Below are 226,880 nucleotides of genomic sequence, written 5' to 3' on the forward strand. Positions count from 1 at the left end.
TGAAGGTCCTGGGCCAGGTCCTTTAGGTAGGCATCGATCGACTGGCGCACCTGGTGGTTCTGGTCCGACTGAACAGCGCGGACAAATTTGGAGAGCTCCACGTACACCCTGTCGCCCACCAGGCCGTCCACGAACGTGGGCACCCAAAGGGGCGAGCGATCCGATACCAGCCGGTTGACCGTGGCGTGGTTGGCATCCACCCAGTCGGCGGCGCGGTCGACCAACAGGTCAACCAGGGTGTGGTGATGGCCGTCGGCAAAGATCCGTTCAGCCATTCGGCCCACGGGCGGCCCCCACGGCGGGGTGAGCAGGTGCTTACGGACCATTCCCTCGATGACTGCCTGTACGTCGTCGTCCTTCAGGACTGTGAAGGCGCCACGGATGATCGCGCCGCCTTCCTTGGCCACGCGTTCGGCTCCTCCCGGCGCCGACAACCAGGTGCCGGCCTTGCGGGCAATGTCGATGCTGGCCAACTTGTCCTGCACTACCTCTTGGGAGAGGAAGTTGCTCTCCACGAAGTCACTGAGTGATTCGCCGATCTGGTCCTTGCGCCGCGGAATGATGGCCGTGTGGGGAATTTTCAGGCCCATGGGGTACTTGAAGAGCGCGGTCACCGCGAACCAGTCGGCCAACGCGCCCACCATGCCGCCTTCGGCTGCCGCCCGGACGTATTCCAGCCACGGATACTGCTTCTGGAATGCGAAGGCCACCGTGAAGATCACCGCCATGGCGATCAGCAGCGCCAGCGCCAACCGTTTCATGCGGAGCAGCGCGACGGCCTTTTCCATGTCACCTGCTGAAAGGTCGACGGCGGCGCCCCGCCGTGCGCGAGCGGAACCGGCGCGAGCGGAGCCTGCGCTTGCGGAACCTGCGGAACCCGGCTGATGGGGCAGCGGGTTGGGGTTGGTGACGTCTTCAGTTGGGATTTGTTCAGAGTTCACCTGCATGAGCCCAGCGTAGCCCCCGCAGATGCACGGAGGTGGGCTACCGTGTCTGCATGACTAGCGACGACTTCGCCCCAGGCCGGCCCAAGGTCTACGCCCATCGCGGCGCGAGTGCAGCCTACGCCGAGCACACCAGGGCAGCCTATCTGCAGGCAATCGCCGACGGCGCCGACGGTGTGGAGTGCGATGTCCACCTGACGCGGGACCAGCACGTGGTGTTGCTGCACGATGCCAACCTGGACCGGACGTCCACCGGCACGGGTCCGGTTGCGGAGCACACCTTGGAGGAGCTCCGCTCCCTGGACTTCTCGTCGTGGAAGGGCGCACGCATTCCCGAGGCTTACGGGGGAGTGGCAGACCAGTTCCTGACCTTGCCGGAATTGCTGGACATCCTGCGCGGAGCCGGTCGTGAGATCGGTTTGGCGATTGAGCTCAAGCATCCCAGTCCATACCGCCTCAAGCTGGAGGACAGGGTGTTGGCCTTGCTGGAAGAGGAAGGCTGGACGCCGGAGGAATCCCGGCTGGAGAACATCCGGATCTCCTTCATGAGCTTCGATACCGATTCCGTCCAGCGTTTGCTGCAGAGCGTGCCAAAAGAGCACGTGTGCCAACTGGTGGACGACTTCACAGTGAAGGAGCTTCGGCAGGAACTCGGGCTGGGCTTCCTGACTGGCGGTGCGGTAGCCAACGTCATGCGTGCCACGCAGCTGGAAGCGGAACGTGTCCTGGACGCAGGCGAAGCATCTATTGCCGGACCGGGTATTGACTACATCAGGGAGCATGCGCGCAACGTGCAGCGCTGGTTGGACGCCGGGCGAATATTCCGAGTGTGGACTGTGGATTCGGAAAAGGACGTGGCACTGTGCCAGGGACTTGGAATCCACGAGATCACCACCAACAAGCCGGCACAGGTCCTGAAGCAGTTGATGGTAACCAGCTGACTTTGGCGGCCACCCCGCTTGTGATTGAGTGGTCTCATGTCATTTCGCTGGTCAGCACAAGCAACCCGAACCACGTCCGCAGTAGCCTTGAGCGCACTGCTCCTGGCCAGCGCCGCAAAGCACTTCCGCACGCCTAAGTTCTACTACCCGGTGGTGCCGGACTACCTATGCCGCAACGACGAGCCGGCCGGCCGCCCGAATGGACCGCTGGCAGTCATGTCCCGGGAGGAATGGGTTGCCTCGTCCGGACTGATCGAGGCGGCTGCCGCCGTCGGGCTTCTGATCCCAGCCACGCGAAAGGTTGCCGCGGACGCCACCACGGCGATGTTCGCTGCATTCCTTGCTGGGCATATAGATGCACTTCGCCGAGCCTATGGTCCCAACGGCACGGCAGCCGAGCGCCGCATCCATACTGTCCGCCTGCCCCTGCAGATTCCGCTGATCCTGTGGTCATGGAGCTTGCGGAAATGAGCGGCAGTGCTGCTCCCGTGAAGCTGAGGGAATCGCCGGCTTTCAAGGTCGCTGTGTCCCTGAGTATCGCCACGGGCCTCTATGGAGTGTCCTTTGGAGCCCTCTCCGTAGCGTCGGGTTTCGATTTCTGGCAGACCATGGTGTTGAGCCTTTTACTGTTCAGCGGCGGATCGCAGTTCGCCTTCATTGGTGTTGTGGCAGGCGGAGGCTCCGGGGTGGCGGCCATGACGGCCAGCGCCCTGTTGGGGTTGCGCAACGGCATCTACGGCATGCAGATCAACGCGATACTCCGTCCTGGCGGATGGAAACGTTATGCTTCGGCGCACATCACCATCGACGAATCGACGGCGACGGCGTCGGGCCAGTCCGATCCCGACGAGCAGCGCCGGGGGTTCTGGACTGCCGGAATCGGTATATTCATACTCTGGAATATCTTCACGGCCATCGGCGCCTTGGCAGGGGACGCAATGGGCGACCCCAAACAGTGGGGTTTGGACGGGGCCGCGGTCGCTGCTTTCCTGGCCCTCCTGTGGCCGCGGTTGAAAGGCCGTGAGCCCTGGGCCATCGCTGCTGCCTGCGCACTGGCGACCATCCTGGCCGTGCCCTTCGTTCCCTCGGGTGTTCCCATCCTGGTGGCGGCCGTAGTGGCAGGTGTCATCGGCTGGTTCAGCCACGCACGACTGGACGAGGGACTGGAGCCGGACGTGGATCCCTATGCGGAGAAACACCGGCACGGGAAGCCTGCGAACGGGGACACGCAGTGAACCTGTGGCTATGGATCCTGATCGCCTGTGCGCTGGCCTACCTCACCAAGCTGGTGGGCTACTTCGTCCCGGCCAAGCTGCTGGAGAGCCCCCGCATCATGCACGTGGCCGGCACCATGACCATTGGCCTGCTGGCCTCCTTGACGGTGGTCAACGCCGTTGCCTCCGGACAGGGACTGGTCCTTGATGCCCGCATCGGCGCCCTGGCAGCCGCCGCCGTCGCGCTGTGGCTTCGCGCACCGTTCCTGGTGGTGGTGATTTCGGGCGCCGCGGCCGCGGCACTCCTCAGGCTGCTCGGCTGGGGCTAGCGGTACTGCTGGCCATTGGGCTGCTGGACCGGCGGCTGTGGATAACCCTGCTGGAACGGCGGCTGCGCATAGCCCTGCTGGAACGGCGGGGCATAGCCCTGCGGGTAGGCCACGAATTGCCGCCCGGCCGCCGGACCCAGGTAGGGAGCGGAGCCGTAGGAGAGCATCGGCACGAAGACCACAGGCAACAGGACCAATCCAACGGTGTAGCCGGCGTCCTTGCCGAATGACTTGGAGAGGTCGTGGAGGGCCACGATGCTGAAGTAGATTCCTGCGAACGGGATCAAGGTCAGCAAGAACCAGTACCAGGGGCGCCCGGCGATCTCCATGAGCTTGATGCTGTTGTAGATCGGGACGAAAGCTGCCCACGCAGGGCGGCCTGCCTTGGTGAACATTCCCATGTAGAGCACACCAACGATCGCAAAGACCACTGCGAAGTAAATGACCATAAGCAGCATGACCAGGCCGGCTGCCGCGGCGGATTCTGAACCGTTGGATGAGTATGAGCTCAGGGGAATATTCATACGCCCGAGCCTAGTGCCACGCGGGCTGTCCCGCGATGGGCAGGACTCACCATCAAGCCGGTATGTTGCCGTTGACAGCCCGGCTAGGGAGCCTCGGTCAGGGTCACGCCTGGGATGCCGGACTGTTCCGGAAGCGGCCGGGACGGGCGCTCGGTCCGGATGGCGTCTTCGATCAAGGCCACCGGGCGCTTCCACGCCGCAGAGCCCGGTTCCATGGTGTCCACGGCGCCAATCAGCATGGCCACCAACCGGACCATGTCCTCGATGGTGATGTCGCGCCGCAGGGAACCCTGGCCTTGGCCCCGCTCAAGGAGTGTGGCCATGGAGCCGATGATGCCGCGGGTAATGCCTATCAGGAGTCCGCGCCGGCCTGCGACAGCGTCAAGGAGGTTCGCGTCTTCGCTGGCTACCTGCATCACGGCATCGATGACGTTGATGAGGCCCTCAGCGGCGTCCATGCCGTCCAGCGCCGCCGCGGCGACGGGGTCTACGTGCTGGCGCAGCTGGCGTGATAACGCGGCGAGGACCAGTTGCTCTTTGTCCGAGAAGTTGCGGAACAGTGTTGCGGGGCCAACTCCGGCGGTGGCGGCAATGGTCTGCAGTGGTACTTCGGGCCCGTGTTCCCGGAAGCATTGCCGGGCGGCGGTGATAATTTTGTCGACATTGCGTGCGGCGTCTGCCCTGAGGGGCTTGCGTTCAGAGGGCTGTTCCATGCTTGTCAGGGTAGCAACGGAGCGCCCCTGGCCCGTTGTTACGCGGGAGTAGCCCGTTATATGACAAACCAGTACGTGAAACACTGGATTTTATGTTGCTTGCTTTCTCAGTCGCCCCTTCGGGCCAGCCCGCATCCGCCGCCAACGGCGGACCCAACCCCGACGCTTCCGTGCACGACGCTGTCGCTGCCGCCGTCAAGATCGTCCGCGAATCCGGACTGCCCAACCAGACGGACTCCATGTTCACCACCATCGAAGGCGAATGGGACGAGGTCTTCGACGTCGTCAAGCGCGCCACCGAAGCTGTGGGCCGCTACGGCAGCCGCGTCTCCCTGGTGATCAAGGCCGACATCCGGCCCGGTTACAGCGGCGAACTGACCGGCAAGGTGGAGCGACTCGAAGAGGCGATCTCCGCCACGGACTAGATCCTTCCCCAGCGCGGCCACCGGTGCCAGACTGGGGCCCATGATTGAACATGTGGCCGAACCCGGTTGGGTCGACGTCGAGCGTTACCTGACTGACGTCGTCGTGCGACCTGATCCTGCCCACCAGCGGGCCCTGGCGTCCGCCGTCGAAGCCGGCATGCCGGCGATTGAAGTAGCCCCCAACGCCGGCAAGTTGCTCCGGATGCTGGTTCAGATGTCGGGGGCCAGGCGGGTCCTTGAGATCGGAACCTTGGCAGGTTTCAGCAGTATGTGGATGGCACAGGGACTGCCCGACGACGGGCGGCTGGTGACGTGCGAATTCCTCCAAAAGCACGCGGACGTGGCGCGCGCCAACCTTGATGCTGCCGGGGTGGGGCACAAAGTGGACATCCGGGTGGGTGCTGCCCTGGATACCCTTCCCACCCTGGCGGGGGAGGAATCGTTCGATTTTGTTTTCATCGATGCGGACAAGGAAAACGACTCCCATTACCTCGATTGGGCTATCCGGCTGGGGCGCCCGGGCACGGTCATCGTGGTGGACAACGTCATCTGGGACGGTGCCATCCTTGAGCCGGAAAGGGACGAGGTCAACGCGCCTGGCATCGTCAGGATGCTGGAGATGATGGGCCAGGATCCGCGCCTGGACGCCACTGCCATCCAGACGGTGGGCAGTAAGGGCTGGGACGGTTTCGCGATAGCGCGGGTGCGCTAGTGGATTTCACGCTTCGCCCCGCTCTGGTGGACGACGCCGAAGCGATGGCCCTCATGCATGTCCAGTCGTGGCGCGAAAGCTACGGGCACCTGTTGCCCCCGGTGTTTTTCGAGAAACAGGAAGCGGCGCTGCCCGACCGCATCCAGCGCTACCGGGACTACATCGCTGCGGGTCACTCCAGGATGCTGGCCCACGATCCCGACGGTCTCCTGGTAGGCATCGGCGCCGCAGGGCCGGGCAGGGATGAGGACAGTCCCAGCGGGCGGGAGCTTTTTATGCTCTACACCTTGGAACGCGTTCATGGCCGGGGGGTTGGCCAGGCATTAGTGGATGCCTTGATTGGCGATGGCCCGGCGTACCTCTGGGTCCTGGACCACAACCCGCGCGCCCAGGCCTTCTATCGGCGAAACGGCTTTGTTCCGGACGGCAAACGGCAACTGTGCGATCCCTCCTGGTATTCGCTGCCGGAACATCGCATGGTTCGTCCGGGGCTCTACTAAGTTCCCACCGCGCGAGCTGTTCCCACGGCAGACTCCTGTGGATATGGTGATCACGGGCGGTATCGATGAAGACCGCCCGGTCCGATTCCCGGGAGGAAGCATGTCTATTCCAGAGCAGGATCCAAGCCAGCAGGAAGGCCCCGCTGACGGTGGCGCGGACGGCGTCCCCGGCACGCACGACGGCGGTGCTGACGGTGGTGCCGACGGCGGCGCGGACGGTGGTGCGGAAGGCCCCGCTGACGGTGGTGCGGACGGCGTCCCCGGCACGCACGACGGCGGTGCTGACGGTGGTGCCGACGGCGGCGCGGACGGTGGTGCGGAAGGCCCCGCTGACGGTGGTGCCGACGGCGGCGCCGGACAACAGGGCAGCTAGGTTTGAGCTCTACCAGCACTGATTTCCAGGACCCCGGCGCCGTGAAAGGCGGCGGGGTCCTGGAAACACGCCTGATCGACATCGGCCAGGAGGAATTTGCCAGTGACGTCTGGGGGCGAACCGCCCTGCTGACCCGTGGTGTCAGCGACTTCTCCGATGTGTTCTCAGCCGGCGCAGTGGACGAACTGGTTTCACGCCGCGGGTTGCGGACGCCTTTCCTGCGCGTCGCCAAGGGCGGCTCCACGCTTCCCGAGTCCTCCTACACTTCTCCGGCAGGGGTCGGCGCCACCATCTCCGACCAGCTTGATGACACCGCGCTGTGGCGTAAGTTCGCTGATGGTGCCACCCTCGTGCTGCAGGCGCTGCACCGCACGTGGGAGCCTGTGTCGGGTTTCAGCTCGCAGTTGAGCAGTGAACTTGGACATCCTGTGCAGGCCAACGCCTACATCACCCCGCCGCAGAACCGTGGCTTCGATGATCATTACGACGTCCACGACGTCTTCGTGCTGCAGATCGAGGGAACCAAGCGCTGGATCATCCATAAGCCGGTCCACGTGGACCCGCTGCGAAGCCAGCCTTGGACTGATCGCCGCTCCGCGGTCGAAGAGGCCGCTCAAGGCGCACCGTACATCGACACGGTCCTCGAGCCGGGCGATGTCCTGTACCTGCCACGAGGCTGGCTGCACGCCGCCCAGGCACAGGGGAAAGTCTCCATCCATCTGACCTTGGGAATCCACACCTGGACCCGCCATGCGTTGGCCGAACATCTGGCACAGGCCGCACTTGCCGCGCTCTGTGACGATCCAGGGATGCGCCGGTCCTTGCCATTGGGCGTCGACGGACCTGAAGAGGAGATGGCTGCAGTCCGTGAACGTCTCGCGGCCGCTGTCCTTGAAGCCGATACGACGTCCCTTTTCCACCGTGCCCGAAGGGGGCAAGGGCGCCCGGCTCCCCTTGGTCCGGTGGCCCAACTCGCGGCCATTGACGGCCTCAGGCCAGAGTCGCTGGTTCGTCTTCGGGGGGCCCTGGAAGCACGGTTTGATGGCTCACGCCTCACCACCCGCGTCGGTTGGCTCGACTTCCCCGAGGAAGATCTGCCGTCCGTGCGGCGCCTGCTGGAGGGCGGGGAATACCCCGCGGCGGACATCGGCCTGGCACTCGCCGAGAGGTTGTTGCGCGCAGGAGTTCTTGTCCCCGTCGCACAATGACGTCCCCGGCAGCCGCAACGGGACGCTTCTTCTGCGCGGAAACTGCCCAGGCGCGCGGGGACTCGATGGCAGGCACGGCGTCACCCGGCCTCGTCTGGGTCCTCGTGGAGTACCGGGGCGCGTGGCCGCCCGACGGCTTTGACGCCCTGGATCTCGAGGCGGGGACCAAGGCGCTCGTCGTCTCTGCAGCGCGGACGGCGAATGCGCGGATTCTCCTGGTGCGGCGGCCCGGCCCTCGCCGCCGCCCGGGTCCGGGCAGATGGGCCGTTCTTCGCCATGAAAGCTCCGGCGCCTATCGACAGCACTGGGGAACGTGGGAGCGGGATGAGGACCTCGCGGGGATAGCCTCAGCCCTGGCATCTCCCGGAGAGCACGGTTTCCCGCCGGTCATCATGGTTTGCGCCCACGGTCAGCACGACCCCTGCTGCGCAGTATGGGGCCGCCCCGTGGGACGTGCACTCAGCGAGCGCTGGCCAGAGTTGGTGTGGGAGTGCTCCCATGTTGGCGGTGACAGGTTTGCGGCCAACGTGGTCATCGCCCCGGACGGTGTATATTACGGAGGACTCGACGCCGGGTCGGCCGTGGCCACCGTTGAGGAGCACTTAGCCGCCCGTATCCACGCAGAGCATCTGCGCGGCTATACGGATCTCTTGCCGCCCCAGCAAGCCGCGGTGGTGGCAGTGCTGGGGCAGTTCGGTCCTGCCGGCCGGCAGGATTTTGTGGTCACTGAGACCTTGCGGGAGGGCGAGCACTGGCGCATCCGGGTTACTGGCCGGCCGCCCCATCCGGCGAAAATCGAGGTGGAATTGCGGGCCAGCCGCGCACCGCAGAGGCAGCTGACCTGCCGGGCGCCGGCGGGGGGCTCGGTCATCGTCTATGAAACCCTTTCCATCCGCATAAACTGACCGTGCGGACCGCAGCCATCAAATGCCAGGCCTAGCGCGGTTCCGAATCGTCGGGCGGATCCATGTCCAGCGGCGAGTCGAGGAGGCCCGGCGGTTTGGGCACGCGGGCCAGCAGCAGGCAGACCACCGTCAACCACGCGACGGCCACGGTCAACACCTCCGCCCATACCGATGCTCCGAGTTCCATGTAGAGATCATATGGCCCCGGAGGCCATAAAGGTAAGTAGCCTTACCTTCGATGTGACCGTTCGGAGTAATGTGGCGCTCCACTAGGCTTGGAGCATGACTCAAGCAGGGCTGAAGTAGTGACGAAACGCGGTAAACCAAACAGGTCCCAGAGGTCGACGACGGGAGTCGTCGAGGTGCCTTCCGGCACCCGACCTGATGGTCCGGTCGCGGGCGTTTATTACATCGATACCGGCGACTGCGAGCTCATCCCGGACCAGGACAACTCCAATGGGTGGCTGCTGAAGATCAACGGTGTGATGAGCTCGCATATTGACCTCGCGGATCCTCTGTTCCTGGATTTTGAGTACATGCGCTGGATCGCTGCCTTGGTGGAATCGCGTTGGCCGCCGGAGCAGAAACCGAAGCTGCGGGCCCTGCACCTCGGTGGGGGAGCCTGCTCCATGGCTCGTTATTTCCACGCCGCCTACCCGGAAGCCCGGCAGGTGGTGGTGGAACTGGACGGCAAGCTGGCCGACTATGTGCGCGGCTGGTTCGACCTTCCCAAGGCGCCCTTGTTGAGGCTCCGGGTTGGCGAAGCCCGGGCGGTTACTGAATCACTCACCCCGGACACCCGGGACCTCATCATCCGGGACGTCTTCGCCGGTGCCTTCACGCCCCGGGCGTTGACCACCCGCGAATTCACGGCGCATGCCGATGCGGTCCTGGCCCCCGACGGCCTGTACGTGGTCAACTCCGGGGACGCTCCTGACCTCAAGAATGCCCGGGCTGATGCTGCGACCATCGCGGATACGTTCGAGCACACCATGATCATCGCGGACCCGGCCATGCTCAAAGGGCGCCGATACGGCAACATGATCATGGCCGGCAGCCACGCACCCTTCGGTGATGACCCCACGCTGGCCCGCAAACTCCTGGGCGGAGGCGTCCCGGCGCACATCTGGGATGATGCGAAAGTGCGGTCCTTCGCGGCGGGAACCCCTGTGCGGCATGACCCTGCAGAGGTGCCTGCGAACGAACCCTCAGTTGCGGCTGAGTGAGCTGTTCCACGCCTCCCACAATGTGGCGTAACGGCCCCCGCCGGCCAGCAGTTCCTGATGCGGGCCAGATTCGATAATCCGTCCCTGCTCCATCACAACAACGGTGTCCGCCGACGCTGCTTGTGATAAACGGTGTGCGATCACCACGGACGTCCTGCCCGCCAACGCCGCTTCGGCAGCCTGGTCCAGCATGGTGGCCGAGCCGGTTCCCGCCTCAGCAGTTGCTTCATCGAGGACCGCGATGGGCGGATCCTTGAGCATGAGCCGGGCTAGCGCCAGTTGCTGTGCCTGCTCCGGGGTGAGCTGGTGGCCGCCGGCGCCTACGGATGTTTCCAGTCCGTCGTCGAGCGTTTTCATCCACGTAGCCCCCACGGCGGCGAGGACGCGGGAGAGATCCGCGGGGGAAGCATCCGGTTTGGCAAGCCTGAGGTCTCCGGCCAGCGTTCCAGAGAAGACGTGAACTTCCTGGCTGACCATCGCGATCCTCGAGTGCAGGTCCGCGGGGGCTGCGGCAGCTGAGTTGAGCCCACCCACCCAGGCGGTCCCGCTGTCCGGGTGTTCCAGGCCCATGATGACCTTGGCCAGGGTGGTTTTTCCGGCTCCTGAGGTGCCAACGACAGCAACCCGCTCGCCTGGTCGTACTGTGAGCGAGACGCCGCGGAGTGCGGGCCGCTGGCCCGGGTAGGCGAAGGTGACGTTGTCCAGGACGATGCTGGAATCAGTGCCGCGGGAAAGGGCGGTTGGGGAAGTCTTGGCCGTGGACATGGTCAGCCCGAACATGCGCCCCAGGCCGGCAGCCGCTTTCTGGAGTTCATCAAACTGCCCCAGGACCAGCCCGATCGGATCGAACAGCCGGTAGAAGTAGAGTGCCGCCGCGGTCGCCGCGCCGATAGTCACGATGCCCTCGGCGTGAAGCCAGAAGCCCACCACCAGCACCGCGGACAGGCCTGCCAGTTCCGCAAGGTTGAGGCGGTTGTAGAACCGGGTCAGGTAGCTGACTCCCTTGAGCGCGTGGCCGATGTTCTCCTGGGAAGCAGCTGCCACCAGCTCCGCATGGCGCGACCCGAGGCCCAACGCCAGGACCGACGGCGAGCCATGGACGGTCTCGATGATCTGCTCGGTCCGATTGGCCTCGGTGATGCGGACGGTCCGGTAGATGGGTGCGGTTCGTTTGAGGAACCACCGCAGCGTGAGGACCTGCAGGGGTGCGGCGATGAGGACCGCCACTGCAAAGCGCCAGTCGATGACCCCCAGGCCAAGCAACGTGACGGCGATAGTGAAGGCTGCGCTGGTGAAGGCGGGCAGCACTCCGGAAATGGCCTCGCTGACAGCCTCGACATCGCCGGACACGCGGGCCACCACATCGCCGATGCCCGCCTTTTCGAGCTGTGCCAAGGGCTTCCGGACAGCCGCCGCAAAGACCTCCTCACGGAGTCCGGCGAGGGCTTCCTCGCAGATCCGGGCCAGCAGGTTCTGGCCGAGGATGCCCAGCAGGGCGCCGCATCCGCCCGCAACCAGCAAGCCGATGGCCAGCCACAGCAGGTTCATGACGTCTCCGCCGCCGGCCGCGATGTTGACCATGATGCCCAGGATCGCCGGCGCTGCCAGTCCACAGCCGGCCGCCGCCAGCAGAACGAACACGGTCAGGGCGAGCCGGCCGGGACGCTGTGCCAACAGGCGCCACATGGCCCGCCGGGTCTCGCGGGGTGTGGCGATGGGCAGGATGTCGGTGCTCATGAACCCACCACCTCGCGGTAGCCGGCCGACGTAGCGAGGAGTTCCCGGTGGGTCCCGGTTTCCGATGCGCCATCGGCACCTCCCACCACCACCCGGTGACAGACGGCCAACAGCGTGGGGCTGGTGGTGACCAGTACCAGCGCCTTGTCCGGGAAGTTGCGGAGTCCCTCCGCGATCACAGCTTCGGTAGCGGTGTCGACGGCGGTGGTGGGGTCGTGCAGGACCAGCACCGGCTGGTGCTGGTGCAGCGAGCGGCCAAGAACCAACCGCTGCCGCTGCCCACCGGACAGGCTCTGGCCATGCCCGGTAAGAACGGTTTCGGTGCCTTCCGGCAGTTGGGAAATGAAGTCCTCGACGGCGGCAGCCGCCAGGGCCCGTTCTTGCAGCGGGGCATCGGCTGCTGCCACATTGTCGCGGACAGTGCCGCGGAAAAGGACGCCTTCATGACTGTCGGCGAAGACTTTGGACCGGACATCCAAGGGGTCCAGGTCGGCGGCGTCGTGGCCGTCGATGGAGACTGCGCCGCGGGGAGCGGGGGTGCGGAAACCAAGCGTGTCCACCAATCGCCTGGCTTGTGAGCCGTCCGGCAGCACCACACCCACGATCTCCCCAGCGGACGCCGTGAAGGGCGGGAAGGCGCTGTTGTCCGGGCTGTCGCGTAGCTCGAGGAGCGGTGCCGGTTCCCGCGCAGGGGTGGGCCGTGCTGCTGACCCGGCTGCCGCCGTCGTGCGTTCTGCAGCGGCAAGGCGGTCCCCGTCACCAGGTGCGGGCACTGCATCCGGTTCCTCGAGCAGTACCGCGATGCGTGCCGCTGAGGCCCGTTTCCGGGCGAGTTCCACACTGAGGAAGCCCAGTGCGGCCATGGGTCCCTGGACATACTGGGCCACGCCGACAACCGCCACCAGCTGACCTACCGAGATGCTGCCTTGGACGGCGAACCACGCTGCAAAGAAGGCGATCCCGGCCAGGAACGCAGCGGAAAGGGCGGTGCTGGCGCCGTTATAGGCGGACCTGGCGCGGACAGCCCGCAGCCCGGCCAGCAGCGATGTCCGGCTGGCATCCTGGTATCGGGTGACGGCTGCTTCCTCTGCGCCGAGACCCTTGAGGGGGCGTGATCCGGTCACGAAGTCCGTGGCCAGCGCGCCGGCGCGGGCCGCTGAGGACTGTTCCACATCACTGCGGTCCTCCAACGGCTTGGTGAGGCGCTGCATCACCACCAGCATGACGGGCGTAGCCACCAGGACTGCGATACCCAAGGGGACCGAAATGAGCAGCAGTGTTACTGCGGAGGTCGCGACACCGGCCGCGGCAGCGAGGCCCCCACCGATGAGCCAGGACAGGCCGGCAACCCTGTCGGCGTCCGAGGAAGCGATCGCCACGATTTCGCCGGGTGCACGCCGGGCTGCCATGCCGCGTGGGTGAAGGGTGCGTTCCACAGCCAACTGCCGGAGGTCATGCGAACCGTAGAGGAAGGAGCGGTTGGTGGCCAGGGTGCCGATGCGCCAGGAAAGGGCGAGCACCACGAAGACGACGGCCAGGGCGCCAAGCCACCAGAGGAGGGCCCCGGCGTCGTGCGGTGCAATTGCCTTGTCAACGGCGGCGCCGATGGTGGCCGGAACCAGGGCCTCGCTGACTTGATGCAGAATAAAGCCGGCGCAACCCACCAGCAGCAACTTCCAGCGGCCATTGGCCAGCAGGGTGAACTTGAAAAGACGGGAAGCCGTCCACGGTGCTGGCGTGTTACGCCCGGGTGGGCAGGGCGGAATGGCGGAACTGGAGGGCATGATTACCATAGTAAGGCTCTCCTAATTTTAAGAAGGACAGCAATCCGGACAGATCGTGCCACAGGCGACGGCAGGGGTGGAGGCGCAGCAGGTCAATGGCGTCTGGGTTGCCATGGTCCTGGCCCAGCAAACCCGGCTGGTGACCCGCTGGGGTCCTGATGCCACCTCGGCGGGCTATTCAGCCCCCAGCAACTCTTCCCGCCGCCGTTCAGTCTCCTCGCGCAAAGCCTGCACGACGGCGGCAACCGCGGGGCGTCGCATGGAGTCCGGGCGGAGGACCATCCAGTAGGGGAGCAGCTCGGCGAAGTCCGCCGGCAGGAGACGCACCAAATCCGTGTGCCGGTCGGCCATGAAACACGGCAGGAAACCAACGCCTGCTCCGGCCCGGGTGGCCTCCACATGGACGAACACGTTGGTGGAACTGAGGCCGTCCCGCATGGTCGGAACCAACCTGCGCGGAGCATCCAGATCATCGACTTGGAGCATGGAATCCACAAAGTAGACCAGTTGGTGCTGCGTGAGCTCCTCAATACTTGAAGGGGTGCCGTTGTCCTCCAAGTAGGCGCGCGACGCGTACATCCCCAGCCGGTATTCGCCCAGCCTGATGGCTTCGGCCCGGTGCACTTGCGGCGTCCCCACCACCACTTCGATATCCAGGCCGGAGCGCTGCTGCAACGCCCTTCGCGTCACCGTCACGATCTCCACGCTCAGCCCAGGGTGCTCCCGCCGCAAGCGCGAGACCGCAGGGGCTGCGATATAGGCGCTGAAGCCATCGGTCGCGGTCATGCGTACGACGCCGGTAATGGGGTCGGGTGCGTGGTCGCTGGGTCCCAGCGCGCCCACCGCAGCTTCAATCCGTTCTGCGACCAGCACGGCTTCCGCGCCCAGCTCCGTTACTTCCCAACCGCCCGCGGCACGCGCCAGAATCCTGCCTCCCAGCGCTTTCTCCAACGCCGCTATCCTGCGCGAAACGGTGGTGTGGTTGAGCCCCAAGGCTTGGGCCGCCGTCGTAAATTTTCCTGAACGTGAGACGGTCAGGAAAATGAGGAGGTCATCCGGGTTCGGCTTCATATCTGCAATTTTGCACACACAGGGTGCTGCTTTGGTCATTGAGACACAACAAATCTGCGGCAATACTCAGTGGAGCATTTCGTGTTGTGGATCACATCACGTTCAAAAGGGTCAAAGAGGACACTGAGGAGATGGATATGAGCGTAGAGCAGCGCTCCGCATCAAAAGCAGGGAAGGGCGCCGGCGAAGGCTCCGGACTCAAGAAGATCGTCGCGGCCTCAATGGTGGGCACGGTGGTGGAGTGGTACGAGTTTTTCCTGTACGCCACGGCCGCCACGCTGGTCTTCGGCAAGTACTTCTTCCCGAGCACCGGCAATGAACTGGACGGCATCATCCAGGCGTTCATCACCTACGCCGTCGGATTCGTTGCCCGCCCTCTCGGTGGCATCGTGTTCGGCCAGATCGGCGACAAGCTCGGCCGCAAGCCCACGCTGCAGTTGACCATCGTGATCGTGGGCGTCTCCACGTTCCTGATGGGCTGCCTCCCGGGCTTCGTGGAAATCGGCTACTGGGCACCGGCCATGCTGGTGGCACTCCGCTTCATCCAGGGCTTCGCGCTCGGCGGCGAATGGGGCGGTGCTGTTCTCCTGGTGGCTGAGCACAGCCCCAACAAATCGCGTGGTTTCTGGTCATCGTGGCCACAGGCGGCAGTCCCGGTAGGTAACCTCCTGGCTACGGCCGTCCTGTTCACCATGTCCACGGTCCTCAGCAGCGAAGCCTTCCTCGGCTGGGGCTGGCGCGTAGCGTTCTGGCTCTCCGCCGTGATCGTGTTCGTTGGCTACTACATCCGCACCCACGTCACCGAAGCCCCCATTTTCCTCGAAGCCAAGGCGCAGGTGGAGGAGTCCAAAGCCATCAGCTACGGTGTTGGCGAAGTCATCCGCAAGTACCCCAAGGGCATCCTTCAGGCCATGGGCCTCCGCTTCGCAGAGAACATCATGTACTACCTGGTGGTGAGCTTCGCGATCGTCTACCTCAAGAGCGTCCACAAGTACGACACTTCCTCGCTCCTGCTGGCACTCCTGATCGCCCACGTCATCCACTTCCTGGTCATCCCGCAGGTGGGACGCCTGGTGGACTCGTGGGGGCGCAAGCCCGTGTATCTGGTGGGCGCGATCGCCGGCGCGACCTGGCCGTTCTTCGCCTTCCCCATGTTCGATACCAAAAACGCCGTGATCATTGTCCTCGCCGTGACCATCGGCCTTTGCCTGCACGCCTTCATGTACGCGGGGCAGCCTGCCATCATGTCCGAGCTTTTCCCCACCCGCATGCGCTACTCGGGTGTATCCCTGGGCTCGCAGGTCACCTCGATTTTTGCCGGCTCACTCGCGCCGCTGCTGGCAACCCAGTGGCTCAAGGACACCGGATCCTGGGTTCCCACAGCCATCTACCTCGTGGTCGCCTGCGCCGTAACGGTCGTCGCCGTTGTTTCACTGAAGGAGACCAAGGGCATCGCGCTCCAGGAAGTGGACGAGGCCGACGCCATCCGCCACGGACTCACTACCGCCTCGAAAGGCTGATTCGATGGACAACTCCTTGAACGGACGCAAAGCCCTGGTGACCGGTGGCGCGAGCGGAATCGGGGCAGCTTGCGCGCGGGCGCTCGCCGCCCGCGGTGCGAAAGTAGTAGTGGCCGACGTCGATGCCTCCGGAGCTGCGGCGCTCGCCGACGAGCTGGGCGGCACAGCCTGGACTGTGGATCTCTTGGACGTCGACGCGCTGGCCGCTTTGAGCCTGGACTGCGACATCCTGGTCAACAACGCCGGAATCCAGAAAGTTGCGCCGATCGAGGAGTTCGAACCCGCGGAATTCCGGCGGATCCTGGCCCTGATGCTGGAGGCTCCGTTCCTCCTCATCAGGGCCGCACTCCCGCACATGTACGCCAACGGGTTCGGACGGATCATCAACATTTCGTCGGTCCATGGGCTCCGGGCCTCGGCCTACAAGAGTGCATACGTCTCCGCCAAGCACGGTCTGGAGGGACTCAGCAAGGTCACGGCTTTGGAGGGTGGCGAGCGCGGTGTCACGTCCAACTGCATCAACCCCGGGTATGTCCGAACGCCGCTGGTGGAGAAACAGATCGCCGATCAGGCCCGTCTCCACGGCATCCCCGAGGCCGAAGTCCTGGCAAAGGTGATGCTGACGGAGTCCGCGGTGAAGCGCCTGGTGGAGGTGGAAGAAGTTGCGTCGCTGGCCGCGTGGATGGCCTCCGACGACGCCGGCATGGTCACCGGGGCGAGCTACACCATGGACGGCGGCTGGTCGGCCCGGTAGGCCGCGTCCGCTGGTCAGCCGGGTTAACTTTGGCCGCCGATGATTTCCTCGGCATTGTCGTATGCCCAGGTCACCAGGGGGATAAGCAGTGCCGTGAGCTCGCGGCCGCGTTCAGTCAGGCTGTAATCCACGCGCGGCGGGATGACGGGTTGTGCATCGCGGCGTACAAGTCCGTCCCGTTCGAGCGTTTTCAGGGTTTGGGCCAGCATTTTTTCGCTGATGCCTTCAGCGCGTCGGCGCAGTTCGCTCCATCGCTGATCTCCCTCGGACAGCGAAAGCAGGACCAGCACTCCCCATTTGCTGGTGATGTGGTCCAGCACCGTTCGGCTGGGGCAGCCGGCAGGGAAGACACCGTCCGCGACGCCGGCCGGGAGGGGAGTCAAGAGGGTACTTACTTTCATGTCAGTACCTTACCTTAAAGTGCGTACTCTCTTTCGGGAAGTTATCTGCGGGAGGGGTGGTTGTGATCGATGACCGACCCATTAACTTCCTTGAAAGGAACCAGTCATGAGCATCGTCATTACCGGAGCAACAGGCCAGCTGGGCCGCCACGTCATAGAGGCCCTCCTTGAGCGCAATGTCCCCGCTGACAGCATTGTTGCCACAGGGCGCTCCATCGAAAAGCTGTCCGGCTTTGTTGCCCGCGGCGTTCGCGCGGCTGCAATGGACTACGACGACCCCGCTTCGGTGGCCCAAGCGCTTAAGGGAGCCACCAAGGTCCTTCTTATTTCGGGAAGCGCCGTCGGCCAGCGGGTAGAGCAGCACCGCACGGTCATCGAGGCAGCAAAGGCCGAGGGCGTGGAACTTCTGGCCTACACCAGCATTGCCAACGCAGACACCACCCGCATGAAGCTGGCCGCAGAGCACCAGGCCACGGAATCCATCCTGAAGGAATCAGGCGTCCCCTTCGCCCTCCTTCGCAACAGCTGGTACATCGAGAACTACACCGACCAGTTGCCGGGAACGCTTGCCCAGGGAGCGCTTGCCGGCAGCGCCGGAAACGGCAAGGTCAGCGGTGCTTCCCGCGCAGACTATGCGCAGGCCGCAGCCGCTGTCCTGGTCGCGGAGCACCAAGCCGGGAAGATCTACGAATTGGGCGGGGACGAGGCCTTTACCTTGGACGAGTTGGCCGCCGAAATCAGCGCTGCATCAGGCAAATCAATCGAATACCGGGACCTCCCGGCAGACCAGTACGCCGATCTCCTGACGGGCGCAGGGGTACCCGAAGGCTTCGCGCAGATCCTGGCGGATACCGATCTGGGCATTGGCCGTGGCGATCTTTTGGTGACCACCGGTGATCTCCGGAAACTGATCGGGCGCCCGGCAACTGCCTTGTCCGAGGCCGTGCGCTCCGCAGCTGCTGCCATCTGAGCTTGACCCCCTCGCGGGGCGACAGTTAATGCCAATGTTCCGCGTGAACATTGGCATTAGCTGTCGTTTCGGCGCAGTGAATCAGGCGGTTTCGTCCACCAGTTCTGCCCGGCGCAGGCCGCCACCGCGGACCCAGAGTTTGTAGGCCACGAACAGCAGGACCAACCAGGTACCGCCGACATACAGGGCTACCCGGGTGTCCTCGAAAACGCCGAGGATGATGATGACCATCGCCATGAAGGCCATGGTCAGGATGGACGCAGCAGGCCACAGCGGAGAACCGAATTCCGACGCCGGCAGCCCCTTGCGCTTGATTTCCCGCTTCATGGCCACGTGTGACGCCAGGATCATCACCCAGACCCACACAGTGGCAAAGGTGGCGATCGATGCGATGAGCACAAAGACGTCCTCGGGAATCACGGCGTTCAGCACCACGCCAACCAGCAGGATGCAGCCCATCATCACCACTGTCATCCACGGAACGCCGTGCCGCGAGATCTTACTGAAGCTCTTCGGTGCGTGACCCTGTTGAGCGAGGCCGAACAGGATGCGGCCGGCTCCGAAGATGTCGCTGTTGATAGCGGAGAGCGCGGCGGTAATGACTACGGCGTTGAGGATGTGCGGTGCGGCCGGGATGCCCAGGCCGTCGAAGATCTGCACGAACGGGCTGCCGCTGCTGCCGATCTCGTTCCACGGGAAGATACTCATCAGCACACCCAACGTCAGCACGTAGAAGAGCAGCACGCGGACCGGCACGGTATTAACGGCCTGCGGGATGACTTTCTTGGGGTTGGTGGCTTCGCCCGCGGTAATGCCGATGGTTTCGATCCCGCCAAAGGCAAACATCACCACGGCGAACGCGGCCAGGAGCCCCTCGAAGCCGTTCGGGAAGAAACCACCGTGGTTCACAAGGTTCCCCAGTCCCGGTGCCACGCCGCCGCCGTCGCCCGTTTGGAAGCCGAACACCACAATCGCTGCACCGCCCACGATCATGGCGATGATCGCCACCACCTTGATGAGCGAGAACCAGAACTCAAGTTCGCCGAACACCTTCACGCTGAGCAGGTTCATGGCGCCAAGGAACAGAATGATCGCGAGCACCCAGATCCATCTGTCCACCTGGGGGAACCAGAACCCCATATAGATACTGAAGGCAGTGACGTCGGCGATGGCCACAATCGCCATCTCGAACACGTACGTCCACCCGGTCACGAATCCCGCGAACGGTCCCAGATACTTCGACGCGTACTGGCCGAAGGACCCGGACACGGGGTGTCGGACGGCCATTTCGCCGAGGGCGCGCATCACCATGAACACGGCCGCGCCGCCAATGATGTAGGCCAGCAGGACGGCCGGACCGGCTTTCTGAATCGCAGAAGCAGAGCCGTAGAAGAGGCCCGTGCCGATTGCGGATCCGAGGGCCATGAAGCGGATATGGCGGACGTTCAGGCCTCGGCTGAGCGCCGTACCCGCGGCCTGGAGGACAGAGTTCTCCGCGGCCAGCTTGGTTTGTTGCATAGTAAAACCTTCTCGTCTTTGGGAGGGGATCGCTATCCAGCAGATCACTTTTGGGCCTCTTGTGATCGGACTCACGGGGGTTTGGTGTCTTTGATCGCAGACACTGCTTTGGCGGACAGGGCCGCTGTAACGGACGGGGCTGCTTTAACTGACGGGGCGGTTTTAACTGACGGGGCGGTTTTGGGAGGGTGGTCAAAGTCATAGTCTCCGTTCGGATATGATGACCGCGGACAGCTCATCAATACGGTCAGGCATCCCTCGCTTTCAGCCTCGCCCCCTTGAATTCAGCGCTGCCACCGCATCCTTATGGGGGACTCTTGATTTCTGTACTTCGTCACACTCGACGCCGTTGGGCCGCTGCCGTTGTTGCCGCTGTGACTGGCGCGTCTTTGCTCTTTGCATCCCCAGCGCAGGCGTACGACATTCCCGATTTTGAGGTTCCCAGCGCATCGCAGGCTCCTTTGCCGTATGTCCAGCGGGCCACTGACACGGCGGGCGTCCTTGAGCTGTGGAGGACGGGTGGCCCGGCCGCCCGGGCAGCAGCGGCGTCGGCCCTGGTGGGCGGCGCAGGTGCGGTCCAGGCATTCGTCGACGGCGGACAGGACGCCCCGCTGGCAGCGGACCGCAAGCAGTTGGTCACCGAGCTGACGGAGCGGGGGAGCGGGCATGTTCGCTCCGTCGCTCAGAAGATCCTTGCTACCGGTGATCCGGGCAAGATCGATGCCTTCCTCGTAGAAGGCTGGGCCGGAACATGGCGGGGTGAACTCCGGACCGTGGCCACCTACTTCCTTCACTACGGCAACGTCCACGTTCAACGGGAGGCGTCCAAAAGCCTCGACGAAGGCGAAAAAGCCGTGGAGCAGTTCGTCCTGACCGGGTGGAGGGACAAGGCAAAGATGGCAGACCGCCAATCGGCATATGGCCTCATTGCTTCCGGGAATCCTGCCGTTTCTGTTGCTGCCAAGGCAGCGCTGGAAACCGACGACTCTGAGATCGTGGCTGATTTCCTGCGCTATGGGCAGTTCGTTGCAGGCGACCATCACGCTGAGGCGGCCGCCGTGACTGCGCTGCTCCAGCAGGTCAAGGACGACATCAAGGCCAACCCCGTCGGGGCCGCAGCAGTAGCTGACCGAGCGAAGACCGCCGTCGAACAGGCCAGGAGCGCCGCTGCGGCTGCACGGAAAGCAGACACGACACGTCTGAGTGTTGATCGTGATCTCCTCAGTGCCCAGGCTGTTCCGCGAAATGTCCTGGACAGCGCAAGCGTGGCTTCCGAGAAGCCGTTCAAGGAAGCCTTTGCAAAAGCCGCCAAGGAATTGCCCGGACTTCTGGTGACCCTCACCGCTCCCGGTGCCAACCTTGACGCACTGATCAAGGAGGCCCGGCAGGTCACCCTGGATCTCGCACTGGTCGGCACGCCTGAAGTGAAGAAGTCCGCCGCGACTGCCTTGTTGGGCGGGGATTCGGCCATCAAGGACTTCGTCACCACGGGCTACGGTGAGGCTGTCAGGTTGGACTCAAGCGGTGTGTCTGCGTTCGGCGCGGACCGTCAGCGGGTCTATCAACTACTGGCCCAGGGCGGCAGTCACGTCAACAAAGCCGCGGATATTGCCTTGGGCTCTGCCAACCACGCAGATGTCCGCTATTTCCTTGAGTATGGTTTCGCTGCTGCGCAAGACCTGGACAACCGCATCCTTGCCTACGCCACCCTGGACAAGGGGGCGGAGCGGCGGGCGGCTGCCACTGTGGCGCTGGAGGGCAGCCGGGCTGACCTTCGGGCGTTCGCCGCCGCCGGGCAGTTTGCTGCTGCCAAGCGCGACGAAGCCACCGCCGCCCACGTTGCCTCGATCGACGCCATGATTGCCGAACTCGCCGGGTTGGCGGATAGGGCAGCGCTCGACGCCGGTACAGCGGCCGCCGCTGATAAGGCCGCCGAAGCGGCTCGCCAAGCAGAGGCAGCGAAAGCCGCCGAAGCAGCCCGTGCGGCAGAAGCAGCAAGGACCGCTGCGGCGGCAGAGCAGGCGCGCGGGAAGCTTCCGTTGAAAGTACCAAGGGCTGATTCTTCCGAACTGTTCGGAGCAGCTCCCACCGTGGTGCCATGGCCGCAGGCGCCAGTTCCCGCCGTCGCGCTTCCCGTCACAGGCGAGGCGCCGGACGGCGAGCCTGTTGATGCTGAACGTCCGGACATCACAGATGTCGATGTTCCGCCGGCTGCGACGTGGCCCAGCGAGTCGGCGTCGGAGGAGTCGTTGTCGCAAGAGGCGGCGGCTCCCTTGGCAGCTTCATCTGCCGGGCTGGGCGGTTGGACGATCGGCCTGATTGCGGCGCTGGTCCTCGCTGCTGCCGGTGCCATCACCTTCCTGCTCCGCAGGAAAGGTCCAGTGCCGGCGACGGCAACTGCCCCGGCCCCCAAGCCGTAGCCCGGGTCCTGCCCCAGCCCCGGCCAATGGCTGGGGCAAGCAGGAACTGTCTGGTACTCCAGACACCGGGCAAGCCTGACGGGTTGGCTGCGTAGCCCCCCAGGGTGCACGCTTGAGTACGGGATACCGGACAGTCGCATGTTCCGCTGGTCCCGAACCCTGAGCAGTGAGGAACCATGACAACGTCGCCAGTGGCACCAGGCAAGGCCACTTCCAAAGTCCCTGCCGCCGAGAATACCCTGCGGATCCTGAAGCTGCTGGCCTCGCGACGAGGCCCGATGGCGGCGTCAAACATCGCCACGGCACTGGGCTTGCCACGATCCAGTGTCTACCACCTGTTGGGTGTGATGGAGGCCAACGGCTTCGTCCTGCACCTCCACGAAGAGCAGCGATACGGGCTCGGCATCAGCGCCTTCGAACTCAGCTCGGCATACTCACGCCAGGAGCCTTTGTCCCGGCTTGGCCGGCCCATGCTCGCGTCACTGGTTGATGTGATCGGCGAAAGCGCGCACCTCGCGGTGCTTCATGGCCGCGACGTCCTCTACATCGTGGAGGAACGCGCCAAGAACCGCCCCAGCCTGGTGACCGACGTCGGGGTCCGCCTGCCCAGCCACCTCACCGCGTCAGGCCGCGCCATCCTGGCCGCACTGCCAAAGTCGCAGGTCCGCGCGCTGTATCCAAACGCCGCGGCCTTCACTTCGCGGCACGAGGTGGAGTTCCCCATCATGAAATACTCCGCGTTGTCGTCTCACCTCGATCAAGTGCGGCAGCGTGGCTACGCCACGGAAAACGGCGAGATTACGCCGGGATTCGGCTCCATCGCCGCCGCAGTGACGGACCACGTGGGCTGGCCGACGGCGGCAGTCGCCGTTACCTTCTTGGAGGACAAAGTGCCGGCTGAGCAATGGCCGGTGTTGGCTTCACGTATCCGGAAGGCGGCAGACGAACTGTCGGTCCGGATCCACGGCCGCCCTGCGGGCTAGCCCGGCCCCATGGCATCGCGCTCGACGAGTTTTCGGAAAGTATCCAGTTCACCCTGGAAGCTGCCGCGGTAGGACCCCAAAGCGAACAGCCGCCCGAAGATTCCGGCGATAAATCCCCGGGTGACGAACACCTGGTTGATGCGCGTACCGTGGCCCTCGGCAGTGAACGTTACATCTGACTCGCCCTTCAGGATGGCATTGCCGAAACGGGTGCGGATGTGCCAAGGCCGCTCAACCTCAAGGATTTCGGTGGGGCTGGCCATCCGCCCGAACCACAGGGTGTAGCGGCTGCCGGGCACATCGATCGAACCAACCAGATCGCCCGCCCGGGTGACTCCGCCAATCCACTCAGGGTACCGGTCAAGATCCGTCCACGTCGCGAAAACGCGTTCGGGTGGTGCTGCGACAAGGGTCGAAACGCGGAACGTTGCCATGGGTCCAGCATGCGCTCATTGCCGCTGGAATGCGAGGGGGTTAACGGTCTGTAATCCCGGACAGCACCCCTTCAAAAGCCGTTCCCGCCGCTTGATAAAGGGGCTTTAGTAGAAGCAGAAGATCTTTCCAGCACACACTTTCCAAGACGAAGGAGCCACCATGGCACCCGCCGATTTCACTACAGGAGCCCGCCCGGTCAAGGCTGCCCGGGGTACGGAGCTGACTGCCAAGTCCTGGCAGACGGAAGCGCCGCTGCGCATGTTGATGAACAATCTGGATCCTGAGGTCGCTGAGCGTCCTGATGATTTGGTGGTTTACGGTGGCACGGGCCGTGCGGCGCGTTCCTGGGCTGCGTTTGATGCGATTACCCGGACGCTGGAGACCATGGAGAAGGACGAGACGCTGCTGGTGCAGTCGGGGAAGCCGGTGGGTGTTTTCCGTACGAATGAGTGGGCGCCGCGGGTGTTGTTGGCGAACTCGAATTTGGTGGGGGATTGGGCGACGTGGCCTGAGTTCCGTCGGCTCGAGGCTGAGGGTTTGATGATGTATGGGCAGATGACTGCTGGGTCATGGATTTACATCGGCACCCAGGGCATCCTGCAGGGCACGTACGAAACGTTCGCTGCTGTCGGAAATAAGCTCGCCGCGGAGGGCCGCCACCCGGCACCGGCGGCTGAAGGTTCCACGGAGGGGCCGCTCGCCGGTACCTTGACCCTGACTGGTGGTTGTGGTGGCATGGGCGGGGCGCAGCCGTTGGCGGTGACGCTCAATGATGGTGCGTGCTTGATTGTTGATGTGGACGAGTCCCGCCTGCGTCGGCGTGTGGGTAAGCGGTACCTGGACGAGGTCGAAACCGATTTGGATGCTGCGATCGCCAAAGTCCAGGCCGCAAAGGACGAGCGCCGCGGCTGGTCCGTCGGTTACGTGGGCAACGCCGCGGAAGTCTTCCCCGAATTGCTGCGCCGCCACAAGGCCGGCGAAGTCACGTTCGATGTGGTCACGGACCAGACCTCCGCTCATGACCCGTTGTCCTACCTGCCGGAGGGCATCACGGTGGCCGAGTGGCACACCGAGGCTGAGGCCGATCCGGAGGGGTTCACCAAGAAGGCCCAGGCGTCGATGGCCCGCCAGGTCCAGGCGATGGTGGAGTTCCAGGACGCCGGAGCTGAGGTCTTTGATTACGGCAACTCGATCCGTGACGAGGCCCGCAAGGGTGGGTATGACCGTGCGTTCGAATTCCCTGGCTTCGTCCCGGCATACATCCGTCCGTTGTTCTGCGAGGGTCTGGGCCCGTTCCGCTGGGTCGCGCTCTCGGGCGATCCGGAAGACATTGCGGTGACGGACAAGGCCATCAAGGAGTTGTTCCCGGAGAACAAGCACCTCCACAAGTGGATTGACGCTGCGGCCGACCGGGTTGAATTCGAAGGCCTGCCGGCCCGTATTTGCTGGCTCGGGTACGGTGAACGCCATAAGGCTGGTCTGCTCTTCAACCAGCTCGTCGCCGAGGGCAAGGTCAAGGCTCCGATCGTGATCGGCCGTGACCACCTGGATTCGGGTTCCGTGGCGTCCCCTTACCGGGAGACCGAGTCGATGAAGGATGGCTCGGACGCGGTTGCTGACTGGCCGTTGCTGAACGCGCTGACTGCTGCATCCTCGGGCGCTACGTGGGTGTCCATTCACCACGGTGGTGGTGTTGGTATTGGCCGGTCCATCCACACTGGCCAGGTTTCCGTCGCTGACGGCACGGAACTGGCAGCCCAGAAACTGGAACGGCTCCTGACCAACGATCCCGGTATGGGCGTCATCCGCCACGTCGACGCCGGCTACGACCGCGCCATCGACGTCGCCAACGAACGCGGCGTCCGCATCCCCATGAACGAGAAGTAGGCAGCAACAGTGACTATTACTACCCACGAACCATTGACCGTCACCCTCGGCTCCAGCGGCGTCACGCCCGAAGACGTGGTCGCCGTCGCACGCCACGACGCCAAGGTGACCATTTCCCAGGATGCCCTGGACAACGTCGCCAAGGTCCGTGCGCACATTGACGATCTCGCTACCAGCGATGTCCCGGCGTACGGGATTTCGACGGGCTTTGGTGCCCTTGCCAACCGCCACATCCCCAACGACCTCCGCACCCAGCTGCAGAAGTCACTCATCCGCAGCCACGCCGCCGGCATGGGTCCGGCCGTGGAACGCGAAGTGGTCCGTGGCATCATGTTCCTCCGCGCCAAGACCCTCGCCTCCGGCCGCACAGGCGTCCGCCCTGTGGTTCTCCAGACCATGGTGGACGTCCTCAACGCCGGCATCACCCCGCTTGTCCGCGAGTTCGGTTCGCTGGGCTGCTCCGGCGACCTCGCCCCGCTGTCCCACTGCGCGCTGGTCCTCATGGGAGAAGGCGAAGCAACGGGCCCCGACGGCGAACTCTACGGAACCGCTGGCAAGCCGCCTGTTGCTGAGCTGCTCGCGCAGCACGGCATCGAGCCGGTCACCCTCGCTGAGAAGGAGGGCCTGGCCCTCGTCAACGGCACCGAAGGCATGCTCGGCATGCTCCTGATGGCAATCGCCGACATCCGTTTGTTGCTCGCGACGGCGGACGTCACCGCAGCGCTGAGCGTCGAGGCGCTGCTGGGCACCGACCAGGTGTTCCTGCCGGAGCTCCACGCCGCACTGAGGCCGCACCCCGGCCAGGCAGCCAGCGCGGACAACATGCTCCGTGTGCTGTCCAACTCGCCAATCGTTGCTTCGCACCGGATCAACGACACCAAGGTGCAGGATGCTTACTCACTGCGATGTGCCCCTCAGGTTGCGGGCGCAGTGCGCGACACCGTGGACCACGCCGCACTTGTGGCTTCCCGCGAACTCGCCGCTGCGATCGACAACCCGGTGGTCCTCCCGGACGGCCGCGTTACGTCCAATGGAAACTTCCACGGCGCTCCCGTGGCCTATGTCCTGGACTTCCTGGCCATTGCCGTGGCGGACCTCAGCTCCATCGCCGAGCGACGCACGGACCGCATGCTGGACCCTGCCCGCTCGCACGGACTGCCGGCCTTCCTCGCTGGAGATCCCGGAGTTGACTCCGGCCTGATGATCGCCCAGTACACGCAGGCTGGCCTGGTCTCGGACAACAAGCGCCTGGCTGTGCCCGCATCGGTGGACTCCATCCCGAGTTCGGCCATGCAGGAAGACCACGTGTCCATGGGCTGGCACGCTGCCCGGAAGCTGCGCAAGGCCGTGGAGAACCTTCGGCGCGTGCTCGCCGTCGAGCTTGTCACCAGCGCCCGCGCCATTGACATGCGGACGCAAATGTCCGACGGCGAACTCACCCCGGGTCCTGCCGGCACGGCAGTGCTTGAGGTGCTTCGCGAAGTAGTCCAGGGGCCGGGCACAGACCGGTTCCTGTCGCCGGAACTGGAAGCGGCTGACCGTTTGGTTGGTTCCGGGGCGATCCGTGCGGCCGCCGAATCCGCCGTCGGGATTTTGGCCTGACGCCGAATAAAACGCTCATCTGATGGGCATCTTTGTCACGCCCCGGTCTTTGTTCGCAACGCAAGCGCCGGGGCGTGGCAAATGTAGTAGAACTTATGGTGTACGTCACGTCCACAACAACGGTGTTGTGGGCTTGACGGTCAACTGTTCACACAACTCAATACACAACAGAGAACATCCACAAAGGGGTAGAAGTTCAATGAAGGCACGCGGAGCAGTCCTGTCCAGGCGAAACGCTCACTCGGCTACGGTTTCCGATTGGAAGACGCTGAAGGTTGGCGAGAGGGTGGAAGTGGTCAAGTACGCCCACGTGATCGCCGCAGGTCTGATCGAGGAAATTTCCAGCAGCGGAAACGTGGTGTGGCTTGAGCATTCGGGCCCCGGCGTTACCGAAGAGGGCAAGGAACTGTTCATGAAATCCGACGGCGTGACTCTCCGACGGGCATAGCTTAAACAGAAACCGGGGCTCGTTCCCTTCGGCGGGTAGTAGATGCGGAAAGGAACGGGCCCCGGTTTTTGCGTCGCTGCCGGGAATACGTTGGGGTATCAGGCGGCGAGTACTTCGCGGGTCTGGCCGAAGGGAACGGATTCGTCCAGAGCCACGGTGTAGGTGCCGGGCTCGTGGCGCGTCACCAGAATTCCGCAGGCAGCGTCTGCTGCTGCGTTTTCGATCAAGGCATCCACGGCGCGGTCGAGTCCGTCGTGGATCTCGTCTGCCTTCGAAAAGGACAGGCGAATTTCGCGTTCTGCAGTCATTGCAGGGGTCATTGGGGGGCCTCCTATTACGTGCCGCATGCGAGGGCGACCCATCAATCATAGGCGGTGAGCTCCAAGATATGTAAGATGACTGGCAGTCAGGTGACGTGGGTCTCATGTCCGAACCATGGCACGGAGGAGTTTGACAGCTACTGAAAGAGCAGCGATATCTACCGGACCTGGCTTGATGGCCTCCCGGATGGTCTCTTGGACCCGCGCCAATTGCTCGATGTTTCCGTGCTCCCAATCCACGATCCGTTCCACAGGATCGGCCGCCACCCTGGACCGCGGAGTATGCCGGACCACCGCTTTGGTCATGTCGGCGAGGACCAGGTACATGTCATCCCTGAGCGCAGCCCGGGCCAGGGACTCCCAATGGGTGTCCCGCGGAAGCATGGTGATGTGTTCCAGCAGCGGGATGGCGGAAATCCGTTCGAAGACGGCGAAGTAGACCTCCGCCACGGCGTCCGCCGGCTCCTGGAGTTCCTCTGCGATGGCCGAGATGTCCAGCAGCCCGTAACTGACCAGCAGCTCAGATGCGCGGATTCCCAAACTGTGGGGCAGGCCGACGGCATCGGTATGGGCGAGCCGCTTCTGGGAGTGTGCCAAATTGATGCCGTGCAGGAAACCAGTGAAGTTGGCCCGCATGAGGGACATCGGTTGCTCCAGCCGGGCCAAAGCATCGGACAGGGGCTTATCGCGGAAGTCATGGGTAACGTACCAGCGCACCGACCGGTCCAGCAGGCGTCGCATGTCCAAAGCCACTGCGGCACCGTGCTCGCTGGGCGTAGTTGCCGGCAGTTGGGCGATTGCCTGGGTAACGGAGTCCAGATCCCAGACCTTCCGCATCACCACGAACCCGCGTGCCACGGCGGCTGCTGACACCGTGGTTTCTTCCATGGCCCTGAAAGCGAAGGCGATTCCGCCCATGTTGATCATGTCGTTGGCTACCACGGTGGCAACGATGTGCCGGCGGAGCGGATGCGTTGATAGATGTTCGCCGAACCGCTCCGCGACCTGCCTGGGGAAGTACTCGCGCAGTGTTTGCGAGAACCACGGATCATCAGCGAGTCCGCCTTCCGTGAGCTCCCGGGCGAGCTCGATCTTGGCATAAGCGGCCAGCACCGCGAGCTCGGGAGTGGTCAGGCCCTTGCCCGTGAGGACCCGCGCCTGCAGTTCACCGTTACTGGGGAGGGACTCCAGTTCCCTGTCCAGATCCGTTACGGATTCCAACCAGTCCATGGTCCTTTCGAAGCTGGGGCTCCATTCCACGGCCAGTTGCTTGTCATTGAGGAGCAGGACGTTCTGGTCATCGTTGGTTTTGAGCACCAGCCGGCCTACTTCCGCCTGCAATGACTGCAGGAACGCTGTCCGTTCCGATGCGGTCATCCTGCCTGCCGAAATCATGCGGTCCAGGAAGATCTTGATGTTCACCTCGTGGTCCGAGCAATCCACGCCCGCCGAATTGTCGATCGCATCGGTGTTCACCAGGATGCCCGCCAGCGCAGCCTCGATCCTGCCGCGTTGCGTGACGCCCAGGTTGCCGCCTTCAGCGATGATGTGGGTGCGGAGCCGGTTGGCATCGACGCGGATGGCGTCGTTTGCTTTATCCCCGACGTCGGCGTGGGACTCCGTGGACGCCTTGACGTAGGTGCCAATGCCGCCGTTGTACACAAGGTCCACCGGCGCCATGAGGATCGCCCTGAGAAGTTCGGGCGGGCTCATTGCCAACTGACCCGTAGCCTCTGCACCTTCAGCCAGACCGAGCGCGAGCCTGACCTCCTCGGTGATCATGATGGTTTTGTCCGTCCGCGCGAAAACACCGCCTCCCGGGCTCAGCTTGGCGGGATCGTAGTCGGCCCAGCTGGATCGGGGGAGCCTGAAGAGCCGCTCCCGCTCCGCGTAGGACTCAGCAGGGTCCGGCGTGGGATCCAGGAAGATGTGCCGATGGTCGAAGGCGGCGACCAATTTGATGTGGTTGGACAGGAGCATGCCGTTGCCGAAAACGTCACCGCTCATGTCGCCGATGCCCACTACAGTGAAGTCTTGGGCCCTGGAATCGATCATGAGCTCACTGAAGTGGTGCCGGACGGACACCCATGCACCCCGGGCGGTGATGCCCATCTGCTTGTGGTCGTAGCCCACCGAACCGCCCGATGCGAAAGCGTCCCCGAGCCAGAAACCGTACTCCGCCGCAACGGCATTGGCGATGTCAGAGAAGGCAGCCGTCCCCTTGTCTGCCGCTACCACCAGGTAGTAGTCGTCGCCGTCGTGCCGCACCACCCGCGGTGGCGTGACGACGCGACCGTTGCTGCCGCCGTCGGGATCCGGTACCAGGTTGTCCGTGACGTCCAGCAGCCCGCGGATGAACGTCCGGTAGCTTTCCTGGCCCTCCGTGAGCCAGGCAGCGCGGTCCTCCGCCGGGTCGGGGAGTCGCTTGGGAAAGAAGCCACCTTTGGCCCCGGTAGGAACAATCACGGCATTCTTGACCGTTTGCGCCTTTACCAACCCCAGGATTTCGGTTCGGAAATCTTCGCGCCTGTCCGACCATCGGAGGCCACCGCGGGCGATCGGACCGAAACGCAAATGGACCCCTTCAACCCGTGGTGAGTAAACCCAAATCTCGAACTGTGGCCGCGGCGGTGGGGCCACCCGGAGGCCGGAGGGATCGAGTTTGATGCTGATGTACGGCTTGTCCTGGTAGAAATTGGTGCGCAAGGTCGCTTCCACCAAGCTGGCGAGCGTCCGGAGGAGACGGTCGGCGTCAAGGACCGGGATGGCGTCGATGGCTTCGGCCAGGGCAGCCCTGGCGGTATGGATTGCCTGCGTCCGGTGACTTAGCCCGCTGGTGCCCTCCTCGAAAACGTCGCCGTGGGACGCGACACCGGAACGGTTGTTGAGCTCAGGATCAAACAGGTCCGGTGCGTAACGGTCCGGGTTGAACTTCGCTTCGAAGAGTTCCAGCAGCGCATGTGTTGCCCGGGGGTTGGACCAGAGCGTGTCTGCAATGAAGCCGTATGAGTTGGTGCTTCCCAACTGCCGTAAGTACTTGGCGTAAGCGCGCAAAATGGATACTTTCCGCCAGCCGATGCACTCTTGGATGACCAATGCATCGAAGGCGTCGGACTCCGCGTCGCCCCGCATGGCGGCGCAGAACGCGCCCGCCAGCAATCCGCCCGTCGCCAGGGGATCCACGCCACGCGGGTACTTGAGCCCGAGGTCGTACAGGAAGAACTGCCTGCCGTCTCCACGCTGCATGTCGAAAGGCCTCTGGTCCAGGACTTTCAAGCCGAGATTGTGGAAGAACGGGAGGATCTGGGTGAGGCTCCTGGGGCGGGTCAGATACAGCCGGATCCGGGCGTCCTCGGTCAGCACGGCGGTGCCGGGCCGTGTATAAACGGTAAGCAGGGGATCGGGCTCCACGTCGTCGGCGGCCGGGAAGCTCTCGAACGCCGAGATGTCCTCAACAGCGTCCTCCACCTCAAAGTCGGCCTTGTAACTTGCCGGGAACGCGGCGGCCCACTCACGGGAGAGCCGCGCCGCCTCTTCCGAGGGATAGCGCGCCTGCAGTGCCTCAGCCAGGCCCTGTGCCCAGGTCCTGGTAGCGGCGATGATCCGAGGCTCCAGGATTGCGGCATCCACGACGCCGGGCGTCCCGCCGGGAGTCGAAGCCGCCTGCGGCAACAGCAACCGGAAGAACACCCGGGCCATGGCGGACTCGCCCAAACGAAGCTCAAATTCGATGGCGTCCGAACCGAAGGCTTCCCGAAGTTCACGTTCAATGCTGAGCCGCACGGCCGTGCTGTACCGGTGGCGCGGCAGGAACACGAGCGCTGTCATGAACCGCCCATAGGAGTCCGGCCGGAGGAAAAGCCTGGTGCTGTGACGCTCCTGGAGGCGCAGGATCTCGCGGGCATGGTCGGCCAGTTGCCCGGAGTCGATGTGGAACAGCTCATCACGGGGATACCCCTCGATCACAGCCAGAAGTTCCTTGCCGTGATGCGAGCCGGGCGGATAGCCGAACGCCCGGATCACTTCCTTTACCGTGTCACGGATGACGGGAATCTGCAGGGCTGAATGTGACGTGGAACTGGGGGAGAAGAGCCCCACAAAGCTGTGCCTGGCGGTGCTTTGCCCGCCAGTACCCAGTTCGGTTGTCCGGGCTGTTTGCACGGTAATTTCGTCCAGGTAGGCGCGGCGCAGGACCGTGGAGCGTTGGGTGGACTTGGTGAGGGTGAGCAGCCGGGGTTTCCCGGAGGGAAAACCTCCGGGTGGCTCTTCCCGGTCCATATAGTCCATTTGGTCCATGTGGTCCGCCCGATCCCGCAGCACGCCCAGCCCCCGGCGCCCGCGATATCCGAGGAACACGAAGTTCCCTTCACCCAGCCATTGCAGCAGCTCACGGGCCTCCATGGCCTCCCGGGCTTCAGCACCCGGGCCTCCCACCTCATCCAAGGCCTCCACCTCGCGGGCCAGTTCCTCATGGATTGCAGCATGGTCCTGGGCGGCCGCCCGCACGTCGAGCAGGACCCTCCGAAGCCGGCCCACCAAGCGGTCGGCAGCCGCATCGTCCGGGAGCCGGGGGATTTCGATTGCCATCCACGCTTCGGGGAGCGGTCCGCCGTCGTGCCCATCATGTGGGGTGGCCAGCTGCGGACTGATGACGGCAGCTGAATTTTCGACGCCGGTGGGCAGCCCGATACGTTGCGGCGCGCTGTGGATGGTGGTCAGGCGGTGGGTGGCTGGGTCCCGGGTGACGGTGAAGGTTGGGTGGACGAGGAGCCGGATGGATGCGGTGTCCCTGGCGATTTCGGCGGTGACTGATGGGAGCAGATAGGGCATGTCATCGCTGACTATCGAGACCACGCTGGCGTCGGGCTCATGCAGGACCCCGATCACGGCCTGCCCGGGCTCACGCCGCTCAGCCAAAGACCGATGGTAGCGGGCCCGTTCCAGCAGCGTTTCGGGGGTGTAGCTGCGGACATCGTCCTCTGCCACGTGCTGGTAGTAGTCGGTCAGGAATCCGTCCGCCGGCTCAGTGCTGGGTGACATGGTGCTGCGCCTCCGCTGCGCAAAGGAGCGGCCGTGTTGTTGCGGTCGGCAAAGTCCCTGCGCCTCACCTCATGCTCCCGCGAGGTGGCATTTGATGGCAATGTTGGAGCGAACATTGCCCTCAAATGCGACGCAGGGAGGGGCCCCGGTCTCGGGGCCACTCAGACGTGGTGGCGGGATTCGAACCCGCGTGCGCTGCTTTGCAGGCAGCTCCCTGGCCTCTCGGGTACACCACGTGCCAACGACACTAGGCGCCTGGCGGCGGCCGGATCAAAGTTCATGTCGCAGGCTTTCGCAGCACTACGCAGGTAGTCGCCGGGCTACTCAACGTTGCGCAAGGTTGCTGCCCGTTGAGCTGTGGACGCCTTGGCGCGACTCACTGCGAACGACACTCCCGCAGCCACCAGCAGCGTGAGGATCGCAGCTGCCATGTGGGTGTAGAGGAGGAGGTGTCTGTCGCCGCCACCGGACGCGGCCCCGGTTGGCACATCCCCGGTTGGCACATCCCCCAAGACCGGGCCGCCGTGCAAGTGGTCCAGTAATCCGCTGCCGGGAAAGTACCCTCCGAAAGCCTCGAAACCGAAGTGCAGCAGCTGCTGTGCCAAGCCGGAAAGGAGGAGCAGCAGCAGCGGTCCGTGCACCCAACGGGAAATAAGTTGGGCGGCGAGCGCACACAAAGCGGCGAATGCCAGGAGGACGGGTAGGGCAGGAGCGCTGCCGCCCGCCACCATGTGCGCTGCGAGTCCCAGAGCCACAGCTATCGGCCCTGCCACCCAAGCCCACTTGTCCTGCACAGGAGTTCCGCGCATCGCCATCCTTCCCTCCCCACAGAGTAGGCGGAGGAAGGCGGCTGGAAAAGGGAACGCTAGGCGAGCAGGGCGTTCACCAGTCGCGCGGCCACTTTCGCGGTGCGGTGATCGATATCAAACTCCGGGTTCAGCTCCGCTATGTCCAGGTGCAGGAGCTTCCCGCTCGCAGCAACCTGCCGGCAGACCGCGTTGATCACTGGCAAAGGCACGCCATAGGCTGCGGGTGCGCTGACCCCGGGCGCCACGGATGCAGGCATCACGTCCAGGTCGATGGTCAGGTACAGCACGTCCACGCCGGCCAGGAAATCGGCAACAAAAATCTCTACTGCCTCCGGCGTGCACAGCTCATCGAGCAGGTACTTCACTCCCAGGCGATCGGCGGTGTCGAAGAGGGTGCGCGTGTTGTTCGGCTCCGAAATTCCGACGACGGCGTACTGCAGTTCGCGGCCGGCGGCGGCTTCTGCGTGGGCCATCTGCAGGAACGGCGTACCCGAGCTCGGTGTGGGTTCGTCGCGAAGGTCAAAGTGGGCATCCAGGTTCAGGACACCAAGCCGTTTGCCGCGGACCGTGTCCGAACCGGCCACGCCAAGATAACTGGCGAACGCGGTTTCGTGGCCGCCGCCCAGCACCACGGTGAGGTTTCCGGCGTCGAGCAGTTCCGTAATGGCGCGTCCGGCGCGCTCTTGGCCGGCTTCCAGTGAGTCCTCCTCCACCACCACGTCACCGGCGTCGAACACGTCCCGGTCAAGATGGAACGCCAGCGGACCCAGCGCCGTGCGGATGGCAGCGGGAGCCGCAGCAGCACCGACCCGGCCCTGGTTGCGGCGCACTCCGGCATCGCTGCAAAAACCAAGCACGACGGCGGGACGCGAGGCAGTTGCGGGCGCGGGCGACGTCAGGGGTGCTACTGCCTGCCACCAGCGGCGGTGTTCAGTGCCGTCTCCGTCAAAGCGGCCCGTCCACGGCCCAGGGTTGACGTCTACGGCGAGGGTGATGCTGGTTTCCATGCTTCAAGCACACCCGAACGGGCACACGAAAACCAGCTGTCCCAGCAGGCGGGTGTCTGAAACTCCGGACTTAGGTCCGCAGGAGACTTACTTGACGCCCAGCAGCTCCTCCACGGTTCCAATGCCGAAGAACAGCAGGAACGCAGCGGCCACGGCCCACATGAGCGGGTGGACTTCGCGGGCGCGGCCCTGGAAGGTGCGGATCAGGACGTAGGAGATGAAGCCGGCACCGAGGCCGTTGGCGATCGAGTACGTGAACGGCATGAGGGAGATGGTCAGGAACGCAGGGATGCCGACACCCCAGTCCTGCCAATCGATCTTGCCCACCTGGGAGACCATCATGAAGCCCACAACCACCAGTGCCGGGGCCACGGCTTCGAAGGGTACAAGGTTGATGAGGGGCGTGAAGAACATCGCCACCAGGAACAGCACGCCCGTGACGATCGAGGCGAGGCCGGTGCGGGCACCTTCGCCGATGCCGGCGCCGGACTCAACAAAGATCTGGTTGGACGAAACGGACGCGCCACCACCCACGATCGCGCCGAGGGCGTCCACCTGCAGGACACGGTCGACGTTGGGGATGTTGCCGTCTTTGTCCACGGTTCCGGCCTCGTTGGCCAGTCCCACCATGGTGCCCATGGCGTCGAAGAAGATGCTGAGGAGGATCACAAACGCCAACAGTGCTGCAGCGATGAAACCGAGGTGCTGGAACGCGCCGAACGGGTTGGCCTTGCCGATGAGGGACAGGTCCGGGGCGCCCCACTCCGAGAGGGTGGGAGCCACGAGGGACCAGCCGCGCGGGTTGACGTTCTTGCCGTCGAAGCTGGGGCCGATGTGGAGGGTGAACTCGAGGATGGCTGCCAGTGCCGTGGAGACCACGATGCCGATGAGGATGGCGCCGCGGACCTTGCGGACCACCAGGGCGATGGTGAGGATGAGGCCCACTGCGAACACCAAGGTAGGCCAGCCCATGAGCTTGCCATCCACGCCCAGGCCCAAGGGAACCGTGGTGCCGGCGGCGTCGGGAATCCGGCGCACAAAGCCTGCGTTGACCAGGCCGATCAGTGCAATGAAGAGGCCGATGCCCACCACGATCGCCGTTTTCAGCGCTTCCGGCACGGCTTTGAACACGGCAGTACGGAAACCGGTCAGCACCAGGATGAGCATGGTGATGCCGGAGAGGACCACGAGGCCCATCATGTCCGGCCAGGTGAGTTCCGGGTGCGAGGCGACCGTGACGGCAACGAAGGCGTTGACGCCCAGCCCGGTTGCAACGGCGAACGGGTGCTTGGCCCACGCGCCCATGAGGATGGTCAGGATGCCCGCCACGAAGGCCGTCGTGGCTGCGACGGCTGTGAAGCCGAGGGATGCCCCACTGGAATCCGCCCCGGAGAGAATCAGCGGGTTCAACACCACGATGTAGCTCATGGCGAAGAACGTTGCGAAGCCGCCACGAATTTCCCGCGAGTACGTGGATCCACGTTCAGTAATTTTGAAGTAGCGGTCTACTGCAGAACCTTGCTTAAGCATGAAAGACTCCGGGGATCGGGGGGAGTGTGCCCTCAAATCCTATGCGGTCCGGTGCAGGCGCTCCGGACGATTCGCCTAGTCTGTAAGGAAGCCAACACTAGGAGAAACCGCCCCATGCGTACCATCCGCCCGCTTCTGGCCGCCGTCGTCGCTGCTCTTGCCTTCGCGTCCGCCCTGCTGTTTACTGCGGCGCCGGCGTCTGCCCACGACGTCGCTGAATCCACGACGCCGGCCAGTGGCACCAGCGTCACGGACGTCCCGGCGTCGGTTTCCATCACGTTCAACAACCGGCCGCTCGCCATCGGTTCGGGCGTCACGGTCACTGCGGGCGGCGAAAACTGGGCCGACGGCCCGGTGGAAATCATCGATAACCAGGCGGTCCAGAAGCTGCGCGAAGGCGCTCCGGCAGGCGAATACACGGTGGTCTGGCGCGTCGTCAGCAGCGATTCGCACCCCATCGAGGGCACCTTTACCTTCACGGCCACCGCAGGAAGCACGACGACGGCCAGCGGCCCGGCGGCAGCCTCTCCGTCCGCATCGGCTCCGTCCGCTTCGACACCTTCGGCGGCGGTGCCGACGGCGGGAACCGCGGCCCCGGGCACTGCGGCGTCGGGAACCGGCAACAGTGAGCCCGCGGCCGACGCCTCCCAGCCCTTCCCATGGAGCATCGTGGGCCTGGCGGTTGTTGCTGTTGGTCTCGTTATTTTTCTGGCTGTTACTGCCCGCAGGAAACTGGCTGCTTCGAACGACCCTGAGGGCCCTTCTCCCGCGGAATAACGGGGTTTTCTACGTAGCTGCGAAGATCTCGAAACGGTTACTGCGACACGCCAGAAGCGTACTTCTCGTTACTTAAATGTGACTTCCGCGTGATCATCGCGTACGGTGGTACCTGTGCCTGTTCCACGTAGCGGGCACTTCCGGTCTGATTGCCTAGCTCTGCCGCAGTCCGGAATCCGTTCGCAGACAAACCTTACGGCAGAGACGGGGAACCCATTTTGGGCCGCTTTCGAGCGTGCCTTGGGGTGAAGTCACGATGCTTCCGCTGAACAGCGGGAGATAGTGGCCGGGTGACTCCCATCCGAATCCGACAGCTAACCTCGCAGGCATCGGGAGAGGCTCTTTCATGTCTTCACGCATTCTTCGCGGCCGTCGTAAGGCGGACAGCGTACGTCCTAATCCGTTCATCTCCATCTCCAAGGCAGTTGCCAGCAACGCTTCCGGCGCTGGCCGCCAGGCAGCTGTTATCGCAGCAGCCTCGGGCCTTGTGTTGACCGGCTCCATTGCAGCTCACGCTGCTGAAGCTCCGGTTCAGCGGGATTCCAGCCCGGCCACGGTCGCTGAGACCGTTTCGGCCGACGCTCCCACCCAGGTTGTTACCGCCCTGGCTACGGCTACGGTCAACTTCGAGCGCCCCGCTGTTGCTTCCGTTGCAGCTCCGGTTATCGAAAAGCCTGCACCGGTTGCTCCGGCTCCTGTCGCCAAGAAGGCAGCAGTCACCACTGCCGCCGCCAAGGCTCCTGTTGCCAAGGCTGCTGCAGCCGCTCCGGCCGCTGCTGCTCCCGCTCCTGCGGCTGCTGCTGCTCCGGCTGTTGGTGGCGTCAATGCCGCCATGGTTGCCTCGGCTTACGCCCAGATCGGCATCATGCAGGACTGCACCGCCATGGTGGAGCGCGCACTCGGCTCCGCAGGCATCCCCGTTGGCGACCTCGGTCCCATGCAGTTCATGAACTACGGCAAGGTTGTCAGCTCACCCCAGCCCGGTGACATGATCGTCCAGTCCGGCCACGTCGCCATCTACATCGGCAACGGCCAGGCCATCAGCGGTGGCATCAACGGCAACCAGACGGGTATCCACCCGATCAGCTGGTTGACCGCAACGGGTCCCCTGACCTACGTACGCGCTGGCGCATAAGCCTCACGCTTCAGTTCAAAGGCCGGTGTCTTCGAAGAGTTCATCTTCGAGGGCACCGGCCTTTGGCGTTAAGTTATGTGCGGAATAGTTCGCAGCCAGGTTTGATCTGCTAAGCGGTGGCGATGCCCGGCCCTGCAGGGAGGGCCACCTTGGACGATATCGCCTGGCCTACAGCCTTTGCCTGCCGAAGTACTTCCTTCGGTGTGGGCGTAATGAGCTCGCCGACTCCTACAAGGTGCATCCCGACGGCCCGCATTGCGGCTACCAGGTTTTGGCCGATCGCTATGCCGAGTTCCGCCAGCATTCGGCGCAATTGGCTCTGTGCGCAGCGCGTGACCACAATATGGTCGGCCAGAAGAACACCGTTGGCAGTGTGGACGGCCCACTGGCGGCGGGTGGACTCGAGGGGGCCGGAGGCGTGGAGCCCCGTCCTGAGCCCGGCAGTGGTCATGCTGGCGGCCAGTCCATAGCCGATCTGTTGGGAAGGGTCGGAGCCAAGGAAATCGAGGCGGACAGCCCGTGTGGTGCTGCGGACATCCAGGTGATGGCTTGCGGCGTAGTTCCGCAGGTGGCGGAGGATCTCGTTGCGCTCCTGCATGGCTGCGGGATCGGCTGCATCGCAGCGTTGGAGCATTCCGGTGTGGACTGACGGACCCGTTGCGGACAACGTGCCGAACCCGTCCACCACAATGGAGCCCACGCCGTAGCGGCTGAGCTCACTGGCAACTGCCAAGCCGGACAAGCCGGCTCCGATGACCACGGTGGTGGTGCGTTCCGTGGCGGAATCAGGCGTGAGTGACACTGCTTGGTTCCTCCTTGACGTGTGTGCCATTAGGCATCGCATGGGGTCGCGTCCGAGTTCCCCAAGCGGCCGCAATAAATGGCCGGAGTGTGCTGTGGAACACGGTTGCCGGCCATTCGGTGACTCGAACACTACCGAACTTTTTCTGCCATGGATAGCCTCCTGGGTCCGCGTGTTCGCGTTGTTCATCCCCAGCGCAAAATGCGCACCCTGGAACCGAGCCCGGACCGTTATACACATAGCCCAAAGTCACCTTGATTCGGCGTTGCCGACCGAGAATAGTTGGCATTGGGAGAAGGAATTTCCAGGTTTCTTCTGCCCGGGCCATTGACATTGACGCGAGAAGGGAATCCGAGCCGGAGAACCTCTGGCAGAATGGCCGGAACATCAAGCAGCAGGTGGAGAGGCGGGCCCCATGGACCAGCACAGCAGGCACAATGAAGAGCCACAGGACGGCCAGGACCACGCAGTGGCGCCAGGAGGCATTGTCGTTGGAGTTGACGGTTCAGAGCACGGGCAGTGTGCATTGGTGTGGGCGGCACGTGAAGCCGAACGCCGTCAGCTGCCCTTGCACATCGTGACGGCCTACTCCGTACCTATCTTTGCCGCATCAGGCCTGGACGGCGGTTATGCAACTGTGGATGATTCGGTGATCCGCGAGGGGGCGGACGCGATCGTGAAACAGGCTATGGACAAGATCTCCGGGTACGCCATCGAGGTTGACGCTTCAGTGGAGAACGGCGACGCTGCCGGTGTCCTCCTTGATCTCTCGGCAGATGCCGCACTCCTCGTTTTTGGCAGCCGGGGCCGCGGGGGCTTCGTTGGACGCCTTTTGGGATCTGTCAGCAGCGCATTGCCTGCCCACGCCAAATGCCCCACCGTCACGGTCCCGCTGTACTGCGCCGACCGTCTCGGCGAAAACACGGAAGACAAGCACATCAAAGCCGAGCACGCCAAGGCTGGCCCCCGCGCGGTGGAAAACGTAGTCGCAGTGGGCGTCGACGGCTCCGAGCAAGCCCGGGTGGCAGTGCTCGAAGCGGCCGAGCAAGCGCAGCGCATGGGAGCCAAGCTCCGAGTCATCTGCGCTGTTCCGCAGTACAGCGGTTCCCTGGCTTGGGTGCCGGCTCCGTTGGACCGCGATGCCCTCTTTGCGGATATCAGGGTGCAGCTTGACGCCGGTGTTGCGTGGCTCAGGAGCCATTTCCCGCAGCTTCCCATTGAGACGGACCTCCGGGACGGCTCACCGGTGGACGTGCTGGTGGAAATCAGCCGCAGCGTCGAACTGGTGGTTCTGGGAACACGCGGCCGCGGCGGGTTCGCGGGCATGCTGCTCGGTTCCACCTCGGACGGCGTCCTCCACCATGCCAAGGGTCCTGTGCTGGTTGTTCCGGATCGTGAAGATCCCCGGCTGGCCGACCGTCACAAGTTTGGGCCAATGCTCGGCGCAGCTTAGGCCGCGGGAACCACTGCGCCATGGATGTCCAACAGCCCAGCGGGGAATTTATTCTGGACATCGCCGGCATCAGTGGGGCCATGCTTCCGGAGGTGGGAGGAAAGGCAGCCAACCTGGGCGAGCTTGCCCGTGCCGGACTGCCCGTACCACCCGGATTCTGCCTGACCACCGATGCCTACCGGCATGCCCTTTCGGCCATTGGCCTGGACGAGGTCCTTGCGGCACTGAAGGAGGCGGACGCTTCCCAGTTGGACCAGTTGGACCAGTTGGATCAGCTGAACGGGCTTGCCGCCCGCGCGCGGTCCTTGGTGCTCGACGCCGGCATTCCCTCCCGTATCGCCGAAGCGGTGCAGTCCGCCTACCAGCAGCTGGGGGAGGACGTTCCGGTTGCCGTCAGGTCCTCAGCTACCGCGGAGGACCTGGCTTTCGCGAGTTTCGCCGGTCAGCAGGACACCTTCCTGAACGTGGTGGGCGCTGACTCTGTCCTGGAGGCTGTGAGCCGCTGTTGGGCGTCGCTGTGGACAGACCGTGCCGTGACTTACAGGACCGTCAACGGGATCGATCACGCATCGGTCACCTTGGCTGTAGTCGTGCAGGAGATGGTGGACTCAGCTGTCGCCGGAGTCATGTTCACTGCCAACCCGGTGACGGGAAACCGGCACGAGACAGTGATTGACGCCAGCCCGGGCTTGGGAGAGGCTGTCGTTTCCGGAGCCGTGAATCCGGATCAATACGTGGTGGATGTTCGTCGCGGTGCCATAGTGAAAAGGACCGTAGGGGACAGGAAAGTGGAGATCACGGCGATCCCTGGCGGTGGCACGGAACGCATTGAACGCAGCGCCGGGTCCTCACCGGACCAACCCGGCGATGTATACCCTCAGCCCTGCCTCAGTGATCACCAGGTGTTGGAACTCGTGGACTTGGGACGCGAGGTCCAATCGCACTACGGAGCCCCGCAGGACACCGAGTGGGCCATGGACCATGAGGGAAAATTGTGGCTCACCCAAGCACGGCCCGTCACTACCCTGTACCCGCAAACCACGCGCGTCCCTCCCGTTCCGGGCGAGCACGCCTTCCTGAACTTCAGCCTCGCCCAGGGCCTCACCCGACCATTGACCCCCATGGGTTTGGCCGCGATCCGGCTCATCGCTTCCTCCGTCGCCAGGACCGCGGCATTCGATGTTCCGGATCCCCGGTCCGGCCCGTCGCCGTACTACGAGGCGGGGCAGCGCATCTTCTTCGACCTCACAGCGGTGGTGCGGAGCAGGGTCGGCCGGGCGATCGTGCCCCGGGTTTTCGACCTCATGGAGGCCCGCTCGGCCGTTCTGATACGTGGCCTCTTTGACGATCCACGTTTCACAGTGACCACCAGGACTCCTTTGAAACTGATTCGCCACGTTGCTCCGGTTGCGGCCAAGTACCGGGTTCCTGAGTCGCTGTTCCGTGGCCTGTTCCGCCCGGCCTCGGCACTGAAACGCGTGGAGAAACTCCGCTCCGATCTGCGCAGCACCTTGGCCGTCCCGCAGCAAGCAACAGCCCATCAGCGGATCGGCCACGTCCAGCGAATCCTCGGGGAAGAAGTTTTTGCCACCGTCCCACAGGTGCTGCCCCTTCCCGCGCTGGGCTTCGCCATGCTGGCGCTGACCAAGAAGCTCCTGGGGGATCAAGCTTCGTACAGCGAACTCCAAACGGTGATCCGTGGCCTTCCCAACAACGTCACTACCGAGATGGACCTGGCCCTGTGGCAGCTTGCGGCGCAGATGAGGAAAGACCCTGACGCCGTTGCCTCCATGACCGGTCGAACGGCGGACGAACTGACGGAACTGTATCGGGACGAAAAGCTCCCCGCCGTTGCCCAAGCAGGATTGAGCTCGTTCCTGGGCACCTTCGGGCACCGGGCCGTCGCCGAGATCGACCTGGGCATGCCGCGCTGGTCAGACGATCCCACCCACATTCTTGGCGTCGTCACCAACTATTTGAGGCTCGCGGACGGCTCAGAGACGCCGGACCAGCAGTTTACGCGGGCAGCCCGCGACGCCGATGAACAGGTAGCGCGTTTCGTAGCGCGGGCCAGGACAAAGAGCCCGTTGCACGCGGCGGTGGTTGGCATGGCGTTGGATCGCACACGGAGGTTCGCTGGACTGCGCGAGTTACCCAAGTACAACCTGGTCCTGGGTCTATCCGTTGCGCGGAAGCAGTTGCTTCTCATCGGCAATGAGCTTGCCGCAGCGCACCGGATCGAACGCCCCGAGGACATCTTTTTCCTGGACCTCGACGAAGCCGAGACCGCACTGGCCGGAGATAACCTGCAGGAATTGGTTGCTGAGCGACGCGCCGCCTATGGGCAGGAACTGCTGCGGAGGCGCATACCGAGGGTGCTGATGTCAGATGGCACCGAACCGGAAGCCGCACCCGGGATCAGCGGGCCCCAGCGCCCTGGCACTTTGTCCGGCAGTCCGGCGTCGACGGGACAGGTCACAGCTCCTGCGAGAGTCATCATGGACCCCGTTGGCGCGCACTTGGCTCCCGGAGAAATCCTCGTAGCACCGTCAACGGACCCCGGCTGGACGCCGTTGTTCCTCACGGCCGGAGGGTTGGTCATGGAGATGGGTGGGCCCAACTCCCACGGCGCGGTGGTGGCCCGTGAGTACGGCATCCCCGCCGTCGTGGGGGTTCCGGACGCCACATCGCGAATCAGCACGGGTCAACGCGTTACCGTGGACGGCGCCGCAGGGACGGTGGCGGTTGAGGGCGCGGGTGGTGGGACCAGCTAGGCGTGCTGGTGCGACTCGTGTTCCGAGTGGCTCACCGGCTCCAGCTGGAAGGTGCAATGCTCGGTGTCGAAGTGACGGCCGAGGCAGGACCCCAACTGGTCAAGGATGCTGTCCGCCCCACTGGCGTTGAGGACTTCGTCTTCCACCACAACGTGGGCTGAGAACACGGGGACGCCGGAAGTGATGGTCCAGATGTGGATGTCGTGGGCTTCCACCACACCATCCACAGCAATGATGTGCTCTCGGATCATGTTCACGTCGACGCCCTTCGGCGTGGCCTCCAAGAGGACGTCCACCACGTCGCGAAGCAGATGCCAGGCGCGGGGGATGATCATCACTGCGATCAACACCGATGCTATGGGGTCGGCAGCGCTGAAGCCTGTGGTCATGATGACGATGGCCGCCACAATGACCGCGATAGAGCCCAGAAGGTCACCGAGGACCTCAAGGTAGGCACCACGTACGTTGAGGCTTTCCTTCTGCGCGCCCTGCAGGATCAGGAGCGAGACAAGATTGGCCACGGCACCCAAAATGGCGGCCCACAGCATGACGTCCGTATGGATCTCCGGGGATTCCCCGAAGCGGCGGATGGCTTCGATCATGATCACCACCGCGATCACGATGAGGATCAATGCGTTCGCCAGGGCAGCCAGTACTTCAGCCCGCTGGTACCCGTACGTCCGCTGGTCACTGGCTGGACGGGTGGCAATCCAAGCCGCCATCAGCGCGATGAAGACGCCCGCGGCATCAGAGAGCATGTGGCCGGCATCAGCCAGCAAAGCCAAGGATCCAGACACGACGGCGCCAACCACCTGGATGCCCACCACGCCTAGGGTGATGGCCAGGACGGCGATGAGCCGCTTCCGGTGCTTGCCGGTTGCTGTGATTCCGTGTGAGTGGTTGTGGTCGTGCCCCATGTCTATAAGGCTAGCCCCAGCCGAGTTCGTGCAGACGGTCGTCGTCGATCCCGAAGTGGTGCGCGATCTCGTGGACCACCGTGATGGCGACTTCATCGATGACTTCTTCGCGCGTGCTGCAGATGTCCAGGATCGGCTGCCTGAAGATGGTGATCCGGTCCGGCAGTGAACCGGCTTCCCACCAGGAATCGCGTTCAGTCAAGGGGACGCCCTCGTAGAGTCCCAACAGCACAGTGTCCTGATCTTCGCCCGGTTGCGGCGTGTAGTCGTCTTCGATGAAGATGGCCACGTTGTCCATGGCACTGGCCGCTTTGGGTGGGATCAATTGGAGGGCGTCGCTGACGGCCTCTTCAAATTCTTCGGGAGACATCTCGAAAGGCGCGGCACTGTGGGCTTCGTCCGCGGCGGTGTGCTCAACAGGACTGTGCACCGCATTCCGTTCCCGGAGCGGCGATGAAGGGCGCTCGCCGTCCGGAACTATGGGCAAGCCGGGTGGAAGATTCGCGGGCATGATCTGACTTTAGTCCGCTCAGGCAGCATCGGCGCGGTGTGTGATGAGAGATACTAAAAGTCAATCCTCTTTTCGACAGACACAGGAACCGCATGACCGGCACCTCTTCCCTCGCGCCTGAACCCCTCGACGTCGTAGTTGTCGGTGAGGCGTTGATCGACATCGTGCAGTCTGCCGATGGGCAGGTGGAGTATCCCGGCGGCTCGCCGGCCAATGTCGCCTTCGGTCTGGGACGATTGGACGTCAAGACCGGACTGCTGACAGCGATTGGCCGCGATGCCCGGGGTGACGCCATCGCATCGCATCTGCACAGTGCGGGCGTGGTGCTGTTGCCCGGTTCCATGTCTGCGGGCAAGACCGCGACGGCGACAGCCCGGATAGCTGCGGACGGTTCAGCTGACTACACCTTCGACATTGACTGGGCCTTGGCGCCTCTTGCCCTCCCCTACGCTCCGAGGATCCTGCACACGGGATCCATCGCCACGTTCCTGGAGCCCGGCGCAAGCGTGGTGCGGAGCTTGCTGGAGCAGGCGCAGGGTGGGTGCATGGTGACGTACGACCCGAACATCCGCGCCGACCTCCTCGGAAGCCACCAGGAGGCCTTGGCGCTCTTCGAGGAAATAGTCCCGCTGACCGACGTCGTGAAGCTCAGCGGCACCGATGCCCGCTGGCTGTACCCGGGCAAGGCGCTTGAGGAGACTGCGAACCACCTGCTTTCACTGGGCACCGGGTTGGTTGTAGTGACACAGGGAGTCAAGGGCTCACTCATGGCTACGCGGCACATACAGCTCAACGTACCGGCCGTCCCGGCCACAGTGGCGGACACTATTGGCGCGGGCGATTCCTATATGGCAGCGCTGATCATGGGGCTGCTCCTGCGGGGAAGCGACGGACTGGCGCCCACCGTCATGGAGAGGATCGGCACCATTGCCTCCATGGCGGCCTCCATCGCCGTCGGCCGCCCTGGTGCCAATCCGCCCACACACCGCGAACTTTTGGTGGGAATGGCCCGCTAACGGAGCGGCTGGCGCGTCCGGCGCCGGGTCAGGCCCACGCCGATCAGGCACACCACGCCACCGATCAGCCCCCAGATGGTGGGGACTTCCTGTAGCACTGCCCACGAAATCACAATGGTGGTACCCGGGACCAGGTACGTGGTGGCGGCGAGCTTTCCGGCCGAGATGAGGGACAAAGCGTACGCCCAGGTGGTGAAAGCGATGGCCGTCGGAAAGATCCCCAAGTAGACCAGGCCGAGCGTTGCCGGGAGCGGCGCCGCCTGGACTTCGGAAATCAGCTGCCCGGTCCACGGTAGGCAGCAGATGGCACCCACCATGATGCCGAACCACGTTGCCTGCCCTGCGGTGAACTTACGGAGCACAGGCTTCTGGAGGATCGCGCTCACCGAGGCGAGCACAGCGGCAAGCAAGCACAACAGCACGCCGGCGACGTCCGCCGTCGAGCGCTGTCCGGAACCCAGCGCGATCATCGCAACGCCACAGAACGCCACCCCGCTGCCGATCAGCAGCCAGCGGGGAAAGCCCTCCTTGAGGAAGATCCCGGCAAGGATCGCGATCAGGATCGGGGAGACGTTGATCAGCATGGCGCTGGTGCCGGCATCGAGCATGTGTTCCGCCGCGTTCAGGGCAACGTTGTAACCACCGAACCACATCACTCCGTAGGCCACGATCGGCAACCACTCCCGGCCGGTCGGCCACACCTTCAGCGTCGGCAGCACCACGATTCCAAGCACGACGGCGGCAACTGCCAAACGTCCCAGCGTCAAGGATCCGGGGGAGAAGCTGGGGCCGACGGCGCGGATGCCCACGAACGCCGAAGCCCAAAGGATCACGGTGACGATCACGGCGGCGATGCCGAGCTTGCTCATGGCTGCTCCGGGCGCAGGGGTGGTGCGCTGGGGCAGGTCCGGGGAAGGCTGGCCGGGTTCGGCCGGGGAAGTGGTTGTCATAGAGCCAAATCTATCCGCCATGCTCCGGGCGCGGCTGGCGGTTTTCGGACGCGTCAGGGCAAGATCCTGCCAATGTTTGCGGACCACCTCCGGAGTGCGGGTGCGGTTGATGTGGTGCGCGTTGCCGAGGGGTGAGCTCTCGACTCTTTGGGTGCGTTGCCGAGGGGTGAGCTTTCGACTCTTTGGGTGCGTTGCCGAGGGGTGGGCTTTCGACTCTTTGGGTGCGTTGCCGAGGGGTGAGCTTTCGACTCTTTGGGTGCGCTTCTTAGAGGTGAGATCACGCCCCTCGACGGAACCCAAGCTGGTAGCCCTGGACGGCCAGCAGACCTCGATTTGGGAATATCGCCATCTATGCTCTAAAGTTTTAGAGTCCAGTTCGGACGAGCGAGACACGGAAAGAACGCGTAAAGCGTCGCTTTTCTTTTGCGAAATCCGAATTGAGTTCAGGCCCCCATCGTCTAGCGGCCTAGGACACCGCCCTTTCACGGCGGCGGCACGGGTTCGAATCCCGTTGGGGGTACGCAAGGAAGTGGTAAACCGGATGAAAAAAGTCTGGTAAGCTAGAAGCCTTGAAAAAAACGCGGTAGAGATACTGCAAACGCAAGGCCCTGTAGCGCAGTTGGTTAGCGCGCCGCCCTGTCACGGCGGAGGTCGCGGGTTCAAGTCCCGTCAGGGTCGCTCTGAGCGCCGAAGAAATTCGGTTCTCAAGGTGACATGTCACCTAGGCTCTGTAGCTCAGTTGGTAGAGCGTTCGACTGAAAATCGAAAGGTCACCGGATCGACGCCGGTCGGAGCCACCACTGGGAAGCATCAGTTCTTTGGAACTGGTGCTTTTCTTCTTTAACCCGATGAGCGAGTGCGTGTACCGCTGCCACCCACTTTGATTCGCCTTGATTCGTCGCAGAAGCCGACGCACCGTAATTCTCAGCGTGTCAAAGGTCATAGCCGCTCAAAGTAAGTCGAGACGGCACGAAGACTGCCTCTACCTCCGCTCACGCGCTTCGCGCACTCACCTTATTAGTCGGTGTTCGCGCCTGGGCAGCCCCAGGAGTTGGGGTTTTCCTGGCAGGTGTCGGCGACGAGTGCTCTTTCTGTTTTCCAGACGTGGATGGTTTTGGCTGGTGTGGTGATGTCGAGGGTTCCGTTGATGGGTAGGGGTGGGCCGTTGTTGACAGAGTACGTGCCGGTGAAGCTGGTGGTGAGGGTGGCCTGGTAGTTGCCGGTTTCGGTGTAGGTGTGGCTGGTGCGGGTCTCGCTGCTGAGCCAGTCGGTTTCGGGGATGGAGTAGCCGGCCACCGGGGTGGGTCCTAGTGTGCTGCCGTCGCCGAAGGTGTAGGTGTAGTTGGCCGGTCTTGCGGTCAGGTGGACTGCTTGGCCGAGGATGGTGACGTCGAAGCCTTGTTCTGCGGTGGTGGTGTAGAAGTTGGTGGGTCCGCCTTTAAGGGTGTGCGGGAACGGTTGGGCTTCGAGGGTCCCTGGGTTGACGGGTAGTTGTTGGAAGTCGGTCAGGATGCGGGCGGCGATGTCGGCCAGGACGTTCTCGGGCTGGGCGTCGTAGAGACAGGTGGGTCCGCTGACCGGGATCCAGTCTGTCCAGCCTGGGTTGGTAATGGCTTTGGGGGCTTCCTTCCAGATGACCGGCGTGCCTGTTTCGCTGTTGGATGCGGTGGCTGGACACTCGAGGGCATCGCAACCGGGGTCCTTGGTGTCGGGCCCATCGGCACGGCAATGAACATCGGCCATGTACTGATTTGGATCCTCCGCGGCAGTGGACGAGGTTGATGTGCCGCCGATACTGGGTGCTAACTGTCCGGTCGAAGGGTTGATTTTGAATCTGCTCGTTACGTCAAGGGCATCTTGCTGATTGTTGTAGCCCGCCCAAGAATCCGTGTCAGCGTGTGCTGGACCATATGCCGAGAGCGCGAGTAACACGGCTGCCATTCCCACAACCGAGGAAGCGCGCGAGAGACGGCCCGGAAGATTAGTTGAGGATGCCAAGATTCGTCACCGTCCAGCCGTGGGAACCATATGTAGCAAGTAGGCCGAAGGCAGAATTTGTGGCGGCTTCTGATGCTCGCCCCGGGGTCCCGTCAGCATTGAAATACTCAATCTGCTCTTGGATTACTTGGACCTTGGCCTGTTGGTTCGCTGTTCCATTTGCCCAGATGGGCTCAACCACCGGGATAGAGATGCTGCCGCCGACAGACCATCTGCCATTGATGTGGCTGTCATTTATGCCCTTCTCGATCCGTTTGCAGGTCTCGCACTCGTCGGCGCTGAGTTGAGACCATGTTGTCTGGTCTCCTGTTTCCATCGCGTAGTTCTGCTGCGCGTACCAGTACCCAATGAACGCTTCCAGCCCGGCCTTCGAGTTCTCCTTCGCCAACTCGGGCATCACGGGGACCGGCACGTTCTGTGCTTTTCCTTTGGCATCCGCGGGTTTGTACACGGCGGACGCTGGCGGGCTACCCGGGGTGCCCGGAGTAGCCGAAGCTGCCGGAGCGGCAGTGCTTATTGTGGGAGACGCCGTCGTCGAGCCTGTTTCGGAGGGTGGGCCGCTGGGCGTAGAGGCGCCTTGGCAACCCGTGAGGAGAAGGGCCAGGACTACAAGAAAAGTGGCAAACGATAGGCGTGGCATGACAGGCTCCCCAGCAGCTGTTTTGGCGGTGTGTCGGCCAGTCTAGGTGGGGCAATGGAGCCCAAGACAGTCACGAATGGGGCGTTGTGGATAACCCTGCTCCGTTCACAGCAGGGCGCTGGGCCTATTCTGACCTCACCGGCCCTTCTCGCTGCCACCCTCACGCTCAGTGCCTGTTCGATGCCGGCACCTCTTGCGCGGTCGTCACCCAACGCGTCGTCGGCGGCTCCGGCTGCGGAAGTGGGCACCAGCTCTGCCCCCAACCACAGTTGGCGGGGCTATGGGCGGCAACCCGGAGGACATCGACAAAGCTAAGCAGGAACCGTCCCGGACGCAGGGCAAAGTGCGGGAAGAGTTGAAGGCGTCTTTCGAAAAGTTGAGGGCCTTCACGGAGGCAGCCGGCTCGGACCCCAGCAAGTATGGTGACGGGCAGTTCGAAGAGCTGATGAAGCCTATCCAGGACCGGATGGAAAAGAACTGCCAGTAGTCGCCGCCGCGCGCACTCCCTTCTCTCCAACGCTTCTCCCAAAGCGTCGGAGCTAGACGCTAGGGTGGTACTCAAGAGAAGGGGAGTGCTCCATGGAAGACCAGAACGTGCAGCTTGATCCTGTGCCCGGGGGCGAGATCCTGGGTACTGGACGCACCATCATCTCCGAGGCGGCGGTTGCCAAGGTTGCCGGCATTGCGGCCCGCACGGTACCGGGCGTCTACTCGTTGGGTTCGGGTCCGTCCCGTGCGCTCGGTGCGATCCGCGACGCCGTCGGGAGTTCCGACCACGCAGCAGGCGTGCGCGCGGAAGTCGGCGAGACCCAAGTAGCCGTGGACATCAATCTCGTTGCCCTCTACGGGCACCCCCTGCACACTGTTGCCAACCAGGTCCGGAGTGCCGTTTTCCGCGCTGTTGAAGAACTTGTGGGCCTCCAGGTCATTGAGGTCAACATCGAGATCAATGACGTCTACGTGGCTCCGCCGGTCAAACCTGCCGGAAGCAAGCCAGCCGTCATGGAAAGGGAGGTACTCCAGTGAGCATGACCGTTGTTGGAATCGCGATCGGCGCCTTCGTAGCATTCATGTCCCTTTCCTTTGGACTGTGGGGATTCCTGATCTCACTGCTCTTCATGGGCATCGGAGCGCTGCTCGGCAGGGCCGCCGACGGAAAACTGGATCTCCGCAGCGTCCTGGACGCCATTACGGGCCGGCGCTCTTCGTCATGAGCGTGGCTGAGGCTGTGGACTCCACCAGCAGCCTGGCCGGCCACAACCGGATCAGTACCCAGGCTTTGACATCCTTGGCGCGCGCCGCCGCCTCCGAGGCTCTCGGCGTTGAGGCCCACGACATCCGCGCTGATTGGGCGGACGACGACGGCCTGCTGGCTTTGTCGATCGTGGCACCCATCAGCATCCCGGCTTTGACCGAGGTCCTGCGGGACCCGTCGCGCGTCCAAGGCTTCGGCGGCTCCATCTGGGACCGTGCAGTTGCTGCCAAGGCCGCCGTTCTTGAAACGGTCACACGACTCAGCGGATCCCAGTTAAGCAGGGTGGACATCAGGATCAGCGGAGCCCACATCACGGAGGGAGGCCGCGTTCAGTGACACAGGACCAGGAAACCCAGGACCGTAAAACCCGGGATCAGCAAGCTCAGTTGGAGGGATTTGCAGGAGCTGGACCGGTGGCCGGCGAAGACCCCGAAATGAGCCGAATCCTGCGCCGTGAAACCCACTCTTCCCGGGCCGCTGCTGCCGCCATTGCCGCCGTCCTGGTCATTGTTCTCTGCCTCTATGCCCTGCTCGAGGCAGGCGTGCGGGCAATCGGTCAACCACCGTGGTTGATCGATCCCACCACTGCGGCTGGGCGCATCATCGCTCTCCCTGAAGGTATTTCCCCACTGTTGCTTGGTGCCAGTGGCGCCGTAGTTGCCATGGTGGGATTGTTCTTCTTCCTGCTCGCAGTGCTGCCCGGCAGGCGTGCCCGGCATCTGCTCAGGGACGCGCGTACCGCCGTCGTGGTTGATGACGAAGTACTCGCCTCAGCGCTGGCACGTCGGGCACGAACTGCTGCGAACGTTACCCAGGAACAGGTCATGGTGATCGTTTCCCGGCAGCTCGTAGTGGTCAATGTGAGGCCTACGTCTGGCAGCCGGGTGAGCGAGGAGGCGGTGCTGGCAGCTGTGCAAGCGGAACTTGAAGAGATGTCCCCCGTACCGATGCCTTCTGTGCGGGTCAACCTGGCGTCGTCGGGGGTGATTGGCGCGTGAACGGAACACCGCGGGCTCTTAACCGTGTGCTGTTGTTCATCATCGGAGCGAAACTCCTGGCCGTAGGAGTGCTTCTCCTGCTGCTGGCCACCGTGCCCGCGGTCGCGGCTTGGTGGCATGGCTGGTCCGCCGCTGCATGGGCAGGGATGGAAAATGCCTTCCGCCAAACGCGCTTCCCCGGTCGTGAGGAAAGCTGGTTGTGGATTGTGGCCGGGGCTGTTCTAGTGGCCATCATCATCGCCATGATCGCCTGGCTGTCGCAGCAAGGTAAGGGCCGGGCCAACCTCCTGGTCGCCAGCGATGACGACAGCCACATCAACGGAGAAGTACGGATCGGTGGCGGCGTCGCCGAGCAAGCGCTGCGGGCGGCACTCGCTGGGAGGACCGACCTCGCGGCCGCCTCGGTGGCAACCTACGAGGTACGGGGAAGGCCAGGCCTGCGCATCCGCATTCAACCCAGGCAAGGAGTTGCGCCGCACCTACTGGCCGCTGAGATATCACAGCTGGTTGAAGCATTGGACCTGGTCATCGGCCAAAAAACCCCAGTGCTGGTACACATGGTTTCCGGTGCGCGGTCCAGGTTTACCAAGGCGGAGCGGGTCCGCTGACCGAGTGATCCCGGAAGTGCCGTGCCTGCAATCCCAGATAATGCAGGCACGGCGTTCTTCCGTCGTCAGGCTGTTTGCACCGCGTCAGCAGGTGTATTTGTAGAGGGCGTAGGCAAAGAGTCCATCCAACTGGAAGACGGTGTTGCCCGTCTCGTCCACGGTAGCCCCGCTCTGCTGTCCGGCGCCAAGAACCGGCTCAAGTTTCAGTTCCTTGCCCCTCAGATCCCACAGCTGATAGGAATGTGCGGGTTCGGAGTTATGTTCCTTGAGTATCAGCAGGTACCCGGAATGATCGGACGTTATTGATTGGAAACCCGTCCATGTGGTGCCGTTTGGCTCGTTGCCGATGGGCAGGACATGGCCGGACAGGATCTCACTTTGGACTTCCCTATATCGGGGAATGACGCGGCCCAGAGTTTCAACGGACTCCTCGTTCAGCCCTGTCTGCTCCATCCAAGCCAGGGGGTTGGCGAACAAGGTGACCGCCAGCGCATACTCAAGCCCGCAGCTGGATGGCGCCAAGGCGTCATCCGGGTACAGATCGGTGTTCCTGTGGACATTGAGGAACTCGGCCTGCAGCCGGTAGGTGGGGTAGTAGCGCGACAGCATCCAGATGTTCCGCAGGGTGCGGTGGGGGTAGTAGTTGGGCCAGCCTCCGAACTTCCCGGTGAAGCGGTTTTCCAGGAACAAGGAGCCGTACTGTAGCTGGCCGTAGTAGCCGCTGCGGACTCCCGCCGTGACATCCATGTTGAAGAAGACGCCACGGTTGGTGCCGGTGAGCACCCGTTGCATGAGTTTGGTGAGGTTTTCCTCGCCGATCTTGGACGTGAACTCAATCCCGTCAAGCTTGTAGGCGGAGATGCCGTATTGCTTGTGCAGGTCAATCAGGGTGTCGCTGTCCTTTTCCCAGTTCTCAAAGTCATTGAGAGAGTCGGGCGAGAACCACAATCCCATCCGGATGCCTTTTGCATTCGCGGATGCGACGATGGGCTCAAGCCCGTTCGGGAAGCGTGTGGGGTTGACTCTCCAGAAGTCCGGGTTGGATTCGTAGTAGCCCTTACCCCAGGCCCCTCCGGGGTTTATGGAATTGGCGGTGGTCCCGTTCTGCCAGCCGTCATCGATCTGATACAGCGTCACGCCCGTCTTTTGGGCTACTTCAAGCTCCTCGAGCAGGAACTGTTCACTCAGTCGTCCGTCACTGGATTGGTCTCCCCAGGTGTTGGACATGACGAAGGCATCCTTCTCAGGATCAAAGACGTGGATGGCACCGTGATATTCGTTCAGGGCGGAGAGAGCATCCGTCTCCTCACCGCTCCATAACACGACGCTGCTGCCGTATGTGGTGAGGGTCTTGGATTTCTCCAGGTCCCCCCGGCCGAAGGACCAGCCTGTAGTAAAGACGTTCTGTCCCTTGATGAAGAAGTCACTCTCCACACCGCCGAGATATCCCAGCGCTGTGGGTCCTTCCTTGATCAGTGTGAGGCCATCCTTTGACAAATGATCCTGGACGGAGACGAGGTTCCCCTTCATGAAGCGTTGTTCGCGCCTGGAAAACAGGCCGGTACTGGCGGTGACAAGGTTGTCCATGTCATCGGTGACATCAACGAACTCCACGCTCTTCCAGCCGCAATGACTGGGCTCCAGCGGGAAACAGTCCTGATAGCCTCCCTCGAGTTCCCGCAGGTGCGGCGCCTCCAAGCCAGCACTTTCACTTTTCTGGGCGGGGACCGGGCCGCACGCTTCCACGCGATCGTTCAGGGTGACGCTAACGAAGGATCTGAGGATAGGAACCCCGGGGTAGATAATGTGCGTCCACCGGACCTCGGAAGCCTCGAACGTAAGGTCCACCTCCACTTTCAAGTGCTCCCTGGCAACACCGTGATCGTCATCCCGCACTGTCCTGACAGCGATGCCTAGCCTGTCCCCCGTGAACAATGAAGAATTGTAGAAGGCATATCTCCGGTCAACAGTACGTAGCCAATCAGAGGTTTCCTCGGCGGCGAACCATTCCTTGTTTGTGGCTTTGTTCTTCAATGACACCACCGTGGGAATGCTCTGGCCAAGATCCCAGGAACGCTCCAGGGCGCTGTTTCCTACGCGGAGAACGGTGCCATCCAGCACAACGTAACAATCCATGAACCCGCCGGGCTCGCCCGCGCAAAACTCGTCGAGCAATGCCGTGTTCTGGAGGCCGTTTGTTGTTGTGCGTATTTGTTGTTCCGTCATTGGCGGTATTTCCTATCATCTTTCTACGAAATGCAGGGGGAATGGCAGAGAACTTGCTAGGGCGGTATGTGCCGGATATCTGAAATTCCCCGGGTGGTCAATTGCCTTTGAGTTTTTTGGTGCTGGTGTCGTAGATGTAGCTTGACCGCGTATTGCCGGCAGCATCTTTTGCGAGTACCCGGAGGGAAACCTCCGTTTGTGCGTGGAGGTTGGTCACGTTAAACGAGGTACCGGCCACAGGTTGGAGGTTCAACTGGGTGTCCCCGTTGAAGACGTCGTACGTTATGGAGCCGTTGGGATCGTCGTCGATCGACGCCGTCCACTTGAGGGGGATGGTGTCGGTGGTTGTCCTTCCCGCCTCCAGATACGACGGACGCGACGGCGCGGTCACATCGGTGGAAGTGGTGGAAGTTGTGAAGACTTCACTGGTTGATCTGTTTCCCGATTTGTCCGTGGCCACGATGGTGAAGCTCTGGGCTGTTCCGGATGGCAGGTTCTCTACCTTGTAGTCGCTCGGGAAGTAGACCGGACCGGCGTTGACCTTGACGCCGTTCCGAAACACGTCGTAGGACAATTCATTGATGGAATCGTTGTCTGCCGGCTTGTTCCATTTAAGCGTCACGCTCGACAATGTTCGTGCCTGCGCAATGATCCCGGTGGTCTTTGCCGGGGCGGCCGTGTCCACCATCGTTGACCCTGTCACGGGTTCGCTGGCCATTTTGTTGCCGGCCGCGTCCCTGGCTGTCACAGTGATCGAATAGCTAGTTCCTGGGTCCAGGAACTCCAATTTGGTGGCCAGCGTTGGCGTGACGTTGAAAAGCTTCCCGTCGCGCCGGATCTCATACATCACCGGCCCCTGGTCATCTGCTGCTGCAGCCCATGCCAGGTTAATGGTGTTCAAGGTGGTGCCGGTCACTCTGACGTTCAGGGGCTGAGCCGGTGCTGTTGTATCCGTTACCGGCAGAGGGGCGGGCATGGTGCTGGTGGGATAGGGCGCGGAATCATAGAAGTTGGGCATGTTGCCGGTCAGGACGAGCATGCTCATGATCATGACGGCGTCCTGGTAATAGCCGCCGGGCCAGTCGCTCATAGGCTCCTGCTTGCGGAGGTAATCGTAGAGCAGATCGAGAGAGTCCTGGTTTGAAGCGTCCACCATAGCGCCAACGGCCATAGGACCGGTCATATTGCGTGGCGATGTGAACGTTGCCCTGGCTGTCCCATCGATGTTGTAGGTACCCAGCGCAGTGTCCGGATTGTCGTTGATCTTGGACATGAACCACTTCACGTTTCGGTCCGGGAGGTCGTGGGCCAGAGGGCTGTTCTCAGTCCCGTTCCACAGGAAGTCCTGCGCCACCCGCCAAGGGAGTCTGGAGGGATCAAACCCGTAGCTTGTGGAGTTGCTGTCAGGGCCGCTGGTGCCGGTGTAAGTGGGGGCACCCGTAGAAGACAGGACCCACTTGTATGGCACCAGTCCTGTTGAGGGGTTGAGGTTGTAGAAGTGATCAAACATCCGGTAGCCGGCATCTGTCACCTTGTCCCAGCGGTCCTCGCCTGTAGCGTCTTTGTAGAGCTCGAACCACGCTGGAATCTCATAGGAGCTGATGACGGCAGTGGTGGACGACTGGCTGGTCTTGACGATGTAGGAAGGCTTGTAGATCAGGTGCTCCATGGCGTCGCGGATGATCTTTTTGGCCTCGTCAAGATAGTTGATGGCCCCCGTACTGCCCCACTGCTTGTGCGCCATCAGGAGGGATGTCGCAGCGTCGAAGTCGCCGTCCGGTGCCGCATATGGATCGATGTTGTTTCCCTCTTTATCCACCTTCCAGCCCATAAAGTTGTAGCCGGGGGAGAGATTGCGCATGTAGTAGCGGACGAGACCATCGAAGTCCGAGCGGCCGCTCGTATCCGGACTGGCCATATAGACCGAGAGCAGCATTGCAAACCCAACTCCCTCGGAGGGGGCTCCGTCTTTGTAATTGGAGTCGCTCGCACGGACCCGCACTTCACCAGGTTCCGCTCCGTCAGTGGTGATGTACTGGTCGCGCCATTTGGTGTACATGGACAGCATGTCCCGGTTCAGTGTGTCCCGGTCCAGGCTGGGCATGATCCCATGCGGATACTTCGCGTTATGCGGAAATGGATACTGTTCGGGCGTGACGGTGCCGTCGGCGTTAATGGTGACACTAAGTGTTTTGTCTTTAGGTAGTGCCGAATGGTTGGCCGCGACCGCCGGGCTGGACCCCAGCGAGAGTGCCAGCACTGTGACATATAAAACGGCTTGAGATGTAAATTTAGACCTAGTCCTGGTTGTTTTCATACAAAAGCTCCTAATTACGCCATTGTGGATGGGCTTTGCGTGTCTTGGCTCAGTGGATCTTTCAATTCCAACGGATGACGGCGAAAGGCGGAATGCACACGAATTACAGGCCGCCGATTGCGGTCCAGGTCATAGTCAAGGCTTCCACTGTAGAATCGTCGTCCTCGTATTGCCATTCATCCCTCGCCGTTCTTTTGCACGATCCGACGACGACGGCTGACTGACCGTCGCCGTTGGTGCCAACGGCCTGGGTAGCCCGCGGCTCCACCAATTACTCGCGGGGTTGAACTACTGGGGCGCACTCCGTTCGTCGCGCTGACTTCCTTGGATCGATATAGATTGGCATTGATTTAACGCAAAATCAAGGGCTGGTCCACGGGGGATTCCCTGACTTCGCTGTGATCCAAGGACCAGCACGCCTGCGGCGCTCCTGCAGCCGCCAGACCACGCGGGTCATCGGCTGAGAAAACATTCCAAAAAATCCCGCGCTTCCGCATCCGAAACATGCTTTGTGGCGGTAGTAGGGGTATCAGCAAACCTCCCCCCGTATAGGGGGCCGATTGAGGAGAAGGACATGCGCAGCAGATTACTTTCGGCAGGAGCAGGAGCCAGTGCCGCAGCATTGGCAGCAGCAATCGTTTTGGCTGTCCCCGCGCAAGCGGCGGAGGGCGACGCACATCTGTCTGTACTGCACGGTGTGCCAGGGTTGACCGTTGACGTCTGGGTCAACGGAGCACGAACCTTGGACGACTTCACTCCAGGCACACTGGCCGGCCCGTTGGCACTTCCGCCCGGAGCGTACGATCTCGCAATTACTGCCTCGGACGCCGCCGATGCCTCTGCCCCTGTTATTGGGCCCGTGACGGTGACCTTGGCTGCAAGCGGCAACTACACCGCCGTCGCCAACCTCGATGCGGCAGGAAAGCCAACGGCGAACTTCTTCACGAACGACGTCTCGCGCATCGATGCAGGCAAAGGCAAGTTGACCGTCCGACACACTGCAGCGGCACCGGCTGTGGATGTGCTGGCTGGCGGCACGGCCGTTGTTAGCAATCTGGCCAACCCCAACGAGCAAACACTCACCCTGGACCCTGGTACGGTCTCAGCCGCCGTGGCTGCAGCGGGCACCACGGCACCTGTCATTGGCCCTGCGGATGTGACAGTGACCGAAGGAACACACACCATCGTCTACGCGTGGGGAAGCCTCACTGACCAGAATCTTCAATTGGCGGTGCAGACCATTGACGGACTGCATTCGGCACCAGGATCGGTACCCGGCGCACTGGACGGCTCATCGGGCGCTTTGTCTCCAGGTGCCTCGGCAGGAGATGTGTCCACAGAACAGCTGATGCTGGGCGGTGGCCTCGCTGCGGCAACGTTGCTACTGATCGCTCTGGGGAATCGTAGGGCTCGTGCTGTCACCTCCGGGATCAAGTCCTAGAACACTGAAGTTCCTAGAACACTGAAGTCCCAGAACGCTGAGGTCATCAAACACCGAAGCTCTCATGCGAAGGAGCCGTAAGGCATAAAAGCGGAACACGTCCTGGCCGTCCGCAGCGATGGCCAGGACGTTCCCCGCATCAACCACGGCAGCCGCAGCATCCTGCCGTAGACCGCCAGGAAAAAGCATGAAGACATCAAGTGAGCCACACCGAAGTCGCCGCCTCCAAAGCGGTACAGGGCGACGTCGCAGTACACACCAATGGATGGGAGCGCTGGCCGCCGTGGCAGTGCTCTTTCTGACGGCCTGCGGGACCCCGACGCCGTCGACGGCAGGGAGTGCCTCCAGCGAGGCAAACGACTCAATCCCCGGCATGCAGCAAACTCAACCGTCGCCTACTCAACCGTCGATGCCTCCCGCCGAGACTTCCGGACCCCCTGCCGAAGTCTCGCTGCGGGGCGCAACTCCAACACAGCCCGCGGCGACTCCCCCTCCTGTGTCACTCCAAGTGGCCGGAACCTCCATTGATATGGGCGTAGTACCCGTGGGGGTCGCGCCCGGTGGGGCTATGGAGATACCGGAAACCTTCTATGAGGCCGGCTGGTATCGGTTCGGGCCAGCCCCCGGAGCAGCGGAAGGCTCGGCTGTCCTTGCCGGACACATCGACACCACCTCCGATCAAGCACCGTTCTCCCAGTTGAAGTCCTTGCCGGCCGGAACCTTGATCACCGTAGGACGGGAGGGCGCTCCCGCACTCAAATATCGGGTTGTTTCCGTCACTTTGATGGCCAAGGACGCCTTCGACGGCGAATCTCTGTTCCGTCGCACGGGTCCGCACGAACTCAAGGTTGTCACGTGCGGGGGCCGATGGCTGGACGAACGAATGGACTACAGCGACAATGTCATTGTCACCGCGGTCCTTGAATAAGTACCCCAACCCGGCCGTGGTCCTCGTCGCTGACGCCGGGAAGGAGTCTCCTTTGGTATCCCCAAACGAGGTTTCATCCGCGTGGGACGATGCTTTGACCACTTCATTCATGGCGGGGGATGAGTCCGCACTTGTGGCCGCTTACAGGGAGTTCGCCCCGCTGGTCCACACGCTCGCCTTGAGGTCTTTGAGAGACCGTTCGGCAGCCGACGACGTCACGCAAGAGGTCTTCATTAGGGTCTGGCGACACCGCGACACCTTCCACCCGGAGGTCTCGCGACTGCCGGCCTGGATAGTGGGCATTGCACGCCACGCCATTGCGGACGCCCACTCTGCCTCAAACCGGGAAGTTCGCAGAATCCTTGCCGTCGCCCAGGTCCAGGACACTGGCGGGGCATCTACAACAGGGGAAGCGGTTGAGATAGTGGCCGACAGGCTGCTTCTGGACGGAGAGCTGGACCGGCTTGGTGAACCGCAGGGCGCCATCATGAAATTAGCGTTCTACGAAGACCTGACGCATGAGCAGATTTCCCGCAGGCTTGAACTACCACTTGGTACCGTCAAGAGCCACATTCGACGCAGCTTGATCCACCTAAGAAGCAGACTGGAGGTTGACCGTGCCGCACATTGATCCGGAAGAGTTGAGCCTCCTGGCGCTGTACGGTGCTTGGCTCGATGAGGAGGGCCAACGGCATCTCAATAGCTGCGATGCCTGCTCGGCGGAGTACGCCGCATTGCGCCGCGCCGTGGACGCCATGAAAACCACGCCGGACAGCACAAGCTTTGAGGTGCCCGGCCCCAACGTGTGGAGCGGGATTCACCGGGAACTGGGTCTGTCCGATGCAACCCGGGCAGACCCCCTGCGCTCTGCAACGGGCTCTGCTGCAGGCTCTGCGACTGGGACTGAAACCAGTAAAGCCGGCCACACCGACCCGCCCGGACCAGGGCAACCCCCGGCACCACCCACAGACATACGTTCCGTCAAGAAGCGTCCCCTAGGGTGGCAACGCCGCGGGACCTGGTTGGCAGTTGCTGCGGCGGGGGCCTTGGTCATCGCGGGTGGAACGCTGTGGAACCTCAATCAAGCGGCAACGCCATTGGCGCGGGCAGAGTTGTCCCCACTCGCCCAGCACACTGCCACAGGATCGGCGACAGTCCTTGAGTCCGCGGACGGATCACGAAACCTGGAAGTGAAGCTAAGCAAAGATGAAGCACAGGGCTACCAGGAGGTCTGGCTCATCGGCACGGACCTCAAGCGGCTGATCAGTCTGGGAATCATGAGGTCGGATTCAGGGACCTTCCCGCTTCCGTCAGATCTGAATCTGGACGATTTCCCTATCGTCGACGTCTCTGATGAGCCGCTGGATGGAAATCCCGGCCACTCCAGTGTGAGCATCGTGAGGGGTTCGCTTAGTTCCTGAGCCGTCCAACCGGTTGACGCGCCACCGTGCGCTGCCCTTGCTTTCAGCAACGGGTAGCCTGAATCCAAACCCTAAGGACAGGAGGCCACGGTGGCTGAAACGACGGCGGCCCAAGAGTTGGTGCTCGACACCACGGTGGCCGGGCTCATGGCCGAGTTGGCGGCGCTGGAAGAGCCCCGTGCGCGGGAAATCAACGAAAAACACGGCGACGACCACGGGGTGAACCTCAGCAAGCTGCGCGCCGTCGCGAAGCGACTGAAAACGCAGCAGGAGCTATCGCGTGAATTGTGGGCCACGGGTGACACCGCGGCCAGGCTGTTGTCCCTGCTGATCTGCCGTCCCAAGGCCTTTGAGCGGGACGAGTTGGACAGCATGCTCCGGGAAGCACGGACCCCCAAGGTGCACGACTGGCTGGTGAACTACGTTGTCAAAAAGAGTCCGCACTCCGAAGCACTGAGGGTGGCCTGGTTTGCCGACGCCGATCCTGTGGTGGCCAGCGCTGGGTGGGCACTGACATCGGAACGTGTTGTTAAGAAGCCAGACGGACTGGACATTGTGGTCCTGCTGGACATTGTCGAGGCCACCATGAAGGACTCGCCGGACCGGCTCCAGTGGGCCATGAACCAATGCCTTGCCATGATCGGGATTGAATTTCCGGAACACCGGGCCAGGGCCCTGGACATCGGTGAGCGTTTGGAGGTCCTGAAGGACTATCCCACGCCGCCCAACTGCACCTCACCGTTTGCGCCCAGCTGGATCAACGAGATGGTACGGCGCCAGGCTGGTAAATGAGCCAGGCCGGTAAATGAGGCGGCCCGAATTCAGCCTCTGTTACGGTGCATCATCCGGTACGTGAGCTCAGCGAGGAGTTCTTCGTCGGAAAGGTGAGACGCCCGGGCAATGGGAGCTGCAGGTACGGCGACGCGCGGAGGTCCCTGCCGTGGTTCGTCTCCCGAGCGCATGTCGTCGGGAGTGATCATTTCCGGAGCAAACGTCGATTTTCCCTTGAGGACCTCTGAGACGGACCCTGCACGCCATCCCAGCGCATGCTCAAGCTTGCGCTGGTTGATTTCCTGGGTGCGCCGCGTTCCTGATTCCAGGGTCCGGACGGTCTTGATGGCGGTACCTGCCTGCTTGGCCAACTGAACCTGGCTTAATCCCTGGGCCAAGCGTTCTTCTTTGATCAATCGGCCGATGGTCTGCAGTGCTTCAAGTTCATCCACACTTCCTATTTTTCCATAGGCAACATTGGGTAACCAAATCGAAACCGGCTCTGACCGGCAGGGGTGACCACTCAAATGCCCCTTAACAGAGCCTCGCGGCAGCCTTCCCTTCGAGATCGGCAGGTTACTTGGTATCGATGCGGTTACGTTCGGTGTAAGCGCTTGCATTTTGGCGCCCGTTCTAGCTAGTGTGAGCGTCACCACATCAATTGCGCCGCCGAATCACTTGTACTCAGCGAGGAGTCTTTAGCATGAAGAAAACCAAGTACCTGCTACCGGTCGCAGCCGCCGGTGTTCTGGCACTTACCCTTTCCGCCTGTAGCGGAGATGGAGGCGGCGGGGGATCAACCGCAGGCTCGGATGATTGCTCCGCTTACGAAAGCTACGGAAAGCACGACGGCAAGACGGTCTCCGTCTATTCGACGATCGTAGACATTGAGGCAACCAACCTCGAGGAATCCTGGAAGCAGTTCGAAGACTGCACCGGCATCACCATCAAGTACGAGGGCAGCAAGGAATTCGAAACGCAGATCGGCGTTCGTGCCCAGTCCGGTACCGCCCCCGATGTCGGGATCTTCCCGCAGCCCGGCCTCCTTGCCACCCAGGCCCGGGCCGGCTACCTGAAGCCCGCTCCGCAGACCGTTTCCGACCTCGTGGACAAGAACTGGTCCCCGGACTGGAAGAAGTACGGCACCGTTGACGGCAAGTTCTACGCCGCTCCGATGCTGGCCAACGTCAAGGGTTTTGTTTGGTATGCGCCCAAGACCTTCAAGGACAAGGGCTGGGAAGTCCCCAAGACCTGGGACGAAATGATCGAACTGTCCAAGAAGATCGCCGCGGATGACAAGAACATGAAACCGTGGTGCGCTGGTTTCGAATCCGGTGAGGCTACGGGTTGGCCCGGCACGGACTGGATCGAGGACGTGGTTCTGCGCGAACACGGCCCCGAGGTCTACGACCAGTGGATTACCCATCAGATTCCGTTCAACGACCCCAAGATCGTCGATTCCTTCAACAAGGCCGGCGACATCCTGCTCAACCAGGACATGGTTAACGGCGGCTTCGGTGACGTCCGTTCGATCTTGAGCACCGGTTTTGCCCAGGCCGGCCAGCCGGTCCTTGACGGCACCTGCGCCATGCACCACCAGGCCAACTTCCAGGCCGCCAACTGGCCTGCAGGAACCAATGTTGCTGAAGATGGCGATGTCTGGGCCTTCATCACTCCGCCGATCGACGAGAGCAAGGGCAAAGCAGTCACCGGTGGCGGTGAAATGGTGGGCGCCTACAAGGACACCCCTGAGGTCCAGTCCTTCCTGGCATACCTGGCCAGTGCCGACTTCGCCAACAACCGTGTCAAGCTAGGCGGCGTGGTCAGTGCCAACAAGGGCCTGGATCCCGCCAACGCCCAGTCCGACCTCGACAAGCTGACTGTCCAGATCCTCCAGGACCCGGACACCGTCTTCCGTTTCGACGGCTCGGACCTGATGCCGAGTGCCGTAGGTTCCAACTCCTTCTGGAAGGGCATCGTGCAGTGGATCAACGGCACGTCCTCCCAGGAGGTTGCCAACAGCATCGAATCCAGCTGGCCTAAGAGCTAACTCCCAAAGTGCTGCCTCCCCTGGCTGGTTTGCCCAGCCGGGGAGGCAGTGCTTTTCCCGGTACTTAGTGATTCACTCACGCCCCGGAGGTTGGGTATGGAATTTATTGGAGAAAAACTCCTACAAGTAGTGATAGCCCTGGCGATATTCGCAGCGGTCATCGGCCTCATCATGTTGCTGGTGGACAGGGCTCCTAAATCAGTCAAAGACAAGGTCACGGTGGCGGGCTTCCTTGCTCCTGCCGCCATCCTGATGCTCGTGGGCCTGGTCTATCCGGCCATCCGCACGTCAATGCTCGCTTTTACGGACGCCGGCGGAAATGCCAACGGATTCGACAACTTTGTGTGGATGTTCACGCAGCCCGAGGCGCTGACCACGCTCCGGAACACGGTCATCTGGACAGTCCTGGTTCCGCTGCTGTCGACGAGCTTTGGCCTTGCCTACGCTGTGTTCATAGACAAGGCCCGCGGCGAGCGGGTGCTGAAGTCGCTGGTCTTCATGCCGATGGCAATTTCCTTCGTGGGTGCCGGCATCATTTGGAAGCTCGTGTACGACTACCGTGGTCCCAACATCGAGCAGACCGGTGTCATTAACTTCTTCAGGGTTGCCTTGGGGATGGATCCCAAGCAGTTCCTGCTGGATGCCCCGGAAAACACCATCTTCCTCATCATCGTGATGGTCTGGATCCAGACCGGTTTTGCCATGGTGATCTTGTCCGCGGCCATCAAGGGTGTTCCGGTGGAACTCATCGAGGCAGCCCGCCTGGATGGTGCCAACGCATGGCAGCAGTTCCGCAACGTCACCATTCCCGGCATCCGTGGAGCCCTGGTGGTGGTGCTGACCACCATTACCATCGCCACTCTGAAGGTCTTCGACATTGTCCGGACCATGACCGCCGGAAACTACGACACGTCCGTGGTCGCCAACGAAATGTACACGCAGGCCTTCCGCGCCGGTGAGCCGGGACGTGGTGCCGCTTTGGCCCTGATCCTGTTCCTCATGGTGCTGCCCATCGTCGTGTACAACGCTCGAGTCCTTCGCAAGCAAAGGGAGATCCATTGACAGCCACGCCAGCCCCGAAAGAGGCCTCGAAGGCCACCCGGCAGCGTCCTGGATCCGACCCCACAGAGGACGCCCAGCCGATCATGCGGCGCGTCAAGACCAAGCTCACCTCCAAGTGGGCAACGGCGGCAGCGGTCATTATCGCCGTCGTATGGTCTGTGCCGACGTTCGGCCTCTTTGTCACCTCGTTCCGTCCTGCCGCCAAGCAGGTCGGTCCCCGGTCCGACGGCTGGTGGAATGCCTTCGTCGACTGGCAGTTCACGTTCAAGAACTACGCCGACGTCCTGACCCCGGCGGGTTCGCAGTCAGCCAACCTTTCCCAGTACTTCGTCAACTCCATAGCGATCGTCATCCCGGTCACCATCTTCGTGCTGGTGCTGGCATCCATGGCCGCCTATGTGTTCGCTTGGGGAAAGTTCAAGGGCCGCGATGCGTTGTTCATCTTCGTCTTCGCCCTGCAGATCATTCCGCTCCAGATGGCGCTGATTCCGCTCCTGCAGTTCTTCACGCAGACCTTGCAACTCCCGGCTGGTTCATACGCGCAGCTGTGGATCGCCCACACCATGTTCGGCCTTCCGCTGGGCATCTTCCTGCTCCACAACTTCATCTCCGAAATTCCCGGTGAAGTCATCGAGGCAGCAAGGGTGGACGGTGCCGGACACAGCACCATCTTCTGGCGGATTATCCTGCCGCTCTCCGTTCCGGCGCTTGCCTCGCTGGCGATCTTCCAATTCCTGTGGGTCTGGAATGACCTCCTGGTGGCGTTGGTGTTCTCCGGTGGCACGGCGGACGTTGCTCCGATTACGCAGCGCTTGGCGGAGCTCTCGGGTACCCGCGGAGCCAGGGACTACCTGAACCCGGCGGCCGCCTTTGTCTCCATCATTGTCCCGCTGCTGGTCTTCTTCGGCTTGCAGCGCTACTTTGTGCGCGGCCTGCTGTCCGGCGGCCTTAAGGGCTAGAAATTTGAAGCTTCGGTTACGCAGCGCATTACGCGGCTGCGTAACCGAGGGCTTCAAACCACAAACAGACACTTAAGGTATAGGCGGAGCAACGGCGGCCGGAGAGGGGAGCCTGTGTCAAAAACAACGGGTAGATCCCAACGCGGTGGCCATACCGGCGTCAGTATTGAGGACGTCGCTGCAGCTGCCGGAGTCTCGACGGCCACCGTCTCACGGGCCGTGCGGGGGTTACCTCGGGTTTCTCCGGCCACTCGCGAAAGAATCCTCGAAGTAGCCAGTTCACTCGGGTATGTGGCGTCGTCGTCAGCGTCAGGCCTGGCCACCGGCCGTACGCGCACCATCGGTGTGCTGGCCCCTTTCGTGAGCCGTTGGTTCTTCTCAAAGGCCATCGAGGGTGCGGACCGTGAGTTGCATTCCCGCAAGTACAATCTCTCGCTGTTCAACCTGGGGGGCCACGGGAGCAACCGTGAGCGGCTCTTCAGTTCCACCATGGTCTACAAACAAATCGACGCCCTGTTGGTGCTGTGCATGTCCTTGACCGCGGAAGAGCTGGAACACCTCCACAAGATCGATATCCCGCTGGTTGTGGTGGGCGGGCACGTTGAGGATTGTGCGTACATCGGCATCAACGATTACGACGCCGCGTCCACCGCAGTGCGGCACCTCCTGGACCTGGGCCACAAGGACATCGCCCTGCTCCACGGCGACGACGAAACGGACCTGAACTTCGACGTACCCCGCGTGCGTATCCGCGCCTTCCAGGAAGTCATGACCGACGCCGGACTGGAGGTCCGGCCCGAATGGGACCAATGGGGCGATTTCACCGTTGCCAGCGGCCAGCAGGCCTTCAACCGGCTATGGAACCAGCCCGGACGCAAACCGACAGCTATTTTCTGTTCGTCGGACGAGATGGCGATGGGCGTCATTTTTGAGGCCGGCCGCCACGGCGTCAGGGTGCCTCAAGACCTCTCAGTGATCGGCATTGATGATCACGATTTCTCGGCCTCCATTGGCCTGACTACAGTGGGCCAGCGCCCCGACAACCAGGCCGAACTCGCCACGAAAATGCTGCTGGACGAGTTGGACGGCAACCCGGAAGCCGTGCATTCGGAAGTGGCTCCCCACGAGCTGATCGTGCGCGAGACAACCGCCCCACCCGGCGCATAAAGCCGCCGGCTAGGAGGCCCGCGCCAGCTGCCGGATGGGGATCCAGCGCGAGGCGAGCCTCCGGTATGCAGCGGCCGCACCGGTCATGTCGCCCTCGGCGAGGCATTCGATGCCCAACCGCACGTCCATGGGGGACTCGTCCGGATACACCTTGTCTGCCACTGCGCCGTAGTCCAGCTCCACCATGGACTGGATATGAAAGAGTTCCAGCCATTCGGTGAGCTGCGTCAGGTCATCCAACATGTCCAGGTCCGGCGCAGCCAAAGCCAAGTGGGCCACGGCGAAGCGTGCGCGGTCCAGGGCCTCCGTGAGGGGAGTCCACACCCGGACGGTGAGAATGCGCCCTTCAGCCTCCACTACGTCCTTGCGGTCCGACTCGGCGAAGAGCGAGAACCAGCTGAACGGGATACCCCACGTTGAGGCCCGGGTATGGACGCGCTTTGCATCTTCCCCGGCATTGATTCGATCGATTCTGACCTGGTGCTTGTCACGTTGCGAGACGGGAATGAGGAGGTCGGCCAAGGGACTGTGCACACCGTCCATGAGCGCGTTGGCTGCCAAGCCGGCCCGAATCACCAGTTGGCTGGGGCAGTAAAGCAACCGTCCGGCGTCGTGCCCTTCCTGGGCCGATGCCGCACTGTGGTGGGACGCGGCAGCTCCGTCCGCCGCGGCTGCTTGGTCTGTTCCAGCTTCGTCCGGCGTTGCCGCGTGACGTCCGGTGGGAACCCGCGTCATGCGCACCAGGTCGGTGCTGCCGGTGGGGAACGGGTCGCCGCCGGAACGTGTGATGCGGCCCAGCGAGGCTTGCAGCTCCGCATTTTCGACGGCGGCCCGGGAACCACTCTTGCTGCCCTTCGCCACGAGCTGGCGCTGCTGTTCGGGCGGGAACGCTTCGAGGGGCTCGTAAATGCGCAGCGATGAAGAGAAGGGCAGCCCTGCCTGGCCCCGATACAGGTTTCCAGTCATATCAGCTGCCCCTTTCGTTAGTGATGTGTACTCAGTTTGCGAGCTCCACGATCACGGGAGCGTGGTCCGAAGCGCCCTTGCCCTTGCGTTCCTCGCGGTCAATGGAGGCGCCGGTGACCCGCGAAGCCAGTGCCGGGGATGCGAGGCAGAAGTCGATCCGCATGCCTTCCTTCTTGGGGAAGCGCAGCTGCGTGTAGTCCCAGTAGGTGTACACGCCGGGGCCCGGAGTGTAGGGACGGACGACGTCGGTAAATCCTGCGGCTTCGAACGCGTGGAAGGCGGCGCGCTCTGGTTCGGAGACGTGGGTGTAGTTGTTGGTGCGGAACAGTTCGATGTCCCACACGTCGTCGTCGAACGGGGCAATGTTCCAGTCACCCATGAGGGCGATCTGCGCAGTGGGATCGGACTTGACCCATTCAGCGGCATGGCCCTGAAGGACATCCAGCCATTTGATCTTGTACGGCATGTGTTCGTCGTCCAGGGAACGGCCGTTGGGGACGTAGAGGCTCCAGATGCGGATGCCGCCGCAGGTAGCGGCGATGGCGCGGGCTTCCTGCGCGGGATCTTTGCCGGCCTTGCCGAACGCAGGCTGGTCCAGGAACGTGCGTTCAACATCTTCCAGCCCCACGCGGGAGGCGATGGCAACACCGTTCCACTGGTTCACACCGAAGTGGGCAACCTCGTAGCCCATACGCTCGAAGAGCTCCCACGGGAAGTTTTCGTCCTTGCACTTGGTCTCCTGAATGGCCAGGACATCGCAGTCGCTTCGCTCAAGCCAGGCTTCAACGCGGTCTGCACGGGCGCGGAGGGAGTTCACATTCCAGGTAGCTATCTTCACAGCCACTAACTTACCGAACTTGGCGCTGAGCGCATCCCCTGACGGCTTTTTACCGCGACCTTAGTGGCCATACAGCGGCTCCGTGTTGGCCAGTTTGCGCAGCCCGATGCCGGAGGCGATGAGCAGCAGGCCCATCACCATCGCGAACCCTGCCAACATCCACACCAGGCTCAGGAAGCCCAAGCCCGGATTCACCAGCACAAAGATGCCGAAAACGGTGGTGATGAGGCCGGTCAGGAACCAGATTCCCCAGTTGCGGACGAAATTCCTGGCGGCCAGGGACAGGACGATTTGCGAGAGACCCAACACCAGGGCCCACAGCCCGATGAGGACGCCCACTGCGGCAGCCGTAATTCCCGGCCAGGCAATGGCCAGGATGCCGGCAGCAATGGAGATCAGGCCGCCCACTATGGTCCAGCGGGACCGGCCTGCGGGGTCGTAGAAGTAATGCGCCACGCTGGTGATGCCGTCAATGATCGCGAAGACCCCGAACATGACAATCACCACGAACGCCGTAGCGCTGGGCAAAGCAATAATCAACAGGCCAAAAGCAATGGCGAGGACTCCCCGGACGATCAAAGCCGTTCCCGGGGTTTTGAACATTTTGCGATCCGCTGCGTCCGACATAGGGCCAGAGTAGCCAACCGCGTCTCCTATCGCATCCCCTCGCGGCGGATAGCTGTGGCGATGGCCGCTGCCCGCGTCTCGACGCCCAGTTTGGCGTAGATGTGGGCGAGGTGGGTCTTGACTGTTGCCTCCGAGATGAAGAGACGTTTTCCAAGGTCGCGGTTGCTGAGGCCTTCGGTCAGCAGGCTGAGCAGTTCGGCCTCGCGCGGGGTGAGGATTTCGTCCGGGTTCCGCAGTTGTTGGAACAGCCGGGAGGCCACCGGAGCGCTCATCACACTCTTTCCCTGCACAGCCCCTCGAACCGCCGCGAAGATCTCCTCCGGGGCAGCATCCTTGAGAAGATAACCCATGGCGCCGGCGTCTACGGCGCGGACGATGTCTGCGTCCGAGTCGTAGGTGGTGAACACAATGATCGCCTGCTTGGGGGTTCGCTGGCGGAGCTGTTTGATGGCTTCGATGCCGTCCATCCCGGCACCCATGGCCAGGTCCATGAGGACGACGTCCGGGGCATGCTGCTGCGCCGCTTCCAGCGCTTCCTCACCGGAGGCGGCTTCCCCGACGACGGCGATATCGGCTTGGGTGCCCAACAGCGCCGTGAGTCCGCTCCGGACTACGGTGTGGTCGTCCACGAGAAGCACGGAAATGCGGGTCACAGGGCCTCCTCCTTTGAGCCATTAGCGGGTTGTGCGGGCGGCCCGACCGGCAGCTGCGCCGCGATGATGGTGCCCTCGTCCGGCGTGCTCTCCACAGACAATTCTCCGCCCAACTGTTCCACGCGTTGCCGCATGGCCCGAAGCCCGTATCCTCCGGCTTCCGACGGCGGAGGTACCGTTCCGGGATCAAAGCCGCGGCCGTCGTCGTACACGTCCAAGGTAACCGCAGAGGGAAGGTACCCAAGGGTCACGCTGGCGTGGTTCGCGCGGGCATGTAGTTTGATGTTGGCCACTGCGCTCTGGGTGACGCGCAGCAGGGCGTGCCGCACCTCGGAAGGGAGGGGCCGCGGATCTCCGGTGACTTGGACGCGGATGGTCTCCACATATTGCCGTGCTGCGTGCTCCAGGGCTTCGGGGAGGGGCCCGGATTCCAGGCCGGGCGCGGAGAGTTCGTGTACCAGGCTGCGGGTATCGGCGAGGTTGCGTCGCAACAGATCCGCAGCTTTGCGCACATCCTGGTTCGAAGCAGGAGCGGGCCAGGAGCGTTGGGCTGCTTCGAGGAGGAGAAGGCTGCTGGCCAGGCCCTGGGTGACGGTGTCGTGGATTTCCCGGGAAACACGCTCGCGCTCGGCGGCGACTCCGGCTTGCCTCTCGCCGGCGGCAAGCCGTTCCTGGTCGCGCTCAATCTTGTCGTAAATCAACGTGAGCAGGGCGCCCGCGGCGAGCGGACCCAGCAGCATCGCGATGTCTGTCCAATCGCTCATCCGGAAGAGTCCGACGGCGGTGGCGGCCGCCGTCGCGCCCCCCGCCACATAGGCGGCCCACCCGCGGAAAGCGGTCCGGGTAAGGAAAAAGATAGCGAAGGAACACCACGCGAAGCTGGGGGCGGCGATGACGAGCGCCGCCCACGCCGCCACCAGGACGATCATCCACGGAATCCATAGCCGGCGAGGCTGGCCGGGTTGCCGCCGGCCACGTTCCCGTCGCCGGGCCAGCACTGCTGTGACCGTGTAAAGGACACAGACGGTTCCAGCCAACGCCACTGTCCAGAGGTTGTCGGCGGGGGAGTGCCGCATGACGTAGCGGACCGCTGAAGCGACCATCAGGACGGCGAAGCCCAGATGCACCACAGCATCGATGCGACCGTCGAAGCGAATGCTCGGCGCCGGCTGTGGAGGGGCAGTTGGCATCTTCCCATGCTAGATCCCGCGCGGGCATTGGTCTCTCCACCTTTTGGCTGATACCGATGACGGAAAGGCTGAGCCCGGGAACGGCGACCGGGCGATGTGGCGTTGAGGGCGTCCGCGGAAGCATGGAGATGTACCCGATACGAACCACTGCACCCGACGCTCACCACTAGGAGAACCCCGTGAAGAAGTCCCGTAAAATGATCGCCGCCGCCGCTGCCGGAGCGCTGCTGCTCACCGGTGGTGTGACTGCCGTGGCCAACGCGGTGTCACCCGCGGCCGCGCCGGCTGCCGCCCAGGCCGCCCCCGTGAAAGTCGCCGCAGAAGTACAGCCGGCACCGGAGAACGTCGTAGCCCAGAACCGTATCTCCGTGGGTGCTTCGAGCGCCGCCGTCAACGCCGCGCTCGCCAAGTGCCAGGCGGACAAACTGCCGTTCGTCACCGTGGCCCTGGTTGACCGTTTCGGCACCGTCCAGGCACTCCTTCGCGGTGACAACGCCGCCGAGCACACCATCGAAGCCGCCAAGCAGAAGGCCTACACGGCCGCAGCCTTCGGTGCTCCCACCAGCGATCTCGCCAAGCGCATCAACGGCAACGGCCCGTCCATCGCCGACCTCCCCGGCACCCTGTTCCTGGCCGGCGGCGTCCCGCTCAAGGTCAACGGCGTGTCGGTGGCCGGCATCGGAGTCGGCGGAGCACCCGACGGCGCACTCGACGAAGCCTGCGCCACGGCCGGTGCTGAAGCCTTGGCCGCGGCAGCAAAGTAGCCTCGACGGTATGAGTTCCATGAAGGCGCGCGGCCTGGCCGGTTCGGTGATCGGTGCAAGCGTACTGGTCGCCGGGCTCATGGCTGGCTGCGCGCCGTCGCCCCCGCCGTCCGTCACGGCCAGTCCGGGCACGACGGCGGCCTTACCGTCCGGCGGTCCGGTCCCGACTACCGCAGCCCCCCACTCGACCGCAGCGTCGACCCCAAGTCCCGGCCCGGCGTCGTCGGCTGCTGTGCCTCCCCGACTGTCACCCGAGGCCCAGAGGGAAACCGACCGACTCCTGATCCTCGCCGCGAAAGCCAATGACGCTGCGAGGGTTCGTGAACTCATCGCGGCCTGCGGAAACGTCAATGCCAAGGACGATATCCAGGACTCCGCCTTCCTCTACGCGGGTGCGGAGGGTTTCAACGAGGTCCTGCAGCTGACCTTGACCGCGGGCGCGGATGTTCGCAGCACCAACAGATACGGCGGCACTGCGCTGATCCCTGCGAGCGAGCACGGGCATACGGAAACTGTCCGGATTCTGATCGCAGCAGGTGTGCCCGTAGACCACATCAACAACCTGGGCTGGACTGCCATGCAGGAAGCCATCCTGCTCAACAACGGGGGACCGAACCAGCAGGACGTGGTCCGGCAACTTCTCGCAGCCGGTGCCAACCCGGATATCCGCGACCCCCAAGGCCGAACCGCCCTGCAGAACGCAGAGCGGCTCGGGTTTACGGAGATCGCGACGTTGATCCGGAACCGGTAACTACACGGCTTCCAGCACGCTCACGTAGTTGGCGATGCCGACGCCGCCCATGTTCTGCACGGCACCGCGCCGTGCGTTCGGAAGTTGCATGTCCCCCGCAGTGCCCGTGAGTTGCATGGCCGCGATGACATGCTGCGACACGCCCGTGGCGCCCACGGGGTGTCCCTTGGCCTTGAGCCCGCCGGAGACGTTGACGGGCAGCTTCCCGTCCTTGTATACCCAACCCTCCTGGACAGCGCGCGCCCCTTCGCCGCGAGGTGTGAGCCCCATGGCCTCGTACATGATGAGCTCGGCGATGGTGAAGCAGTCGTGCACCTCTGCGAAGTCCAGGCCCTCAAGGCCCACACCAGCCATGCCCAGCGCACGCTCCCACGAAGCCCTGGTGGCGGCAAACTCGGTGGGATCCCGCTTCTCCGCGGGGAAGAAGTCGTTCGCGTGACCAAACCCGGCAAGGCGCACAGGTGCCGTAGCGCCGCCGGTCGCCGACGTTGACAGCACGACGGCGGCGGCACCGTCCGAGACCGGCGAACAATCCGTGCGGCGCAAAGGCTCGGCCACCATGGGGTTCTTCTCGGAAATGGTCCGGCAGAATTCCTCGCCGAAGTCGCGATGCATCTGGGCGTACGGGTTGTCCATGCCGTTCCGGTGATTCTTGGCGGCAATGGAACCCAGGACATCGCCGAGGCCGCCGGGGTACTTCTCGGCGTCGATGCCGGAACCGTAGCGCTTCCCGTAATGCTTGGCCACCTCCGCGAACAGGCCCGTGAATCCTGTGGAGGACGCCTTGCCCGCCATCTCGTACGAAGCGCCCAGGAGGGCTGCCCCCACCACATCCGCTCCGGCGTCGGTCATTTTCTCTGCGCCGATCACCAGGACGTTGCGCGCGGTTCCGGCGAGGACAGCCTTGACGCCCTGCTGGAAGGCAGCCGATCCGGAAGCGCACGCGTTCTCAGTGCGGGTAGCCGGAACGTTGGCCAAGTCCGCTGAAAGCTGGAGGGCCAGGGACGACGTGAAGCCCAAAGGCTGCATGCCGGAGTTGAACTGGCCGAGGTAGATCTCGTCAATGTCCTTGGGGTCGAGTCCCGAATTCCGAATGGCTTCGCCGGCCACCTGGACGATCAGCGACTCCAAGGTGTCATCCGTCAGCTTGCCGAACTTGCTGTGTCCCCATCCCGTGAGCAGGATGTCTTTGCCGAACTGGTCTTTCAGGCTCATGCGTTGGCTCCTTCAAGCGTTTGTTCTTCAGAGGTGAGCGCTTCCGTGAACTCTGCGTCCGTCTTGCTGCGGAGCTCCTCCACCGTGACGCCCGGGGCGAGGCGGGTCAGCAGAAGGCGGGTGCCGCCGTCGTGCGTTTCTTCGATGTCAAAAACGGCCAGGTCCGTGATGATCCGGTCAACGCACCGGAGGCCCGTCAGCGGCAAAGTACATTCGCGGACGATCTTGGCCGTGCCGTCCTTGGCATTGTGCTCGGTGAGTACCACCACACGCGGTGTTCCGGCCACCAGGTCCATGGCTCCGCCCATGCCCTTGACCATCTTGCCGGGGATGGTCCAGTTGGCGAGGTCGCCGGACCCGGAGACCTGCATGGCACCCAGGATGGCCACCTTCACGTGACCGCCGCGAATCATGCCGAACGAAGTAGCGGAGTCGAAGATGCTGCCGCCGGGGGTGATGGTGACGGTCTGCTTGCCTGCGTTAATAAGGTCGGCGTCTTCCTCGCCCTCATACGGGAACGGGCCCATGCCGAGCAGGCCATTCTCGCTCTGGAGGACCACCCGCACGCCGTCGGGCAGGTTGTTGGCCACCAGCGTGGGGATGCCGATGCCGAGGTTGACGTAGTCGCCGTCGTTCAGTTCTTCGGCCGCGATGGCGGCCATCTGGTCACGTGTCCATGCCATGGTGAATGCTCCTTTTGCTTCTAAACCGTGAGGGCTTCGGCACGCTGCCGGACCGTGCGCTGTTCGATGTCCTTGACCCGTGCGGTCGCCTGGACCAGCCCTTGCACGTAAACACCGGGGGTCACAATGTGGTTGGGGTCCAGCCCGCCCGGCTGCACCATGACTTCGGCCTCGGCGATGGTGACTTTCCCGGCAGTAGCCACCACAGGGTTGAAGTTTCGGGCGGTGTAGCGGTAGATCAGGTTGCCGTCCGTGTCGGCCGTGTGGGCGTGAACCAGCGCGACGTCGGCGGTGATGGCGCGCTCGCGGACGTACGTGACGCCGTCGAACTCTTCCAGGGGCTTGCCTTCGGCAACCAAAGTTCCCACACCGGTGCGCGTGTAGAAGGCGGGGATGCCGGCGCCGCCGGCGCGGAGGCGTTCAGCCAGGGTGCCTTGCGGCGTGAATTCGACCTCGAGTTTCCCCGCAAGGTACTGCTCGGCGAAAAGTTTGTTCTCGCCCACATAGGAAGCTATGACCTTCCGGACCTGGCCGGCCTCGATCAGGACGCCGAGACCCTTGCCATCCACCCCCATGTTGTTGGAAACGATGGTGAGGTCCTTGGCACCCGATTCCCGGACGGCATCGATCAGGTCTGCGGGGATTCCGCTCAGGCCGAAGCCCCCGACGGCGATGGTCAGGCCGTCTGCCATCAGGTTCTGCAGCGCTTGGGCTGCGCTCGCGTACATGGTGGACATTCCGAACTCCTCGTCGAGCTTTAGATGGTGCGTCCACTTTGTGGACTTCGTTCACTTAAGACTGAGCCTAGGTTCCTTGAGGGATGCATGCAACGGAGCGCGGTGTTGGCTACTCATGGTGTGGACGCTAGGCTCAAGGGTGTCCATATTATGGATGAAATCTTCAGGAGGGTGCTGTGGCGGTACAAGGAGCGCAGGTTGTCGGCCGGGTGGCGCAGTTGCTGCGGCTGGTGGGCCGCAAGCCGGAAGGTATGTCCCTTGCTGGCCTGGTGCGCGAATCCGGGTTGACGCGGCCAACAGTGCACCGGCTGCTGACCTCGTTGGCTGCCGAAGGTTTGCTGGAGCACGACGCCGGCAAGTGGGTGCTGGGGCCGGAAATCTTCCTGCTGGGCTCCGTTGCTGCGGCCCGTTTTCCCATGGAAGACATTGCCCGCCCGTCGCTGCGCAGACTGGCAGCGGAAACGGGAGAGAGCGCGTTCTTCTCCATCCGCCGGGGGAACGAGACCATCTGTGTCCTGCGCGAAGAGGGCTCATTTCCCGTGAGGTCGTTTGTCCTGCACGAAGGGGTGCGCTTCCCGCTGGGGGTGGCTTCTGCGGGGACTGCCATCATGGCCTTCCTGCCCCCGGACGAGCAGGAATCACTGCTGAAGGACTGGGGTTCGCATGCCGGCGACTTTGCCGCGGGGCACCCCGCGGAGGTGGTGCGGGATAACCTGGAAAATACACGGCTGGCTGGCTACTCCGTCAATCCGGGCCTGATCCTTGAAGGCAGTTGGGGAATGGGAGCCGCGGTGTTCGACCAGCAGGGCCGGCCGGCGTGGGCTCTCTCCCTGACCGGGATTGAGCCCAGGTTCCGTCCGGACCGCCAGGAGTTCCTGGGCAGGCTGCTGTTGGAGGAAGCGCACCGGATGACGGCAAGGTTGCAGGGCGCTAGTTGAGATCCAGGCGCATCAGGACCCTGGGGAAGCCGTTCAGCACCGAGGTGGTTTCGGCGACCTTCTTGAAGCCGGCCTTCTCGAAGAGCCTGCGGGTACCAACATACGCCATGGTCAGATCCACCTTGCCGCCCTTGTTGTCCACGGGATAACCCTCAAGCACGGGAGCGCCGTGGCTCTTTGCGAAGTCGATGGCCCCTCGCAGGAGTTCATGGGAAATGCCCTTGCCGCGATGCCCCGGCCGCACCCGGATGCACCACACCGACCACACCTCGGCGTCGTCAACATGGGGGATCTTCCGGTTCTTCGCGAAACTGGTGTCCGCACGCGGGTGGACCGCTGCCCACCCGACTACTTCGTCGCCGTCGTACGCCAAAACACCGGGAGGCGGGTCCTCTGAGACCAGCTTCTTGACGTAATTTCCGCGCTCCTGTTTTTGGAGTTCCTGGTTCAGTTTCGACGGGATCCTGTAGCTCAGGCACCAGCACACGTTGGAGTCGGGACTCTTCGGCCCCACCAAGGTCTTCACGTCATCGAACACCGTCGCGGGGCGAACCTCGATAGCCATGCGGACATCCTGTCATCGGGGCTGGATGCAGGCAACGGCTTTGAACTTTCACGAGCTCAGCTTCGGAGGTATGCGAGCACTGCCAACACTCTCCGATGCCCTCGGTCCATGGCGGACAATTGCAGTTTTTGGAAGATATTGCCGATGTGCTTGCTCACAGCAGTTTCAGTGACCACCAGGCGGGCTCCAATGGAGACGTTGTCCAGTCCTTCTGCCATGAGGCCAAGGACTTCGCGTTCCCTTGGGGTCAGAGTGCCCACCGGATCACCGGCACCGCGGCGGCTCATCAGCTGGGAGATCACTTCAGGGTCCATGACGGTTGCGCCGCCGGCAACCCGCCGAAGGGTGTCGGTGAACTCGGCAACCTTGCCCACCCGCTCCTTCAACAGGTAACCGAGTCCGGCCGCCCCCTCGGACAACAGGTCACCGGCGTAGCGGTCCTCCACATACGCGGAAAGGACCAACACCGGAAAACCGGGCCTGCGGCGTCGAGCTTCACGTGCTGCCACAAGGCCTTCATTGGTGAATGTGGGAGGCATCCGCACATCCAGAACGGCGGCGTCTGCATCGTCCAGGACAGCCAGGAAGTCGACTGCGTTGTCCACGGCAGCGATCACATCGAAGCCTTCGCTCTTGAGGAGAAGTGACAAGCCTTCCCGGAGAAGCGCGTCATCCTCGGCAATCACAACCCGCACGGCAGCTCCACCTTTACCGTTGTTGGTCCGTTGGCCGGGCTCTGAAAATCCAGGACGCCCTCAAAAGCAGCCGCCCGGCGTCGAATTCCTGCAAGCCCGCCACCCGGACGTTCCACGGCTCCGCCATGGCCGTTGTCCTCCACCGAAATCAGGAGGCGATCAGCAGAGGGGTCCCGTTTGACCACCACGGACATTCGGGTGGCGGAACTGTACTTATTGGCGTTGGTCAAGGCTTCGGCAACGATGAAGTAGCTGGCTGATTCCAGTGCAGCCGGTACTCGGTGCAGATCCGAGACCATCAAATTGCAAGGGATCGCTGAACGTCCCGTCAACGCAGAGAGCGCGCCTTCAAGGCCAAGTTCCTCCAGGATCGGCGGGTGAATATCGTGAACCGCCGTCCGTAACCCCGCCAGAGCCTCGGTGGCCGCTTGCTGGGCCCTACGGACGTGGGGGAGTGCGTCGTCGGGACTCTTTTCAAGAGTTCGCTCCGCCAGCCCCAGCATCATGACCACGCCCACCAAGCGATTTTGCGCGCCGTCATGCAAATCGCGCTCAATCCTTTTGAGCTCTGCTGAATGCGCATCCAACGCAGCGGCACGGCTGGCAGTCAACGCCGTCACCCGCTCGGCCAGGTACGAGCTCGCAGGAAGAGACAGCATCTTCCCCTGCACCCAGGCAAGCCCAGCGGCGGCTCCCGGGATCAACCACCAGGAGATTACTGCGTACCCGGCTCCGATCAACAGCATCCACCAAGCACCGCCCCACGACGTTACTGGATAGAGGCTAACCACTGGTTGATCCACAGGAAGGAGGTACCAGTAGGTGGGAATGAGCAGCGAGTTCAAGGCGCCAAAAGGGAATCCGATACACAAGAGCGCCACGATCGGCATTCCCAGCCCATGAGCCACCAACCATAACAAGTCCCGGCCAGTGCTGCGGGAAAAGACCAAGCGGAGGCGCTCTTCGAACGACGGGTTGTTGGGAATGGGAGCGTAGCTTTCGGTTACGGGCGCAGCTGTGTAACTGAATGTTCGACGGCGGGCCAATGCCGCCCACCAGCGCAAGCCGGCTACCGCCCTGGGCGCAATGAGCCATCCTCCACTGAAGAGGAACAGCGGAATGAGGAGCGCAGAAACCATGAACATGCCCATGGAAATGATGCTGGTGAACAGCTCGCCAACAAGATAACCGTAGGCACGCAGCCATCGCCGAAAACGGGGTTTGATCATGACCCCAAGTCTGCCGCAGCGGCTGGAGTCCTGTCGGTATAGCCAGCTCTACCTTTAAGTGGGTGGCCCACACCATCGTGATCGGGTTCGCCGCTCCGTAGCGTCGAAGACATGAAAAGCAACGCAACTGCACCAGCAGTTTTACCGGCGGAAACGGCCCTGGGAACCGTCGGGTTTTCGAACAACAGGGACCCGCGTGGCCCAGCGGATAAGTCGGCGCGGGATGTGAGCGTGGATGTCATCCGAAGCTTCTGCCTTCTGGTGGTAGTTGCACTTCACGCCCTGATGGTTGGAGTGAGCATAGGTCCCCAAGGGCCCGTTTTCGAGAATGCCTTGGACGGAAATCCTTGGTTCGCCTCTTTGTCCTGGGCGGTCCAGGTCATGCCGCTGTTTTTCATTGCGGGCGGGTTCAGTTCAATCTCGCAATGGCGTCGCATCCAGCTTCGGGGTGGCACTGCCGGCGACTATATCCGGCTTCGGGTGGTCCGGCTCCTCGTCCCCGCAGTGGTGCTGGTGGCATCGGTAGGAGTGGGCCTGGTGGTTCTGACGTTGGCAGGGGTACCTTCAGGGATTGTTGAAACGGCCGGGTACCGGATTAGCCAGCCTTTGTGGTTCCTGGCCGTCTACCTCGGATGTTCAGCGCTTGTTCCCCTGCTGGCATTCGCCCACGGGAAGGCGCGTCTCAGTACGCTGTTGGGGTTGGGGTTGGCTATCGCCGCGGTAGATGCGGGGCGTTTGAGCCTGGAACTTCCTGCCCTCGGGTACGCCAACCTTGCCTTTGTGTGGCTCTTCATCCAGCAACTGGGCTTCTGGCTTGCCGATGGGTCGGTGGGCCGGCTATCCGCTGCGGTGCGGAAGTGGACCTCGGGGCTGGCGCTGATGCTGATGATGTACCTCTTCGCTTCTGGTTGGTACTCAGGGGACATGTTCAGCAACCTGAACCCACCAACAGGGGCCCTTGCCCTGCTGGCAGTCGCACAACTCATGCTCTTGTCCCTGGCTCAGAGGCGCATCAGGGTGTGGGCCGAAAAGTCCAGCGCCATGTCCTTCGTGGCGCTGGTGGGGTCCAAGGCGATGACCATCTATCTCTGGCACATGCCGGTGATGGTGTCGATTGCGGGTCTGCTGTTGGTGATACAGATGCACCTGCCTGCTCCCGGCAGTGCGGAGTGGTGGCTGAGCCGGCCCTTATGGCTTGTGGCTGTTGCGTGTGCGCTCTTGCCGGTTGTGATGTGGCTGGGGCGTCTTGAACGGGTGAACGCCTCGAGCCGAGCTTCTTTCACCCATCCGAGGACCGTGCTGAGTGCCGTGAGCGGCGTGGGGGGAGTGGTGGTTCTCCTCGTTGACGGCATCACTCCCAGCACGGCCATCATCAGCGTGGTTCTTTTCCTCTGCGCGCTTTGGGGCCACCTGGATCTGCGGAGACCACAGATGACCCGCCCCGGCGGGACAAACACGGAACAGGGCGGACGCGGTGTGGCGGGCTGGTTTAAAAAACTTTTTCAATCCGCACCCATCCACCCCGTCCCACCCTCCGAATAGCTGGTGAGACACAAACCGCCGGTGAAGCAAAAGCAGCATCAGCAGCCAGTGTCCCACCACCCAATGGACCCAACGCCCTGGTTCCAAAAACAAGGAGAATGACATGTTGTCCACAAAGCGCCCCGCCCTCGCCTTCGTTGGCCTCACTGCAGCCGCCCTTCTCGGTCTCACTGCCTGTGGTGGTTCCAGCACCTCCACTTCGCCTTCCTCGGCATCTGCCGCTCCGGAGACGTCCTCAGCCATGCCGTCTGCTTCGCCGTCGGCCTCCGCCATGAGCAGCGCCGCCATGGATCCGGCCGCTAACCTTGTGGGCCCCGGCTGCGCCGGTTACGCCGCACAGGTTCCGGACGGTGCCGGTTCGGTAACGGGCATGGCCAAGGACCCGGTAGCCGTAGCAGCATCGAACAACCCGCTGCTCAAGACCCTGACCGCCGCGGTCTCGGGCAAGCTCAACCCTAAGGTTGACCTGGTTTCCACCCTGAACGGCAGCGAATTCACGGTGTTCGCACCGGTTGACGATGCCTTCGCCAAGATCGACCCCGCAACAATCGAGACGCTCAAGACGGACGATGCCCTGCTGAGCAAAATTCTCACGTACCACGTAGTCCCCGGTCAGCTGACCCCGGACCAGATCGTCGGCACCCACAAGACTGTCCAGGGTGGCGAAGTAACGGTTGCCGGCACCAAGGATGCCCTCACGGTTGACGGAGCGTCCAACGTGATCTGCGGTGGCGTCCAGACCGCCAACGCCACGGTTTACCTGATCGACTCGGTGCTGATGCCCAAATAGGCCTTAGCTGCCAACCAGCAGTCAACAAAAAAGCAGGCGCCGGAATCCGGCGCCTGCTTTGCTGTGGTGCGGGGTGTCTCCGATCAGCGGCCGAAGTCACTGTCGACGTAGGAGCCGGCCCTGTTGTGTTCCGATCCGCAGGGGCAACTGTCCACCTCAATCCGGACGGTCATGGGTTGGGAAGCGTCCAGGGTGAGGGTGACGTCATCGCTGGTTTGCTTGCTGAAACGAATCGTTCCTTTTTCAGATGTCTTGGGCATGGATCAGCCTCTCTGATGTGTGACGGGGATTGGCCAAGGCTGGATTACTTGGTGTTGGAGTCCTGGGGTGGCTTGCCAACCAGGGGGATGGTTCCCGTGGGTGTTCCTCCCGAGCAGTCGGACTCCGTGCATTTTTCAGCGCAATCGTGCCTGGTGACGAGGTCAAACTGAACACCGCCGTGTTGCTCTACGCCCGTCCTGATGGCTCGTTCCACCACTGAGGTGGCCAGGCGCTTGTGCAATTGCAGGGGATCGCGGCGAAGGTCCTTGACCAGGGCGAAACAGAGCAGCAGCATGACGATCACAAATGGCAGGGCAGCCACAATGGTCACTCTCTGCAGGCCGGACAACGCCTCCGATGGTTTATCGCCGCCGGCAAGCAGCATGACCGCTGCCACTGCGCCGGTGAGGCTTCCCCAGAAGATCACCACTCCTCGACGCGGGTGCTCAGCACCATTGGAGCTGAGGGATCCCATCACGATGGACGCTGCGTCGGCACCAGTGACGAAGAAGATCGCCACCAGGACCATGGCCAGGACAATGACGGCTGCGGTCAGCCAGCCGGGCATGCCCAGGTTCTTGACGAGGTCAAAGAGGGCGCCATCGAAATTGATGGAAGGCGCGCCGTCCACCATGGTCACAAGCCCGGGGGTGCCGGCCTTGTCCGCTTCCTGCTGCACGTGGAAGGCGGCGCCGCCGAAGATGCCGAACCAGATGACACTCACGACGCTCGGCACCAGCAGGACACCGGTGACGAACTGGCGGATGGTGCGGCCACGGCTGATGCGGGCGATGAACATTCCCACGAAGGGCGTCCAGGAGATCCACCATGCCCAGTAGAAGATGGTCCAACTGGTCATCCAGCTACGCAGGGAGTCGTCTCCCACGGCTTCGGTACGCGAGGACATTTCAGCCAAGTCCCGGGCGTAGTCACCCACGGCTGAGGGGATCAGGTTGAGGATGAACAAGGTGGGGCCTGCTACGAACACGATCAGGGCCAGAACAACGGCCAGGACCATGTTGATGTTGGACAGCCACTGGATGCCGCGGCTGATGCCTGAAACAGCTGATGCCACGAAGCAGAACGTCAGGATCGCAACAATCACCACCAGCACCGGGGTACCGATTTCACCCAGCCAGCCGTTGGACGTCATGCCGCTGCCGATCTGGAGGGCTCCGAGGCCCAGCGAGGCAGCAGTTCCGAAGAGCGTGGCGAAGATGGCCAGGATGTTGATGAACTTGCCCAGCGGACCTTCCACCATTCGGATGCCGAACAGTGAGGTGAAGGCAGCGGAGACCAGCTGCTTGCGGCCCAAGCGGTAGGTGCCGTACGCCATGGCGATGCCGACTACTGCGTACATGGCCCAGGGGTGCAGGGTCCAGTGGAAGATCGAGGTAGCCATGGCGGTCTGAATGGCCGCGGGTGTGCGACCGTCCACGGTCCCGGGTGGCGGTGAGATGTAGTGGTACAGCGGTTCGGCAACACCGTAGAACATGAGGCCGATGCCCATACCGGCGGCAAACATCATGGCCACCCAGGAGATGGTTCGGAACTCGGGCTTTTCGCCGTCCTTGCCCAGGGGGATGTTGCCGAACTTGCCGAGGGCAAGCCACAGGACGAAAACGACGAACAGTGAGGCGAGGACCATGAAGAGCCAGCCGGTGTACTCCATGACCCAGTTCAGGGCGCCCTTGGAAGTATCGGAGAGGCTGTCCCGTCCAACAAAGCCCCAGACCACGAAGGCGACGGCGATGGCGCCCGTGATCCCGAAGGTGACTTTGTCGAGGGTAAGTTTGCGGTTCCGGCGGGCCGATACGGCCTGCTCGGTCTTGGCGTGGCGCAGCTCTTCCATGATCTGTTCGTGTTCGACAGAATCGGAGAGGGGGTCTGCGCCTCCGTCCTCAGCGTTGAGGGCTGCCAAGTTGGTGTCGTCGGGGGAGACCCTGATGACTGCTTCAGGGTTCTCCGCGTGGGCTGGGTTGGTTGGGCTGGCTGCGCCCGGGGTACCTGCAACGTGATCGTCGGCAGGTAGTTCCTCGGGCGTCAGCGGTTTTGTGTCACTGTTTGTAGCCATGAGCGGGTCCTTTGCTCGGCGTGTCATGAGCCTGCATTTCTACGAGGCCTTGGTGAATGGGTCGGTGGGAAGGTTGGGTCTTCCTCCGATCCGATGGTCATGGCGGGCCGTGGCGCCTCCCCGGGTGCGCGGTCACGGATCGGGCAGGCGATAGGGATGATGCACCTCTTCTGGTTCGTGGGACGGTGGCGGTTGACTGCTCCAAGCCGTGTTCCGCAGGAATCAACAACATCCGCGCTATGCAACAGAGTGCGCTCCGTCACATCCAAAGTCAAGGGATCCACGCTCTTTAACAGCAGATTGATATATCAATTGGCTAGAAGTAAAGCGTTGCGTATCATGGGGTTCGTTGCGAATAGCGCGTCCGCAGTGTGTGGCTAGGGCTAGCGCTGCCTGTAGCCCATCCGGGTGCTGATAGTCAGCCCGGCTTCCCGAAGGCCCTCAATAAGCCCTGGCTGGTCCTCCGGCGAAAAACGGAATGCTGGTCCGGAAATACTGACGGCCGCAATAACGCTTCCCGCATGGTTGAAGATGGGCACTGCGATGGCGGTAAGGCCAATTTCAAACTCTTCGTGGACTGTGGCGTACCCGTTGCGGGCCACGTCCAGCAGTTGCTTTTCGAGCTCCCCGCGGTTCGTTACAGTCCGCGGCGTACGCGCGGGCAGGCCCACGGCCTTGAGGATCTGGTTGCGTTCGTCGGCGGTCAGCGCGGCAAGAAGAACCTTGCCACTGGACGTGGCGTGCAACGGCGTCAGGCTGCCCACCCAGTCGTAGGTGGCCAGGGTTGAGGGTCCCATTGCCTGATCCACGTTGACGGCATAGTTCGATCGCAGGACGGCCAGGTTGACGGTCTCCTTGTACTCGGCCGCCAGTGCTTCCAGGACTTCCCGTGCTTCATGCACCACGCTCAGCCTGCCGGGAATGGAAGATGCCAGGCGGAGGATCCCAAAGCCCAGCTGATACTTGCCGCGTTCACTGTTCTGCCGGACGATGTCCCGGTTCACCAAGGAGCCCACCAGCCTGGACACGGTGGATTTGTGGATGCCCATTTCTTCCGCGATTTCACTGACTCCGGCATCGCCTTCACGGGCCAGGATTTCCAGGATCTGGAGCGCACGGTCCACAGATTGGACGCCGCCGCCTTGGGCGTCTGCGTCCTTGTCGATCTCCGGGTTGCTGCGTGCGGCCATGATGCCTCGTGTCGTTGTCCAGGCAGGCCGGACCTGGGCTGGTAGCGCTGTCCGGCCTGCACGCTCGTCTTTCCTCATCCTAGACGGAGTTTTGCACGGACCCTTTCACTTCTTGGGACCCGCGTCATCTACGCATTGGGAGCCGTCCACGGCAGCGGCAGGACGGAAACAGGCGCGCCGGCTGCCACCCCTTCGGGGGGAACGGCCATGTAGCCGTCGGCCCAGGCAAGCCCACGCATCATCCCCGGACCCGTGCGGGAAGTGGGGAATGCGAGGTCGTGGATAAAAGTGCACGGCATCAGCCGCGTCCGCCCTGGGCAGGGATCGATGTCCGCCCCGGACGTCACCCGGCGGGCTGCCCGAAGGCTCCGGTTTCCCAGTGCGGCCAGCAGGGGTTCGCCGAGGGTCATGAGCGCCATCATGGCGGCCAGCGGATTCCCGGGGAGGCCGATGACGAATCGGCCATCGGGAAGTTCAGCCAACACGGCAGGGTGACCGGGTCTCATTGCAATGCCGTCCAGGAGGAGCCTGCCGCCGAGCGCAGCAAGGGCATCGCGGAAATGGTCCGTCCCGGATTTGCCTGTCCCGCCGGTGGTGATGGTTACGTCCGGCGGTAAGCCCTCAGGAGCATTTCCCAGCGCTGCCAGCCATTCCTCATACGAATCGCCAATCCTGAGCTGGCCGGCGGGCTCCGCGCCCAACTGCAGGATGACGGTATCCAGTTGCGGTCCGAACGCGTCGCGGACCTGTCCCGGTGCCGGCTCGCCCGAGGTCACGACTTCCGAACCGGTCAGTACGACGGCGACCCTCGGCTTGCGCTGCACCTGGAGGTCATCGTGGCCCGCGACGGCGGCCAGGGCGATGTGCGCAGGGTTGAGGAGTGTGCCGGCGGGAATCAGGACGTCGCCGCGTAAGGCTTCTTCTCCGGCTGGACGGATGTGCCGGCCGGGACGTGCCTCTTCCGGTGGCGCGTCAGGAGTCAGTGTGAGGCGTTGGATGCCGGATCCGTCCCCGGAGACGTGGCCGCTTTCCTTGCGCAGGACTGCTGTGGCGCCGGTGGGTACGAGCCCGCCGGTGGCAATGACGCTGGCTTCTCCGGCGTCGAGTTGCCGCCCTGGCAAGGTAAGGGTCCATGGACCGCTGCCGTTGATGGCCCAGCCGTCCATGGCTGACGATGCGTAGTGGGGCAGATTCCGTTGTGCGGTGACTGCGCTGGTCAGGGTTCGTCCGATAGATTCACGGAGAGTGGCGCTCACGGCAGGGAGCGGGCCGCCGCAGTGGTAGGCCACATGGCGGGCTTCGGCCCAGGTGGGTGCGTGCCGCCGGGAAAGGGAAGTGCCGGCGGCGACGTCTTGAGTCAGCATGATCTTCGCTTCCTGAGGTGGTGCTGTTGTTTTAACGCAGATACCGGGGACTGCCCGGCCTTCCCGTACTGATGCCGCGCAGTCCCCGGTGCCCGTGGTGCGTCCTGAGCCCGTGGTGTATCAGGCCTTCACGTAACCGTTGGGGTTCAGGACGAACTTTGTTGCCGCTCCGGCGTCGAATTCAGCGTAGCCGCGGGGAGCGTCCTCGAGCGGGATCGCCTGGGCGTTGACTGCCTTGGCGATCTGGACCTTGTCATGCAGGATGGCCATCATTAACTGACGGTTGTACTTCATGACCGGGCATTGTCCAGTGGTGAAGGACAAGGACTTGGCCCAGCCGGTACCAAGGGACAGCGAGAGGGAGCCGTGCTTCGCGGCTTCGTCGATTCCGCCCGGGTCGCCGGTGACATAGAGCCCGGGGATGCCCAGGGATCCGCCGGCGGCCGTGATGTCCATGAGGGAGTTCAGCACGGTGGCGGGGGCCTCGTGGGAGGCGTCCTTACCGTGACCGCGGGCTTCGAAGCCCACAGCATCCACGCCACAGTCCACCTCGGGAACACCGAGGATCTGCGCGATCTGTTCCTTGGGGTCGCCATTGGACACATTGACGGTTTCACAGCCGAAGGAGCGCGCCTGCGCCAGTCGGTCTTCGTTCATGTCGCCCACGATCACGACGGCGGCGCCCAGCAGTTGGGCGCCGACGGCGGCAGCAAGGCCCACGGGCCCGGCACCTGCGACATACACCGTGGAACCCACGCCGACGCCGGCGGTGACGGCGCCATGGAAACCCGTGGGGAAGATGTCGGAGAGCATGGTCAAGTCCATGATCTTCTCAAGCGCCTGATCGCGGTCCGGGAAGCGCAGCAGGTTCCAGTCAGCGTAGGGAACCAGCACAAACTCTGCCTGGCCGCCCACCCAGCCTCCCATGTCCACGTAGCCGTAGGCGCTGCCCGGGCGGTCGGGGTTGACGTTGAGGCAGATTCCGGTCTTCTGCTCCTTGCAGTTCCGGCAGCGGCCGCAGGAGATATTGAACGGCACCGAGACGATGTCACCCACCTTGATGAACTCGACGTCTGGTCCCACCTCCACCACTTCGCCGGTGATTTCGTGGCCGAGCACCAGGTCCTGTGGAGCTGTGGTGCGGCCACGGACCATGTGCTGGTCCGAACCGCAGATGTTGGTGGTCACGGTGCGGAGGATCGCGCCGTGTGGCACTTTCCGCCCCACGTTTGCTGGGTTGACGCCCGGCCCGTCTTTAAGCTCAAACGTTGGGTAGTCAGTGTCGATGATCTCCACGACACCGGGTTCCTTGTAGGCGACTGCTCTGTTTCCTGACATGGTCACTCCCTGTTCTTTGGCTAGTGCTGGAATATGCTGCCCAATGGTCCGAAAGTGGTGCTTCGGTGAAGAAATACCTCCCCAGGTTTCAGGCCACCGAAGCACCATTCACGGACAACCGGACAGCTGATATTCAGATGAACGTCTATAGATATATCAGTCATCCTATGTGACACAGCTCATGCTGTACAGCGTTGTCTAGGCTTTCTCCAGCCTGATGATCACGGACTTCGATGTGGGTGTCCCACTGGTATCCGCTACGGAATCGAGGGGCACCAGGACGTTGGTTTCCGGGTAGTAGGCGGCGGCGCACCCCTTGGGCGTCGAATAGGCCACGAGACGGAAGTTCTCGGCCCGGCGGTCCGTTCCTTGGAATTCGGAGATCAAGTGGACCATGTCCCCGTCGGCAAATCCCAGTTCGGTGATGTCCTCCGCGTTGATCAACACCACCCGACGGCCACCGTGGATGCCGCGGTAGCGGTCGTCCTTGCCGTAAATGGTGGTGTTGTACTGGTCGTGGGAGCGCAGGGTTTGAAGGACCAACCGGCCGGGAGGGATCTTAATGAACTCCAGTTCGTTGCCTGTGAAGTGCGCCTTCCCGGACGCGGTGTCGAACTTCCTGGCATCGCGTGGCGGGTGGGGGAGCACAAAGCCGCCAGGATGCTGGATCCGCGCCTCGAAGTCCTCAAAACCGTCAAACACGGCTTCGATGTGCTTCCGGATCAGGGTGTAGTCGTCCCGCATGGCCAGCCATGAGGCCTGCGGTGTGTTGGGCAGGCGTTGGTGGCCGTCTGTGAACAGCCTGTCCGCAAGGTTGCAGACGATCGCCACTTCGGAGTGGAGGTGGTCACTGGCGGGCTTGAGGCGTCCCCTTGATGCGTGAACGGCGCTCATGGAATCTTCCACGGTGACCCGTTGATCGCCTGTGCGCTGGGTATCTTTCTCGGTGCGTCCAAGGGTGGGCAGGATCAATGCCCGGCGTCCGGTGGACAAGTGGGAGTGGTTCAGTTTCGTGGAGATCTGGACACTCAACCGGGTGTTGGCCAAGGCCAGCTCGGTAACCTCCGAGTCGGGGGCGGCCCGGACGAAGTTGCCGCCCATTCCCATGAAGAAACGGACTTTCCCGTCGCGCATTGCCCGGATGGCTGCCACGGTGTCAAAGCCATGCTCCCGCGGAGAGCGGAACCCGAATTCCTGGTCCAGCCGGTCGTGGAACGTCTCCGGCATTTTTTCGAAGATGCCCATGGTTCGGTCACCTTGGACGTTGGAGTGGCCGCGCACCGGGCAGACGCCTGCGCCGGGCTTGCCGATGTTGCCCTGGAGCAGCAGGACGTTGACCACATCGCGGAGGGTAGGAACGGAATGCTTGTGCTGGGTCAGTCCCATGGCCCAGCACACGATGGTGGCGTTGGATGCGAGCATCCGCTCTCCGGTTGCCTGGATCTGCTCCAGAGTCAGGCCCGATGCCTCCACAATGTCATCCCACTCCACCTTTTCCAGGAAACGCAGATAGTCGTTGAGGCCCACCGTGTGGTTCTCAATGAAGTTGTGGTCCAGCACCGTTTGCAGTCCGGGGGTGTTCCGTCCAGCGGCTTCGGCTTCCACCAGATATTTGCCAAGACCTTGGAAAAGGGCCTGGTCCCCGCCGGCGCGGATCTGCAGGAAGTCATCCGTCAGCTGGGTCCCTTGAATCATGCCGGCCACATGTTGCGGGTTCTCGAAGTGCAGGAGCCCGGCCTCGGGAAGGGGGTTGACGGACACGATGACCGCGCCGTTCTTCTTTGCCTTTTCCAGGGCACTGAGCATACGCGGGTGGTTGGTGCCGGGGTTCTGGCCTGCAACAAAAATCAGTGACGCCGTTTCCAGGTCCGTCAGGCTGACAGAGCCCTTGCCAATGCCGATGGTTTCCACCAGCGCTGAGCCGGAGGACTCGTGGCACATGTTGGAACAGTCCGGGAGATTGTTCGTACCAATGCCGCGAACCAGCAACTGGTACACGAATGCTGCTTCATTGGATGTGCGGCCGGAGGTGTAAAACACCGCCTGATCGGGGTGGTCCATCCCCCGAAGCTCCTCGGCCATGAGGTCATACGCTGCATCCCAGCCGATGGGTGTGTAATGCGTTGCGCCTTCATCGAGGAACATCGGATGGGTAATCCGGCCTTGCTGGCCCAACCAGAAATCATCGCGGGTCTTGAGCTCGGCAACGGAATGCTGAGCGAAGAACTCCGGCGTGACGCGGCGGCGGGTGGCTTCCTCGGCTACGGCCTTGGCACCGTTCTCGCAGAATTCTGCCGCATTGCGCTTCTCATGCTCAGGCCAGGCGCAACCCATGCAGTCGAACCCGTCCAACTGGTTCACTGCCAGCAGGGTCTGGACGCTGCGGAGCGGCCCCATCTGTTCCAGCGAAATCTTTAAGGCATTGGCAACAGCCGGGATGCCCACGGCCTTGGTCTTGGGTTTGCTGACGGTCAGCTTCGACTCATCAATGTTCTCGCGTGGAGCTTTGGAATGCATGGGAAACCCTTCAGATCCGGGAACTGGAAGCAGCCAGCAGCGCGGTGGGGGACTGCTGCCGGGCGGCTTCCGCTGTGTGAAGCAGCAACAGTGCTGTGGTCACCGACCCCACACCGCCTGGAACCGGACTCAGGCCGGCGGCGACTCCGGTGACACTGGCTTCGTCGACGTCTCCCACCAGCGAACCGTCGGGCAGGACGTTTGTTCCGACGTCGATCACTACCGTCTCCGGTGAGACATCACTGCCCTTCAGCAGCCCGGTGCGACCGGCGGCAACAACCACGACGTCGGCGGGCCGGGTATGGCGTTCCAGCGGTCCCGACTTGGAATGGCAGATGGTGACGGTCGCGTCCCGCTCCAACAGGAGCAGGGACAGCGGCTTGCCCACAACGGCGGAACGTCCGACGACGGTGACGTTCCGGCCCGCAACCGGGATCTCGAAGTGGTCCAGCAGTTCCACCACCGCCCGCGCGGTAGCCGGCGCGAATGCCGGTTGGCCAACAGCCAGGCGGCCGAGGCTGAGGGGATTGGCGCCGTCGATGTCCTTCTCCGGGGAGATGAGCCCCACCAACCGGTCTGCCCGAACGGCGGCAGGCAGGGGAGTTTGGAGGATGATGCCGTGGACGGTCGGCTCCGCGCTGAGGTCGGCCAGGACATTGGCCAATGCTTGTTCGCTGGCGTCGTGGCCAAGATCAACAATCCTGCATCCAATTCCTGCGCGTTCTGCTGAACGCTCGATCGAACGGACGTACCAGAGCGTTGACTCGTCCTCCGTAGCCACCACAACAGCGAGGGTGGGCCGCATTCCATCGGAGCCCAGGCTGCGGGCCTCGTCCTGGGCTTGCTGCCGGATCAGGGAAGCGAGTCCCTTGCCGGAAAGAACTGCAGTGGTCATGAGAGGATCCTTTCGCGGACACGCTTGACCAGGGAGTCGGCGGCCAGGACAACTTTGTCCTCAAGGCCATCCGTCTGGTCCGCTAAACGTGTGCGGGCTGCGGTGTCTTTGATGGCCACCACGTTGATGTCGATGTTGACCCGGGCAGTGGTGGCGGCAGCGCGGGCTGCATCTGCTGCCGCTGCGACGTCGCTGATGACGTTGGGGTTGGCCACGTCGATAAGTTCGGTGGCGAGGTCCACCACCTCACCGGAAACCTTGATGAGCTGGGCCGGTGTGTGGGCGGCCTGGACCAGGGCGTCCCGGATGGCGTCGGCCTTTGTTGCCTTGAGCTGCTCGGTGTCGGAGGGCAGCTTGTAGGAATCGATGACGGACTGGAACGCGTGTTCGTCGGCGTCCGCCAGACGCAATGCCTCAATGATCAAGTGGTCGGCTGCGCTGGTGATCCTGGCGACGAGTGTCGCGTGCTGCTCATATTTTGGTCCTGTGGTGTATCTGGCCACCATGGCCACCAAGGCAGCACCCTGTGCTGCATGCAGGGCCGCAGCTGCGCCGCCACCGGGGGTCGGCTGACGTGAGGCGAGCCGGGAAAGGTAGTCATTGATGGTTTCTGAGCTGATCATGTGCCGTCCTGGCTGAACTGGGGAAAGGCTGAACTGGGGGAGAAGGCTGAGGGGCAAAAGCTGCGGCCCGGACCCTCCCGGCCGCGAAGGAGGAAGGGGCCCGGGCCGCATGCTGTGGCGAACTTCGGGGTGTTAGCCGCGGAGCCTGCTCATGGTGGGGTCGTACAGCGGATCCTGGGTCACGGTCGCCTGGATGCGGCGGCCGAAATACTCGATTTCCACGGAGTCTCCGATTGATACTGCAGCGGGCAGGTACGCGTAGGCAATCGGCTTCCGGACCGAGTAACCGTAGGCGGCGCTGGTCACGTAACCCACTGCTTGGTCCTTATAGAACACCGGTTCCTTGCCCAGCACCAGGCTCCTGCCGTCGTCGACCGTCAGGCAGCGCAGGCGACGGGCCGAGCCTTCCTCGGTGCGTCCTTCCAGTGCGGCCTTGCCAACGAAGTTCTCCTTGGTCATCTTCACGGCAAACCCAAGACCCGCTTCATAGGGATCGTGCTCGGTGGTCATGTCCGTGCCCCAGGAGCGGTAGCCTTTTTCGAGTCGCAGGGAGCTGAAGGCGGCACGTCCCGCGGCGATGACGCCGAACGGCTGGCCGGCCTTCCACAAAGCATCCCAGAGGCGCTGCCCGTTGTCCGCGCTGGTGTAGAGCTCCCAGCCGAGTTCGCCTACATAGGACAGGCGCATCGCGGTGACGGTGACGCCTCCAATAGTGACCTTCTTGGACCGGAAGTACTTCAGGCCGTCATTGCTGAAGTCATCGTTGCTGACAGTGCCGATGAGGTCACGGGCCAACGGACCCCACAAACCGATGCAGCAGGTGCCGCCGGTGGTGTCGCGGACCTGGACCCAGTCGCCGGCGGTGCCGTTTTGGGTCTGGTGCCGGGCTGCGCGCTCGAAGTAGGCGGTGTCGATGTTGCCGTTGGCGCCCAGCTGGAAGGTGTCTTCGCTGAGGCGGGCCACCGTGATGTCGCTTCGGATGCCGCCGGCCTCGTCCAGAAGGAGCGTGTACGTGACCGCGCCGGGCTTCTTGGCCAAGTCGCCGGTGGTCAGTTCCTGCAGCAACTTCAGGGCTCCCGGGCCGGAAACTTCAAGGCGCTTCAGCGGCGTCATGTCGTACATGGCAACTGCGGTACGGGTCTTCCAGGCCTCGGCTGCGGCGATGGGCGAGCTGAACATTCCAGACCAAGCGTCACGGGCCGGGGGCTGCCAGTCGTCCGGCATTTCCTTGAGGAGCTCGGCGTTGGCTTCGAACCAGTACGGGCGCTCCCAGCCGGCGCCTTCCAGGAAGTAGCCGCCCAACTGCTTGTGGCGGGCATGGAAGGGGCTGACGCGAAGGTTGCGGGGGGAGAGCTTGGGCTGGAGCGGGTGCATCACATCGTAGATTTCCACGAAGTTCTGCTGGGACGTTTCGCTGACGTATTCGGGGGTCAGCTGGACCTCTTCGAAACGGTGGATGTCGCAGTCTCCCAGATCAATCTGCGACTTTCCGTCCACCAGCAGTTCGGCCACGGCGCGGGCGATGCCCGCCGAGTGGGTGACCCACACGGCCTCGGCCACGAAGAACCCGTCCACTTCCTTGGACTCGCCTACCAGTGAGCCGCCGTCCGGGGTGAAGGAGAAGATGCCATTGAAGCCATCCTCGATCTCGCTTTCCCGCAGTGCCGGCAGGATCTGCTTGCTTGCTTCCCACGCGGGAAGGAAGTCTTCCAGGGTGAAGTCCAGGCGGGAGGGCATGTTGTGCTCGCTGATGCTGCTTGGCTCGTAGCTGCCCAGCTCATCCAGATCCACCGGCATGGGGCGGTGCGCGTAGGAGCCGATGCCGTAACGGTCGCCGTGCTCGCGGTAGTAGAGGTCCTGGTCCTGGTGGCGCAGGATGGGCAGCTGGGCGCCGTTGGGCAGTTCGTTCTTGCCCTTTTGGGCGGGAACCGGCGTCGTCTTGACGTACTGGTGTGCCAACGGCAGGAGCGGAACGGACATCCCGATCAACTCGCCCACCTTGGCGCCCCAGAAGCCGGCGCAGGAAACCACGATGTCCGCCGGGATGACGCCTTCGGCGGTCTCGACGCCGGTTACGCGGCGGTTCGACTGCTCAATTCCGGTGACCTCGGTGTTGCCGATGTACTTCACGCCGGCAGCTTCGGTGCGCTTGATGAGCAGTTGCACGGCGCGGGCGGCAAGCGCCAGTCCATCGGTGGGAACATGGAGGCCACCCAGGATGTCTTCCTCATTGATCAGGGGGTAGAGCTCCTTGCATTCCTCGCGGGTGAGGATCTTGCCGTCGATGCCCCACGATTGTGCGTAGCCGAGCTTGCGTTTCAGGTCAGCCAGGCGCGTCTCATTGGTGGCAACTTCAAGGCCGCCCACTTGGTTGAAGCAGCTCTGGCCGTCCTCGGTGAGGGACAGGAGTTTTTCCACCGTGTACTTGGCAAAGAGGGCCATGGACTTTGACGGGTTGGTCTGGAAGACCAGGCCCGGCGCGTGGGACGTGGAGCCGCCGGGCATGTTCAAGGGTCCCTGGTCCAGGACGGTGATGTTGTTCCATCCGCGGGTGACCAGTTCGTCGGCGAGGTTGGTGCCGACGATCCCGGCTCCGATGATGACAATGCGGGGCGTGGATGCCATGGGGGTTCTCCTGCTGAAGTTTGTGTGGGGTCTGGGGCGACGGGTGGCTTAGCGGAAAACCACGGTGCTGGTCTGGTCCAGCAGCACGCGGTGTTCGCAATGCCACCTGACGGCGCGGGACAATGCCAGGGCTTCGGCATCCTGGCCCACGGTTGAGAGGGTCGTGGGGCCGTAGCTGTGATCGACGCGGATGACTTCCTGCTCGATGATCGGTCCCTCGTCCAGGTCCGCGGTGACGTAGTGGGCAGTGGCACCCACCAGCTTCACGCCGCGGTCATAGGCCTGGTGGTAGGGGCGGGCGCCCTTGAAGCCGGGCAGGAATGAGTGGTGGATGTTGATGGCGCGGCCCTCAAGGGCGCGGCAAAGATCGTCGGAGAGGACCTGCATGTAGCGTGCCAGCACCACGAGGTCCGCGTTGTACTCCTCCACCAGGTCCAGAAGGCGCTGTTCAGCCTCTGCCTTGGTGTCAGGGGTGACGGGAATGTAGACGAAAGGCAAGCCTGCGGCTTCAGCCATGGCCCGGTGGGTCTCGTGGTTGGAAACAACCACGACGAGGTCGCCGCCAAGGCTGCCGCCGCGCCAGCGGAAGATGAGGTCGTTCAAGCAGTGCCCAAACTTGGACACCATCACCAGGACCCGCTTTTTGGTCTGGTCATGGAAGCTGAACTTCATCTCGAAACGGTCGGCAATCGCGCTGAACTCCTCTTCAAGCCGTTCCGGCGAGTAGGACAGCGGGCCCGAGAAAGCGGTCCGCAGGTGCAATGTCTGGCGGAGGCCGTCGTCGAACTGTTGGTGTTCTTCGATGTTGAAGCCGCGCTCAAACAGGAAGGTGGTGACTGCCTGAACGATCCCGGCGCGTTCGACGCACGACAATGTGAGTACGAACTTCTGTGCTTGCTCTTCTTTGAGCAATTCGGGCGTGGGTAGTGTGCTTACCGGTGAGTCTGTCGCCATGAGGGTCATGTCGCCTCCTTTAGATATATTCCTGGGTCCTGAACTGATATATTAGGATTGGGATTCAGCGTATACTGGTGACTCAGGCAGGTCAATAGGTTTTTCGGTTGTGAAGAAGGGGATGGCGCTGTGGCTTTTGGAACTCTGGCAATCGCCGGCGAAGACACGAGGAAGTCTTTGGCTGACCTCGCCTACGAACGCCTCCGGGATCGCCTCCTGATGCTGGACATCAAGCCCGGCGACCTCCTCAACGACGATCAGCTTGCCAAGGACCTGGAGATAGGCCGGACGCCGGTGCGCGAGGCCTTGAAGCGTTTGGAACTGGACCGGCTGGTCATCACCTATCCGCGGCGGGGCACGTTCGCCACCCGCGTGGAAGTAACGGACCTGGCTTTCATCTCCGAGATTCGGGCGCAGTTGGAGCCACTGGCTGCCGCAAGGGCGGCCCGGGTTGCTTCACCTGCCACCAGGCAGCATCTGCGGGATGTCATGCAGGCGGTGGAAGCTTTCGATGTCAGCGCTGCTTCGGTAGTGGAAACGCTGCGGCTCGATGCCAGTGTCCACCAGGGGATCTACGCGGCTGCTGCGAATCCCCATCTTGAAGACGTCCTGATCCGCTATGACAACCTGGCCACGCGGATCTGGTGCATGGTCCTGGACCGGCTGCCCAATCTGGAGCACCACGTGCGCGAACACCTGGATCTGCTCCGGGCTGTTATTGACGGCGATGAGGAGAAGGCGGCTGAGTTGGCCCGGGTTCACGTGAGTGGGTTTGAGCAGGCAGTGCGTCAGGCGCTTTTCGCGGCCTAGCGCCGCCTGCGCCTTCCCGGCTGTTGACTCTCTGGTTGGCCGGTTGCATACTGAACACTTCAACTAATATATCATCCGGATATCAGACTTCCGCGGTTGCCGCTGGTCTATCCGGGCGCTTGTGATGCAATCACAGCCTTCAGCCCTTGGAGTATCGCATGACGACAAGACCCCTCCTCTTCGAACACATCCCGCTGATGGGCAGCAGCCGCGTTAAGCGGGGCATGGCTGAGATGCTCAAGGGCGGCGTCATCATGGACGTCGTTAACGTCGAACAGGCCCGCATCGCCGAGGATTCCGGTGCCGTGGCTGTCATGGCGCTCGAACGTGTCCCGGCCGATATCCGCGCCCAGGGCGGCGTGTCCCGCATGTCCGATCCCGACATGATCGATGCCATCATCGCCGCCGTGTCCATCCCGGTCATGGCCAAGGCCCGCATCGGCCACTTCGTCGAAGCCCAGGTCCTGCAGTCCCTCGGTGTTGACTACATCGACGAGTCCGAGGTCCTGACCCCGGCGGACTACATCAACCACATCGACAAGTGGAACTTCACCGTTCCCTTCGTCTGTGGTGCCACCAACCTTGGTGAGGCATTGCGCCGCATCAACGAGGGCGCGGCGATGATCCGTTCCAAGGGCGAGGCCGGTACCGGGGATGTTTCCAACGCCACCGGGCACATGCGCAAGATCCGTTCCGAGATCGCCAAGCTCGCCGCCCTGCCCGAGGACGAGCTCTATGTTGCGGCCAAGGAATTGCAGGCCCCGTACGAGCTGGTCAAGGAAGTTGCCGCCACCGGCAAGCTGCCCGTGGTGCTGTTCACCGCCGGTGGCATCGCCACCCCGGCTGATGCTGCCATGATGATGCAGCTCGGCGCCGACGGTGTGTTCGTTGGTTCCGGTATCTTCAAGTCGGGCAACCCGGCAGAGCGCGCCGCCGCCGTCGTGAAGGCCACCACGTTCCACGACGACCCGGATGTCATCGCCAAGGTCTCCCGCGGCTTGGGCGAAGCCATGGTGGGCATCAACGTCGACGACATTCCCCAGCCCCACCGCCTCGCAGAGCGCGGCTGGTGAAGGCCATGACGGACCTTGCTCTGGTCAAGACCGTTCACGGCCGTGGCCTCCGCATGGATTGGTCCCAGCTGATCGGCCACACGGTGGAGGTTTGGCTTTCGGGCCATCACGTCCTCACCGGTCTGGTGGATCAAGCCGCCGATGATGATTCGGTGCTCTGGATCGCGGCAGAGGGACTCTCCACCCGGAAGCTGTTCGATAAATCCACGGGCTACCAGGTCTGGGCCTGAACTGCCACTGCCCGGTGCGGAAGTCAGCGGTCGTCCTCGGGGCGGGCCGTGAGGATCCGATGAGCGCTCTCCTGAAGAATGCCGAGCGACTCCTGGATGAGTGGTGAGGCGATACTGCCCCTGCGCACCGCAGCGATAATGCGGCGGGTGGGCTTACCCTTGCCGGTGATACGCAGCCGAACCACGTTCTCCGCACTGTGCAAGGGGGCCAGTCGCGGCAGCAGGCCCACGCCCAGCCCCGCTCCCACGAACGCTATTTGGGTTTCCCACTCAACGGCCTCATGCGCAATCCGAGGTGTCAGCCCCACCGCCGTGAACGCTGCCGTGAAGAGGGAGTGGTAGGTGGAGCCGGCGGCTTCGGTGATCCAGGGTTCCGAGGCAAGCTCTTCGAGCGTCACTGTTTCCCGCTGTGCCAATGGATGATCAGCGGGAATGATCACGTCCAGGGGATCGTCCAGCAGCACGGTCTGTTCGAACCGGGGATCGTCCTCGCCGTAGGTTTCGGATTGCATGGCGACGATGACCGCGAGATCGATTCGTTCTGCCACCAATAAGTCGAAGCAGCGGGCCGGGTTGGCCTCGAGTACTTGGACCTCCAGCAAGGGGCGAGTGGAGCGCAAGGTGGCCGCCAGGGGCGCCAGCAACTGCGCGGCAGCCGTCGAGAATCCGCCCAGCCCGAAATGTGACTGCACCTGGTCGCCGGCCTCCATGGCTGCTGCGCGCAGGCTCTCCCATTCGGCAATGAGGGTATCTGATCCGGTCACAAGAAAGCGGCCGGTGGCGGTCAGTCGCACGCCCCGTCCATCCTTGGTCAGCAGCTGCATTCCCAGCATGCGCTGGAGCTCCCGCAGCTGCGCGGAGACGGCAGACGGGGAGTAACCGGTGAGCTCCGCTGTGGCGCCAATGGTGCCGCAGCGGGCAAACACCCTGAGTGTGATGAGCCTCGCATCAATCATGCACCTATTGTGCACGGTTATCTTCTGAATCTTGCGCTTTTGTTGCGGTTCAATGATCCCTAATCTCATGACTATAAGGTTTTCGACAACGCCGCTCGCACCCAACGCAGCAGTGCTCCCCACGAAACACACTCTGACCCATGCCTCCCGGGAGGAAAACATATGTCTGCTCCAGTCTTGCCCCTCAACTCACGCGGAAAACTCGCTTCATCTTTGCCTGCAGAGCAGCTGGCGGAGATCAGCGGTCTGTTCGAGTTCCGGCGCAAGGGATATTCCCTCGATGCGCCCTTCTACACCGACGCCACGATCTTCAAGATCGATATGGAAGCCATTTTTGGCCAGCACTGGATCTTTGCCGGCAGCATCGCCGAATTGCCGGAGCCGGGCGACTACGTCACCGTCGACTATGGTCCCTACTCCCTGATCGTGCTGCGCAATGACGACGGTGGCGTGAACGTCCTGCACAACGTCTGCCGCCACCGCGGTGCCCGTGTCCTGACCGAGCCCGCCGGGTCAACCGGAAACCTGGTCTGCGGCTACCACTCCTGGACGTACTCTCCGGAGGGCAACCTGATCCACGCCTCGGCGCCGGGCGAGACCAAGTTCGACAAGGGCTGCTTCGGCCTCAAGCGCGCTCACAGCCGCGTGGTTGCCGGACTCATCTTCGTCTGCATCGCAGACGAGCCGCCGGCAGATTTTGACGAAACTTCCAAAATCTTCGAACCGTACCTCGCTCCACACGATCTCTCCAAGACCAAGATTGCCTACCAGCAGAACATCGTTGAAGAGGGCAACTGGAAGCTCGTCATGGAGAACAACCGTGAGTGCTACCACTGCGATGGCCACCCTGAGCTGGCCTGTTCCCTCTTCCCCACCTGGGGCCTGACGGAGGGCTTGATCCCGGCCCACCTTGAAGAAGTATGGGACCGTAACAAGGAAGCACAAGCCTCGCTGGAGGAGCGTTGCCGCCGTTACGGCCTTCCCTACGAGGTGGTGGAGGAGCTCGATACCCGCATTGCGGGAATCCGCATCTCACGTGAATCGCTCGACGGCGAGGGCGAGTCATTCTCGCCCGATGGCCGCCGGCTTTCCAAGAAGCTGCTCGGTGACTTGCGGGACTTCCGTTTGGGCCGCTGCTCGATGCACCTGCAGCCCAACAGCTGGTTCCACTTCCAGAGCGACCACGTCATCACCTTCGGTGTCTTCCCCATCAACGAACACCAGTCACTGGTCCGCACCACTTGGCTGGTGGCCGATGACGCCGTGGAAGGCGTGGACTACGACCTGGAAAAGCTCACCTACACCTGGAAGCAGACCAACCTGCAGGACAAGGCGTTCGTGGAGTTGTGCCAGACGGGCGCCGGCAGCCCCGCCTACGAGCCCGGCCCCTACATGAAGAGCGAATACCAGGTGGAGGCCTTCATCAACTGGTACGTACAGCGTGTCCAGGAGCACTTGGCATGACCGAACTCCTCACTGAGACGGTAGTCCAGGAACCACATCGCATCCGCGGCCTTGAGATGCCGTGGAACAGGGTGATGGGCAGCACCGAGGGGCCGGCCAGCGCGGCCCGCGCTTTGGGCCCGTGGCATCCGCAGGAGTTCATGGCCGAATGCGTTGAGATTGTTCCCGAAGTGGGCGGCATGATGACCTTCGTGTTCCGTCGCTCCGACGGTGCGCCCCTGGCCTTCCGTGCTGGACAGTACGTGAACGTCGCCTTCCCCGTGAACGGCGAGGACCAGGATCCGGCGGACCGCAGCTACTCTCTGTCCAGCGCGCCCACCAAACCGTGGACCTTCGACATCACGGTCAAGCGCGATCCCACGGGCTTGGTCTCACCGTGGGTGCACGAGAACATCAAACCAGGGACTGTTTTGGAGATGCTTGGTCCGGTGGGCGCGTTCCACTTGCCGGACGCCGACCGGCGGGCACGCTACCTGCTCTTGGCCGCTGGGGCGGGGATCACGCCCATCATGTCGATGGTGCGGACCATTCACTCGCTGCCGGGGGAGGCCGACGTCGTGGTGCTCTACCACGGAGCGGCGGCCGAGGGCTTTGCCTTCAACAAGGAGCTCGCCTACATCGCCTCCGTGGACTCGCGCATCAAGGTCTTCTACTCCCTGGGCGATCGCGGCAAACCCGACGACTGGGAAGGGCTCAGCGGAAGGCTGACGGCGGCCATGCTGGACCAGGTGGCTCCCGATGCCAACGGCCGGCAGGTCTATGCCTGCGGCCCCGAAGGGTACCTGAACACGGCCACCGAACTCCTGGGGAAGGTAGGCGTCGACGACACCTCCATCCACATGGAATTCTTCACCGGAGACCGCCAGACCATCCTCGAATATCAGGCGGAACTCGCCCTGGCGGCCGATATTGCGGAGGAAATCGCGGAGGAGATCGCCGATTCCGCCGAGGACTACTACGAAAGCCAGCCCACGGCGTTCGGACTCTACGAGCCCGGCTACGACGCAGGAGGAACGTTGAAGGCCACGGGCCTGCCGCTGGAAACTACCGATCCGGACGGGTCCGGATCGGATGCCTCCGACGGCGGTGCGGACGTGGAGCAGGAGCCTGTTACTCCTGATGCCTCGAGCTTTGACACGGTGGGAACGGGCAGCCTCACCCTGTCCTTCATGCGCACGGGCATTAATGTACGCGTCGACCCCAGCGAGCACATTCTTGGCCCCGCCCAGCGTGCCGGCGTCAGGATCGGCGCCAACTGCAAGGAAGGCATGTGCGGCTCGTGCAAGATCGTCAAGCTTTCCGGTGAGGTCGAGATGAACCATCAGGGCGGGATCCGGGCACGGGAAATCGACGCCGGCAAGTTCCTGCCGTGCTGCTCCACGGCACGCACTGACATGGTGATCGATGCCTAGCTAAGGGGTTCAGCGCGCCGAAGCTCCGCCCGTTCCACCAGCTCCGTGATCCACGGCCGTTGTGCGCGGTTGAGGGTCATGCCCTCGGGAAGTCCCTCCACCTGCGCCGACGAGCCATCGATGTCAATGGTGATGCGTCCGCTTCCCATGGGGGCGTTGCTGATGTGCAGGTCGCCAAAGGACGCCGGCAGGACCGGGTCCAGCCAGAGCCCTCCCAGGGAGATGTGGGCGTCGTACCGCATGAGTCCGGTGATCAACTGGATGGGAGTGGTGGCGGCCCAGGCTTGTGGGGAACACGCCGTTGGGTAAGGTACCGGTTCCCTCAACTGTTCGCGGGGAAAGCCGCAGAAGAGTTCCGGGAGTCTTCCGCCCGAGGACTCCGCAGCGTCAAGAAGCGCAGTGGCAATACGCTGGGCTTCCTCCACGAATCCGTAGCGGAGCAGCCCTGCCGCTATCAGCGCATTGTCGTGCGGCCACACTGACCCGTTGTGGTAGCTGGCCGGGTTGTAGGCGCCCATGTCCGAGGCCAGGGTCCGGACGCCCCATCCGCTGAACATCTCCGGAGACATCAACCGTTCCACCACCAGCGGTGCCTTGTCTTCATCCACCAGGCCAAACCACAGGCAGTGCCCCATGTTCGAAGCGCACGCGTCCACTGGCCGTTTGTCCTTATCCAAGGCCACCGCATAGTAGCCCTTGTCCGGGAGCCAGAACTCTTCGTTGAACTTCTTTTTCAGGCGGTCCGCGCGTTCCCGGAGTTCGGCCGCCAAGGGGAGGTCGCCGTCGTCGTACGCCATCCAGGCGCGCGCCATATAGGCGCCATGCACGTACGCCTGGACTTCGCACAGCGCCAACGGTGGCTCAGCAATGGTGCCATCGGCAAAGTTGATGCCGTCCCAGGAGTCCTTCCACCCCTGGTTGATGAGCCCGTGCTGGTTGGGCCGCCCGTACTCCACGAAACCGTCGCCATCGCGGTCGCCGTAGTCCCTGATCCAGTCAAGCGCACGGTCCGCGTTGGGGAGCAGCTCCGAAATGACGTCTTTGGCGAAGCCCCACCGGCTGACGGAGCCCAGGACAATCACAAAAAGGGGAGTGGCGTCCACGCTCCCGTAGTACGCGGACTTGCCGTCCAAGGCCAGGCTGCTGGAAACATCGAGCCGGACTTCATGCAGGATCTTCCCCGGCTCCTCCTCGCTGGCAGGGTCCACCACCCTTCCTTGCCGGTCAGCGAGGGTACGGAGGGTCCCCAACGCCAGCGACGGGTCAACCGGCAACGCCATCTCGGATGCCCACAGTGAGTCCCGGCCGAACAACGTCATGAACCACGGTGCTCCGGCGGCCACGACCACCCTGTCCGGATGGTCCGGGTCCTGGATCCGCAGCGCCCCCAAGTCTTCGTAACTGCGGCTGAGAGTGCGTTGTATGGAACGGTTTCCCACCTGCAGACGGGGAATCTTGGCTACCCATTCCTGCCGACGGCGATCGCTGGGGGACATGTCGCCGCGGGACGGGTGGGCGAACGGCGTTCCTGCGCCATCCCCTGCGGGAACAACACTCACGCGGGTGCTCCAGCTTCCCGAAGACGGAATCTTAGCCGTGAAGCCCAATGCCCGGGCTCCTGCGCCGGCGCCCTCAGCCCGGATCACCACGCCCTTGCGGATTCCCTCCCACTTTCCACGGATCACCAGGGAATCACCCTCAGGGACGCGGGTTTCCTTCCATTCGCGGGTGATGCGGGCTTCCTTCACTTCAAAAAGGTCCGCAAAATCCGACTCGGCGGTCAGGAGAATTTGGCACTCCACAGGGTGCTTGGAGTAGTTGCGGACTGTGATTTCCTCAAAGATGCCCGTCCCGACTTCCCTGAGTCTCTCCACCAGAAGGGGGCTGTCCGCATAGCCATCGGAGCGGGGAACCCGGCCTGCGAACAGTGCGCGGTAGGGTTCCCGGATTTCGGCGGCCAAAGGCTCCACCACCTGGCCGTTGATGGTCAGTTCCCACCGCGAAAGAATGCGGGTATCCAGATGGAAGACGCCGTGGGGCAGGTCGGGATGGATGTCTCCGTTGGAGGAGGAAATGCAGAAGGACGAACCTTCCACCAAAGTGACCGTGCCCGACCCCAAAGGCCCGGCCGCGGTGTCAGCATTCCAACCAACCACTTGGTGCTCCTTGCCACTGGCTGTTCCGGCTGCTGTGGCCGGCGACTGCTGTGGGGAGACCGGCCGTTTGCGTGGATATAGTCGACGCTACGCTGGAGAGGGTGCCGGCACCAGAGCCGTCCGGGGCCTGGGTCCGGAGTGGGGAAATTCGTGTCCGCAACCCAGAGTTAACCTGTATTCCAGCTACTCCGCGGTATAAGGGGTCTATAATGGGAACAGGACATTCGCTGATGCAGCCCGGCGGCCCGCTTTTCTTCCGACGCCGGAGGCCCCGTAATGACCGACACCCAAATCAGCAGCTTTATCCGAGATTGCGTGGTGTTTGAGGACGACACTGAGAACGGCTTGGATTTTGATACTTTCTATGGCCTGTACATCAGCTGGTGTGTTCTTGGACGTAAAATCCCCATTCCCGACTCCGCTTTTAAGACAGCCCTTGGCCTTGAAGGTCTCAGGCCCATCAAGGAAAACGGCCGCAGAATCTATCCCGGAATGAGCATGGTGGGCGCGGCCGCAAGGGACTACGTCATGAACAGTGTTCCTTTGTGGAGCGAGTCCGAAACCAACAGCCCGGTTCTTTCCGACTTCTCCGAGGAAGCTGTTCCGTCCATCGCCTGATTTAATCAACAGCCTGCGTCCAGCCCGTGCCCCTAGGATTTCATGAGGGGGCATGGGCTGTTCCTGTTTCCGGGGTGTGCGCTGAAAGGAATTGATGAAACCGTCCATCGTGTGGTTCCGGGACGACCTGAGGGTCGCCGACAATCCGGCCTTGCGGGCCGCCGTTGACGACGGTGAAGCCGTGGCCCTGTTCGTCCTCGACGAAGAATCGCCGGGAATCCGCGCCCATGGCGGCGCCGCACGGTGGTGGCTCCACCATTCGCTGACAGCGCTGCGTGAAGAACTGGACAAACTCGGCATCCCGCTGCTGCTCCGCCGCGGACCCGCCGCGGAGGCAGTGCAGGAAACCGCGACGGCGGTTGGTGCGGGCGCGCTCTACTGGAACCGCCGGTACGGTGCGGCTGAGCGAACGGTCGACGCCGGACTCAAGACCTGGGCGGGCGGGGCCGGGCTCCACGTAGCCAGTTTTCAGGCTTCCCTGCTTCATGAGCCATGGAACGTGACCACCAAAACGGGTGGACAATACAAGGTCTTCACACCTTTCTGGCGGACGGTGTCCGCACAGGAATTCCGCGAGCCGTTGGCCGTGCCCGCGAAGGGGCATGGTTACACGGGCAAGCTGCCGGCCGATGAAAAGCTGGACTCCTGGCATCTCCTGCCCACCCATCCGGACTGGTCCGGGGGATTGGCCGGGATGTGGACGCCTGGAGCGGCTGCCGGCCACCAGCGTCTCGCTGCGTTCGTGGAGAAGGGGCTCTCCAACTACAGCGAGGGCCGGAACCGTCCGGATACCGATGGGAGCAGCTGCCTGTCGCCTTACCTGCGGTGGGGTGAGCTGAGCCCGTTTGAGGTGTGGCATGCCCTGGGTTCCAAGCGGTCCGAAAGCGCCTCGATCTTTGCTTCTGAGCTGGGGTGGCGTGAATTCTGCTGGCACCAGTATTTCCACAACCCGGAGCTCGCCACCGCGAACCTTCGCTCCGAGTTTGATCGCTTCCCGTGGGCGTGGCCCGGCAGCAGCGGAAGGAACGGTAAAAATCCCGGCCACGACAGTGCGCCGGAGGAGTTCCGGGCCTGGCAGCAGGGCCGCACAGGTTTCCCCATGGTGGACGCCGGGCAACGCCAGTTATGGCACACCGGCTGGATGCACAACCGCGTACGCATGGTGGCCGCCAGCTTCCTGGTGAAGAACCTGGGTATCCATTGGCAGCTCGGTGAGCAGTGGTTCTGGGACACCCTGGTGGATGCAGATCCGGCGTCGAATCCCGCCAACTGGCAGTGGGTGGCCGGCTCCGGAGCAGACGCCTCGCCCTTCTTCAGGATCTTCAACCCTGAGGCCCAGCGGGTTAAGTTCGATCCCCAAGGGAAGTACATCGCCCACTGGATCCCCGAATTCGGAACGCCCGAATACCCCGGGGAAATTGTGGACCTCAAAACCACCCGGGCGGAAGCACTCGAAGCGTACAAGGGGATGAAGGAAGTCCACTAGGAAGCCACCCGCCCTCAAAACAACCCTCTGGAAATTAGTAGGAAGTCCGAGTATATTCGGGTTCAGAGATGACCTGGATCACAGTTGGTCACGTGTTCCCCGCAGTGGTCCCAGCACCCGGCGGCACGGCAGTCATTCACGATGCAAAGGAGCATTCCACCATGGTGCGCGAGCTTTCACACTACGTAGACGGCCAGAGGATCGACGGCACGTCCGGCCGCTTCAGCGATGTCTACGATCCCTGCACGGGCGAAGTCCAGGCCCGGCTTCCGCTGGCCAGCGCCGACGAGGTCCGCAACGCCGTCGCAAATGCCGAAAAGGGCCAACTCGAATGGGCGGCCATGAACCCGCAACGCCGGGGACGCATCCTGCTCAAGTTCGTGGACCTGGTCAACGAGAACATGGACGAACTCGCCACGCTCCTGTCCTCCGAGCATGGCAAGACGTTCGCGGACGCCAAGGGCGACATCCAGCGCGGCATCGAGGTGGTGGAGTTCTCCGCCGGCGCACCGCACCTCCTTAAGGGCGAGTTCTCGGACAACGCCGGACAGGGGATCGACGTCCACTCGCTCCGCCAGCCCCTCGGTGTGGTCGCGGGCATCACGCCGTTCAACTTCCCGGCCATGATTCCGCTGTGGAAGTCCGGCCCGGCGCTCGCAGCCGGGAACGCCTTCATCCTCAAGCCCTCCGAACGGGACCCGTCGGTTCCGCTGCGCCTGGCCGAGCTGTACAGCGAAGCCGGGGTTCCCAACGGCGTCTTCAACGTCATCAACGGTGACAAGGAAGCCGTGGACGCACTGCTCGAAGATCCGCGCGTGAAAGCCATCGGCTTTGTGGGCTCAACTCCCATCGCACAGTACATCTACGCCACGGCAGCTGCGCACGGCAAGCGTGCACAGTGCTTCGGCGGGGCAAAGAACCACATGGTGATCATGCCCGACGCCGATCTGGACATGGCAGCCGACGCACTGATTGGTGCCGGGTACGGTTCCGCGGGTGAACGTTGCATGGCCATCTCCGTAGCCGTGCCGGTGGGACAAGAAACTGCCGATGCCCTGGTGGCCAAGCTGACCGAGCGCGTCAAGGACCTGAAGGTTGGCCACAGCCTGGACAAGGACTCGGACTTCGGGCCGGTCGTGGCAGCCTCTGCCAAGGAACGCATTGAGGGCTACATCCAGTCCGGGGTGGACGAAGGCGCAACCCTGGTCACCGACGGCCGCGGACTCACCGTGGACGGCTACGACGGCGGCTTCTGGGTTGGCCCCACCCTCTTCGACAACGTCACCAAGGACATGAAGATCTACAAGGAAGAGATCTTCGGACCTGTCCTGAGCGTGCTGCGCGCAGCTGACTACGACGAAGCGCTCAGGCTCTGCAGCGAGCACGAGTTCGGCAACGGCGTCGCGATTTTCACCCGCGACGGCGACTCCGCCCGCGACTTCGCCAGCCGCGTGGAGGTGGGCATGGTGGGCATCAACGTGCCGATTCCCGTGCCGATTGCGTACTACACGTTCGGCGGCTGGAAAGCTTCGGGCTTCGGCGATCTCAACCAGCACGGCGCCGACGCGTTCCGGTTCTACACCAAGACCAAGACCGTGACGTCGCGCTGGCCCTCCGGCATCCGCCAAGGCGCCAGCTTCATCATGCCGGCGGGCAGCTGATGGGGGCTCCAGAGACTGAAGACGAAGTTCTGTTTGAGCGTCGGGGCCACCTGGGCATCGTGACCCTGAACCGTCCGAAAGCCGTCAACGCCCTGAATGCGGGAATGGTGCAAGCCATGTTCCGGCAGCTTACGGAGTGGGCCGACGACGACGCCGTTGCCACCGTTCTGGTGCGCGGCGCGGGAGACCGCGGGCTGTGTGCCGGCGGCGACATTGTGGCCATCTACAAGGACATGCTGCACGGCGGAACCGAAACTGCGGAGTTCTGGGCGGACGAGTACCGGCTGAACTCGTTGATTGCCCACTATCCCAAACCGTACGTGGCGTTCATGGACGGGCTGGTTTTGGGCGGTGGCGTTGGCATCTCGGCCCATGGCTCGGTGCGCGTGGTCACCGAACGGACGCGTACCGGCATGCCGGAAACAACCATCGGTTTTGTGCCCGACGTCGGTGGAACGCTCCTGCTGTCGCGCTCGCCGGGGGAGACGGGAACCCACGCGGCCCTGACGGGAGCACACCTGTCCGGCTCGGATGCGTTGTTCCTGGGACTCGCGGACCACTTTGTGCCGTCCGAAAACCTGCGGGCCCTGGCGGAAGCGCTGGAAAGCTCGACGCCGGAAGCCGCCGTCGGGCGTTTCGCGCAAGCCGCGCCGGACTCGGCACTGGCGGCGCAGCGCGAATGGATCGACGCCGCGTACGTGTATGACGACGCTGAAGAGATTGTCCGGAGCCTGCGCTCTGCCGGGGCCGAAGCTGCTGCCGCGGCGGACACGATTGAGGCGAAGTCTCCCACATCGGTGAAAGTCGCCTTGGAATCGCTGCGACGGGTGCGGGGGCTTTCCCTGGAGGAGGCTTTGGATCAGGAGTATCGCGTGGGGCTTCGCTGCTTGGCCGGTCCTGATTTCCGGGAGGGCATCCGCGCGCAGGTAGTGGACAAGGACAGGAATCCGCAATGGAAGCCGCCTGCCCTGGCTGACGTCCAGCCGTCCGACGTCGAGGGCTACTTTGAGCCGCTCGGCGAACGGGAACTGGGTCTTGCCGGGCTGGGCAGCGAGTCGAAGGAGACGGTATGACAGAGAATGCAGCCATGTCAGATATCCAAGGCCCGGAAACGGGACTCATCGCTTTCCTCGGTCTCGGCCACATGGGCGGGCCGATGGCGGCCAACCTGATCAAGGCCGGACACGACGTTATTGGGTACGACCCCGTTCCGGCGGCCGTGGAAGCGGCGTTGGCCCACGGGATTCCCATGGCATCCTCTGCCCACGAGGCTGCAGCGGAGGCGGCCGTGGTGCTGACCATGCTCCCCAGCGGCAAGCATGTCCTGGATGCCTACCGTGGCGTGGACGGGCCGGGGCTGCTGTCGGTTGCGAAGCCGAACACCCTGTTCCTGGACTGCTCCACCATCAACGTGGACGAAGCCCGGGAAGCCGCGGCGCTGGCCGTGGCAGCGGGTCACCGGTCCGTTGACGCCCCGGTTTCCGGCGGCGTGGTGGGCGCCGAAGCGGGCACCTTGACGTTCATGGTGGGTGCGCTTCCGGAGGATTTTGAGACCGTGCAGCCGATCCTGGAATTGATGGGCAAACGTATTGTCCACTGCGGGGACCACGGTGCCGGGCAGGCCGCCAAGGTCTGCAACAACATGATCCTGGGGGTGTCCATGATTGCTGTTGCCGAGGCCTTCGTGTTGGGCGAGAAGTTGGGCCTCACGCATCAGGCGTTGTTCGACGTCGCCTCCAACGCGTCCGGGCAGTGCTGGGCGCTCACGACCAACTGCCCCGTTCCGGGGCCGGTACCCACCAGCCCCGCCAACCGCGACTACCAGCCGGGTTTCGCCGGAGCATTGATGGCCAAGGACCTGCGCCTGGCACTGAATGCGTTGGAAAGTACAGGAGTAGCGGCGGAGATGGGGCCGTTGGCATCGCGAATCTACGATGCCTTCGCTGCCGGCGAGGGCGCCGGCAGGGACTTCTCCGGCATCATCACGGAGATTCGGGACAAGTCCGTGTGAGAGGTTGGAACAGAGTGGTTGTGATTTGTTGGGCTTGGCGGAGAGGGAGAGCATGACGGAGCAGTACCAGAACATTGTGGTGGAACGGCGGGGCCGGGTTGGACTGGTGACCCTGAACCGGCCGGAGGCGTTGAATGCGCTGAACACCGCACTCATGAATGAGCTCGTGGATGCAGTTTCCGCCATGGATACCGACCCTGAAGTGGGGGCCGTGGTGATCACGGGATCCGCCAAGGCATTCGCAGCCGGGGCCGACATCAAGGAAATGTCTTCCAACAGCTACATGGACATGTACGCGGCAGATTGGTTCCGGCGGTGGGAGGACCTCACCCGCCTGCGCATTCCAGTCATAGCTGCGGTTTCCGGTTTTGCCTTGGGTGGTGGCTGCGAACTGGCCATGATGGCCGATTTCATCATCGCCGGAGATAACGCCAAGTTTGGCCAGCCGGAGATCAACCTGGGCGTCATCCCGGGCATGGGCGGCTCTCAGCGGCTGACCCGCGCCGTGGGCAAGGCCAAAGCGATGGACATGGTCCTGACGGGCCGGTTCATGGATGCGGACGAAGCCGAACGGTCCGGCTTGGTCTCCAGGGTGGTTCCCGCCGCTGAGGTCATCGACGAAGCAGTCAAGGCAGCAGAAGTCATCGCGTCCAAGTCCAAGCCCGCCGGCATGGTGGCAAAGGAAGCCGTCAACGCGGCCTTCGAGATGGGACTGTCCCAAGGGGTTGTCTTCGAACGGAGAGTTTTCCATTCGCTCTTCGCTACCGAGGACCAAAAGGAGGGCATGGCCGCCTTCAGTGAGAAGCGCCAACCGGAGTTCAAACACCGGTAATTCGCGCGTGTTTTCTGGAGTGTCGGGGATAGACTCGGTGCACTTACAAATGGGGAGAGAACATGTCAACGGAGATCGTTCAGGCTAACCACACTGAAGCATCCACCCAGCCGATCAACCGGCAGGCCCTCGTTGCCGCAGCCATGGCCGTACTTGCCCTCGTCGGGCTGTTTTTCGCGGGCATGGCCGTCATCGCGGTCTTCGTCGTTGGGGCAGGCCATGTGGCCTTGAACCAGATTCAGCAGCGAGGCGAACGGGGACGGGGCTTCGCCATTGCCGCTCTGGTGGTGGGTTACGGCATAGGAGTCCTGTCCCTGGGCTCGGCGCTGATCTTCGCCTTCACCTCCGCAGGCTGAGTAGGACGCAGCTCACGGTCCTTCCCTCGTCACGTTCCGGCTGCTCGCGTGTCCATTCTATGGACACACGAACAGACGACAATGAGGGACCCCATGACCTGGCAATTTTGCGACAACGATGACTGCCCTGACAGCTGGCACTGGACCGAGCTGACGGGAACTCCGGAGTCTTGCCGTGGCTCCGATGAACAGGAGACCCGCCAAAGGGTTGTCCGCCCGTACTTCGCGGCGTAGGCTCCTGCGGGCCACCACCCGCAGTCGAGGAGTGAGTCATGGGACAGCTGATCGTGCAGGATTTTGTGACCGCCGACGGTTTCGCCGCCGACACCAACAACGAGTTCAAGGCCTACGAGTTATTGGAAGGCGGAACGGCCGAGTTTGACCGGGCCCAACTCGAATGGCTTGGCAGCGTGGAAGCCATGGTTCTGGGTGCCAACACCTACAGATACTTCGTGGAGTTCTGGCCGACGCCCGCGTCGGAGGGCGAGATCATCGCACCAGCCCTGAATGGCCTGCGCCGCCACGTGTTTTCGCGCCACCTGAAGGAAGCCCCGTGGGGCGACTTCCCGCCGTCGAACGTTGAATCCGGCGACGCGATCGAGGCGATCCGCCGCATCAAGCGCGAGTCCGCCAAGGACATTGTCCTATGGGGCAGTTTGTCCCTGGGTCAGACGTTCTTCGCGGCCGGCGAGATGGACGCGGTCCGGTTGGTGGTCATGCCGATAGGCCAAGGCGCCGGCAGGGGCGTGTTCCCCGCCGGACACGACCCCGCCCTTCTGAAACTCGTGGACGTGAACAGCTACGATCAAGGCTTGGTGGAGCTCAGTTACACCGTCCGGAAGCAGGGCTAGCTGACAGCGGCGGAGGTCAGCGTTGCGTCGAAGAACGCCCGCTCCAGCCGCACTGCCTCCGCGAAGACCGCAGCAACGCGGTTCCGCTCCTGAGGCAGTGAAGGCTCGACGGCGTCGAACTCGTCGCGCAGCCACGTCACCCACGTGTTGTACTCGGGGTTGTTGTGGAGGCGGATCCACTCGGCATGCTTGGGTTCGACGGGCCACTGGGTGGGGTCTCCGGCGCGCGCGGCCCAATCTCCGTACAGCCATTCGGCAACCAGCAGAACGGCGAGGACCTCCGGGTAGGAGCGGGTGGCGAGGGCGCTCCGCATGAGGGCGTCGAAGTCTTGGGTGGCCGTTCCGAGAGCGGGCGCAGTCCTCTCTGCTTCCGGAACGTCCAGTTCATTGAAGCAATCCTGGAAGTACGTATTCTCGTCGGATGCGAAGGCCCCGAGGACACCAGCGAACACCAGTCGGGAAGGCAGCGACGGTGCCGAGGCTACGGCTTGACCCAAGAGAGCGGTGAAGGCATCGCAGAACTGGTAATCCTGCACCAGGTAATGGCGCAGCTGCTCATCGGGAAGGGACCCGTCCAGCAGTTGGTCCACGAATGGATGGTTAACGGCGGCGTCCCAATCCTCGGCTGATTGGTTCCTGAGTTCTTTGGCAAAGCCCACGGTGTTTCCTCCTGAAGTGTCAGCATCGGAGCCTAGCAGCGTGCTGCGTTGTGGCGGTGGGCGTGACGCTATGGTGCCGCTCCCGGGGCCGGCGTAGGCTCTGGCCATGACGAACGAGGGTGCATCCAAGACGATCGTGGTTGGCTATGACGGATCCGAAGAATCACACCGCGCCGTTCAGTGGGCCGCTAAACATTCGATCCTGCGGGACTGTTCCCTCCACGTAGTGCACTGTTCCTTGTGGGTCCTGCTGTCCCACAACAGGGGACCCGTTCCTGGGGTTGCCGATAGCGGTCTGGAACGGGCCGCTCAGAAAGTCCTGGAGGAAGGTGCGGCTCTCGCCAAGGAGACCGTCCCCGAGCTGGAAGTCCACACCACCCTGTTGCACGGGATGCCCCGCGATCACCTGGCCCACGTTTCGGCCGGCACTGCGATGTTGGTGCTCGGAAGCCGGGGACTGGGCGGGTTCATGGGTTTGCTGGTGGGATCCGTCAGCCTGGAGATGGCAGCAACGGCAGAGTGCCCAGTGGCCGTGATCCGTGCGGACGACAACCCTGAAGGCTTTGTGTTGCTGGCTGTCGATGACTCAGGATCACCGACAGCACTTGAGGATGCGTGCCATTTCGCTGAAGCATCAGGGGCTGACCTCAAGATCGTGCATGTGCTCCACGAACCTGCCGGGTACCGGCGGTTGCGCGATCCCGTTGAAGACTATCCCGACGCAGAAGCCCTCGTGGATTCCGTCATGAGCCGGGCCCGCCACAAAGCACCCGGGATCGAGGTGGCCGGAGAGTTGCTGGTGGATGCTTCCTTCTCTCGGGCTGTGGTCAAAGCTTCGCAAGGAGCACGCCTGACGGTGGTGGGGACCAAAGGGCACGGGGTCATCAAGGGCACCATTGGTTCCACGGCGCACGCTGTCCTTCACCATGCCCACAGTCCCGTGTTGGTGTCCCGCCGGAAGGCCGAGCCTGCATAAGCCGGTGGAGGCTCTCTCAGGGACTCCCTCGCGCGACGGCCCGGAACTAGGGTGAAGGTATGGACAATCGGGCAGAAGTACGCGAATTCCTGATCTCCCGGCGTGCCCAGGTAACCCCTGAGCAGGTGGGGCTGCCGGCCGGTTCGAATCGACGAGTCAAGGGATTGCGGCGCAGTGAGGTGGCCACTCTTGCCGGACTGAGCGTTGAGTATTACACCCGTTTGGAGCGCGGTGCCATCAGTGGTGCATCGCCACAAGTGCTTGAGAGCCTGGCGCGGGCGTTGTGCTTGGACGACGCGGAACGGGCCCATCTGTTCGATCTCGCTCACTCCGCCAGTCCGGTTGCGCGGCCGCCGAGGCGACGCAGCGCCAAGTCCTACGTGCCGCATCAGAGCCTGCAATGGGCGCTTGATGCTGTCACCGCAGGTCCCGCCTTTGTTCGGAACGGCCGGATGGATCTGCTGGCCGTGAACCCGTTGGCCCGGGCGTTCTACAAGGACTGTTACGACATGCCGGGCCAGGCGCCCAACATCGCACGGTTTACGTTCCTGGATGATCGTGCCCACGAGTTCTACCCGGACTGGGATGCCTTTGCGGAAGTGACCGTTTCCATCCTGCGCACAGAGGCTGGGCGAGACCCGCACAACAAAGAGCTTCACGATCTCATTGGTGAACTCAGCACCCGCAGCGAGGAGTTCCGCACCCGCTGGGGCGCACATAACGTCCGCCACCATGGCACTGGCTTCAAAACGTTCAACCACCCCATCGTTGGCGAGATGACGCTCGCCTTCGAGGGCCTCGAGATGGCGGCAGAACCCGGATTGACCCTGACCATCTACGCTGCGGAACCCGGATCGCCGTCGGCCGAGCGTCTGCAGCTGTTGGCATCGTGGGCGGCCAGCGAAGACGCCGTTCCATTCAAAAACGACCGTTTCTGACCTGTCTACAGGCCGCTAGCGTGGATTTCCAGCCAGTCCGGTAATGTCGCCGCCGGCATGGCCGCAACTCTCCTCCTAGGGGGAGGGTCCCAGTTGCTGGCGTGTTGAGGTTCACTGTGTCCCCCGGTCATTGGCCAGACTCGAGGAGATCAGCGATCTGTTCCCGGCCGGCGAACTCTTCAATGGTGAGGGTCAGTGGCAGCACGCTCGGGAAGTCCTGAATGGCCGGGCTTCCCTCACCGATGGTCACGACCTGTGGCGGTGCTGCTGCACTTCACGCCAAAGCACCTTCCTTCCGATCCTTCAGCATCAGCACCGTGAGCGGCAGGAAGTAGAGCGCGGCGACCCCAGTGCCCACCAGCACCGGACCGCTGGCTCCCAGCGCGGACTCCAGTGCGAAGCCGGCCATCCAGGATCCCACTGCCGTGCCCAGATTGAATGCCGATGTGCTGAGCGCCGAGGCCAGGGTTGGCGCGTGCCCGGCATATCCAACTGCCTTGCCGATCAGTATCGGGTTGGTTGCCATGCCGAAGAGGCCCAGCAGGAAGATCAGGACCACTGTCGTCACGGCGTAGTGGGAGAACAGAAAGAGGGCACCGAGGACCAGGAACGTCATTCCTGCTGAGATGAACAGTGCCGTGTATGGGCGGCGGGAACCGAAGTGGCCACCCAGGGTGGAGCCGATGAACGCCCCGACGCCGTACGCCATAAGCACCAGCGGAACCGCGGCTGCGGCAAGCCCGGCGTTCTCGGTGAGCAGCGGAGAGATGAAGGTGTAGGCAGCCAAGGAAGATCCGCACACCATCGCGCAGCCCGCCAGGACAAGCCAAACCCTCGAGTCCCGCATACTCGCCAGTTCAGCACGCACCGACGGTGTGGGCCCCGAAACAGGATCCTCGGCAACCAACTGGTACACGGCAACTGCACCCACCAGGGCCAACGCGGCGAGTATCCAAAACGGCCCCCGCCAACCAATCGCCTGACCGGCAAACGCTCCCAAGGGAACACCCACGACGTTGGCGAGCATTCCGCCGCCCAACACTACCCCTAGCGCCCGCGAAGCTGCCGCAGCGCCTGCCGCTTTGGCACCCACGACGGCGGCTACCGCCCAAAAAGCGCCTGTCGCCAACGCCGTGAGGAACCGCGCGCCAAGAATGATCGTAAAGTTCAGGGAAAGCGCCACAATCACGTGACCCACCGCGAAGACCACCAATGCGAGACTCAGAGTCAGGCGGCGTGGCAGCTTCAGAGTCAGGATGGACATTGTGGGGGTACCCACGATCATCCCTACCGCGAAGACCGTGATCATGAGGCCCGCGTTGGCTACGGACGTGCCAAGATCTGTGGCGATCTCCGGCAGCATGCCCGCAACAATAAACTCGGTGGTTCCCATCAGGAACACACCCGCTGCCAGAACGTAGGTCACCAAGGGCAAACGCCGGGTCTTGGCGGTGGGAAAGGTTGTGGTCATGGATCCAGAACATCAGGTTCACAGCGGGGGAGGGAGTCCCGCTTGAGGGAGGTCCTCCGAGGGACTCCCTTGCTGCGCAAAGGCTATGGGGCTCCCCTGTGAACGCTGACCTTATTTTGTCGGTGCCTGCTGCCAGAGTTAGGACATGGAGCAAAGTGGGGAGAAGCGGGCGGGCACAGGGGTGGCGCGCGGGCGCGCTCCCGTCGTTGTGGATTCCGTTCAACCCGACAGGGGCACAGCCAGCACCGTTAGCAGCGACCTGATCGAACAGTTGCGCGTCCTGGAGAAGATGAAGTCTGCGATCTCCGCTTTGCAGGCGCGGGTTGCTGTGGCGTTCGATCTGGCTCAACGTCAGGAGCAGGCCGAGGCAGGGGTCCCTTCCTCGGAGCGCGGCCAGGGCGTGGGAGCGCAGGTTGCGTTGGCCCGGCGCGAGTCACCAAACCGTGGGTCCCGCCTCCTGGGCTTGGCGAAAGCCCTTGTCACGGAGATGCCCCGCACCTTGGCGGCCCTGAAATCGGGGCACTTGAATGAATGGCGTGCCACGCTTCTTGTTAAGGAAACGGCCTGCCTGTCTGTCGAGGACCGTTGTGCTGTGGACCAGGAGCTCGCCCCCGACACCGGGACCTTTGACGGCAAGGGCGACAAAGCGATCACTGCTGCCGCAAAAGCTGCCGCATATCGGCGGGATCCGCGGTCGGTAGTCGGGCGTGCCAGCCGTGCTGCCGCCGAACGGACCGTCAGCCTCCGTCCAGCCCCGGACACCATGACGTACCTGACGGCCTTGCTTCCGGTTGCCCAGGGAGTAGCGGTCTACGCCGCGCTGACTCGAGCGGCTGATTCGGCCCGTTCCACTGGGGATGCTCGAGGTCGGGGCCAGCTCATGGCCGACACCTTGACCGAACGCATTACGGGCACCCCGGGCGGGATTTCGGGGATCAACCTGGATCTCGTTATGACCGACCGCACCTTGTTCCAGGGTGACAGCGAACCAGCCCGGCTCAAGGGCTACGGAATCGTCCCGGCTGAATGGGGAAGGGAGCTGCTCGGATCGGGGCAGGCCGCCCAAGATCACGCGGCGGCGCTGAGCGCAGAGTTCACCGTATGGCTTCGTCGGCTCTACACCGCGCCAGCTACCGGGGAGCTCTTGGCCACCGATTCCAAGACCCGGCTCTTCGCGGGTGGGCTCCGGCGCTTCATCGAAACCCGTGACGATAGTTGCCGGACTCCGTATTGCGATGCGCCCATCCGGCATATTGACCATGTGGTTCCTTGGCGTTCTGGTGGGAGAACCAGCCTGGCGAATGGTGCAGGCCTGTGCGAAGCCTGCAACCACACCAAGGAAAACGCCGGCTGGAGCACCAAAGCCATGCCCGGTGACGTTCACACCTTGGAAATCAGCACCCCTACCGGGCATTCGTACCAATCAAAGGCTCCACCCCTGCCCGGGCACCGACCCTCCAGAACGTAAAGGGAGCTTCTTGGGGGTGAATCCATTATTCCTCCGTGAAATCTCCGGCATCCCTGCGGAAGGTGCCCAGCACGCGGATGAGGTGATCGACGTCGTCGTGCCCGAAGCCTGACTTGCCGAAAACCTCCGCGTTGAGTGCCGCCGTCGCCTTCTTGGCGAGGGTGCGGCCCTCGGCGGTGAGCTCAATCAGGGTGGTGCGTCCGTCGGTTGGATGCGGGGAACGCGCTACCAGGGCGGCTTTTTCCAAGCGGTCGACGGCGTTGGTCACCGAGGTGGGATGTACCTGCAGGAGCGCGCTGGCCTTGTTCATAGGCAGCGCGCCGCTGCGGGCGAAACTCAGGAGCGCCAGCAGCTCGTAGCGTGCAAAGGTCAGCCCGAACGGTTTGAGGACCGTTTCGATGCGGGCCAGCAGGATCTGCTGCGTCCGCATGATCGCGGTGATGGCGGCCATGGGCGCGGCGACGTCGCCCCAGCCATGCCGCTCCCAGTTGCGCTGGGCGTCGGCGATGGGATCGCGGGGGAGTGGCGTGCCCATGGGCCTCCTTCGGTTGCTTGGTTGGCCTGATCTTCCGGGTGGCTAGTCTTTCAGATTCGGGAACTCTTCCTCGGTGTATTCCACGCCCAAACCGGAGGGCAGCGGCCCCTCGCCGTGCCGGGCGACTTCCGTGCCGCGCAGTTCCACCCGCCGGATCTTGCCGGAGATCGTCTTGGGAAGCTCGCCGAATTCCAGCCGCCGGATGCGTTTGAACGGTGCCAGATGCTCGCGGCAATACCTCAGAATGTCCTCCGCGACTGCCGGTCCGGCTTCGTAGCCGGCAGCCAGAACCACAAACGCTTTCGGAACCGACAGCTTCACGGCATCAGGTGAAGGCACGACGGCGGCCTCCGCCACTGCGGGATGTTCGATCAGGACGCTTTCAAGTTCGAACGGGGACAAGCGGTAGTCGGAGGACTTGAAAACGTCGTCGTCCCGGCCGACGTAGGTGATCACGCCGTCGGCGTCCCGGCTCGCCATATCGCCCGTGTGATAGTAGCCGTCGCGGAAGGCATCGGCCGTTTTCTCTTCGTCGCCGAAGTAGCTCTTCATCAATCCCACGGGCCGGGGGTCCAAGCGCAAGCAGAGTTCGCCGTCGTCGGCTTCCGTCCCGGTGTTCGGATCCACCAGGACGACGTCGTACCCCGGGAGCGGGCGGCCCATGGAGCCGATCTTCACCGGCTGGGCCGGAGTGTTGGCGATCTGGACCGTGGATTCGGTTTGGCCGAAGCCGTCGCGGATGGTGACTCCCCAAGCTTTCTCCACTTGCCCGATAACTTCGGCATTCAGTGGCTCCCCAGCCGAGACCACTTTGCGTGGCGGGCTGGTGAGCTGCGTAAGATCGGCCTGGATGAGCATGCGCCACACCGTGGGAGGCGCGCAGAAACTGGTGACGCCTTCGCGGCCCATTTGCTCCATGAGGGCGGCGGCGTCAAAGCGCTGGTAGTTGTAAATGAAGACCGTGGCCTCAGCGATCCACGGCGTGAAGACGTTGGACCAGGCGTGTTTGGCCCAGCCAGGGGAGGCGACATTCAGGTGGACGTCGCCCGGTTCCAGGCCGATCCAGTACATGGTGGACAAGTGGCCCACGGGGTAGGACGTGTGGGTATGCTCCACGAGCTTCGCCCGTGACGTGGTGCCGGAGGTGAAGTAGAGCAGCAGTGTCTCGTCCGCTTTTGTGGGGGCGTCGGGCGTAAAGTCCGTGCCGGCGTCGTACGCATCTGCGTACTGTTTGGCGTCCGCATCGATTCTCTCCGAACCGACCTCGATCAGGGCGTATTCACCCTCGACGTCGGCGAACTTGCCGATGTTGGCACTTCCGACGGCCACCCAGGCCGCACCGCCACGTTCAACGCGGTCCTGGAGATCACGGGCGCCCATGAGGGTGGTGGTGGGGATCATGACGATGCCGAGTTTGATGCCGGCGAGCATGAGTTCCCACAGTTCAACCTGGTTGCCGAGCATGATGATCATGTGGTCTCCACGCTGGACGCCTTGGTCCCGCAGCCAGTTGGCTACCTGGGATGAGCGTTCCGCGAGGTCCTTGTAGCTGCGGCGGGTGGAGCTCCCGTCCTGTTCCACGATGACCAAGGCGGGCTTGTTGCCCCGGGCCGGGTCCGCCGCGATCTGGTCGAACCAGTCCAAAGCGAAGTTGAACTCCTCAAACCGCGGCCACTCGAATTCGGCGTGCGCCAGCTTGTAGTCCTCACGCAGTTCCAGCAGCCGGTCTCGGGCCGCACGGAAGTCCTCTGTGACTGTCATAGTCCGCCTTTCGCCTTCGGGCTTCCCTGGCACCTTTGCCGGACATCCCGCCTAGTGATCCACATCACCTTGCAATATACTAGGACATCCAAGGGTTTGGAAGAGCCTGTGCGGGACATGACGAAGGGGTCTAATGCTCGACGACAAAGCTGCCGGCACCGTTACCAGCGGTGCGGCACCAGAACGCGTCCTCCCTCCTTATCCGGAGGCGGACTTGATGCACGTAGTGGACCTGCTCCCGGCCGGGGAGCGCTTGCGGTACTTGGAGATCAGGGAGTTCCTGCAAACGCGGATCCGGGCGGCCAGCATCGAGTACTGGAACCGGGAGGAGTTCCCGTTCGGGCTGCTGGCTGACGTGGCCAAGTTCGGGCTCGGTGGACTCCAGACAGACGGCTCCACCAAGCTCTTCAAGGGCCTCATGTACACCGAGGTGGCCCGGGCGGACGTATCACTCTCGGCGCTGGTGGGCATCCACAATGAACTCATCGTGGGCATGATCGACGAGCTTGGATCCCCTGAACAGAAGCGCAGGTGGCTGCCTGGGTTGGAAGCTTTCACCCAGCTTGGCGCCTTCGCCCTCACCGAACCGGATCACGGCTCGGACATCGCCGGAGGACTTTCGACGACGGCGCGGCGCGACGGCGGCGAATGGGTCATCAGCGGTGCCAAACGCTGGATCGGGGCAGGGACGATTGCCGACTTCGCATTGGTGTGGGCACGGGATGAATCCGACGGCCACATCAAGGGCTTCATTGTGGAGACGGACCGCCCCGGTTACTCGGCCACCAAGATCTCCAACAAGATCGGCCTGCGCATCATGCAGAATGCGGACATCGTGTTGGACGAGGTGCGTATTCCGTTGGAGAACCTCCTGCCGGGGGCCACGGAGTTTTCCCGAGCCAATGACCTGTTGCGCGATTCCCGGGCCTGGGTGGGGTGGCAGGCTGCGGGGATTCAGTTGGCAGCCTTTGATATTGCCCGTTCTTACGCTTTGGAACGCAAGCAGTTCGGCAAAGAGCTGGCTCGCTTCCAACTGGTCCAGCAGCAGCTTGCCGACATTCTGGGCAACGCCAACGCGTCGTTGTCCATGATGGTCGAGCTCGCCCGGATCCAGCAGGCCGGGAAACTCCAGATGGTGCAGGCGGCCATGTGCAAAGCCACCACCACCCGGCTGGCGCGTTCCTCAGTTGCGATGGGCCGTTCCCTGCTGGGCGGGAACGGAATCACCACGGACTATGAGATGGCCAAGCTCTTTGGCGACGCCGAAATCCTGTACACCTACGAGGGCAGTTACGAGATCAACTCCATGATCGTGGCCCGCGCGGTGACAGGGAAATCGGCGTTCGTCTAAGTAGCGGGCTAGGAGTTCTGGGTTACCACTTGGGGAGAGTCCTCGGGAGTGACCAGGGCTGCGTGCTCGGCCAGGACCCCGGTCTTGTGCCTGATGCGGAGACGGTAGAGCAGCGTCCCGCCGATGATGACCGTGCCAACAAAGATCACGCCTCCCCATTGCAGGTACCACTCGAACGGCGGCACCGAGTTGTAAATCTCCGGCCGCGGCCACACGAGGTTCAGCGTCATGGCGCCGCCCCACAGCACGGCCAGGATGTTCACAGGCAGCCCCCATTTGCCGAGGCTGAATCCCGGTTCTGATCCGTCGTCCTTCAGGGGCCACTTCTTCAAGAACCGGCGCCGCAGCATGGGCACGGTCACCAGCAGGTAGGACAGGTAGATCAGCACGATGCTGATGCTGGAGAGAATGGTGAAGATGGCCGGCTGGGAGATGTTGACGATCAGCGGGATGACGGCAACTATGCCGATGACGATGGCAGCAACGGTGGGCGTTTTCCGGGTGGGATGCACTTTGCTGAGCTGACGGCTGAAGGGAAGGTTGTTGTCCCGGGCCATAGCGAACATCATCCGGATGGCTGCTGCATGGACGGCGAGGGTGCAGACCACTACGGCTACGACGATGCAGGCCAGGAAGGCCTTGCCGAACGGGCCGCCGAGTACTGAAAGCAGGATGTACTGCAGTCCGCCGTCAGCCGCCCCCAGCTTGGGATCGGAGAGATCGGGCGCGGCCAGGATTCCGCCGAGGAGGAGTAAGCCTCCCAAAAGGAAGGAAGCCGTGACGGCGCGAAGGATCGCCCTGGGAGCAGTCTTCTTGGGGTCTTTGGTTTCTTCGCCCAAGGAGCTGGCGGTGTCAAAGCCGTACATGACGTACCCCGAAGCCATGGCAGCAATGAGGAACACTCCGAAGAAGCCCAAGGGATGTTCTTCACCGAATCCGGCGGTATCAAGGAGGACTTCCGGCCCCCGCACGGAGTGCCAGAGAAGCGCCGCAATGAGCAGGACGGCCGCAACCAGTTCCACGAACACGCCCACGCTGTTGATCATGGTCATGAGTTTCACGCCGAACGCGTTGATCAGCGTGGAAATACCGATCATGATGCTGGCCAGGATGACCCCGTTGACGGCGAAGTCGTAAGGACCTGTTCCGTCGCCGACCAGCTGGAAGCCGCTCCAGATTTGCGGGAGGGTGATTTGGAGGGCCAAGGCAACGGAACCCAGAGCCATGATGGAGGAGAGCAGCAGCAACCAGCCCGCCAGCCAGGCCCACGTTCCAGTCGAGAGCCTCTTGGCCCAGTTGTACACCGACCCGGCCACCGGATAACGCCCGGCCAATTCCGCGAAACACAAAGCGACCATTAGTTGGCCTACGAAGACGATGGGCCACGACCAGGCATAGGCGGGTCCCGCCGTCGAAAATCCGAAGTAAAACAGTTGAAAAACGCCGGTGAGAATGGAGATATAGCTGACGCCGGCGGCGAAGCTGGCGAACTTACCGATGCTGCGGTCCAGGGTTTGGGCATAGCCAAACTCGTCCATGCCGCTTGCATCGCTCTTGCAGGGTCCTAATTTGCTGGGTTCTGACATGCGAACTCCTAGTTCAGACGTGCACGAATGGTGATAACCTGCGGCCGCCATTGGTCGCAGTCGAAATCAAAGGCCGGGCACCACGCTGTGCCTCCGGCTGTTTCCCCCATTGTTTGTTGCGTGGGTCTAAAAACAGGGTGCCTGTTCAGGCGACAGACAAGCTGAAGCCGGCTTCCGCCGTCGTGGATTCCTCCGTTCGGCTGTTGATGAGATCGGCCTTGATGAAATCGGCGCAGCGCTCGCCGATCATCATCACGGTGATATTCGGGTTGACGGTGACGTGTTCCGGCATGACGGAGGCATCGGCCACACGCAATCCGGTCACCCCCTTGACCCGCAGTTCGGGATCCAAGGGCGACATTTCGTCGTTCACTGGTCCCATGCGGACGGTGCCGACCGGGTGGTACACGGTGTTGTGCGTTTTGCGGATGTAATCCTGCAACTCTTCGTCGCTCTGCGCTTCGATGCCAGGGGAGAGCTCCCGACCGGTCCATTCAGCCATGGCCGGCTGCGCCGCGATTTCCCGGGCCTTGCGGATGCCGGCCACCATGACGCGCATGTCGTGGCCGTCGGGATCGGTGAAGTAGCGGGGGTCCACCATGGGCTTGTCCCGGAAGTCCCGGCTGCGCAGCCGAACCGTGCCGCGGGAACGCGCGTGGGTAACGTTCGGAGTCAGGCTGAAGCCGTTCTCCGTGGTGGGGTAGCCGTAGCGCAGGGTGTTCATGTCGAAGGGGACGGAACCGTAGTGCATCATCAGGTCCGGGCGGTCCAAGCCCTCTTCGGTGGGAGTGAAGATGCCGATTTCCCACCATTGGGTGGAGGTCTGCACCATGGGCTGCTTGGCTTCGAACTGCACCACACCTTCCGGGTGGTCCTGCAGGTGCTCGCCGACGCCTGGGGAATCCACCAGGACCTCGATGCCATGCGCGGCCAAGTGTTCGGCCGGGCCGATGCCCGAAAGCATAAGAAGCTTGGGCGAGTCGATGGCACCGGTGGACAGGATGACCTCGCGATGTGCGTCCAGCCTGTGCGTGCGGCCGAAGGCCGAATCCACGACGTCGACGCCGGTGCAGCGCTTGTCCGCGTCGAACACCAGTTGGCGGGCCCGCAAGCCGGTCAGCAGCGTGAAGTTCTCGCGATCCACAATGGGGTGGATGTAGGACACCGAGCTGGAGGAACGCGTCCCGTCCGAGCGGCGGTTGATCTGGAAGAAGTTGGCGCCGTTGATCACGGTGGTGCCGTCATTGAACTTTGCCCGGGGGATTCCGGTCTGCTCACAGGCATTAAGGAGCGCGACGCCGGCGGGATCGTGTGGGGGAACGTTCATCAAGTGCACCGGGCCGTCGTGTCCGTGGTGTGGAGCTTCCGGGCCTGCGTCCTCGTTGCTTTCCAAGCGCTTGTACAAAGGCCAGGCGGCAGCAGCATTCCAGCCGGTGGCGCCGTACTTTGACTCCCATTCGTCCAGGTCTTCGCGGGGAGCCCAGAACGCGATGCAGGAGTTGTGGCTGGAGCAGCCGCCCATGACCTTGGCTCGGGCATGGCGCATGAAGGAGTTGCCGTTTTCCTGCGGCTCAACAGGGTAGTCCCAGTCGTAGCCGGATTCCAGCAGCTCCATCCAACGATCCAGCTGCAGGATCTCCGGCAGGTTGCGGTCATCCGGGCCCGCTTCCACCAAGGCCACGGTGACGGAAGGGTCCTCGCTCAACCGGGCGGCGACGGCAGCTCCGGCAGATCCTCCGCCAATGACGACGTAATCGAACCCGCGCTCGCTGAGGTTCTCAATGGTGTCAACGTGCATCTATTTCTCCTTGCCGTGGTCTGCGAACCAGCCGGTCACCTGGGGGCTGGTGTTCTGGTAGATGTGCTTGGCTTCCTGGTACTCACCCAGACCGGTGGGGCCGAGTTCGCGTCCGACGCCGGACTGGCCGAAGCCGCCCCACTCGGCCTGTGGAAGGTAGGGGTGGTAGTCGTTGATCCAGATCGTGCCGTGCCGCAGGCGGCCCGCTACCCGCTGGGCCTTGCCGGCATCCTGGGTCCAGACGGCACCCGCCAGCCCGTAGATGGTGTCGTTGGCGGTGGCCACGGCTTCGTCCTCGGTGCGGAAGGTTTCCACTGTTACAACCGGGCCAAAGGCTTCGTCGATGACTACCGACATTCCCCTGGTGACGCGGTCCAGGACGGTGGGCTGGTAGTAGAAGCCGGCGTCGAACTTTTCGCCCTGGGGGGCCGCGCCGCCGCACCGCAACCGCGCGCCTTCGGCCACGCCACGCTGGACGTAGGCGTCCACTTTCTCCCGGTGTGCCGCTGAAATCAGCGGTCCGGTTTCGGCAGATTCATCGAACGGGCCGCCGAGGCGGATGTCCTTGGCCTTGCGGACCAGTTCGTCGACGAAACGCTCGGCAATGGATTCCTCCACCACCAGCCGCGCCCCGGCGGAGCAAACCTGGCCTGAGTGCACAAAGGCACCGTTCAACGCATTGTCGACGGCGGCGTCGAAGTCAGCGTCAGCGAAGACGACGTTGGGGTTCTTTCCGCCGAGTTCCAGCGCGACCTTCTTTACCGTGCCGGCGGCGGCCGCGGCGATGCGCTTGCCGGTTTCCAGGCCGCCGGTGAAGGAAACCAGGTCAATGTCCGGGTGCTCCGACAGCGGTGCGCCCACTTTTACTCCGGGGCCGGTTACCAGGTTGGCGACGCCGTCGGGTAGGCCCAGGTCCTGCAGCAACTGCATGGTAAGGATTGCGGTGGAGGGGGTCAGTTCGGCAGGCTTCAGGACGAAAGTGCAACCGGCGGCGAGCGCGGGGGCGATCTTCCACGCAGCCTGCAGCAGCGGGTAATTCCACGGCGTGATCAAACCGCAGACTCCGACGGGTTCGTAGACGATTTTGCTGACGACGGCGGGGTCCCCGGCGTCGACCACCCGGCCCGCCGACTGCCCGGCGAGGCGTCCGAAATATTCGAAGCAGGCGGCGATGTCATCGATGTCGATGCGGCTTTCGATGATCCGTTTGCCGGTGTCCAGCGATTCGGCGCGGGCAAACTTCTCGCGGCGTTCGCGCAGTTCCGCGGCAACCTTGAGCAGGAACGCGCCGCGCTCAGGAGCGGGGACGTTCGCCCAAACTCCGGAATCGAACGCCTTGCGGGCTGCGGAAATGGCGCGCTCGGCGTCTTCACGGTCGGCTTCGGACACCGTGGCGACCAGTTCGCCGTCGGCCGGGTTGTGGATCTCGCGCACCGCGCCGGACGCTGCCGGCTCCCACCGGCCGTTGATGAAAAGGGTGGAGGCGGAATCGGAAAATGTGGCTTGGGTCATACGAAGCAGGCTAGTGCATCTTGAACATCTGTTCAAGGAAAATTATGAACAGATGTTCAAAGTGCCCCTGTGTGTCAGGAGGCTGCCGGCACCCATCCCTGCTCCCGGCCGCTACGAACCACTGACATGAAAAAGCTCGGACTCCGGACCAAAGGCCCCGAAACCATGGCAGCGCTGGCAGGCGTGGTGTCGGCCGCCGTCGTGCTCGCCGTCGCCGAGCTGATCGGCGCCTTCTTCACTGCCAGGGCAACCCCGGTGTTTGCGCTGGGATCGACGTTCATCGACTTCACGCCGTCGTGGATGAAGGACTTTGCGATCGCCACGTTCGGCACTAATGACAAGGCCGCACTGTTCGTGGGCATGGGCCTGACCATCGTCCTGCTGGCCTGCGTCCTGGGTGTAGTGGCCTACCGGAAGTGGGCCTTGGGCGTCCTGGGTGTGCTGTTCATGGGCGTGGTAATTGTTGCCAGCGTCCTGACTCGAGCCGGGGTTGGACCCGCCGACGCCATCCCTTCCGTCCTGGGAACCATCTCCGGGCTCATCGTCCTGCGCCGACTCATTGTGCCGTTGTGGGGGTTGAAAGCATGGCCGGAAGCGCCTGCCGACATAGCCGCCGACGTCGATACCCAAGGAGGCGGAACCGGCACGAGCCGCCGTCGCTTCTTTGCTGCGGCCGGGATCACCGCCGTCGCCGCCGGCCTCGCGGCGACCGGTGGGCGGCTCCTGGGTGCCGCTCGCAACAATGTCGCCCAGGCCCGGGATGCACTCCGGCTGCCTGCGCCAATCAAGGCCGCGCCTCCTGTGCCGGCGGGTGTCCACTCCCCGGTTCCGGGAGTCTTGCCCTGGCTGACACCGAACAACGAGTTCTACCGGATTGATACGGCGCTGAGCGTCCCGGAGATCAACGTCAATGATTGGTCACTGCGGGTGCACGGAATGGTTGAGGAAGAGGTCACCCTCACCTTCCAGGACCTGCTCGACGCCGATCTGATCGAATCGCACGTCACCCTCACCTGTGTGTCCAACCCGGTGGGTGGAAAGCTTGCCGGAAACGCCAAGTGGCTGGGCCTGCCCATCCGCGAAGTTTTGAAAAGGGCAAAGCCGAAGGACGGCGCGGACATGGTGCTCTCACGCTCCATCGACGGCTTCAGCGCTTCCACTCCTCTGGAGGTCCTCCAGGATGACCGCGATGCCATGCTGGCGATTGGCATGAACGGTGAGCCGCTTCCGGTGGAGCACGGATACCCCGTGCGCATGGTGGTTCCGGGACTGTACGGATTCGTCTCCGCCACCAAGTGGGTAGTGGAGTTGGAGGTCACCCGTTTCGCGGACAGCAAGGCCTACTGGACGGAGCGCGGCTGGTCGGAACGTGGCCCCATCAAAACCATGGCACGGGTGGACGTACCCACGTCCTTTGCGAGATTGAAAGCAGGGAAGGTAGCTGTGGGCGGCACCGCTTGGGCCCAGACCCGGGGAATCACCAAGGTGGAAGTCCAGATTGACGACGGCGATTGGGTGGAAGCAACCCTCTCCGACGAAGCCTCCACCATCACGTGGCGCCAATGGTCCTACGAATGGGATGCCACACCCGGCATGCACTACGTCAAGGCCCGGGCTACCGACGCCACCGGTGAAACCCAGACCGAGAAGCGCGCCGACCCTGTGCCTGATGGAGCTTCGGGTTGGCCGTCGGTGATGGTGACGGTGGAGTAACGGTTCACGTTGGCACACGCCTACCGTGACCAGCCGTGCCCTTTGAGCTGCCTATGTTTTGTTGCCGGTGAGGGCGAGACTTCCGCCGAGGCCGATCATCATGACGCCGCCGCCGGCGCTCATGCGGGCGAGGCGCTTTGGGTTCCGGGCGAACCAGGTGCGCGCGGTGCCTGCGGCCATGGCCCATATGGTGTCGCTGGCAAGGGCGATCGTGAAGAAGATCATTCCGAGGGCCGCCATTTGGAGGGGGATGGCGCCGTGGGCGTAGTCGACGAATTGGGGCAGGACTGCGACAAAGAAGACGATGGTCTTGGGGTTGGTCACGCCGACCGTGAATCCTTCGCGTAGGAGCCGGAAAGAGGACGGCGAAGTCCTGGCTGTGGAGGAGGTGTCGGTGTGGTCGTTGCGGTGACGAAAGGCCTGGATGCCGAGATAGACCAGGTAGGCAGCACCGATGAACTTGATGGCTGTGAAGACAATTATCGATTCAGCGACGATGGAACCCACACCGAGGGACACGAGGGCGACGGCGGGGAGCATGCCAAGGGCATTGCCGACCACACTTAGGACGCCGCTCTTTCGTCCGAGGGCGAGCGAGCGTCCGATCACGAAGAGCACGCTTGGACCCGGGACGACGATGAGCGCGAACGCCGCAAGGGCGAAGGCCCAGACGCTGGCTGCGGGTAGCATGTTGAGCTCCAATCGACGGCAGGATGACGTCAACCGAATGTATCGCACTTCGGGTCCCGAGAGGATGCGGGATGTCGTCGGTAGACGCCGCAGTGGACTCCACCCCCTGAGGCCGAAATACGCCATCCCGAGCAGCAGGCAGCGTTGTCGGACTGGCAATCATCAGGTCCCGACGAGCTGCACGCACTGGCCCTTGGCTGCGCCGACAGCTTTATGCGCGTGGCTCAAGCTCACCGCGTGACATGTCCACGACAGGCGTGGCAGGGACGAACCCGGCCGCGAGGTAGGTCGCCAGCGCGCCCGTATTGGCCCCTTCGGCGGCCACCACGGCGCTGGATGAACCCATCTCCCGCAGCACTGCTGCTCCCGCACGGGTGATCGCCACCCCGTAGCCGAGCCCACGATGGTCCATGTGCACGCCCATAGGTTCGATAAGGCCGGGACGCCCCGGTCCGGCAGACCATACTGTTGTCACCGCGACCGCCCTGCCTTGCGCGTCGAAGGCGACGAGGTTGCGCGATGTCCCTGCGAAGGGCCCGGCGGTCATCGCCAGCCAGCGGTTGACGAGCGTCTGCCTCACGGCATCATCGAGTGGAGTGCCCCGGAACGCGGACCAGTGCACTCCTACCCATTCTCCGGCCCGGTCCTCGTCGATGGTCTCGATCAGGGTGCAGGTCGGCTGGACAGGTGCGGAGAGATCCAAGCGCAATGGAATCCACGGTTCGTCCTCTTGCCAGCCTCGTTGTCCCAGGATTCGCGTCAGAGCGCTGGCGCCTCGTGCCTCCACTGTCGCCTGTCCGGAGGCGAATACGCCGACTTCAGGGTCTTCGATCGAGTCTGCGATCCGCCGTGCAAGGCCGGCGTCGTCGCGTCGCGTCGGGTCGATCGCCAGACGAAGGAGCTGCGGGCCATCGAGAAGACCGATGGCGGCCGGTGTCGCACCGTCCGCCCAGATCCGTATCGCTGATGCCGTGTCGTCGGCGCCGAGCCGCGAATACCAGCCGAGGTCACCAGGATGGAGGTGGACGGGGCCTCCATCCACCTGCCATCGAGCGAGTGTGTCTCCAAGCTGCGCGAGCCGTGAAGCATCGGGCATGTTCATCTCTGCCTCCTGAAACAGTTTGCGGCCCTTGATCGAGTCCCGGCAGGAAGACGACGACGGCGGTGCTGCCGCCGTCGTCGTCTCTTGGATCCCGTCACTAACGTCAGTTAGGTACGCTGATGCTCAGCCGATCAGGGCCGTGGCAACTGAGTAGCGGGCCAGTGCGGTGTACGCAGTCTTGGTGCCTGTAACGCGTACTTTAATGGCACTTCCCTTGTCCGCGGCGACCAGTTTGTACGTCTGGGCGGTGGCGCCCGAAATGGCAGTACTTCCGCGGAACCACTGGTAGGTCAACGTCACCGGGGCAGGACCCCAGGCGCCGGGTGTCGCGGTGAGCGTGCTGCCCACGGTTGCCGTGCCTGCGACGGTGGGAGTGGGCCCGGTCAGCGTGCCCGCCGCCACGGCAGCAGTCGCTACGGAAGTCTTGGCCGCCGTCGTGAATCCGGTCTTTGAGCCCGTGACCCGGACGGTCATGGTCTTGCCCAGGTCAGCGGCAGCCAATGAGTACGTAGCTGAGGTGGCGCCCGTGATCGCGACGCCGCTCCGGTACCACTGGTACGCCAGCGTCACAGGGGCAGGACCCCACGCGCCTGGCACAGCCGTGAGGACCGAACCAACTTTCACCGTCCCGGACACCGTCGGCACCGGCGCGGTTAACGTTCCTACCGCGACGGCGGCAGTGGCTGCGGAGGTTTTCGCCGCCGTCGTAAATCCGGCCTTCGTGCCTGTGACCCGAACGGTCATGGTTTTACCCAGATCGGCGGCTGCCAACGTGTAGGTGGCTGAGGTGGCCCCGGTGATCGCGACGCCACTCCGGAACCACTGGTACGCCAGCGTCACAGGGGCAGGACCCCACGCTCCGGGAACAGCCGTCAACACCGAACCAACTTTCGCTGTCCCGGTCACCGTCGGCACCGGCGCGGTCAACGTTCCCACCGCTACGGCCGCAGTTGCAGCGGAAGTCTTCGCTGCCGTCGTAAACCCGGCCTTGCCGCCCGTAACCTGGACGGTCATGGTCTTACCCAAATCCGCGGCAGCCAATGAGTACGTAGCTGACGTGGCCCCGGTGATCGCGACGCCGCTCCGAAACCACTGGTAGGTGAGCGTCACTGGGGCAGGTCCCCACGTCCCGGGAACCGCAGTGAGCACAGAGCCAACCTTCGCTGTCCCGGACACCGTCGGCACCGGTGCCGTCAACGTGCCCGCCGCGACGGCTGCAGTCGCAGCGGAAGTCTTCGCCGCCGTCGTAAACCCGGCCTTGGTGCCCGTGACCCGAACGGTCATGGTCTTACCCAGATCGGCGGCAGCCAGAGAGTAGGTAGCTGACGTAGCCCCGGTGATCGCGACGCCGCTCCGGAACCACTGATAAGCCAACGTCACAGGGGCAGGACCCCACGTCCCGGGAACAGCTGTCACGACAGAACCGACCTTCGCCGTTCCGGACACCGTGGGAACCGGAGCGGTCAACGTGCCCGCCGCAACAGTGACAGAGGCCTGGCCGTAATAGGGCTGGAGCGGCCAGTCGTGGACGCTGAGTCGTACGGTGACTTTTTTGCCGGCGTCGGAGGTTTGCAGAAGGAACGTGGGCCCGTTTGTCCGGTAGTCCTGCACACCGTTGACGAACCAGTCGTAATACGGGCCAAAATCAGGGGCGGGGTTCAAGGTGCCGTGGTCAACGGTCAGGGTGTTCCCCGCGCTGGGCGTGCCCAGGAGGGTAAAGGGCTTGGAAGATGTGACAGCCTCGGCTCCGGATTTGCCGCCGTGGACCGAGGTGGTGTGCGGGGCGTATCCGGTCTTGGTTCCGGTGACTTTTGCCCAGATGTCGTACCCGGCATCAGCCGCGGTGGGGGTGTAGACAGTGGTGGTGGCGCCGGCGATGTCCTGTAGTTCGGAATTATCCTTGGAACGCTGCCACTGGTAGGCGAGGGTCACCGGAGCCGGTCCCCAAACGCCGGGATCGACCGTCAGTTTCTGTCCCGCCTGGGCTGAACCGTAAACGTAGGGCCTATCGGGTGTCAGCGACAGCCCTGCTACGTCCAGCTGCATGGTGAGCTTTACCCGCTGGCCGGCAGAAGTCGCTGTCAGAACGGTTGCCGTGTCCTTGGTGGGCGTGTTGTCGTAGCACTCGGCTTTGTACCGCTTATCGCGGGGCGCGCCCTCGTAGACCGTGTCCGAGACGCAGAGCTTGTACTTCTTGCCTACTGTCATGCGCCAGTAGATCTTGCCCTGCGCATTCGAGGTCAGCGGGCCCATCTGGGGCCCTTCCCAGGCTGCCGTTGCGTCGTTGTAGACCCACGGGATATACCCGACGTCGGCAATCGGCGCACCCGCCGGGTCGACGACAGTGGCCTCCATGAGGGTTTCATCCTTGAGGACGAAGTTCACATTGGTCCATGCGACTCCGGCGGGGACGGTAGCGACCGTGTAAGTGTCCACGGTGCCGGTGCCGGTCCAGTACTGCTCCAGGTAGAGGCGCTGGCCCGACTCATCCCGAACGCTGATGTAGGCCTGGTTGGGCGGGATCTTGGTGAGGGTGAAGTAGCCGTTGGCGTCCGGCTTGGTGCTGCTCACTTGTCCGCCGTTGTTGGGTGATGCTGAGACGGACACCGCAGTCAGCGGCTGGCCGGCCTTGTTGGTGACCCGGCCAGTCATGCTGCCGAAGGCTTCCAATTGCGGGTTGTACGTGGTGGTGGGGGCAGCATCGGTAACGGCAACCGGCGTGGAACCGTAGGAGCTTGATTGGTTCGAGTTCCACTCTGAGGCGTACGTCGCGGAGCAGGGCCCGCTGCTGCAGGTGGTCCATATTTTGTAGCTGCCGGAAGCCGGCACCGTGAAACTGTAGGAGCCATCGGGAGCAGACCACGCACCGGCAACGAAGTCGGCCCGGTCGTCATTGGTGTACGCACCCACCCAAACGTCGCCCAGCGCAGTGGCCGTTGCGGTGGCTGTCAGTTTTCCCTTGACCGCGCCCTTGAAGGTGTAGGTCGCGGCCGAGGCGGGCGCGATCCCGGCGAAGAGACCCGCGGCTACCAAAGCGACAGCCGCCAGGATGGCCCACACCCCCTGCCGTGTTCTGTGGAACGGATGGTCGGCGGCAGGTCGCGGCAACGGCATGGGTAAGGTCCTTTTCCCCAAAAAAGTGACTGAAGGGACCGAGCGGTCCTCTGCCATCGTAGGCGTCGTCCCGCAGCAGTGCCATGGGGAGTTCTATACTGCGGCGAGCGGCTGCTGTTCGAGTCCTTCCAGACGCGCTTGAAGTTCGTCGGAGGTCGGGGGGTTGGCGCCGGGCCGGCTGACGGTGATCGCTGCGGCCAAGGCTGCGGTCTGTCCGATACTTTCGAGGGCTGGTGAAGCAAACGCCTTTTCGCCTCTGGCCAACAGTTCAAAGATGAGGGCGGCCATGTAGGAGTCGCCGGCGCCGATGGTGTCTGCAACGTGGGTCTTCGCTGATGGGACGTTGAGGCGTGCTCCGGGTGTGGCCAGGAGCGCACCTTCAGCGCCTCGGGTGATGACGGCCAGCCGGGCCCCGTGATTCAGGAGTCGGGAGGCGACGTCGTCCAGGGAGGATGCGGGGTACAACCAGTGCGCATCTTCGTCACTGAGTTTGATGACGTCGGTGAGGGGGAGCAGGTCCTCGAAAATCTGCTTGGCTTCGGCATGGCTGCCAAGGAGGGCCGGGCGGATGTTGGGGTCGTAGGTGACCAGGCAGGAGTCGTGGCTTTGTTCCAGGAGGGTACGCACAGTGCCGGCTCCCGGGGCCAGGAACGTGGCGATGGATCCGGTATGGAGGACTTTCGGGATCGTGGCCGGTGCTACGGGTGCAAGTTCCCAGCGGATGTCGAACTCGTAGCTGGCCGAGCCGTCCGTTGCCAGCGTTGCGGTGGCCGTGGCGGTGCGCTCCAGGGATGTTGATCCGGGAAGCAGCCGGACACCTGCGCTGTGGAGGTGGGTGGTGATGGCGGTGCCGTGTTCGTCCTCGCCGATCGCTGTGAGGAGCCCGGTCGGTACCCCGAGGCGGCCCAGGCCGTAGGCGACATTGGCGGGGGAACCGCCAGGGTAGCTGATGGTTCCTTCCCGGGTGTTCACAATATCGACCAGGGCTTCGCCGATGACGAGGACGTCCGGTTGGTTATGGGCAAAGTCGCCTGGGTGAAGGTTGTGCATCTCGGTTCTTTCGTCGGGTTGCTGGTGGGACGGGGGAGGCATGGGTCCGTCCGCAGACCGGTTGGCAGGTCTGCGGACGGAGAATAGGGTTTCCGATGGGTCGGAAGGCCCGGACGGAAGGCCCGGTGTGGCGCTTAGGCTTTGGCCGCGCCTGTCATGATGGCGACGGCGTCGGTCATCGTGTGTGATTGCGGGGTGATGGTTGCCGCGCATTTGCCGAGGCGCTGGATGTGGATGCGGTCTGCAACGTCGAACACATGAGGCATGTTATGGCTGATCAGGATGACCGGCAGCCCTCGGTCGCGGAGGTCCCGGACCAGCTGGAGCACCTGGTTGGATTCGCGGACTCCCAAGGCAGCCGTCGGTTCGTCGAGAACCACCACCTTGGATCCGAAGGCCGCTGCACGGGCCACGGCGACGGCTTGGCGCTGGCCACCGGAGAGATTCTCGACCGGCACGGTGACGTCCTGGAGAGTGGAGATGCCCAGCCGGCTCAGCTCTTCCTTGGCTTTCCTGCGCATGCCCTTGGTATCGAGGATTCGGAACAGGCTTCCCAACGGTCCGGGGAGCCGCTCTTCCCGGCCGAGAAACAGGTTCGAGGCAACATCGAGGGCCGGCGAAACAGCCAGGTTCTGGTAAACAGTTTCGATGCCGTGGACGCGGGCGTCCTGCGGCCGTTTGAAGTGAACCTGCTGTCCGGAGACGAAGAGTTCACCGGTGTCGGGAACTTCGGCGCCGGTGAGGCATTTGATGAGTGTGGACTTACCGGCGCCGTTGTCGCCGATGATGGCCAGGACCTCGCCGGGGTAGAGGTCCAAGCTGACACCGTCGAGACCGACGACGCGGCCGAAGGTCTTGACGAGGTTCCTGGCCTTGAGGATGGGCTCGCGGGTTTCGGTGCGGGGGGCTTCAAAATCTGTGGTGGTCATGACTTGACCTTTCGGATCCATTGATCGACGGACACGGCAATGATGATCAAGATGCCTACGGCGAGGGTCTGGTAGAGCACGTCCAGGCCCGCGAGGGAGAGGCCATTGCGGAAGACGCCAACGATCAGGGCTCCGAGAAGCGAGCCCCAGATGGAGCCACGGCCGCCGAAGAGGCTGGTGCCGCCAATCACGACGGCGGTGATGGAGTCCAGGTTCAGGTCGACGCCGGCGTTAGGGCTGGCGGCATTGGTACGGCCGATCTGGATCCAGGCGCCGACGGCGAGGACTGCACCGGCAGCAAGGTACACGCTCATCAGGACGCGGTTGACGGGAATGCCGGCCAGTCGGGCTGCTTCCTTGTCATCGCCCACGGCGTAGACGTGCCGTCCCCAGGCGGTCTTGCCCAGAATGAACGCTACGGCCACGTAGAGGAGGAGCATCATGACCACACCAGTGGAGATCCGGACGGGGCCGATCGGGAAGGTGCTTCCCAGCCAGGTGAGCATTCCTGGCATCGCGGAGCCGCGCACGGTGCTTCCGCCAGAGTAGAGCAGCGTCAGAGCGATGAAGATGTTCAATGTTCCCAGCGTCACGATGAACGGTGGCAGCCGGAATCTTGTGACCAGGAAGCCGTTTAATGCTCCTGAACCAAGGCCGACGACCAGGCCTGCCAGCAGCGCAACAGGCCCTGGAATGCCGTTGCTGACCGCAAGTTGTGCGATCACCATTGAGGACAGGATCATGACCGCGCCTACGGAGAGGTCAATGCCTGCTGTCAGGATGATCAGCGTCTGGGCGATCGCCAAGGTGCCCACCACGGCAACCTGTTGAGTAATCAGGGACAGGTTCTCAACGCGCAGGAAGCGATCATTGAGGAGCCCGAAGACCACCACGGCGATCAGCAGCACAATAGCCGGGCTGAGTGCTGGGTATCGGTGGAGGAGGTTGCGGATTCTGCTGAGGGGCGTCTGGCGGTCGAGGAATTCCTCGGCTAGGTCAGCATGCCCCGCGCTCGGGGGGCCGGCGGTCTGTTGCTGGGTCACTTGGGTTGCTCCTGAACTTCCATGTTCTGTAACTGCTGGGCATGCGGGGAGACGCTGGTTGGAGCGTCTCCCCGCCTAGGAACGGGTTACTTGCCCCAGCAGATCTGGGATGCTTCGGTGGTGGTGATGCTCTTCACGCCGTCTGCGGGCTTGTCAGTGACGAGCTCGACGCCGGTGTTGAAGAAGTCAAGACCCTCTGAGTTGGCGGGCTTTTTGCCGGTCTTTGCCAGATCTACGATGGCTTTTACGCCCAGCTCGGCCATTTTGACCGGGTACTGCTGAGCCGTTGCGCCGATCACACCGGACTTGACGTTGTTTACACCTGAGCAGCCGCCGTCAACGGAGACGATCAGGACGTCCTTTTCCTTGCCCGCGGACTTCAGGGCCTCGAAAGCACCTGCGGCAGCGGGCTCGTTGATCGTGTAGACAACGTTGACATTGGGGTTCTTGGCCAGCAGGGTCTCCATCGCGGTACGTCCACCGTCTTCGGCTCCTTGGGAAGCCTGGCTGCCGACGATTTCGTAGTCGCCGCCCTTGCCGCCGGTATACGTTCCCGTCTTGGCTTCGTCGCCGTTCTTCTTCTTATCCGCGGTGTCGATGCCGAGGCCGGTCAGGAAGCCCTGGTCGCGGTTGTAGTCCACCGAGACCACCTTGTCGTCAAAGAGATCGATGAGGGCGATGACAGCTTTCTTGCCCGCCAGTTGCTGGGCGGTCCACTTGCCGATGAGCTCTCCGGCGTTGAAGTTGTCCGTGGCAAACGTGATGTCAGCGGCGTCGGCCGGGTCCGGCGGGGTGTCCAGCGCAATGACGAACAAGCCCGCGTCCTTGGCCTTCTTCAGGGCATCCACTACCGAGGGGCCGTTGGGGGTAATCAGAATGCCCTTGTCACCCTTGGAGATCGCATTCTCAATGGCCTGGATCTGGGTGTCCTCGTCGCCGTCGGCCTTGCCGGCCGCAAGCTTAAGGTCGACGCCGTCCGCCTCGGCGGCCTTCTTCGCGCCGTCCTGCATGGAAACGAAGAACGGGTTGGAGGTGGTCTTGACGATCAGCGAAACACCGATCTTCTCGTCGGAGCCTCCGCTGGATGAAGGGGAGGAGCTGCCTCCGCAGGCTGTCAGGCTAAGTGTGCCGAGGGTCAGGACTGCGCCGACGGCAAGAAGACGGTTCCGGGTGGACCGCGTGACTCTGGAACTCAACATTGAAACTCCTGGTTTTGTGGCTGTTGGCGGCGCATTTCTGCGGCTGACAACGTTGTCATGGAACATGTAAGCAAGCTCACACGATAGAGTCAAGTATTAAATCGAGTTGAGGAGCAGCAAGTTGACAACGATGTCTAATCGTTACCAGTCCGACTCCGGACGCAAGCGCCCCACCATGAAGAATGTTGCCGATCTCGCGGGCGTTGGGATTAAGACAGTTTCCCGCGTCGTGAACGATGAGCCGGGCGTCTCCGAGGCGACCCGCCAGCGGGTCATACGGGCGACGGAACAGCTGCAGTACCAACTGGACATCACGGCGGGCAGCCTGAAGCGTTCCGGACGCAAGACCCAGTCCATCGGCTTGCTGCTTCCGAGCGTTTCCAACCCATTCAGTGGGGAGATCCACAGGGCCATGGAAGACGCCTTGGCTGTGCGCGGCATTGCCGTCTTCGCTGCAAGCCTGGATGACGATCCCGACCGGGAGAGGAAACTCATTTCGGCTTTCCTGGGCCGCCGGGTCGATGGGCTTGTGCTGACTACCATCGCCAAGAGCCAGGCGTACATGATTCCGGAGCACTCCCGCGATCTGCCACTGGTATTCGTTGACCGTGAGCCCGCGGGCATTGAGGCCGACGCGGTAGTGACTGATAACGAAATTGGTGCGGCAAAGGCGGCGGCCCATCTCATCAAGCATGGGCATACCCGGCTGGCTTACCTTGGCGACCGGACTGATATTCAGACTGCCGGGAGGCGCCGGACAGGGTTCCTGGATGGCGTGGGACAAGCAGGCGTTTCCACGTCCGGGGTCGCCGTTCGTGAAAACCTGCATGACGAGGAAACCGCATGCCGGGCCGCTCACGAGCTGCTTACCTCAGAGAACCCGCCGACGGCGATATTTTCCAGTCAGAACTTGGTGACGTTCGGGGCCATGCGGGCTCTGAAAGCCCTTGGACTGCATCACAAGGTTGCCCTCATTGGATTTGATGATTTCACCCTGGCCGACATGATGGACCCCGGGATCACAGTGATCGCCCAGCATCCCGAACGCATCGGCAAGCTTGCGGCTGAGCGGATCCTTGCAAGGATCGATGGCGACCAGAGCCCTGCCCAAACGTATGTCATCCCAACCGAACTGATAGAGCGGGGTTCCGGCGAAATCCGGCCCCAAGCTGACGCAGGCAAATAGCTGAGCAATCCGAAACCAACCGAGCAAAGGACTGGCCATGACCAAGACACTGTATGCAGAGTTCACCGTCAAAGAAGGCAGTGAAACCCGGGTCGCGGAAATGATGGCAACGCTGACGGAACACGTCCGGAACGAACCGGGAAATGTGATGTTCCTGCCGTACACGAGGGAAACCAACCCGCGGGAGTACTTCGTCTTCGAGGTGTACCTGGACGAGCAGGCCTTCCAAGAGCACATCGGGGCCGATTACGGCCGGGAGTTCAACGCCGAACTTGCCGATCACATAGAGGGCGACGGTTCCGCCCTGACCTGGCTGAACCCACTGATCCAACCGTAGAAGCAGGGGCGGCGGCCAGGCGAAAGCCGGCCGCCGTCCCTCGCTACGGGTAGTGCGTTACTTCTTTCCGGGAAGGAACATTGCTCCTTCCATGGGGGTCACCGTGAGGGACTTCAGTTGCGCTGTTCCACCCTCTGCAAAGAGGGTCATCCGGTCAGCGCCGGCGTTCGGAAATACTTGATCGGTGATGGTCCGGAGACCGTCGCCGGAGAACACTTCCACCGATGAGCGGTCTAAATACACCCGCAGGGTGACATTGCCCTTTTGGTCCAGTGCGACAGGGGCGTCCTCAACTGAAGCGAAGGTTGGGTGGAAAGCGGTGTTTCCCGATGTCGTGCGGTCAACGAAGACCTTTCCGGTGATGGAGTCATAGCCGATGGCGGTGGAGGAGTTGCCGTCGCCCAGTACGGTGATGCCTGACTTTTTCGCCGTGCCGGGTGCGAACGTGATGTCCACGCGCTGGACCTGACCTGAAGTGGCAGAGGGCAGCGGGGTTGTTCCGGCCTTGATGGCACCGCCCTTCTTGTCCGTGTAGCTGGGCTTTGTCGCGAGCTTGTCCACCTGCTTGACCACGCTTTGGGCAAGGCGTGGTCCATCAGGTGTCTGCGTCAGCTGCACCTCCCGGGGCAACGACATGGCACTGCGCCAGGGGTTGGTGGGGATGGTGTTGGCATAATCCCAGTTGTTCATCCAGCCCAGCATGACCCGCTTGTTGTCGGGCATGTTCGAGAACGAAACGGCCGCGTAGTAGTCGCGTCCGTAGTCCAGCCAGTGATAAGACTCCAGCTTGGACTTCGCTGCTGTGGAGCTGGCTGTGAACTCATCCGCGAGGATGTGCCCCCATCCGAATCTGTTGTTGTCGACAACCTTGATGTGTGCCTGCTGGCCAACGAATTCCCTGGTATCCCACGAGGCCCAATCCAAGCTTTCGCTGTCGTTGCCGGTAGCGGTACGGACCACTTGTCCGTTGACAACCAAGTTCACCGTTTCTTCATCGGACCTGGCGACGGCGGCTGTGTCAGTGAGCATGACGTGATCAAGAGTCATGTGGCCCCACCCGCCGGTAGCTTCGTCAACGACTCGCAGCTGTGCCTTCTCGCCGGCGAACTCCGAGACATCCCAGCCTTTCCAGTTCAGCAATCCCGCGTTATCACCGGCCAGGGAGCGGACTACATTGCCGTTGACCAGCAACTGGACGGCCAGGGTCTGGCCTGAGTCCGCTGTTCGGTTGCCGCCTCCCACCAGCATGGACATGAAGTCCTTGGTGATGGGGAACTCGGGGGAGGTCAGGGTGCCTTGGCGGTCATCACCGGGTACGGCGCCTGTTTCGAAGGTGTTGATTCGCTTGGCGCCGATGTAGAAGTCCCCGCCGCTGGTGGCCGGCTGGTAATTGGGGGTCAGGTCGCCTGTCCCCGTCCAGCCTGCATCGGCCAGCGTTGTGCCATTGGGAACCTCGAAGCCGTCAAACTTCAGCTCTCCCGGGGGCGGGGTGTTGTCCAACTTGTCGGAGACGCGGGGGTGCTTACCGCCGCCGATGAGGAAGTTAAGGTAGTCGTCGGTCACGGTGAAGGTTGGTGACTGCATGGAACCCAGGGGCCAGTCGCCGTCGTTGAATGAGTTGATCAGTCCTGTTCCGCCGAATCCGGTCACCGGGCTCTGGCCGGGCAGGGATCCGGGCGCGGGAGCGTCCCCGAAAGGACCGTTCTTCCAGTTGCCTGGTTCGTTGTTTATGGTCCATCCGTTGTAGGTGCCGTCGTTGAAGCCTGCCATGACCGTGCCGGCGGGTACCTCGGCCACTGGCTCGGTGGTTTCGGAGGTGAACGTGGTGCCGTCAAAGTTGCCCACGAAGTATTGACCGGCCGATCCTCCCGCAACACCGCCGGGGTTGATGTTGACCACCATGACCCACTTGATGTTGTTCTTGTCCCCATCCACCGCCAGCGGGAACAAGTCAGGGCATTCCCACTGGCCGCCGGTAGCGTTGGCCGGCCCGAATTCGCTCAGGGCAGTCCAGTCCTTGAGGTTGCCGGACTTGTAGAGGAGCACCTTGTGATCCTGCGATTCGACGACGGTCATGACCCAGTAGCCACCGCCGGACGGGTTGTCGTACCAGAAGACCTTGGGGTCCCGGAAGTTGGCAGAATTGCGGTTCAGCACCGGGTTTCCTGAGTATTTGGTCCAGGTCTGGCCATCATCCAAGCTGTAGGCCAGGGACTGGGCTTGCAAGCCCCGATGCGGGGAAGCTTCCTTGTAGGCGCTGGTGTAGATGGCCACCAATGCGGGGTTTTCTTTGGTCCCGAAGCCTGTTGTGTTGTCCTTATCCACCACAATGCTGCCGGAGAATACATCCTCCTGCGCGTCGGTGAACAGTGCCAGGGGCTGCTCTTGCCAGTGAACCAGGTCCTTCGACGTCGCGTGACCCCACGACATGTTCCCCCAGGTGTTGCCGGAGGGATTGTGTTGGTAGAACAGGTGATAAACCCCCTTGTGGAAAACCATTCCATTGGGATCGTTCATCCAATTTTTCGCTGGCGTGTAGTGGTAAGCAGGTCGAAAGTCCTCACTTCCCACCCCCGGCGCCGCAGAGGCTGGTGCCACGCCGGCCATGATGCCCGAAAGCGTCAGGCCCGCCAGCGTCAATGCAGACGTCGCTGCCCGCATCCTACTGATCGTGAATTTAGTCATTGTTCTTCCAAGTCGCCCTTCATCGCGCGTGCCCATCCCCACATAGACAACGTTGTCAGTGCGTTGAAAGCTACGATAAGTCCACCGGACAAGTCAACGGTCGTTCGAGATGTCTGCAGGTGGTTGCCAGGGCCTGCGTCTCTGCAGCCGGAAGCGGAAACCGCCAGCGGGGGACGGCGCAGTACGGTTGGTGGATGGTTGATGTTGCGGGGAGTCGTTGGGTTATTACAGGTGCGGCCGGGACGATTGGAACTGCCTTGCGGACGGCCCTCGCCGAGATGCAGGTTGAGCTGGTGTCCACCGATATCCGCCCGGTGTCGCCGGTGGCCCCGCAGGATGTGGTGGCCACCGCGGATCTCAGTGACCTGAACTCATTGGTGGAGCTGTTCGAAAACGCGGATGGCGTGATCCACCTCGGGGGAATTCCTGATGAGGCGGATTTCCATGACTTGGCGGAGGTGAATATCGTCGGCACGTATCACGTTCTCGAGGCTGCCCGGCGCGCCGGAGTGCCTCGAGTGGTCTACGCCAGCAGCAACCGTTTGACGGGTATGTACTCAGCCGGCGATCCGGTCTCATCGGACATGCCACCCCGTCCCGATGGCTTCTACGGAGTTTCGAAAGTCGCGGGAGAAGCCCTGTGCCGGCTCTACGCGGACAAATTTGGCATCAGCACCATCGCCGTACGTATCGGCAGCTACGAACATCGACCGGGTTCCGCCCGCGAGCAGCGGACCTGGCTTAGCCCGTCAGATGCGGTTCGGGCTTTCCTCGCCACGATGACCACCGCAGAACACGTCGCCGTCTTTTACGCCGTCTCCGCGAACACCGGCCGGTGGTGGGACCTAAAGGCGGGAGACGCCGTCGGGTTCATTCCTGAGGATGACGCAGCCCGATGGGGAGCGGCGGAGGATTATGATCCAAACTTGCCTCAGGGCGGGATCTACGCGAGCAAAGAGTACTCCATCGGCAAGATGTCCTTGTAGCAGGGGGTGCTTAGCGCTGCGACGGCGCGAAAGCGATCTCCTCGGTGCGGGCAATGCCTCGCTCAATGGCCGCCTTGTCGATGCCCAGAAGCGTGGTGAGCCACATGCCGTTTTGCACCACAACGATGTCGGCCGCCCGCTCCCTGCATTCTTCGGGAGACAAGCCGGAAATGGCATTCCCGATCAATGCCGCAAGGCCTTGGAGATACCTGTCAAAAGCTGCGGCATTGATCTGTGCAAAGTCCTCATGTGCCTGCGCCAGGGCCCACAGATGGAGGCGGAGGGACAGATACGGCGTGGTCAGGAGCCCTGGGTCCGCAACCCTACGGAGAGACTCGCGGAGTTGTTCGTCCGGGGTGGAAGTGGGCGAAGGCTCCACCAACAGGAGGTCGTGCTCTTCAATCTGGTGGAGCACCGCGCGGATCAAACTCGATTTGTCTTCGTAGTAGTAATTCACCAGCCCCAAGGCGACGCCGGCTTCCCGTGCCACGGCACGCATATTGATGCCCGAAATGCCGTGGCGGGACAGTAGTTCCAGTGCCGCTTCAAGAATGCGCTTCTGTCTGTCAACCTGTTCGCCGGACTTGACGGTGCTTGTACCCATCCGGCCAGACTATTGCCTAAGCCAGATCGGCGCATCCTGACCATTCAGAGGTTCTTTTCCGAGTAAACCCGCAGCGCATCCCGGACGAAGGCCGCCCCTGTTTCACCGCCATAATTGGCGGCAAACCTTGGATCAGCGACGTACATCTCGCCGAGTCCCGTGACGTAACCCTTGACGTCTCCGCCGGGTGCCGTCGTCGGGGTTCCCGGAATTCCGCGAAGCCATTCGACGTGGCGCCGTGCAAGATCCTGCGCTTCAGCGCTGTCCGGTGCTACGCCTGATTCGGCGGCGGTTATCCAGTCCGTGCCCAGCTTTTGTGAGCGGTCTTTCCACTGCTGCTTCTCGTCGGCGCTCATTCCGCGCCACCACGCATCGCTGGCGGCGTAAGCATCCTTGCCCCAGCGCTCCTCCACCTCGTCCTTGTACTGAGTGTGGTCGAAGCCATCAAACATGTTCTGTGCCATGTACTTTCCATCCCCTTTCATTGTGTCGATGGTCTGCCGGACGGACGCGATCTGCCGGGTCAGCCTGTCCTGCTCCTGCGCGAGCCATTCCAGATGGCTGCTTAACGCTTTGACGGTGTCCGTCTCTCGATCGAGAACTTCGGCGATGGCCGGGAGGCCAAGCCCCAGTTCCCGGAGCAGGAGGATGCGCTGGAGTTGGACCAGGGCCGGACCGTCATAGTAGCGATAGCCGTTATGGCCGGTCCGGCTTGGTTTCAGCAGCCCGATGTCGTCGTAGTGACGCAGCGTGCGGCTGGTGGTTCCTGCAATCTTGGCGATTTCCTGAATTGACCAGTCCATACGTCCTCCGTCCTGTGCCTGTTCTTCGACAGTAGGGGTTGACGTTACGTCAAGGTCAAGGGGATGGCTGCCAGCACTTAGTCGGCCAGGATCAGGTAGAGGGCGCGGCGGGTTTCGTCCAGCTTCTCAATGGCTGCCTGGCGCTGTTCATCGGTGGCGGCTGAGCGGAACTGGTGGACGACACCCATGAGCTTGCCGACGCTCTGGTGGAAGGCGGCGGCGGTTCCGTCGGCTTCCGTATTCCAGGCGTTGGCCAGTTCTTCCTCATGCTCGGCAACATAGGCCTTGCCATCGTCCGTGAGCGTGAACTCGGTACGTCGGCCTTCGCCGACGGCGACGATCAGTTCTTCATCCACCAGTTGCTGCAGGGTGGGGTAGACGGATCCGGGGCTGGGACGCCATGCGCCGGATGTTTTCTCCGCAATGGTCTTGATGAGGCCATAGCCGTTGGAAGGAGACTCCGCCAAGAGCGAGAGAATCGCTGCCCGGACGTCGCCGCGGTTGGCTCGGCGGGAGCCGCCAGGGCCGAAGCCCCTTGGGCCGAATCCGGGTCCAAAGCCGGGGCCAAAACCGCCCGGTCCAAAGCCGGGGCCAAACCCGCCGCCTCCGTGTCCGCCCGGTCCGCGTCGGCCCTTGCCCCGGTTAAAGCGGCCTCGGCCGTGTCCGGGTTCGGGGTGTCCGTGGTCGTGCTCGGGGAATGGGTTGCCGTGTTCGTTGATGCCTTTCATAACAGCATCGTCCTTTCGGTTGTCCTTACGCCGAAGGATAATCGGCGATAGTTAACGATATATCGGTGACTATCGCGACGTCAAGGGTCGATAAAAACCAAAACTGCCCCGCCCAGAGGGCAGGGGCAGCAATGTGGGGCGAAGGGCGGCTATGACAGCGGGGTGACGTAAGCTCCCGAAATACCGCCATCCACCAGGAATGTCGACGCCGTAATGAAGGATGCGTCGTCACTGGCCAAGAAGGCGACGGCAGCCGCCAGCTCTTCCGGTTCCGCGAAGCGACCCAGCGGCACATGGACCAGGCGGCGTGCTGCCTTCTCCGGATCCTTGGCGAAGAGTTCCTTCAACAGCGGCGTGTTCACCGGCCCCGGGCAGAGTGCGTTGATGCGGATGCCCTGGCGCGCGAATTCGACGCCGAGTTCCCGGCTCATGGAGAGCACGCCACCTTTGGAGGCGCTGTAGGAAATCTGGGAAGTAGCGGCACCCATGACGGCAACGAAGGACGCCGTGTTGATGATGGAGCCCTTGCCCTGCTCCTGCATGTAGGGAATGGCGTATTTGCAGCAGTAGTAGACCGAGGTCAGGTTCACTTCCTGGACCCTCCGCCAGGCATCGATGCCCGTGTCCAGGATCGAGGCATCGTCCGCGGGGGAGATGCCGGCATTGTTGAAGGCAATGTCAACGCTGCCATATGTCTCTTTGGTCTGGGCATAAAGGTTGCGGACTTCTTCCTCGCTGGTCACGTCCACCTTCACGAACAGGCCGCCAACTTCGCTGGCCGCGGCAATGCCGGAGGTCGGCTCGATGTCCGCGATCACGACGTTGGCGCCCTCTGCGGCCATCCGGCGTGCTGTGGCCAGGCCGATGCCGCTGGCGCCGCCCGTAATGACTGCACTGCGGCCTGCGAGGCGGTTGGAAACTACTGCTTGCATGGGGTGCTCCTTAGGGAAGTGGTGGAAAAGACTAGGCGGATTGGGTTGAGATGAAAACGTTCTTGACGTCGGTGAAGGCGTCCAAGGCATCCGGGCCGAGCTCGCGCCCCAGACCTGATTGTTTGAAGCCGCCAAAAGGTGTGGAGTAACGGACGGACGAGTGTGAATTGACGGACAAGTTGCCGGACTCGACGCCGCGCGCCACGCGAAGGGCCCGGTCTACCTTGGACGTCCAGATGGAACCGGACAGGCCATACTCGGTGTTGTTGGCGATCCGGATGGCGTCGGCTTCGTCCTCGAAAGGGACGACGGCGACTACCGGACCGAAGATCTCATCGGTGAATGACGGCGCGTCCACGTCCGGAGTCAGAACGGTGGGCGGGAACCAGAAACCCGGACCCTCCGGCGCCTTGCCCTGGAAGGCGACCGGGGCGCCGTCGGGCACGAATCCTGAAACTGTACTGAGCTGTTGCGCGGAGATCAGTGGACCCATCGTTGTGGCTGCGTCGGCGGGATCGCCGACGCGCATTCCCATAACCTCGGGTTCCAGCAGTTCGAGGAAGCGGTCGTAGACATTTCGTTGAACCAGGATCCGGGAGCGTGCGCAGCAATCCTGGCCCGCGTTGTCGAAAGCGCCACCCGGCGCCGCAGCCGCCGCAAGCTCAAGATCGGCGTCGTCGAAAACGATGTTGGCGCTCTTACCGCCAAGTTCCAGCGTCACCCGCTTCACTTGGTCTGCACAGCCGGCCATGATCTGCTTCCCGACTCCGGTGGAGCCGGTGAAAACCACTTTGCGCACGGCAGGGTGGGTGACGAATCGCTGCCCCACCACGGAGCCCTTCCCGGGAATCACCTGGAAGACACCTTCGGGAATGCCTGCTTCAAGGGCAAGCTCACCCAGCCGGATCGCCGTCAGCGGTGTCACCTCTGCGGGCTTGAGCACCACGGTGTTCCCTGCCGCCAGTGCAGGTGCGAAACCCCAGCCGGCAATCGGCATGGGAAAGTTCCACGGGACGATCACACCCACCACGCCCAGCGGCTCATGGAACGTCATGTTGACCCCGCCGGCCACGGGAATCTGGCGGCCGAAATGCCGTTCCGGAGCTGCGGCATAGTAGTTCAGCACATCACGGACATTGCCGGCTTCCCACCGGGCATTTCCGATGGTGTGCCCTGCATTGCGTACCTCCAGTTGGGCGAGGTTCTCCAGGTCATGGTCGACGGCGGCGGCGAACCGCCGGAGCAGCAGCGCACGGTCCGCGGGCGCCACGGACCGCCACGACTCGTATGCGGCAGCGGCCTTTGCGATCGCAGCGTCCGTCTCTGTCAGGCCTGCGAGTGGGACCGTCTGGATGACCTCCTCGGTGGCCGGATTGATGACATCAAAGACTGTTGCAGTCATGCGGGGGACATCGCTTTCATGGTTGCGGTGTGGTCGTTACGGTAGTTCGCGGCTGCTTCCACGAAGCCGCGGAAGAGCCGGAGATCGTGCGGGTTCTGCTCCGGGTGGAATTGGACTCCCAACACCCAGCCGCCCTCCCTGGTTTCCAGGGCTTGGACCATGCCGTCTGCGGAGCGGGCTGTCACGCGCAGGGCCCGGGGCACAGAGTCCATGGCCTGGTGGTGGTAGCAGGGCGACTCAGCGGTGTCGCCGAGGAGATCGTTGATCAGGCTGCCCGGCGTGGTGCTGAAGGCCGCCTCGCCATACACACCGGGCGCTGGTTGGCACCTGGCATCCGGGTTGACGTCCGGGATGTGCTGGATCAGGGTCCCGCCCAACACGACGTTCAGGAGTTGCGCGCCACGGCAGATGGCGAACAGCGGCAGCTCACGTTCCAGCGCAGCGCGGAGAAGGACGGAATCGTGGCTGTCCCGCAAGGGCTGCGGCTGCGTCCTGGGATGGGGAGCCTGCCCGTAAAGTGAAGGATCGACGTCGGGCCCTCCCACCACGATCAGCCCGTCCACCAGGTCCAGGACCGTAGGGTCGGTACCGCTGGGTGGCAGCAGTATTGGAGTGGCGCCGGCCGCCACCACAGCCTCGACGTACGTGGCGGGGAGGATGGCCGCCGTCGTATTCCACACTCCCCAGGAGGCCTCCTGCAGGTAGCTCGTGAGTGCGATCCGGGGCCTGTACTTTTCAGAGTCGCTCGAAGCCACGGGTCCGCTCCCAGTCTGTGATGGCGCTGTCGTACGCGGTGAGTTCCACCGTGGCGGCGTGGACGTAGTGGTCCACCACGTCGTCGCCGAAGGCCTTGCGGGCGATGCTGCTTTCGGCGAGCAGATCGCGGGCGTCCCGCAGGGTGGTGGGCAGACGGTCCGCATCGGATTCGTACGCGTTGCCCTTGGTGATGGCCTGCAACGGGAGGTCATTCTCGATCCCGTGAATCACCGCCGCGATCATGGCTGCGACGGCGAGGTACGGGTTGACGTCGCCGCCGCCCACACGGTTTTCGGTGCGGAGGCCCCGGCCGTGTCCCACGACGCGCAGCGCACAGCTGCGGTTATCAAGGCCCCAGGCGATAGCCGTCGGCGCAAAGCTGCCCTCCACGAACCGCTTGTAGGAGTTGATGTTCGGGGCCAGGAAGTAGGTGAGTTCGCGCAGTGCTGCCAACTGTCCCGCCACGAAACGTTCCATCACGGGACTGAAGCCGTGTTCGCCGTCGCCCGCCAAGACGGGGTTGCCCTCAAGGTCGGTGAGGCTGAAGTGGATGTGGCAGGAGTTGCCTTCGCGCTCGTTGAACTTGGACATGAACGTGATGCTCTTGCCGTGCCGGTCCGCGATCTCCTTGGCACCGTTCTTGTAGAACGAGTGCTTGTCACAGGCCGCCAGGGCCTCGTCGAAGCGGAACGTGATTTCCTGCTGCCCCAGGTTGCATTCGCCCTTGGACGATTCCACAACCAATCCGGCGGCCTCCATGTTGGTGCGGATGGAGCGGATCACCGGTTCCAGGCGCGCGGTAGCCAGCAGCGAATAGTCCACGTTGTACTGCGTTGCGGGCGTGAGGCTGGTGTAGTTCTTCTCCCAGGCCTGGCTGTAGGAGTCGGCGAACATGATGAACTCCAGCTCGGTGCCGGCGTAGGCACGGTAGCCAAGCTTTTCGAGTCGTTCGATCTGGGCCTTCAGGATCTGGCGGGGGGAGGCAGCAACAGGGGTGTGATCGGTCCAGAGCACGTCGCACTGCACTATCGCGGTGCCTTCCAGCCACGGAACCCGCCGCAGGGTTGAGATATCAGGCATCATCACCATGTCCCCATAGCCTGTCTCCCACGAGGACATGGCGTAACCGTCCACCGTCTTCATCTCGACATCGACGGCGAGAAGGTAGTTGCAGCCTTCGGCTCCGTGGTCCAGGACGTCCTCCATGAAGGACCGTGCTCCACAGCGCTTGCCCTGCAGGCGTCCCAGCGCATCTGTGATGGCGACAATGACTGTATCGATGTCGCCGCTGTCTATCAGCCCCCGCAGTTCGTCGAGGGTCAGTTGTTGGTTCCGGGCTGACGCTTTGTTTTGCTCATTCATGGTGTCTCCGGGGTTCTTGTGTGTGGACATTTGTTGTTACTTCAGTTCGGCTTCCGCCATGGCCAGTTGGGCGAACTCTTCTTCGGGCGCGCCCGCCACGATCCGGTGCCGGCTGTAGAGCCAGTAGTAGAGAAGGGCGGCGGCAAAGATTGCCGCCGTGATGGAAGCTGCAAAGACGTCGACGACGAACGTCGCCACGACTGCCACGGCGGAAAGGACCAGGGCAACCGAGGTTGTGACGATCCCGCCGGGAGTCCTGTAGCCGCGCTCCAAATGGGGTTCCTTTTTGCGCAAAACGATGTGGGAGAGGTTGAGCAGGACGTAGGAGACCGTGGCTCCAAAGACGGCTATGTTGATCAACAAGGCGCCGTCCTGCGTCACTGCTGCGAGCAGGAAGCCTATGGTGCCGGGAATGATGAGGGCCCAGTAGGGGGTGCGACGCGCCCCGGTGAGGGAGAGCCAGCGGGGGAGGTAACCTGCCCTCGAGAGTGCGAAGAGCTGCCGGGAGTAGGCGTAGATGATGGAGAAGAAACTGGCAACCAACCCTGCCAGGCCGGCGTAGTTGACGAAGTCGGCCAGGAACGTGTTACCGCCGTAGGCGATGCGCAATGCTTCGGGGAGCGGGTTGTCGGATCCGCTCATGGCTTGGGAGCCGGCGGCTCCGGGTACGAGGACCAGCATCAACGCTCCGAAGACCACCAGGATGATGACGGCCACGATGATGCCTCGCGGCATGTCCCGCTTCGGGTTGGACGTTTCTTCGGCCGCCAGCGGAACGCCCTCCACGGCCAGGAAGAACCAGATGCCGTAGACGAGTGCTGCGAGGATGCCGCTGACACCCATGGGTAGGAAGGCGCTGGAGCCTGCGGAGCCGTCCGGGACGATGTCGAAGAGCCTGGCAGGGTCGAATTTGGGAAGGAGGCCTATCACCGCGGCGATCAACGCAACCGTGGCTACTGCCGTGATGCCGAACATGATCTTCAGCGCCTCACCTACGCCACGGAGGTGGATCCCAATGAAGATCACGTAGGTGACGAGGTAGACCGGCCAGGAGTTGGTGAGCCCGAAGAGCCCCAGCGCTTCCACATAGCCGCCGATGAACGTAGCAATGGCAGCCGGCGCTACCGCGTACTCAATCAGGACTGCCATACCCGTGGCGTATCCGCCGAGTGGACCTAAAGCCCTGCGTGCGAACGCATAGCCGGCGCCCGCCGTCGGGAGCGTTGATGAAAGTTCGGCGAGGCCGAAGACCATGCAGGTATACATCACGGCCATCAGCACGAAGGCAATGAGCAGGCCGCCCCAGCCTCCCTGGGCGAGGCCCAGGTTCCAGCCCGCGAAGTCTCCGGAGATGACATACGCAACCCCCAAACCGGCCAGGAGGATCCAGCCGGCGGCACCTCTTTTGAGGCGGCGGTGCTTCAAATACTCTTCCTCGCCACCGGGTGGCTGGTGCGCTGTTTCCATGCGTGTTCCTAACGTCTGAGGAATGCTTGTGGGAGAGTTCAACGTGAGGATCAAGGGGAGATCCTAAAGGACTGTTTTCAGTCCAAAGTGTGCTTCAAAGTCTGAAGTGTGATCTGCGCCTCGTCAAGTGCTTTCGTAAAAACACTCACTTTTGCTTGTATAGGTAACGGCCCAATGGTGTCTTTGATGACCATTGATGATCCACACGGCTACTATGAAAGCAGCAGGCACCCTGGGTGCCGTGGTCCGCGCGGAAGGAGGTGCAGTGCCCGACTCGCCCTTTGGCCCGTCCTTCTCGATGCTGCGTCCGGTGAGGGGCGGCAATGCGTTCGAGGAAACCATCGAGCACATACTGCAGACCATCAAGCTGGGTATTTTCGCTCCCTCTGAAAAGTTGCCCCCGGAACGTGAACTGGCCGAACAGCTGGGGGTCTCCCGTGCAACACTCCGGGACGCCTTAGGGGAACTGCAGAGCGCTGGTTACCTTGAGGTGCAGCGGGGGCGGTACGGGGGAACATACGTCTCCACCGCCACAGTGCAACGGACGCCTGATAACAGCCCACTGGACCCGGCCGAAGTTGAAGACGTCCTGCTCTTCCGGTCCATCATTGAACCCGCTGCGGCCGTCCTGGCAGCGAAAGCGGATCTATCGGCGGCAGCACGGCAGCACCTCCAGGTGTGCCTTTCCGAAGTCAGCGCGTCCCCTGCTGAGGGCTACCGTCCACGGGATGCGCGGTTTCACATCGCGATCGCAGAATTGTCCGGATCCGCAAGCTTGGTCAGTGCAGTGGCTGAAACCCGTGCGCGACTCAATGATCTCCTGGACCGCATTCCACTGCTTGCTACCAACCTGGACCATGCCAACGAGCAGCATGTCGAGATTGCGGATGCCATTCTGCGTGGTGATGCTCCTGCTGCCGAGCGGGCTGCCGTGGAGCACCTTGAAGGAACCGCTTCGCTCCTGCGCGGCTTCCTGGCCTGAGTTCCTTCACACCCGCAGCCGTCAGGAATCGGATGGCTCGCCGGCGTCGAACTCGTTGGTCTTGCACGCCAGATACAACGCCAGGTAGGCCACGGCTGTTCGTGTGGTCCAGCCTTGGAGATGCTCGATCCTCTCCAGCCGATGAATAAGCGTGTTCCGATGGATATGAAGGCGGCGCGCAGCACCCACCAAGGAAAAGCCGCTTTCGCACCAGGCAATCACGGTGCTGCGAACGGTATTCCAATCGCCCGCGGCCATAAGTGGCTCGGCCACGGCCGCTGTGTAGCGCTGCCTGGCACGCAGGCCGATGCCTGACAGCAACTGTTCCATGCGTACTTCATCGATGGTGGTGACGCTGCGGCGGGTGATCCGGCGACCCAGATGAAGAGCATCGGCTGCGTCTTCGTAGGCGGTGCGCATTTGGGTGGGGCCGGCCCCTTCGGTTCCGATGCCGATTTCGACGTCGGAGCCTAAGTGCGTGCGGAACTGCTCGACGCAATGACGGGCTTGGGACAGGATTCCGTCCATTCCATCCGGCGTGGGGTGTGCGAAGACGACGTAGCGATTGGCGCTGATGGAGACCGCGATTGTCTGGCGATGCTGAAAGCTCTCACGGAGCAGTACCAGTGCCCGTGGAAGCCACTCCGAAGTAGTGGAAGGAACAGGGGTGCGGCCGGGTGTGTGGACGACGACGGCGACCCGGCTGGCGGTAAGGTCTACGCCTTGGTCGTTCGCTTGGTCCAGCAGGGTTGAATGCCCCGTCACCAAGGGATCGAACGCAAGAATGCTGCGCACCAGGTCTTCCAGCTCACGCTCGCGTTGAAGGGTGGAGCGCAGCAGGGAAGCTTGATGGAGCAGGATTTCCGTCTGGCGTTCCACCATCAACCCAAAGCGGGTGACCTGGGCCGGGGAACCGGTGATACCCACAGTGCCCACGGCCTGGCCATTGAGCAGGATGGGTAGGGTGACGCCGGGTTTGACGCCCTCCAGCGCCCGGGCTTGGGCAGCCGAGTGGGTGGCCGACAGCCGTGTTCGGATCACCTCCAGGGACGCTTCATGGAAGCTGCCAACACGGCTCGTATCGCCACTGCCGATAACAGTGCCGTGGGCGTCGGTGATAAGGATGTTGAAGCCCACGATATGGCTGGTGTCACCAGCGATTTGCTGGGCAAGCGCCGGGGTCAGGGGTCCGGAGCCGGTACGGATGGTGGTCGCTGCCATGTCGGGATCGCCTTCGGTTTATTCGTACAACAAATCGGCCTGGAGTCGCAGAGAACATGGATGAATAGTCCAATGACTTTCATCACACCCAAGCCTACGGTTGTTACTAAGCGGCGCAAAGCCGAAACAGCAGACGGCGTTCTGCATCAGCATTAAACCCATCGAAAGGCGACCACCATGTTTCGTCGCATCCCCAAACCCCTTCGTACATCCGTCGTCGCAGTCCTTGGCGCCGTGACGTTGGCGCTGACAGCCTGTGGCGGCAACGGCGTCGCCAGTAATTCAGACGCACTGGACACCATCGAACCGGGCAAGCTGAAAGTGGCCATTCAGCCCTATATGCCATACACGGCAATGAAGGACGGCCAGCTGGTTGGCCTTGATGCCGAGATCCTGCAGGCTGCAGCGAAGAAGCTGAACCTCACTATCGAACCCCAGGTCACCGATTTCAACGGCATGCTTGGAGGTGTACAAAGCCGCCGCGTTGACATCTCCATCGGGGGAATTGCCTGGACCAAAGAACGTGCGAAGGCCGGCCTGTTCACCGATCCTCCCTACTACTCCCCGCCAGCGATGGCCGTCCAGGGCGACAAGGACGTCAAAACCCTTGCAGACCTCCGCGGCAAGAACCTGGGCACCGTTACGGGCTACGTTTGGGTCAAGTCAATCAAGGCGGTTCCAGAGGCCAAGCTCAATGCCTACCCTGACGCCAATGGGCTGTTCGCTGACGTCGGCTCCGGACGGGTTGACGTAGGTTTCGTGGACCCCTTGCTCATTTCCTATACCCAGGCGCAGCGCCCTGATCTGGGCATGCAGACCAAGTACCTGACGCCGCCCACGGACGAAGAAGTGCAAAAATCTCCGGACCTGGCCTATTTCCAGCCGTACATGACCAGCTTCTACGTGCCAAGGGAGGCACCGAAGCTGGAGAAGGCCGTCTCCGGAGTGATTCGCGAAATGTACGCCAACGGGGAGCTTGCGAGCCTGATCACCAAATACGGTGGCGACCCGGACCAGTACCTGAAGCCGTCGCCGTCCATGACAGCGGATCGGCGGGCCGAGGACCGCCCGGCCGACTGGACGGCTCCTTCGAACTGAACCGCCCGGTACCCATTCCAAAGGACAGGAACAATCATGAACCCCGCACCCGGCCTGTTTCAGGTGCCATGGCAGGAATACGTGCCAGCACTTGCCGATGGTCTGCTGAGGTCCCTTGGATACACCGCAGCCGGCTTCGCCGGCGCAGTGGTGATTGGACTCGGCGTCGCACTCCTGCGCATCAGTTCCCGTCGGCTGCTCCGGATTCCGGCTGCCGTCTACACGGAACTGTTCAAGAACATCCCTCTGCTGGCCATCATTTTCATTACCTACTTCGGCTTGGCTTCCATCGGTATCCGCCTGGATGCCTTCCAAGCGGGCACTCTTAGCCTGGTGATCTTCTACGGAGCATACCTTTCGGAGATTTTCCGGGCTGCCCTCCTCGGAGTCCACCCCGGACAGCGGGAAGCAGGCCAAGCCCTGGGCCTTGGGCCCACGGTGACCTTCACTGGCATCATCTTCCCGCAGGCACTCCGGCTCGCATTGCCCGGAACCGGCACCATGCTGGTGGACCTTTTGAAGTCCACCTCCCTGCTGGTGGTGATTTCGGCAGCGGAGCTCATGTCCCAGGCGCAGCTGATCGCCAGCGAAACGTTCCGCGCCCTTGAGGTCTACATCGTCATTTCCGCGATCTACTTTGTGGTCTGCTACCCGCTCTCGCAATTGGTCCTCAGGCTCGAACGCCGCGTGCAAGCAGGCGCCCCCTTGTCCCTCCGCCGGTACCGCAGATTGGCTCAGGCACGCGCCCTCTTGGCAGCAGCGGAAACCACGTCATACTCGGAGGTAAAGCCATGACGATCGGAAGAATTGAAACCAAAGGTCAAACGGTGAACAACGCCCGTCCGGTGGTCGAGATCAAATCCCTGGTGAAGTCGTTCTCGGGCCGCGTCGTGCTGGACAACGTGGACTTTACGGTCGAGCCAGGCAACATTGTCAGCATCATCGGCCGAAGCGGCGGTGGCAAGACCACCTTGATGCGATGCATCAACCTCCTTGAGCAACCCGATTCAGGCACCATAACGTTGCAGGGTGAGCCGGTGTTCGCAGGGAGGAAGACGGTCTGCAAGGATCTGGCCAAGCTGAGGCAGCGGGTTGGGATGGTCTTCCAACGCTTCTACCTTTTTCCCCACCTGACAGCCGTGGAGAATGTCATGTTGGCCCAAATGAAGGGGCTTAAGATCCCTGAGAAGAAAGCCCTCCACACTGCCCTGGAGTTGCTCGCCGAAGTGGGCCTGTCGCACCGGGCCCTGGCATTTCCGGAACAGATGTCCGGAGGCGAACAGCAGAGGGTTGCGATTGCCCGGGCATTGGCCCTGGGTCCCAGCCTCCTCCTGTTCGACGAGCCGACATCCGCGCTCGACCCCGAATCCACCCGGGACGTGCTGGCCGTCATGCGCCGCTTGGCCCAGTCCGGTATGACCATGGTCATCGTCACGCACGAGGTGCCCTTTGCCAGGGAGATCTCCGACCAAATCGTCTTCATAGATGGCGGCCACATCATCGAACAAGGTCCTCCGTCCGAGGTCATCGATAATCCGCGCGAAGAACGCACCAAGGCATTCCTCCGCTCCTACAACTCGGACAGCTAAGTTCCACTCCTGCACCGGCGGCGTCCATTTGGCCTGATAGGCCTTGCCGCTTCACGCTCCTACGCGCCCAATTTCCTTGAAAGAGAACCATGACTTCACTTCATAGCCCCGGCCGGACGGTTGACGTCGACGGCATCACAACCCCGGATTCGCCCTATCCATCGGCCACACGGGCAGGGGATACCGTCTACGTATCGGGTCAGGTTTCGTTTGGCGACGGCGGATCCGTCGTAGGTGAAGGCGACATCGAGGCTCAGACCCGGTGTTCCCTGGAGAGGCTTGGCAAGGTCCTGTCCACCTACGGCGCCAGCCTTGGCGACGTGGTTTCCTGCACGGTCTATCTCCGGGACGCCGCGCTCGCGGAGGCATTCAACAGGACCTGGGTCTCTGTCTTTGCCGGACATCGACCGTCCAGGGCCACGGTTGTTGCCGAGTTGCTGGACCCGCGGCTCCTTGTGGAAGTGCAGGCAACAGCCTGTTTGCCGCAGGGCGGACCTGACCGGGCGGAGGCATGGAAATGAAACTCCTGGTGGTCGGCGCTGGCATCATTGGTGTCACAACGGCCTACGAGTTGGCTCGGCGCGGACACGACGTTGAAGTAGTGGACAGGGAGGCCGCTGAAACACTCGCCACCAGCGACGCGACGGCGGGCCTGATCGCGCCGGGGCACTCCTTCGCCTGGGCCTCGCCGTCCGCACCCAAGGAATTGCTGAAATCAATCTTCAGCGCAGATACCTCGATCCGGGTAAAGCCGCGCCTCGACGCTGAGCTTGTGTCGTGGGGGCTGAAGTTCCTGCGTGAATGCACCGGCCCACGGGCACATCGAAACACCCTGGCAAAGCTGCGCCTCGCCCAGCGGAGCCAACAGCTCTTCAACGCGATGATCGCAGGAAAGGGCATGGACTTCCGGCCTTCAACTGGCGGCGTCCTCTATCTCTATCGCGACGCGGATGCCTTGGAACGGGCGATGGCGCATGGCAGCATCATGCGGGAGAACGGCCAGGCACAGCGGATCGTGTCCCGGGAGGAGCTGCTCCAGCTCGAGCCAGCCCTGGCCAACAGCCACGTCAGGTTCATCGGAGCTGTCCATGATGAAACTGATGCAACGGGAAATCCCGCCATATTTGCCGCGGAGGTCCGAAAGTTGTGTGAGGAGTTGGGGGTGCGCTTCACGTTCGACACAGCCATAGTGGGGATCCGATCAGACAGTTCACCGGCCGGTGTTCCCCGGGTGGCAGCGCTCAGGAGCAGCCAAGGTGAGCTTGTCGCTGACCGGTTCATCCTTGCAGGTGGCCCGGAGAGCGCGCGCCTGGCCAGAACTGCCGGTGTCCGCCTCCCCGTTTATCCGGCGAAGGGCTACAGCCTCACCGCTCCCATCAATGAAGGAGCCCCCGCCCCCGGCTTGGGCGGCATTGACGAGAGGTCCTTGGTGGCATGGTCAAGGTTTGGGGATCATTTGAGGATGTCCGCTACGGCAGAGTTCGCCGGTTACTCGCAGCAGTACGCCCGGAAGGACTTTGCAAACATCCTCAAAGCAGGGAAGGAACTCTTCCCCGGGGTGCTGGACCTCAGCAGGGCTACCTACAAAGTGGGGCTAAGGCCCATGACTCCGGACGGACCGCCCATCATTGGCCGGGCAGGCGAAAGCAACCTCTACATCAACACCGGTCACGGGCACCTCGGGTGGACCATGGCCTGCGGGTCCGCAGAGATGCTGGCGGACCTGATCGACGGCAAACCTACGGTGCTCGCGGCCGAGCCTTACGCCGTTGGCCGCTAGGTCAGGTTATTTCCACCACGTATCAAAGATCGTGACCGGAACTGTCCTCTTGTGGCGCGTGCGGAGATACTTCTGTTCGATCAGTTCCGCGGCGTCCTGGGGGATGTCGCGGCCTTCGAGGTAGTCGTCGATCTGGTCGTAGGTGATGCCGAGCTCGTCTTCGTCGGTGCGGCCTGGCTTGTTATCCAGGAGATCGGCGGTGGGAACCTTTTCCCAGACCCGAGAAGGTGCGCCGAGTTCGGCCAGGAGGGTGCGGTTCTGGCGCTTGTTCAGGCCGAACAGCGGCAGGATGTCCGCGCCGCCGTCGCCGAACTTCGTGAAGAAGCCCGTCACTGACTCTGCGCCATGGTCAGTGCCGATCACCAGGTAGTTGTGTTCGCCGGCCAGTGCATATTGGGCGATCATGCGCGCGCGGGCTTTCGTATTGCCCTTATGGAAATCGGAGATCGGTGCCCCCGTGGTCTTTTCGAATTCGTCCTCGAAACCGTCCACTGCCTGGGAAATGTTGTAGGTCCACTCGGTCTTGGCCTTGATGAAATCGAGGGCCGCCTGCGCGTCGTCTTCGTCATGCTGGATGCCGTAGGGGAGTCGGACGGCGACGAAGTTCGCTTCAACGCCTTCGGCTTCGAGCTCCTCGACGGCCAATTGCGCCAAGCGGCCGGCAAGCGAGGAATCTATGCCGCCGGAGATGCCAAGAACGAATCCCTTGGTGTGTGTCGCCTTCAGGTAATCCTTCAGGAAATCAACGCGCTTGCGGACCTCCTCTGCAGGGTTGATCCGGGGCTGGACGCCCATTTCTTCAATGATCTTTTCCTGGAGTTCGCGCATGGTCCAACACTAGTCAGCCCGGTCACCCAGGCTCAACCATGTTGCGCCGCGATTCGGGCTAATCGGAAGGAACCGGACCCGTTGAGCCGCGGACTGTGAGATGGGTGGGCATGACCGAGCGATTCCGGTTCCCGCCACCGGCGAGCGGGTTCAACTGGGCCAGCAGCATGGACACGGCCACCCGGCCGGCCTGCTCGATCGGCGAGCTCATGGTGGTCAGGGGAGGGTTGCAGAAATCCGCGCCAAAGATATCGTCGCAACCCACGATGCTCATATCTTCAGGCACCCGGAGGCCGCGTTCGCGGAGTCGTTGCAGCATCCCGATGGCGATGAGGTCATTGAAGACGATGCACGCCGTGACTCCGCTGTGGACGGCAGCATCCGCAGCAGCAGCGCCGGATTGGGTTTTGGGTGCGAAGGGGCCAAGGCGGCGGACCTCCACTCCGCGTTCCTCCGCGGCTGCTGACAGTGCGGCCCAGCGCCGGGCACTGGACTGCGAAACGGCGGGACCGGAAACGTAGGCAACGGACGTGTGGCCCCATGAAATCAGGTGGTCCAGGGCCTGCGGCATGGCTGAGGGGGTGTCGATGATAACTGCGGGGACGCCATCGACGTCGCGGTTTACAGTGACCATGGGCATCAGGGCTGCGGCAGCGGCCAGTGCTTCATCGTTGAGGCGGGACGCAGCCACAATCACGCCGTCGGCGCTTTTGCGCAGCTGCTCCAGCGTGCTGGCCTCCACCTCGTCCGATTCTTCGGTATCCACGAGCAACTGCGTGTAGCCGGCGGCCTTGAGCTGCAACTGGGTTCCTCGGATGAGGTCGAAGTAGAACGGGTTGGTGATGTCCGGAACCAGGACTCCAACAGCTCCGGTCTTCCCTGAACTCAGGGCTTTCGCCTGCGAGTTGGGCGTGTAATTAAGCTCGACGGCGGCAGCTTGGATCCGCTCGCGGGTGCGGATATTGACGCGCTCCGGGTTGGCAAGGGCCCTCGAAACAGTGGATGCCGCGACGCCGCACAGCGCAGCGATGTCGTGGATGGTGGCAGGCCGGCCTGTTGCCATGGGTTGCGTCGCCACGGGCGTTCCTCTCTGAACGACAAGATCATCCGGCTGTGACCACTGCCACACCGTGAGTCAAATATGCCACATGATGGCAGCGCATGGCAATCGGTTGTCAAAAGTGTGCCAAGGTGGCTAAACTCGTGATGACAAGACACTCCTGTGAACTGCGTCACCGTGCTCCGGCCGGTGGCGTCGCAGGGCTACCTAGGAGAATTCGTGACCCACCCCCAAGCCGTGTGGAGCCTGTCCGGTTTCGGCGACGAAGTAGATCCAGATCCCGCTATCCAAGCCGCCGTGCTGCTGGCCCTCGGCGCGAGCCACCTTGAAGTCCGCAGTGCCTGGGGCGTCAACGTGTCCGAACTGGAGCCGGAAGCTGTCCAGCGACTGAAGGCGATCCTCGACGACAAGGGCCTCAAGGTCTCGGCTGTAGCCAGCCCCATCGGCAAGGTGGATGTCAGCCTGCCGGTGGAGCATGAGCTTGGACGCCTCCGCCGGATCATCTCGGTCGCGAAAGCCCTGGACACCAAGTACGTGCGCATCTTCTCCTTCTACCGGGGCGAGGCCCAGGGTCAGGAGGAGATTCGGGATGCCGTGATGGAGCGCATGAAGGCCTTGGCTTCCGAGGCAGCCGCCCATGATGTGGTTCTGCTTCACGAAAACGAAAAGGGTATCTACGGCGACACCCCTGAGCGTGTCCTGGACATCATGGAAACGGTGAACTCCCCGGCCCTGCGCGTCGCATGGGACAACGCCAACTTCGTCCAGGTGGGCGTCAAGCCGTACACCGAGGGCTACGCCTTGCTGCGCCCATACCTGGAGTACTTGCAGGTGAAGGATGCGATCGCCACTACTGGCGAGGTTGTTCCTTCCGGCGAAGGCGACGGCGAGCTGGATGCCACCATCGCTGCATTGGCCGCCGACGGGTACAAAGGCTTCGCGTCGCTGGAGCCGCACCTTGCCAGCGCCCACGAACTGGGCGGCTACTCCGGCCCTGTGGCTTTCGGCGTCGCAGCCAGGGCCTTCGCCAGCCTGGCCGCCAAGAACAACGTCACCCTCGCCTGAGACCGGCAAGCAGGACCAGCACTCAGCTCCACCAGCATCCAGCTCCACCAGCACTCAACGCATCAGCATCACCATCCGGCAGCATCATCCTTCGAAGGAGCAGGACATGCCAACAGCGGCAGTCATCGGTTGCGGCGACATTTCAACCGTTCATTTTGAGGCACTATCTGCGGTCGGGAGCGCGGAGTTGGTGGCAGTTTGCGATACCAATCCGGAAAGGTTGGAGGCGGCGGCAGCCGCCCACGGCGTCCCCGGCTATGCGGACTACCTGGACATGCTCCAGAAGGTGCGTCCCGACGTCGTGCATGTTTGTACGCCACACCACCTTCATGCCTCCGTGGCCGCCGACTGCCTTGAACGCGGCGTCCATGTGATCGTCGAGAAGCCCCTGGCCCACACGTTGGAAGAGGGGCAGCGCCTGATTGAGGTGGCGGAGCGGAGCGCGGCGAAGATCGGCGTCTGCTTCCAGAACCGGTACAACGCGACCTCGCAAGCCATGCGTGAACTGCTCGACGGCGGCACCTTGGGTCAGGTGATCGGCGCCTCGGCAACCGTCATGTGGCACCGGGACGGCAGCTATTACGAAAGCCGTCCATGGCGTGGAACCTGGGCGGAGGGTGGAGGTGGCCTGATGATGAACCAGGCCATCCACACGGTGGACCTGCTGCAGTGGCTGGTGGGTGATGTTGCCAAAGTGGAGGGCCACGCGTCCACCCGTTCGTTGGGCGGCGTGATCGAGGTGGAAGACACTGCGGAGTTTGTTGCCGAGCATGTCAACGGCGCCCGCAGCGTTTTCTACGCAACCCTGGCCAATGCCGTCAATGCCCCGGTGACGCTGGACATTGTCACCGAGAAGGCAACTCTGAACCTGCGGGGCGATCTTACGGTGACTTATGTCGATGGGACCGTCGACGTCGTCCAGGAGCGGGTGGCGGAAACCGGGGGAAGGTCCTACTGGGGTGTTTCCCATCAGTTGTTGATCGCGGACTTCTACTCCACGTTGGCCCACCCCGGACCTTTCTGGATCAACCCTGCCGAGGCGGGCAAGTCCCTGGGGATCATCAAGGACATTTACGCGCAAAGCTACCCGGACATGCTCGAGCGGGTGCGCTGAACCATCCGTGCAACCGTTGGGCGAAGGGCCGGAAACCCCAGGGATTCCGGCTGTTTTCGCGTGACGTTCAGTCTCTCCAGGCGTCTTGCCCCGACGCTTGGCAACAATTTAAGAAACTTTTGACAATCGGTTGCCAAAATCAAACAAAGTCCGTACTGTAAATCTCACAACCAGAAAAGTGTGGCGCAGGCCACACGCCCCAAGCTCTGACTCGCATCAGGCAAAGACTCAGTAGGAGCCGACAATGAAGTTAGGTCCCAAGGCGGCAGCAGCCGCCATCGTCCTCAGCGCCTCCCTTGCGCTTACCGCATGTGGCGGCGGGGGTGCCGGCGCTGGAAGTGGTTCGACTGCCGGCAGCAAGACCGTCACGGCCCTGACGTTGGGCACCCTGAGGGACCTCACCTCCTGGGATCCGGCACAGGCCCACGTTGGCCACGCGCTCCAGCCCTACCAGGCAGCCTACGATTCACTGATCCTCCGCGAACCGGACGGCAAGCTGAGCCCCATGCTGGCAACCGCCTGGAAGTACAACGACACCAACACCAAGCTCACCGTCGACCTCCGCACGGACGTCACCTTCAGTGACGGTGCCAAATTCGACGCCACGGCAGCCAAAGCCAATATGGACCACTTCAAGAAGGCCAACGGCCCGCAGATGGGTCAGCTTGCCTCGGTGTCCGATGTTGCCGTGGTGGATGCTGACACCATTGACATCAACCTCAGCTCACCGGAACCGGCCCTTGAGTACTTCCTCAGCCAGGCAGCCGGCCTGATGGGAAGCCCCGCCGCGCTGGGAACCGATGCCATCAAGACCGTTCCGGTAGGATCCGGCCCGTACGTGATGGACAAGGCCGCTTCCGTGAAGGACTCCCAGTCCGTGTTCACCGCCCGCGAAGGGTATTGGAACAAGGATCTCCAGAAGTTCAAGAAGCTGACGCTGAAGATCCTCCTGGACCCCACCGCCCGCACCAACGCTCTGGTGTCCGGCCAGATTGACGCCACGCTGCTGGACCCCAAGAACGGCAAGCAGGCCGAGGGTGCCAAGATGAAGCTCGAAACCAACCAGGTTGACTGGTCAGGCCTGCTCCTGCTGGACCGTGACGGCACCAAGAACCCGGCCCTGGCCAACCTCAAGGTCCGCCAGGCCATCAACCACGCCTTTGACCGGAAGACCATCCTGGACCAAGTCATGCTGGGCCAGGGCACTCCCACCACGCAGCCATTCGGCAAGGACAGCGGTGCCTGGTCTGAGGAGCTGGAGAATTACTACAGCTACGATCCCGAGAAAGCCAAGCAGCTCCTGAAGGAGTCCGGTTTCGAGGGCAAGGTCAGCTTTGAAGTTCCCACCCTTCCCGGCGCGGAAACCTTGATCTCCGTCCTCAAGCAGCAGCTCGCAGATGTGGGAATCACGCTGAACCCCGGCGCAGCCATCACCAACACCTTCACCTCGGATGTTGCCGCCCAGAAGTACCCGGCTCTCTTCTTCAACCTCTTCCAGGGGCAGCCGACGGTGGCAATCGACCAGATCGTCTCCACCAAAGCTCTCTACAACCCGTTCAAGACCACCACCCCTGAGCTTGAGGCCAAGATCGCGGCCGTGCGCACCGGTGGTACGGATGCCGGCAAGCTGGCCCAGGACGTCAACAAGTACGTGGTGGAACAGGCTTGGTTCGCCCCGCTGTTCCGCGTGAACCAGATGTACTACCACAACGACAAAGTGAACGTCACGCCGCAGGTCCAGCAGGCCGTTCCTTCCATCTACAACTACTCGCCCGCCAAGTAGGACCCCATGATCAAGTTCATTGCGAAAAGACTGGGCAGCGGTCTGGTGGTGTTGTTCGTCGTCTCGGTCCTCACCTTCACCCTGCTGTACACCTCCAGCGGAAGTATTGCCCAGAACATCCTGGGGGATCAGGCAACACCTGAACAGGTGGCCCTGAAGGAACAGGAACTGGGGCTCGACCAGCCTCTCTTTGTCCGTTACTTCGCCTGGTTGGGAGATGCCCTGACCGGCAACCTTGGAGCCTCTTGGTTCACGTCGGAGCCGGTGGCCAACTCGCTTGCCACCCGCATCCCGGTGACCATGACCATGGTCTTCACCGCAATGATCCTGATCGCCATCTGCGCAGCACTGATCGGTGTTGCCGCAGCCGTCAAGCGCGGCTGGGTGGACAGGGTGGTCCAGATTGGCGCGATCGTGGGGGACTCCATCCCCGGCTACGTGATCGGCGTGTTCCTGGTGACCATCCTGGCCATCCAGCTCGGCTTGTTCCCCGCCACCAGCACCATCTCCCCGGAGGTGGGACCGGAGGCCTGGGTCTACTCCATGACCCTCCCGGTCATTGCCCTGTTGATCAACGGCGTGACCGGCGGCGCGCAGCAGATCCGGTCCGCCGTGATCAAGCAGCTCGAGCGCGATTATGTCAGGACGCTGCGCAGCCGCGGCATCGGAGAGCGTGAAATCCTCTTCAAGCATGTGCTGCGCAGTGCCGCACCGGCAGGCCTCACCGTCTTGAGCCTGCAATTGATCGGCATGCTGGGTGGTGTGGTGATCATCGAGCAGATCTTCGCCCTTCCGGGCATGGGTCCGCTGGCCGTCGCCGCCACCACCCAAACCGATCTTCCCGTCGTCATGGGAGTGGTGATGTACACCGTGGTGGTGGTCATCGTCGTGAACCTCCTGGTGGACATCCTCAATGGTTGGCTCAACCCGAAAGTACGTGTCTCATGAGCGACTCCGTAGATTCAGCAGCAGTATCCGCAGACTCCATGGGCGTCGCGGCCAAGGCAGGCCAGAGCGGCACGGTGGTCCGTTCCACCGTCCTGCGCCGCCTCCTGAAAAACCCCATGGGCATCGCCTCGCTGGTGATCCTGCTGACCATCGCTGCGCTGGCCATCCTCGCCCCGGTGATAGCGCCTTTCGAAGAGAACTTCGCCAACATCTCCAAGACCTTGGCAGCCCCGGACTCAGTCAACATCCTGGGCACTGACAGTGCAGGACGCGATACGTGGAGCCGGCTGCTCTTCGGCGCCCAGCTGACCTTGTTGTCCGCGTTGCTGTGTGCCGGCGTGGCCATTGCCATCGGACTCCCGGCGGGCCTGATCGCCGGCTACTACGCGGGCAAATTCGAGGCCGTCTCCAACTGGGTAGTCAGCATCCTCATGAGCCTGCCCGGCCTGATCGTCCTCCTCACCATCCGCGCAGCGTTCGGCCCGTCGGTATGGATCTCCATGATCGCCTTCGGTGTCCTGATCAGCCCGGCCTACTTCCGGCTTACCCGCACCGCCGTGCAGTCGGTCCGGAACGAGCTCTACGTGGACGCCGCCCGGGTCTCCGGCTTGTCTGACCTGAGCATCATCGCCCGCCACATCTTCTCCGTAGTCCGCGCACCGATCATCATCCAGACCGCGGCCATCGCCGGTGTTGCCATCGCCATCCAGTCCGGACTCGAATTCCTGGGCCTGGGCGATCCCACCAAGGCAACGTGGGGCGTCATGCTCTCCGAAGGCTTCAAGAACGTCTACCTCACGCCCACCCTGCTGCTCTGGCCGGCACTGGCCATGGCACTCACCATCGGCGGACTGGTCCTGCTGGGCAACGCCATCCGTGACGCCCTGGAAGACGGCGAAAAGATCAAGCACCGTAAGAAGCGTGCGGTTGCAACAGCAGAAAGCACGACGACGGACCCCGCCAAGGTGCGGCAGTCACGGAAGTCCGTGGCCGCCGTCGACGTCGGAACCGAACACCACCTGGTCAAGGTGACCAACCTCGGCGTCGGCTATCCGCAGGCTGATGGCTCGGTCAAAAAGGTAGTGGACGACGTCTCGTTCCACGTGGACCGTGGAGAGATCCTGGGCATTGTTGGCGAGTCGGGTTCGGGCAAGTCCCAGACCGCGTTCTCCATCCTGGGCTTGCTGCCGGACAACGCCCGCATTGTGGGTGGTTCCATCCAGTTCGACGGCAACTACACAGTGGCTCCCGGCGATGACCGCGTCAACCAGGAACGGCTGTCCAAGCTGCGCGGCAAGCGGATCTCCTACATTCCGCAGGAACCCATGAGCAACTTGGACCCGGCCTTCACCATCGGCTACCAGTTGGTGACACCCATGGTCAGGGTCCTCGGAATCTCCAAGGCAGAAGCCCGCCAGCGTGCACTCAAGCTGCTCGCCGACGTCGGCATTGCCAACCCGGAGCGAACCTTCAGCGCTTACCCGCACGAGGTTTCCGGTGGCATGGCACAGCGTGTACTCATCGCCGGGGCCATCAGCTGTGAACCGGACCTGGTGATCGCTGACGAACCCACCACGGCGCTGGATGTCACGGTCCAGGCGGATGTGCTGGACCTGCTCCGCGAACTGCAGCAGCGCCTGAACATCGGCGTGATCCTGGTGACCCACAACTTCGGAGTGGTTGCCGATCTGTGCGACCGCGTGGCCGTGATGCAGAACGGGCGGCTGGTGGAAGAAGGCACCGTCCGGGAGATCCTCCGAAACCCGAAAGAGCCGTACACACAGACCCTGCTGGGGTCCATGCTCGAAGGAAAGACCCCCATGACCATGCTTGTATCGAAGCCTGGATCAGCAGCACAGTCCGGATCAGCACAGAAGGAGCCGGTGGCATGAGCACTTCCCTAAGCCAGCAGCCGGACTCATCGGATAAGTCCCCGCTCTTGAGCGTGGAAAACCTGGTGGTGGAATACCCCAGCAAGCGGTTCCGGGCCAAGCCTTTCCGGGCTCTGACGGACATCAACATCACCATCGGCCAGGGGGAGACCCTGGGCTTGGTGGGGGAGTCCGGCTCAGGCAAGACCACCCTTGGCCGCGCCGTCCTGGGCCTCGCGCCGGTCACCTCCGGAAAAGTGATCTTCGAAGGCAACGACATCAGCAACGCGTCCCGCAAGGAACGCCGTACGCTGAGCCGCGACCTCCAAGTGGTGTTCCAGGACCCTTACACTTCACTGAACCCGGCGCTGGAAATCGGCGACATCCTGGCCGAACCACTGGGCGTGCAAGGCATGGAGCCCGCAGCGGCCAAGAAGCGCGTCAAGGAATTGCTGGACCAGGTGGGGCTGCCAACTGACGCCATTCACCGCCTTCCCCGCGAGTTCAGCGGTGGCCAGCGCCAGCGCGTTGCGATTGCCCGGGCTTTGGCGCTCTCACCCAAACTCATCGTTTGCGACGAACCCGTCAGTGCATTGGACCTGTCCACCCAGGCCCGCGTGCTGGATCTCTTCCTGCAGATCCAGCAGGACACCGGCGTTTCGTACCTGTTCGTGTCCCACGACCTCGATGTGGTCCGGCACATCAGCCACCGCGTCGCCGTCATGTACCACGGTGAAATCGTGGAGCAAGGCCCCGCCGAGGTGGTCACCCGCGATCCCGAACATCCCTACACGCAACGGCTTTTGCTCGCCTCGCCAGTGCCCGATCCGGACCGCCAGGAACAACGCCGCGCAGACCGGCACCGCTTGCTCGCGAACCAACACAGCCAAACAGAACAGCAAGGTGCCGTGGCCTGAACGGCCCTGCACCCATCAAACATCCCAGGGTCCGGAAGGGCCCGGAAACCCCGGAGGAAAAAGTGGCCACAATAGGCGTCCAAGCCATGATGCTGAAGGACAGTTTTGCAGACGTCGGAGCGTTCGAAACGCTCCGCAAGGTCAGCGCGATCGGCTATAACGCCGTCGAGATTTCCCAAATCCCCATGACTCCGGAGAACGTGGGTGAACTGGACCGCTCCCGTACGGAGCTGGGCATGGACATCGCAGCGCTCTCGGTCAATATCGAAGGCCGCAAGGGCATGCCCGTGGAATCACTGGCGGACAACTTCGACAAGATCGTGGACGACGCCAAGCGCCTGGACTCTTCCTTGCTGCGCATCGGCATGCTTCCGTTCGGGGCCATGAGGTCTTTGGACTCGGTGGTTGAATTCGCCAAGCAAGCCAACGGCTACGCTGAACGCCTCCAGGAGCACGGCATCAGCCTCTATTACCACAACCATCACATTGAGTTCGCGAAGTTTGACGGCAAGTACATGCTGGACATCATCGCCGAGAACTCCCCGGCCATGGGCATGGAAATTGACGTCCACTGGGTCCAGCGCGGTGGCTTGGACCCAGTACGCACCCTCGAAAAATACGCGGGCAAGACTGCCATGGTTCACCTCAAGGACTACAGGATTGGTCAACTGCCGGAATCGTCCTTCGGGCTCCTGGAGAAGGGCGATTTCCCCGGCTTCATGGCCGAGTTCCGCAACGTGGTGCAGTTCGCCGAAGTGGGAGAGGGCAACCTGGACTTCCCGTCCATCGTTCCCGCCGCCGTGGCCGCGGGGGCCAGGTACCTCCTGGTGGAGCAGGACGAGCTCTATGGGCGGACCGTGTGGGATGCGCTCCAGACCTCATACGACAACCTGGTGGCCATGGGCCACGCCGACCTTTTCCAGAATTCAACAAGTTTCAGTTCTTAGACACGGGAGATTGCAGTCATGAGCAAGAAAGTACGCCTCGGCATCATCGGCTTGGGCCAACAGGGCGGCGCTTACGCCAAGTTCATCGCCGACGGCCTCGTGCCGAACATGGAGATCGCCGCCATCTGCGACATCGATCCCGCCAAGAAGGAGCTGGCCGCTACCCAGTACCCGGATGTCCCGTTCTTCGACGACTACATCACGATGCTGGAGAGCGGTTCCGTGGACGCGATCGTCACCTGCGTGCCGCATTTCCTGCACCCGGAGATGGGCATCGAGACACTCAAGCGCAATATCCACGCGCTCGTGGAGAAGCCCGCCGGCGTTTACACCAAGCAGGTCAAGGAGCTCAACGAGTTCGCGGCCTCCAAACCGGAGCTCTCCTTCGGCATCATGTTCAACCAGCGCAACAACCCGCTGTACAAGAAGCTCAAGGAAATCGTCGATAACGGCGAGATTGGCAGCATCCGGCGCACCAACTGGATCATCACCAACTGGTGGCGTCCCCAGGGCTACTACAACTCCAGCGAATGGCGCGCCACCTGGGGCGGCGAAGGCGGCGGCGTCCTGGTCAACCAGGCGCCGCACCAGCTGGACCTCTGGCAGTGGATCTGCGGCGTCCCCAAGTCCGTGTACTCGAAAGTGGCGTTCGGCTTCCGCCGCGATATCGCCGTCGAGGACGAGGTCACCGCGGTAGTGGATTATGGCAACGGCGCCACTGGCGTTTTCGTCACGGCCACCCATGACATTGTGGGAACGGACCGGTTCGAAATCCTTGGCGACGAAGGCAAGATCGTGGTGGAGGGCAGCAAGGTTGCCACCGTGACCCGCTTGGTCAAGCCGGAACGGGAAATCAGCGATGCGATGGGCATGGACGACGTCCGTAAGCTCTTCATGGGCCAGCTGAACCGCGACGAGTTGTACACCAGCGAGGTCATTGAGTTCGAGTCAGTGTGGGGCGGCCAGCACGCAGGTGTCCTGGAGAACTTCGCTGCCAACATCCTGGACGGGACGCCGCTGCTGGCTCCGGGGTCCGATGGCATCAACGGTGTCCGCCTGGCCAACGCCATCCACCTCTCGGCCTGGACCGGCAAGGAAGTATCACTGGACTTTGATGAGGACGAGTTCCTGCATGAGCTCAATAAGCGCATCGCGGAAGAGGGCAAGTTCCCCGAGCGTTCCTAACAAACGCGAAACGGGCCGGTTGCTGATTTATTTGGCAACCGGCCTTTTTTGTTGCCAAGCGGTCTACGATGGAGCGGTGACTGACGTGACGAGCATTGGAACAGCAACCACGCCCACCAAACGAGGCCGGGGGGAGAAGTCCTCTGCCACGATCTACGACATCGCGAAGCTGGCGGGCGTGAATCCCTCCACTGTGTCCCGCGCCCTGAGTAAGCCTGGCCGCGTTAGCGCCAAGACGCAGAAGATTATTGAGGATGCGGCAGCGGAGCTGAATTATCAGGTCAACCCCTTCGCGCGGGCCTTGCCCACCGGCCGCACCCAGACCATCGGCTTGATCGTCGCGGACATCACCAACCCCACGTTCTTCGACATCATCCGCGGCGCTGAAACCACCGGCTCAGCCCGCGATTACACGTTGGTTCTGGCTGAGTCTGCCGAGTCGCCGGAGACTGAGGTAACCGCCGCCCGGCGCCTCCTCAGCACGGTGGACGGCCTTATTTTGGCCAGCCCGCGCATGGATGACGACCACATCCGCGCCTTGGCCGCGGACAAACCCGTGGCCGTCATCAACCGCGAGATCCAAGGTGTGCCCTGCGTTGTTCCCGACGTCAACAAGGGCATCAGCGAAGCCGTGCGCAGTTTGGCCGCCAATGGCCACGAAAAGCTGGCGTACGTCGCAGGCCCCAAGCAGTCCTGGATGACGGCCCGCCGTTGGGAAGGCGTCAAAGCCGCCGCCGAATGGTCCAAGCTCAGCGCGGTGCGCCTCGAGTCGTCCAAACCAACGGTCGACGGCGGCCGGCAAGTTGCGCGCGACGTCCTGGAGAGCGGTGCCACGGCGGTCATCACCTACAACGACCTCCTGGCCATTGGCTTGATGCAGGAATTGCAGGCTGGGGGCATGCGCGTTCCGGACCAGATCAGCATTGTTGGCTTTGACGACATTTTTGGCGCCGATTTCACTACTCCCGCCCTGACCACGGTCCGCTCGCCGTTGGGAGAGTGCGGTACCCGCGCCGTGACCATCCTGCTGGACATGCTCCAAGGCCAGGACGCCCCGGGCGAAGCTGTCCGGGTGGAAACGGAGCTCGTGGTGCGCGGCTCCAGTGGACGGCTGTTGGTCCAGCCCACCTGAGGAACGCCAATGGCCGTGCTGGGCGGCCACCCAGCAACTAGTTGGCAATTTGTGGCAACCGGTTGACAAAAGTTGGACCGGACCGCCAAGATTGACCTATGTCACAGTCCATCGCAGCACACCCTGACAGGCTCCTGCCCGCAGATCCCGGGACGCGCAGCATCGCGCGGTCCTTGCTGGAGCGCGTCCAGGACCTGCCCATCATTTCCCCGCACGGCCACGTTGACGCCGCAGTCATCGAGCAGAACACGCCGTTCCCCGATCCTGCTGCGCTCCTGGTCAGCCCGGATCACTACGTCACCCGCCTGATCCACGCCAACGGAGTTCCGATGGATCAGCTGCTGGCAGGCACCGCGTCCGCCCCGGAGTCCAGGGAGATCTGGCGGACCTTTGTCCAGGCCTGGCCGCTCTTCGAAGGCACTGCCTCCGGATATTGGCTGCGCACCCAGTTCAACGATGTGTTCAAACTCGGTGCGGACCTCAGTGAGATGTCCGCAGATGCAAGTTACGACGCTATTGCTGCCAAGTTGGTGGAACCCGACTTCCGCCCGCGGCAGCTCTTCAAGGACTTCAATATCGAGGTCCTCGCCACCACGGATGATCCGCTGGACAGTTTGGCCAGCCACAAGGCACTCACCGAAGATCCGAGCTTCAATGGCCGCGTCGTGCCCACGTTCCGCCCGGACGCCTACCTGAATGTGGCCCACCCCAGCTGGAGTGCCAACGTCGATCGCCTCATCGAGACCGCGGCTGATGGCGCCACCGGCTACGCCGGCTACATCGCCGCCCTGGAAAACCGGCGTCGTTATTTCGTAGAGCATGGCGCGGTATCGGCGGACCATGGCGTCCGCACCCCGGCCACCCTCAAGCTTGATGCCGCGGAAGCAGAAACGCTCTTTGAACGTGCCCGTGCCGGGAGCGCAACTGCGGAAGACCGCGACGCCTTCGAGGCCCACATGATGTACCAAATGGCCCGGATGTCCGTGGAGGACGGCCTGGTCATGACCATCCACCCGGGTTCGTACCGGAACCACCACGGCCCTACGTTCGAGTCCTTTGGTGCCGATACCGGTCACGACATTCCGTTCGCCGTGAACTACACCGAGGCCATCCGTCCGTTGCTGCAGGATTTTGGTACGGCCAAGGACTTCCACGTGGTGCTCTTCACGCTCGACGAAACCGTCTTTTCCCGCGAACTGGCACCGCTGGCAGGTTTCTATCCGTCCGTGTACATCGGTGCCCCGTGGTGGTTCCTCGATGCGCCGGACGCCATGCTGCGCTTCCGCTCCGCCGTCACCGAAACGGCTGGCTTCTCGCGGTCCTCCGGCTTCATCGACGACACCCGCGCCTTCTGCTCCATCCCGGCACGGCACGACGCCTCCCGCAGGATCGAAGCCGCCTTCCTCGCGCGCCTCGTGGCCGAGCACCGCGTCACTGAAGACCGCGCGCACGAGCTGATTCTCGACGTCGTCGATTCCTCCCCGCGCAGGGTGTTCAAGCTGTGAACGCCGGGCTTCCGCGTCTCAACCGCGAGACCCGCCCCGCCGGCAAGGCGCCGGTCCGGATTGTCCACCTGGGCCTCGGTGCCTTCCACCGTTCGCACCAGGCCTGGTACACGCAGCACGCCGCCGACGCGGGGGAGTGGGGAATCGCCTCCTTCACCGGACGCCGACCGGACGCCGCTGATGTCCTCGCCGGACAGGACGGTTTGTTTACCGTGGTGGAGCGATCCGACGCCGGTGACTCCTTTGAGGTAGTGGGCAGCATCGTCGAAGCCGTGGATGGCGCCAACGTTGGCCGGCTGGTTGAACTGGTCGCCGCGCCGCAGACCGCCGTGGTCACCCTGACCATCACAGAGGCAGCGTACGGCCACGGTGCCGGCGACGCCCCGCTGCTGCTTTCCGGCCAAGAGCCCGCGACGCCGTTGGGCCGCTTGGTCCTGGGCCTCGCCGCGCGTAAGGATGCCGATGCCGGCCCCCTGGCCGTCGTTTCGTGCGACAACCTTTCGGACAACGGAAACGTCACCCGGGATGGCGTGCTGGGTATCGCCGGAGAATTCGACGGCGGCCTGGCCGTCTGGATCGAGGCGAACGTGAGCTTCGTGAGCACGTCAGTTGACCGGATTACACCCCGAACAACTGCGGATGACGTTGCCCTGGTGAGTGAAAAGTGCGGCTACCGGGACGACGCTCCGGTGGTCACTGAACCTTTCCGCAACTGGGTACTGAGCGGAGACTTCCCTGCAGGCCGTCCGCGGTGGGAGGACGCCGGGGCTGTCTTTGTGGATGACATCGAGCCCTATGAAAACCGCAAGCTCTGGCTTCTCAATGGTGCGCACTCCATCCTGGCCTACGCCGGGCAACTGCGTGGGCACTCGACGGTGGCCGAAGCACTTGCCGATCCCGTATGCCTGCGGGCTGTCGAAGATTTCTGGGACGAAGCGTCCAGGCACCTTGCCAATGACGACCTGGGCATTCCCGAGTACAGGGAGGCGCTTCTGCAGCGCTTTGGCAACTCCCGGATTGCACACCACTTGGCCCAGATCGCTGTGGATGCCAGCACCAAACTGCGCATGCGGGCCGTCCCTGTACTCCGCGCCGAACGCGCAGCAGGGCGAACCGGTGAAGCTGCGGCCCGGATGATCGCAGTGTGGGCCGCGTACGTGGAAACGAACGCCGGCCTGCAGGATCCCCGTGCGTCGGAGGTGGAGCATGCCAACCAGCTTTCCGGCCTTGACCGCATTGCTGCGCTGGTGTCGTTACTGGATGCCGGGCTTGCAGGGGAGCCCGCCGTCGTGGAACTGGTCCATCGGCTTGGCCAAGCATTCGCAACACAGGCGCAACCGGTTGCCATCAGTGGTAATCCAACCTAACCCTTCAACCCAGCCACATCCCGAAAGGAAAAGCTGTGAAAATCATTGCCGCTGAAGTCTTTGTGACCAGCCCGTCCCGGAACTTCGTCACCTTGCGCATCACCACGGAGGACGGTGTGACGGGCATCGGTGACGCGACCCTCAACGGCCGTGAACTCGCCGTGGCCGCGTACCTCAAGGAGCATGTTGCGCAGTTGCTGATCGGGAAGGATCCGCACCGGATCGAGGACACGTGGCAGTTCCTGTACCGCAGCTCCTACTGGCGCCGCGGGCCCGTCACCATGGCGGCCATCGCCGCCGTCGACATGGCACTGTGGGACATCAAAGGCAAGGTTGCCGGCCTGCCGGTGTACCAGCTGCTGGGAGGGGCTTCCCGCAACGGTCTGCGCGCTTACGGCCACGCATCCGGGGCTGACATTCCGTCGCTGTTCGACTCCGTTCGCGAACACTTGGAGCTGGGCTACAAGTCCATCCGCATCCAGACTGCCGTCCCCGGCATCAAGGCCGTCTATGGTGTTGCCGCCCAGGCCCAGGCCTCGGGCGAACGCTACGACTACGAGCCCGCCGGCCGCGGCAACTTCCCGTTGGAAGAAGACTGGGACACCCGCGCCTACCTGCGCCACTTGCCCACCGTTTTCGAGGCGGTGCGCAACGAGTTCGGCCCGGAAATCCCGCTGCTGCATGATGGCCACCACCGCATGACGCCCATCCAGGCCGCCAAGCTCGGCAAGGCCCTGGAACCTTACGACCTTTTTTGGTTGGAGGACTGCACCCCCGCCGAGAACCAGGAAGGGCTGCGCCTGGTCCGCCAGCACACCACCACCCCGCTGGCCATCGGCGAAATTTTCAACACCGTGTATGACTTCCAGACCCTCATCAAGGAACAGCTGATCGACTACGTCCGCGCAGCCTCCACCCACTTCGGCGGTATCTCACCGCTGAAGAAGGTCATGGACTTCGCCGCGCAGTACCAGATCAAGTCCGGCTTCCACGGCCCCACGGACATCTCCCCGGTGGGCTTCGCCGCCCAGCTGCACGTAGGCCTGGCCATCCACAACTACGGCATCCAGGAATACATGCAGCACTCTGACAAGACCAACGAGGTCTTCCAGCAGTCCATGACCTTCAAGGACGGCTACCTGCACCCGGGCGACAACCCCGGTATCGGCGTCGAATTCAATGAAGAAGCAGCCGCTGCGTTCCCGTACCAGCAGGCCTACCTGCCGTACAACCGCCTCGTGGACGGCACTGTTCATGACTGGTAAACCTGCCGGCTCTGAAGATGGGCACCGCCACCACATCGTAGTGATGGGCGTGGCCGGCTGCGGCAAGAGCACCGTGGGCGCCGCGCTCGCGGACCGTATTGGCGCTGAATTCCTCGACGGCGATTCGCTGCACCCTCAGGCGAACATCGACAAGATGGCCTCGGGTACTCCGCTGAACGACGACGACCGCGCACCATGGCTGGCCGAGATCGGCAGGCGGTTCCCGGCGTCGAACTCTGCTCTTGTCATCGCGTGCAGCGCGCTCAAGCGCTCCTACCGGAACATCATCCGCAGCGCCGATCCATCCGTGGTGTTCGTGCACCTGCACGGCACCCGTGAGTTGCTGAATGCCCGTATGACTGCCCGTCCCGGGCACTTCATGCCGGCCTCGCTGCTGGACTCGCAACTGGCTGCGTTGGAAGCGCTCGACGACGACGAGGCCGGGATCGTCGTGGACATCGCATCGCCCGTGGAGGACATCGTGAATGACGTACATGCCGCGCTGACAGGCCAGTCCGCAGCGTACGCCGGGCCGCACTTGGTGGATTTGGCAGCGGCTCCCTACAACCTGGATGACGCCGCGGTGCAGTGGGTGGAGAACACCATTGGCTCCATGACGCTGGAAGAGAAGATCGGCCAGCTGTTCATCAATCACAACAACGATTACTCCCCGGCATATCTTGACGGCGTGCTGAACTTCCACGTGGGCGGTATGCGGTACCGGCCAGGGCCCTCGTCCGCCGTGCAGGAACACATCCGTTACGCCCAGTCCAAAACCCGGATTCCGCTGTTGATCGCGTCCAATCCGGAGATGGGCGGCGCCGGCAGTTGCGACGACGGCACGTTCGTTTCCACGCACTTGCAGGCGGGCTCGCATCCGGACAGGGCCATTGCGCGGCAGATGGGCCAGGTGGCCGGCGTCGAGACTGCCGCGCTGGGCTGCAACTGGGCCTTCGCGCCGATCGTGGACATTCACTACAACTGGCGCAACACGGTCATTTCCACGCGGGCTTTCGGCAACACCCCGGAGATTGTGGTGGAGCGGGCCAAGGAATACTTCGACGGCATCAGCGAATCACCCACCGTCTGCGCCATGAAGCACTTCCCGGGGGACGGCATTGACGAACGTGATCAACACGTAGTCACGTCCTACAACACCCTTGGCTATGACGACTGGAACGCCAGCTACGGTCACGTGTACCGCGAAATGATCGGGCACGGTGTGCAGTCCATCATGGTGGGCCACATCGGCGCTCCCGAGCTGTCCCGGCATTTCCGGCCAGGCTTGTCGGACGCTGAAATTCTCCCGGCCACGCTGGCGCCTGAGTTGTTGCAGGACCTGCTTCGTGGCGAACTGGGCTTCAATGGGCTGGTCCTCACGGATGCGTCCCTCATGGTGGGGCTGACACAGGCCATGAAGCGGCGCGACCTTGTACCTGCGACCATCGCGGCCGGCTGCGACATGTTCCTGTTCTTCCGGAACCCGGAGGAGGACTTTGGGTACATGCTGGATGGCTACAAGTCCGGGGTCATCAGCGAGGGGCGTTTGCAGGATGCCCTGCGGCGGATCCTGGGCCTGAAGGCGAGCCTCGGCTTGCACCTCGCGTCGCGGGAATCCTTGGTTCCGTCGGCCGAAGCCTTGGCCGCCATCGGCAGTGAGGCCCACCGTGCCATTGCTGCGGACGTTGCTGACAAGACCGTCACGCTGGTGAAGGACACCGCCCGCAACCTGCCCATCACCCCTCGGACGCATCCGCGGATCCGCCTCTACGGCATCTCCGGTGGCGCCGACTTCACCCGCGCCGATCCCCTGGCCTACCTGGACACCGTCCGGGAAGAGCTGGAAGCCGCAGGATTTGAGGTCAGCGTCTTCAGGACCGCTGAACAGCGCGAGGCTGCGGGGGAGGCCGGCATGAACTTCATGCGGGTCCTGTCCGAGGAAGCCACGGGCGACTATGCGGAGCGGTATGACGCCGCTTTCGTCTTCGCCAATGTGAAGGGTTTCGCACAGGAGGCTTCCATTCGGATCAAGTGGTCCTCGCCCATGGCCGCCGAAATTCCTTGGTACGCCACGGAGGTTCCCACGGTGTTTGTCTCCTTGAACCAGCCGAACCACTTGATTGACGTGCCCATGGTCAAGACCGCCATCCACGCACACGCGGCAACGCGCGAGGCCATCCGGGCGACCATTCAAAAGATCCAGGGCAAGTCCGGGTTCCAGGGGACGTTCAACCAGAACGTCTTCTGCGATTCGTTCGACACCCGCCTCTGATTTCCCTGTTCCCAGCAGGGAAGAGCTCCTTGCGGCCATCACGCCAGGAGCGATCCCAGCCCGGTACCGCCCACAAAGCGGTGCCGGGCTTTTTCCTGCCCCCGGGGGGCTTGGTCCTGCCGTCCGGAACGTTGCAGGCGGGCGAAGTGGCCAATTGTGAACGCTAACAACGTTTCAAGTCAAGAGTTCCGGGGATGGTCCGGGTCTGCAATCAATTCGTGATCCACGGCACTTGACCGACGGTATTGTTAGCGTTCACAATGGCAGTCGCATCACTTTTCACCGGCATGTGCCGCCCCCAGCACACAGGCCACCCAGCTTTACCGTGCCGGACGCGCAGATGCTCCGGCTGCATCAGAGTTCGCGGCAATGCTGCCGCGGAAGGAGAGCATCGTGAGATTGAAAAAACTCCTGGGCGCCGTAGCGGTTGTCCTGACCTTGACCGTGGGAGCCACGGGCTGCGGAAGCCGTGGAGGCACTGCGGAGTCCACCAGCAGCGCGAACCCCAGCGATTCCCTGGTGGGCATTTCGATGCCTACCCAGACCTCCGAACGCTGGATCGCGGATGGCGCCAACGTGGAGAAGTCCCTGAAGGACCTCGGCTACAAGACGGACCTTCAGTTCGCCAACGACGACATTCCTACGCAGGTTTCCCAGATTGAGAACATGCTGACCAAGGGCGCGAAGGCCTTGATCATCGCGGCCATCGATGGCACCACCCTGACCGACGTCCTGGCCAAAGCCAAGGAGCAGAACGTCAAGGTCATCGCCTATGACCGGCTCATCAACGGAACACCGAACGTGGACTACTACACCACCTTCGACAACTACACCGTGGGCGTCCAGCAGGCTACCTCGCTGCTGACCGGGCTTGGCCTGGTTGACGCCAGCGGCAAGAAGGTAGAGGGCAAGGGCCCGTTCAACGTAGAGCTGTTCGCGGGAAGCCCGGACGACAACAACGCCAACTTCTTCTGGACCGGCGCCATGGACACCCTCAAGCCGTACCTGGATGCAGGCACGTTGAAGGTCCCCAGCGGCCAGACCAAGTTTGAGCAGGCAGCCATCCTGCGCTGGCAGGCACCAGTAGCCCAGAAGCGCATGGAAGACATCCTTACCTCGGCCTACAGCTCCGGCACCAAGCTGGACGGCGTTCTGTCCCCGTACGACGGCCTTTCCATCGGTATCATTTCCGCCCTGACCAGCACCGGCGGCTACTCCACCGGAAGCCTTCCCGTGGTCACCGGACAGGATGCAGAAAAGGGCTCCGTTAAGTCCATCGTCGCAGGCGAGCAGTACTCCACGATCTTCAAGGACACCCGCCAGCTCGGCGCTCAGGCCGTGAAGATGGTGGACGCTGTCCTCAAGGGCACCGAGCCGGAAACCAATGACACCAAGACCTACAACAACAAGGTCAAGGTTGTTCCGGCCTTCCTGCTGAAGTCCGTCATCATCACGAAGGACAACTTCCAGAAGGAACTCATCGACTCGGGCTACTACAAGGAATCCGACGTCAAGTAAGTAGTTCCCGGTCTGTGGTCCCGCCGCCCTGTGCTGCAGCGCGCAGTGCGGCGGGACCGCAGCCTCCCTCAGAGCCTGTCGAGTCCTCGGCCCGGCCAAGTTCCAACCAGTCAGCGGGAATTGACGATGAACGTACCCATTCTTCAAATGCGAGGAATCACCAAGACCTTCCCCGGGGTAAAAGCCCTGCAGGACGTCACCCTGGACGTCAACCGAGGTGAGGTTCATGCCATCTGTGGTGAGAACGGCGCCGGGAAGTCCACCCTCATGAAAGTGCTCTCCGGCGTTTACGCCCACAACACTTTCGACGGCGACATCCTTTTCGAGAACGAACCCTGCGAATTTTCAAGCATCACGGACAGCGAAAAGCGCGGCATCGTGATCATCCACCAGGAACTGGCCCTGAGCCCGTACCTGTCCATCGCCGAGAACATCTACCTCGGCAACGAGCTGGCCAGGAACGGCTGGGTGGACTGGCGGAAGACCAATCTGGAAGCCGCCAAGCTGCTGGCCCGGGTGGGCCTCAGTGAAAATCCGGTGACCCCCATCCAGCACATCAGTGTTGGCAAGCAGCAACTGGTGGAGATCGCCAAGGCACTGTCCAAAGAGGTCAAACTCCTCATTCTGGACGAGCCGACCGCGGCGCTGAACGATGAAGACTCAGACCACTTGCTGGACCTCATCCTTCACCTCAAGGGCCAGGGCGTCACCAGCATCATCATCAGCCACAAACTCAACGAGATCCGCAAAGTGGCAGACGCCGTCACCATCATCCGCGATGGCAAGTCCATCGAGACCCTGCGGCTGGATCAGGGCCAGATCACGCAGGAACGCATCATCCGTGGAATGGTGGGCCGCGACCTTGAAAGCCTCTATCCGGACCGGACTCCCAATATCGGCGAGGAAGTCCTCCGCATCGAGGATTGGACTGTCCAGCATCCCCAGGACCATTCCCGCATGGTGGTGAACAATGCCAGCCTGAACGTACGCAAGGGTGAAGTTGTAGGGCTGGCAGGCCTCATGGGTGCCGGTCGGACCGAGCTGGCCATGAGCGTCTTTGGCCGGACGTACGGGCGGGCAGTATCGGGCAAGGTTTACAAGTACGGGGAAGAAATCAACACTTCCACCGTTTCCGATGCCATCGAACACGGGATCGCCTACGCAACCGAGGACCGGAAGCACTACGGCCTGAACCTGATCGAGGACATCAAGCGCAACATCTCCATGGCCGCACTGAACAAGCTGGCCAAGCGCGGCTGGGTGGACGGCAACAAAGAGACCACCGTAGCCAACCACTACCGCCAGAGCATGAACATCAAAGCTCCCTCCGTTGCTGCCATCACGGGCAAGCTCTCGGGTGGAAACCAGCAAAAGGTAGTGCTGAGCAAATGGATGTTCTCAGACCCGGACGTCCTGATCCTGGACGAACCAACCCGTGGAATCGACGTCGGCGCCAAGTTTGAGATCTACACCATCATTGCCGAGCTGGCAGCCGCGGGGAAAGCAGTCATTGTGATCTCCTCTGAGCTTCCGGAGCTCCTGGGCATCTGCGACAGGATCTATACCCTGTCCGCAGGCCACATCACCGGCGAAGTCCCCATCGCCGAAGCCACCCAGGAAACCCTCATGCACTACATGACCCAAGAGAAGGAATAGCGAACATGTCCGCCCTACGAGAATCCCTTGGCTTCCTCACAAGCCGCCTCCGCCAGGTTGGCATCTTCGTCGCCCTGATCCTGATCGTCATCCTTTTCCAGGTCCTGACCGACGGCATCCTCCTGCAGCCGCAGAACGTCACCAACCTGGTGGTCCAGAACAGCTACATCCTGATCCTGGCCATCGGCATGGTGATGGTCATTATTGCCGGACACATTGACCTTTCCGTCGGGTCCATCGCAGGCTTCATCGGCGCTGTGGCCGGTGTGATGATCGTGCACTGGGGCTGGGCGTGGTGGCTCGCCATCCCGGCCTGCCTCCTGGTTGGCGCGTTGGTGGGAGCGTGGCAAGGCTACTGGATTGCCTATGTGGGCATTCCAGCCTTCATCGTCACCCTGGCCGGCATGCTCATCTTCCGTGGACTGACCCTCATCACCCTCAAGAACCAGCAGATCACCCCCTTCCCGAGCGAGCTCCGCGCACTGGGTGGCGGCTTCCTGCCGGACATCTCGGGGGGTACCTCCGTCCTGGAATGGTTGACGGTCATCCTTGGCGTCGGCGGCACGGCAGCCATCCTCTTCCAGGCATTGAAGGAACGCCGGGTACGCCGCAAGTTCAACCTGGAGAATGAGCCGATGGCCTGGTTCGCCGTCAAGAACGGCTTCATCGCAGTGCTGATGCTCATCATCACGTTCCTGCTGGCCAGCTACCGCGGAACCCCGATTGTCCTGATCGTCCTGGCTGTCCTGGTGATCGTCTACTCGGCACTGATGAACAACAGCATTTTCGGCCGCCACACGTACGCGATCGGTGGCAACCTCCACGCGGCCGAGCTTTCGGGCATCAAGACCAAGAAAGTCACCTTCCGCCTGTTCGTCAATATGGGTGTTTTGGCCGCGTTGGCCGGGCTGGTGTTCACGGCCCGCCTGAACTCGGCACAGCCTGCCGGTGGTACCGGCTTCGAACTCGACTCCATTGCTGCCGCTTTTATTGGTGGCGCAGCGGTCCAGGGCGGCATCGGCACGGTAGCCGGTGCCATGATCGGTGGCCTGATCATGGGCGTCCTGAACAACGGCATGTCCATCCTTGGCCTGGGTACCGATTACCAGCAGCTCATCAAGGGCTTGGTGCTCCTGCTCGCCGTTGGCTTCGACATCTTCAACAAGAACCGGACAGGTGCCGGTGGAGGGTCCTCCATGGGCCGTCGCTTCAAGTGGAAGACCACGCCTCCGGCAACCGAGGCGGCCCCTGCCGCCAAAGCGCAGCCCGTAGGCGTCGACGCAAAGTAGGAACCATGTCACGCGGCGAACATCCGCCTGCAGCGGGGTCCCGGGCGCAGCCCGGGGCCCCGCCGGGGCCGCCCGCCCCGCTGGACCCGCCCGCGCTGCCGGCCCGGCCTCCCGTCATGGGCGACGTCGCGAAGATGGCCGGGGTCTCGCACCAAACCGTTTCCCGTGTCCTGAACAACCATCCCAACGTCAGCGGAAAAACCAGGGAACGCGTGGAATCGGCCATCGCGCACCTTGGGTACAGGCGGAACACAGCAGCCCGCAGCCTGGTGACCCGGAGGTCCCGGACCATCGGGGTACTTGCGTGCGAAACGGGCCAGTTTGGTCCGGCGAACACGCTCCTCGGGGTGGAGCAGGCGGGCAGGGAAGCCGGGTACTTCGTCAGCATTGCGAATCTTCGCGAAGTCACCGGCGAAAGCATCAACGATGCCATTGCGCATTTCCGCAACCAGTCCGTGGACGGCATTGTCATCCTGGTTCCGCACCCCGATGTCCTGGCCGTCCTGCGTGACGTTTCAGTACCCGTGCCGATCGTTGCCGTAGGCGCTGGAGCCGGTAACCAACTGACGGGCGCCTCCCTCGACCAACGGCTGGGAGCCCGCCTTGCCGTCGACCACCTGATCGATCTGGGGCATCGCAGTATTGCCCACATCTCCGGCCCCCCGCACTGGATCGACGCTGCGGAGCGCATCAAAGGCTGGCAGGAAGCGCTCGGTGCTGCAGGGCTGGGAGCTGAGGTCCTCCTTGAAGGTGGGTGGGATGCCGCCTCGGGTTACCGTGCCGGCCTCGATCTCCTTCAGCACAGGAGCATCACCGCGGTCTTCGTCGCCAACGACCAGATGGCCGTGGGCGTCCTCCGCGCCGTCCAGGAAGCGGGACGCCATGTGCCCGGCGACATCAGCGTGGTGGGCTATGACGATCAACCGGAAGCTGAATTCTTCATGCCTCCCCTGACCTCCATCAAGCAGGACTTCGAGGAACTCGGCCGCCGCTGCATGGAGGCAGTGCTTCAACAGTTGGATGGAGAGCAGGCAAGCGGTGAACAAATGGTCAAGCCCCGCTTGGTGATCCGCTCCACCACGGCCGCCCCTGCGCCTCGCTGAACGTCACTCCTACTAAACTAGGAGCCATGACCTCCACGCTTGATACTGCTGCTGCCCGCGCCCGCCTTCTTGAACTCATCAAGGAACTGGCGGTGGTCCGCGGCAAGGTGATCCTCTCCAGCGGCAAGGAAGCGGACTACTACATCGACCTCCGCCGCATCACCCTGCACCACGAGGCCTCCAAGCTGGTGGGCCAGGTCATGTTGGCAATGATCGACGACGCCGGCGTTTCAGTTGAGTGCGCGGGCGGACTCACCATGGGTGCCGACCCCGTCGGAACCGCTGTGATGCACGCCGCTGCCGACGCCGGCCGTGCCGTGGACGCCTTCGTGGTCCGCAAGGCCCAGAAGTCCTACGGCATGGGCCGCCAGGTGGAAGGTCCCTCCGTTGAGGGCCGCAACGTGGTGGTCCTCGAGGATACGTCCACCACCGGCGGGTCCGCGCTGACCGCCGTCGAAGGCGTCCGTAAAGCGGGCGGCAATGTGGTGGCCGTCGCCGTGATCGTCGACCGCGACACCGGCGCGAAAGAGAAGATCGAAGCCGAAACCGGCGTGCCGTACCTCTTCGCTTTCGGCAAGGACGAGCTGGGCCTCAGCTAAGGAGTTTTGTACAGCCGTTGACCGTAAAGGCGCATCTTAAGGGCATCAGCTGCACACAAACCATGGGGCTGTGAGGTACCACCTTCCGAAGCCTATGCTTGCTGCGTGGACGTTCAAGTAGGGAAGCTCCCGGCACCGGCGGAGGTGGACCAAAACCTCGCCGTGCCGGCTTCTCCTGAACCGGAGAAGGCAGAGGATCCGGGCGCATGGGCCCGGATCCTGCCTTACGCTGCCCGCCTCAAGAAGACGTCCCGTCGGAACTTCCTCATCACCGCCGGAGCCTCCGCGGCGCTGGCCGGGGACATGCTTTTCACCCGCCGTGTCCAGGCTGAACGGCGGGCTACCAAGATCCTCCGGGTTCCTGATCCGTACTCGGACTTGTACTTCCCCAAAGCCAGCTGGATCCTGTTCCCCGGGTACAAAACCAGCTGGGAAGAAGCCCAGTGGATCCTCAACTCACTGCGTCCTGCCCTGCACCAGCGCGGCCGCCTTGCCGCCGTCGGATATTCCAACCTGGGACTGGACGTGGACGAGATCGTCCGGGAAATCATCCTGCACGTCCGCGAACTGGAACTGGAGAAGCTCTACTTCTACGGCCACAGTTTCGGCGGGATGCTCGCCACCCAGGTGGCCGCCCGCCTCTTGGAACTGCACGGGGTGGAAACGCAGCTGATTGTCCTGGATTCGAGCCCGTTCAGCCGCGCCGACGTCCTGGACCAGAGCTGGTTCGACGGCGTCGTGTTCCTGTACGAGAATGGCTTCCGCATTCCGTCGGTCCTCCGAGGCGGCTATGAGCTGGGGGAGCGCGTGGCGCACAAGGACGAGCGCACGTGGCGGCAAATCCTCGACCAAAGCCTCGAACAGCTCTCGCCAATCGCTCCTTCCAGCGTGCTCATCCAGACGGAGTCGGCGTACATTTACCACTTTGACGGACTCCGCCTGGCCGGAAAGATCGGTGGCGCCAAGATGGCCTTTTTGGGCAACGCCAAGGACGGCACCGTGGATTACGAGTCGGCGCGTGCGGGGTGGAGCAAGGTCTTCGGCAACAATATGGCGTTGCCCACGCTCAGCACGGAAGGCGCACGGCCCGCCCACGCCAGCCCGCAATGGAACGGGAACATCTACCGCCCGCTGCTGGAACGGGTCCAGGACGAACTCCAGCCGCTCCCGCCCCAGCCTGAGGAGCCGTCGTACCAGGAACCGAATGGCAGGGTCATCCGCCCGGCCTAGGTGCTGACCGGGCTACCATAGGCCCCACGATTAACGCAGCGCTTCAACCTCGACGGCGGTAAGGCCTGCCTCGCGAAGGAAGCTCCGCGCATCGCCGAACTCCTCCGCGAAGGCAGCGAGGAAATGCCGCATCGCTGCTTCAGGGCTCTGCAGGACCATCAGTTCCGGGCTGAAATAGGCCGCAGGAGTGGAGGGGACATGCAGTCGCCACGTTTCAGCCATGACTTCCAGCATGGTGGGAAGGCTGAGGGTGGTGGTGGTGTAATCCTCCACCACGGCATTCTCTGATCCGCCACCGGCCAGGAGTGCGATCGCCGACACCACCCCCGTGCGGTCCTTGCCCAGCGAGCAATGGACCAGCGTGCGCTTGCCGCGCGCAACGGGCCGCAGCGCATCAGCGACCCACTCCGGACGCATCTTGATCCAGCCGAGGTACAGCTCGCCCAGATCCTCCGCTGTCTCCACCGCATGGAGCGAGCCGGCGATTGCGTTCGGGTCCAGCGGGTTGTTCACGAGTTCGACGACGGGCGGGGCGACGGCGGCAGGCCGGGTACCGTCGTCGTGAACTTTGTCGTTTTGAACGGCTTCGTGGCCAGGGATCAGCCACGGAACCAGGGAACGCTCAAGCTCACTGCGCAGGTCCACGATCGCCTGGATGCCGTGCTCCGCCAGGAACCCCGACGTCGCAGCGGCATCCAAACCGAACGGCTGGCTCCCCCTGAGAATCCGGCCACCGGCCAGAGGACGCAGATTGAGCACAGCCATGGTTCGGTCCTTTTTGTCCTTTTTAGATCTGGCTCTTGAGGTCGGCCACGGAGTTCAGGATCTGATTGGGACGGAACGGGAAGGAAACGATCTCCTCGCGCTGCGTGATGCCGCTGAGCACCAGGACTGTGTGCAGGCCGGCTTCCATGCCCGCCACGATGTCCGTGTCCATGCGGTCACCGATCATGGCCGTAGTCTCGGAGTGGGCGTCGATCTGGTTCATGGCTGAACGGAACATCATGGGGTTCGGCTTGCCCACAATGTAGGGCTCGCGACCGGTGGCCTTGGTGATCATGGCCGCGATAGCACCGGTTGCCGGCATGGGCCCGTCCTTGGAAGGACCAGTGGCATCCGGGTTGGTGGCGATGAAGCGGGCGCCGGCCAGGATGTGGCGGACGGCCATGGTGATCGCTTCAAAGGAGTAAGTGCGGGTTTCGCCAAGGACCACAAAGTCGGGATCGGTATCGGTGAGGATGAACCCGGCCTCGTGCAAGGCCGTTGTCAGCCCGGCTTCGCCGATGGTGTAGGCGCGGTTGCCCGAATCCGAGGACTGGACCTGATCCTTGAGGAACTGGGCGGTGGCCAGGGCAGACGTCCAGATGTTCTCCTCCGGAACCTCCAGGCCGGACGCGCGCAGGCGGGCTGCGAGGTCGCGGGGGGTGAAAATGGAGTTGTTGGTCAGGACCAGGAAGCGCTTGGAGGTATCTACCCAGCGCTGGATGAGTTCAGCTGCGCCGGGGATCGCCTGGTTTTCATGGACCAGGACTCCGTCCATGTCCGTAAGCCAGCATTCAATTTCGTGGCCGTTTCGATAAACCGATGTGGACGTGGTTTCTTCTGCCATATTTGCCTCCGGCTGGGATTGTTCATGCACTGCCACCAGTCTTTCATCAATCTGCGGCCCTAACATCCTGTGGTCACGCTTATGTGGGTAGTTCTGCCCATGTGGATATCCGCTGTGACTTGCGGTGGACGCCTCGGACTCGACTACGCTGGGGGCGGCGCAGGCGTGCCACCACCATGGGTCGGGGGATCGACATGGTGGTTTTTATGCGTCGCCCACGCTTCAGCAGGTCCCCTCTTCCGGTTTATCCATCGGGTTGTCCCCAGAAGCATCCCGGTGACTCACTGCCTTCGAAAGGTCCTGCCATGAGCAACAACAATGGAGCCCCTCAGCCTCCCTACAACCCCGACGGCGTGCCGCAGCCGCGCTATGACACCGGGCAGGGGCAGTACGGCCAGTACCAACCGGGGCAGACCCAGCCCATGTACCAGCCGGAGGCGCAGCGTCAGGAGGCCCAGCAGGGCCAGCCAGGCTTCCCGCCGCCGGGTGCCGCATACCCGGGCCAGCCTGGCTACCCGGACGGACCCGGAGGACCCGGAGGACCCGGAGGGCCCGGCCAGAACCCGGGCGACCACAACAAGAAGTCGCTGTTCCTCATCCTCGGTGGTGTCGCCGTCGTCGTGATCATTGCGCTGGTGGTGGCGTTCACCTGGCTGATCCCGTCGATGACCAAGCCCACCGCAGTGGAGACCCCGGCGCCGTCGGTAACATCCTCGGACGAAGCTTCGGAGGCAGCGTCCGAGCCGTCTGCTGAACCCTCGGGCGACGCATCGGCGTCGAGTGATATCCCTGCCGGCGCCATCCCGCTGCCGGCCGTGTGGGAAGAGCTTGCCGGACCCAGCAACGTTCCGGCGGACGGCGATCCGCTGTTCAGCAAGTGGGTGACAGGCGAGTCCTCCTTCCAGTACTTGGCCGAGTGGACCCAAGACGAGTCGTTCGGCATCACCAAGGACCCCACCACTGGCGAAGAGATCCAAAAGAAGGCCCAAGGCACGGTAGAAGCCGACGGCGAAGGCATTGCGCTGGCCTACGCGTTCTTCGCAGAGTCCGGGGAAGGCAAGTTCGGCAAGGATCCGGAAGAGGTCAAGAAGGCCATCCAGGACATCGAAGCCCGATACAAGGGCATGACCGCCACGGAGCTGCCCCAGAACCTGGTGGGCCACAAGTGCACCTCCGACTTCAAGACGTCCATGCCGGAAATCCGTGAGTTCCGCCGTGGTGCCGCAGTAGTCATCGGCTTTACGTGCACCAATGCCCGTGGCGAAGCCATCCAGGCCGTGAACTTGTTCTCCGTAACCCCCTGGGGCACGCCGCAGATGCTCGGCGTCAGTGGTCACAAGACGTACTGGGATGCGCATCCGGGACTCTTTGAGCAGTTGGCCAACTCCTACCGCATCAACAAGTGGAAGATGGGCTAAGAGCCGCTCGACCCAGCCCGCCCAGGCGGGCGACGGGGCAGGGCTAAAGTTGAGGGGTGACTGACCTTCCCCCCAACACAGCCCTGCCCACCCCTGCCGAAACCACGCCGGAGGGCGAGGCAGAAGCGAAACCCGAGGTCGGCGTCGGGCCTTGGGAAGGCGAGCTGCCGGCGGGTGACCATTGGGATCCGGACCTGTTGAGGGATGGTGACCGCCGCAACGTGGTGGACCAGTACAGGTACTGGAAGCACGAGGCAATCGTGGCGGATCTCGATTCCAAGCGTCACGACTTCCACATCGCCATCGAGAATTGGCAGCACGACCTCAACATCGGCACCGTGGTGCGGACCGCCAACGCGTTCCTCGCCAAAGAGGTCCACATCATAGGACGACGGCGGTGGAACCGTCGCGGGGCCATGGTCACCGACCGCTACCAGCACGTGCGCCACCACCCCACCGTTGAGGAATTTGTCCAGTGGGCGGAGGGCGAGGGGCTTGCGGTGATCGGCATCGATATCTTCCCGGATTCCGTGCCCCTGGAGACGTACGACCTCCCGAAAAACTGTGTATTGGTGTTCGGGCAGGAAGGTCCCGGCCTGTCGCCCGAGGTGCACGATTCCGCCGTCGCCACGCTGTCCATTGAGCAGTTCGGCTCCACCCGGTCCATGAACGCGGCCTCAGCCGCGGCCATCGCCATGCACGCGTGGGTCCGCCGACACGTGTTCCAGCAACCTGTCAGCTAGGCAAGCCTCAAGTATCAGCCCCCGCCGATGCCCGTCTACCGATCTTTCAGGGTGGCTTTTCCGTCCACGATCTGGATCTCACCAGAGGCCCTGGGTGTTACAAGCTCAACCTTTGGTTCCCATTGCGGGGCGTCGTCACGGCCGCTGTTGACCTCGTAGCTCACGGAAGCCTTGCCCGCTTCCTCCGACTGGATGATCCAACCGTCCTCGCTGCGAAGGAGAGTGAAGGTGGGCTCCTTCTCTATGGTCCATTTCAGATTGCGGGTAGGGCGGTATTCGTAGAGCGCGAACCCGGAACAACCACGACGTGACGCTTCGGATGCATTGACCGGAGTGGTGGCAGTACATTCACTTCGTTTGTTCTCAAGAAGCGTCCGGGTCTCATCCAGAAGCAGTTGGCTGGGTATCACCGTCAAACGTTCGGTGGTCTTGGAAATCGCCCGGTCAATGCTGACCAAGGCCTTCTGCTCTTCGGCCGTTGCGTACTTGTCTCCGGAAATGCCCAGGGTGTACTCGCCGGGGAAGGCCGGCATCAGCAGTTGGGAATCCCTCGCCCCGGTTCCGGCGCCAGGAGCGGCAACGTCGACGCCGTTCACGGTGAACGACTCCACGGGACGGGTGGAACTGAGCCGGATCTTTTGGAAGTTTTTAGCCCCAACCTTCCACTCGCCTTCAGGTGACTTGGTCATCCTCAGAATGATTTCCTGCTTGCGGCCGTTCTGGGTGACTTCGGCAGTGACAAAATCCGACCTTGCGTCCATGATCCGGTAACCGTCAATGTGCTGCCCTGCATTTTTGTACACGTTGCTCTGGAGGAGAGCCTTTTCATTTTCGGGGACGCCAGGGTCGGATACGCTCAGGGCTTTCTCGCCGTCCCCGTCGATCAGGGCCTGGAAGTATGTTTCAGCTGTTGCGCTGACGTCCTGCGCCGGTGACAACGATGAAACCAGGAGAACCACACCAGCGGTGGCAGCGGTGAGGACTACCGCTGCGCCCGCTGCGATGGCAATAATCAGCTTCCGGTTCCGTCTGGGTTGCCCTTCGGGAAAAGTACCGCCCTGCTGCTGCAGGTATGGCGTCAAGTGGGGCTGGTTGTTTGCACTCGGGGGGATCTCCATTCCCGCAGTATATCCACCGTTTAGATGAATCGGGGGTGGCAGGGGGAGTCTCAACCCGGCGGAAGTGTTAAGAGCTCCAGTGACCCGAAACACGGCGGCACGGCGGATATCGCTAGGATGGGTGCTAGCCGTAAGCGGTCTACTCCAGGGTTACCAACCCACAGACGAATCAGCATAGGAGTCACCATGCCCATTGCAACCCCAGAGATTTACTCCGAGATGATCGACCGCGCAAAGGCAGGCGGATTCGCTTTCCCCGCGGTCAACGTGACGTCGTCGCAGACTCTGAACGCTGCGATCCGCGGTTTCGCCGAGGCCGAATCTGACGGCATCATCCAGGTTTCCACCGGTGGCGCAGCCTACTGGTCCGGTGCCTCGGTCAAGGACATGGTTGCCGGTTCCCTCGGCTTCGCAGCGTTCGCCCGCGAAGTTGCCAAGAACTACAACGTCAACATCGCCCTGCACACGGACCACTGCCCGCAGGACAAGCTGGCGGACTTCGTCCTGCCGTTGCTGGCTGCTTCCGAGGAAGCCGTCAAGGCCGGCAAGGACCCGATCTTCAACTCGCACATGTGGGACGGCTCGCACGAAGCCCTCGACGAGAACCTGCGCATCGGCCGTGAACTGCTGGAACGCGCTGCTGCTGCGAAGATCATCCTCGAGGTTGAAATCGGCACGGTTGGTGGCGAAGAAGACGGCGTTGAGAACGAAATCAACGAGAAGCTCTACACCACCACCGAAGACGCCCTCGCAACCATCGAGGCCCTCGGTGCCGGCGAAAACGGCCGCTACCTCACCGCCCTGACTTTCGGCAACGTGCACGGCGTCTACAAGCCGGGCAACGTCAAGCTCCGCCCTGAACTGCTCAAGCAGATCCAGGCCGAGGTCGGCGCGAAGATCGGCAAGGAAAACCCGTTCGACCTCGTCTTCCACGGCGGTTCGGGCTCCACGGAACAGGAAATCGCTGACGCCGTTTCCTACGGTGTGATCAAGATGAACATCGACACCGACACCCAGTACGCGTTCACCCGCCCGGTGGCCGGCCACATGTTCTCCAACTACGACGGCGTCCTGAAGGTCGACGGCGAAATGGGCAACAAGAAGACCTACGACCCCCGTGTCTGGGGCGCTTCGGCAGAAGCCGGCATGGCCGCGCGCATCGTCGAAGCTGCGCAGCAGCTCGGATCGGTGGGCAAGACCTTCTAATGTCCGACGAATTCCGAAAGAACCTGATGGGGCCGGAGCCTACGCTCCTGCCCGCCGAAAACGAGATCTACCAGCACCTTGCACTCGGCAAGGAAGCACTGGACCTCGTAGCGCAGAACCCCACGTCGTCCCTCCTGTGGGCCATCCTCGCGGAGGAAGCCTGGGCTGAAGGCCGGACCATCGAGTCTTACGCCTACGCCCGTGTTGGCTACCACCGCGGCCTGGATTCGCTGCGCCGAAACGGTTGGCGCGGCGTCGGACCCATCCCGTGGGAGCACGAGCCCAACCAGGGCTTCCTGCGTGCTCTCTACGCACTGGGCCGTGCGGCGTCGGCGATCGGCGAGGCTGAAGAGCCGGAGCGGATCGAGAAGTTCCTGAACGATTCGGACCCGAAAGCCAAGGCTGCGCTCGAAGCCCGTTAGGACCCAAGCAAACAACGACGGCGACCCTCACCAAAAGGCGAGGGTCGCCGTCGTCGTTAACAGCGTTGGTCGAACAGCGTTAGTCCGTGACCGCAGAGTGGCGTGGCCGTCCCAGCGGGACCACCAGCGGCGTGTGGGTCACGGGGTCATCGATGATCCGGCACGCCATGCCGAACACTTCCTCCACCAAGGACTCGGTGATTACTGCAGCGGGTGCGCCCTCGGCCACCACCACGCCGTCCTTCATGGCGATGATGTGGTCTGCGTAGCGGCTGGCATGGTTGAGGTCGTGCAGCACGGCAACCAGCGTGTGGCCCTTGTCCAGGTTGAGCTCGCGGAACAGCTCCAACAGCTCGATCTGGTGCGCGATATCGAGGAACGTCGTGGGCTCGTCCAGGAGCATCAGCGGTGTCTGCTGGGCGAGGACCATGGCTACCCACACGCGCTGCCGCTGGCCGCCGGACAGTTCGTCCACCAGCCGGCCGGACAAGGAAGCGACGCCGGTGGCCTCCATCGCTTCAACCACAGCCGTTTCATCCGTCACTGACCATTGGCGGAGCAGCTTCTGGTGCGGGTATCGGCCGCGGGCTACAAGGTCCGCCACGGTGATGCCGTCGGGGGCGATGGAGGACTGGGGCAGGAGCCCGAGGCGGCGTGCCAGTTCTTTCGCAGGCAGGGACGTCACGGATTTTCCGTCCAGCAGCACCTGTCCACTGCGGGGCTTGATGAGCCGGGCGAGTGCGCGCAGCAGCGTGGATTTACCGCAGGCGTTGGGCCCCACGATCACCGTGAACTGTCCCTCGGGAATGCGCACATTGAGGTTCTCGGAGATGATGCGTTGCTCGTAGCCGATGGTCAGTGCTTCGGCATGGAGCTGTGGCGCGGCCGTAGTGAGGCTCATGATTTCCTTGCTTCCCTGGCCAGGAGCCAGACGAGGTAGATACCGCCGATGCACACCGTCACCACGCCCACAGGCAACTGGATCGGGGCGAACAAACGCTGGGCCGCGAGGTCGCTGGCCACCAGGAGGAAGGCCCCCATCGCGGCCGAAGGCACCAGCGTGATCCCGGCGCTGCGGGTAAGACGCCGGGCGAGCTGCGGTGCGGCCAAGGCGACGAACGCGATGGGACCGGCAACCGCCGTGACGGCTGCAGTCAACGCCACACCCAGGATCAGCAACAGCAAACGGGTGGGTTCCGCCCGGACGCCCAAGGCGCGCGCGGCGTCGTCGCCCATTTCCAGAAGCTGCATCCGGCGCGCGGCCGCCAGCGTAGCCAAACCAACCACAACAACCACGACGGCGGCAGGCGCCGCTTGCTCCCACGTGATGCCGTTGAGGGACCCGGCTCCCCAGACGGCTGCCGCCAAAGCGGCCTCAAGTTCCGCCTGCAGGATCAGCCAGTGGTTGAACGCGGCGAGCATCGCGCTGATGCCGATGCCCACGATGATGAGCCGGAATCCTTGGGAGCCGCGCCGGTAGGCCAGCAAGTAGACGGCCAACGCGGTGAGGATACCGCCAACGAGCGCTCCTGCGGCAATGCCAAGATAGCCCCCGCCAAGGGTCAGCATGACGATGAGCGCACCGGTGTAGGCGCCCGTATTGAAGCCGATGATGTCCGGGCTGCCCAAGGGATTCCGGGTCATGGATTGGAAGATGCCACCGCTCATGCCAAGTGCGGCACCGAACACCAGCGCCGCGAGTACCCGGGGGAGCCGCCATTCCATGACGATGGTTTGGGCCAGCCCGGGGGCATCACCGGTGAAGGCTTGCAGGACCTGTTGTACTGAAACGTCGTAGTCGCCGGTGGCCAAGCTGATCACGGCAACAGCCAGGGCGGCGAGGATCAACGGGATGCAGACAAGGATGCTGCGGACATCGAACCGGAGGCTCAGCGAACGGTTGCGAAGCAGGACAACGGGCCGGCCAACATCCAGGCGCGTCATAGCCCACTCACCTTCCGGCGCCGCGCCAACGCGATCAGCACCGGCGCCCCGATGAATGCGGTCACCACACCAACCTGGAGTTCCCCGGGAGCGGCGATCCGGCCCACCACGTCTGACACCAAGAGCAGGATAGGGGAGAGCAGCACTGTGGTTGCCAGGATCCATCGCTGGTCAGGGCCGACGATCCACCGGGCAACGTGTGGAATCATGAGGCCCACGAAGCCGATGGCACCGGCACCGGCAGTTGCCGCGCCGCTGAGGAGGGTGATGGCCACGACGCCCATGATCCGGGTGCGGTTGACGTTGGCGCCGAGGGAGGTAGCAAGGTCGTCGCCCAACGCCACGGCGTTGAGGCCGCGGACGCAAAACAGTGCGATCAGCAGTCCGGCACCCATGAACGGCGCAACAGTCATCACCGACTCCATGCTCCGGGTGTCCAGTGAGCCAATGCTCCAAGAGCGCAGGTGGTCAAACGCCTTGGGGTTCAGGAGCGTGAGTCCAGAGCCGATCCCCGTGAGGACCGCGCCCAAAGCAACGCCGGCCAACGTCAGGCGGATCGGGTTCACCACGTTCCTGCCGGAAGTACCGATCAGGTAGACGGCCGCGGTTGTCAGGATGGCTCCAATGAACGCGAACCAGATGTAGCCGCTGAGGGATCCGATCCCGAAGACGCCGATGGCAATGACAATGGCAAACGACGCTCCAGCGTTGACGCCCAGGATGCCGGGATCGGCCAAAGGATTCCGCGTGATCGCTTGGATGAGCGCGCCTGCCACGCCCAGGGCAACACCGACGGCGATGCCCATCAACGTTCGCGGCAGCCGGTTCTGCAGGATGATCGCGTGATCGGCTGAGTCCTGGGTGTTGGTGAAGGCGTCAAGGACGGTGGACGCTGGGATGAATTTGGCTCCCACACCGAGGCTCAGGATCGCGGCGCCGAGAAGGACCGCCGCCGCGAACGCCAGAAAGAGGATCCGCCAGCGGGACTTGACGACGACGCCGGAACTGGCAACTGCGCTTGCAGCCGGAAGGGCGGGAGCGGCTACCGGGGACATAGCGCCGTCAGTGGGAACACAGCAGGGGACCATTTCGAAGAGGGGCAACAGTAAGACGGCCATTTCGTGACTGTCATCACAACGTCACGAAAGTGTGCCTTAATTAGGTTAGCCTTACCCAGTGAAAAATGACGATTTTGAAGTACAGCCGCACAAGGCTTCCCGCGTGCGCCGAAGTGCAGTGCGCAGGCTGGCTATGAAGATGGCCGGAGTCGCTGTGGTGGCAGGCCTCCTTGCGGGCTGCGGCACCAGTGGTGGCTCAGGTTCGGCCGCCGGCAACGCCGATGTTGCCACCGGCGGCTCCAAGTTCACCACTGCGGACCAGGAAACAGCCAAGTTGGGCACCGACGCCGCTCCCGGCGTTTTCCCGCGCACCCTGAAGCACGCCAACGGTGAGACCACCCTGGAGAAGAAGCCCACCCGCGTGGTGGTCCTAGACACCGGCGAGTTGGACGACGTCGTGACCCTCGGCATCACGCCGGTGGGCATGGCCACTACTGAAGGCGCCAACCCTGTCCCCACCTACCTGGCTGACAAGGTCAAGGACGTGGCTTCGGTAGGCACCATCCAGGACCTCAACCTCGAAGCAATCGCGGCGCTGAAGCCGGACCTCATCCTGGGCAGCCAGCTCCGCGCCGACAAGCTGTACAAGCAGCTGTCCACCATCGCCCCCACGGTCTTCAGCATCCGTCCCGGCTTCCCCTGGAAGGAAAACTTCCTCCTGGTGGGCAAATCCCTGGGCGAGGAAGACAAGGCCGTCAAGGCCCTCAACGATTACCAGGCCGAGGCTGACGCCCTGAAAGCGGATGTGAAGGGCGATCCCAAGATCTCCCTGGTGCGCTTCCTCCCTGGCAAGATCCGCCTCTACGCCAACAAGTCGCTGATCGGTGTCATCCTGAAGGACGCCGGCCTGGCCCGCCCGGAGAACCAGAACATCGACGAACTCGCTGCCGAAATCTCGGCCGAGAACATCGAGCAAGGCGACGCCGACTGGATCTTCTACAGCAGCTACGGCGATCCCGCAGCAACCGGTGAAACGTCCGTGGTTGAAGGCGCTGTCTGGCCCAAGCTCGGCGCAGTCAAAGCCGGCCAGGCCAAGGCTGTCAGCGACGACGTCTGGTTCCTCGGCCTCGGCCCCACCGGCGCGCAGCTGATCCTCAAGGACCTCCGGAGCATGCTGGTCGGCTAACGCCGCCCCAACAAAAGCACCCCAACGACGACGGCGGCCCTCACCGGAAAGGTGAGGGCCGCCGTCGTTTGCTGCTGGTGATCAGGCCTTGCGGGGGATACCCGTACGTGCCATGGCCTCGGCGTAAGCACCGTGGATGGCGTCCAGGTATTCCTGCTGGCGGGCCGGGGTGCCGGCGAAGGAGCGGCCACCCAGCGAACGGACCTTGAAGGTCTTGAAGCCGCGGCGGGCGATGCTGGCCGGAGCGGCCTTCATGAGCTGGTCGGCCAGGCGGTGTGCCTCATTGCCGTGCGCCACCAGGGCGGAGGTGCGCGGCAGGAGCTGCAGGAGGCGCAGGAGCGGTTTCAGGCCTTCGGTGATGTTGGCGGGTGTGAGCTTGCCCGGTTCCTCATTGGGCTCGATCCACGGGTAGGCGTTCCACGGCATCATGAGCGCGGGACGGAGGCCCAGCTGCCACTGCATGCCAAGCATGCGGGTGGTGGCTTCTTCGTCGCCCGGGTTGATGAAACCCTCGCCGGTGGTGGTGCGCTGATTGGAGAAAAGGCTGACGATGCGGCAGTCATCCATGCTGTGGGCGGGGTCGATGTAGAGGACCTCGCTGCCCGGCTTCTGCACCTTGATGGAGTCGCACAGCTCGTTGACCTCGGCGATGTGCGGTTCGTAGCGGCGGTTCCAGAGGATTTCTTCGGGTGATTCAGTCGCCAGTTCTTGCATCAGGGGTTAGGTCTCCTAGGTGTTACAGCGCACCGTTCCAAGGGGCCGCGGGCATGCCGCAGCCGAACCTCAAAGGGTGCTGTTGGGGGCTAACTAACCTTACCGGACTATGGGGGTGAACGGGGCCCGCTTCGGCGCGCCCTTTAAATGCGACGCGGCGTGTTGCCCGGAAACGTGTCCAGCGTCTCGACGGCCGCGGCCCACGTTCACCGAAGCAGAACTGGAGTTCGTGGCGGGTGAGTAAATTCAATAACTATTTCTGCAGGTCAAAGCGTTGACATAGCTCCGCGGGGATGATCGGTTGGAACCATCGGTTTTGGGGGGAACCAGCCGGGGACCTCCACCTCCGGGCTCCGATCATTTGATCGTCAGCATCACATCAATCGTGGGGGTAATAGTGGTTGCAGCAGCATCATCACCAGAGACGGATCCGGATCATCGCGGCACCAAGCCCGGAAAGTCACCTAAAATCCGTGCCATTCTTGCCGGCGGGCTGGTGCTGGGCGTGGGCGCAGCCATCACCTTGGCAGCGTGGAATGACTCCGAGTTTGCCCAGGGAACTTTCACCGCCGGTGCGTTCAACCTTGAGGGCAGCACGGACGGGACCGCCTTCGGGGAAAACCCCGTTTCCGACCCGGCAACTCTTGGCTTCACCGCCGCGCCAGCCAACCTTGCGCCCGGCGATGTGGTCACAGCACCCTTCGCAGTCAGGCTGGATGGCACAACAACCAACGACGCCACGGTCACTGTTTCCACGGAAGCATCCACCGGAGCATTGACCGGACTGACGTACTCGCTCACGCAGTCCACCGATTTCGGGTGCGCTGAACCGGTAACGGGAACGCTGGTGGCAGCCGGTCAGGCATTGGGCACGACGCCGGGCAGCGTCACTTTCGCGCTGACGCAAGGAGCCGGCACGGCCGACGGCGACGCCGTGAACCTCTGCTTCCGGATCACTGCCGATGATGGCCTCGTCCAATCCCAATCCGGGACCACCACCTGGGAATTCGCCGCGCAATCGCAGTAATCCATGGGCCGACGAGAAGCCGAAACCAAGCGCGGTGCGGCCCTGCTCCGCATCCGCGCACTCCTTGCCGGGACGTTGGTGCTGGGGCTCGGGAGCTCCATGACCCTGGCATCGTGGACTGACAGCGATTTCGCCAGGGGTTCCTTCGGAGCCAGTGTGTTCGTCACCGAATCCAACGTCACCAAGCCGTACAGCGCCTCAGGGACGTGGAGTGCCAACGACGTTTCGCCCGGTGCGGCGCTGGTCTTCACAGCAACTGCCATGAGCCCCGGCAGTGTGGCCTACGCGCCGTTCGCCATCAGGACCAAAGCAACCTCCGTGGCGGGCGAAGTGGTACTCGGTGTCCCTGTGGTGACCAGCAGCGGCGTCGGCGCTGCCGATCTGGGCGCCGCACTGCGCTACCGGGTGGTTCGTTCTGCGACCTGCGAGGCCGCGTCCTTCACCGGGTCGCCAACGTTCGTGGTGGGCAGCGACGGCGCCAAGCCGTTCACGCAAGGGCAAGCGGCCGGCGTCGTCAATCCCTTGGCCGCTGCGACGGCAACGCTGCCAGGGGCGCCCACGCAGTTCTGCTTCGAAGTGACGCTTCCAGCTGGTGCCAACAATGCCCTGCAGGGCCAAACCGCCACCGCTACCTGGCAATTTACTGCCACATCAAGCTCATGAGCCGCCGTCGGTTCCGTCGCGGTTTGCAGGAAACCGTGTTGAACATCGCTGCGGCGGGTGGCGCTGTGTGCATCCTGGCGGTGGTTTGCGCGCTGTTGTTCAACATCACGCTGATCATGTTCAAGACGGGGTCCATGTCACCGGCAATTCCGGCCGGTTCACTGGCCGTAGTCCGAGAGATCCCGGCGGATGAGATCGCCGTTGGCGATGTGGTGACCGTGGACAGGCCTGGGAAGCTCCCCATCACGCACAGGGTCCAGTCGATTGCGCCTGCGGACGGAACCATGCGAACCATCACCATGAAGGGCGATGCCAATACCGAAGCCGATCCCGCGCCCTACGTCGTGGAGAAGGTCCGACTGGTCTTCTGGTCCGTACCGGGGCTCGCGCATCCGCTGGCCGCAGCCGCCAACCCCGTGGTCCTCGGCGCCACCACCGTGGCTGTGTCCGCTCTGGTGACCTGGGTGCTGTGGCCGCGGAGCCCACGCCGAGGCAGGACCGGGCAGCATGCGGCGGCGTAGCCGGGTGGGGATGGCGGGGTTGCTGGGCGCACTGATGCTGGGCGCCGCGCCTGTTGCTCCGGCAGTTGCAGCCACTGTTGCCGCCGACAACCACCCGTCCGGATGGTTGGAGCTCGACGCTGGTCCGGCCGGCAAAGTGCATCGGCTCACCCCGGGCGGGAGCGCAGATTGGGCGATGGCCGTCAATGTCCGCGGTGAGCCTGCTGCCTCCCTTTATGTGGTGCTGAAAGACGGGCCGGCGGCAACAGATGTCCTGCGGGACTTCCTCAGCGTTGAACTCCAGTCCTGCGCCCAACCTTGGAGCGGAGGTTCCTGCGCCGACGGCCACCGCGTGTTGATGCACAGGACCGCACTGAACAGTACGGGTGGGGTGCGGGTGGACCTCATGGGCCATGGAAACTCCGGACCGGCCAATGCCCACGTCCTGCTGACGGCAACCCTGGCGGAGGATGTTCCCCGCGAAGTGCAGGGGAGCCGGACGCAGATCGTGGTGGGCTTTCACGGTTCAGGGGACGGAGATGGGGCTGGAGCGGGCGGCGGGGCCGGCCCGGGCGGGAACGCTGGGAGTGGAGGCTTCCCCGGAAACCCAGCCGGGCCGTCGTCGGGCGCTCTGGCTGATACGGGGTTTCGGCTGGGCGGCTTCGCGCTCCTTGGTTTCGTTGCGGTCGCGGCCGGTTTTGGGTTGGCCCGGCTGCGGGGCGAGGTGCAGTGACGGTGTTTAAGCGGGCACGGGTGGGACTGTTGCTGGCGTTGCCCCTTGCCGTGGTGCTTTCGGTGGTGAACCCGCCGTCCGTCACGGAGGCGGCGTGGCAACGGGGACAGTTTTCGGCAGGCAGTTTCGGGACGGTGACCATTCCGGCGCCCACGCTGAATGGCCAGTGCACCTACGATCCCGGCTTTCTTGGCGCCGGTGCTTACGTTCGTATTCTTTGGAAACCACCAGCGGGATACACCTTGGCCAACGCCGAAGTGCAGGTGTCCACCAGCGGGCTGGGATCGGCCTTGGCTCCCCTGACGGGGTATAACCTGGCGGGCAACACCACAGGGAATGCCACCTCCGGATACATCACGGACGTCCAGACGAACCTGTTGGGCGGGTTCTTGGGCCTCGGAACAGAGCTTCAAATCGCCATCGTGATCAAGGACCTCGGGTGGACGTCCAAGTCCGCCTCCGTCGCCTCGAACGCCGGGCTGGTTGGCGGTCTCGGCGGAAACTGCCGTAATCTGCCCGCGGCGTAGGGCCCGCTGGCCCGCCGAAGTTTCCCTGGGGAAAACTTCACCCGGCCGCCTTTCAAGACACCTTGACACCAGAGAAACCGGCGTCATCGGCTAAACTTGGCTGGTAAGAGCCCCGAACTCTTGCGTATGCCAGCCCTTATGGCAGGCTGCACCGGTATCGTCGGGGCATTCTCATGTACGGCGCCAATCCATCGCGGCTTGGCCCGAAAGAATGGGGGAGGATCCCATGCCCGCTATCGTGATCGTCGGAGCCCAGTGGGGCGACGAAGGCAAAGGCAAAGCAACCGATCTGCTCGGTGGCCGCGTTGACTACGTGGTCAAGCCCAACGGCGGTAACAACGCCGGGCACACCGTGGTTGTTGGCGGTGAGAAGTATGAGCTGAAGCTCCTTCCAGCGGGCATCCTGAGCCCCAACGCCATTCCTATTATTGGCAACGGCTGCGTGGTGAACCTCGAGGCCCTGTTCCAGGAGATCGACGGCCTCGAAGCCCGTGGCGCGGACACGTCCCGCCTGCGCGTCTCGGCCAACGCCCACCTGGTTGCTCCGTACCACCAGGTGCTGGACAAGGTGACTGAGCGCTTCCTTGGCAGCCGTGCCATCGGTACTACCGGCCGTGGCATCGGTCCTGCCTACATGGACAAGGTGGCCCGCCTGGGCATCCGGGTCCAGGACGTCTTCGACGAGTCCATCCTCCGGCAGAAGGTGGAAGGTTCGCTGCGCCAGAAGAATGAACTCCTGGTGAAGGTCTACAACCGCCGGGACATCGTGGTGGACGAGATCGTGGAGTACTTCCTCGCCTTCGCCGAGCGCCTGCGCCCGCTGGTCATCGACAGCACACTTGTCCTCAACAACGCCCTGGACGAGGGCAAGGTTGTGCTCATGGAAGGTGGCCAGGCAACGTTCCTGGACGTTGATCACGGCACCTACCCGTTCGTCACCTCGTCCAACCCCACGGCTGGCGGCGCATCGGTGGGCTCCGGGATTGGTCCTACCCGCATCTCGCGCTCCATCGGCATCATTAAGGCGTACACCACCCGGGTTGGCGCGGGCCCCTTCCCCACGGAACTGTTCGACGAGATGGGCGTCTACCTGCAGAAGACCGGCGGCGAGTTCGGTGTGAACACCGGCCGTCCCCGCCGTTGCGGTTGGTACGACGCCGTCCTGGCCCGCCACGCTGCGCGCGTGAACGGCTTCACGGACTACTTCGTCACCAAGCTGGACGTCCTCACGGGCATCGAGCAGATCCCGGTTTGCGTTGCCTACGACGTCGACGGCGTCCGCCACGACGAAATGCCCATGACGCAGACCGAGTTCCACCATGCAGTGCCCGTCTTCGAGTACTTTGACGGCTGGACCGAGGACATTACCGGCGCCCGCACGCTGGAAGACCTCCCGGAGAACGCCCGCAACTACGTGCTGGCCTTGGAAAAGCTCTCCGGCACGCGCTTCTCGGCCATCGGCGTCGGCCCGGACCGCGACCAGACGATCGTTGTTCACGACCTGATCAACGACTAAGTTTTACCCAGTCACGACGACGGCGGGTCACCTTGGTTCCTCACGGAACCGACCGGTGGCCCGCCGTCGTCGTCGCAGGGGTGGGCACGCGACCCGCCGGGCGGGTTCTGCGACCGGGCGCTGCATGGCGCCGTCGAATGGCGTACTCGGCCACCACCAGGTTGATGACCCAGGACGCGCCCATCAGGACTGCACGCGTGGTCTCGTCGGTGGGGCCCACCATCAGGATCCACGGCAGCAGCACCAGGGCTTGCGTTCCAGCTCCCAGTGCGATGGCGTAGGCGCGCGTCATCCAGGCTCCGTGCGCTGCGAAGTCCCGTCGGCGAATCGCCAGGATTCCGAGGATGATGCCCCCGACCATGGCGGTACCAAAGATCAGCCGAAGAACCAGCAGTGCCTCACCGTCAGTTTCCGGGAGGGTGTAGAAGACGGACATCCACAGGCCGGACAGGCCGGCGAGCAGGCCTGCAGGAACCAGGATGCGCCCGGATATTTCGTGCCAGGACCGCCTGCCCCGGCGAAGTCCGGGGCCCCGCCTAAGGGTAGGGACGAACTGAAAAGCCCCCAGCAGGCTGTACACCGTCACTGTGACGATGTGCGTAATCACCGGGAGTGGCGAAGCGAAGAACCTCGCGTTCTCCGGAGTGACGGTTGCGCCACCAGTCAGCTGAGTCAGACGCGCCGCGCCGGCGATGGCAGGAATGAGACTGAGGGCAATCAGCGCCGCGGGCACGACCCACGTCATGCGGCCGCTCCGGAACGATGTGGTGGTTTTCGATCTCATGACTCCGCCTTGGGGGTAGAGGTGTACGGCGTACACCTTGATGATCGAAAGACTAGGTGTACGCTGTATACCTGTCAAGACCCGGCCCGGATTTTGGCTGAGGGGAAGGGATCAACCGATGACCCAACTTGCGGAGGCCGCGCAGCGCGTGCCCTTGAACCGCGACCGAGTGCTGCAAGCTGCCGTTACTCTCGCTGACGAGGCAGGTCTCGAATCACTGAGTATGCGCCGGCTCGCCCAGGAACTTGGGGTAGTTCCGATGGCGCTCTACAAGCACGTGGCCAATAAGGAAGAACTCCTCGACGGCATGGTGGATTCCATCGTGGGGGAGATCGACCCACCTGTGCCCGATGCTCCATGGAAGACCGTGGTCCGTCTCCGGGTGCTTTCGGCCAGGCGGGCGCTCCTTCGACATCCTTGGGCCCGCCCTGTCATCGAAACCCGCACCAACACTACGCCGGCGGTCCTTGGGTACATGGATTCCTTCGTGGGCATGTTCCTTGCGGGCGGATTATCCGAGGACCTGACGCACCACGTGATGCACGCCTTGGGTAGTCGGATGTGGGGGTTCACTCAAGAGGTCTTTGACGACCCGGCAGGGAACGGCGCCAAGGACCAGCCACATATCACGGCGGAAGCCCAGGCTGCGATGGCCCGGCACATGGCGGAGAGCTACCCCAATCTTTTCCGGATCGCTGTGGCGGCAGCGCATGATGACGAGTCAGTGGTGGGGAATGGCTGCGACGACCAGTTCGAGTTCGAGTTTGCCCTGGACCTGCTTCTTGACGGATTCGAGCGACTCCACCAACGGAACTGGACATCAGGCGGGGGTAAGCGCGCATGAGCACAGCGGCCGAAGAAGGAGTCGGGTTCCGATCCCGGCGGGGACCCATTCTGATTGCACTGATGCTCGCCACGGGCTTGGTGGCGATCGATGCCACCATTGTTGCCACGGCCGTGCCGTCAATCGTGGAGGACATTGGCGGTTTTGCCTCGTTCCCGTGGCTCTTTTCTGCGTACCTGTTGGCGCAGGCGGTCTCGGTGCCCGTCTATGCCAAGCTCTCGGACGTTGTGGGCCGTAAGCCGATGATCCTGGGCGGGATTGGCCTGTTCCTGCTTGGCTCGATTCTCTGCGGCCTGGCTTGGAGCATGCCGGCGCTCATCGCGTTCCGGGTGCTTCAGGGCCTCGGGGCGGGGGCAGTCCAACCTGTGGCGATCACGATTGCCGGCGATATCTACACGCTGGCTGAGCGGGCCAAAGTGCAGGGCTACCTGGCCAGTGTGTGGGCGGTTTCTTCCGTGGTGGGACCAACTCTGGGAGGCGTTTTCGCATCCCTGGGAATCTGGCGCTGGATCTTCCTCATCAACATTCCATTGTGCCTTCTGGCTGGTTGGATGCTCCTCCGGGCCTTCCACGAGGAAGTGGAGCGGACCAAACACCGGATCGACTACTTGGGAGCGGGGCTGCTGACGGTTTCTTTGAGCCTGCTCATTCTGGGGGCGCTTCAGGGCGGCCAGGCATGGCCTTGGGACTCCGCGGTCAGCATCTCTGTTTTTGCCGGCGGGGCCTTGTTGTTCGTAGCGTTCCTCTTGGTGGAAAGGAAGGCTGCAGAGCCGATCCTGCCACCGTGGGTTGTCTCCCGCAGGCTGCTGGCGACGACGGCGATGATCTCTTTCGGCGTGGGTGCCGTCATGCTTGGGCTTACTTCCTACGTCCCAACGTTCCTGGAAGGGTCCCTGAAGACCTCACCCCTTCTGGCCGGGCTCGCCTTGGCGGCCTTAACCATTGGCTGGCCCATCAGTGCCTCGCAAGCCGGCCGGTTGTATCTCCGCATCGGATTTCGGAACACGGGCATCATCGGCATCGTGATCACAGTCATCGGCACGGCTCTCCTTGCCCTCACGGCCTCATCGCCCAGCGTCATCCTGGTGGCAGTGGCGTGCTTCATCGTTGGGCTCGGACTCGGGCTGGTGGCAACGCCGAGCCTCATTGCCGCCCAGACCAGCGTCGAATGGAACGAACGCGGCGTGGTCACCGGTACCAACCTGTTTGCCCGTTCGATCGGCAGTTCCATTGGCGTGGCTGTTTTCGGTGCCATCGCCAACGCTGTCTATGCCAACGGCCCCAGCGGGGGTCCCGATCCGCAAACTACCGTTTCGGCGTCCACTGCGGTATTCGTGGCTGTGCTTGTCAGCGCAGTCCTTACCGTCGTGGCGGTGCTGGCGATGCCTGCTGAGGGGAAAGTCAACACCGCCGAACCGGCCCCGAAACCCAGCTCGGAACACGCGAACGACTAGTCTCGAAGACATGGATGAACTGATCACCGGCACCTTGGAAAAGTTGTTTGAAGGAACCGTGTGGGCGGAGGGTCCTCTCTGGATTCCGCAGTCGCAGACCGTACGTTGGAGCGACATTCCCAACAACAGGATCCTTGAGTTCTCGCCTTCTACCGGAGCGACGCGCGAGTACGCCGCCGGCGTCGAATACACCAACGGGCGGACGCTGGACCGTGACGGCAGCGTGGTGCAGTGCAGCCACGGCCGCCGGCGTATTGAGCGGGACCACGACGGCGTGGTGACGCCGATCGTTGCGGCGTTCGGTGAGCATCGGCTCAACTCGCCCAACGACGTTGTCGTGGCTGGGGATGGCACAGTCTGGTTTACTGATCCTCCGTATGGAATTCTTCCCGGGACGGTGGAAGGGCACGAGGGTGAGCAGGAGTACGGCGGTTGCTATGTCTTCCGCTTCGACCCGGCCACGGAAGAGCTGACCCCCATGGTCACGGATCTGGTACACCCCAACGGGCTGGCGTTCTCCCCGGATGAGTCACTCCTGTATGTAGCAGACACGGCGGGTCCAGCCTTGGGAGTGCCGTTCCGGATAGCTGTCTACCCGGTTGAGGGCGGCGGCTGCGGAGAGGGCAGCACATTCGTTGAGCTCGAAGACGATGCGGCCTCGGACGGCTTCCGTGTGGACATCGAGGGTCGCGTGTGGACGTCGGCGGGCTCGTCAGTACGCGTCTACGCCCCCAGCGGTGCGCTGCTGGCCGCCGTCGACGTTCCGGAAAAGGTCTCCAATCTCTGCTTCGGCGGGCCTGATGGGCGCGATCTCTACCTCACGGCCACGACGTCCTTGTACCGGCTCCGGACCTCGACACGGGACACGACCATGAGAGTACCCTGAACACAGCACCCGCCGCTGCTATCGAGGGAGTGAACGTGTCAGGAAGCAACCCCGATCCATATGAAGACAAGATCACCGGTTTGGAGCCAGGTGGAGGAGTGCCCCCGGGGGAGACCCCTCCTGGCGAAGCCTCCACCGCCGGACCGCAGGGCCATGACGAGGGAGGCCCCAGGAAGGGCACTCAATTCCTGTGGCTGGCAGCCATCGGTGCCGGCGTGCTGCTGACGCTGCTGTTCTTCATCGGCTACATCGTCGGCTTCTTCGACTAGCTGGGAATCCCGGGAAACGCGTGTTGTCGTCCGTCGGAGGTCAGAGCGCTGCTGCGTCGCTGGCGATGATCGCGGCGAGCTCCGCGGGGATGCCGTTCCCCGAAGCAGCCTTGGCATCGGCCTCGACGTCTGCCCAACGTTCGCGGTCCACGTTTTTCATGAGCTTGTCGCGCACCTTGCTGTCGATACCGTCTGAGATGAGGACGACGTAAAGTCCGGACTTGCTGGCCTGGACGGTGAAGGTGATGGACGCCGTCGCCTCTCCTCCCGGGCCGCTGGCTGTGGCGATGAGGGTGTGCTGCCCGGCCGCGAGCGTCAGTGCCTTGACGGCGTCGCCTTCCGCGACCGTGTGCCCGTCGAGTTGGATGGTGACATTGTCGGCGTTGGTGGTTTCCACAGCGGGGGTGACGGTGTCGCCGCGGCTCAGAGTGGCGCCCTCGAGCTTTCCTGCGAAGCGGACGGACGGAGCCTCAGGGGTGGGGGCGGTGGGGGTAGCGCTTTGGAAGCCCACAAGGGCGCCGGCGCGGTTGGTGATGATGCCGTCCACGCCGGCCTCGGTCATATCCTTCCATTGCTGCGGGCTGTCCACGGTGTAGGGCATCACGGCGATGCCGGCTTGGTGCAATTCCTTGATGGCATCTGGACGGGCGGCAAGCGCTGACCAACTCGGGTTGTACGTGACGGCTCCGAACTGCTTGGCTGCAGCCACAACGTCAGCGTCCAAGGCACCCCGGAGCAGGCCGAGCCTCAGGGATGGCTCGTACTCGCGCGCGTAGCTCAGAACGTTGGTGTCGAAGCTCTGCAGGATGGTCTGCTCCAGCATGCCGCGCTCCTTGAGCATGTCAACTACGCGCTGGACTTCTGAGCGGGTTTCCGGGCCTTTGATCTCCAGCAGCAAGCCGGCGCCCTCGGTATTGGTCTGGTCCAGGAACTCAGCAAGGGTGGGAACCTTGGCGCCGGCATAGGCCGGGGAGAACCAGGATCCTGCTTCCAGCCCGGCAATGTAGCCGGAGCTCAGGGTAGAGACGTCGCCGGTCCCGGACGTCACGCGATCCACAGTGTTGTCGTGAATGACCACTGGGACGCCGTCCTGCGTGGTGTTGACGTCCATCTCGATCCAGTCGGCGCCGGCCCGGCCTCCCGAGAGGAGGGCCTGGAGTGTGTTCTCGGGGATGACTGAGGACAGTCCCCGGTGGGCGATCACTGCGGGCTTTTCTCCGGGCTTGATCAGCAGGGATTCGGTGGCAGGCAGTTCGGTGACTTTGATGTCGTCGTAGGAAACTGTTGCACCGTTGGCGACGAGGCCAAGAACGCCATTGTCTGTGCGGATCAGGCGGTTGGTTTCCATCACTTTCTGGCCGTTGAAGAACCATGCGGCCTTCTTGCCTCGAACGTCGACGGAAACGCGGACGTCCTTCCCCGTACCAGCGTCCGAAGGAGCGGCGGCGGTATTGGTGACGTTCCATGCGTTGGAGGCGTTGCGCTCGGCAAACTCCAAGCCGTTGGTGGCAGTGCTCCCTGAGCGCATGGTCGCAATCCAATAGGGGACACTGCCATCGGGCTTCATATCCAGTGCCAAGGCGGACCAGCGGGCAGCGTTGAGCACATTCTCAAAGCGGACCGTTGCTTCAAGCCGGTAGTTGGCCAGGTGCGGCCCGAAGGTGATCCGCGAAAGCTGGTTGGAGGAGGTGCTGGTTCCGTAGAGGCGGCCGTTCTCCACCTTCCAGGTTCCCTCGACAGCAGTGAAGCCGTCGGGGAGGCCAGTGCCGGAGAAGTCCTGAGTGTAGGCAGGCGCCGGTTCGACTTGCTGGTCGGGGGACGCCGGGGCAGCATTGGCGGGAGCGAGGGGTAGAAGCGCTGTGGCCAGCAGTGCTGCTGCCACGAGACTGGAGCTAAGCCGTTTTGGAGTATTCACCCTCACGACGGTAGGCAGCTTGCTTTCCCGCATGAGGTACAAACGGGGAACCCAGCTTGAACAGACTCTTAAGAAACCGCTTACGGGCGCCCGGTGGGAACTCAACGCATCAGGGCAGCGGGCGGCAACCAATCTGTTCTGCAAAGGCAAGCATCGCGTCGCATGCCATGTCCACTGTCACGAGCCTGTTCCCGGCAACAATGTGCAGGCTGTACGCATCTTCAAGTGCCACCATGTTCATGGTTGCCTGGTCCAGGTCGGTGGAGATGCTGAACGCGCCCGAGGCGTTGCCCTCTTCGAAGATCGCCCGGTAGGTGGCGGTCTGCCGCAGGTACATCTGCTGGACCAAGGTGTCGTGCAGTTCTGACTGTCCGGCCATGAAGTCGAATTCGTAGAGCAGGCGCATGAGGGCGTCGTCGGGACCGCTGGGCAGGCCCGCGGAGATGGCCGCCCGGAGCTTTTCAGCGGGCGAGGAAAGTTGGGCCACCACTGCGTCCCTGTGGTCGCAGAACCGCTCAGTTCCGGCACGATGCGCCTCGACGAGGAGTGCATCCAGATCGTCGAAATAGTAGAGCAAAGCCCCTCTGGTCAGCCCGGCCCTCTTGGCGACATCGGTGAGGGATAGTGAGCGCAGACCTTGGGTTGAGGCCTCTTTGAGGGCAGCCTCCACGAGTTCGGATCGGCGCTGTTCCTGGGTGTTGGGTCTTGCCATGCTCTTGACACTATCCGATGTGAGCTGCCACACTCCAATAGTTATTTGACACTGACGTCAAAAAACTAATTCAACCCGAATGGATCCCCATGGAACAGCCCATCACCTCCGTTCCGGCGCAACCCCCAAGTCCCCCGGGCGCCGGGACCGGCCGAAACTATGACGCCTCACTGTCCCGCAGCCTTGGCCTCGGCGGAAACATCCTCATCACTCTTTCCTCCATCTCGCCTGCTTCCAGCGTCTTCATCCTTGGCGGCGCCGCGCTGACAGCCTTCGGCACAGGTGTCGTCTGGGGATTCCTGATCGCGGGCGTCGTGAGCATTTTGGTGGCCTTCTGCTATGCCGAACTTGCTTCCGCCTATCCTGTGGCAGGCGGCGATTATTCACTCGTTTCAAGGGCCTTGGGTCCGGCGTTCGGAGTCGCCACCTTCTTCATCAGCTTGGTGTCCTTGCCCCTGATCGTGGCGGTCTTCGCACTGGGTGTAGCGGACTATCTGGGAGTAGCGATCGCGGGACTCTCTCCATTGCAGACGGCGCTTGCCGTAGTTGTTCTCACCACCATCACCGCCTGCTTCAATATTCGGGCCAATGCTTGGCTCACGGGTATCTTTCTGTTCATAGAGCTGGCGGCCCTTGTGCTCCTGGCGGTTTTGGGCCTGATCCACATTGAGCGTCCTGTCGAAACACTGTTTACGGCCCAAGCCCTGGATCCCGACACGGGGTCATTGGCGCCGCTTGCGATATCCGGGCTCATGATCTGCGTGACGCAAGGGATCTTTTCCTTCAACGGTTACGGGGGAGCGGTCTACTTTGCGGAGGAGACCAAGAATCCCAAGCGCAACCTCGCCCGTGCGGTGATCTGGAGCGCGGCCGTCACCATTGCCGTCGAGATCGTCCCGCTCGGTACGATCCTCCTTGGTGCGTCCTCCCAAGAGGAGCTGTTCGGCTCTGAACTCCCCGTGGAAGTCTTTCTGAGCGAGCGTGCCGGGGAAGCAGTCACCATGCTGGTTCTGCTGGCGGTGGCGTTTGCCATCATCAACGCGATCATTGCCATCACTCTCCAAGCCGGGCGCCTGCTGTATGCGGCGGCCCGTGATCAGGCCCTGCCCGGCGGGGTGTCCCGCGGCCTGCGCCGCGTCAGTGCCAAGGGTCAAGTGCCGGTCGCGGCCACCGCCGCCATGGGCGTCTTTGCTTTCCTGGCCTGCTTCGTTCCTCTTGACGTCCTGCTCACGGCTACGGGTTCCACGCTCACGTTCAGCTACCTTTTCATTGCGTTGGCAGCCATCCACCACCGCCGCACCAACGGCAGCCGGACCGGCTACCGGATGCCGTGGTGGCCCCTTCCGCCGGCTGTGTGTATCGCGGCTCTGTGCTTGGTGTTCATCGTGGCAATTCTTGACCCGGCACAATGGCTCAGCCTGGGCATCTCCCTGGTCTTCGTGACCGGCGGTTTCGCCTACTACTTCCTGTACCTCCGGCCGCGGAGCGGGACCCACCTTCTACTGCTTGACGCTGTTCTTGACGAGGAGAACCACAATGCTTGACCTGCTGCTTCACAACGGGGCTGTCCGCACTTTTGATGGTGCCGGCTGGGCCCAAGCCGTCGGGATTACGGGCGGATACATCACCTACGTGGGAACGGACGATGATGCTCCGGCGGCCCGCCATCGGATCGACCTCAACGGACGCCTGCTGACTCCCGGCATCATTGACAGCCACAACCACTTGCTCCTCGGCTTCGACCCGGATGCCGTTAGCCTCGAAGGTGCTTCCTCCCTGGGCGAAGTCCGGAAGCGGATCGCCGAACACGCAATGGAGCGGCCGGAGCTGGACTGGATCTGCGCCGAGAATGCCGTGTATTCGGTGGTGGAAGGGCGGCGGCCCAATGCTTCGGACCTACGTGGAGTGACGGACCGCCCGGTTTTCATCACCACCTACGACCAGCACTCGGTGTGGCTCAACGACGCCGCGCTGAGAGTGCTGGGCATCACCCATGAATCATCCATCCCGTGGGGACGTCCGGAAGTCGATGCCGATGGGAACCCGACCGGGTGGGTCACCGACTTCTACACGAGTGCCATGACCGCCTCAGGACTGCGCGGACTGCAACGCGATATCCCCATGTATTCTCCTGACCGTCGCTACCGGCGCATCACCTCAAGCCTGGCGATGGCTGCAGCGAGCGGCATCACCACAGTGGTGGAACCCCAGGTGCCCTTGGCGGAGCTCGATCTTATGTATCGTGCCCGGGCAGAGGGAAAAATGCACTCGCGCGTGATCACCGCTCTCTTCCACCCCGTGGGTTCCGACGCAGAGTTCCGCAAGGACCTGCGCGAGGCAGTGGACAGTGCGCCGGTGGACGACATGCTTCGGCTTGGTCCGGTCAAGCTGTACGCGGATGATGTGATCGAACCACACACTGCCGCCATGCTTGCAGACTACGCCAACCGGCCAGGGCACCGCGGCTCCCCGAGTATGCCACCCAACGAGTTCACGGCGATGCTGGGCGAGCTCCATAGGCTTGGCTTCCAAACCCACACCCACGCCACCGGCGACTGGGGAGTGCGCATGGCGTTGGATGCGATTGAAAGCGCCCAACGCAGCAGCCGCACCACGGACCACCGTCACGGAATTGTGCATGTGGAGTGTTTGGACGACGCCGATCTGCCCCGCTTCGCCCGGTTGGGAGTTGTTCCTGCAATGCAGCCGCGGCACTGTTCCCCGGACTTGGTGGCCGGCACGTGGATGGACAACGTTGGTGAGGGGCGCTGGCACCGTGCGTGGCGGTTCAAGTCACTCGCAGACTCGGGCGCCCGGTTGGCTTTTTCCAGCGACTGGCAGGTGGGAGAGATGGACCCCCTGGTGGGTTTCTACACCGCACTCACCAGGGCGGGTCTCGACGGCGGCTCGGCCTGGACCCCCGATGAATGCCTCGACCTCGACACCACCCTCCGTGCGTATACACAAGGCGGCGCGTGGGCGTGGCACGCCGAGAACGAACTGGGCGTTATCCGCGCAGGAACCAGGGCCGACGTCGTGGTCTGGTCTGCCAACCTGTACACGCTGGAGGCCTCGGAACTGCTCGGCGAGCGGGCTGATCTGACAATCGTCGGTGGCGCCGTAGTCCACGACGCCCGCCGCGAGTTCAGCGACGATCCGCCGGTCCCCGCGTCAGCGGCCGGTGTTGGGCACGGCGTCCCGGCCGAGTCGCACTCGACCTGCGCGCACTGAAGGGGCGACGACGGCGGGTCGCCCCGCCTCATCGGCGGTCCTTGGCAGTTGCTTCGTCAATAACGATGCTGAGGTCGACGGGTCGGCTCCACATCGGCCAGTGGCCAGTGGGGAGGTCGACAAGTTCGAGGTTACGGAGGGTGGCGACCTCTGCCATCATGGGGTCGCCTTCGCGCGCCATCTGCATCAGAACCTCGGAGGGATAGGAGCAGGCGATGATCGTCGAGGGGACGTCTCGTCGGGAGTCGTGCTGAAGATGCAGTGGAGCGCGCACGACGTTCGCGGGCATCGGCACCGCTCGCTGACGGAATAGTTCAAGGTCCCTCCTGCTGAGCCCGTCGAGGCTCGCGCCCAGCTGGTCAAAGGGTGGCAGCATTACTTCTTGTTGATCTGGTGGCACGGACGCATCGACGACAGAGCCATTCGAGGCAGGGCCACTGTCGACGTAGATGATTCTGGTGACGGCGGTGGGGTTCTGGTCCAGGAGGACGGAGGCGGGGACTCCGGCGCCGCTGTGAACGACGAGCACCACGGGGGAACCGTCGTTGCCGGCAGTCCTCACAGCCAAGCGCAAAGCGTCGGCCTGGTCGGCCAGAGTCCTTGAAGCCCGCTCGGGATCCTCGGGGTCAAGGCCCGGCAGCGTCACTGCTGTGACGCGGTGGCCGCGGCTGCGCAGATCCGCCGCGACGGCGTCCCACGCCCATCCACCCAGCCAGTGGCCAGGGACGAGAACGATTGACGTTTGAGTGGTTGTGATTGTTTCCATGTCTCCATGCTCGCGCGCGCTCCGGACAACCCCATGTCACTATTTCAGTCACTATTTCTGCGATAGTGGCAAAATGAACAGAACCGCGCGCCTTCATGCCCTTACTGAGTCACTGCGCCGGGCAGGCACTCGTGGGCGCACTGCGCAGCAGCTTGCCGATGAGTTTGAGGTGGCCCTTCGCACCGTCAAACGTGACTTGGCCGCGCTCCAGGCCGGCGGGTTGCCAGTCTGGGGGCGAACAGGTCCAGGCGGCGGTTACGGGCTGACGGAAATGTCGTCGCTGCCGTCGGTGAATCTCACCGCCGCGCAGGCGTTGGCCCTCAGCGCGGCAGTGTCCGCGAGCAATCAAGCACCGTTTTCCGATTCGGCCCGCGCCGCGATCCGGAAAGTGCTGGACGTGCTGGACCCAGTTGCCCGCCGTCGAGCCGCTGAACTGTCCCAGCGAATCTGGGTCGACGTCGGCCCGGCGCCACACCGTCGGGTGATGTCAGTGCTTGAGCAAGCCACTATTGACCAAGTCACCGTAAAACTGACGTATACCGATTCCAAGGGCGACACCACGCGGCGTGAGGTGGAGCCGATGATCTTCGCTCTCAACGGTAACCGGTGGATGCTTGTGGCATGGTGCAGATTGCGTGACGGCATCCGTTGGTTTGATCTGACCCGGATCCAGCGCGCAACCGCCACCCGTCATCCATGTACGGGCCATCACGTCGACGAGATCGGCACCCCTCCCGAATTTGCGCGCCCCATCGATATCTAGCCCTTCGGCTGCCCGGGCCGTGGACGTGCGGGGTCCGGACGTGCAGCGGGGTCCCCTCCCATGGCTTCGGCCAAGCGGTCCCGCGCGCGGCCGAGGTGTTCGTCCAGCAAGGCTGCTGCTGCGTCTGCCTGGCCGGATTCGATGAGCTCAAGTATTTTCTGGTGTTCGGCATGGATCAGCGAGGTATCCAGGAGATGCAGGGACTGGACGCGGACCATGCACATCCGCACTTCTCCCACGAGCGAGCGGTACATCCGGCTGAGCCGCTCGTTCCCCACGGCGTCAATCAGGCTGGTGTGGAAACGCATGTCAGGTTCCACCACGTCCAGGGGAGTGCCGCTTTGGAGCGCGGCGATGTCCCGGTTCGCCTGCACTGCTCCCTCCGGAACCGTCTTGCTGTGGGCGAGCCGCCGCAGCACTTCACTTTCGAGGTATGCCCGGGCGAGGTAGATGTCGCGCACGGAGTCTGGTCCGAGATCCACAACGCGAGCGGTCTTGTGCGTTCCGCGCTCCAGCAGGCCCTCGGGTACGAGTTTCTCAATGGAGGCCTTGGCGGTGGGCCGGGCTACCTCGTAGGAGGTGGCGACGTCCGTTTCCGTGAGCGTATCGCCCGGGCCCAGGTCACCGGCAAAGATGCGGCTGCGGAGGTCCGCTGCGATGGCGTCGACGATTGAAACTGCTGAAACTCGGCCCTGCAACGAGGCCTCCTTGAAGGGTTGAAGTGGATCTCCACGTCCTATCGTGCCAGACAAGTCAGCAAAGAATTCTTGACCGGCATGTATACTTGTTAGACAATCGTGTCGTGTTGATCTTCCGGCAGTCCACCCCCGTACTCGATTGGATGGTGCCCTAGTTGGCTTACCTTGACCTTGCTGGTTTCCGCGCTGCGCTGCAGGATCCCGCCGCAGTACGCACCAGGGCCATCGATCGTCACGCCAATGCCCATGACGCCTCGCATTTTCTGTTGATTCCGCAGGCTGTGGTGACAGCGGGAAGTGCTGCCGACGTCGGAGGTTTGTTGCGCGCCAGCGCCGCGCAGGGCGTGCCGCTGACTTTCCGCTCCGGCGGTACCAGCTTGAGCGGGCAGGCTGTCACCGACGGCGTGCTGGTGGATGTTCGCCGGAACTTCAGGGACATTGAGGTGCTCGACGACGGCGCCCGGGTTCGTGTCCAGCCCGGCGTTACCGTTCGGGCCCTGAATGCGAGGCTCGCTCGCTACGGCCGGAAGTTCGGGCCCGATCCGGCCAGCGAAGCGGCGTGCACCATAGGCGGGGTAGTAGCCAACAATTCCTCCGGCATGAACTGCGGCACCGTGGACAACACGTACCGCACCTTGGAGTCGCTGACCGTAGTGTTGCCTTCCGGGACGGTCGTGGACACCGGGGCGCCCGACGCCGGGGAAAAGCTCCGCACCGTTGAGCCGGATCTCTACCGTGGCCTGGCGCGGTTGGCTGAACGGGTCCGGAGCAACCCCGACTCTGCCCAGAGGATCCGGCAGCAGTTTTCCATGAAGAACACCATGGGCTACGGCCTGAACTCCCTGCTCGACTTCCAGAACCCGGTGGAGATCATGGCGCACCTGATCATCGGCAGCGAAGGCACTCTGGGATTCGTGGCTGAGGCGGTGTTCCGGACCATTCCCCGGCTCCAGCATGCTGCAACGGGTCTGCTGGTTTTTCCTGATCTCGAGGCAGCCAATGCTGCGCTGCCCGCTCTCGTTGACACCGGGGCCGCCACCATCGAACTCATGGATGCGTTGTCGCTCAAGGTGGGCCAGACGCTCAAGGGGACTCCCGCCGTCGTGCATGACATTGCGGTCCGTGACAATGCCGCCCTCCTGGTGGAGTATTCCGCAGGTAGTGCCGACCAACTGGAGGAGCTTCGGGCGGGCGGCTCGGGAATCCTGCAGAGCCTTGGGCTTTCCGCCCCCGCGCAGTTCACCGCCGATCCGCGGGAGCGCGCGCAACTGTGGCAACTGCGAAAAGGCCTGTACGCCTCCGTGGCCGGCGCGCGCCCCCAAGGCACCACGGCTCTGTTGGAAGACATTGTGGTGCCGGTGCCCGCGCTTGGTCGCACTTGCCGGGGCCTGATCGGGCTGTTTGACAAGTACGGGTACAGCAACAGCGTGATCTTCGGCCATGCCAAGGACGGCAACGTCCACTTCATGCTGACCGACGGCTTTGCCTCGACGTCCGAACTGGACCGATACAGCGCTTTCACCGAGGACATGGTGGACCTTGTCCTTGCCGAAGGAGGATCGTTGAAGGCCGAGCACGGCACGGGGCGTGTCATGGCCCCGTTCGTCCGCCGTCAATACGGCGAGGAGCTCTACGACGTCATGCGCACCATCAAGCGGCTCTTCGACCCCGCAGGCATGCTGAACCCGGGTGTGGTGATGGATGAGGACCCTGTGGCCCACCTCCGGCACATCAAGACAGCCCCGCCAGTAGCGGAGGAAGTGGATCGCTGCGTTTCCTGCGGATATTGCGAACCGGTGTGTCCCAGTAAGGACATCACCCTCACGCCGCGCCAGAGAATCGTCACGCTGCGTGCCATTGAATCCGCGCGCCTGGCCGGAGACTTGGCGTTGGTGAAGGAGCTGGAGCGAGACTACGGGTACGAGTCGGTGGACACCTGCGCCGTGGACGGCATGTGCCAAACCGCCTGCCCGGTGGACATCAACACAGGATCACTGGTGAAGCGCCTGAGGAAGAACGACGCCGGAAAACTCGCCAACGGCGCGTGGAACGCCGCAGCCAAGCACTGGGAAGGTGTCACTCGCGGGGCGGCCCTTGCCCTGACCGTGGTGGACAAGCTCCCAGCGGCCGTCATCAAGCCACCCAATACAGCGGCGCGGGCTGTCCTGGGGGCAGATGCTGTACCCCTGTACTCCACGGAGCTTCCAGGCGGAGGTTCACCGCGGAAACGCCCTGCTCCTTCGGGGCATGTTGATGCCGTCTATTTCCCTGCCTGCGTCAACACCATGTTCGGTCCGGCAGGGGCATCACCTGAAGCCGGCGGACGCGGCGTGCAGTACAGCTTTGAACAACTGTCTGCCCGGGCAGGGCTAACGCTCCTGGTTCCACAAGGTATTGACGGCCTGTGCTGCGGGACGCCGTGGTCCTCCAAAGGGATGGCAGACGGCCAGGAAACCATGGAAGCGAAAACAGTCGCAGCGCTCCGGCACGCCACCCGTGACGGCGAGTTGCCCATCGTCTGCGACGCCTCTTCCTGCACGGAGGGCCTCCGCCATGCCGTGGAATCCGACGTCCCCGCCGAGGGACAGCTTCCCCTTCGCATCGTTGACGCCGTGGACTTCGCCGCAGAACGGATACTGCCCCTGCTGCCCGAGCACGGAAAACTTCAAACACTGGTGCTGCATCCCACCTGCTCGTCAACGCGGATGGGACTCAATGATGCGCTGGGCGTGGTTGCCGGTGCCGTGGCGGAACGCGTGGACATTCCCGAGAACTGGGGTTGTTGTGCGTTTGCCGGTGACAGGGGCATGTTGCATCCGGAACTGACGGCGTCGGCAACAGCGCGTCAGGCCGCGGACGTAGCGGACCTGAACGCTGCTGCCCACGCCTCCTGCAACAGAACCTGTGAGCTCGGCATGACACGGGCAACGGGATCCCAGTACCGGCATGTACTTGAGTTGCTGGAAGAGGTCACCCGGTAAACGTCCTGTACCAAGGGCCGCGGTCAGCTGGCGGGTGTTTTACTCGACGAGCTTCCCGGCGACGGAATCGTCCGCGGAGGCCTCGGCAAGGGCTCGGAAGGAATCCGGAGCCGGAGGCAGACTTTCGAATCTGACGCCCTCGTCCGTTGACCAGACAAAGTTCCCCTGGAGTGAGGGATCTGCCGTTGGGAAGTCCGCACGGTTGTGGGCACCGCGGGTTTCGCGGCGTTCAAGGGCGCACTCGAGGGTGGCCCGTGCTGCCAGCAGGGAGCCCAGAAGGTCGTAGGCGTGGGCCAGGTCATCGAACCCGGCGATGTCCGGGTGGGCGGTGACCAGCTGGGCGCGCTCCTCCAAGGCCGTCAGCTTCTCGAGTCCTTGTTCCAGTCCCTGTTCAGTGCGGACCACCCCGGCGTGTTCGGTCATGAGGTTGCGTAGTTCACGCTGCAGCCGCCGTGCGGATTCTGTCCCGCGTTCACTGAGCAGTGGCTGCATTTCGCCGCGGGCTGTTCCTACAGCGGCGGGATCCCGGACCAGATGGGTACGCGAATGGACGTAGTCGGCCACATGCTCGCCGGTGATACGTCCGTAAACGAGCAGCTCAATCAGTGAATTGCCGCCGAGACGGTTGGCGCCGTGGAGCCCGGACGATGCCTCGCCGATTGCGTAGAGGCCGTTCACTCCTGTTCCGTGGTCCTCGGGGGCAACCCAGACCCCACCCATCGAGTAGTGGGCTGTGGGCGCAATCTCGATTTTGGTGGTGGTGATGTCCAGCATCTGCAGGTCGATCAGGGTGCGGTAGACCCGAGGCAGCTTTGCCATGATGGTTTCCCGTGGCAGGTGGGACACGTCCAGGTAGACGCCGCCCTTCCGGGTCCCGCGACCTTCGGCGACTTCGGTGAAGGCGGCCAGCGCAACCCGGTCCCGGGTGGAAAGTTCCATGCGCTCGGGGTCGTAGCGTTCCATGAAGCGCTCACCGAGGGCGTTGGTGAGGATCCCTCCTTCTCCACGGGCCGCCTCGGAGACCAATGTGCCGGCCGCGTCGTCGGGCTCCAACAGGCCGGAAGGGTGGAACTGGACCAGCTCGGCGTCTCGGATCCGGGCTCCGGCCAGGGCAGCCAGCCGGAAGGAGTCCCCGGTGTTTTCATCGCGCCGGGAAGAGGTGTGCCGCCAGATGCGGGTATGTCCGCCTGCGGCCAGGATGACGGCATCGGCGTGGATCTGCACAGGGGTCCCATCCACGACGTCGAATCCATAGGCTCCGAAGATGGTGCCGTCGGCGACGAGCAACCGGGTGATGTAGACGGTGTCGATGATGGGCACGTTCAACTCTGCCGCCCGGCGCATCAGCGTGCGCTGGATCTCCAACCCGGTGTAGTCCCCGGCGTAGGCCGTGCGGCGATACTTGTGCGCTCCGAAGAAGCGCTGGGAGATCCGTCCATCTTCCTCGCGGGCGAAGGGCATGCCCCACTGTTCAAGGTCCTCAATGCCGCGGGCAGCGTTGCGGGCAACTGTTTCGACAATGGACGGGTCGGCCAGGAAGTAGGACTCCCTCAGGGTGTCGGCGGCGTGCTGTTGCCAGCTGTCCTCCGGGTCCATCGTGCCCAAAGCAGCGTTGATGCCACCGGCGGCAAGGCTCGTGTGGGCGTCGTGCTTGCGCCGCTTTCCCACCGCCAGCACCTGCACGCCCCGCTGGGCGAGCTCAATCGAGGCGCGCAAGCCGGCGCCGCCGGTGCCGATCACCAGCACCGAGGTGGACAGGAGTCGTTCTGGATTGGAGTTGAGGTTCATGATGTCAACGCTAGGAGGAGTGGCTTCATGTCTCCAATGAATTATTTGAGTGAAGATCATGCGTTTAGGCTATGACCATGAAGCTGGAGCAGTTACGCACCTTCGAGGCGATCGCCCGAGTGGGCCATTTCACACGCGCGGCCGAGCAGCTTTATCTCGCGCAACCTTCCCTCAGCAGGCAGATCGCCGCACTCGAGGCCGATCTTGGAATGGCTCTCTTCCACCGCGGACCGTCCGGGGCGACCCTGACGAATGCGGGGGAGCTCCTCCTGCCCATCGCCCGGCGCATGCTCGGCGACGCGCAGACCGCGCGGGAGCAAATGAATGAGCTCGCAGGGTTGCGCCGGGGCCGCATTCGCCTGGGCGCCCCGCCTACGCTGTGTGTCTCACTGGTGGCCGATGTGCTGGCCTCTTTCCGAAAGGCGCACCCCGGAATTGAATTGCACATCACTGAAGGCGGTTCGCGGTTCCTTGTTGATGCCCTGAATGAAAGCGCGCTGGATCTGGCTTTGGTGGTCACCCGCGGCGTGGACCCCACTGTGAAGGGAACTGAGCTGATTCCATTGCTGACTGAGGAGCTGGTAGTTGTCTCCGCCGCGGGATCGGCGGCGCACGAAGAACTCACCCTGGAAGAGTTGGCGCGCATTCCGCAGGTGGCCTTTAACCGCAGCTATGACCTGCGGGTGGCCACCGAGGCGGCATTCTCCGCCAGCGGCTTGGAACCGGTGATCGCCGTCGAAGGCGCCGAGATGGACGCCGTGCTGCGGTTCGTGGAACGGGGACTGGGTGTTGCAGTGGTGCCGGCAATGGTAGTCATCGGCCGGCCCGGACTGCACAGTGCCCGTCTGGTCAATCCCTCACTGACAAGAACCGTCAACCTGGCCCGACGCGACGACATTGGTCCTTCGGCAGCCGCAGCAGCTATGCAGGAGTTCATCTTCAGCACAGTTGACCGGCTGGCGGCACCCGGCACCGACCTTGCACGGCTGGTCACGCCAACGGAACGTCGCTGATGGAGATCAGATCAATCCCAGTTCCGCCACGGCAGCCCGCTCCTCGGCAAGCTCGGCGGCTGTCGCATCCATCTTCCTGCGGCTGAAATCGTTCACTTCCAGCCCTTCAACAATTTCCCAGTTCCCGCCTGAGGTAGTCACCGGGTACGAATAGATGAGACCTTCGGGCACCCCGTATGACCCATCGGAGGCAACGGCCATCGAAACCCAATCGCCCTCGGGGGTGCCGAGCAGCCAGTCGCGGGCTGCGTCGACGGTTGCCGACGCTGCCGATGCCGCGGAGGACGCACCCCGGGCATCGATGATGGCTGCACCCCGCCTGGCAACCGTGGGGATGAATTCGTTCTCGATCCAGTCCTGGTCATTCACCACCTCAGCCGCGTTCCGGCCGGCGACTTCTGCATGAAAGATGTCCGGATACTGCGTGGCGGAATGATTGCCCCAGACGGTCATTTTGCGGATATCCCCCACCTTGGCTTGGGTCTTTTTCGCCAGCTGTCCAAGGGCGCGGTTGTGATCAAGGCGGGTCAGGGCGCTGAACCGCCCGGCGGGGATGTCCGGGGCGTTGCTCATCGCGATCAAGGCGTTGGTGTTGGCCGGGTTGCCCGTCACGCCGATGCGGACATCGTCGGCTGCGACCCGGTTCAGCGCCTTGCCTTGGGCCGTGAAAATAGCACCATTGGCACTGAGCAGGTCGCCGCGTTCCATGCCCTTGGTCCGAGGACGTGCGCCGACGAGCAAGGCAAGGTTGACGCCGTCGAAAATGTGGTCGGCGTCGTCGCCGATTTCGACCGAGTCGAGTGCGGGAAACGCGCAGTCATCGAGCTCCATCACCACACCCTCCAGTGCCTTCAACGCCGGCGTGATCTCCAGGAGCCGGAGTTGCACTGGCGTATCAGCACCGAAGAGGGCACCGCTGGCTATCCGGAAGAGGAGGCTGTAGCCGATCTGGCCGGCCGCGCCAGTCACAGCGATCTTAATGGGCGTGCTCATACTCTCGTTCTCCTTGCTGGTGGGCTTTGCAAGCTGTATGTCATGCTGCCACAGAGCTGGTCATCGACTAACTGCGAAGTCGCCGGAGAAATGCGAAATCGCCGGAAAGGACCAGCGAACTGGAGCCCTTCCGGCGATCCCGGTGCACGGAACCTGTCAGCGGGTTTCGAGGTCCTCCAGCGACTTGCCCTTAGTGTCAGAGGACATGAGGGTGGCTCCGGCTGAGACGAGGCAAATCCCGAGGGTGGTCAAGCCGATGACCAGGGGGATATTCGCCGATCCCGGGGGAGCGATCGCCGTGAACAGGCTGGGGAAGAAGGACGCGATCATGAGCCCGATGTTCTGGGAGACTGCGAAGCCCGTGACCCGCATCCGCATGGGGAACTGCTCCTGGAAGAATGTGGCGAACGTGGCATTCCACATCTGGAAGAGGATGCCCTGCACAATCACCACGCAGAGGAACACCAGGGGCAGGCTGCGCTGTTCGATGGCCCACAGGTAAACCAAGGTCAGCAATCCGCCGGCAATGCCGCCCGCCACCATCAGTGTCCGCCGGCCAATCCTGTCGGACAGGGCGCCGAACAGGGGGATGGTCAGCACTGCGGCCACGTTGGCTGCCAAGGTTACCCAGAGGAACTCGCTGCTGGAGAAGCCGATGCCGTATCCCTTCTGGGTAGCGAAGGAGACACCGAAGATGAGGGTCGCCATGCCGATCACGTTGGTGAAGGTCATGATGATGCATCGGACCAGGACCCAGGGGTGGGTGCGCAGGAGGTCCACCAGCGGGAAGCGGCGCTTGACGCTGGCGTCTTCGGAGTGGGCCAGGTAGGCGGGTGGCTCTTCAACGCGGCGCCGGATAACGTACCCGGCCACGATCACCACGGCGCTGAGCAGGAACGGCAGGCGCCAGCCCCAGGAGTGGAACTGCTCGTCGGGGAGGAGGGCGGCAAGCGGAATCAGTACCGCGGTAGCCAGGATTGAACCCACCTGCGTTCCCTGCAGGCTGAAGCTCGCGAAGAAGCCGCGTCTCGCATCAGGAGAGTGCTCCACGATCATCGCGCTGGCGCCGCCGAGTTCACCTGCAACGGCGAATCCTTGGATCAGGCGGAGGATCACCAGCAGAACTGGCGCAAGGAGGCCAACTTGCCCATACGTCGGCAGCAGCCCGACGGCAAAAGTAGCGAAGCCCATGAGCAGCATCGCGAAAACGAGCACCTTCTTGCGTCCGTGCCGGTCACCATAGGCTCCCAGGATCACGGCACCGAGTGGGCGGGAAACGTACCCCACCGCGTAGGTCGCCAACGAGGCGATGATGCCAACCGTGGGATTTTCGGTGGGGAAGAAGATGGTGGGAAACAGCAGCGTGGCCGCCAGCGAATACAGTGCGAAGTCGTAATACTCCAGCGCGCTTCCGATCCAACCGCTCATTGCGGCTTTCTTCGGATCCTTCTGGCCGGTGGTTCGTTCGGGCCCGGCAGGGTGCTCGGGGGAGGGGGCGGGATCCCTCCGGTGCGTGACTGTCACGTCGCTGTACTCCTCTGGCGTCATTGGCAAGGAACAAGAACTCTTCCCATCCAGGACTGAACAAAGTGGTCATTCAGCGTGAGGAAGGTTACATCTTGAATCGATTCATAAAGCATAGGACGTGACGTGCGCTACGTCAACGCACGACGACGGCAGGCCACGGTGGGTTCGATTGGAACCAAGGTGACCTGCCGCCGTCGTAACGGTTTTAGTTGTGCGTGGTAAGGGGTCGGAGGTGGCTACTTCGCCAGGAAGCGCAGCAGGATCTCGTTGATCTCAGCGCCGTGTGTCCACAGCATGCCGTGGGGCGCGCCCTCGATCTCGACGTATTCGGCGGAGGGGAGCCGCTTGGTGAATTCCCGTCCGGTGGCGTCGATCGGCAGGATGCGATCGTCGGTGCCGTGAACGATCAAAGACGGGACGGTGACCTTCCCGATGTCGGCGCGGAAGTCCGTGAGCCATGAATCCACGACGGCGAAGGATGCGTACCAGGACGATCCTGCGGCGACATTCCACGAGTTCCGCAGGGCTTCCTCGCTGAGACGGTTGCCAAGGAAGTTATCGGTGTTGAAGAAGTCGTTGTAGAAGTTGGTGAACCAGGCGTAGCGGTCCTCGATGGCTGCGTTGCGAATGCCGTCGAACACGCTGGACGGGACGCCGGTGGGGTTGTCGTCCGCCTGGAGGAGGAAGGGCTCGAGGGATGCCAGGAAGGCGGCCTTCGCAACGCGGCCTTCGCCGTAGGTGCCGAGGTAGCGCCCTACTTCGCCGGTACCCATCGAGAAGCCCACCAGTACTGCGTTGTTCAGGTCCAGGGTTTCGAGGACTGTGTTGAGGTCGGCGGCGAAGGTGTCGTAGTCGTAGCCGGTGGTCGGCTTGCTGGACTTGCCGAACCCGCGGCGGTCGTAGGTGATGACGCGGTAGCCGGCGTTGAGGAGGGCTGCGGTTTGCTTCTCCCAGGAGCCGCCGTCCAGCGGGTAGCCGTGGATCAGGACTACGGGCTGACCTGTTCCATGGTCTTCGTAGTAGAGCTCGATGTCAGTGGTGTTTTCGGTGCCGACCTTGATGAAACCCATGATATTGTCCCTTTTCTGCGAATAGAGAACGATCGTTCTCTTCTGGTGTTTACCATCGTAGAGAACGTTCGTTCTCTTTGCAAGTAGAATGGATGCATGAATGTTTCCGAAGTCCGCGAACGCATCGTTGCCACTGCTGACGAGCTCTACAATGCCAAGGGAATCCAGGCTGTTGGGATGGACGAGTTGCGTTCCGCTGCCGGGGTTTCGCTGAAGAAGCTTTACGGGGAATTCCCGTCAAAGAGCAGCATTGTCATGGCCGTACTGGAGTACCGGCATCAGTCCTGGACCGAAGGGCTGGACGCTACAGTCCAACAAGCCGGGGCGCCGCGGGAGCGGCTCCTTGCCATCTTCGACTACCTTGCCGGTTGGTTCTGCCAGGACTCATTCCGCGGGTGCGGTTTCATTAACAGCTTCGCCGAGCTGGGTGCCGTGAGCCCCGAGGTCGCCGAGTATGCGCGGAAGCACAAAGAATCATTCCAGGAATACGTCGCCCGCCTGGCGGTGGAGGCCGGTGCTCCGGGCTACTTGGCGCCGCAACTGGCCATCCTCGCCGAAGGCGCCCAGACTACAGCGGCCATCGCCGGAACGTCCGACGCCGCCGGGCAAGCGCGTCAAGCGGCTGAGGTCCTCATCGACGCGGCCTTGGGTGTCGCCTGGGCTGGATGAGGTCTGGCCGGATCTTGCCGGCTGGAGGGGCGGGATAGCAGAACGGCGCTGCCGGGACTAGGCTTCTGGGATGCGCCGAACGGCGCATCAGGAAGAAGACCATCCGTGTTTGAAGTCCCCAGCATCCTGTTCCTTTCGGCAGGCGTTGCGGTGTTGGCCGCTGCTGTCTTGCCAAAGTTGTTGCGACGCATGCCGCTGTCCATGCCCATGGTCTTTCTTGGCAGCGGCATCCTCGCCTTCACCTTGCTTCCCGAGCTGCCGGACCCGGATCCCGTTCAGTATGGCGAGTTCACCACGCACCTGACCGAGATCTGCGTCATCATCTCCCTTATGGGGGCCGGTTTGGCGTTGGACCGGCCATTCCGTTGGCGTGGATGGTCCACCACGTGGCGCTTGCTCGGCATCGTCATGCCTTTGTGCATCCTTGTGATGACGCTCCTGGGGCTGTGGGTGCTGGGCTTGGGGCTCGCCGCAGCCATCCTCGTGGCAGCCGCGATCGCACCCACGGACCCTGTGCTGGCGTCGGAAGTGCAGGTTGGCAGGCCCGCGGACAGCGAGGAGGACCCGGACGAAGACGAGGTTCGTTTCGCCTTGACCTCCGAGGCGGGTTTGAATGACGGGCTTGCCTTCCCCTTCGTTTATCTCGCCATCCTCATCAGCCTCGTGGGGGCCTCCCCGGCCGGTTGGCTGGGGGAGTGGGTTGCTGTGGACGTTCTATGGCGAACTGTTGCCGGTGTGCTCATTGGGTACGGTACGGGCAAGTTGCTGAGCTTGGTCTTTTTCGCAGCCAAACGCAAGAGTTTTCGTTTGTCCGAGCATTCCGAAGGATTTGTGGCCCTGGCGGCGACGTTCCTGGCCTACGGTGCAACGGAGATGGTGTCCGGCTATGGGTTCGTTGCAGTTTTCATTTGCGCCTTGACCATTCGATCCGCCGAACGCAACCACGCGTACCACCAAGTGCTGCACAGCTATGTGGAGCAGTTGGAACGCCTCATGACAGTGGTGATCCTGGTCCTCCTTGGGGGTGCCATAGCCCGCGGCTTATTGGAGGGGATCGGCTGGGCGGAGCTGTTGGTCGCCCTGGCGTTCCTTCTGGTTGTCCGCCCCGTGGCCGGATGGATCGGGCTCATGCGCGGAAAGACCGGTCCCCGCGAACGCCTGGCTATTTCCTACTTCGGAATTCGCGGGATCGGCTCCCTGTTCTACGTTGCCTTCGCGCTGGGCCATGGAAACTTCGGGACAGAGGCCCGCGAATTGTGGGCCATGGTCGGTTTGGTAGTCGCTTTGTCGATCGTGGTACACGGCGCCACCACTGCGCCCTTGATGAATCGACTGGACCGTTTGCGCGTTGCCGAAGCGCGCAAACAACATGGCGACGAAGGCCGCGCACCAACCACTGCTGTCTAGGACGAGGGCAGCAGAATGGCCGGATCCCGCTCTTTTATAAATTTTTTGGAGAAATTATTCGGCCACTCAGGTTCTTCCTCGACAGTCTACTTATCAGCATGCTGACGGCCTGAGCAGGCACGATGTTCTTGTGGCAGTTCTTTCGGCCCCCTGCCGACCTGGAAGCCGGGCTTCTTTCCGCACCCGTGCCCCCTAGGCACGCCAAATGTGTGCGCGTACAGTCCGCTGTATAGCTCCCCCACACTCTGTCGGGCAGTTGCTTTGGGGCGTTTGCCCTGCTGGGGAAGGAACTGCCATGCGACATAGCTCTGCGCAAAAAGACCCACGTGTTCGAACCGGTGGATCGAGTCACCGCCGAACAGGAACCGCGATTGGGGCTGCATCAGGAGTTCTTCTCCTTGCGGGAGCCATCATGTTGCAACAGGTTCCCGCTTTCGCGGCCACGACTGTCCAACTGGGCACCGCAGCGCCGTATTCGGTGTTGGCCGCAACCACCGTGACCAACACGGGTCCGAGCACTCTCCAAGGAGACCTTGGCCTTAGCCCGGGCACTGCCATCACCGGGTTTCCACCAGGCATCGCCGCCGGAACTACCCACGCAGCCGACGCTGTCGCTCTGCAGGCACAATCAGACCTGACAACGGCGTACAACAACGCGGCAGGCCGGCCGCTCACGGCCAGCGTGTCCGGCGACCTGGTAGGCCAAACACTGAGGGAGGGCGTGTATAAGTCAACGTCTTCTTTGGCGCTCAGCGGACAGTTGACGTTGGATGGCCAGGGCAATCCGGCCTCTGTGTTCGTTTTTCAGGTTGCCTCGACCCTGATCACAGCGTCAGCCAGCAGCATTGTCCTCATTAACGGAGCCCAAGCCTGCAACGTGTTCTGGCAGGTGGGCAGCTCGGCTACATTGGGCACCGCTTCGAGGTTCAAAGGTTCTGTTCTGGCCCTGACGTCCATCACAGCACAAACCAGCGCGAGGATTGAGGGACGGCTCCTGGCCCGGAATGGTCAGGTGGCCCTCGACACCAACGTGATCACTACCCCTGCCTGCGCCACGACTCCGACGACGTCAGCACCACCGGTGACCGCGACTGCGACCGCGACGCCGACGGTGACTGAAACAGCGACCCAGACGGCGACTGCGACCGCGACGCCGACGGTGACTGAAACGGCGACCCAGACTGCAACCCCGACGCCGACGGTGACTGAAACGGCGACCCAGACTGCAACCCCGACGCCGACGGTGACTGAAACGGCGACCCAGACTGCAACCCCGACGTCGACGGCGACTGAAACGGCAACCCAGACTGCGACCGCGACCGCGACGCCGACGGTGACCGAAACGGCAACCCAGACTGCGACTGCGACGGCGACGCCGACGGTGACCGAAACGGCGACCCAGACGGCGACTGCGACGGCAACCGCGACGCCGACGGTGACCGAAACGGCAACCCAGACTGCGACTGCGACGGCGACTGCGACGGCAACCGCGACGGCCTCTGAGACCAGCCGACCGACGAGGACCGCGACTGCTACCAGGACGGCACCTGTGACAGGGCCTTCCGATACGTCCACTACCCAGGCCACCACCACGGATCAGGCGGTTCCCTTGGCTGGAACCGGCGGTCGGAACCGGGGCACGAACGTGGACACCGCCACGGTGTCCAAGGCCAGTTCCTTAAGCCGGACAACAATCCTTGGAACAACGTTCGTCGGCCTCGGCGGGGCGGGCATCCTTTTCCTGGCAGTCCGACTGCTGATGAACGGACGCGGACAAAGCCAGGAGAAGTAGCGGGGTGCGGCGACAACCCGTCCAGCGCGGGAGGCACCGCCGCACGCTTGTTCCGGCCTTGATAGGTCGGAAACGGTGGAGGAAGGTGGCGTTCGCCACCTTCCTCGCCGCGGCCCTCCTGCTTCCTGCATGGTGGACAGCGCAGACAACCTCAGCCAACCGCGGCGCCCTGATTGTCATGTCGGATGCCCCGGCTTCGACGGCTACTGACCCTTTAGCCGCGAAGTCCCCGGCCCTGGTGCCACCTGTACCGTCCGAACCATCCGAAGGGCCGAATCAGGAAGGTGGGTTGAAGGACGGTTCTCCGCCGTTGCACATCACCTATGGAGCGGTGGGACTGGACCAAAACGTGGTGCCGTTGGCGCCCACCGCGGAGGAACTCCGGCTCGGTGCAATCGTTCCGCCGCACACTTCAGATGCCTATTGGCTCAGCCCTTATGGGATGCCTGGCGGAGGCTCCACCAACACGACCTACATTGTTGGCCACAGCCTGGAGGGCCGGCCTTCTCCCTTCAATAACATCAGCGAGCACGCAAAGCCGGGTGATCTACTCACCGTCACTACGGCGGAAGGGCACTTGGGGTACAGGATTGATGCGGTCACCACCGAGTACAAGGACACCTTGAAGGACAGCGCGATCTGGGACAAGCAGCCAGGGCGCCTGATGGTCATCACGTGCTACACGGCTGATCTTTGGGGGAAGAACATCATCGTCCAGGCGAGTCCTTTGCCACCGCAATAGTCGATGGCTACATGCATGCCGGACTGCGGTGAACCCTGGGAGCATGGAAGACTGGACGCATGTCTCCCCGTCCCATGAAACCGCGACCCCAATCCCATGCCGTTGATAGTCAAGGCAAACCGCAGAGCAGCGGGCGGCGCCACCTCGCGCTGAGGCTCGACGACGCGTGGCTTGGTTTTCAGACACGTCTTGCCATCCGGCGTGGCCGGGTGGAGACCGTGATCCCGTACACCGGCTATGGCTCCACATCCTGGGTTCGGGTGTTGGCGCGCGTAGTCCGCAGTGATCCCAGGGATGCGGCAGGCCACGCCAAACCGCTGCAGGAAAGCATGCGTGGTTGGCGCAACTTCACGAGTGCGCCCGTGGCAAACGCAGCCGTGCAGGTGACGATTGCAGGGACCGTTCACGAGGTGGTCGCCGACCGTGGAGGCGTGGTGGACGCGCGGATTCCTGTCGTTCTTGACGCCGGCTGGCACACCATCACCCTCCGGTCCGGGGAATCGCGGATCGTGGAGGCTCCCGTGGAGATCGTCGCGGACGATGCCGACTTTGGCGTGGTGTCCGACATTGATGACACAGTGATGGTGACCGCCCTGCCGCGTCCCTTCCTGGCCGCTTGGAATACGTTCGTCCTTAACGAGCACGCCAGGACCCCGACGCCAGGAATGGCCGTGTTGTACGAACGGATCGCCCGGACGGCGCCGTCTGCGCCGGTGCTGTATTTGTCTACCGGAGCTTGGAACGTCGCTCCGACGCTGTCGCGGTTCCTCTCCCGTAATTTGTATCCCGCGGGTCCTAAGCTGCTGACTGACTGGGGCCCCACTCCTGACCGCTGGTTCCGCAGCGGCCAGGAGCACAAGAGGAACTCCCTTGAGCGACTCGCGGAAGAGTTCCCCCACATCAAATGGTTGTTGGTGGGCGACGACGGACAACATGACGAAGCCATTTACTCGGAGTTCGCCCAGCGTCATCCTGAGAACGTCAAGGCAATCGCCATCCGACAACTCTCTGCCGGTGAAGCGGTGCTTGCGGGTGGCCGTTCGAAGTCCGGCGGCCAGCCGACACCCGGCGTGCCGTGGATTTATGCTCCGGATGGCGCAGGAATGTCGGTCCAGCTTGAGGAGTTGGGCGTTATCCGCAGTGAGGTCCGTTCGGCCGATGACCCTGAGGAAGGCGAAGTGGGCACGGCATCGCAGTGATGACTACACGACGTCGATGAACACCGGGTTGGCGTAGAACCAGGTGTCCGTCCACGGATCAGCATCCCCGAGGTTGTCACCGTGCCGGATGGGGCCGGCGGGGTCTACGGATGCGCCGTAGTATCCAGCGCCGTGCCGGTTTCCATCACTCCCGCGAAGACGGAAGTAGCAGGACTTTTGGACATCCTTGATGACGTGCCTGATGGTGAACGTGCCGGTGCGGCCTGAAACGTCCAGCTGCTTCCATACAGTGGTTCCCGGCGCCTTCAACGTGTCGCGATCCGTCACAGCACCGGTCACAGCGCCGCCGATCACATCCACATGGGCGAGTTTCGGAAGAATCCCCGCAAAGTTGCGGTAGTCCGTCGTCGTAATGGTGATGGAAATTTCGACGTCGGCGCCTCGCCGAACCTGCAGCCGGGAACCGAGGGTGACCCCGTTGCGTCCGTTGCTGTTGCCTGCGCCATTGCCGCGGACTTCGCGGACGCGGACATCCAACCCTTGCAGCAGGTGTCCGTGGTCCACCCACATGCGTCCACGGCGCATGGCTTCCAATACGCCGGTGTAGGAGCGCTCGGTGACACCGGTGTGCAGGCGGCTGAATTGGCCGGGCCAGTAGTCGCTGCCGCCCTGCTTTTCGCCGGCGTCGAACGGGTCCGGCCGTTTGCCGGTGACGGACCACCGGTCGAACTCGTTGGGCAGGCTGAGATAGGGCTCCTCGGCCGGGTACGGTCCGGTCTTCCACGTGTCCTTGACCGTGAGGTGGTTGTCCGAGTTGGACGTGATCCAGAACGGCAGGCCCTCGGCGAGCATGGAATCCCATACGCCGCCCACTGTCGCCGTGGCCCAGTCGAAACCGCCGTAAGGTCGGAACGCGTCTGCCGGGTACCCGGGGAAGCTGAACTGGGTGGGGTTGTTGGTGTACTCGCCGCGCTGGTCTCCGGCCCTGGAGAACTGGCTGACTCCCGAGCCTTGGGCTCCGGGTGCACCTTCCATGCCGATCATGACGTCGCGGGCGGCGTCGCGCCAGGCGCGGAGCTCATGCGGGGAATCGATGCCCAGGCGCATGGGGTGGTTGGCCAAAGCCACCACGTCCTCGATGTAGCCTGAGCGCTTCTGGTTGGCCAACCAGGCGATGGCTTCCACGGCCTTGCGTTCAA

At 63.1% G+C, this 226,880-nt stretch carries 206 protein-coding genes, 4 tRNA genes and 1 riboswitch (2 of these 211 running past the window's edge); of the genes, 118 read left to right on the top strand and 92 right to left on the bottom strand.

From position 1 onward, the window contains the following. On the bottom strand, window positions 1-947 hold the 5' portion of the coding sequence (locus QEH68_RS02220; RefSeq protein ID WP_280626220.1) for a DUF445 domain-containing protein. 445 nt of this gene lie to the left of the window's left edge; 947 of the gene's 1,392 nt are visible here — the first part of the coding sequence; its start codon is at window positions 945-947; the stop codon falls past the left edge of the window. A 50-nt stretch (window positions 948-997) separates the two neighbouring features. Here QEH68_RS02220 and QEH68_RS02225 point away from each other — a divergent pair, with 50 nt between their 5' ends. The 4 genes from QEH68_RS02225 to QEH68_RS02240 are packed head-to-tail and all read left to right on the top strand — an operon-like array spanning window position 998 to window position 3,428. Then, the gene (locus tag QEH68_RS02225; RefSeq protein WP_280626222.1) at window positions 998-1,885 is read left to right on the top strand and encodes a glycerophosphodiester phosphodiesterase family protein; all 888 of its coding nucleotides are present in this window, start codon (window positions 998-1,000) and stop codon (window positions 1,883-1,885) included. 36 nt (window positions 1,886-1,921) lie between these two features. Next, entirely contained in the window at window positions 1,922-2,356 is a 435-nt protein-coding gene (locus tag QEH68_RS02230) for a hypothetical protein (protein ID WP_280626224.1), read from the top strand. Then, window positions 2,353-3,120 (top strand): AzlC family ABC transporter permease, encoded by a 768-nt coding sequence (locus tag QEH68_RS02235; RefSeq protein WP_280627954.1) that lies wholly within the window; start codon window positions 2,353-2,355, stop codon window positions 3,118-3,120. Before QEH68_RS02230 ends, QEH68_RS02235 begins: the two co-directional genes overlap by 4 nt. After that, window positions 3,117-3,428 carry an AzlD domain-containing protein gene (locus QEH68_RS02240; RefSeq protein WP_089593385.1) on the top strand — a complete coding sequence of 104 codons (312 nt, stop codon included), beginning with the start codon at window positions 3,117-3,119 and terminating at the stop codon, window positions 3,426-3,428. The genes QEH68_RS02235 and QEH68_RS02240 overlap by 4 nt, the downstream gene beginning before the upstream one ends. On the opposite strand, the gene QEH68_RS02245 is transcribed toward QEH68_RS02240, so the two are convergent. Both QEH68_RS02245 and QEH68_RS02250 read right to left on the bottom strand, forming a co-directional pair. Next, complete coding sequence (locus QEH68_RS02245; protein ID WP_280626227.1) at window positions 3,425-3,952, bottom strand: DUF5684 domain-containing protein; 528 nt, start codon at window positions 3,950-3,952, stop codon at window positions 3,425-3,427. The two genes, QEH68_RS02240 and QEH68_RS02245, sit on opposite strands and share 4 nt — an antisense overlap. Before the next feature lie 83 nt (window positions 3,953-4,035). Next, window positions 4,036-4,665, bottom strand: a complete 630-nt coding sequence (locus QEH68_RS02250; RefSeq protein ID WP_207595983.1) for a TetR/AcrR family transcriptional regulator — start codon at window positions 4,663-4,665, stop codon at window positions 4,036-4,038. Between the two features lie 92 nt (window positions 4,666-4,757). On the opposite strand from QEH68_RS02250, the gene QEH68_RS02255 reads away from it, so the two are divergent. From QEH68_RS02255 to QEH68_RS02280, 6 genes are all read left to right on the top strand, one after another. Continuing rightward, on the top strand, window positions 4,758-5,090 hold the full coding sequence (locus tag QEH68_RS02255) for a thiamine-binding protein (RefSeq protein WP_280626234.1): 333 nt from the start codon (window positions 4,758-4,760) through the stop codon (window positions 5,088-5,090). A gap of 40 nt (window positions 5,091-5,130) precedes the next feature. Further along, window positions 5,131-5,802 (top strand): O-methyltransferase, encoded by a 672-nt coding sequence (locus QEH68_RS02260; RefSeq protein ID WP_280626236.1) that lies wholly within the window; start codon window positions 5,131-5,133, stop codon window positions 5,800-5,802. Then, entirely contained in the window at window positions 5,802-6,302 is a 501-nt protein-coding gene (locus tag QEH68_RS02265) for a GNAT family N-acetyltransferase (RefSeq protein WP_207595986.1), read from the top strand. The genes QEH68_RS02260 and QEH68_RS02265 overlap by 1 nt, the downstream gene beginning before the upstream one ends. A gap of 100 nt (window positions 6,303-6,402) precedes the next feature. Next, complete coding sequence (locus tag QEH68_RS02270; RefSeq protein ID WP_280626239.1) at window positions 6,403-6,675, top strand: BatC protein; 273 nt, start codon at window positions 6,403-6,405, stop codon at window positions 6,673-6,675. 2 nt (window positions 6,676-6,677) lie between these two features. Continuing rightward, window positions 6,678-7,883, top strand: coding sequence for a cupin domain-containing protein (locus tag QEH68_RS02275; protein WP_280626241.1), 1,206 nt, complete (start codon window positions 6,678-6,680; stop codon window positions 7,881-7,883). Beyond that, window positions 7,880-8,788, top strand: a complete 909-nt coding sequence (locus tag QEH68_RS02280; protein WP_348537382.1) for a sucrase ferredoxin — start codon at window positions 7,880-7,882, stop codon at window positions 8,786-8,788. Before QEH68_RS02275 ends, QEH68_RS02280 begins: the two co-directional genes overlap by 4 nt. A 31-nt stretch (window positions 8,789-8,819) precedes the next feature. On the opposite strand, the gene QEH68_RS02285 is transcribed toward QEH68_RS02280, so the two are convergent. After that, window positions 8,820-8,975 (bottom strand): hypothetical protein, encoded by a 156-nt coding sequence (locus tag QEH68_RS02285; protein WP_207595988.1) that lies wholly within the window; start codon window positions 8,973-8,975, stop codon window positions 8,820-8,822. Window positions 8,976-9,150: 175 nt separating this feature from the next. Here QEH68_RS02285 and QEH68_RS02290 point away from each other — a divergent pair, with 175 nt between their 5' ends. Then, window positions 9,151-10,014 carry a fused MFS/spermidine synthase gene (locus tag QEH68_RS02290; protein ID WP_242703492.1) on the top strand — a complete coding sequence of 288 codons (864 nt, stop codon included), beginning with the start codon at window positions 9,151-9,153 and terminating at the stop codon, window positions 10,012-10,014. On the opposite strand, the gene QEH68_RS02295 is transcribed toward QEH68_RS02290, so the two are convergent. The 3 genes from QEH68_RS02295 to QEH68_RS02305 form a co-directional block, all read right to left on the bottom strand. Beyond that, window positions 9,997-11,751, bottom strand: coding sequence for an ABC transporter ATP-binding protein (locus QEH68_RS02295; RefSeq protein ID WP_280626244.1), 1,755 nt, complete (start codon window positions 11,749-11,751; stop codon window positions 9,997-9,999). The two genes, QEH68_RS02290 and QEH68_RS02295, sit on opposite strands and share 18 nt — an antisense overlap. Then, on the bottom strand, window positions 11,748-13,535 hold the full coding sequence (locus tag QEH68_RS02300; RefSeq protein WP_242703493.1) for an ABC transporter ATP-binding protein: 1,788 nt from the start codon (window positions 13,533-13,535) through the stop codon (window positions 11,748-11,750). Before QEH68_RS02300 ends, QEH68_RS02295 begins: the two co-directional genes overlap by 4 nt. Window positions 13,536-13,709: 174 nt before the next feature. After that, window positions 13,710-14,606, bottom strand: a complete 897-nt coding sequence (locus QEH68_RS02305; RefSeq protein ID WP_207595995.1) for a LysR family transcriptional regulator — start codon at window positions 14,604-14,606, stop codon at window positions 13,710-13,712. Window positions 14,607-14,743: 137 nt separating this feature from the next. Between QEH68_RS02305 and QEH68_RS02310 the strand changes: the two genes are divergently transcribed. Beyond that, window positions 14,744-16,126, top strand: a complete 1,383-nt coding sequence (locus QEH68_RS02310) for an MFS transporter (protein WP_280626248.1) — start codon at window positions 14,744-14,746, stop codon at window positions 16,124-16,126. A 4-nt stretch (window positions 16,127-16,130) separates the two neighbouring features. After that, complete coding sequence (locus tag QEH68_RS02315; protein ID WP_017200737.1) at window positions 16,131-16,880, top strand: 3-hydroxybutyrate dehydrogenase; 750 nt, start codon at window positions 16,131-16,133, stop codon at window positions 16,878-16,880. A gap of 23 nt (window positions 16,881-16,903) precedes the next feature. Here QEH68_RS02315 and QEH68_RS02320 read toward each other — a convergent pair whose 3' ends face one another. Then, entirely contained in the window at window positions 16,904-17,281 is a 378-nt protein-coding gene (locus tag QEH68_RS02320; protein ID WP_207595997.1) for a helix-turn-helix domain-containing protein, read from the bottom strand. A 106-nt stretch (window positions 17,282-17,387) separates the two neighbouring features. Here QEH68_RS02320 and QEH68_RS02325 point away from each other — a divergent pair, with 106 nt between their 5' ends. After that, a complete protein-coding gene (locus QEH68_RS02325; RefSeq protein ID WP_280626252.1) occupies window positions 17,388-18,251 on the top strand; it encodes an SDR family oxidoreductase in 864 nt (287 codons plus the stop codon). Window positions 18,252-18,332: 81 nt separating this feature from the next. Here QEH68_RS02325 and QEH68_RS02330 read toward each other — a convergent pair whose 3' ends face one another. After that, window positions 18,333-19,769 (bottom strand): amino acid permease, encoded by a 1,437-nt coding sequence (locus QEH68_RS02330; protein ID WP_280626254.1) that lies wholly within the window; start codon window positions 19,767-19,769, stop codon window positions 18,333-18,335. Between the two features lie 317 nt (window positions 19,770-20,086). On the opposite strand from QEH68_RS02330, the gene QEH68_RS02335 reads away from it, so the two are divergent. Both QEH68_RS02335 and QEH68_RS02340 read left to right on the top strand, forming a co-directional pair. After that, window positions 20,087-22,189 (top strand): ALF repeat-containing protein, encoded by a 2,103-nt coding sequence (locus QEH68_RS02335; protein ID WP_280626256.1) that lies wholly within the window; start codon window positions 20,087-20,089, stop codon window positions 22,187-22,189. Window positions 22,190-22,365: 176 nt separating this feature from the next. Continuing rightward, window positions 22,366-23,172 carry an IclR family transcriptional regulator gene (locus QEH68_RS02340; RefSeq protein ID WP_207596001.1) on the top strand — a complete coding sequence of 269 codons (807 nt, stop codon included), beginning with the start codon at window positions 22,366-22,368 and terminating at the stop codon, window positions 23,170-23,172. Here QEH68_RS02340 and QEH68_RS02345 read toward each other — a convergent pair. Further along, on the bottom strand, window positions 23,169-23,606 hold the full coding sequence (locus QEH68_RS02345) for an SRPBCC domain-containing protein (protein ID WP_207596002.1): 438 nt from the start codon (window positions 23,604-23,606) through the stop codon (window positions 23,169-23,171). The genes QEH68_RS02340 and QEH68_RS02345 overlap by 4 nt on opposite strands. Before the next feature lie 160 nt (window positions 23,607-23,766). Between QEH68_RS02345 and QEH68_RS02350 the strand changes: the two genes are divergently transcribed. The 3 genes from QEH68_RS02350 to QEH68_RS02360 all read left to right on the top strand — a co-directional run bounded on the left by QEH68_RS02350 (window position 23,767) and on the right by QEH68_RS02360 (window position 27,544). After that, the gene (locus tag QEH68_RS02350; protein ID WP_280626260.1) at window positions 23,767-25,494 is read left to right on the top strand and encodes a urocanate hydratase; all 1,728 of its coding nucleotides are present in this window, start codon (window positions 23,767-23,769) and stop codon (window positions 25,492-25,494) included. A 9-nt stretch (window positions 25,495-25,503) separates the two neighbouring features. Then, complete coding sequence (gene hutH / locus QEH68_RS02355; protein WP_280626262.1) at window positions 25,504-27,096, top strand: histidine ammonia-lyase; 1,593 nt, start codon at window positions 25,504-25,506, stop codon at window positions 27,094-27,096. A 199-nt stretch (window positions 27,097-27,295) separates the two neighbouring features. Beyond that, on the top strand, window positions 27,296-27,544 hold the full coding sequence (locus QEH68_RS02360; protein WP_207596005.1) for a hypothetical protein: 249 nt from the start codon (window positions 27,296-27,298) through the stop codon (window positions 27,542-27,544). A 98-nt stretch (window positions 27,545-27,642) separates the two neighbouring features. Here QEH68_RS02360 and QEH68_RS02365 read toward each other — a convergent pair whose 3' ends face one another. The 6 genes from QEH68_RS02365 to QEH68_RS02390 form a co-directional block, all read right to left on the bottom strand. Continuing rightward, entirely contained in the window at window positions 27,643-27,864 is a 222-nt protein-coding gene (locus tag QEH68_RS02365; RefSeq protein WP_089593406.1) for a hypothetical protein, read from the bottom strand. A gap of 102 nt (window positions 27,865-27,966) precedes the next feature. Then, entirely contained in the window at window positions 27,967-32,904 is a 4,938-nt protein-coding gene (locus tag QEH68_RS02370) for an NAD-glutamate dehydrogenase (protein WP_280626265.1), read from the bottom strand. A 165-nt stretch (window positions 32,905-33,069) separates the two neighbouring features. Beyond that, window positions 33,070-33,140: transfer RNA gene (locus QEH68_RS02375), tRNA-Cys, on the bottom strand. 84 nt (window positions 33,141-33,224) lie between these two features. After that, window positions 33,225-33,713, bottom strand: coding sequence for a hypothetical protein (locus QEH68_RS02380; protein WP_242703496.1), 489 nt, complete (start codon window positions 33,711-33,713; stop codon window positions 33,225-33,227). Window positions 33,714-33,769: 56 nt separating this feature from the next. Continuing rightward, window positions 33,770-34,720, bottom strand: coding sequence for a formimidoylglutamase (gene hutG, locus QEH68_RS02385; protein ID WP_280626267.1), 951 nt, complete (start codon window positions 34,718-34,720; stop codon window positions 33,770-33,772). Between the two features lie 87 nt (window positions 34,721-34,807). After that, entirely contained in the window at window positions 34,808-36,250 is a 1,443-nt protein-coding gene (locus QEH68_RS02390; RefSeq protein WP_207596008.1) for an NCS2 family permease, read from the bottom strand. A 114-nt stretch (window positions 36,251-36,364) separates the two neighbouring features. Between QEH68_RS02390 and QEH68_RS02395 the strand changes: the two genes are divergently transcribed. Beyond that, complete coding sequence (locus QEH68_RS02395) at window positions 36,365-37,027, top strand: copper resistance CopC family protein (RefSeq protein ID WP_207596009.1); 663 nt, start codon at window positions 36,365-36,367, stop codon at window positions 37,025-37,027. Window positions 37,028-37,177: 150 nt separating this feature from the next. Further along, a riboswitch (cyclic di-AMP (ydaO/yuaA leader) is annotated at window positions 37,178-37,370 on the top strand. 3 nt (window positions 37,371-37,373) lie between these two features. Beyond that, a complete protein-coding gene (locus QEH68_RS02400) occupies window positions 37,374-38,162 on the top strand; it encodes an NlpC/P60 family protein (RefSeq protein ID WP_207596010.1) in 789 nt (262 codons plus the stop codon). 109 nt (window positions 38,163-38,271) lie between these two features. Here the strand turns inward: QEH68_RS02400 and QEH68_RS02405 are convergent, their stop codons facing one another. Next, window positions 38,272-38,964, bottom strand: coding sequence for an FAD-dependent monooxygenase (locus QEH68_RS02405; RefSeq protein WP_242703497.1), 693 nt, complete (start codon window positions 38,962-38,964; stop codon window positions 38,272-38,274). A 415-nt stretch (window positions 38,965-39,379) separates the two neighbouring features. Between QEH68_RS02405 and QEH68_RS02410 the strand changes: the two genes are divergently transcribed. Together QEH68_RS02410 and QEH68_RS02415 are read left to right on the top strand one after the other, a co-directional pair. Further along, window positions 39,380-40,417, top strand: a complete 1,038-nt coding sequence (locus QEH68_RS02410) for a universal stress protein (protein WP_207596012.1) — start codon at window positions 39,380-39,382, stop codon at window positions 40,415-40,417. Window positions 40,418-40,437: 20 nt separating this feature from the next. Continuing rightward, the gene (locus QEH68_RS02415) at window positions 40,438-43,191 is read left to right on the top strand and encodes a PEP/pyruvate-binding domain-containing protein (protein ID WP_280626274.1); all 2,754 of its coding nucleotides are present in this window, start codon (window positions 40,438-40,440) and stop codon (window positions 43,189-43,191) included. Here the strand turns inward: QEH68_RS02415 and QEH68_RS02420 are convergent. Further along, on the bottom strand, window positions 43,188-44,108 hold the full coding sequence (locus QEH68_RS02420) for a cation diffusion facilitator family transporter (protein WP_207596014.1): 921 nt from the start codon (window positions 44,106-44,108) through the stop codon (window positions 43,188-43,190). The two genes, QEH68_RS02415 and QEH68_RS02420, sit on opposite strands and share 4 nt — an antisense overlap. A 10-nt stretch (window positions 44,109-44,118) precedes the next feature. Continuing rightward, window positions 44,119-44,619: a metallopeptidase family protein gene (locus QEH68_RS02425; protein WP_207596015.1), complete on the bottom strand. Its 501-nt coding sequence runs from the start codon at window positions 44,617-44,619 to the stop codon at window positions 44,119-44,121. A gap of 92 nt (window positions 44,620-44,711) precedes the next feature. Between QEH68_RS02425 and QEH68_RS02430 the strand changes: the two genes are divergently transcribed. Then, window positions 44,712-45,635: a carbohydrate kinase gene (locus QEH68_RS02430; RefSeq protein WP_207596016.1), complete on the top strand. Its 924-nt coding sequence runs from the start codon at window positions 44,712-44,714 to the stop codon at window positions 45,633-45,635. On the opposite strand, the gene QEH68_RS02435 is transcribed toward QEH68_RS02430, so the two are convergent. Beyond that, on the bottom strand, window positions 45,632-46,585 hold the full coding sequence (locus tag QEH68_RS02435; RefSeq protein WP_280626279.1) for a DMT family transporter: 954 nt from the start codon (window positions 46,583-46,585) through the stop codon (window positions 45,632-45,634). The two genes, QEH68_RS02430 and QEH68_RS02435, sit on opposite strands and share 4 nt — an antisense overlap. 447 nt (window positions 46,586-47,032) lie before the next feature. Here QEH68_RS02435 and QEH68_RS02440 point away from each other — a divergent pair. The 3 genes from QEH68_RS02440 (at window position 47,033) to QEH68_RS02450 (ending at window position 47,385) form a co-directional block, all read left to right on the top strand. Next, a tRNA-Glu gene (locus QEH68_RS02440) sits at window positions 47,033-47,105 on the top strand. Window positions 47,106-47,189: 84 nt separating this feature from the next. Further along, window positions 47,190-47,263, top strand: a tRNA-Asp gene (locus QEH68_RS02445). Window positions 47,264-47,309: 46 nt separating this feature from the next. Next, window positions 47,310-47,385 (top strand) — tRNA-Phe (locus QEH68_RS02450). Between the two features lie 217 nt (window positions 47,386-47,602). Here the strand turns inward: QEH68_RS02450 and QEH68_RS02455 are convergent. Together QEH68_RS02455 and QEH68_RS02460 are read right to left on the bottom strand one after the other, a co-directional pair. After that, window positions 47,603-48,328: a PKD domain-containing protein gene (locus QEH68_RS02455; RefSeq protein WP_280626281.1), complete on the bottom strand. Its 726-nt coding sequence runs from the start codon at window positions 48,326-48,328 to the stop codon at window positions 47,603-47,605. A gap of 238 nt (window positions 48,329-48,566) precedes the next feature. Then, a complete protein-coding gene (locus QEH68_RS02460; RefSeq protein ID WP_280626284.1) occupies window positions 48,567-49,034 on the bottom strand; it encodes a DUF6318 family protein in 468 nt (155 codons plus the stop codon). 469 nt (window positions 49,035-49,503) lie between these two features. Between QEH68_RS02460 and QEH68_RS02465 the strand changes: the two genes are divergently transcribed. From QEH68_RS02465 to QEH68_RS02490, 6 genes are all read left to right on the top strand, one after another. After that, window positions 49,504-49,710 carry a hypothetical protein gene (locus QEH68_RS02465; protein ID WP_280626287.1) on the top strand — a complete coding sequence of 69 codons (207 nt, stop codon included), beginning with the start codon at window positions 49,504-49,506 and terminating at the stop codon, window positions 49,708-49,710. 92 nt (window positions 49,711-49,802) lie between these two features. Beyond that, window positions 49,803-50,249, top strand: a complete 447-nt coding sequence (locus QEH68_RS02470) for an Asp23/Gls24 family envelope stress response protein (protein ID WP_207596021.1) — start codon at window positions 49,803-49,805, stop codon at window positions 50,247-50,249. Next, on the top strand, window positions 50,246-50,437 hold the full coding sequence (locus QEH68_RS02475; RefSeq protein ID WP_089593421.1) for a DUF2273 domain-containing protein: 192 nt from the start codon (window positions 50,246-50,248) through the stop codon (window positions 50,435-50,437). Before QEH68_RS02470 ends, QEH68_RS02475 begins: the two co-directional genes overlap by 4 nt. After that, complete coding sequence (locus QEH68_RS02480) at window positions 50,434-50,814, top strand: hypothetical protein (RefSeq protein WP_207596022.1); 381 nt, start codon at window positions 50,434-50,436, stop codon at window positions 50,812-50,814. Before QEH68_RS02475 ends, QEH68_RS02480 begins: the two co-directional genes overlap by 4 nt. Beyond that, window positions 50,811-51,476 carry a DUF6286 domain-containing protein gene (locus QEH68_RS02485; RefSeq protein ID WP_207596023.1) on the top strand — a complete coding sequence of 222 codons (666 nt, stop codon included), beginning with the start codon at window positions 50,811-50,813 and terminating at the stop codon, window positions 51,474-51,476. Before QEH68_RS02480 ends, QEH68_RS02485 begins: the two co-directional genes overlap by 4 nt. Continuing rightward, complete coding sequence (locus QEH68_RS02490; protein ID WP_207596024.1) at window positions 51,473-52,084, top strand: hypothetical protein; 612 nt, start codon at window positions 51,473-51,475, stop codon at window positions 52,082-52,084. The genes QEH68_RS02485 and QEH68_RS02490 overlap by 4 nt, the downstream gene beginning before the upstream one ends. Window positions 52,085-52,168: 84 nt before the next feature. Here QEH68_RS02490 and QEH68_RS02495 read toward each other — a convergent pair whose 3' ends face one another. After that, entirely contained in the window at window positions 52,169-54,310 is a 2,142-nt protein-coding gene (locus QEH68_RS02495; protein WP_280626292.1) for an alpha-galactosidase, read from the bottom strand. A gap of 97 nt (window positions 54,311-54,407) precedes the next feature. Further along, window positions 54,408-56,414, bottom strand: a complete 2,007-nt coding sequence (locus QEH68_RS02500; RefSeq protein ID WP_280626293.1) for a glycosyl hydrolase family 8 — start codon at window positions 56,412-56,414, stop codon at window positions 54,408-54,410. 787 nt (window positions 56,415-57,201) lie between these two features. Here QEH68_RS02500 and QEH68_RS02505 point away from each other — a divergent pair. From QEH68_RS02505 to QEH68_RS02525, 5 genes are all read left to right on the top strand, one after another. After that, entirely contained in the window at window positions 57,202-58,068 is an 867-nt protein-coding gene (locus tag QEH68_RS02505; protein WP_280626294.1) for a DUF4397 domain-containing protein, read from the top strand. 496 nt (window positions 58,069-58,564) lie between these two features. Continuing rightward, on the top strand, window positions 58,565-58,996 hold the full coding sequence (locus QEH68_RS02510) for a class F sortase (protein ID WP_280626295.1): 432 nt from the start codon (window positions 58,565-58,567) through the stop codon (window positions 58,994-58,996). Between the two features lie 16 nt (window positions 58,997-59,012). After that, window positions 59,013-59,627 carry an RNA polymerase sigma factor gene (locus tag QEH68_RS02515; protein WP_280627956.1) on the top strand — a complete coding sequence of 205 codons (615 nt, stop codon included), beginning with the start codon at window positions 59,013-59,015 and terminating at the stop codon, window positions 59,625-59,627. Continuing rightward, window positions 59,614-60,417: an anti-sigma factor gene (locus tag QEH68_RS02520; RefSeq protein WP_280626297.1), complete on the top strand. Its 804-nt coding sequence runs from the start codon at window positions 59,614-59,616 to the stop codon at window positions 60,415-60,417. The genes QEH68_RS02515 and QEH68_RS02520 overlap by 14 nt, the downstream gene beginning before the upstream one ends. 147 nt (window positions 60,418-60,564) lie before the next feature. Next, complete coding sequence (locus QEH68_RS02525; protein WP_280627957.1) at window positions 60,565-61,209, top strand: DNA alkylation repair protein; 645 nt, start codon at window positions 60,565-60,567, stop codon at window positions 61,207-61,209. Window positions 61,210-61,238: 29 nt separating this feature from the next. Here QEH68_RS02525 and QEH68_RS02530 read toward each other — a convergent pair whose 3' ends face one another. Beyond that, on the bottom strand, window positions 61,239-61,640 hold the full coding sequence (locus QEH68_RS02530; protein ID WP_207596026.1) for a helix-turn-helix transcriptional regulator: 402 nt from the start codon (window positions 61,638-61,640) through the stop codon (window positions 61,239-61,241). A gap of 251 nt (window positions 61,641-61,891) precedes the next feature. Between QEH68_RS02530 and QEH68_RS02535 the strand changes: the two genes are divergently transcribed. The 4 genes from QEH68_RS02535 to QEH68_RS02550 all read left to right on the top strand — a co-directional run bounded on the left by QEH68_RS02535 (window position 61,892) and on the right by QEH68_RS02550 (window position 66,426). After that, complete coding sequence (locus QEH68_RS02535; RefSeq protein ID WP_089593427.1) at window positions 61,892-63,238, top strand: extracellular solute-binding protein; 1,347 nt, start codon at window positions 61,892-61,894, stop codon at window positions 63,236-63,238. Between the two features lie 96 nt (window positions 63,239-63,334). Further along, window positions 63,335-64,300 carry a sugar ABC transporter permease gene (locus tag QEH68_RS02540; protein WP_207596027.1) on the top strand — a complete coding sequence of 322 codons (966 nt, stop codon included), beginning with the start codon at window positions 63,335-63,337 and terminating at the stop codon, window positions 64,298-64,300. Further along, window positions 64,297-65,259, top strand: a complete 963-nt coding sequence (locus tag QEH68_RS02545; protein WP_089593429.1) for a carbohydrate ABC transporter permease — start codon at window positions 64,297-64,299, stop codon at window positions 65,257-65,259. Before QEH68_RS02540 ends, QEH68_RS02545 begins: the two co-directional genes overlap by 4 nt. Before the next feature lie 114 nt (window positions 65,260-65,373). Further along, window positions 65,374-66,426 (top strand): LacI family DNA-binding transcriptional regulator, encoded by a 1,053-nt coding sequence (locus QEH68_RS02550; protein ID WP_207596028.1) that lies wholly within the window; start codon window positions 65,374-65,376, stop codon window positions 66,424-66,426. 9 nt (window positions 66,427-66,435) lie between these two features. Here QEH68_RS02550 and QEH68_RS02555 read toward each other — a convergent pair whose 3' ends face one another. Genes QEH68_RS02555 through QEH68_RS02575 form a run of 5 tightly spaced genes read right to left on the bottom strand, consistent with a single transcriptional unit; the run spans window position 66,436 to window position 70,700 of the window. Then, complete coding sequence (locus QEH68_RS02555; protein WP_207596029.1) at window positions 66,436-67,392, bottom strand: hypothetical protein; 957 nt, start codon at window positions 67,390-67,392, stop codon at window positions 66,436-66,438. Window positions 67,393-67,423: 31 nt separating this feature from the next. Next, window positions 67,424-68,230: an exodeoxyribonuclease III gene (locus QEH68_RS02560; RefSeq protein ID WP_089597124.1), complete on the bottom strand. Its 807-nt coding sequence runs from the start codon at window positions 68,228-68,230 to the stop codon at window positions 67,424-67,426. A 60-nt stretch (window positions 68,231-68,290) separates the two neighbouring features. After that, a complete protein-coding gene (locus QEH68_RS02565) occupies window positions 68,291-68,857 on the bottom strand; it encodes a DUF308 domain-containing protein (RefSeq protein WP_280626307.1) in 567 nt (188 codons plus the stop codon). 26 nt (window positions 68,858-68,883) lie between these two features. After that, entirely contained in the window at window positions 68,884-69,510 is a 627-nt protein-coding gene (locus QEH68_RS02570; RefSeq protein ID WP_207596031.1) for a response regulator transcription factor, read from the bottom strand. Further along, window positions 69,507-70,700, bottom strand: coding sequence for a sensor histidine kinase (locus QEH68_RS02575; RefSeq protein WP_280626309.1), 1,194 nt, complete (start codon window positions 70,698-70,700; stop codon window positions 69,507-69,509). Before QEH68_RS02575 ends, QEH68_RS02570 begins: the two co-directional genes overlap by 4 nt. A gap of 179 nt (window positions 70,701-70,879) precedes the next feature. Here QEH68_RS02575 and QEH68_RS02580 point away from each other — a divergent pair, with 179 nt between their 5' ends. Further along, the gene (locus QEH68_RS02580; RefSeq protein WP_280626310.1) at window positions 70,880-71,464 is read left to right on the top strand and encodes a heme-binding protein; all 585 of its coding nucleotides are present in this window, start codon (window positions 70,880-70,882) and stop codon (window positions 71,462-71,464) included. Between the two features lie 10 nt (window positions 71,465-71,474). Continuing rightward, window positions 71,475-72,215, top strand: a complete 741-nt coding sequence (locus QEH68_RS02585) for an ankyrin repeat domain-containing protein (protein ID WP_280626312.1) — start codon at window positions 71,475-71,477, stop codon at window positions 72,213-72,215. Here the strand turns inward: QEH68_RS02585 and QEH68_RS02590 are convergent, their stop codons facing one another. Genes QEH68_RS02590 through QEH68_RS02600 form a run of 3 tightly spaced genes read right to left on the bottom strand, consistent with a single transcriptional unit; the run spans window position 72,216 to window position 74,850 of the window. Continuing rightward, entirely contained in the window at window positions 72,216-73,430 is a 1,215-nt protein-coding gene (locus QEH68_RS02590) for an acetyl-CoA acetyltransferase (RefSeq protein WP_280626314.1), read from the bottom strand. Next, entirely contained in the window at window positions 73,427-74,113 is a 687-nt protein-coding gene (locus QEH68_RS02595) for a CoA transferase subunit B (protein WP_207596035.1), read from the bottom strand. Before QEH68_RS02595 ends, QEH68_RS02590 begins: the two co-directional genes overlap by 4 nt. A gap of 20 nt (window positions 74,114-74,133) precedes the next feature. Then, the gene (locus QEH68_RS02600; RefSeq protein ID WP_280626316.1) at window positions 74,134-74,850 is read right to left on the bottom strand and encodes a CoA transferase subunit A; all 717 of its coding nucleotides are present in this window, start codon (window positions 74,848-74,850) and stop codon (window positions 74,134-74,136) included. A 176-nt stretch (window positions 74,851-75,026) separates the two neighbouring features. Here QEH68_RS02600 and QEH68_RS02605 point away from each other — a divergent pair, with 176 nt between their 5' ends. Beyond that, window positions 75,027-75,788 (top strand): IclR family transcriptional regulator, encoded by a 762-nt coding sequence (locus QEH68_RS02605; protein ID WP_207596037.1) that lies wholly within the window; start codon window positions 75,027-75,029, stop codon window positions 75,786-75,788. Here the strand turns inward: QEH68_RS02605 and QEH68_RS02610 are convergent. Genes QEH68_RS02610 through QEH68_RS02620 form a run of 3 tightly spaced genes read right to left on the bottom strand, consistent with a single transcriptional unit; the run spans window position 75,781 to window position 78,277 of the window. Next, window positions 75,781-76,353 (bottom strand): GNAT family N-acetyltransferase, encoded by a 573-nt coding sequence (locus QEH68_RS02610; RefSeq protein ID WP_280626317.1) that lies wholly within the window; start codon window positions 76,351-76,353, stop codon window positions 75,781-75,783. The two genes, QEH68_RS02605 and QEH68_RS02610, sit on opposite strands and share 8 nt — an antisense overlap. Before the next feature lie 56 nt (window positions 76,354-76,409). Further along, the gene (locus QEH68_RS02615) at window positions 76,410-77,048 is read right to left on the bottom strand and encodes a response regulator transcription factor (RefSeq protein ID WP_207596039.1); all 639 of its coding nucleotides are present in this window, start codon (window positions 77,046-77,048) and stop codon (window positions 76,410-76,412) included. Then, window positions 77,036-78,277, bottom strand: coding sequence for a sensor histidine kinase (locus QEH68_RS02620; protein ID WP_280626318.1), 1,242 nt, complete (start codon window positions 78,275-78,277; stop codon window positions 77,036-77,038). The genes QEH68_RS02615 and QEH68_RS02620 overlap by 13 nt, the downstream gene beginning before the upstream one ends. A gap of 111 nt (window positions 78,278-78,388) precedes the next feature. On the opposite strand from QEH68_RS02620, the gene QEH68_RS02625 reads away from it, so the two are divergent. Then, a complete protein-coding gene (locus tag QEH68_RS02625) occupies window positions 78,389-79,819 on the top strand; it encodes an acyltransferase (protein ID WP_280626319.1) in 1,431 nt (476 codons plus the stop codon). Window positions 79,820-79,922: 103 nt separating this feature from the next. Then, window positions 79,923-80,609: a fasciclin domain-containing protein gene (locus QEH68_RS02630; protein ID WP_207596042.1), complete on the top strand. Its 687-nt coding sequence runs from the start codon at window positions 79,923-79,925 to the stop codon at window positions 80,607-80,609. Between the two features lie 83 nt (window positions 80,610-80,692). Here the strand turns inward: QEH68_RS02630 and QEH68_RS02635 are convergent, their stop codons facing one another. The 10 genes from QEH68_RS02635 to purU form a co-directional block, all read right to left on the bottom strand. Next, a complete protein-coding gene (locus QEH68_RS02635) occupies window positions 80,693-80,869 on the bottom strand; it encodes a hypothetical protein (RefSeq protein ID WP_280626320.1) in 177 nt (58 codons plus the stop codon). Window positions 80,870-80,913: 44 nt separating this feature from the next. Continuing rightward, window positions 80,914-82,944 (bottom strand): BCCT family transporter, encoded by a 2,031-nt coding sequence (locus QEH68_RS02640; RefSeq protein WP_242703500.1) that lies wholly within the window; start codon window positions 82,942-82,944, stop codon window positions 80,914-80,916. A 383-nt stretch (window positions 82,945-83,327) separates the two neighbouring features. Then, complete coding sequence (locus QEH68_RS02645; protein WP_207596045.1) at window positions 83,328-84,134, bottom strand: IclR family transcriptional regulator; 807 nt, start codon at window positions 84,132-84,134, stop codon at window positions 83,328-83,330. A 128-nt stretch (window positions 84,135-84,262) separates the two neighbouring features. Continuing rightward, entirely contained in the window at window positions 84,263-85,498 is a 1,236-nt protein-coding gene (locus QEH68_RS02650; protein ID WP_280626321.1) for a molybdopterin molybdotransferase MoeA, read from the bottom strand. Between the two features lie 120 nt (window positions 85,499-85,618). Continuing rightward, window positions 85,619-86,836 carry a formaldehyde dehydrogenase, glutathione-independent gene (gene fdhA / locus QEH68_RS02655; RefSeq protein WP_207596047.1) on the bottom strand — a complete coding sequence of 406 codons (1,218 nt, stop codon included), beginning with the start codon at window positions 86,834-86,836 and terminating at the stop codon, window positions 85,619-85,621. A 198-nt stretch (window positions 86,837-87,034) separates the two neighbouring features. Then, the gene (locus QEH68_RS02660) at window positions 87,035-89,353 is read right to left on the bottom strand and encodes an FdhF/YdeP family oxidoreductase (protein ID WP_280626322.1); all 2,319 of its coding nucleotides are present in this window, start codon (window positions 89,351-89,353) and stop codon (window positions 87,035-87,037) included. A 10-nt stretch (window positions 89,354-89,363) separates the two neighbouring features. Next, window positions 89,364-90,248 (bottom strand): bifunctional 5,10-methylenetetrahydrofolate dehydrogenase/5,10-methenyltetrahydrofolate cyclohydrolase, encoded by an 885-nt coding sequence (locus QEH68_RS02665; protein WP_280626323.1) that lies wholly within the window; start codon window positions 90,246-90,248, stop codon window positions 89,364-89,366. Further along, window positions 90,245-90,871, bottom strand: coding sequence for a cyclodeaminase/cyclohydrolase family protein (locus QEH68_RS02670; protein WP_280626324.1), 627 nt, complete (start codon window positions 90,869-90,871; stop codon window positions 90,245-90,247). Before QEH68_RS02670 ends, QEH68_RS02665 begins: the two co-directional genes overlap by 4 nt. Window positions 90,872-91,003: 132 nt before the next feature. Then, on the bottom strand, window positions 91,004-93,496 hold the full coding sequence (locus QEH68_RS02675) for an FAD-dependent oxidoreductase (protein ID WP_280626325.1): 2,493 nt from the start codon (window positions 93,494-93,496) through the stop codon (window positions 91,004-91,006). Between the two features lie 48 nt (window positions 93,497-93,544). After that, a complete protein-coding gene (gene purU, locus QEH68_RS02680; protein WP_207596052.1) occupies window positions 93,545-94,459 on the bottom strand; it encodes a formyltetrahydrofolate deformylase in 915 nt (304 codons plus the stop codon). Window positions 94,460-94,579: 120 nt separating this feature from the next. Between purU and QEH68_RS02685 the strand changes: the two genes are divergently transcribed. The 3 genes from QEH68_RS02685 to QEH68_RS02695 all read left to right on the top strand — a co-directional run bounded on the left by QEH68_RS02685 (window position 94,580) and on the right by QEH68_RS02695 (window position 96,563). Continuing rightward, window positions 94,580-95,260 (top strand): GntR family transcriptional regulator, encoded by a 681-nt coding sequence (locus QEH68_RS02685; protein WP_089593453.1) that lies wholly within the window; start codon window positions 94,580-94,582, stop codon window positions 95,258-95,260. 158 nt (window positions 95,261-95,418) lie between these two features. Next, a complete protein-coding gene (gene pdxS, locus QEH68_RS02690; RefSeq protein ID WP_280626326.1) occupies window positions 95,419-96,333 on the top strand; it encodes a pyridoxal 5'-phosphate synthase lyase subunit PdxS in 915 nt (304 codons plus the stop codon). Between the two features lie 5 nt (window positions 96,334-96,338). Further along, complete coding sequence (locus tag QEH68_RS02695; RefSeq protein WP_280626327.1) at window positions 96,339-96,563, top strand: hypothetical protein; 225 nt, start codon at window positions 96,339-96,341, stop codon at window positions 96,561-96,563. 23 nt (window positions 96,564-96,586) lie between these two features. Here the strand turns inward: QEH68_RS02695 and QEH68_RS02700 are convergent, their stop codons facing one another. Next, window positions 96,587-97,519, bottom strand: a complete 933-nt coding sequence (locus QEH68_RS02700; RefSeq protein ID WP_280626328.1) for a LysR family transcriptional regulator — start codon at window positions 97,517-97,519, stop codon at window positions 96,587-96,589. A gap of 162 nt (window positions 97,520-97,681) precedes the next feature. Between QEH68_RS02700 and QEH68_RS02705 the strand changes: the two genes are divergently transcribed. After that, complete coding sequence (locus tag QEH68_RS02705; RefSeq protein ID WP_280626329.1) at window positions 97,682-98,983, top strand: aromatic ring-hydroxylating dioxygenase subunit alpha; 1,302 nt, start codon at window positions 97,682-97,684, stop codon at window positions 98,981-98,983. After that, window positions 98,980-100,395 carry a ferredoxin reductase gene (locus QEH68_RS02710; protein WP_280626330.1) on the top strand — a complete coding sequence of 472 codons (1,416 nt, stop codon included), beginning with the start codon at window positions 98,980-98,982 and terminating at the stop codon, window positions 100,393-100,395. The genes QEH68_RS02705 and QEH68_RS02710 overlap by 4 nt, the downstream gene beginning before the upstream one ends. Here QEH68_RS02710 and QEH68_RS02715 read toward each other — a convergent pair. After that, window positions 100,392-102,551, bottom strand: coding sequence for a glycogen debranching N-terminal domain-containing protein (locus QEH68_RS02715; RefSeq protein WP_280626331.1), 2,160 nt, complete (start codon window positions 102,549-102,551; stop codon window positions 100,392-100,394). The genes QEH68_RS02710 and QEH68_RS02715 overlap by 4 nt on opposite strands. A 276-nt stretch (window positions 102,552-102,827) precedes the next feature. Between QEH68_RS02715 and QEH68_RS02720 the strand changes: the two genes are divergently transcribed. The 8 genes from QEH68_RS02720 (at window position 102,828) to QEH68_RS02755 (ending at window position 110,366) form a co-directional block, all read left to right on the top strand. Next, window positions 102,828-103,169 carry a hypothetical protein gene (locus tag QEH68_RS02720; RefSeq protein ID WP_207596057.1) on the top strand — a complete coding sequence of 114 codons (342 nt, stop codon included), beginning with the start codon at window positions 102,828-102,830 and terminating at the stop codon, window positions 103,167-103,169. A gap of 94 nt (window positions 103,170-103,263) precedes the next feature. After that, complete coding sequence (locus QEH68_RS02725; protein WP_280626332.1) at window positions 103,264-104,655, top strand: deoxyribodipyrimidine photo-lyase; 1,392 nt, start codon at window positions 103,264-103,266, stop codon at window positions 104,653-104,655. 161 nt (window positions 104,656-104,816) lie between these two features. Next, window positions 104,817-106,316: a CoA-acylating methylmalonate-semialdehyde dehydrogenase gene (locus QEH68_RS02730; protein ID WP_280627958.1), complete on the top strand. Its 1,500-nt coding sequence runs from the start codon at window positions 104,817-104,819 to the stop codon at window positions 106,314-106,316. After that, the gene (locus QEH68_RS02735; protein ID WP_280626333.1) at window positions 106,316-107,389 is read left to right on the top strand and encodes an enoyl-CoA hydratase/isomerase family protein; all 1,074 of its coding nucleotides are present in this window, start codon (window positions 106,316-106,318) and stop codon (window positions 107,387-107,389) included. Before QEH68_RS02730 ends, QEH68_RS02735 begins: the two co-directional genes overlap by 1 nt. Continuing rightward, a complete protein-coding gene (mmsB, locus tag QEH68_RS02740; RefSeq protein ID WP_207596060.1) occupies window positions 107,386-108,327 on the top strand; it encodes a 3-hydroxyisobutyrate dehydrogenase in 942 nt (313 codons plus the stop codon). The genes QEH68_RS02735 and mmsB (QEH68_RS02740) overlap by 4 nt, the downstream gene beginning before the upstream one ends. 52 nt (window positions 108,328-108,379) lie before the next feature. Further along, complete coding sequence (locus QEH68_RS02745; RefSeq protein ID WP_280626334.1) at window positions 108,380-109,159, top strand: enoyl-CoA hydratase; 780 nt, start codon at window positions 108,380-108,382, stop codon at window positions 109,157-109,159. Between the two features lie 62 nt (window positions 109,160-109,221). Continuing rightward, complete coding sequence (locus QEH68_RS02750) at window positions 109,222-109,515, top strand: DUF4190 domain-containing protein (protein ID WP_089593463.1); 294 nt, start codon at window positions 109,222-109,224, stop codon at window positions 109,513-109,515. A gap of 272 nt (window positions 109,516-109,787) precedes the next feature. Then, complete coding sequence (locus QEH68_RS02755) at window positions 109,788-110,366, top strand: dihydrofolate reductase family protein (protein ID WP_280626335.1); 579 nt, start codon at window positions 109,788-109,790, stop codon at window positions 110,364-110,366. Here QEH68_RS02755 and QEH68_RS02760 read toward each other — a convergent pair. Beyond that, window positions 110,363-111,025, bottom strand: a complete 663-nt coding sequence (locus tag QEH68_RS02760) for a TenA family protein (RefSeq protein ID WP_280626336.1) — start codon at window positions 111,023-111,025, stop codon at window positions 110,363-110,365. The genes QEH68_RS02755 and QEH68_RS02760 overlap by 4 nt on opposite strands. 106 nt (window positions 111,026-111,131) lie before the next feature. Between QEH68_RS02760 and QEH68_RS02765 the strand changes: the two genes are divergently transcribed. Then, entirely contained in the window at window positions 111,132-112,001 is an 870-nt protein-coding gene (locus QEH68_RS02765; protein ID WP_280626337.1) for a universal stress protein, read from the top strand. 59 nt (window positions 112,002-112,060) lie between these two features. Then, window positions 112,061-112,939: a helix-turn-helix transcriptional regulator gene (locus QEH68_RS02770; protein WP_280626338.1), complete on the top strand. Its 879-nt coding sequence runs from the start codon at window positions 112,061-112,063 to the stop codon at window positions 112,937-112,939. 127 nt (window positions 112,940-113,066) lie between these two features. On the opposite strand, the gene QEH68_RS02775 is transcribed toward QEH68_RS02770, so the two are convergent. Together QEH68_RS02775 and QEH68_RS02780 are read right to left on the bottom strand one after the other, a co-directional pair. Then, window positions 113,067-113,189 carry a cyclophilin-like fold protein gene (locus tag QEH68_RS02775; protein ID WP_280626339.1) on the bottom strand — a complete coding sequence of 41 codons (123 nt, stop codon included), beginning with the start codon at window positions 113,187-113,189 and terminating at the stop codon, window positions 113,067-113,069. 24 nt (window positions 113,190-113,213) lie between these two features. Next, the gene (locus QEH68_RS02780; protein ID WP_280626340.1) at window positions 113,214-114,410 is read right to left on the bottom strand and encodes an MFS transporter; all 1,197 of its coding nucleotides are present in this window, start codon (window positions 114,408-114,410) and stop codon (window positions 113,214-113,216) included. Between the two features lie 145 nt (window positions 114,411-114,555). Between QEH68_RS02780 and QEH68_RS02785 the strand changes: the two genes are divergently transcribed. Continuing rightward, a complete protein-coding gene (locus QEH68_RS02785) occupies window positions 114,556-115,878 on the top strand; it encodes an HNH endonuclease signature motif containing protein (protein ID WP_280626341.1) in 1,323 nt (440 codons plus the stop codon). 25 nt (window positions 115,879-115,903) lie between these two features. Here QEH68_RS02785 and QEH68_RS02790 read toward each other — a convergent pair whose 3' ends face one another. Then, window positions 115,904-116,413 (bottom strand): MarR family transcriptional regulator, encoded by a 510-nt coding sequence (locus QEH68_RS02790; protein WP_207596070.1) that lies wholly within the window; start codon window positions 116,411-116,413, stop codon window positions 115,904-115,906. Window positions 116,414-116,455: 42 nt separating this feature from the next. Beyond that, window positions 116,456-118,174, bottom strand: a complete 1,719-nt coding sequence (locus tag QEH68_RS02795; RefSeq protein ID WP_280626342.1) for an AMP-binding protein — start codon at window positions 118,172-118,174, stop codon at window positions 116,456-116,458. 133 nt (window positions 118,175-118,307) lie between these two features. Here QEH68_RS02795 and QEH68_RS02800 point away from each other — a divergent pair, with 133 nt between their 5' ends. Then, a complete protein-coding gene (locus QEH68_RS02800) occupies window positions 118,308-119,525 on the top strand; it encodes an acyl-CoA dehydrogenase family protein (protein ID WP_280626343.1) in 1,218 nt (405 codons plus the stop codon). Between the two features lie 8 nt (window positions 119,526-119,533). Here QEH68_RS02800 and QEH68_RS02805 read toward each other — a convergent pair whose 3' ends face one another. The 3 genes from QEH68_RS02805 to QEH68_RS02815 all read right to left on the bottom strand — a co-directional run bounded on the left by QEH68_RS02805 (window position 119,534) and on the right by QEH68_RS02815 (window position 124,421). Beyond that, the gene (locus tag QEH68_RS02805) at window positions 119,534-121,111 is read right to left on the bottom strand and encodes an APC family permease (RefSeq protein ID WP_280626344.1); all 1,578 of its coding nucleotides are present in this window, start codon (window positions 121,109-121,111) and stop codon (window positions 119,534-119,536) included. Between the two features lie 145 nt (window positions 121,112-121,256). Beyond that, the gene (locus tag QEH68_RS02810; RefSeq protein ID WP_280626345.1) at window positions 121,257-122,909 is read right to left on the bottom strand and encodes a GMC oxidoreductase; all 1,653 of its coding nucleotides are present in this window, start codon (window positions 122,907-122,909) and stop codon (window positions 121,257-121,259) included. Continuing rightward, on the bottom strand, window positions 122,910-124,421 hold the full coding sequence (locus QEH68_RS02815) for an aldehyde dehydrogenase family protein (protein ID WP_280626346.1): 1,512 nt from the start codon (window positions 124,419-124,421) through the stop codon (window positions 122,910-122,912). A gap of 126 nt (window positions 124,422-124,547) precedes the next feature. Here QEH68_RS02815 and QEH68_RS02820 point away from each other — a divergent pair, with 126 nt between their 5' ends. Beyond that, complete coding sequence (locus tag QEH68_RS02820) at window positions 124,548-126,134, top strand: molybdopterin-dependent oxidoreductase (RefSeq protein ID WP_280626347.1); 1,587 nt, start codon at window positions 124,548-124,550, stop codon at window positions 126,132-126,134. Between the two features lie 51 nt (window positions 126,135-126,185). Here QEH68_RS02820 and QEH68_RS02825 read toward each other — a convergent pair whose 3' ends face one another. From QEH68_RS02825 to QEH68_RS02855, 7 genes are all read right to left on the bottom strand, one after another. Continuing rightward, on the bottom strand, window positions 126,186-126,824 hold the full coding sequence (locus tag QEH68_RS02825; protein ID WP_207596076.1) for a LysE family translocator: 639 nt from the start codon (window positions 126,822-126,824) through the stop codon (window positions 126,186-126,188). A gap of 211 nt (window positions 126,825-127,035) precedes the next feature. Then, on the bottom strand, window positions 127,036-127,926 hold the full coding sequence (locus QEH68_RS02830; protein WP_280626348.1) for a GNAT family N-acetyltransferase: 891 nt from the start codon (window positions 127,924-127,926) through the stop codon (window positions 127,036-127,038). A 123-nt stretch (window positions 127,927-128,049) separates the two neighbouring features. Next, window positions 128,050-131,040, bottom strand: coding sequence for a carboxypeptidase regulatory-like domain-containing protein (locus QEH68_RS02835; protein ID WP_280626349.1), 2,991 nt, complete (start codon window positions 131,038-131,040; stop codon window positions 128,050-128,052). A gap of 93 nt (window positions 131,041-131,133) precedes the next feature. Then, window positions 131,134-132,090 (bottom strand): carbohydrate kinase, encoded by a 957-nt coding sequence (locus tag QEH68_RS02840; RefSeq protein WP_280626350.1) that lies wholly within the window; start codon window positions 132,088-132,090, stop codon window positions 131,134-131,136. A 134-nt stretch (window positions 132,091-132,224) separates the two neighbouring features. Next, the gene (locus tag QEH68_RS02845) at window positions 132,225-133,019 is read right to left on the bottom strand and encodes an ATP-binding cassette domain-containing protein (protein WP_207596080.1); all 795 of its coding nucleotides are present in this window, start codon (window positions 133,017-133,019) and stop codon (window positions 132,225-132,227) included. Continuing rightward, window positions 133,016-134,062, bottom strand: coding sequence for an ABC transporter permease (locus tag QEH68_RS02850; RefSeq protein WP_207596081.1), 1,047 nt, complete (start codon window positions 134,060-134,062; stop codon window positions 133,016-133,018). The genes QEH68_RS02845 and QEH68_RS02850 overlap by 4 nt, the downstream gene beginning before the upstream one ends. An 86-nt stretch (window positions 134,063-134,148) precedes the next feature. Then, window positions 134,149-135,261: a substrate-binding domain-containing protein gene (locus tag QEH68_RS02855; RefSeq protein ID WP_207596082.1), complete on the bottom strand. Its 1,113-nt coding sequence runs from the start codon at window positions 135,259-135,261 to the stop codon at window positions 134,149-134,151. A 175-nt stretch (window positions 135,262-135,436) separates the two neighbouring features. Here QEH68_RS02855 and QEH68_RS02860 point away from each other — a divergent pair, with 175 nt between their 5' ends. Both QEH68_RS02860 and QEH68_RS02865 read left to right on the top strand, forming a co-directional pair. Then, window positions 135,437-136,447, top strand: a complete 1,011-nt coding sequence (locus QEH68_RS02860; RefSeq protein ID WP_280627959.1) for a LacI family DNA-binding transcriptional regulator — start codon at window positions 135,437-135,439, stop codon at window positions 136,445-136,447. Window positions 136,448-136,484: 37 nt separating this feature from the next. Beyond that, window positions 136,485-136,784 (top strand): putative quinol monooxygenase, encoded by a 300-nt coding sequence (locus QEH68_RS02865; RefSeq protein WP_280626351.1) that lies wholly within the window; start codon window positions 136,485-136,487, stop codon window positions 136,782-136,784. 57 nt (window positions 136,785-136,841) lie between these two features. Here QEH68_RS02865 and QEH68_RS02870 read toward each other — a convergent pair whose 3' ends face one another. Beyond that, on the bottom strand, window positions 136,842-139,469 hold the full coding sequence (locus QEH68_RS02870) for a GH32 C-terminal domain-containing protein (RefSeq protein WP_280626352.1): 2,628 nt from the start codon (window positions 139,467-139,469) through the stop codon (window positions 136,842-136,844). A 194-nt stretch (window positions 139,470-139,663) separates the two neighbouring features. Between QEH68_RS02870 and QEH68_RS02875 the strand changes: the two genes are divergently transcribed. Further along, the gene (locus QEH68_RS02875; protein ID WP_280626353.1) at window positions 139,664-140,455 is read left to right on the top strand and encodes an NAD(P)-dependent oxidoreductase; all 792 of its coding nucleotides are present in this window, start codon (window positions 139,664-139,666) and stop codon (window positions 140,453-140,455) included. A 10-nt stretch (window positions 140,456-140,465) separates the two neighbouring features. Here QEH68_RS02875 and QEH68_RS02880 read toward each other — a convergent pair whose 3' ends face one another. The 8 genes from QEH68_RS02880 to eat form a co-directional block, all read right to left on the bottom strand. Next, window positions 140,466-141,059, bottom strand: coding sequence for a TetR/AcrR family transcriptional regulator (locus QEH68_RS02880; protein WP_089593492.1), 594 nt, complete (start codon window positions 141,057-141,059; stop codon window positions 140,466-140,468). 44 nt (window positions 141,060-141,103) lie between these two features. After that, window positions 141,104-141,862: a MerR family transcriptional regulator gene (locus QEH68_RS02885; protein WP_280626354.1), complete on the bottom strand. Its 759-nt coding sequence runs from the start codon at window positions 141,860-141,862 to the stop codon at window positions 141,104-141,106. 77 nt (window positions 141,863-141,939) lie between these two features. Further along, on the bottom strand, window positions 141,940-142,590 hold the full coding sequence (locus QEH68_RS02890) for a PadR family transcriptional regulator (RefSeq protein WP_280626355.1): 651 nt from the start codon (window positions 142,588-142,590) through the stop codon (window positions 141,940-141,942). 149 nt (window positions 142,591-142,739) lie between these two features. Continuing rightward, the gene (locus QEH68_RS02895; RefSeq protein ID WP_280626356.1) at window positions 142,740-143,522 is read right to left on the bottom strand and encodes a 3-oxoacyl-ACP reductase; all 783 of its coding nucleotides are present in this window, start codon (window positions 143,520-143,522) and stop codon (window positions 142,740-142,742) included. A 31-nt stretch (window positions 143,523-143,553) separates the two neighbouring features. Beyond that, window positions 143,554-144,924 (bottom strand): aldehyde dehydrogenase family protein, encoded by a 1,371-nt coding sequence (locus tag QEH68_RS02900; RefSeq protein ID WP_280626357.1) that lies wholly within the window; start codon window positions 144,922-144,924, stop codon window positions 143,554-143,556. After that, window positions 144,921-145,679 (bottom strand): gamma-glutamyl-gamma-aminobutyrate hydrolase family protein, encoded by a 759-nt coding sequence (locus tag QEH68_RS02905; protein WP_280626358.1) that lies wholly within the window; start codon window positions 145,677-145,679, stop codon window positions 144,921-144,923. Before QEH68_RS02905 ends, QEH68_RS02900 begins: the two co-directional genes overlap by 4 nt. Further along, a complete protein-coding gene (locus QEH68_RS02910) occupies window positions 145,660-147,042 on the bottom strand; it encodes a glutamine synthetase family protein (RefSeq protein ID WP_280627960.1) in 1,383 nt (460 codons plus the stop codon). Before QEH68_RS02910 ends, QEH68_RS02905 begins: the two co-directional genes overlap by 20 nt. Window positions 147,043-147,078: 36 nt before the next feature. Then, window positions 147,079-148,509: an ethanolamine permease gene (gene eat, locus QEH68_RS02915; RefSeq protein WP_207596090.1), complete on the bottom strand. Its 1,431-nt coding sequence runs from the start codon at window positions 148,507-148,509 to the stop codon at window positions 147,079-147,081. Between the two features lie 214 nt (window positions 148,510-148,723). Between eat and QEH68_RS02920 the strand changes: the two genes are divergently transcribed. Further along, on the top strand, window positions 148,724-149,491 hold the full coding sequence (locus QEH68_RS02920) for a GntR family transcriptional regulator (RefSeq protein ID WP_280626359.1): 768 nt from the start codon (window positions 148,724-148,726) through the stop codon (window positions 149,489-149,491). Between the two features lie 21 nt (window positions 149,492-149,512). On the opposite strand, the gene QEH68_RS02925 is transcribed toward QEH68_RS02920, so the two are convergent. Further along, window positions 149,513-150,712, bottom strand: coding sequence for a sugar diacid recognition domain-containing protein (locus QEH68_RS02925; RefSeq protein ID WP_207596091.1), 1,200 nt, complete (start codon window positions 150,710-150,712; stop codon window positions 149,513-149,515). Window positions 150,713-150,889: 177 nt separating this feature from the next. Between QEH68_RS02925 and QEH68_RS02930 the strand changes: the two genes are divergently transcribed. From QEH68_RS02930 to QEH68_RS02950, 5 genes are all read left to right on the top strand, one after another. Beyond that, the gene (locus tag QEH68_RS02930; protein WP_089593501.1) at window positions 150,890-151,810 is read left to right on the top strand and encodes a transporter substrate-binding domain-containing protein; all 921 of its coding nucleotides are present in this window, start codon (window positions 150,890-150,892) and stop codon (window positions 151,808-151,810) included. 36 nt (window positions 151,811-151,846) lie between these two features. Further along, window positions 151,847-152,605, top strand: coding sequence for an amino acid ABC transporter permease (locus QEH68_RS02935; RefSeq protein WP_089593502.1), 759 nt, complete (start codon window positions 151,847-151,849; stop codon window positions 152,603-152,605). After that, window positions 152,602-153,399: an amino acid ABC transporter ATP-binding protein gene (locus QEH68_RS02940; protein ID WP_089593503.1), complete on the top strand. Its 798-nt coding sequence runs from the start codon at window positions 152,602-152,604 to the stop codon at window positions 153,397-153,399. The genes QEH68_RS02935 and QEH68_RS02940 overlap by 4 nt, the downstream gene beginning before the upstream one ends. Window positions 153,400-153,488: 89 nt before the next feature. Then, window positions 153,489-153,920, top strand: coding sequence for a RidA family protein (locus QEH68_RS02945; RefSeq protein ID WP_089593504.1), 432 nt, complete (start codon window positions 153,489-153,491; stop codon window positions 153,918-153,920). Further along, entirely contained in the window at window positions 153,911-155,179 is a 1,269-nt protein-coding gene (locus tag QEH68_RS02950; protein WP_089593505.1) for an FAD-dependent oxidoreductase, read from the top strand. Before QEH68_RS02945 ends, QEH68_RS02950 begins: the two co-directional genes overlap by 10 nt. A 6-nt stretch (window positions 155,180-155,185) precedes the next feature. Here QEH68_RS02950 and nadE read toward each other — a convergent pair whose 3' ends face one another. Together nadE and QEH68_RS02960 are read right to left on the bottom strand one after the other, a co-directional pair. Further along, window positions 155,186-156,007 (bottom strand): ammonia-dependent NAD(+) synthetase, encoded by an 822-nt coding sequence (gene nadE, locus QEH68_RS02955; RefSeq protein WP_207596093.1) that lies wholly within the window; start codon window positions 156,005-156,007, stop codon window positions 155,186-155,188. Between the two features lie 58 nt (window positions 156,008-156,065). Beyond that, window positions 156,066-157,070, bottom strand: coding sequence for a LacI family DNA-binding transcriptional regulator (locus QEH68_RS02960; RefSeq protein ID WP_207597446.1), 1,005 nt, complete (start codon window positions 157,068-157,070; stop codon window positions 156,066-156,068). A gap of 216 nt (window positions 157,071-157,286) precedes the next feature. Here QEH68_RS02960 and QEH68_RS02965 point away from each other — a divergent pair, with 216 nt between their 5' ends. The 19 genes from QEH68_RS02965 to QEH68_RS03055 all read left to right on the top strand — a co-directional run bounded on the left by QEH68_RS02965 (window position 157,287) and on the right by QEH68_RS03055 (window position 181,833). Beyond that, complete coding sequence (locus QEH68_RS02965) at window positions 157,287-158,132, top strand: sugar phosphate isomerase/epimerase family protein (RefSeq protein ID WP_280626360.1); 846 nt, start codon at window positions 157,287-157,289, stop codon at window positions 158,130-158,132. A gap of 106 nt (window positions 158,133-158,238) precedes the next feature. After that, the gene (locus tag QEH68_RS02970) at window positions 158,239-159,246 is read left to right on the top strand and encodes a Gfo/Idh/MocA family oxidoreductase (RefSeq protein ID WP_280626361.1); all 1,008 of its coding nucleotides are present in this window, start codon (window positions 158,239-158,241) and stop codon (window positions 159,244-159,246) included. A gap of 244 nt (window positions 159,247-159,490) precedes the next feature. Continuing rightward, window positions 159,491-161,029 carry an ABC transporter substrate-binding protein gene (locus QEH68_RS02975; RefSeq protein WP_207596096.1) on the top strand — a complete coding sequence of 513 codons (1,539 nt, stop codon included), beginning with the start codon at window positions 159,491-159,493 and terminating at the stop codon, window positions 161,027-161,029. 6 nt (window positions 161,030-161,035) lie between these two features. Continuing rightward, window positions 161,036-161,977 carry an ABC transporter permease gene (locus QEH68_RS02980; protein ID WP_207596097.1) on the top strand — a complete coding sequence of 314 codons (942 nt, stop codon included), beginning with the start codon at window positions 161,036-161,038 and terminating at the stop codon, window positions 161,975-161,977. Then, window positions 161,974-163,869, top strand: a complete 1,896-nt coding sequence (locus QEH68_RS02985; RefSeq protein ID WP_280626362.1) for a dipeptide/oligopeptide/nickel ABC transporter permease/ATP-binding protein — start codon at window positions 161,974-161,976, stop codon at window positions 163,867-163,869. Before QEH68_RS02980 ends, QEH68_RS02985 begins: the two co-directional genes overlap by 4 nt. Next, window positions 163,866-164,765, top strand: coding sequence for an ATP-binding cassette domain-containing protein (locus tag QEH68_RS02990; RefSeq protein ID WP_207596099.1), 900 nt, complete (start codon window positions 163,866-163,868; stop codon window positions 164,763-164,765). The genes QEH68_RS02985 and QEH68_RS02990 overlap by 4 nt, the downstream gene beginning before the upstream one ends. 62 nt (window positions 164,766-164,827) lie before the next feature. Then, on the top strand, window positions 164,828-165,712 hold the full coding sequence (locus QEH68_RS02995) for a sugar phosphate isomerase/epimerase (RefSeq protein ID WP_280626363.1): 885 nt from the start codon (window positions 164,828-164,830) through the stop codon (window positions 165,710-165,712). Between the two features lie 18 nt (window positions 165,713-165,730). Beyond that, entirely contained in the window at window positions 165,731-166,897 is a 1,167-nt protein-coding gene (locus tag QEH68_RS03000) for a Gfo/Idh/MocA family oxidoreductase (RefSeq protein ID WP_280626364.1), read from the top strand. A 76-nt stretch (window positions 166,898-166,973) separates the two neighbouring features. After that, a complete protein-coding gene (locus tag QEH68_RS03005; RefSeq protein ID WP_207596101.1) occupies window positions 166,974-168,029 on the top strand; it encodes a LacI family DNA-binding transcriptional regulator in 1,056 nt (351 codons plus the stop codon). Between the two features lie 98 nt (window positions 168,030-168,127). Next, window positions 168,128-169,534 carry a glucuronate isomerase gene (gene uxaC / locus QEH68_RS03010; protein ID WP_280626365.1) on the top strand — a complete coding sequence of 469 codons (1,407 nt, stop codon included), beginning with the start codon at window positions 168,128-168,130 and terminating at the stop codon, window positions 169,532-169,534. Next, window positions 169,531-170,901, top strand: coding sequence for a mannitol dehydrogenase family protein (locus QEH68_RS03015; RefSeq protein WP_280626366.1), 1,371 nt, complete (start codon window positions 169,531-169,533; stop codon window positions 170,899-170,901). Before uxaC ends, QEH68_RS03015 begins: the two co-directional genes overlap by 4 nt. 35 nt (window positions 170,902-170,936) lie before the next feature. Beyond that, a complete protein-coding gene (gene manD / locus QEH68_RS03020) occupies window positions 170,937-172,166 on the top strand; it encodes a D-mannonate dehydratase ManD (protein WP_089593517.1) in 1,230 nt (409 codons plus the stop codon). Continuing rightward, the gene (locus QEH68_RS03025) at window positions 172,156-174,438 is read left to right on the top strand and encodes a gluconokinase, GntK/IdnK-type (RefSeq protein WP_280626367.1); all 2,283 of its coding nucleotides are present in this window, start codon (window positions 172,156-172,158) and stop codon (window positions 174,436-174,438) included. The genes manD and QEH68_RS03025 overlap by 11 nt, the downstream gene beginning before the upstream one ends. Window positions 174,439-174,831: 393 nt before the next feature. Next, window positions 174,832-175,956 carry a multiple monosaccharide ABC transporter substrate-binding protein gene (gene chvE, locus QEH68_RS03030; protein WP_311211442.1) on the top strand — a complete coding sequence of 375 codons (1,125 nt, stop codon included), beginning with the start codon at window positions 174,832-174,834 and terminating at the stop codon, window positions 175,954-175,956. A gap of 126 nt (window positions 175,957-176,082) precedes the next feature. Then, window positions 176,083-177,612, top strand: a complete 1,530-nt coding sequence (mmsA, locus tag QEH68_RS03035; RefSeq protein WP_207596105.1) for a multiple monosaccharide ABC transporter ATP-binding protein — start codon at window positions 176,083-176,085, stop codon at window positions 177,610-177,612. A gap of 5 nt (window positions 177,613-177,617) precedes the next feature. After that, entirely contained in the window at window positions 177,618-178,901 is a 1,284-nt protein-coding gene (gene mmsB / locus QEH68_RS03040) for a multiple monosaccharide ABC transporter permease (RefSeq protein ID WP_207596106.1), read from the top strand. Between the two features lie 116 nt (window positions 178,902-179,017). Continuing rightward, on the top strand, window positions 179,018-180,004 hold the full coding sequence (locus QEH68_RS03045) for a LacI family DNA-binding transcriptional regulator (RefSeq protein ID WP_280627961.1): 987 nt from the start codon (window positions 179,018-179,020) through the stop codon (window positions 180,002-180,004). A 26-nt stretch (window positions 180,005-180,030) separates the two neighbouring features. Further along, the gene (pyrE, locus tag QEH68_RS03050; RefSeq protein WP_207596107.1) at window positions 180,031-180,603 is read left to right on the top strand and encodes an orotate phosphoribosyltransferase; all 573 of its coding nucleotides are present in this window, start codon (window positions 180,031-180,033) and stop codon (window positions 180,601-180,603) included. Between the two features lie 105 nt (window positions 180,604-180,708). Beyond that, window positions 180,709-181,833 (top strand): alpha/beta hydrolase, encoded by a 1,125-nt coding sequence (locus QEH68_RS03055; RefSeq protein ID WP_280626371.1) that lies wholly within the window; start codon window positions 180,709-180,711, stop codon window positions 181,831-181,833. Window positions 181,834-181,863: 30 nt separating this feature from the next. Here the strand turns inward: QEH68_RS03055 and QEH68_RS03060 are convergent, their stop codons facing one another. Next, window positions 181,864-182,598: a tyrosine-protein phosphatase gene (locus tag QEH68_RS03060; RefSeq protein WP_280626372.1), complete on the bottom strand. Its 735-nt coding sequence runs from the start codon at window positions 182,596-182,598 to the stop codon at window positions 181,864-181,866. A gap of 22 nt (window positions 182,599-182,620) precedes the next feature. Beyond that, on the bottom strand, window positions 182,621-183,442 hold the full coding sequence (locus QEH68_RS03065; protein WP_035761154.1) for an HAD-IIA family hydrolase: 822 nt from the start codon (window positions 183,440-183,442) through the stop codon (window positions 182,621-182,623). Window positions 183,443-183,747: 305 nt separating this feature from the next. Here QEH68_RS03065 and QEH68_RS03070 point away from each other — a divergent pair, with 305 nt between their 5' ends. Continuing rightward, the gene (locus tag QEH68_RS03070; protein ID WP_280626374.1) at window positions 183,748-184,860 is read left to right on the top strand and encodes a hypothetical protein; all 1,113 of its coding nucleotides are present in this window, start codon (window positions 183,748-183,750) and stop codon (window positions 184,858-184,860) included. A gap of 56 nt (window positions 184,861-184,916) precedes the next feature. Then, window positions 184,917-185,603 carry a TrmH family RNA methyltransferase gene (locus QEH68_RS03075; protein ID WP_280626376.1) on the top strand — a complete coding sequence of 229 codons (687 nt, stop codon included), beginning with the start codon at window positions 184,917-184,919 and terminating at the stop codon, window positions 185,601-185,603. 35 nt (window positions 185,604-185,638) lie between these two features. Here the strand turns inward: QEH68_RS03075 and QEH68_RS03080 are convergent, their stop codons facing one another. Beyond that, a complete protein-coding gene (locus tag QEH68_RS03080) occupies window positions 185,639-186,721 on the bottom strand; it encodes a hypothetical protein (RefSeq protein WP_280626378.1) in 1,083 nt (360 codons plus the stop codon). Between the two features lie 186 nt (window positions 186,722-186,907). Between QEH68_RS03080 and fbaA the strand changes: the two genes are divergently transcribed. Together fbaA and QEH68_RS03090 are read left to right on the top strand one after the other, a co-directional pair. Further along, entirely contained in the window at window positions 186,908-187,927 is a 1,020-nt protein-coding gene (gene fbaA / locus QEH68_RS03085; protein ID WP_207596113.1) for a class II fructose-bisphosphate aldolase, read from the top strand. After that, window positions 187,927-188,349: a DUF3151 domain-containing protein gene (locus QEH68_RS03090; RefSeq protein WP_039239501.1), complete on the top strand. Its 423-nt coding sequence runs from the start codon at window positions 187,927-187,929 to the stop codon at window positions 188,347-188,349. The genes fbaA and QEH68_RS03090 overlap by 1 nt, the downstream gene beginning before the upstream one ends. Before the next feature lie 79 nt (window positions 188,350-188,428). Here the strand turns inward: QEH68_RS03090 and QEH68_RS03095 are convergent, their stop codons facing one another. Genes QEH68_RS03095 through QEH68_RS03105 form a run of 3 tightly spaced genes read right to left on the bottom strand, consistent with a single transcriptional unit; the run spans window position 188,429 to window position 191,381 of the window. After that, window positions 188,429-189,250, bottom strand: a complete 822-nt coding sequence (locus QEH68_RS03095) for an ABC transporter ATP-binding protein (RefSeq protein ID WP_207596114.1) — start codon at window positions 189,248-189,250, stop codon at window positions 188,429-188,431. Continuing rightward, on the bottom strand, window positions 189,247-190,293 hold the full coding sequence (gene fepG, locus QEH68_RS03100) for an iron-enterobactin ABC transporter permease (protein ID WP_207596115.1): 1,047 nt from the start codon (window positions 190,291-190,293) through the stop codon (window positions 189,247-189,249). Before fepG ends, QEH68_RS03095 begins: the two co-directional genes overlap by 4 nt. After that, complete coding sequence (locus QEH68_RS03105; protein WP_280627962.1) at window positions 190,290-191,381, bottom strand: iron chelate uptake ABC transporter family permease subunit; 1,092 nt, start codon at window positions 191,379-191,381, stop codon at window positions 190,290-190,292. Before QEH68_RS03105 ends, fepG begins: the two co-directional genes overlap by 4 nt. 163 nt (window positions 191,382-191,544) lie before the next feature. On the opposite strand from QEH68_RS03105, the gene QEH68_RS03110 reads away from it, so the two are divergent. After that, window positions 191,545-192,537: an iron-siderophore ABC transporter substrate-binding protein gene (locus tag QEH68_RS03110; protein WP_089593533.1), complete on the top strand. Its 993-nt coding sequence runs from the start codon at window positions 191,545-191,547 to the stop codon at window positions 192,535-192,537. Window positions 192,538-192,618: 81 nt separating this feature from the next. On the opposite strand, the gene QEH68_RS03115 is transcribed toward QEH68_RS03110, so the two are convergent. Beyond that, entirely contained in the window at window positions 192,619-193,251 is a 633-nt protein-coding gene (locus tag QEH68_RS03115; RefSeq protein ID WP_207596116.1) for a uracil-DNA glycosylase, read from the bottom strand. Window positions 193,252-193,636: 385 nt separating this feature from the next. Here QEH68_RS03115 and QEH68_RS03120 point away from each other — a divergent pair, with 385 nt between their 5' ends. From QEH68_RS03120 to QEH68_RS03145, 6 genes are all read left to right on the top strand, one after another. Next, window positions 193,637-194,278, top strand: coding sequence for a SipW-dependent-type signal peptide-containing protein (locus QEH68_RS03120; protein ID WP_280626397.1), 642 nt, complete (start codon window positions 193,637-193,639; stop codon window positions 194,276-194,278). 3 nt (window positions 194,279-194,281) lie between these two features. Beyond that, the gene (locus QEH68_RS03125; protein WP_280626399.1) at window positions 194,282-194,941 is read left to right on the top strand and encodes a SipW-dependent-type signal peptide-containing protein; all 660 of its coding nucleotides are present in this window, start codon (window positions 194,282-194,284) and stop codon (window positions 194,939-194,941) included. Further along, complete coding sequence (locus QEH68_RS03130) at window positions 194,938-195,462, top strand: signal peptidase I (RefSeq protein ID WP_280626400.1); 525 nt, start codon at window positions 194,938-194,940, stop codon at window positions 195,460-195,462. The genes QEH68_RS03125 and QEH68_RS03130 overlap by 4 nt, the downstream gene beginning before the upstream one ends. Next, entirely contained in the window at window positions 195,449-196,174 is a 726-nt protein-coding gene (locus tag QEH68_RS03135; protein ID WP_280626401.1) for a hypothetical protein, read from the top strand. Before QEH68_RS03130 ends, QEH68_RS03135 begins: the two co-directional genes overlap by 14 nt. Continuing rightward, on the top strand, window positions 196,171-196,701 hold the full coding sequence (locus QEH68_RS03140) for a hypothetical protein (RefSeq protein ID WP_280626402.1): 531 nt from the start codon (window positions 196,171-196,173) through the stop codon (window positions 196,699-196,701). Before QEH68_RS03135 ends, QEH68_RS03140 begins: the two co-directional genes overlap by 4 nt. 226 nt (window positions 196,702-196,927) lie before the next feature. Continuing rightward, window positions 196,928-198,217, top strand: a complete 1,290-nt coding sequence (locus QEH68_RS03145; RefSeq protein ID WP_280626404.1) for an adenylosuccinate synthase — start codon at window positions 196,928-196,930, stop codon at window positions 198,215-198,217. Window positions 198,218-198,257: 40 nt separating this feature from the next. Here QEH68_RS03145 and QEH68_RS03150 read toward each other — a convergent pair whose 3' ends face one another. Beyond that, window positions 198,258-199,001: a DUF2306 domain-containing protein gene (locus QEH68_RS03150; protein ID WP_280626405.1), complete on the bottom strand. Its 744-nt coding sequence runs from the start codon at window positions 198,999-199,001 to the stop codon at window positions 198,258-198,260. Between the two features lie 118 nt (window positions 199,002-199,119). Here QEH68_RS03150 and QEH68_RS03155 point away from each other — a divergent pair, with 118 nt between their 5' ends. Genes QEH68_RS03155 through QEH68_RS03170 form a run of 4 tightly spaced genes read left to right on the top strand, consistent with a single transcriptional unit; the run spans window position 199,120 to window position 202,454 of the window. Next, a complete protein-coding gene (locus QEH68_RS03155) occupies window positions 199,120-199,845 on the top strand; it encodes a TetR/AcrR family transcriptional regulator C-terminal domain-containing protein (protein WP_207596119.1) in 726 nt (241 codons plus the stop codon). Beyond that, window positions 199,842-201,299 carry an MFS transporter gene (locus QEH68_RS03160; protein ID WP_280626406.1) on the top strand — a complete coding sequence of 486 codons (1,458 nt, stop codon included), beginning with the start codon at window positions 199,842-199,844 and terminating at the stop codon, window positions 201,297-201,299. Before QEH68_RS03155 ends, QEH68_RS03160 begins: the two co-directional genes overlap by 4 nt. Window positions 201,300-201,309: 10 nt before the next feature. Beyond that, entirely contained in the window at window positions 201,310-202,185 is an 876-nt protein-coding gene (locus tag QEH68_RS03165; protein ID WP_280626408.1) for an SMP-30/gluconolactonase/LRE family protein, read from the top strand. A 35-nt stretch (window positions 202,186-202,220) separates the two neighbouring features. Then, window positions 202,221-202,454 carry a DUF6480 family protein gene (locus QEH68_RS03170; RefSeq protein ID WP_091465072.1) on the top strand — a complete coding sequence of 78 codons (234 nt, stop codon included), beginning with the start codon at window positions 202,221-202,223 and terminating at the stop codon, window positions 202,452-202,454. Between the two features lie 40 nt (window positions 202,455-202,494). Here QEH68_RS03170 and QEH68_RS03175 read toward each other — a convergent pair whose 3' ends face one another. Together QEH68_RS03175 and QEH68_RS03180 are read right to left on the bottom strand one after the other, a co-directional pair. Beyond that, a complete protein-coding gene (locus tag QEH68_RS03175) occupies window positions 202,495-204,369 on the bottom strand; it encodes a glycerophosphodiester phosphodiesterase family protein (RefSeq protein WP_280626410.1) in 1,875 nt (624 codons plus the stop codon). 109 nt (window positions 204,370-204,478) lie between these two features. Next, window positions 204,479-205,081: a TetR family transcriptional regulator gene (locus tag QEH68_RS03180; RefSeq protein WP_207596123.1), complete on the bottom strand. Its 603-nt coding sequence runs from the start codon at window positions 205,079-205,081 to the stop codon at window positions 204,479-204,481. 89 nt (window positions 205,082-205,170) lie between these two features. Here QEH68_RS03180 and QEH68_RS03185 point away from each other — a divergent pair, with 89 nt between their 5' ends. Together QEH68_RS03185 and QEH68_RS03190 are read left to right on the top strand one after the other, a co-directional pair. Continuing rightward, window positions 205,171-206,625, top strand: coding sequence for an APC family permease (locus QEH68_RS03185; protein WP_280626411.1), 1,455 nt, complete (start codon window positions 205,171-205,173; stop codon window positions 206,623-206,625). Beyond that, the gene (locus QEH68_RS03190) at window positions 206,618-208,312 is read left to right on the top strand and encodes an amidohydrolase (protein WP_280626412.1); all 1,695 of its coding nucleotides are present in this window, start codon (window positions 206,618-206,620) and stop codon (window positions 208,310-208,312) included. Before QEH68_RS03185 ends, QEH68_RS03190 begins: the two co-directional genes overlap by 8 nt. 28 nt (window positions 208,313-208,340) lie before the next feature. On the opposite strand, the gene QEH68_RS03195 is transcribed toward QEH68_RS03190, so the two are convergent. Continuing rightward, window positions 208,341-209,078, bottom strand: a complete 738-nt coding sequence (locus QEH68_RS03195; RefSeq protein WP_280626414.1) for an alpha/beta hydrolase — start codon at window positions 209,076-209,078, stop codon at window positions 208,341-208,343. Window positions 209,079-209,151: 73 nt separating this feature from the next. Between QEH68_RS03195 and QEH68_RS03200 the strand changes: the two genes are divergently transcribed. Then, a complete protein-coding gene (locus QEH68_RS03200; RefSeq protein ID WP_207596127.1) occupies window positions 209,152-209,841 on the top strand; it encodes a WYL domain-containing protein in 690 nt (229 codons plus the stop codon). Here QEH68_RS03200 and QEH68_RS03205 read toward each other — a convergent pair. After that, window positions 209,838-210,539 carry a GntR family transcriptional regulator gene (locus tag QEH68_RS03205; protein ID WP_280626415.1) on the bottom strand — a complete coding sequence of 234 codons (702 nt, stop codon included), beginning with the start codon at window positions 210,537-210,539 and terminating at the stop codon, window positions 209,838-209,840. The two genes, QEH68_RS03200 and QEH68_RS03205, sit on opposite strands and share 4 nt — an antisense overlap. Before the next feature lie 155 nt (window positions 210,540-210,694). On the opposite strand from QEH68_RS03205, the gene QEH68_RS03210 reads away from it, so the two are divergent. Then, on the top strand, window positions 210,695-213,520 hold the full coding sequence (locus tag QEH68_RS03210; protein ID WP_280626417.1) for an FAD-binding and (Fe-S)-binding domain-containing protein: 2,826 nt from the start codon (window positions 210,695-210,697) through the stop codon (window positions 213,518-213,520). A 39-nt stretch (window positions 213,521-213,559) separates the two neighbouring features. Here QEH68_RS03210 and QEH68_RS03215 read toward each other — a convergent pair whose 3' ends face one another. Beyond that, window positions 213,560-215,308: an FAD-dependent oxidoreductase gene (locus QEH68_RS03215; RefSeq protein ID WP_280626419.1), complete on the bottom strand. Its 1,749-nt coding sequence runs from the start codon at window positions 215,306-215,308 to the stop codon at window positions 213,560-213,562. A gap of 71 nt (window positions 215,309-215,379) precedes the next feature. Here QEH68_RS03215 and QEH68_RS03220 point away from each other — a divergent pair, with 71 nt between their 5' ends. Next, window positions 215,380-216,321 (top strand): LysR family transcriptional regulator, encoded by a 942-nt coding sequence (locus QEH68_RS03220; protein ID WP_207596131.1) that lies wholly within the window; start codon window positions 215,380-215,382, stop codon window positions 216,319-216,321. A gap of 6 nt (window positions 216,322-216,327) precedes the next feature. Here QEH68_RS03220 and QEH68_RS03225 read toward each other — a convergent pair whose 3' ends face one another. The 3 genes from QEH68_RS03225 to QEH68_RS03235 all read right to left on the bottom strand — a co-directional run bounded on the left by QEH68_RS03225 (window position 216,328) and on the right by QEH68_RS03235 (window position 219,911). Further along, a complete protein-coding gene (locus tag QEH68_RS03225) occupies window positions 216,328-217,314 on the bottom strand; it encodes a malate dehydrogenase (protein ID WP_280626421.1) in 987 nt (328 codons plus the stop codon). 156 nt (window positions 217,315-217,470) lie between these two features. Next, window positions 217,471-218,838: an MFS transporter gene (locus QEH68_RS03230; RefSeq protein ID WP_280626423.1), complete on the bottom strand. Its 1,368-nt coding sequence runs from the start codon at window positions 218,836-218,838 to the stop codon at window positions 217,471-217,473. A 239-nt stretch (window positions 218,839-219,077) separates the two neighbouring features. Continuing rightward, window positions 219,078-219,911, bottom strand: a complete 834-nt coding sequence (locus QEH68_RS03235; protein WP_280626424.1) for an alpha/beta hydrolase — start codon at window positions 219,909-219,911, stop codon at window positions 219,078-219,080. Window positions 219,912-220,007: 96 nt separating this feature from the next. Between QEH68_RS03235 and QEH68_RS03240 the strand changes: the two genes are divergently transcribed. The 5 genes from QEH68_RS03240 (at window position 220,008) to QEH68_RS03260 (ending at window position 225,720) form a co-directional block, all read left to right on the top strand. Further along, entirely contained in the window at window positions 220,008-220,580 is a 573-nt protein-coding gene (locus QEH68_RS03240) for a TetR/AcrR family transcriptional regulator (RefSeq protein ID WP_207596135.1), read from the top strand. A 105-nt stretch (window positions 220,581-220,685) separates the two neighbouring features. Next, window positions 220,686-221,987 carry a cation:proton antiporter gene (locus tag QEH68_RS03245; RefSeq protein ID WP_280626427.1) on the top strand — a complete coding sequence of 434 codons (1,302 nt, stop codon included), beginning with the start codon at window positions 220,686-220,688 and terminating at the stop codon, window positions 221,985-221,987. 412 nt (window positions 221,988-222,399) lie between these two features. Further along, window positions 222,400-223,779, top strand: a complete 1,380-nt coding sequence (locus QEH68_RS03250; protein ID WP_280626429.1) for an ice-binding family protein — start codon at window positions 222,400-222,402, stop codon at window positions 223,777-223,779. Between the two features lie 85 nt (window positions 223,780-223,864). Further along, window positions 223,865-224,521, top strand: a complete 657-nt coding sequence (locus QEH68_RS03255; RefSeq protein ID WP_280626431.1) for a class F sortase — start codon at window positions 223,865-223,867, stop codon at window positions 224,519-224,521. 59 nt (window positions 224,522-224,580) lie between these two features. Then, window positions 224,581-225,720 (top strand): phosphatase domain-containing protein, encoded by a 1,140-nt coding sequence (locus tag QEH68_RS03260; RefSeq protein WP_280626432.1) that lies wholly within the window; start codon window positions 224,581-224,583, stop codon window positions 225,718-225,720. A gap of 3 nt (window positions 225,721-225,723) precedes the next feature. On the opposite strand, the gene QEH68_RS03265 is transcribed toward QEH68_RS03260, so the two are convergent. Next, window positions 225,724-226,880: the 3' portion of a PHP domain-containing protein gene (locus tag QEH68_RS03265; RefSeq protein WP_280626434.1), read on the bottom strand. Its footprint extends 550 nt past the window's final position; 1,157 of the gene's 1,707 nt are visible here — the last part of the coding sequence; its start codon lies beyond the right edge, outside the window; the stop codon is at window positions 225,724-225,726.

Source organism: Paenarthrobacter sp. OM7, assembly GCF_029873575.1.
Classification (GTDB): Bacteria; Actinomycetota; Actinomycetes; order Actinomycetales; family Micrococcaceae; genus Arthrobacter.

What these genes read in the sequence shown, in the direction of transcription:
- QEH68_RS03090 (WP_039239501.1), top strand. Translation starts at nt 187,927, where the DNA reads ATGTCCGACGAATTCCGAAAGAACCTGATGGGGCCGGAGCCTACGCTC.
- QEH68_RS02650 (WP_280626321.1), bottom strand. Translation starts at nt 85,498, where the DNA reads ATGCTGACTCAAGACGTCGCCGCCGGCACTTCCCTTTCCCGGCGGCAC.
- QEH68_RS02865 (WP_280626351.1), top strand. Translation starts at nt 136,485, where the DNA reads ATGACCAAGACACTGTATGCAGAGTTCACCGTCAAAGAAGGCAGTGAA.
- QEH68_RS02705 (WP_280626329.1), top strand. Translation starts at nt 97,682, where the DNA reads ATGTCTGCTCCAGTCTTGCCCCTCAACTCACGCGGAAAACTCGCTTCA.
- QEH68_RS02310 (WP_280626248.1), top strand. Translation starts at nt 14,744, where the DNA reads ATGAGCGTAGAGCAGCGCTCCGCATCAAAAGCAGGGAAGGGCGCCGGC.
- QEH68_RS02940 (WP_089593503.1), top strand. Translation starts at nt 152,602, where the DNA reads ATGACGATCGGAAGAATTGAAACCAAAGGTCAAACGGTGAACAACGCC.
- QEH68_RS03060 (WP_280626372.1), bottom strand. Translation starts at nt 182,598, where the DNA reads ATGGCTGTGCTCAATCTGCGTCCTCTGGCCGGTGGCCGGATTCTCAGG.
- QEH68_RS03095 (WP_207596114.1), bottom strand. Translation starts at nt 189,250, where the DNA reads ATGAGCCTCACTACGGCCGCGCCACAGCTCCATGCCGAAGCACTGACC.
- QEH68_RS02695 (WP_280626327.1), top strand. Translation starts at nt 96,339, where the DNA reads ATGACGGACCTTGCTCTGGTCAAGACCGTTCACGGCCGTGGCCTCCGC.
- QEH68_RS02620 (WP_280626318.1), bottom strand. Translation starts at nt 78,277, where the DNA reads ATGATCAAACCCCGTTTTCGGCGATGGCTGCGTGCCTACGGTTATCTT.
- QEH68_RS02585 (WP_280626312.1), top strand. Translation starts at nt 71,475, where the DNA reads ATGAGTTCCATGAAGGCGCGCGGCCTGGCCGGTTCGGTGATCGGTGCA.
- QEH68_RS02300 (WP_242703493.1), bottom strand. Translation starts at nt 13,535, where the DNA reads ATGCCCTCCAGTTCCGCCATTCCGCCCTGCCCACCCGGGCGTAACACG.
- QEH68_RS03065 (WP_035761154.1), bottom strand. Translation starts at nt 183,442, where the DNA reads ATGGCAGAAGAAACCACGTCCACATCGGTTTATCGAAACGGCCACGAA.
- QEH68_RS02595 (WP_207596035.1), bottom strand. Translation starts at nt 74,113, where the DNA reads ATGGCATGGACACGTGACCAGATGGCCGCCATCGCGGCCGAAGAACTG.
- pyrE (WP_207596107.1), top strand. Translation starts at nt 180,031, where the DNA reads ATGACCTCCACGCTTGATACTGCTGCTGCCCGCGCCCGCCTTCTTGAA.
- QEH68_RS02235 (WP_280627954.1), top strand. Translation starts at nt 2,353, where the DNA reads ATGAGCGGCAGTGCTGCTCCCGTGAAGCTGAGGGAATCGCCGGCTTTC.
- QEH68_RS02390 (WP_207596008.1), bottom strand. Translation starts at nt 36,250, where the DNA reads ATGCTTAAGCAAGGTTCTGCAGTAGACCGCTACTTCAAAATTACTGAA.
- QEH68_RS02780 (WP_280626340.1), bottom strand. Translation starts at nt 114,410, where the DNA reads ATGACCACAACCTTTCCCACCGCCAAGACCCGGCGTTTGCCCTTGGTG.
- QEH68_RS02465 (WP_280626287.1), top strand. Translation starts at nt 49,504, where the DNA reads ATGGGCGGCAACCCGGAGGACATCGACAAAGCTAAGCAGGAACCGTCC.
- QEH68_RS03220 (WP_207596131.1), top strand. Translation starts at nt 215,380, where the DNA reads ATGACCATGAAGCTGGAGCAGTTACGCACCTTCGAGGCGATCGCCCGA.
- QEH68_RS02910 (WP_280627960.1), bottom strand. Translation starts at nt 147,042, where the DNA reads ATGAATGAGCAAAACAAAGCGTCAGCCCGGAACCAACAACTGACCCTC.
- QEH68_RS03165 (WP_280626408.1), top strand. Translation starts at nt 201,310, where the DNA reads ATGGATGAACTGATCACCGGCACCTTGGAAAAGTTGTTTGAAGGAACC.
- mmsB (WP_207596106.1), top strand. Translation starts at nt 177,618, where the DNA reads ATGTCCGCCCTACGAGAATCCCTTGGCTTCCTCACAAGCCGCCTCCGC.
- QEH68_RS02710 (WP_280626330.1), top strand. Translation starts at nt 98,980, where the DNA reads ATGACCGAACTCCTCACTGAGACGGTAGTCCAGGAACCACATCGCATC.
- QEH68_RS02245 (WP_280626227.1), bottom strand. Translation starts at nt 3,952, where the DNA reads ATGAATATTCCCCTGAGCTCATACTCATCCAACGGTTCAGAATCCGCC.
- QEH68_RS02630 (WP_207596042.1), top strand. Translation starts at nt 79,923, where the DNA reads ATGTTGTCCACAAAGCGCCCCGCCCTCGCCTTCGTTGGCCTCACTGCA.
- QEH68_RS02770 (WP_280626338.1), top strand. Translation starts at nt 112,061, where the DNA reads ATGGACAATCGGGCAGAAGTACGCGAATTCCTGATCTCCCGGCGTGCC.
- mmsA (WP_207596105.1), top strand. Translation starts at nt 176,083, where the DNA reads ATGAACGTACCCATTCTTCAAATGCGAGGAATCACCAAGACCTTCCCC.
- QEH68_RS02365 (WP_089593406.1), bottom strand. Translation starts at nt 27,864, where the DNA reads ATGACCCCTGCAATGACTGCAGAACGCGAAATTCGCCTGTCCTTTTCG.
- QEH68_RS02820 (WP_280626347.1), top strand. Translation starts at nt 124,548, where the DNA reads ATGAAAAAGCTCGGACTCCGGACCAAAGGCCCCGAAACCATGGCAGCG.
- QEH68_RS02795 (WP_280626342.1), bottom strand. Translation starts at nt 118,174, where the DNA reads ATGACAGTCACAGAGGACTTCCGTGCGGCCCGAGACCGGCTGCTGGAA.
- QEH68_RS02990 (WP_207596099.1), top strand. Translation starts at nt 163,866, where the DNA reads ATGAGCACTTCCCTAAGCCAGCAGCCGGACTCATCGGATAAGTCCCCG.
- QEH68_RS03160 (WP_280626406.1), top strand. Translation starts at nt 199,842, where the DNA reads ATGAGCACAGCGGCCGAAGAAGGAGTCGGGTTCCGATCCCGGCGGGGA.
- QEH68_RS02260 (WP_280626236.1), top strand. Translation starts at nt 5,131, where the DNA reads ATGATTGAACATGTGGCCGAACCCGGTTGGGTCGACGTCGAGCGTTAC.
- QEH68_RS02825 (WP_207596076.1), bottom strand. Translation starts at nt 126,824, where the DNA reads ATGCTACCCGCAGCCAGCGTCTGGGCCTTCGCCCTTGCGGCGTTCGCG.
- QEH68_RS02315 (WP_017200737.1), top strand. Translation starts at nt 16,131, where the DNA reads ATGGACAACTCCTTGAACGGACGCAAAGCCCTGGTGACCGGTGGCGCG.
- QEH68_RS02305 (WP_207595995.1), bottom strand. Translation starts at nt 14,606, where the DNA reads ATGAAGCCGAACCCGGATGACCTCCTCATTTTCCTGACCGTCTCACGT.
- QEH68_RS03195 (WP_280626414.1), bottom strand. Translation starts at nt 209,078, where the DNA reads ATGGAAACAATCACAACCACTCAAACGTCAATCGTTCTCGTCCCTGGC.
- QEH68_RS02505 (WP_280626294.1), top strand. Translation starts at nt 57,202, where the DNA reads ATGCGCAGCAGATTACTTTCGGCAGGAGCAGGAGCCAGTGCCGCAGCA.
- QEH68_RS02480 (WP_207596022.1), top strand. Translation starts at nt 50,434, where the DNA reads ATGAGCGTGGCTGAGGCTGTGGACTCCACCAGCAGCCTGGCCGGCCAC.
- QEH68_RS02280 (WP_348537382.1), top strand. Translation starts at nt 7,880, where the DNA reads ATGACGTCCCCGGCAGCCGCAACGGGACGCTTCTTCTGCGCGGAAACT.
- QEH68_RS02665 (WP_280626323.1), bottom strand. Translation starts at nt 90,248, where the DNA reads ATGACCACTGCAGTTCTTTCCGGCAAGGGACTCGCTTCCCTGATCCGG.
- QEH68_RS03000 (WP_280626364.1), top strand. Translation starts at nt 165,731, where the DNA reads ATGAGCAAGAAAGTACGCCTCGGCATCATCGGCTTGGGCCAACAGGGC.
- QEH68_RS02535 (WP_089593427.1), top strand. Translation starts at nt 61,892, where the DNA reads ATGAAGAAAACCAAGTACCTGCTACCGGTCGCAGCCGCCGGTGTTCTG.
- nadE (WP_207596093.1), bottom strand. Translation starts at nt 156,007, where the DNA reads ATGCGCGAACTCCAGGAAAAGATCATTGAAGAAATGGGCGTCCAGCCC.
- QEH68_RS02610 (WP_280626317.1), bottom strand. Translation starts at nt 76,353, where the DNA reads ATGGCTATCGAGGTTCGCCCCGCGACGGTGTTCGATGACGTGAAGACC.
- QEH68_RS02420 (WP_207596014.1), bottom strand. Translation starts at nt 44,108, where the DNA reads ATGGGGCACGACCACAACCACTCACACGGAATCACAGCAACCGGCAAG.
- QEH68_RS02600 (WP_280626316.1), bottom strand. Translation starts at nt 74,850, where the DNA reads ATGTCCACCATGTACGCGAGCGCAGCCCAAGCGCTGCAGAACCTGATG.
- QEH68_RS02455 (WP_280626281.1), bottom strand. Translation starts at nt 48,328, where the DNA reads ATGGCCGATGTTCATTGCCGTGCCGATGGGCCCGACACCAAGGACCCC.
- QEH68_RS02415 (WP_280626274.1), top strand. Translation starts at nt 40,438, where the DNA reads ATGGATGTCCAACAGCCCAGCGGGGAATTTATTCTGGACATCGCCGGC.
- QEH68_RS02800 (WP_280626343.1), top strand. Translation starts at nt 118,308, where the DNA reads ATGCTCGACGACAAAGCTGCCGGCACCGTTACCAGCGGTGCGGCACCA.
- QEH68_RS02330 (WP_280626254.1), bottom strand. Translation starts at nt 19,769, where the DNA reads ATGCAACAAACCAAGCTGGCCGCGGAGAACTCTGTCCTCCAGGCCGCG.
- QEH68_RS02785 (WP_280626341.1), top strand. Translation starts at nt 114,556, where the DNA reads ATGGAGCAAAGTGGGGAGAAGCGGGCGGGCACAGGGGTGGCGCGCGGG.
- QEH68_RS02380 (WP_242703496.1), bottom strand. Translation starts at nt 33,713, where the DNA reads ATGCGCGGAACTCCTGTGCAGGACAAGTGGGCTTGGGTGGCAGGGCCG.
- QEH68_RS02435 (WP_280626279.1), bottom strand. Translation starts at nt 46,585, where the DNA reads ATGACAACCACTTCCCCGGCCGAACCCGGCCAGCCTTCCCCGGACCTG.
- QEH68_RS02790 (WP_207596070.1), bottom strand. Translation starts at nt 116,413, where the DNA reads ATGGGCACGCCACTCCCCCGCGATCCCATCGCCGACGCCCAGCGCAAC.
- QEH68_RS02900 (WP_280626357.1), bottom strand. Translation starts at nt 144,924, where the DNA reads ATGACTGCAACAGTCTTTGATGTCATCAATCCGGCCACCGAGGAGGTC.
- QEH68_RS02470 (WP_207596021.1), top strand. Translation starts at nt 49,803, where the DNA reads ATGGAAGACCAGAACGTGCAGCTTGATCCTGTGCCCGGGGGCGAGATC.
- QEH68_RS03105 (WP_280627962.1), bottom strand. Translation starts at nt 191,381, where the DNA reads ATGGTCCCCTGCTGTGTTCCCACTGACGGCGCTATGTCCCCGGTAGCC.
- QEH68_RS02815 (WP_280626346.1), bottom strand. Translation starts at nt 124,421, where the DNA reads ATGACCCAAGCCACATTTTCCGATTCCGCCTCCACCCTTTTCATCAAC.
- QEH68_RS03215 (WP_280626419.1), bottom strand. Translation starts at nt 215,308, where the DNA reads ATGAACCTCAACTCCAATCCAGAACGACTCCTGTCCACCTCGGTGCTG.
- QEH68_RS02525 (WP_280627957.1), top strand. Translation starts at nt 60,565, where the DNA reads ATGGCCGAGTTGGCGGCGCTGGAAGAGCCCCGTGCGCGGGAAATCAAC.
- QEH68_RS02805 (WP_280626344.1), bottom strand. Translation starts at nt 121,111, where the DNA reads ATGTCAGAACCCAGCAAATTAGGACCCTGCAAGAGCGATGCAAGCGGC.
- QEH68_RS02920 (WP_280626359.1), top strand. Translation starts at nt 148,724, where the DNA reads ATGAAAGCAGCAGGCACCCTGGGTGCCGTGGTCCGCGCGGAAGGAGGT.
- QEH68_RS02675 (WP_280626325.1), bottom strand. Translation starts at nt 93,496, where the DNA reads ATGGCATCCACGCCCCGCATTGTCATCATCGGAGCCGGGATCGTCGGC.
- QEH68_RS02840 (WP_280626350.1), bottom strand. Translation starts at nt 132,090, where the DNA reads ATGCACAACCTTCACCCAGGCGACTTTGCCCATAACCAACCGGACGTC.
- QEH68_RS02975 (WP_207596096.1), top strand. Translation starts at nt 159,491, where the DNA reads ATGAAGTTAGGTCCCAAGGCGGCAGCAGCCGCCATCGTCCTCAGCGCC.
- QEH68_RS02285 (WP_207595988.1), bottom strand. Translation starts at nt 8,975, where the DNA reads ATGGAACTCGGAGCATCGGTATGGGCGGAGGTGTTGACCGTGGCCGTC.
- QEH68_RS02935 (WP_089593502.1), top strand. Translation starts at nt 151,847, where the DNA reads ATGAACCCCGCACCCGGCCTGTTTCAGGTGCCATGGCAGGAATACGTG.
- QEH68_RS03180 (WP_207596123.1), bottom strand. Translation starts at nt 205,081, where the DNA reads ATGGCAAGACCCAACACCCAGGAACAGCGCCGATCCGAACTCGTGGAG.
- QEH68_RS02320 (WP_207595997.1), bottom strand. Translation starts at nt 17,281, where the DNA reads ATGAAAGTAAGTACCCTCTTGACTCCCCTCCCGGCCGGCGTCGCGGAC.
- QEH68_RS02930 (WP_089593501.1), top strand. Translation starts at nt 150,890, where the DNA reads ATGTTTCGTCGCATCCCCAAACCCCTTCGTACATCCGTCGTCGCAGTC.
- QEH68_RS02755 (WP_280626335.1), top strand. Translation starts at nt 109,788, where the DNA reads ATGGGACAGCTGATCGTGCAGGATTTTGTGACCGCCGACGGTTTCGCC.
- QEH68_RS02880 (WP_089593492.1), bottom strand. Translation starts at nt 141,059, where the DNA reads ATGGGTACAAGCACCGTCAAGTCCGGCGAACAGGTTGACAGACAGAAG.
- QEH68_RS02720 (WP_207596057.1), top strand. Translation starts at nt 102,828, where the DNA reads ATGACCGACACCCAAATCAGCAGCTTTATCCGAGATTGCGTGGTGTTT.
- QEH68_RS02565 (WP_280626307.1), bottom strand. Translation starts at nt 68,857, where the DNA reads ATGTCGGACGCAGCGGATCGCAAAATGTTCAAAACCCCGGGAACGGCT.
- fbaA (WP_207596113.1), top strand. Translation starts at nt 186,908, where the DNA reads ATGCCCATTGCAACCCCAGAGATTTACTCCGAGATGATCGACCGCGCA.
- QEH68_RS02660 (WP_280626322.1), bottom strand. Translation starts at nt 89,353, where the DNA reads ATGCATTCCAAAGCTCCACGCGAGAACATTGATGAGTCGAAGCTGACC.
- fepG (WP_207596115.1), bottom strand. Translation starts at nt 190,293, where the DNA reads ATGACGCGCCTGGATGTTGGCCGGCCCGTTGTCCTGCTTCGCAACCGT.
- QEH68_RS02875 (WP_280626353.1), top strand. Translation starts at nt 139,664, where the DNA reads ATGGTTGATGTTGCGGGGAGTCGTTGGGTTATTACAGGTGCGGCCGGG.
- QEH68_RS02635 (WP_280626320.1), bottom strand. Translation starts at nt 80,869, where the DNA reads ATGCCCAAGACATCTGAAAAAGGAACGATTCGTTTCAGCAAGCAAACC.
- QEH68_RS02540 (WP_207596027.1), top strand. Translation starts at nt 63,335, where the DNA reads ATGGAATTTATTGGAGAAAAACTCCTACAAGTAGTGATAGCCCTGGCG.
- QEH68_RS03190 (WP_280626412.1), top strand. Translation starts at nt 206,618, where the DNA reads ATGCTTGACCTGCTGCTTCACAACGGGGCTGTCCGCACTTTTGATGGT.
- QEH68_RS02410 (WP_207596012.1), top strand. Translation starts at nt 39,380, where the DNA reads ATGGACCAGCACAGCAGGCACAATGAAGAGCCACAGGACGGCCAGGAC.
- QEH68_RS02860 (WP_280627959.1), top strand. Translation starts at nt 135,437, where the DNA reads ATGAAGAATGTTGCCGATCTCGCGGGCGTTGGGATTAAGACAGTTTCC.
- QEH68_RS02345 (WP_207596002.1), bottom strand. Translation starts at nt 23,606, where the DNA reads ATGGCAACGTTCCGCGTTTCGACCCTTGTCGCAGCACCACCCGAACGC.
- QEH68_RS02225 (WP_280626222.1), top strand. Translation starts at nt 998, where the DNA reads ATGACTAGCGACGACTTCGCCCCAGGCCGGCCCAAGGTCTACGCCCAT.
- QEH68_RS02360 (WP_207596005.1), top strand. Translation starts at nt 27,296, where the DNA reads ATGAAGGCACGCGGAGCAGTCCTGTCCAGGCGAAACGCTCACTCGGCT.
- QEH68_RS03070 (WP_280626374.1), top strand. Translation starts at nt 183,748, where the DNA reads ATGAGCAACAACAATGGAGCCCCTCAGCCTCCCTACAACCCCGACGGC.
- QEH68_RS02985 (WP_280626362.1), top strand. Translation starts at nt 161,974, where the DNA reads ATGAGCGACTCCGTAGATTCAGCAGCAGTATCCGCAGACTCCATGGGC.
- QEH68_RS02810 (WP_280626345.1), bottom strand. Translation starts at nt 122,909, where the DNA reads ATGCACGTTGACACCATTGAGAACCTCAGCGAGCGCGGGTTCGATTAC.
- QEH68_RS02890 (WP_280626355.1), bottom strand. Translation starts at nt 142,590, where the DNA reads ATGAAAGGCATCAACGAACACGGCAACCCATTCCCCGAGCACGACCAC.
- QEH68_RS03250 (WP_280626429.1), top strand. Translation starts at nt 222,400, where the DNA reads ATGTTGCAACAGGTTCCCGCTTTCGCGGCCACGACTGTCCAACTGGGC.
- QEH68_RS02400 (WP_207596010.1), top strand. Translation starts at nt 37,374, where the DNA reads ATGTCTTCACGCATTCTTCGCGGCCGTCGTAAGGCGGACAGCGTACGT.
- QEH68_RS02255 (WP_280626234.1), top strand. Translation starts at nt 4,758, where the DNA reads ATGTTGCTTGCTTTCTCAGTCGCCCCTTCGGGCCAGCCCGCATCCGCC.
- purU (WP_207596052.1), bottom strand. Translation starts at nt 94,459, where the DNA reads ATGACCCTCATGGCGACAGACTCACCGGTAAGCACACTACCCACGCCC.
- QEH68_RS02765 (WP_280626337.1), top strand. Translation starts at nt 111,132, where the DNA reads ATGACGAACGAGGGTGCATCCAAGACGATCGTGGTTGGCTATGACGGA.
- QEH68_RS02340 (WP_207596001.1), top strand. Translation starts at nt 22,366, where the DNA reads ATGACAACGTCGCCAGTGGCACCAGGCAAGGCCACTTCCAAAGTCCCT.
- QEH68_RS02425 (WP_207596015.1), bottom strand. Translation starts at nt 44,619, where the DNA reads ATGCCCGCGAATCTTCCACCCGGCTTGCCCATAGTTCCGGACGGCGAG.
- QEH68_RS02230 (WP_280626224.1), top strand. Translation starts at nt 1,922, where the DNA reads ATGTCATTTCGCTGGTCAGCACAAGCAACCCGAACCACGTCCGCAGTA.
- QEH68_RS02845 (WP_207596080.1), bottom strand. Translation starts at nt 133,019, where the DNA reads ATGACCACCACAGATTTTGAAGCCCCCCGCACCGAAACCCGCGAGCCC.
- QEH68_RS03185 (WP_280626411.1), top strand. Translation starts at nt 205,171, where the DNA reads ATGGAACAGCCCATCACCTCCGTTCCGGCGCAACCCCCAAGTCCCCCG.
- QEH68_RS02750 (WP_089593463.1), top strand. Translation starts at nt 109,222, where the DNA reads ATGTCAACGGAGATCGTTCAGGCTAACCACACTGAAGCATCCACCCAG.
- QEH68_RS02670 (WP_280626324.1), bottom strand. Translation starts at nt 90,871, where the DNA reads ATGATCAGCTCAGAAACCATCAATGACTACCTTTCCCGGCTCGCCTCA.
- QEH68_RS02870 (WP_280626352.1), bottom strand. Translation starts at nt 139,469, where the DNA reads ATGACTAAATTCACGATCAGTAGGATGCGGGCAGCGACGTCTGCATTG.
- QEH68_RS03045 (WP_280627961.1), top strand. Translation starts at nt 179,018, where the DNA reads ATGGGCGACGTCGCGAAGATGGCCGGGGTCTCGCACCAAACCGTTTCC.
- QEH68_RS03110 (WP_089593533.1), top strand. Translation starts at nt 191,545, where the DNA reads ATGAAGATGGCCGGAGTCGCTGTGGTGGCAGGCCTCCTTGCGGGCTGC.
- QEH68_RS02325 (WP_280626252.1), top strand. Translation starts at nt 17,388, where the DNA reads ATGAGCATCGTCATTACCGGAGCAACAGGCCAGCTGGGCCGCCACGTC.
- QEH68_RS02590 (WP_280626314.1), bottom strand. Translation starts at nt 73,430, where the DNA reads ATGAGCCTGAAAGACCAGTTCGGCAAAGACATCCTGCTCACGGGATGG.
- QEH68_RS02885 (WP_280626354.1), bottom strand. Translation starts at nt 141,862, where the DNA reads ATGGACTGGTCAATTCAGGAAATCGCCAAGATTGCAGGAACCACCAGC.
- QEH68_RS02725 (WP_280626332.1), top strand. Translation starts at nt 103,264, where the DNA reads ATGAAACCGTCCATCGTGTGGTTCCGGGACGACCTGAGGGTCGCCGAC.
- QEH68_RS02700 (WP_280626328.1), bottom strand. Translation starts at nt 97,519, where the DNA reads ATGATTGATGCGAGGCTCATCACACTCAGGGTGTTTGCCCGCTGCGGC.
- QEH68_RS02495 (WP_280626292.1), bottom strand. Translation starts at nt 54,310, where the DNA reads ATGACGGAACAACAAATACGCACAACAACAAACGGCCTCCAGAACACG.
- QEH68_RS02980 (WP_207596097.1), top strand. Translation starts at nt 161,036, where the DNA reads ATGATCAAGTTCATTGCGAAAAGACTGGGCAGCGGTCTGGTGGTGTTG.
- uxaC (WP_280626365.1), top strand. Translation starts at nt 168,128, where the DNA reads ATGTCACAGTCCATCGCAGCACACCCTGACAGGCTCCTGCCCGCAGAT.
- QEH68_RS02575 (WP_280626309.1), bottom strand. Translation starts at nt 70,700, where the DNA reads ATGCCAACTGCCCCTCCACAGCCGGCGCCGAGCATTCGCTTCGACGGT.
- QEH68_RS02970 (WP_280626361.1), top strand. Translation starts at nt 158,239, where the DNA reads ATGCCAACAGCGGCAGTCATCGGTTGCGGCGACATTTCAACCGTTCAT.
- QEH68_RS03200 (WP_207596127.1), top strand. Translation starts at nt 209,152, where the DNA reads ATGAACAGAACCGCGCGCCTTCATGCCCTTACTGAGTCACTGCGCCGG.
- QEH68_RS02895 (WP_280626356.1), bottom strand. Translation starts at nt 143,522, where the DNA reads ATGCAAGCAGTAGTTTCCAACCGCCTCGCAGGCCGCAGTGCAGTCATT.
- QEH68_RS02500 (WP_280626293.1), bottom strand. Translation starts at nt 56,414, where the DNA reads ATGCCCAGCCTGGACCGGGACACACTGAACCGGGACATGCTGTCCATG.
- QEH68_RS02430 (WP_207596016.1), top strand. Translation starts at nt 44,712, where the DNA reads ATGACCGGCACCTCTTCCCTCGCGCCTGAACCCCTCGACGTCGTAGTT.
- QEH68_RS03130 (WP_280626400.1), top strand. Translation starts at nt 194,938, where the DNA reads ATGAGCCGCCGTCGGTTCCGTCGCGGTTTGCAGGAAACCGTGTTGAAC.
- QEH68_RS02925 (WP_207596091.1), bottom strand. Translation starts at nt 150,712, where the DNA reads ATGGCAGCGACCACCATCCGTACCGGCTCCGGACCCCTGACCCCGGCG.
- QEH68_RS02745 (WP_280626334.1), top strand. Translation starts at nt 108,380, where the DNA reads ATGACGGAGCAGTACCAGAACATTGTGGTGGAACGGCGGGGCCGGGTT.
- QEH68_RS02830 (WP_280626348.1), bottom strand. Translation starts at nt 127,926, where the DNA reads ATGAACATGCCCGATGCTTCACGGCTCGCGCAGCTTGGAGACACACTC.
- fdhA (WP_207596047.1), bottom strand. Translation starts at nt 86,836, where the DNA reads ATGTCAGGAAACAGAGCAGTCGCCTACAAGGAACCCGGTGTCGTGGAG.
- QEH68_RS02270 (WP_280626239.1), top strand. Translation starts at nt 6,403, where the DNA reads ATGTCTATTCCAGAGCAGGATCCAAGCCAGCAGGAAGGCCCCGCTGAC.
- QEH68_RS02555 (WP_207596029.1), bottom strand. Translation starts at nt 67,392, where the DNA reads ATGACTGGAAACCTGTATCGGGGCCAGGCAGGGCTGCCCTTCTCTTCA.
- mmsB (WP_207596060.1), top strand. Translation starts at nt 107,386, where the DNA reads ATGACAGAGAATGCAGCCATGTCAGATATCCAAGGCCCGGAAACGGGA.
- hutG (WP_280626267.1), bottom strand. Translation starts at nt 34,720, where the DNA reads ATGGAAACCAGCATCACCCTCGCCGTAGACGTCAACCCTGGGCCGTGG.
- QEH68_RS02625 (WP_280626319.1), top strand. Translation starts at nt 78,389, where the DNA reads ATGAAAAGCAACGCAACTGCACCAGCAGTTTTACCGGCGGAAACGGCC.
- QEH68_RS03115 (WP_207596116.1), bottom strand. Translation starts at nt 193,251, where the DNA reads ATGCAAGAACTGGCGACTGAATCACCCGAAGAAATCCTCTGGAACCGC.
- QEH68_RS03025 (WP_280626367.1), top strand. Translation starts at nt 172,156, where the DNA reads ATGACTGGTAAACCTGCCGGCTCTGAAGATGGGCACCGCCACCACATC.
- QEH68_RS02370 (WP_280626265.1), bottom strand. Translation starts at nt 32,904, where the DNA reads ATGTCACCCAGCACTGAGCCGGCGGACGGATTCCTGACCGACTACTAC.
- QEH68_RS03145 (WP_280626404.1), top strand. Translation starts at nt 196,928, where the DNA reads ATGCCCGCTATCGTGATCGTCGGAGCCCAGTGGGGCGACGAAGGCAAA.
- QEH68_RS02960 (WP_207597446.1), bottom strand. Translation starts at nt 157,070, where the DNA reads ATGGCAACAGGCCGGCCTGCCACCATCCACGACATCGCTGCGCTGTGC.
- QEH68_RS02950 (WP_089593505.1), top strand. Translation starts at nt 153,911, where the DNA reads ATGGAAATGAAACTCCTGGTGGTCGGCGCTGGCATCATTGGTGTCACA.
- QEH68_RS02835 (WP_280626349.1), bottom strand. Translation starts at nt 131,040, where the DNA reads ATGCCGTTGCCGCGACCTGCCGCCGACCATCCGTTCCACAGAACACGG.
- QEH68_RS03135 (WP_280626401.1), top strand. Translation starts at nt 195,449, where the DNA reads ATGCGGCGGCGTAGCCGGGTGGGGATGGCGGGGTTGCTGGGCGCACTG.
- QEH68_RS03240 (WP_207596135.1), top strand. Translation starts at nt 220,008, where the DNA reads ATGAATGTTTCCGAAGTCCGCGAACGCATCGTTGCCACTGCTGACGAG.
- QEH68_RS03155 (WP_207596119.1), top strand. Translation starts at nt 199,120, where the DNA reads ATGACCCAACTTGCGGAGGCCGCGCAGCGCGTGCCCTTGAACCGCGAC.
- QEH68_RS02735 (WP_280626333.1), top strand. Translation starts at nt 106,316, where the DNA reads ATGGGGGCTCCAGAGACTGAAGACGAAGTTCTGTTTGAGCGTCGGGGC.
- QEH68_RS03225 (WP_280626421.1), bottom strand. Translation starts at nt 217,314, where the DNA reads ATGAGCACGCCCATTAAGATCGCTGTGACTGGCGCGGCCGGCCAGATC.
- QEH68_RS02295 (WP_280626244.1), bottom strand. Translation starts at nt 11,751, where the DNA reads ATGAGCACCGACATCCTGCCCATCGCCACACCCCGCGAGACCCGGCGG.
- QEH68_RS02350 (WP_280626260.1), top strand. Translation starts at nt 23,767, where the DNA reads ATGGCACCCGCCGATTTCACTACAGGAGCCCGCCCGGTCAAGGCTGCC.
- QEH68_RS03260 (WP_280626432.1), top strand. Translation starts at nt 224,581, where the DNA reads ATGTCTCCCCGTCCCATGAAACCGCGACCCCAATCCCATGCCGTTGAT.
- QEH68_RS03080 (WP_280626378.1), bottom strand. Translation starts at nt 186,721, where the DNA reads ATGGAGATCCCCCCGAGTGCAAACAACCAGCCCCACTTGACGCCATAC.
- QEH68_RS02855 (WP_207596082.1), bottom strand. Translation starts at nt 135,261, where the DNA reads ATGTTGAGTTCCAGAGTCACGCGGTCCACCCGGAACCGTCTTCTTGCC.
- pdxS (WP_280626326.1), top strand. Translation starts at nt 95,419, where the DNA reads ATGACGACAAGACCCCTCCTCTTCGAACACATCCCGCTGATGGGCAGC.
- QEH68_RS02645 (WP_207596045.1), bottom strand. Translation starts at nt 84,134, where the DNA reads ATGGCCGCACGCAGCAACCCGGAGATCGACAAGGACGCAGACGCCCAA.
- QEH68_RS02730 (WP_280627958.1), top strand. Translation starts at nt 104,817, where the DNA reads ATGGTGCGCGAGCTTTCACACTACGTAGACGGCCAGAGGATCGACGGC.
- QEH68_RS02395 (WP_207596009.1), top strand. Translation starts at nt 36,365, where the DNA reads ATGCGTACCATCCGCCCGCTTCTGGCCGCCGTCGTCGCTGCTCTTGCC.
- QEH68_RS03125 (WP_280626399.1), top strand. Translation starts at nt 194,282, where the DNA reads ATGGGCCGACGAGAAGCCGAAACCAAGCGCGGTGCGGCCCTGCTCCGC.
- QEH68_RS02640 (WP_242703500.1), bottom strand. Translation starts at nt 82,944, where the DNA reads ATGGCTACAAACAGTGACACAAAACCGCTGACGCCCGAGGAACTACCT.
- QEH68_RS02250 (WP_207595983.1), bottom strand. Translation starts at nt 4,665, where the DNA reads ATGGAACAGCCCTCTGAACGCAAGCCCCTCAGGGCAGACGCCGCACGC.
- QEH68_RS03150 (WP_280626405.1), bottom strand. Translation starts at nt 199,001, where the DNA reads ATGAGATCGAAAACCACCACATCGTTCCGGAGCGGCCGCATGACGTGG.
- QEH68_RS02945 (WP_089593504.1), top strand. Translation starts at nt 153,489, where the DNA reads ATGACTTCACTTCATAGCCCCGGCCGGACGGTTGACGTCGACGGCATC.
- QEH68_RS03235 (WP_280626424.1), bottom strand. Translation starts at nt 219,911, where the DNA reads ATGGGTTTCATCAAGGTCGGCACCGAAAACACCACTGACATCGAGCTC.
- eat (WP_207596090.1), bottom strand. Translation starts at nt 148,509, where the DNA reads ATGGAAACAGCGCACCAGCCACCCGGTGGCGAGGAAGAGTATTTGAAG.